The sequence below is a fragment of the Clostridium sp. C2-6-12 genome (assembly GCF_009928485.1).
GTDB lineage: Bacteria > Bacillota > Clostridia > Clostridiales > Clostridiaceae > Clostridium.
In genome coordinates this window covers 1-230,686 of record NZ_JAABNP010000001.1, presented here as the reverse complement: position 1 = coordinate 230,686, position 230,686 = coordinate 1, and the positions used below count along the sequence as shown (strand labels likewise).

The window sequence follows — 230,686 nt, the reverse complement described above, 5'->3', positions numbered from 1 at the left end:
AACTGGTCTAAACAATAAAAAAGAGAAACAAATCTGACTATATAGATTTGTTTCTCCTTTTTATGTTTACATATTTTACAATATCAAACAATTATAGAACTTTAGATAAAAAGTCAATTGTACGTGAATTCTTAGGATTTTTAAATACTTCCTCAGGAGTTCCTGATTCTATAATTTTTCCACCATCCATGAAAAGTATTCTATCTCCAACTTCTCTTGCAAATCCCATTTCGTGAGTAACAACTACCATTGTCATTCCTTCTTTTGCAAGATCCTTCATAACAGTTAAAACTTCTCCAACCATTTCAGGGTCTAAGGCAGATGTTGGTTCATCAAATAGCATAACATCTGGCTGCATTGCTAAAGCTCTTGCTATCGCTATTCTTTGTTTTTGACCTCCTGATAAGGAAGCTGGATATGCATCTATTTTATCTAACAAGCCTACTTTTTCTAATAAGGATACAGCAATTTTCTTTGCTTCTTCTTGAGATAATCCTTTTACTTTAACAGGTGCTAAGCATATGTTTTCACCAACAGTCTTATGAGGGAATAAATTAAAGTGTTGGAAAACCATACCCATCTTTTCTCTCATCTTATCTATATTAGTTGATTTTGCTGTTATATCATTACCCTCAAAAGTAATTTGACCAGAGGTAGGCACTTCTAATAAGTTAAGACATCTTAAGAACGTACTTTTTCCTGAACCTGATGGGCCTATTACAACTACAACTTCACCTTTTTCAATGTGCTCGTCTATTCCTTTTAGTACTTGATTTTTGCCAAAGCTTTTATGTAAATCCTTAACGTATATCACTTGCCTTCATCCTCCTTTCAACATAACCTAAACCTCTTGTAAGTGTAAATGTTATTATAAAGTAAATAACTGCTGCAACTACTATTGGTTCTAATCCTAAAGCCGTATTTCCTCTTACAGTAGATGCGTTGTACATAAGCTCCGCTACACCAATAACTGAAACCATTGAAGATTCTTTTATTACTGAAATAAATTCATTTCCAAGGGCTGGTAAAATATTCTTAAAAGCTTGAGGTATTATAATTTCAAACATTGCCAATCTTTGATTCATACCTAAACTTCTTGCAGCTTCCATTTGTCCCTTGTCAACTGCATCAATTCCAGCTCTTATTATTTCAGATACGTAAGCTGCTGAATTTAAAGATAAAGCAATTACACCAACAATCAAATCTTCCATTGCAATCCCCATTACCTGAGGCAGACCATTTAATTTAGGAAATCCAATGTAAATAATATATATTTGAACTAACAATGGTGTTCCTCTTACAAATTCAACATAAGCTATTGAAAGCCAAGAAAAAACTTTTATTTTAGAACGTCTTATTAAAGATATAACCAATCCTAGTACTGTTCCACATATAACAGCCAAAAACGCTAATAAAACTGTGATAACTGCACCTCTTAAGTAATATTCGTAATACTTATCCAAAAATGATAGATTCAATACTTTCCCTCCTAATTATTATTTTTTTATTAATATATAAGTTCTAATTAAATTCATAAATTAAAATTTAGCGATTAGATTAGTTAATAGATAATATGTAGGAAGTAAGAGTTGTGGCTTTTCTTCCTCAACTATTCACTTTTACTTCTTACTTCTTACCTAAGTTTAAGTTCCGAATTGTAGCATAGCTATTCTTTTTATAAGTGAATAAATTCTAATTTAATAAAAAATATTTCTCAGATCTTATATATGCAAATGATTATTGTCTATTTATAATTCTCAAACTACATTTCACTATTATAAAGTATTAAACCTTAATTATCAACTTCAAATAAATAATCTAATGCTGTTTGTAAAAATAAAGCCACTCCCTTATATAACAGAGAATCATCCATAAGATATTTTGAATTGTGAAGTGGATATATTATTCCATCTTCAAAGGCCTTAGGGTTATATAAATAAAAATAGCAGCCTTTAACCTTATCAAAGAAGAAGCCAGCATCTTCTGCTCCCATAAGACAGTCATTTTTTCTAATTTGAATTTCATCTTCCTTAAGTATTTTTTTTGATGAATTTATAAATCTGTCTACCATTTCATCATTATTTACAACACCTAAACATCCACCATCAAAATTTAATTCATAATCTGCTCTCATGATTTTGGTTAAACCTGAAACAATTTCCTCAATTCTTTTGACTACATATTTTCTCGTTTGCGCATCTGTATTTCTTGCTGTTCCCTTTATTTCTACCACATCAGGAATAATATTATTAGAATTTCTTCCTCCTTGAATGCTACTGAAGCTAATTACTGTAGGTATAGTTTGTTTTATTTCTCTAGTCAAAATATATTGAATATTATTAATAACTAAGGTAGCAATAGAAATAGGATCTATACATAAATCAGGTGTAGATGCATGACCACCCTTTCCAATTATTTTTATGTTGATTGGATCTTCGAAGGCACTAAGACTTCCATACTTAGCTATTACATCTCCATTTTTGCAATTAGCTGTGTAGTTATCAACATGCAGTGCTAATATTGCATCTACCTTAGGATTTTCTAGCACTCCATCTTCAATCATTGCTAATGCACCACCAGGGGCACATTCTTCTGAAGGTTGAAATATTAATTTGACTTTACCATTTATTAAATCTTCATTTTTTTTAAGTATTTTAGCAGTCCCAAGCAATATTGCCATATGTCCATCATGACCACAAGCATGCATATTGCCGTTTTCAGATTTAAAATCCAAATTTGTTTCTTCTTCAATTTCCAAAGCATCCATATCTGCTCTTATAGCAATTGTTTTGCCTTCTTTGTTTCCTAAAACAGCACATATTCCAGAATGATTTTCGTATGTAACATAATCTATGCCCATTTCCTCTAATCTGCTTTTTACATATTCACAGGTCTTTGGTAAAACCATTCCTATTTCAGGTATTTTATGAAGATCTCTTCTCCATTTTATTAATTCATCATTTATTTCTAAAGCTTCATTCATTATATTCATTTTATAATTACACCTCTATCTTTAATGGTTCTAATAACTTGAAATTACACAGCACTTCAATTAAAAGTTATACAGATGTTATCCTTAATTGTTCTAATAATTTAAGGCATCACAATCTTAAGATTTTAAGATGTGTTGCCTTAATTATTACTACAAATATGTTCTAATTTTTTTGCTATTATTATTCTGTTGCTAATTTATTTGCATCTACAAAGAATTGTTTGATCTTATCTTCTTCTTTTAATTTCTTTAAAGTTTTATTAATTTCTGTTTGTAATTCAGTTGAACCCTTTTTCATAGCTATTGCACATCCACCATCTGGATCTTGAACTTCTAAACCACTTGCAATTGCAATACCTTGGTTCTTTTGAATTGTTAAGTCTGCAACTGTTGATTCAACTAAAACTGCATCTATCTTTTTATTCTTTAAATCTAATACTAAATCTGGAACCTTGTCTAATGCTTTAATGTTTCCAGCTTCAAAATTAGTTTTTGCTATTCCTTCTTGAATTGAACCTTTTTGAACTCCAATTTTCTTCCCTTTTAAATCTTCCATTTTACTTATTCCAGCTTCTTCTCCAGAACGAAGGATAAATCTATGTGTAGCAGTAAAATATATATCAGAGAAATCTGCATTTTGCTTTCTTTCATCTGTTGGAGTCATTCCTGCAAATATCATGTCTACTTTATCAGCTTGAAGTGCTACAAGTAAACCATCAAATGCCATATCTTTTACTTCAAGTTCTACTCCTAAGTCTTTTGCAAATTGTTTTGCAATTTCAATATCAAATCCAACTACTTGATCTTTTCCATCTATTTGTGCATGGAATTCATATGGTGCATAATCTGCACTTGTTCCTACAACAAGCTTCTTTTTAGCTTTTATTGCATCTAATGTTGATGTTTTAGCAGCAGGCGCTGCATTTCCTTCTTTCTTTTCAGTTGTAGCTCCGCCTCCGCAGCCTACCATTCCTATCGCTATAGTTGCTACAGCTGCTATAGCCATTAACTTTTTGATTATTCCCTTTTTCATATAATAATACCTCCAAAATATTTTATTTAATAGTGTAATATTCATACTTATATATCTTACTTCCCCTACTTTACACTATTAATTACTTCCCATTTATTCGATAGCATAATTATACACTTTTTTTTATATTTACTCAATAGTAAATTCTTAATTTTTTTAACTTTTATGCATTAAAATTAAAATTATATTAGTTTTTATTAGTATATCCGTTAATTTATCCTTTTATGTATACAAAATTACCTGCATAAAAATAAATTGCCCTTAACTATTGCTAATAAGGACAATAGTTAAAGACAATTTATATTTATGAAAAATTATTCATCATTATCTTGGTATTTTTCTAGTAGCAGTGACAATTTATTTACTGTGATAACTATCACCTCTTATTTAATTAATATAATGTTGTTTCTATTACAGATAATCTATGAAGAGCCCTTGTACACATTATATATTTTAATAAAGGCTGAATTTCTTTATTATCTACCACTATTACTCCATCAAATTCAAGACCTTTTGCAAGATAAGCAGGTAAAAGCACCTTTCCGCCCTTATAAATCACATCTTCATTGTCTAAACTTTGTATACTTATTTTTTCTTTAATAAGAGATGCATATTCAGACAATTCCTTTTTATCTTTGAATATTACTGCAATATTTTCCAAACCATCTTCTTCATAATCTTCAATTATTGGAAGAAGAACATCTATAAGCTCTTCTTTTGAAGATGCTGTTTCTTCAATTATTGGTTCTCCATTTCTAACTAAAGGAACTATTCTATCTTCATCTACAAATCTATTTGCATATTCCATTATTTCTTGTGTTGATCTGTAGCTCTTATTTAATTCATAAGATTTAATTTCAGCATTTGATTCTTTAAATATTTCATCTAAATGAAGCATTGCAGGTTCTTCATCGATTGTAATCAATCTTTGATTTGAATCTCCTACTATAGTATAGCTTAAACAGCCTGTCATTCCCTTTATTATTTCAAATTGTATAAAGCTATAATCTTGTGCTTCGTCTATTACAATATGTTTAATTTCTGATTTTACCTTTAAGCCTTCTAGTTTTACTCTAAGATAAAGAACTCCCACTAAATCTAAATATCCTAAACTTGATGGATTTCCAGATATAATTTCATAATTATTCTCATTATCTAAGGAAAATTCAACCTTCCTTGACTCATTTAAAATGTTGCTTAAAACTTTCTTATTAACATTTTCTAGAGCTTGTATTCTGTTTAAACATTCTTTAGAATTCATAATGCTCATATATATGTTTATTACTGACTCAGATTTAAGCCAGCTATCAACCTCTTTACGAGAATTTATAACTTCCCTTATTATTTCTCTTATTTTTATTTTTCTTAAATATTCTATATTTCCTTTTTCTACTTCAAGATCTTCTGGTGATAAATTATTTATCTTTTCTTTCATTTCAGCATTTAATTTATAAACATGCTCATCTCTTTTATCCTTAATCTTAGAAGTTAAAATTCTTCTTATTTTTTCGCTTCTTCTAAACAAAGGCATATCTTTATAATATCCATTAAACATTTCTTTAATATCTGAAACAGATACAATTTCTTCTTCATAAAATTTAACTGGTATTATTTTAAAATATTCTTCCTCTAAAGTTTCTATCAGTAAATCTAATAATTGAACATATTTTTTTGAAGTCTTAAATTGATATTCTTTTAAAACTTCTTCATTTCCATTTATAGCATCTTCTATATAATTTTCAAAACTCTTTGAATTTAAGTGTTCTAAACCAAGTTCCTTTTTAACGAAATTTTCAAATGTACTTTGCTTTACATTTCCTTCTCCTAGTGTTGGAAGAACTTGACCAATATAATCCATAAATATATCATTAGGTCCAAAAATTAATACCTTGTCTCCAAATAATTTTCTAAAATTATAAAGTAAATAAGATACTCTATGAAGTGCAATTGTAGTTTTTCCTGAACCAGCAACACCGTTAACAACAACTACCTTATTTCTATCTTCTCTTATAATTTCGTCCTGTTCCTGTTGAATAGTCATTACTATATCTTTTAACTTATCTGAAGAATTTTCGGTTAAAACCATTTGAAGTATTTCATCTTTAACATCCAAAGCTGAATCAAATACTCCCTTTAACTGTCCCTTCTTAACTATAAGCTGTTTTCTTGCTAATATATCGGCTTTTCTTTCTCCTGATGGTGGATTATATGTAGCTTCCCCAAGGCTCCCCTTATAAAATAAAGCCGCAATGGGAGCTCTCCAGTCTACAATTAAAGGTTCATAGCTGCCTTCTAATGTTAACCCATATCTACCTATATACATATCTTCTGGAATATCTTCATCTTCTTTAAAGGTGACTTTTCCAAAGTAAGGAACTTCCTTAAGTTTAGTATACTCCATAAGTCTTTTATCTATTGTCTTATAAGCTTCTTCTTGAACATAGTTTTCATGGTCAAAGTAATCTATAACCTGATCTTCATCATCCTTATATTCTTCAACATACTTTTTTCTTGCATCAAGAATATACTTTGTAACATTCTTTCTCTTTTCTAAGTAGTTTAATATTTCTTTATTTAATATATCTGTAATTTCTTGCAGTTTACTTTCTTCTTTTAAAAAATCTAAATCTTTATTCATACTACACCCCTTTGATCAGTTAGCAGTTAACAGTTTAAAGTTAACAGTTATGGTTGAAACCCTGTAAGGTTTCTTTTGAATTTTTAGTTTAAAAAAGCTTATGCTTTTTCCTTTATTGTTAATTTTACATTTTAAATTGTTAATTGGATATATAATTTTTTAGGTTTAAAATGCACAATGTTGAGCTTTAAACTTTTTAGTTTTTACTCACATTGTGCATTAATGATTATTTTTTATTGTAAATTATATATCAGAACTTATGAGTTCCGCTATTTCTAATTTTGTTTACCAAGTAGGTCCATTATTTTCTGTGTCATTATTTTTGTTTTCTGCATTGGCACTTACATCATTTATCTTATTTGAACTATCCTCATTAACATTACCTGCTATTTCTCTTGTATCTGCATTTTCAGATTCTAGTGAATTAGCTGGATTTATAATGTCAGCTTCTGCCTTTTGGTTAGAAGTAATAGTTTTATCATCTATTACTGTGTTTAAAGAATTCTTTTTAGCTCTTCTTTCTTGTAATTCTTTAACACGTTTTTCATTTTCTGATTTTTCCTTTTCTTTTTCTTCCTTCATTTCAGGATATTTCTCATAAACAATATCAAAGAATTCATCTCCAAATATAGTTTCCTTTTCTAAAAGAACTTCAGAAATCTTATCTAATAAATCTCTATTTTCTCTAAGAAGCTTTCTTGCGTTTGCATGAGCCTCTCTTATTATCTTTAAAGTTTCTTCGTCTAAAATAGTTGAAGTTTCTTCACTACAATTTCTAACAGCTCTTCCATCTAAGTATCTATTTTGTACAGATTCTAAAGCCATCATATCAAATCTATCACTCATACCATAAATAGAAACCATACTTCTAGCTGATGCAGTAGCTCTTTCAATATCATTTGAAGCTCCTGTGGATACTAAATTAAACACTTCTTCTTCTGCTGATCTACCACCAAGCATAACTGTTATTTGATTTATTATTTCTTCTCTTGATGTTAAGTATTTTTCTTCTTCTGGCAGCTGCATAGTGTAACCTAATGCACCCATTGTTCTAGGTACTATTGTAATTTTATGAACTGGATCTGTTCCCTTAAGCATTGCTGCAACAAGTGCGTGACCTACTTCATGGAAAGCAACCACTTCTCTTTCCTTAGGCGATAAGATCCTATCCTTCTTTTCCTTACCAGCTATTATAACTTCAACAGCTTCTCTTAAATCTTCTTGAAGAACAGCTTTTCTTCTTCTTCTTACAGCTCTTAAAGCACCTTCATTAATAATATTAGCAAGGTCAGCTCCTACAGCTCCTGGAGTACTTCTTGCAATTTCAGTTAAATCTACATCTTGAGCCAAGATTACATCCTTAGCATGAACTGCAAGTATAGCTTCTCTTCCTTTAAAGTCTGGTCTATCAACTATAACTCTTCTATCAAATCTACCTGGTCTAAGCAAAGCTTTATCAAGTATTTCCGGTCTATTTGTAGCTCCAAGTAAAACTACACCCTTTGAAGAATCAAATCCATCCATTTCAGAAAGCAATTGATTTAAAGTTTGCTCTCTTTCATCATTACTTTGCATTTGATTATCTCTGCTCTTACCAATTGCATCAATTTCATCTATAAATATAATACATGGTGCTTTTGCAACAGCATCCTTAAATAATTCTCTAACTCTTGAAGCACCAACTCCGACAAACATTTCAACAAAACTTGAACCTGAAAGAGAGAAAAATGGTACTTTAGCTTCTCCTGCAACAGCTTTTGCAATAAGTGTTTTACCTGTTCCTGGAGGTCCTACAAGCAGAACTCCCTTAGGAAGCTTAGCTCCAATTTGAGTATATTTATCAGGTGCATTTAAGAAGTCTATAACTTCCTTTAAGGATTCTTTGGCTTCCTCCTGCCCTGCTACATCATCAAAGGTTACTTTTATTTCGCTTTCCATATAAACCTTGGCGTTGTTTTTACCGATGCCCATGACACCGCCTCCGCCGCCTCCCATTTTAGAGAACATAAATCTCCATAGGAAGAATATAGCTACCATTGGCAATATCCAAGTAAGTAAAAAATTCATAATTGGAGTTTCTTTAGGATTTTTCCCTGTAAAATTAACTCCAGCTTCATTTAACTTTGTTATTAAAGTTTGATCATTAATATTAGCTGTATATAAAGTTTTACCCTTATATTCCTCATTTTTTTCACTTGGTGTTATTATTAAATTTTCACTTGTAATAACTACTTCTGAAATCTCTTTGTTTTCTAACAATCTTGTAAAATCATTATAGTTAATTTGCCTTGTTGTTGCTGTATCTCTTGCATAATTAAAAGCAAGTAAGAATGCAAAAGCTATTAAAAAATAAGTAATTGCAACTGTAATTGAATTCTTATTTTTATTATTTTTGTTGTTTCCATTATTATCATTCGGCATCTAATCACCTTCCCAAATCTTTATTATTTTTTCTATAGTAATATTTATCGATTAGATTATTCTTTCCACATATCCTTTGTAATATCCTCTATTTCTTTTCTTCTATTCAATGTGAATGTGTGGTCTATTTCAAAATATTCTCCTCGATTAACCAAAATATCTCCATCCTTGAACTCTCCTTTAATTTTATCTTTAGCTATTCTATACATATCCCCATTTTCTTTTTCAACAACTGCATAATTTTCTTCAATTCTATCTACTATATACTTCTCATTCATTTTCCAACCCCCATTTCTATAGCTGTAAATCAATTCAAAGATCAGCTAGAATATACATACTAATTGGTAATAGTTATTGTAATTATATCCCATTCTTCATAATTATAAACTCGTCGAACGCTTATCTAAGATTTCCAAAATCCTTAATTGGATAATATTTAATTCTTGCTTTTCCTTGTATATCAGAAGCATCTATATATGGATTAATCCAGAATCTTGCATCATTTGAACGAGCTCTGTTATCTCCTAAGAAAAAGAATTTATTAGGCGGTACATCATATACAAGTTTCTTATTAATTATCTCATTATTTTTTACATAATCCTCTTTAATGTCCTCTCCATTTACGTTAACAATACCTTCATGTATTTCAATATGATCTCCAGGCAGTCCAATGGCTCTCTTTATGAGTATCTCATTAAGTTCATCTGAATAAAATACAATTATATCTCCTCTTTGAATTTTACTTGTATCATAAACTTTAGTCACAATTAATTTGTCATTCACATTTAGTGTAGGAACCATAGATTCACTTGGTATATAAACATTATAAACTACAAATTTATTTATTAAAAATGCAAATCCCATTGCAGCTATGATAGGAATTACCCATTCTCTAATAAATCCATTCTTTGCAAAAATAAATGCAAACAATGATTTTTTTTCTGAATTTTCTTCATTTAATTCCATTATACTCTCACTTTCTCAAAATAAATCTTCTTAACTTATAATAATCATCATATTTTGATTTAGATGGTTAATATAATATTTTAATACTTTTTATACTTTTTTTCAACATCAACTTTCTTGGTAGATACAGGATACAATCCCAGTATCTTTTGTAAATTTTATCTTTCCCTAAATTTAAATTTTATATGTCTTCATTTTTACATATTATTTATAAATTTCAAATTGATTTACTGGATAATACTTTATTCTTGCCTTCCCTTCTATTTGGGACTTATCAACATAAGGATTTTTCCACTCTCTTGAATCACTGGAGTTTGGTCTGTTATCACCTAAAAAGAAATACTTTCCTTGTGGCACTTGATAAATACCATTAGAATGATCTTTATTCTTAACATAATCTTCTTGGAGCTGCTCTCCATTCCTAAAAACAACACCATTTTTAATTTCTATTTTATCTCCCGGAAGTCCTATCAATCTTTTTATCAATATATCATTATTGTATTCCTCCTGTTTAAATAAAACGATATCTCCTTCTTTTAAACTGTCAAAATCATGGACTCTCGTTACAATGAGCCTATCTTTGACTCCTAAGGTTGGAATCATAGAACCACTTGTAATCCAAACACCATATCCAACAAAATTCCATATAAACAGTGCTATGCACGCTACAATAGCTATATCTATAATCCATTCTTTTATTGTAGCTTTTTTCTTAAGCTTTTTGTTTTTTACTATGTCGGTCTCACCATTCTCTTCCATAATACTATGCCCCCAATCCAATATGCTAATTGACGATTAAGCACTCATTATTCATTAAATTTTATTCTATATATTAGTATAACATATTTTTTTCTTTTAAATATTTACAAGTTGTGAATTTTTAAACACAATTCTTCAATTTTAATAACAAAAAGCTGTTAAAATTGAAATTGATCCTATCAGCTAGACTTGATCTATTTCTATTTACAACAGCTTTTTCTTTTTATCTACTAAAAATATATATTTGTCTTTATAATTTCAACTAATCAACGCTTCTTTTTAATGCTATACTTACTCAATCACATCGTTTTTTAATATATCTTCGTAAGTTTCTCTTCTGCAGACAAGTCTTGCCTGATTATCTTTAACCATTACAACTGCTGGCTTTGGTATTCTATTATAATTACTAGACATAGAATAACCATAAGCTCCTGTAGTCGCTATAGCTAAGATATCACCACTTTTTATTTCTGGAAGACTAACATGCTCTAATAAAATATCACCTGATTCGCAGCACTTACCTGCAATAGTTACAGTTTCTTCTGCTTCACCTTTCATTCTATTTGCAACAGCACATTCATATTCTGCATTATAAAGAGCTGGTCTTATATTATCAGTCATCCCTCCATCAACAGAAACATATTTTCTAACCTTTGGAATCTCTTTTACTGCCCCTATAGTATATAAAGTAGTTCCAGCGTTAGCTACAATACTTCTTCCTGGTTCTATTGTAAGAATTGGTCTTTCCTGACCAGTTCTTTTGCAAACCTCATCAACTTTATTAATTATGGTATTGCAATATTCTTCTGTTGTTCTTGGCTCATCCTGATCTGTATAATATATTCCAAAGCCACCACCAAAGTCTATTTCTTTTATTAAGTAATCAAGATTTTCTTTAGTAGTTCTTACAAGCTCTAACATTATCTCCACAGCATCTTCATACGGTTCTAAATCAAATATTTGAGATCCAATATGACAATGTATACCTGCAAGATTTATATTTGGTAAGCTTATAGCTTTTTTAATAGCATCTTCAATAACATTTTCAACTGGTGCAAATCCAAATTTTGAATCTATTTGCCCTGTTTTTATATACTCATGTGTATGAGCTTCAATCCCAGGAGTTATTCTTAAATAGATATTTTGAACTTTATTATATTGCTTAGCCAAATCACTTAATGCTTCCATTTCATAATAATTATCTACAACGAAATTTCCAACTCCAAATTTTACTCCAAGTTCAATTTCATCTAAAGTTTTATTATTCCCATGGAACATTACTTTTTCAAGAGGAAAACCTGCTTTATAAGCTGTATAAAGTTCACCACCTGAAACCACATCTAAGCACATATTTTCTTCCTTTAACAGCTTACACATTTGAACATTCAAAAATGCTTTTCCTGCAAAAGCAACTCTGTTATTATTTTCTTCACATTTAAAATATTTTCTATAATCTAAGCAATATTCTCTTATTAAAGCTTCATCAAATACATATAATGGACTTCCAAATTCCTTCACTAAATTTTCAGCACTAACTCCACCAATTGTTAATTGATTATCCACTACCTTCATTGTTCCAAATAATTTCATCTTGCTAACCCCCGATTAATTTTACTTTTGCTATTTTTACTTTAGAAAAGCCCTAAGGCTTTTCTTCCCCAACTGTTAACTGTTAATTAATTATCTAAATCCCCTTAGAATTTATTGCTTAACTATTGCTCATTTTTCTCTGCATAATCTGCAGCTACTACTTACAGTTACCATATAAACAATTACCCATTTTCCTGTATTCACATCTGAACTTAATTTTATTTAGAAAGCTAGCCCTGCAATAAAATACAATCTCGAGAACTTAGTATTTTATTTCTTTCTAAACTATCAGAAATCGAATATCCCCACTGACTCACTGCCACCTACAAAAAAACGCCACAGAACATATCTGTGACGAGTGGTAAAAGCATATATGCTAAATTTCTATGCAAAACATTTCCATTAATTATTAATTTATCAAAAATATATTGTTATTTAGCCTTAAAAATATTTATACACTATTTATCTTTCAAAACCTTAACTCATATTTATTAATTTTTAACTCTTAATGAAAATCAATGCCCTTGTAGCTCAACACTTTTCGTGACAGCTATTCATATATTCTATGAATATCCAGAAATAAATCCCTGCATATAAATTTATCTCTTCGGCTATAATACCTTTTAGCATAAATCAACGCCTGCCGACTCCTTATACTTACTCTTTATTACAGCACCTCTACCCCAGGTCATGTTATATTATCATATTATTAAACTGTTACAAATATGATACCATACTTTTAAGTTAAATCAACAATTTTTTTATCATTGGAAATAAATATCTCTTTTACAACATACATTTTTACCATTATATATAATTATTGGTTAAAATATACTGCAAAAAATTTTATAGGTCTTTCACCTTTAACTTTAAATATTCTTTATTAATTTTCTGATGCATGTTGATCTGACTTTTTGCTTTCAATAAACTTAAAGTCTTCTGCAACAACTTCGGCTATATATTTTCTATTTCCAGCTTCATCATCATAACTTCCTGTCCTTAGTCTTCCACTTACTGTTATAAGGCTACCCTTTTTCATGTATTTTACTATAACCTCTGCTTTTTTTCCAAAAACTCTTATTGGAATAAAATCAGCTTCTCTTACACCATCTGGTAATCTAAAATTCCTTTGTACTGCAATGATAAATTTAGTATAGACCTTATCGCCATTTTCACTATGTCTAAGTTCAGGGTCCTTTACTAATCTTCCTAATAATATTATTTTATTCATATCTTGCCTCCTGAATATTTTTTCTTTAAAGTTATATCCAATTTAGCAATTTATATTCAATAAATAATATTTTCTAAACTTTACCTTTAAGTTTTTCTATTACAAAATTTATTTCTACTCCAAAAATAAATATTATTGATATAATAAATAACCACGTCATAAGTACGAATACTGCTCCTAAGCTTCCATAAAATCTAGAATAATTATTGAAATTATCAATATAAAATGAAAATCCAAATGATACTAGCACCCATCCAAATGTACTAAATATAGCTCCTGGAATCACTTCTTTCCAGGTTAATTTTTTAGCTGGTGCAAGTTTATAAATAACTACAAATATAAATATCATAACTACGACTATGAATACATATCTAAAAATATTCCAAAGAATTATTAGTACCTTATAAAGCGAAAGATTACTTTTCATATAATTTCCTATTACATTTCCAAATACCAACATTCCCAATGCTAATATAATAATTATAGCCAATCCAAATATACCAAGCATAGATATAATAGAAAGCTTTACAAAAGATCTATCTTCTTTAAAGTGATAGGCTTTATTTACGCTTTTTATTACGGCCTTAAATGCAGATGACGAGGTCCATATCATTAATAATATGGATACCCATAATAATCCTGTATATTGATTATCAAATATCTCTTTAACTGTTGACTGAGTTAATTCTAAAACACTTCTAGGTAACATAACATCTAATCCCACTAAAATATCTCTTGAATTTAATTTACTGAATCCAGCTAAGGTCATTAGAAATAACATAAATGGGAAAAAAGATAATACTAAGTAATAGGCCATTTGAGATGCTAATGCAAATACATCATCTTCGTTAATTTTGTATAAAAGATCTTTAAATAAAGTTTTCAAATTAAAATTCAATCTTTTCATTTAACCACCAAATTTCATTAACATAATATTTTATTTTACTCCATTTTAGCACATATATTCATAAAATATTTTAGATTTACTACAAAGATTTATTGCAACTAAAAATCTATTTAGGAAACTTAAACAAAGAAAAACCATGTTGATTTAGTTTTACCTAAATTAAATCAACATGGTCATTTTTATAAATATAAGATTTAATTAATATATGGCTTATTCTCAAATTAAGATAATTTAGTTTGTAAGAATTCTATTAAGTTATTAACTGTTGCCATATCTTTTCTTTCTAAATCAGTAGGTTGTAGTTTTAATCCAAAGATTTCTTCAATCTTTAATAAAACTTCTATTATTCCTAGCGAATCAAGTAACCCTGCTTCGAATAAATCAGTGTCTTTTTCCTCTGCTATATCATCACTACCTGTTATTTCAATTAACATATCTAATACTTTTTCTTCCATTTTTAATTCCTCCTATTTTTTAAATAAATATCCTGAAAATAATAATAACCCAAAACACGCTATATGAAAAGTTACTGCTATTTGAGCATATTGAAACCACTTTTCTTTTTTATGAGCTTTATAAAACTTTGATTTACGTTGATATATATCAGTTAAAACTAATGCTGCTCCTTGATATAATCCATATAGTATATAAAACCATTCTAATCCATGCCAGATCCCCATGACTCCCATTGTTATCATTTGTCCTACATGAGATGCAATGATTCTATTTTTAAACCTTTTGTTTCTCATACTATTTAAAACAAATCTTGAATATATGTAATCCCCAAACCATTTTGATAATGATATGTGCCATCTATTCCAAAATTCTTTCATATCTTTACTTAGGAATGGCTTATTAAAGTTCTCTGGAGTTCTAACTCCCAAAATATAACTAGTACCTACTGCAAATGCACTATATCCTGCAAAATCAAAAAATAAATACAAACTATATGCATACATATAATTTAATGAATTTATTAAAGTTATATCTTTAGGAATTTTATCCATCCACAAAGTACTGATTAAGGCAGATAATACAAACTTATAGCCTATTCCTCTTACTATATGCTCAATTCCAGGTATTAAATAATCATTTATATATTCTTTTCTTTCTATTTTTCTTTCTAAATCCTCATTAAACCTTCTTGATCTATCTATAGGTCCAGACGTTAATACAGGGAAAAATATAAAGAAATACAATGTATCTATAAACTTTATTTCTTTAATGGTATTATCATATATTTCAATAATCATTTGTATAGCTTTGAAGTTAAGGTATGATAAGCCTATAAAGCCTATTGTATTAAATCTTGTTATAGGACTTACCTTTAAAATAATTATAGGTGTAATGGAAAGAAATAACACTAAGTAATATAGATACTTATTGTCTGTTTTCTTTCTAAGCATAGAATATCCTTTAATTAATATTAATTCACCAGCCAAAAACATAAAAAACAATAGCATTTGTCTGCTTTTATAACCAAAGGTAGGGACTATTATTAATATTGATAAAAACAATCCATAATACTTAATTCTTTTTTGCATCACGCCTAAGATTATAGAAGGTATTAGAGATATCATTAATATATATAAATAAAAATAATCTCCATATTGAGTTAATGTCATCTTAGATCCTCCATAAGCTTCTTTCTGTCAATCTTCCCATTTGTATTTTGAGGGAATTGTTTTAAAATCTTAATGTTTCTAGGAATCATGTATTCTGGTATAAACTTCTTTAATTCATTTTTAATTAATGTAGCATTCTTTAAATTAGATAAATCATTTTCTACATTAAGAACTACAAAAGCAGTTAAATGAGAAATCTTATTATCTTCATTAAATACAGGTAAAACTGCTACATTATTAATATTTTCAAGTTTTCTGAAGTTATTTTCTATATCTTCAATTTCTATTCTAAATCCATTTAATTTTATTTGAAAATCTTTTCTTCCAGAATAATATAAGATTCCATTATCATAATATCCTAAATCACCAGTTCTATATCCTTGTCTATTATCTGAAGTTTGGAAAAATGCCTTGTTAGTCATTTCTGGATTATTAAGATATCCTATACTTACACTATCTCCTATTATAACAAGTTCACCTTTTTCACCATCACTTAAATTGTTTCCTTGTTCATCTTCTATTCGGAGTTCACAATTAGGCATTGGATAACCTATTGGCAATTCCTTTTCATCTTCTATCATTTTTTCATCAATGTCAATTACTGAAATAGCAACTGTTGCTTCTGTTGGTCCATAAGCATTTATTACTTTAGCATTTGGAAATCTTTCTATAAGTGTTTTTGCTGTATTCTTAGTAAGCACTTCCCCTATGAAGATAAACTTTGAAATTTTATTCATAACAGTTCCATTAAAATCATCAAATTTACAACATATATCAGCTAAGGTAGGTGTTGAAACCCAACATTCTACATCTGATTCAGCTAATTGATTGAACATTTCACGCAAATCTTGCAGTGTACTTTTAGCTAAGCTGAATAATGTTTTTCCATTACATAAGCCTAAATATAATGGAACTACTGATAGATCAAAAGAATAAGCAGGTTGATTTAACATTACTGTTGAACTTTCATCCATATATGTATCTTTTTCAAACCAGCTGATGAAAGAATCTAAATTTCTTTTATTTATTTGTACTCCCTTAGGTTTTCCTGTACTTCCAGAGGTAAATAAAATATAACAATTATCTTCGTCCTGAACCCAATTTTCCTTTTTTACTGTGATTGCAATTTCGCTGTTAAAAATATTATTTATTTCTTCTAAATTAAATTTTTGAGCTCCATTTGCTTCTATAGGATATTCAGTACAGTTAAATACGATTTTAGGTTTAACTTCACCTATTACCTGACTTATTCTATCAGCTGGGAAAGATATATCTAACGGAACATATGCTCTACCAGATTTTAACGCGCCCATCATTATAGGTAGAATTTCATTTTCTTTGTTTCCATAAACAACGATTGGTGTTCTATCTTCTTTAAACTCTTCCAATAAAAAAGTTGCTATTTTGTTTGAAAAATCACTTAATTGTTTATAAGTTAATTCTTTTTCTAAACATTTAACTGCTACTCTTTCAGTACTTGCAAACTTATCAATACTTTCTAATATTTTCATGATCCCGTCCCCCACTATTATTAAAATTGATTATATACAAATGGCATGTCACTTAATGAATAGAAAAAATACACTATTAGTGCCAATACTATAGTTACCGATAATATTATAGTTCTTTTTAATTCTGTATTATTTATTAAAGTGCTTATAAATCTCTTCACTTACTTTAAGCCACCCTTCTTTTCCTAAATGCATTATATCCACTAAAAAGTCTTTTTCATAATCATAATTTCCTAAATCAAGTACATCTAATCCATCAGCATTAGCAAGACCCTTTACTTTTTCATAGTATGCATCTCTTTTTTCCTTTTCTAAGCCTAAATGATCATCATACCAACCATTAACTGGAGGCAATATGATGTATGGTTTCATATTAAGATCTTTACATACACCTAAAAGAAATTTGTAATCATCCATTTCTCTTGAATTAACTAGATCCATATTGCTATATCTACCTTTAACAGTATCTTCTACTGATGCTATTCTATTGTTGTAGTACTCATCTGTAAGATGAAATTTGTTGGTAGATGGAATTTCACTATTTTCTTTTTGAATCTTATCATATTCTTCTTTCCAATTAACTTCTTTATATTCTGAATTATTTTGTTTATCTGGAAGTTCTTTTAATTTTTTATAAATCAAAGCTTTATCCTTAATATTGGATAAATATTCATTAACCTCATAATATGGTTTAAAAGCTAACAACACAGCATTTTTAAGTGGGTTTTCAGAATAGTATAATCGTGCATATAAAGCTTCTGCATGATATTTGTTAGCACCTGTTAGCATCTGATATACTCTTTTAGCATAATAAATCTTATTTTCTTCACTTATTTTAGGATTATTCAAAAAGTTATAAAATTGTATATCTGAAAAATTAACAACAAAATCTCCTGCATCCATACCGTGTAAATTTTCAAACCATTGAATTGAAACTATTAATGCTATTCTTTGATTTTCTTTTAAATCACAGCTTCCAAGCAGAGTAGCTTGTTGCAAATCTTGAGTGTATGCACGTCCAAAACAACTAACATTATATTCAGCTCCTTTAAATGGGAAAAAATTAATTGAATTTTGCGGAACTGAAACCCCAATTTCTGATGAACCCATTAAAAACAAATCACCTTTTTCAGCTAAAATATTTTTAATTATAACACTTCTATCTTTAGTTAAATCTCCATAATTACGGCCAATTTGTGAAGGATTTTTTTGTTTTACCAAATCCGCTATTTGTTTATCTAAAAAGTTATTAATTGCTATTACACTTATAAACGCAACTAATATTGGTATAAAAAAACTCATTATTTTCTTCATTAATAGCAACCTCTTCATCTTAAATTAATATTTAAAGCATATAAAAGAAAATAACTAACCAATATACTCCATTTTGTACTATAATGTCATTGCAAAGTTTTACTACAACCTTACCATAGCGCAATTGCATCTATTTTATATAGCACAAAATATAAATCATATACTAATTGTTATTTTCTTAGATGCCTTAAATTATTTGAGACAACTTATAACTTATAAATTTTTTCTCTATTATTAATAACATTTTTAGTTGCATTTCTTGTGTCGTATACAACTTTAGCTCTAGCTACAATTGCTTCATAATCGTAACAACTATGATTTGTTGTTATAACTACAATATCTGAATCATCTATAACTTCTGTCCAATCTACTGAATGATAAGTTTTATCCTTATACTTAGATACTGGACAATATGGATCATTAACCATAAGATCAGCACCATTCTTTTCCAACAATTCTATTACCTTAAATGCTGGTGATTCTCTATAATCATCTATATCATTTTTGTAAGCAACGCCTAATAAAAGGACTTTAGCTCCATTTAATGCTTTCTTATTTTTATTTAGAATTTTCATTACATTATCTAATACAAAATCAGCCATTGAGTCATTGATTTCCCCTGATGTTGCAATTAATTTTGTATGATAATCATATTCCTTTGCCTTCCATTCTAAATAGAATGGATCAAGTGGTATACAATGTCCCCCTAAACCTGGACCTGGATAAAATGGCATAAATCCATAAGGCTTAGTTTTAGCAGCATCAATAACTTCCCATACATCAATTCCCATTCTATTACATAAAATAGCCATTTCATTAGCTAATCCAATGTTTATATTTCTAAAAGTATTTTCTAATATTTTTTCCATTTCAGCTACCGCTGGTGATGATACAGTGTGTATATCTCCTTCTAAAACATTTCTATATAATGCTGCTGCAACTTCTGTACAATCTTCTGTGCATCCCCCAACAACCTTTGGAGTATTTTTAGTGTTAAAGTCCTTATTACCTGGATCAACTCTTTCTGGAGAAAATGCTAAGAAGAAATCTTCTCCACATTTAAGACCACTTTCTTCTAGAATTGGTTTAAGAACTTCTTCAGTAGTTCCTGGATAAGTAGTACTTTCTAAAATTACAAGCATACCCTTATGTAAATATTCTGCAACACTTTTTGTTGAATTTACTACATATGATAAATCTGGTTGCTTATATAAATCTAATGGTGTAGGAACACAAATACAAATAGTGTCTACATCTTTTACAAAGCTAAAATCTGTAGTAGCTTTTAAAAGCTTTCCTTCCACTATTTTTTTTAGATTTTCATCCACTACATCCCCTATATAATTCTTTCCTTCATTAACAAAATTAACTTTCCAGTCTTGAACATCAAATCCAATAGTTTGATATCCAGCGTTAGCCTTTTCTACAGCTAATGGTAACCCAACATAACCAAGTCCCACTACACCAACTTTAGCTGTTTTATTATTTATTTTATCCAATAATTGTTGTTTTAATATTGACATGTTATACCTCCACTTTTTCAGTTAACAATTAACAGTTAACAGATTCAACTATTCCATTTTCTTTTTTATATTCTTCTCCACACGCTGTGCATGTGGCATGATCTTCTTTGAACCTTAATTTTTCTCCGCATTTACATACATATCCTAGCAGGCCTGCTGGGTTTCCAACAACTAGAGCATAATCAGGAATATGTTTAGTAACAACAGCTCCTGCACCAACAAGTGCATATTTACCTATATTATGACCACATACTATAGTAACATTTGCTCCTATAGATGCGCCTTTTCCAATTATTGTTTCCTTATATTCACTCTTTCTTTCAATGAAACTTCTTGGATTTACTACATTTGTAAATACACATGATGGTCCTAAAAACACATCATCTTCACAAATTACTCCAGTATAAACAGATACATTGTTTTGAATCTTAACACCATTTCCAAGCTTTACACCTGGTGATATAACAACGTTCTGTCCTATATTACATTTTTCCCCGATTTCACAATTGCTCATAATGTGAGAAAAGTGCCATATCTTTGTTCCATCTCCTATTTTAACATTGTCATCTACATAGCTAGATTCGTGAACAAAATAATTATTATCCATAAACTAATCCTCACCTAATCTTCATGTTATTTATTATAATATTGGTTTATTCTTTTATACTTTCAACAATATAATTTACTTCTTCTTCAGTTAACTCTGGATAAACTGGTATTGCAAAAGTTCTATGTGATAGATATTCTGCAACTGGCATATCACCTTCTTTATATCCAAGATTTTTATATACTTTTTGAAGATGTAATGGTACAGGATAATATACTCCTGTTGCTACACCTTTTTCCTTAAGCTTATTTAGCATAGCTTCTCTATTTTCTGATTGAATTATATACATATGATATACAGGTTCATTTTCTTCACTAATAAACGGAGTTACTAAATCAGTATCCTTTAGCTTTTCATCATATATTTTAGAAATCTCTCTTCTTTTTGCATTCCAGCTGTCTATATGAGGTAATTTCACTCTCAAAATTGCTGCTTGAATTGCATCTAATCTTGTATTATATCCAATTAAATAATTATAATATTTTAACGGATTATATACTGTATCATCAGCATTTTGAACTGTTGCAACTTCTTCAGTTATGTTATTTAATAAATTATACGCCTTTTGACCATTTTCTCCACTTCCATGTGTTCTTAAGGCTCTAGCTATTGTTGCAACATTATCATCATCTGTTACAATCATTCCGCCATCTCCTGCACATCCAAGGTTCTTAGTTGGAAAGAATGAGAAACATGCAACGTCTCCTAATGTCCCAATTTTTCTATTCTTATATTTACCACCAATTGCTTGACACGCATCTTCTATAACCTTTAAATTATGTTTTTTAGCTATTTCATTTATTTCATCCATCTTTGCACTTTGGCCAAAAATGTGCACTGGAACAATTGCTTTTGTCTTACTAGTTATCTTTTCTTCTATCTTAACTGGATCTATATTAAAAGTGTCCTTTTCTACATCTACAAATACAGGTATTGCTCCAACTGCTGAAATAGTTTCTGCTGTAGCAAAAAAAGTAAATGGTGTAGTAATAACTTCATCTCCATGCCCTATTCCTAAAGATTTTAATGCAATAACCAAAGCATCAGTTCCATTACCTACTGATATTGCATGTTTAACTCCTATATATTCTGCAAATTCTTTTTCAAATCCTGTTACATTACTTCCCATAATATAACTTGCAGAAGAAAGAACTTCTTTAGTTACTCTATCTAAATCTTCAGAAATAGACTTATATTGAGCTTTTAAATCAATTAATGGAATATTCATTTTCCTCGCTCCTTAATTCTACTTTAAAATATCTTATTAAATTTCATCTTGTTCCTTAAAGTGAAACTTTTCAGGTGAAGTTTTTATACTCCAACTGAATTTAGTTGAACTTATCCAGGAGCGTGCAGCCGTTAACTTCCACTTAAGCACAGGACCAAAATCTGTGATTTAGTGTAATTTGCTTACTGGTCTAACTTTATATAAAATAAAGTGGAAGTTTTATGGATGCTAGCTATCGGATAAAACCAACATGAATATTTTAACATACTTAAATAGATAAATAAACTTTTTGTTTTACCTATGTTCAATCTTGTCAACATTTATTTATAGGATACCATTCATTAGGCAGTAAGATTTCATATTTATTGGTTGTATACCTATCATCTATAAGCAAAACTCTCCCTTTATCAGTTTCAGTTCTTATTACTCTTCCAACTGCTTGTTGAACTTTGTTTATTCCTGGAAACACATAAGCATAATCATATCCATTTTCTTTATAGAAATCTTTTATTATTTCATTTTTCATAGATATCATAGGGTAACCTACACCAATTATTATACTTCCTATTAATTGTTCTCCTGGAAGATCTATTCCCTCTGAAAACATTCCCCCAAGAACACAAAACATTAGCAAATTATTGTTTTCCTTAAAAAGGTTTAAGAATTCACTTTTTTCTTCTTCTGACATATTAGGTTTTTGCTTTATAAGTTGGAATCTTTCAATTTGAGACTGATTCATTTCTTCCCACAGCAATTCCATATATGCATATGATGGTGAAAAAACTATATAATTACCTATATTTTTTGAAATAAAATCTATAATTTTATCTTTAACAGATTTTAAAGTTCTTTTTCTATGGGTATACCTTATGTTAAGTGGACTAACACAAACCTTCAAATTTTCTTTTTTAAATGGCGAAGGAAGTTTCAATCTATAGGTTTCATCTTTCCCTCCAAGCATATCTATATAATACTTTATTGGTGATATAGTTGCTGAAAAGAAAATTGCTGATTGACATTTACCTAGATATTCTTTTAAATTTTTAGCAGGATTTACACAATATAAGGTTAATATAATATCTTGATTTTCTTTTTCTATACAAGTTACATAATTTTCATCATATAGCTGCATAGTTGAAACAAATGCATTTATATCAAAATACAATTGAAGTATATCTTCATATCCTTCAAATCTGTTACCTCTGACTAAAATCTCTTCACTTTCTTTTAAATAAAGTTGCAGCTGTTTATTTAAATCTTTAGGAGGTTCTTTCTCATAAAACCATTTAACTTCTTTATGCTCACATTCATTTCTGAGCTCTACAAGATGATTATTAATTTTACCTAATATATTATGTATTTTGTTTAATTTACCTTTTGCTATTTTTTTGCATGACAATATTTGATTTTTACTCAAAGTAGCAGAATACATTCCTCTTGCTCTATCTACTAAATTATGTGCTTCATCTATTAATACTATATTACCTACACTTTCAAGCAGTCTTCCTAAAGATGCCCTAGGATCAAATATGTAATTATAATCACCTATAATACCATCACAATAAAGACTTACATCTAAAGAAAATTCAAAGGGGCATATTTTATATGTTTCTGCATATTTCTGCAATATTTCCGAGGAAATTCTTTCTTCATTTTCAATAATACATAATATAGCTTCCTTTACTTTAGCATAATACTCTTTTGCATATATACACTTCTCAGGATTACAATCAAAAGTTTCATTAATACATATTTTTTCTTTTGCAGTAATGGTAATGTTTTTAAATTTCAATCCTTCTTGTCTTAATCTTTCAAAAGTATCCTCTGCAACTTCTCGATTTATAGTTTTTGCTGTTAGATATACTATTCTTTCTCCTATACCTTCCCCTATTGCTTTCACGGCTGGAAATATAGTTGATATTGTTTTTCCTATTCCTGTTGGAGCTTGAGTAAATAAGATTTCTTTTTCCTTTATAGTTTGATAGGATATATTAATCAACTTACGTTGACCAGCTCTATATTCATCAAATGGAAACTTAAGATTTTTTATAGATTCATTTCTCTTTTCTTTATGTCTAAAAATTAAAAGAATAAACTTTTCATATTCATTTAATATTTTAAAAACAAAAGTTTCTAATTCATTAATTGAAAACTTTTGTTCAAAACTTTTAACTTCATAAGTTTCAAGCTGCATATAAGATAATCTTATATAAATTTCATTCAAGTTATTTTGCTTTCCATAAATAAAAGCATATACTTTTGCCTGAGCCCAATGTACTTCATTAGAATCATCTATATTAGAAAAACTTTTATATGTAGATTTAATTTCCTCAATTATAATATTATTTTTCTCTATTATAATTCCATCTGCTCGTCCTTCAATATTTATTACACTATTATCTAATTGAAATTCATAGGTTAAATATACTTCCTTCTCATAATTTTCATATATTTTCCCATTATCCTCTTGAATTTTCTGATGAGCTTTTATTCCCTCAACAGCTCTGGCACTTCCTGAAAATCTATTATCTATGTCTCCATTTTTCAAACAAAATTCTACTAAATTTCTTACGGACTCTTTTAATATGATTTTATCCATAAATTTTCCTCTCTTTAACAAGCTCCTAACCAATTTCAAAATCACTGTATTTTTAATAATAAAAACATCTATAAAACACTCACTTAATTAGCTATTGTAAATTCTAAGTTAATTAAGCAAGTGTTTCAGCACATTTTTTCTTTATACTATTTTATCCTATATATTTTATCTTTTACTCTGTATCATATTCTTTAACTATTTTTTGAACTAGTTTCTTAATAACACTCGCTTGGGCTATAAGTGATAAGACTAATAAAAATATTCTTATTCTTTCTTCATCTTTTTCTTTTAACTCAAAGTTTTGTATCATTTCCTGTAATTTATCTCCATTAGTAAGCGACGAGAGCAAATAATCATCTAAAGTTTCTTGTTGTATTTGCATGAAAGTTTTATATGTTTCTTCCCATGATAATATATCATCATTTCTGTCATTAATTTCGTTAAATGCAAGTCTAAAAACTTTTTTAATTTCTTCTGTTGTTAATAGAGGTCTCATATAGCTTATCAATACTAATTGTATTAAATGCATTTTAGTGTAACCTCTTTTTTTGCCATCTTCAGGTTTTGTTATAACTTCACTTTTAATATAATTTTGAACTATATTATTAGTAAAGTTTTCGTCAACAAATTTATCATTTAAATAATCTATTACTTGAGATAGAAATAAATCATACTTTGGAAAATCTTCATATGAAACTGAATTTCCCTTAGACATTTCTTCTGCTAATTCTCTTAAATAATCCGAATCAAATTTTCTTCCCATTTTATACACCCATACTTTCTTCACTTAAATAACAAGTATATTATATAGTAAGTATTAACTTATTACAAACTACTTTTAAACATAAGTTCTTAACAATTTTATTTTCTCACATATAATTGATCTTATTCAAAAAAATCCAGATTTAAATTATACGTACGAAAAAATATCTAATTTATGTAAGCACTCGACATTATTACGTATAGTATTCTCCTTTTTGCTAAAGTATTACCACATAATAATAGTAAAATTATAACTTTTTCTTACTTGTATGTAAATATAATGAAAATAATTTTCGTCACAACTTTTCAAATCTGCTGATATGAGCCATTTTAACGTAATTTATTATTATAAAAATAATTTTGTAATTTTATAGACAAAACCTATTGACTTTTCTAAAATATGGTAGTATATTTTAAGTAAGATGTTAATTAAAGTTGAAATTTGTAATTTCTTATAAATTAATTCAAAATATTCATTGACTTTATATTACATGCTTGGTAATATAATATAGTAGAATGTCGAATCGTGTAATTAGGAGGAATTTTTATGAAATCAACAGGTGTAGTTAGAAGAGTAGACGAATTAGGAAGAATTGTTATTCCTATAGAGCTTAGAAGAACTTTAGATATTGCTGAAAAAGACGCATTAGAAATTTATGTAGACGGTGAGCAAATAATTTTAAAGAAGTATGAGCCAGCTTGTATTTTCTGTGGAGATGCAAGAGACGTAATCAACTATAAAGGTAAAAATATTTGTACTAAATGTTTAGACGAAATCAAAAACAACAAATAATACTTAATACTTTAATACTATCCAATAAGTTTAAAACCATTTAACAAACTATCTTGAAACAACTTCAAGATAGTTTGTTTTTTTATATATTAGTTGAAAATTTATAAACTTCACTTTTAGGCAATTCTCTTTCTTTTGCCACAAGCTTTATAGCTTCTTTTTTGTTCATACCGTCATTCACATATTTAATTATATGTTCTTCAATAGATAAATTAACCCAGGTTTCTCTTTGCTCTTCTTTTATATCTTCAAGTTTTTTTCCTTCTAGTACAAGCACAAATTCTCCTCTAGGCTTTTTTTCATCAAAATACTTCAAAGCTTCACTTAAATATCCTCTATATATTTCTTCATACAACTTCGTCAATTCTCTACATACTGCAATTTTTCTATCCCCAAACACATCTATTAAAAATGATAAGGTATCAACTAATCTATGAGGAGCTTCATAAAATATAAGTGTTTCCTGACTTTGTAAGAGTTCATCAGTTATTGCTTTTCGTTCCTTATTTTCTCTAGGTAAAAAACCTCTAAAAAGAAATTTTGTTGTATCTAAGCCCGAATAAACTAATGCAGTTGTTATTGCCGTTGCTCCTGGTAGGACTTCAAATTCAAGATTTTCCTCTATACACCTTTGAACTATTACACTCCCAGGGTCTGATATTCCTGGAGTTCCTGCATCAGACACTAATGCAACCTTTTTCCCTTCCATTAATAATTCAATAATCTTATCACTTTTATTTTGTTCATTAAATTTATGATAACTTATCAAAGATTTTTTTATTTCAAAGTGATTTAATAGTTTTAAAGTCTGTCTAGTGTCCTCTGCTGCTATAACATCAGCTTCTTTTAAAGTCTCAAGTGCTCTTAATGTAATATCCTTCAAATTACCAATAGGGGTTGGTACTAAATATAGTTTCCCGTTTTCCATAATTATATCCTCCCATATATTAAGTCTATTTCTTTGGTATACTTGCCATTTTCATCATAAACATACAATGGTGGATCCCACTTTAAGTAAGCCCCCCCATCTCTTTGTCCTTCAACTAAAACAATATTCGGGGCTTTACCTATTTTAGGATGTATCATTTTCACTCTTTTAGGTTCAATTTTATACTTTCTCATGAGCATAAAAATATCTGCCAAACGTTCTGGTCTATGAACCATAAACATTCTTCCATTATCTTTAAGCAAAATTCTTGCCGCAGAAATCACATCTTCTAAATTACATAACACTTCATGTCTGGCTATAGCAAGTTTATCATTAGGATTTAAAATACCTGAGCTATTTAATTTGTATGGAGGATTTACTGTTAACACATCAAATTTTTCAATTGTCTTTAAAAATTCTATATTTTTCAAATCCTCATTTATAAAAAATAACTTTTTCTCTAAGGCGTTTAACTTTACGCTTCTCTTAGCCATGTCAATCATGTCTTCTTGAATTTCTAATCCGTATATGCTTTGCGGATTATATTTGCCGTATATTAAAAATGGAACTATTCCTGTTCCTGTACATAAATCCATTACTCTATGTTTTGTTTTTACATTAGCAAAATCTGATAATAAAACAGCATCTACACCGAATTTAAATCCATCTTTCTTTTGAATTAATTCTAACCCTTTAAGCTGCAAATCATCTATTGTTTCATCTTGCTCTACATATTTAAATTTATCATCCATATTATTTTTCCTCTACTATTAATATAATAAACTTATATTAAATTAATCATCACATCTATTTTAATCATTTTCTAAAAAGTCTTAGTTACACCCATCACATTATAACATCACAGCTTTAAGAAAAAAAGACCTCCTGTTTATAAACAGAAGGACTTTTAATATAATCAGATATTAACAACTAATTTCTTATATTTACTATGAAATTATTCTTCTTCCCGCATAAAAATTATATACCGGACTAACCTTTACTACATCACCTGTTTGTGGTGCATGGATCATTTGACCGCCACCAACATATATTCCCACATGACCTGCATGTGTAAATACTAAATCACCTGGTTTAAGCTGATCTTGACTCACTGATTGTCCTTCGTTAATTTGCGAGTATGTAGTTCTTGATATGTCTACCCCCGCTGCATTTTCATATACAAATTGAGTAAATCCTGAACAGTCAAAGTTAGCTGAACCTGTTGCTCCATATACATAAGGCTTTCCTAATTGTGCATATGCTTCATTTAATATAGCTTGTGCATTCCCTGCTGATGGTACTATTGCTGAAGAACGGCTTCTTCCTCTGCTTGCTGTCACTTTAACTTCAGCAGCTTTTTTTGACGAAACAATAGCTTTAGCCTTTTCTATCTTTTCATTAATTTCTGATTTAACAATTTCACTCTTAATTTGATTATCTCTAATATTTCTTAATTGAACAATAGCTGATTGAAGATCTGCTGTTGAACTATTAGAATTACTAATAAGATCAAATTGAGATTTTACTGTTTCTCTTTCTAATTGTGATAGATACTCCGAATCAAATTTGCTCTTTTCTGCTTGAGCTTGATCTGCTAATACTTTTTGTTCTTTCTTTTTACCATCTAATTCACTTATAGATGCTTGTACTTCTTTATTAAGTTTATCAATTTCATTTTTCTTGTCTTCTAATGATTGAATTTTATCATTTAATTCTTCTTTTTTCTTCATTACACTTTCTATATTTTCTTTATCTTTTCCAACAATTTTGCTAACTGCTTCTGCTCTAGAAAAGAAATCACTTGTTGATTCTGATTCAAGTAAAAAACTCAAATAACTAAATTCTGAATCTCCTGATACATACATTGCCTTAACTCTTTTCCCTAAAGCTAAATCCATTGTAGTAATTTCTTTCTTACATTGTTCTATATCCTTTGTAGTGTTATCAATGACTTTGTTAATATTTTTTATATCTTTAGTATTTTTGTCTACAGTTAATTGTAGAGGTTCTATCTTCGTATCTAAGTCATAAATCTTATTTTGAATGTCTTTTATTTTATTTTCAATTTCTGCATATTTCTGTCTCGAATCACTTAATTGCTGATTATTTGGTGTCGCAAACGCTGGTACTGAACTACCTATAACGATTACGCTGGCTAACATAATAGCTAGAATTTTGTTTTTCATTCAAAGTCGGTTTAAAACAACCTTCCCTCCTCCTTAATCTATATCTTTTACAATTATATCACTTTCATTAAAAATCAACAATTCATATATATGGCGAATTTTTAATTTATTCTACTAATATCTATATATAATCCATTTTCCCCACTTATTCTAACGTATCCTTTATATTTCTCATAATTTAATTATTGATAAATCTTTACAGGTTTAAACCTGTTCTTCCTTTCTATTATGAAATTTGCTTATTTCAAACTTTTTAGAACTTATTAAAACTACTTTTTCACTATAAAATCTCTCAAATTATTGACAGAAAAAATACTTATATATATAATTAAGTATAACTTCGGGGTGTGGCGCAGATGGGAGCGCGCGTGGTTTGGGACCATGAGGTCGCAGGTTCAATCCCTGTCACCCCGACCATTTTTTGATTCTAATTATTTTGACTTAAGGAAACAAACTCCTTAGGTTTTTTTATTATTTTTAATTTGCTTACTACTTTGAACAATATAGCTTAAAAGGAGATTTATATGTTAACAGATATAAAAGGTACAATCTTTGATCTTGATGGAACCTTAGTTGATTCTATGTGGGTATGGGCACAAATTGATGTGGATTATTTAAAGAAAAAAGGATATTCTATGCCAGATGATTTAAGAAACGAAATTGTTCACTTAAGTTTTAATCAAACAGCTGTTTATTTTAAAAAGAGATTCAAACTTGAGGACTCAATAGAAGAAATTCTAGAAGATTGGCACAACATGGCATTTAATCATTACTCTAATAATGTAAAATTAAAATCCGGTGTAAAAGACTACTTGAATTATTTAAAATCCTCTGATATAAAAATTGGTTTGGCTACAAGTAATTCAATTCCCTTACTAGAAGCTTGTCTAAAGAACAATGAAATTTACGATTATTTTGATTCAATCACAACAACAGATGAAGTTTCCAATGGTAAGAACTGTCCTGATGTATATTTACTAGCTGCTGATAAGTTGGGTGTTAATCCAAAACACTGTTTAGTATTTGAAGATATATTGCCAGCTATTCAAGGTGCAAAAGCAGCTAATATGAAGGTCATTGCTGTAAAAGATGATGAGTGTTTAGACTCTAAAGAGGAACTTCTTAAATATGCCGATAAATATATTAATTCTTTTACTGAATTATTGTAAAAAAATGTTGTCTCAAACAAAATTGCTTTGAGACAACATTTTTATATGTGTAACTATTTTCTTTCTACACCATATTTATTTTCTAATTCTTTTAACATTTGATCATATTTAGCATGTTGATTTTGTTGTAATAGTTGATTTAAAACACCATCTTTTACTTCATCAAAGCTCTTAATTGAAGCTTCATTCTTAGCATCTACTAATATTAAGTGGTATCCAAATTGAGTTTTAACAGGTTCTGTAACAACTCCAATTTCTGCTGTAAAAGCAGCTTCTTCAAATTCTGGAACCATCATACCCTTTGAAAACTCACCTAAATTTCCACCTTGTTGATTAGAAGGGCATGTTGAATATTTCATTGCAGCATCTCCAAAAGATATCTTTTCTCCTGAAATTTCTTCTTTTGCTTTTTTAGCTTCTTCTTCTGTAGCAACTAAAATGTGTCTAGCAGAAACTGTTGCTGGTTGACCAAATGCTTCTTTGTTATCTTCATAATATTTCTTAACTTCATCGTCAGTAACAGTAATATCAGATAATATCTTATTTATAGCCATTGAAGTTATAACTTCCTTTGATATACTTTCAATTGCATCTTTGTATTCTTGAGTCTTATCTAATTCTATTTCTTTTCCAAATTTATTCATTAATTCAAAAGAAATTAATTGTTCTAACAATTGCTTCTTTTTACCTTCGTTTTGCAGCGCCCCTCTTTGTTCTTCTGGATATCTTGAAATTATTGCGTTTAAATCTTTTTCTGTTATTTCATTTCCTGCCGCAACTGCTAATACCTTATTTTCCATTTTAAATTCTCCTTTTTTATATGTTATTTTTATATTTCGTCTAATCAAACTATATACCACTCTATTTTAACAGTATCTACAACTTCTAACAATAAGGTAAATAAATTAATTTAAGATTATGGATTTTTGGTAAATGTATTGTACATAATTTTGTCCTAAAATGTTATACTATTGTTGGGTGATGTTATGTCTGAAATATTAAAAAATGATTGGAAAAATTATTTAGAATCTGAATTCCAAAAAGACTATTATGTTAAATTAAGAAAATTTTTAGTGAGCGAATACAATTCAAAGGTTATATATCCTAATATGTATGATCTTTTTAATGCATTGCATTATACACCTTATTCAAAAGTTAAAGTTGTAATATTAGGTCAAGATCCTTATCATGGTCCAAAGCAAGCACATGGTTTAAGTTTTTCTGTTAATCCTGGAGTAAAAGCACCTCCTTCATTAATAAACATGTATAAGGAATTACAATCTGATTTAGGCTGCTATATTCCAAATAACGGCTACTTAAAAAAATGGGCTGACCAAGGAGTATTGCTTTTAAATACAGTGCTTACTGTAAGAGCTAGAGAAGCTAATTCTCATAAAAATAAAGGCTGGGAAGAGTTTACCACAAAAATCATTCAAGTGCTAAACGAAAAAGAAACTCCTATAGTTTTTATTTTATGGGGTAACAATGCTATTTCTAAAGCTAGCTTAATTACTAACCCAAAGCACTTAATTATAAAATCTGTTCATCCAAGTCCACTATCTGCAGCAAGAGGTTTCTTCGGCAGCAAGCCATTTTCTCAAACAAATAACTTTTTGATTTCTACCAATCAAACACCTATTGATTGGCAGATTGAAAATATATAAAACCAGGGGGTACTTTATGGAATATAAATTTATTTCTAATGATAAAGAATATGTTTTGAACGAAGGAAATTGCGACGGAATATTTTTTTATGATGAAAATGAAATCAATGGAATATCAGTAGATATGGTCTTAAAAGCTTTAAATGACGGAGAAGAAGTAAATTTCTCAACAGAATATTTTGCAGATAAATGTTCTTGTAATTCTCAAGAACAAATCGGTAAGGCCTACCGATATTTAGAATATCACTTTTATGTTTATACAAAAAATAATGAATATGTAATTAATACACTTAGTGAAGAATATAAAGATACGTCTTTCAACAAACTTTTCAGAGCAGGTAAAATTGATGATAGTTATATTGTAAATGTAACAGTTTGCCCTGATTGTGGTTCTTATTATATTGGAGTTGAACAATGTACTGTTTAATATAAAAGTTATATAGTTTAATTTACAATTTACCAGGTGCAATTGATGCCCTTTATGGGTAGTCTGTAACCAACTAATGTTGAAAACCTCTGGTTTTCTTAAAATATTTTTACCGAAAATCCAAAGACTTTTCATCCACACTTATCAATTGCACACCGGTAATTTTACCCAAGGGTCAGTCCCCATATAACCCTCTCTCCTTCTCTCAAAGGTGGCATATCCCCTTCTGAAAATAATAATAAAGACGTACCATCTCCTGTTTTATCTACTGCAAGCTCAGTAACTAAATCATCTTTTCGTTGGCTTTTCTTCATTCTCCTTCCCTTGCTATTATCCTTGGTTTCTAAGATGACTAAATTATTCTGCTCAGTATTAATAGCTTCTGAAGCTTTAGCGATATCCACCATACCACTATCAACATTTTTTACATTATGACTAATTACTTCTTGCCTTTCATTGCAATCGGTTATTTTAGTTCCTAAACTCTGATTTTCCTTCAACGTAGCTAAACAATTCACATACTTGTTAATGTCGCTTTCCTTTGTTGAATTTATATTATCTGAAGTCTTATAATTTTCAGACTCAACTTTATGAGTTTCACTTTGTTCTTTATCTTTATTTTGTGCAGGCTTACACTCTTCTTTGATATTATCTGATACTATTTTGCTGTCTTTAGTTTGCTTGTCCTCTTTTATATCCACTTCTTTATTACTTGGAGAAATAGGTTTTCTCTCTTCCTTATTCTTAATTTCTTCTTTTTCCTTCACCTTAATATTTTGATGTTTTACGAACCCTTTTACTCTATAAATATTATCTGCTGTAACTACAATCATTTTTAATTCTATCAACACATCTAAAGCTACTTTAATTAATGCAGCCTCTCTACCAAACTCTATTGCTAGAGTATCTATTGTATAGGGAATATCCTTTGCCATATATAAATCCCCTTCTTTGTTAGCCTTTCCAGCTAAAATAATACTTCTTGCAAAAAAGTAGTGAATGAAATCTCTTTCTAGTCTTTGATCTATAATTTTTGTTTTTGTGTCATCGTATAGGTCTAATTTGAATTTTACGTATCTTCTTTCTCTCATATTTATCATCCCCCTTTATATTTTAATAATTAATACTCAAGAAATCCTGTAAGGATTTCAACTATAATTTCCAATTGTTAACTGTACATTGTTAATTGAAATATATCTCATCTAATATATATTGATTTTTTTCAATGTTTACATATATATTAAAAAATATTTTTCAGATAAATTATTTTTTATAGGTAGAAATTTCTACATGATTTTTTTAATCGGCAATACAGATTATAAGTATATGGTATTTCCCTTAATTGTTCATTTTGGAGTCCTAGCCAAGTAGTTGCCAAAACTTTGAATGATGCAACATATTAGCAGGAATTAAAGCTATTTAAACACGCAAAAAAAGCACTAACATAAGTTAGTGCTTTGTGGTGGCTCGAACTGGAATCGAACCAGTGACACGAGGATTTTCAGTCCTCTGCTCTACCGACTGAGCTATCGAGCCATCTCACCTGGCAACGTCTTACTCTCCCACACAGTCACCCGTGCAGTACCATCAGCGCTGTAGACCTTAACTGTCCTGTTCGGAATGGGAAGGAGTGTTACCTCTACGCCGTCATCACCAGATCACAAATAGTATTATATCGAGATATGGATGTTATGTCAACATCTTTTTAAAAGTTTTTTTATTTTTTATTAAATACTTATTTTATGAAGCTTCTAAGCGGTTTACTATAAGTCAATTTTCTTCATTTAATAAATTAATTGTGAAATAAAAATAATAATTAATTAAGAAGGTGTTATTATGAGTATAGAAAAATTATCAAAAATTTTAAAGGAAAGCAATTAATATAGTTTTCTTTGGTTGAGCTGGTGTCAGCACTGATATACGAATATAAACCCACTTTTTATAGTGTAGATAATGTTACTATATCTTCTTGTGTTTTTGTAATCATATTAATCAGTATATCCTTATCCATTAAACTTTCTCCAAAAAATATATTAATCAATTCCTTTTCCATATTAGTATTACTATCTCTCTTTATTGTTATTCCCAAGGTTCATGATGTGTATATAATGTAGGTGGAACTCCTAACAGATTAACATCAAATTTTAATGAAGGTTCTACTTTCGAACTAGCATTATGTATTCTCATAGAGATTGTCCAACCGCCATCACAAACTACATGCACCGTATTACCTGAACTCGGTTTGAAATCAATATTAAAAAATCTTTCCGGCATTACTAATTGAGGGATTTTTACTTGTGGACGAATCCTTCCAGCAGCTCGGTTTAATGTTCCATAAAGGCTATATACTTGAACTTTTGTTACTTTTCTTTTATCATCTGTAATTACCTTATAGAAATCATTTAATCCCAAAAGATAACTTAATAGTCTTTTAGGAATTATATTAGGATTTTCAGAATCAAGTCTTTTTAATTCTTTCATAAAAGCTTTTAACAATGGTATGTAATAACGTTCTTCTTTATTTTCAATTTCTCTCCAAAGAACCTTTTTGCTTTTCAGCTCTCTTAGTTCATCAAACATTGGAGTTATCTCTTCAAAATATTCATTTGAACAAGGTATACCAAACCACATTTGTCCAAAATCTATACTAGGAGATAATCTACTATGCTTTACAGCGGAATGATTATGCTTACAACTTAAACCTATTTCCCATTCATTCTGTCTTCTTATACATAGAACATCTCTTACATCTCCTGATATCCCAGCAGCATCTTCTTGTATTGTTAAATATAAAGGGTTATTTTTTAATGGATTTTGCAGCTGAGGTTCCAATCTTAAAATAACCCTTACAGCTGCATTAGCCGCTAAATCCATTTTTTCTTTTGTTTTTTCATCAGCGCCATTGTAAAAATCTCTTGCCACGTTTAAAGCACTGGTATCTTCTAGAATAACTTCTTGTTGATCAGAAAGCTCTGAATTTAATGAATTAAGGCAAGCATATTCAAAAGCTTTTCCCAAACTTGTTTGTATAGCCACTCTATTCCCCCCTAAATGTTATTTTTTAACCTATACTTACTTCTTGTAATAAACTTGTATTAGCTATGTCTACATTACATAAGCTAAGTGTATTGAATACTTTTTTTGCGACTGCTTCAGCTAGTCTAACTGGAACAGCATTGCCTATTTGTTTATATTTACTAGTTAAGTCTCCAATGAACTCCAAATCTTGAGGAAAAGTTTGTATTAAAGCAGCTTCCCTCCACGAGAATCTTCTTGTAATTCCATTATCACCAAACTTCCATAAATCTTTACCTACATTCTCCATATCTGGACTAGATGGGTGTAGTGTAACCTGTTTAGCCATAGCTGGAATAGTGTAAGAAAATTGATCCCAATTACGTTTGCGATTTCTAGACATATATCTTGAGCTATAAGGAGCATTGCAAATTTCTTCTGGTAACGGTTCGGAAATGTTTGATAAAACATCTCGTAAAGTTACTTTATTATCTAATGGTTTAGGAAATTCAAAATTAATAATATTTAAATCATTCCTAAATCCAACAATGATAATTCTTTGTCTATCTTGAGGAACACCATAATCACTTGCATTAAGTAACTTATAAAATAGAGTATATCCCTTTGAATACATATCTGATTTTAAAGCTTCAAATATTTCGCCGTTACCTAAAGTGAGCATTCCTTTTACATTCTCACCAACAAAAGCCATAGGTTGTTTTTCCTCGAGGTATTTTACATAGTTTTTATAAAGACTGTTTCTACTATCATCTAGCTTACGAGGACCTGCTAAAGAAAAGCCTTGGCAAGGCCAACCTCCTAATAGTATATCAGCATTAGGAATAGTTGAAAGATCAATCTTACTTATATCTCCACATACCACTGTTGCATCGCTCCATAGACGATGAGTAGCACAAGCATCTTTATCTATATCATTTGCCCAAATAGTTTTAAATCCAGCATTTTCAAATCCTAAATCTAGACCTCCAGCGCCACAAAAAAAAGAAACTACAGTAAGTTTTTTTCTAGTATTGTTAATCTTTTTCTCAGTATTTGTTTTCATTTTTGCACTCCTTTATCAATTAATAGTATATATCAAAACTATTCAATCCACCATAATTTTTGAATAAGTATAACATTTATTTTATAAAAAGGCCAGTAAAATATTGCCTGTTACTCATTGGATATAATAGCAATAAACTGAAAATGAAGTAGGTGAACATCAATTTTAATATTGTTGACCAATGTGAATTTGTCTGTTAACATATGCAATCTAGATCCTAAGTTTTCAATTATTAAGGTTCCGTATTCATAACTTCTCATTAATTTATTCCAATCCATATAATCTTCTAAGTGTTCGGGAATGTCATTATATAACTCTTGGTATCATTCCTGAAAAGCAGTTTCTTTGTTACAAGCTCCTATGATCTGATAACTATATTGATATTCCAAAATCTCTAGAACCTCACTTGCAGTTCCAACTTTAAACAATGCTGATAGATCATCAGGAGTTATTTTAAATTCTCCTAACATCTCAAAAAAGGAAAGTGAATCTCTATCTGACACATTAACATCTGTATCTTTAAGTTGGTCCTCCGTATCATTCATTCTTAATGGATTAACCTTTTTCTCTAAATCTATAATATCATATAAAGAATATACGTTCCCATAGATATAATTACCATTTCCTAAGTTTGTTATACATATTTCAATTTTCATTTATAATTCCTCCTTGATGTTTACCAAGGAAAGCATACTACTATCTCCTTTGCATATAAATTTGGTTCTACATTTGCTTATACCTTGAAAAAGGCTTTTGATATGATATTTAAATTAGAATCTATTTAAATAGGCTATGATAGCTTGATTAAGAGTAGTTTACCTTGTCTTTATTAATAATAACGTGAATTTTAAAATTCGGGAGCCGCCTAATTTACAAATAAAAAAAGAATAGCCATTATAGCTATTCCTAAATAAAATATTTATTTTATCTATCCCTAAATAAATCTTCATCAACACATACATCAATATCAAATTCATTGCTGTTTATACTTAAAATTTCTATGTTATCTATGCTTGTATCATTAATCTCAATTGCATCTTTATATTCCAGATCGATAGATGAAATGTTTAGGAAGTAATTCATTATCAAATCAAAAGCCAATTTAACTTTAATTTTACTATTATGGTATACATGTTTATTAACATATTCTGTTATATATGTAGTACATTCAAGTTCAACTTTACTTTCTATATTTCTTATATCATAGTCATTATCATCTATGACTACGCATTTAATTATATTGATGTTATCAATAGTTGATTGAATGTAAAGGTCCTATTATGATATTTTAATATGTTTAAGTAATTTAATTTTTTCATAAACTATGCCATAATAAAGGTATTAAATTGTATTTTGGAGATGATTATTTTATGGAAAATAAAATAGAAAATTTAGCTCAAATTATAAAGGATAGTAATAATATAGTTTTCTTTGGCGGAGCTGGGGTCAGCACTGAATCAAATATCCCTGATTTCAGAAGTTCCAATGGTTTGTTTAGTGAAAAGCTTAATGCAACATTTACACCAGAGCAATTAGTATCTCATACCTTTTACATTAAATATCCGGAAGAATTTTTTAGATTTTATAAGTCAAAGCTTATATATCCAGATGCTAAGCCAAATAGCGGGCATTTAGCACTAGCAAAGCTTGAGGAATTAGGAAAATTAAAAGCAATAGTAACTCAAAATATTGATGGTCTTCATCAAATGGCAGGAAATAAAAATGTTTTCGAACTCCACGGATCTGTTCATAGAAATTACTGCATTAAATGTCATGCTTTTTATGATGCTGATTTCATTTTAAAAGCAGACAACGTTCCTACTTGCACTAAATGTAGTGGCAATGTAAAACCTGATGTGGTTCTTTATGAGGAAGGTTTAGATGATAATGTAATAAGAGGTGCTATAGATGCTATTTCTAAAGCTGATACACTAATTATTGGAGGGACTTCACTTGTAGTTTATCCCGCTGCAGGTCTTATCAATTATTTTAGAGGAAAAAATATTGTTCTTATAAATAAAAGTTCTACTTCTGCTGACTCTAAGGCTGATTTGGTCATTAATGATTCTATCGGAAAAGTTTTAAGCGAAGCTGTGAATAATTTATAGTTTTTATCTTTTTATTCTTAATACCACTCTAAACAAGTGGTATTTTTTATTTTTCATAATTACTTTCTTTTAAGTTATTCATTTCTCTCAACAGTGTTGAGATTTTTTCATCAAAATATACACTGCAGCCAATTCTTTCGATTTTCTTAAGAATTCACCTCCCACTTTTGTAATATTTAAACATTATTATAAATATGTAAGGTTAACCAATTACAATATTTATACTTTTTATGGAGGTTTAATTATATGAAAAATAAATATTTTATAATTTTAATACTTGTTCTTATAGTCTCTTTACTTGGAAATGCTTTTTTTATATTGAAATTAAAGCAGCAACCTTTAAGTATTGATGTTGGAAATGCAAATTCTAGAGCTACTTATTTTACAATTCATAATGTCAAACAAGCTCATGAAATAACTAAAGGTAAAGGAATTAAAGTTGGCATTTTAGATCACTATTTTGGATATGGAGCACACAAAGAATTATACAATGATTGCATTGACTTCTTAAACGATCCTAATTCTCTAAATAATATAAGTGAGCATGGCTATTGGATGGCTACAACATTAAAAGAAATCGCTCCTGAATGTGAAATTTACGGTTTAAATACAATCAATAGTAAGGACGAAAACAGCAAAGTGGATGCAATAATAAAAGCTATCGATTGGGCTATTGAAAATCACATAGATATCTTAACTTATTCTCAACCAGCTATATCTGAAAATAATCGTAAAAGATTTGATGATGCTGTAGATAAAGCAACAAAAAATAATATAGTAACTACATTTATACATTATGATAGTCCCAATAATCTTTGGCCAGGAGGAATGGTTTCTGATGATAAATTGGAAGCTAGTGCAAGAAAACCTGACTTAAATATTCTTCACTATGATTATAATTCCTTACTTATAGATACCTACAGTCAATATGAGAAATCAAAAGATGGAGTTCGAAATGGTGAGAACACTCCTTATTTATCAATTTCATCTACTTCAGTTGTTACAGGAGGTTTTGTGGCCTTATTAAAAAGCATAAACAATACTCTTACTCCAAATGAATACAAAGACATACTAAAGAAAACTAGTTCTAATATAGTCTTTAAAGATCCTTATACTTTAAAGGAATCACAATGCTCTAATGTTCCTGATATAGGAAAAGCGGCACTCTATATTAAAGATAACTTTAAGTAATAATATAACTACATCAATTTTATAAAATTTAACCACATTTATTTTTTATAATATTTTCTAATAATTCCATTATTTTTAAAAGCATTGATTATATGCTAAAATTACTTTGAATTTAACTTAATTATGGAGGCAAAAATGAAAAGATATAATATTCTAGTTGTTGATGATGACAAAGCAATAACGGATGCAATAGAAGTATATTTGACTAATGAAAACTACACTATTTTTAAAGCTTATGATGGATTGCAAGCTTTAGATATGTTAGAAAACGAAGATATACATCTCATTATAATGGATATAATGATGCCTAATATGGATGGTACAAGAGCTACAATTAAAATAAGAGAAAATAAACAAATTCCAATAATAATGCTTTCAGCAAAATCAGAAGATACAGATAAAATACTAGGTTTAAATTTTGGCGCAGATGATTACATAACTAAGCCATTTAATCCATTGGAGCTAATAGCTAGAGTTAAATCTCAAATGCGTAGATACACTCAATTTGCACCTCTTAAAGAGAATAATAATGTAATTGTTATAGGTGGAATAGAGCTTAATAAAGAAAGTAAAGAAGTATTTGCTGAAGGCGTAAATGTAAAACTCACTCCCTTGGAGTTTAAAATATTAACGCTTCTTATGGACAACCCTAACAGAGTTTTTTCTATTGAAGAAATTTATGAAAGAGTTTGGAATGAACCTGCCTATAACAATGTTGATACAGTTACTGTTCACATCAGAAGAATAAGAGAAAAAATAGAAATTAATTCTAAAGAACCAAGATATTTAAAGGTGGTGTGGGGAATTGGATATAAATTTGAAAAACAATAAAAGTATTAACTTAAGAATATTAATTTTATCGCTTTGTATTATTATGCTGCCTATTCTTTTAGGCATATATCGTTATTTTCATGATGGAGATTATTCCTTATATGTGGGGTCGTATTTCTTATTTTTTCTAGTTATAATTATAATGATTCTTTTATTAATAGACATGGTACAGAACAAAACATTGATTTTTAAAGAAACATCTATTACAAAATTATATAATGGAATATTTTTAGAAATACGTGCATTTCTAACTATAGTAATTATATTATCATGGCTTTGGTTATATAGATTTGTAGCTCACAGTCTGAATGCTTTTACTTTTACTCTATTAACTATTTTTACATTTATGCTATTGTACTTGGCACTAATAGATATATATAAATTATACCTGCTTAATAGAGCTAATAGCTTAGAAAATCATATTTACGAAAGATCTATACTTTATAAATTATACAAGCTAGTTAGAGAATGTTTTTTAACAAAATCTATAGCCTTAAAAATCATAATATTTATTGCAGTTTATATCTTATATGTAATTTTAGTATTTATAATAAGATATTTAGTAAATACAGATTTTGATTTTCCCCCGCTATCACTATCGGCTATATTAGACATCTCACTATTAAACGATCAGTTTTTAGACTTTATACTATTTTCTATTATTCCAATTATATATTTAATTTATAGTTTCATCCAAATTAATAAAATAAGCACATACACTTACAATGTAGCTAATGGAAATTATAATACTAAAATTGATATAAGCAAACAATTACTTTTCAAAGATATTATCAAAAACATTTCTAATATAGAGAATGGTCTAAACAAAGCCTTAGATAAAGCTGTCAAAAGTGAAAAAATGAAAGGCGAACTGATAACCAATGTATCCCACGATTTAAAAACTCCACTAACTTCCATAATCAACTATGTAGACCTTTTAGATAATGAAAATATTTCAGATGAAAAAAGAAAAGCTTATTTAGGTATACTTAAAGAGAGATCTCAAAGATTAAAAGTCCTAATTGAAGATTTATTTGAAGCTTCAAAAGCTGCATCAGGAAATTTAGAAATGCATATGGAAGATATAGATCCTGTAGCACTTCTTAGACAAACTCTAGGTGAATTTGAAGATAAAATACAGATGTCCGATTTCGAATTTATAAAAAAGATACCTGATAAAAAAATAAATATATATGCAGATGGTAGAAAAACATTTAGAGTGCTCCAAAATTTAATTTCCAACATTTTAAAATATTCACTAAATGGTACTCGAGTTTATATTGATGTTGAAGAACATGGTGATTTTGTATCTATAACCTTTAAAAACATCTCAAAGTATCCATTAAATTTTACAGAGGAAGAAATCTTAGAACGGTTTAAAAGAGGCGATTCTGCTAGAACTACCGAAGGTTCAGGCTTGGGTTTATCAATTGCAAAAAGTTTAGTGGAACTTCAAGGCGGAATTTTTGAGCTTAAATTTGATGGAGACTTATTTAAGGTAATAATTTTATTAAAAAAACAAAAAATTTAATTCAAGTTATGTATAAATAAATTTAAATTGGTAATAACTAATAAGGAAGTATTTAACTTCAATATTTAATCGCCTCTCCCCCATTTTTATTTATATACAATTTACAAAAGCCATGACTATGATTAATCAAATCTTAGTTATGGCTCTTTAATATTTATCTTATTTTATATATTCTTTATTAAAATTCTCCTAAGCATATCTAATCCAGTTATAGTTGCTTGAAGTCTTACTCTACTTCTATTTCCGTTAAAGATATGTTTTTGAACAGTTACTTGTCCCTTTACATATACTCCTATATAAACCAATCCAACTGGTTTTTCTTCAGTACCCCCATCTGGACCTGCAATTCCTGTAGTAACAATACTAACATCTGTTCCTGCAGTCTCTGCAATACCAATAGCCATTTCTCTCGCTGTCTCTTCACTTACAGCTCCATACTTATCTAAAGTCTCATTTTTAACTCCAAGCCTCTTATGTTTTGCCTCATTAGAATAAGTTACAGCACCTTCTAAAAATACTTCTGATATTCCAGGATAATTTATAAGAGTACCTGCTATCATTCCACCTGTGCAAGATTCAGCTGTAGAAATAGTAAGTTTCTTTGAAATCAAAAGTTTAGCTACAACATCTTCGATTGAAACATCTTCTGTTGCATATACATTGTCACCTAAACGTTTTTTAATTTCCTCTTCCACTGGTGCTATTAATCTTAAAGCCTTTTCTTCATTTTCAGCCTTTGCTGTCACACGAAGCAGCACACCAACTTCTTTAGCATAAGGTGCAATTGTAGGATTAGTTTGAGCATCCATTAAATCTTTAACTTCTTCTGCTACAGCACTTTCTCCTATTCCTAATATTTTTATCATTTTTGAAACCAAAACCGAATCAGATTTTTCTTGAAGATAAGGTCTAACCGTCTCTTCAAACATTGGTTTCATTTCTCTTGGTGGCCCTGGTAAAATAATCATTATCTTATTATTTTCTTCAATGATTACTCCTGGTGCTGTGCCGTTATCATTATTTATAACAATGGCTCCTTCTGGGATTAATCCTTGTTTTAAATTATTTTCACTCATTTTTCTTTGTCTGAATTTAAAATAGTTCTTTATCTTTTCAATTGATTCTTCATGAGGAAGTAAATCCTTATTAAAATATTTTGCAGCAACTTCTTTTGTAAGATCATCATCTGTAGGCCCAAGTCCACCTGTTGTAATTATAATATCACTACGGCTGTAAGCCTCATTAAAAGCATGCACAATTCTATTTTCATTGTCACCTACTACTTGCTGATAATACATATCTATTCCTAGCACTGCCAGCTCTTGTGCCAAATATTGAGCATTAGAATTAACTATGTCTCCTAGCAAAATTTCAGTTCCTATAGCTATAATTTCTGCTTTCATATTTCCCACCCTCTACTCTATCTATTTAACTTTATAACTTCTTTAAAGCTTTTAAACAATCTTAGTTTATTAATTATTAATTGTCAATTATTTCATAGAAAAAATGTAAAAACTTCAACTAATAACACATATAAATTTATAACCTTTTATAACTACAAGATTTCTTAGAAATTACTTGATAAAATATACATCAATAAAAAAACTATAACCTTGCTATACATATTTTTGAAAATTAGTAAAGCCTATCCGATAAAATCATCCGATAGGCTTCATATTTTGCAAGCATATTATTTTATAATATGCTATCTCTAAATTAAAATTTAGAGATAGCTTATATAAAAAATTTTTTCATCTCAAAATATTTTAGGTACCAATTAAAATCACAATTCTACTAACTCTTTAAAGTAAACTTTACCTAAAATAAAATTAGTAATATGTATGAGAAGAAAAAATTCATTGCAAAGTTCTTCTATGCTTATAGTATATGTTGAAACATTAATGCTTATTCATATTTAAAAACTTATTTTAAAAATTTATTTCTCATATTTGTAAATTTTAATATCTTCTAAAAATATAATTTTTATATGTTAAATCTAGGTTCTCTTATATACAAGCGATTGCAAGACAAACATTATTTGTTAATTTATTTATCTTGTGTTTCAAGTAATGCTAATGCAACTGCACCTACTACTCCTGCGTTTGTACCTAAACCTGCTGGAACAATTCTAACTGACTCAGCCATAGATTTAAAACATCTCTTATTAACAACTTTTCTTACTGTATCAAATACAATGTCTCCTGCTGCTGCTACTCCACCACCAATTATTATTACTTCTGGATCAAAAATAGATACAGCATTAGCTACAGCTATTCCTAAATAATTTAGTGCATTATCAATTATATCCTTACAAACTGGATCTCCTGCTTCTGCTTCCTTAAATACTTCATATGAAGTAACAGTTTCATATTTTCTTAATGAAGTTTCAACTTTACTAGTCAATGCTTCTTGTCCTCTTTTTGCAATTGCAGTTCCTGAAGATGTTGCTTCAACACAACCAATATTTCCACAATTACATCTTGGACCATCTGGTGCTACTGTCATGTGTCCAATTTCTAATGCATTTGAAGTATGTCCTCTATAAACTTTTCCATTTAAGACAGCTCCACCGCCAACACCAGTACTTACAGTGAAGAATACTACATCTTTAGCGCCCTTCCCAGCACCAAACATATACTCTCCAATTGCTGCAACGTTTGCATCATTATCTAAAAATACAGGCATACCAAATTTCTTATTTATAGGTTCAACTAAATTGAAATTTTTAAATGGAAGATTTGGTGTATAAATTATAGTTCCCTTTTCAGCATCTAAAGGTCCTGGTGAACCAATTCCTATTCCTTTTATTTCATCATAGTTTACAGTTCCATCTTTAATTACTTTTTCAATAGATTCAATAATTCTATTTAATACAGGGATTTCTCCTTCGTTAGCATTTGTTGGCACTGTTGTTTGACTTATTACCTCACCATTTAAGTTTGATAATGCAGTACTTATTTTAGTACCTCCTAAATCCACTCCTACAACATATTTTTGCATAATATACTCTCCTTCATTTCATCTAATTTCCCAATTAAAAACAATTTGTTCTAATGAATATTATACTATATAATTTCTCCTTAATAAAACCTGAATTTTAAAATATTATTTTTTTACAATTACTTTATTTGCACTTATGTAATAGTTTCCCAAATCATCATATTGAGTATAATTAATAATAAATTTATTATCTTTTAGCATGGAAGTAATCATATCTATATCCCCTCTATTATCTTTATCTATTCTTATTACAAAATTATCATCTTTTTCTATTATGTTTAAATAATCAAATATATTGCTATATTCACTTAAACCTACATTTCCACTAATGTCCATACTATAATCTGACATTAATATTCCTCCTTAGTAATATTATTTTAAAATTCAATTCTATACAAAGATTAGTATTTCTTATTTTTCTTATTTTTATCCCATTAAATCAGCAATAAATTTCAGTTCTAGTTGCTAATTTATACTGTCCAGATTTATTATATTTTCAAACAAATAAAAGCACTTGCACCAAAATATAAAATGATTTTAATAATTTTATATCCTTTGGCAAGTGCCTATTACATTATATTTTTTTAATTTCTAAATATAAAACCTGTATCTGCCTCTATATTTCAAATTACATTATTGATTCTTAGCTGCCTTTATACTTTCGATAGCTTTTCCCAATTCAATTTCTGGAACCTCTTCATATCTTACAAGATCCTTAGTAAATGCACCTCTACCTTGAGTTAATGAACGAAGCTCAGTAGCATATTTTCTAATTTCTGCAAGTGGAACTTCTGCTGTGATTTTTTGTTTTTCGCCTTCTGGTTCCATTCCAATTACTCTGCCTCTCTTTTTATTTATGTCAGCCATTACATCTCCCATATATTCATTAGGTAATGTAACTTCAATTTTCATTATAGGTTCTAGTAAAATTGGTTTAGCTTGTTCAAGACCTTTTTTATAAGCTATTGAAGCTGCAACCTTAAATGCCATTTCAGAAGAATCTACAGCATGATATGATCCATCATGAAGAGTAGCTTTAAGTCCTATAACTGGACATCCTGCTAAAACTCCATGTGATATACACTCTCTTAAGCCTTTTTCTACTGCTGGAATAAAGTTTCTTGGGACTGCTCCTCCAACAACTTCATCTACAAATTCTAAATCTTCCCCACCATCTTTTCTTGGTTCAAATTTAATTACAACATCACCATATTGACCATGTCCACCTGATTGTTTTTTATGTTTACCTTGCACATCTGCAAAACCTTTTATAGCTTCTTTATAAGGAATCTTTGGTAGACTTAATACTACATCTACTCCATATTTGCTCTTTATCTTACTTGCAATTACATTAATATGAGTTTCTCCAAGTCCTGAAATGATTATTTCTGCATTTTCTACATCTCTAGTAACTTCAAATACCGGATCTTCCTCTTTTAATTTATTTAAAGCTTGAGAGATTTTTTCTTCATCTCCCTTAGCCTGTGGTATTGCTGACATTGAGCATACAGCCTTTGGAAAATTCATTTTATCATACATAACTTTAAAATCTGGACTTGCTAATGTATCTCCAGTGTTAGTATATTGCAATTTAGAAATTGCACCTATGTCTCCAGCTATAATCTTTTTAGTTGGTATTTGAGCTTTACCTCTAATAAAGCAAATATGAGATAACTTTTCAGTTTTATCCTTATTTACATTTAATACTGTCATATCATCCTTTGCTTCTCCAGTCATAACTCTAAAGAAAGATATCTTTCCTACAAATGGATCTGCAATTGTTTTAAATACCAATGCTGAAAAAGGCTTGTCCTGATCAAGATTTAAAAATACCTCTTCATTTTTATTAACATCTAGTGCCTTTTGTGGTATTGCATATTCTGGTGAAGGGAAACACTCAACTATATCATCAATCAAAGAATCCATTCCTATAACTTTAGTAGCACTTCCGCACATAACAGGCGCTATGTCTCCACTTGCACACCCCTTTATTAATCCATGATATATCTCTTCATCACTTAAAGTTCCTTCACTGAAATATTTATCAAGTAATGCTTCATCAGTTTCAGCTACTGATTCCATAATCATTCTCTTACAATCTTCAATTTTTTCCTTTAATTCTTCTGGAATATCCAAAATCTTTACTTCTTTAGTTTTAACATCATATATTCTAGCTTGCTTTGAAATTACATTTACTACCCCTTTAAAGCCATCTTCTATTCCTATTGGATATTGAATTGGAACAACACTTATTCCAAATTTTCTATTAAGGGAATCTAGTACCTTATCAAAGCTTGCGTTTTCTCTATCTAATTTATTTATAAAAATTGTTCTAGGTAATTTTATTTTATTGCAGTACTCCCATGCAGACTCTGTCCCTGCTTTTATTCCTGAAACTGCACTTACAACTATCATTCCAACATCTACTGCTCTCATACCTTCAATACATTCACCTTGAAAATCAGCATACCCTGGAATATCTACAAGATTAATTTTTATATTTTCTAATTCAATTGGAGCCACTGAAAGAGAAATAGAAAATTGTCTTTTCTTTTCTTCTGTATCAAAATCTAAAACAGTAGTTCCATCTTCAATCTTCCCTAATCTGTCAGTAATTTTTGAATAGTATAAAATACTTTCTGCTAGAGAAGTTTTTCCAGTCCCGTTGTGTCCCATTAAACCTACATTTCTCAAATTTTTAATACTATAATCCTTCATAAACCCCGCCAAACCCTTAAGTCACCTTAGAAGCTGGCTTCCACCTGCCTTTCATCTCGTATGCTATCTAGATATAAGTCCTCTTCTAAATTTTTAGAAATATTCAGGATTTCTATCTACATTAACTAATATATTATATGTACTGCACAGCAGTATAATTAATAATTCTATTTATATTTCTGAAATCCTTCTCATTTTCTTAATTTTCTGAAAATTTGTTTTTATATATAAGTTGGCTCGTATTTAGTCACAGAAAAGTAATAATACAACTCTTTGTATTCACTTACTTTTGTATTATAATATTCTTTGGATGGTGACAGTCACCAATTATATTAAGGAGAATTTATTACTTATGGCTAAAAATATATTTAATTCAACTTCTAAGGGGAATTTTAAAGACTTAAGTTTATTTGGTGAAAGATTCACTAAATTTGTTGCATATACCCTTGTGATTCTTTTTTTAATCCTATTTGGGACATCGGCACACTCTGTATATGAAAACTATAAAGATTTAAATATGATAAATATTATCCTGATAATAATTTATTCTGTATTAACAATTGGCTTAATATATGGAATTTCGAAAAAAGTAGATAAGAAAAAACTTCTTTTTGCAATTATATTTTCAGGCTTTATACTGAGATTAATTTGGGCTTTAAGCACTAATAGTTTTCCTGTTTCTGACTTTAGAACTATGTATGACGCTGCTAACAACTTATTAGATGGAGATACAAGTGCATTTAAGGGACTTGGATACTTTGCAAGATTCCCTCACATGATGCCTTATTCTTTATTCCTTGCCCAAGTAATTAAAATATTTGGAGATAATGCATTATTTGTAGTAAAAATGCTTAACGTATTATTATCTACATCATCGATTATACTTGTTTATCTTATTTGTAATTCTATATTTAAAGATTATAAAAGAACTTTATTTGGTGCATTTTTTATGGCTATTCTGCCTTCATCAATTTTATATGTTCCAGTGTATTGTTCTGAAAATATAGCTATACCATTTTATTTATCCAGCATATACTTTTTTATTCTGGTACTAAATAATAAAAAGAATTCTTTATTTTTATTGTTATCTGGTTTACTGCTATCTATAGGGCATTTATTTAGAATGATAGCTTACATAGTAATAATTGCATATATAATGTACATACTAATTTATGATAATGAAAATCTAAAAATAAAGCTTAAAAATATAATTTTACTGATAGCGCCATTTATGATAGTTTTTGTAATGTTTTCAAATCTTCTTATAGCTGAAAATATTACAGACAGAAAGCTCTGGGATGGTAGTGAACCTAATATTACTTCTGCTGTAAGAGGTAGTAATATACAAAGTGGTGGAAGCTGGAATCCTGAGGATGCTGAATTTATTTCTAATCTTTTAGAGGATAGAAAGGCCTTAGAAAAAGCTTCTAAGGAAAGAATAATCACTAGATATACAACTACTCCTCCTTTAGACTTAGCCATGTTCTTCATAAAGAAATTTGGCTCTCAATGGTCACATGGTGATAATAGTGGTGCATATTGGGCTCAATCCGGTATTCCTGAAGATCAAATAAAAATAAATATAGAACATCAAGGTGTCCTTTGGTATCAATTGGTTTATTCTATATTCTTATTTCTTATTATTAAAGGATTATTTAATAGAGATGTATATTTAGATAATAAAATTATCAACTTATTTTATATAATTTTATGCGGCTTTGGAGTTGCATTTTTAATCCTTGAAACCCAAACCAGATATGCATTTATAATAAATTTTGTCTTTGCACTCTTGCCTGTTACAGCAATAACCTCAAGTGGCAAAGGTAAATAGTATTTATCTTTTTGAAAGGAAGTAATTTATGAAATTTTTTAAATTGTTTTATGTAAAACTCAAAAATTGCATTATAAAATTTAGAGATAAATTTTTAGACAGTTCAATTGCTAAACTTCGCTTTTTTACTGTATTAGATATGTTAATAAAAAATATTATATTTATGACTCTTGTACATATGAGTTCTTCAGACTTTAGTACAAGCTTTACTAAAGCACTTTCATTTATAGTAGTTTATTTGGGCTTTGTACTTTTACTTTTCTCTTTTGGCTATCTTCTTTCTAATAAGAAACAAATTTTGTTTTATATAATTCTAAATGGTTTATTCACAATTTTGATAATTGCTGATTTATGGTACTTTAGAGTTAATAGAGACTTTTTAGGGCTTGAAAATATTTTTGTTAGAAAAACCTTCAACCCAAGTGAGCTTTCAATAATTAATCCTAGAGGTATTGATTTAATATTTCTTGTAGATTTAATTTCAATTATTGTTTTGTTTATTAAAGAACAAATATCCAATTTTCAAAAAAGAAGCCTGCCAAAGTTTGCCTTAAGCTTAACAGCTTCTATTTCAATCATAGTAGGCGCAGTTTTGTTTATTGATATATTTAAATTATCAAATTATTCAACAGCTAGTATATCTAAACCCCAATGGAATCCATCTGAAACAATTGCAGCTTCAGGACCTATTAGTTATCATCTACAAGAAGCTTCAAAATCTATTACAAGGTTAGTAAGCAGCCCTTCATCAGATGATATAAATCAAATTGAAGCTTGGTTAAATTATAATAAAGAAAATCTTCCTGATAATGAATTCAAAGGACTATTTAAAGGAAAAAATGTTATTTTTCTTCAAATTGAATCTTTAGAAAACTTTGTTATAGGAAAAAAGACTAATGGAAAAGAAATTGCTCCATTTTTATCTAAGCTAAGTAAAGAAGGTTTATATTTCACAAATATCTATGAGCAAAATAATGGCGGCGATAGTATCGATTGTGATTTCTTAATTAATTCTTCAACCTTTACTTTAGGTGACCAAATTACAGCTTTGAATTATGGAGACAATACTTATCCTAATTCTATGCCAAAACTTTTTGAATCAATAGGCTACGAAACAGTAACATCTCATGCAGAAAACTTTGCTGCTTTTAACTGGTCTAAATTACATAAAAATGCCTTTGGAGTTGATAAAATATGGAGCCTTAATGATTATGTTTATGATGAAGCTGTAGGTTATGGTATATCTGACAGAACATTTTTAAATCAGCTTTCTGAAAAGCTAAAAACAATAAAACAACCATTTTTATTTCAATCACCTACATTATCAAGTCATGGTCCTTTTAATTTGCCTAAGCAATACAGACAATTAGACTTACCTAAAGAAGTTGATGAAAGCAAACTTGGCGGATATTTTGAAAGCATACATTATGCAGATGCCCAAATAGAAATGTTTTTTGATAAGCTTAGAGAATCAGGCATATTAGACAATACGGTAGTTGTCATGTATGGTGACCATACAGGAGTTCACAAATACTATAATAATGAAATAAAAGATTTAAATTATGAAGGTAACTGGTGGAAAGATTATGATCATAAAATTCCACTAATAATATATACCCCAAATATGAAACCATCTGTAATAACTGCTTCAGGAGGTCAATCTGATTTCTTGCCTACAATTTCTTATTTGATGGGTATAGACAAATCTTTATATGAAAATACTTCTATGGGAAGAGTTTTAGTTAATACTAACAGAAATGCAACCATAATACGTACTAAAGAAATCGAAGGTGATGTTAAAAGCCCAGAAGAAGAACAACATGTATTAAACTCATATATTATTGGTGAAAAAATAATCAAAACCAACTTTTTTGCTAAGTATAAACCTAACTAAAGGATATTTCTAAAATTAATATATTGCTTTTAATTACCTTACTCGTCTAAAAGCATCTGTACAACTAAATATAGAGCTTATTTATTAAAGTTCATATATTAACAAAAAGCTGATTTCTAAATCATTTAGAAATCAGCTTTTTAAATTTAAAAACATATAAATAAACTTAGTTTACAGCACCTTCATTTTTCTTACTAAATGCAAAAAACTTCATAATAATAAATGTTACAGGCACACCTATAATAGCTGCTAAAACAAAAACTAAAAGCTTATTCCAGCCTAAAGTATTATAAAAAATCAATACAAATATATTTTGTATAATAAAGTTAGGTATATATGATACACAAAATTTTATGTACTTTTCAAACCCCATATGTTCTTTAAATACTACCTTACTATTTAAAAAATATGAAATAGTCATTGCTGTAATATATCCTAATACAAATCCAACATTAACAGGTAAAAACAATGAATAAATATAAGCAAACAATATACCATTTATAGTATTTATCCCACCTACAATTAGAAAATTAAAAAATTGTTTTGTTAGGAAGATATTTTTTACTCTCTTAACTATTCCTGGTTTATATTCATCCCATTTAACAATTTTTGTTCCACTTACAATGAACCTTTTATCTGCTAATAATGATAATGGAGCATCTGACAATGAATCAGAATAAAATTCCTCTATAATTGAATCCTTAAATTCTTTTTTAAGTCTAGTTACTTTTTCTTCTCCATAGCAATTTTCACCTTCACATACACCGGTATTCTTATTTACCTCTGATGCAATTAAATGCTTAATTCCTACTCTTTTACATATTGGTTCTAACAAAAATGTTGGAGATGCTGAAATAATTAAATCTGAATCTTTTTTATTCTTTAAATACCATTCCTTAATTCCTGATTGTTTTTCATTCCAAAACATTTCAACTAAATTATCAGTATCATCTATTCCATTCAAAAAATAATAAAACTTTTCCTTGAATTCTAGTTTAGTGCACATTCCAAATAAATATTTTATGAACCCTAAAATTGGGGTAGGCAAATATTTAATTAAACCTGGTTTCTTTTTTAATGCAAATAAATAAAAGTCTAGTGTACTATCTCCATCATAAATGGTTTTATCAAAATCATAAACATTCATATTATCTATTCCTTTATTCGCTTTCTTCTTTTTGTTTTAAACATATATTATACACAATAAAATAATTGCATATAAAAGCACCATTCCAATTAATATCTTATCCTTTAAAAGCACACTTACAGGATCTCCATCTGAATCCCCTTCAACATTCAAGCTATATTTCATACAAATTAACATAACAAGAGGAACTGTCCACACTATGTTTATGAAACTGTTTGAATATTTTTGTATAGTTGTAGAATCTACACACCATAATGAATAAAAAACTATAGTTAATCCTAAGCACATATACATATTCTTATCTAAGAAATCATGATTATAATATTTTAAAACCTTACGTGTTTTACTACCCTCTGTGTCTAATTCATTTCTTCTTTTACCCAATCCTAAATAAAATGACATAGCTATTACAGTTAAATACAACCACTTAGAAACCTCTATAGATGTTATTGCAGAACCATATAAAACTCTAAGTAGGAATCCTGATACCAATATAGTAATATCTATAATTGGCAGATTCTTGAACCCCATACTATATGCAAAATTAAAACCTATATACATTATTACTAAAATCCATGCCTTAAAGTTAAATCCACAGGCTAAATAATTTAATGCAATTCCTATTACAGCTATAAAAACAACCAAAGTATATGCTGATTTTATTGATACTGCTCCAGATGCTATAGGTCTTTTACACTTTGTAGAATGTCTCCTATCTTTTTCAACATCCTGTATATCATTAATAACATAAACTATAGAAGATAATATGCTAAATGATAAAAACCCCAGTAATGTCTTTTCCAACAATCTCACATTAAATAAACTTTGATTAAAAACAAGTGGTAAAAAAATCAACACATTTTTTAAATAATGATGAACTCTCATTAATTTTAAATATTTCTTCATAATGTATACCTCAATCCTAATATATAACTTATACAAAATAACAAAAATTATTAAAACAGTCGTATATATAAAACTGAATAATAATCTTTGTTACTAATTTTATTAAATTGGTTATCTAATCTAAACTCTAAAATAATCATTAAATATCATAAACTTATTTAAAATACAATAATATATGTTTCCTAAATAAATATCAAGAAATTTACACTTTAAACATTATACTATATTCCTTGAATTTTAACAATTTTTATATTACCCCTGTACAGTTAATTATCTTTTTATTAATGATCAACAATTGGGGAAAGTATTTCTTCCCTAGCCCTTTGTCATTAATTATTCATTTCTATAATTATCCATTAGATTACCCATAATAGTTGCTGAAGATGGAGGCGTGAAAGTTATAGCATTTGCTCCAGCTTCAATGGTTTCTTTTATAGATTCTTCAGTTGGTCCACCAGTTGCTATTATAGGGAATTCAGGAAACCTATTTCTTATATTTCTAACTATATTAGGTGTGTTTTTACCACCTGAAACATTTAATATAGTTGCTCCAGCTTCAATCCTTTTAGCAATATCCTCATCTTCTGAAATAACTGTTACTATAACAGGTATATCTATGGTTGCTCTTATTTTCCTAACAATTTCGTTTGTTGTAGGTGCATTAACTACAACTCCCATAGCCCCCTTAAACTCTGCATCCATCGCTAAATTTATAACTCTTTTACCTTGAGTTATTCCTCCGCCAACTCCACAGAAAACAGGAACATCAGCTGCCATTACAAGTGCTTGTGTTATTAAAGGCTGTGGTGTAAATGGATAAACTGCTATAATTGCATCTGCATTACTATTTCTTATTAATGCTACATCTGTACTAAATAATAAAGACTTTATTCTTTTACCAAAAATCTTTATTCCACCGCAGCTTCTTATTACTGTAGGAACTTCAATGACATGACTTCTAAGCGTTCCTTTTATTTGAGGAACAAATTTAGCTTCTTTGTTTAACATATGTTTCATCCCCTCCCTATTAATGAAGTTATTTAATTTTTTATAATTACAATTTACTATATAATAATTTCTTTCATTTGTGCCTATTCAATTGTTAATTTTGCAAATTATTTTTTGTCCCATTATACATGTATAGGCTTCATATTACCTATATATTACTTCTACTAAAACAAATATTTAAATATAATTTACAATTGGGAGTTAATAAATATCCGCTCCTCGATTTTTTCTAGCCATTTAATTTTCTTGTACCTTAACCATTTATTCCACCCTCAGCTAGAAACACTAATTAATTATACCATAATATCATCTTATTTTTCTTTAACAATTTCTTATTATTTCCATTTATATTATACTCCTTTATCTTAGTTGATAAAATAAATTTATTATTAATAATTTATCCACATTATCCACAACTTTTGTCCACAATTATGTGCATACTGTGATAAATGTATAATTTATTATTCACATAGATTAATTTATCAGAAAATCTATTTTCAAAATTTCTATTATTTATGTTTATTTTCTTCATTTTATTCATAAATTCCTTATTTCTATAATTATTAGTTATTGAGATTATTATGATTTTTAAAGGAGTTATCCACAGCTAGTACTCACTTGTTAACATTATAAACATCCTAGTATTTTAAAGGCTTTAGGGTAACTTTTCATAAAATAGATATATAGTTTGTCCACATGTTTATACACAACATACATACTTTTACATAATCTAGCATTTTTCTTTTCTTAATCTAAAACATTTACAATATTAGTTATGCAAATCAAATCATATGATCTAATCACTAAAACTTCATATTTTAGAGTTAAGCTTATTTTTATTCCCCGAGTTCTTAATAATTTCTTAGTTTTTTGTTAACTTTACTCATAATACCTTAATAAATCATTAAACTAAACTCTAGTCTATTGTAGTATGTACTTTCATCACATATACTTTAAATCAAGAAATAAATTTTGTAAAATAACTTGTATAAAAAATTTCAATTAAAACATTTACTAAATAGCTTTCATAAACTGCTGCTTACTCATCAATTTTAACCAATTCAAGGGGGGATATTATAATGAATCAAAATGAATTTTTCAACATCCTTATGGATGGTTTTAAAGATTTTCCTGAATCAAAATTACGTAATATTATTTCATATTACGATAATAAGTTCACTCAGGGGATAGCTCAAGGGAAAACTGAAGAAGAAATAGCTGCTGAATTAGGTAATCCTAATTTAATAGTTAGTCAATATAAAAGTGAATTTTTAGATATAAATGATATTTCAATGCCATTTGAAGCTGAAAATATTTCTTCAATTGAAGTTAAAAATTCTAATTCTGAACCAATAACTTATGAATCTAATTTAAATACAATTAATGATAATAGTTTTGTTTCAGGCGAATTTTTATCCACAGATGGTATTATTAATGACAATGATGATACTACTCAAGGTAATAATAATTTTACTATTAATGATACCTTAGATAAGGCTCAAGGAATTTTACTCAATGATGATAATTTAAATCATAATAAATATTCTAAACCTTATGAAGATATTAATTCAAGCAATGGTTTTTACGACTTATATACTAATAATCAACCTGTTAAAAGTGAAGACTTAAATTATGATACCAATACTTCAAGCAGCAAAACTAATAATTATAACACTGTTAATTCAAGCTCAAAAAACTCACAATCTACAGTTAATTTAATTTTAAAAATTAGCATTATAATTGTAACATTATTAATATTTTCACCAGTAATAACTGGAATAATCGGTTGCATTATAGGCCTTTTTGGTGTTGCTATAAGTATATTAGTTGGCAGTATTGGATTGTTGGTTGGAGGAACCTTTACCAGTTTAGTTGGAGTTCCAAACGTTCCAATGTTTGTAGCTAATTTTCCTTATCCAGTAATCGTGCTATTTTCATTAGGCTCAATTTCATTTTCACTATTCTTAACCTTAGTATTTTATTACCTCTGTAAGTTTCTTGTAAAACTATTAGTAAAAGCTTATAGAGCCTTAAAGTTAAAAGGAGGTGACTTATAATGGCTAAGAAATTTATTTCTACTAAAATGAAAATGCTTATGCTTATACTATTGCTTCTATCAATTACTTTTTATGCATCGGGATGTATTGCATTAATTCAAAGCGGTTATAAGCTCTCTGATTATCCAAATGAACTAAATATAAGTCCTGATTCCTTTAAATTTAATGGAAATATAAATCTTTTTGATTTTGATGGTTCATCTTTATCAAAAGAATATAATCTTAATGATAATATCAATGAAATCTCTATTAATTTAAACTCACAAGATATAAAAATTGAAAATTACGAAGGACAAACACTGAAGGTTCAAGTCAAGAGTGGCAATTCAGCTTCCAGTGAATTAACAGAAACTGAAGAAGGACATAAATTAAGCCTAAATACCAGCTATAATACTCCTGGAAATGCAAAAATCTCTCTAAGCATTCCTAACAGTTTTAAAAGCAAAGGTGATTTAAAAATCGTTACAAGCAGTGGCGATATAAATGTATCTAACGTTTCTTTAGATACATTAAGTGTTTCTACAGCAAGTGGCGATACAGAAGCTTCAAATTTAACCTTAAACTATTTTAGTTTAAACAGTTCTAGTGGAGACACACATTTAAAGAATGTTTCAGTTTCAAATGAATCCAAATTAGTTTCCTCTTCTGGAGAAATTGTTGGAAATGGTACTTTGGGGCAGCTAACTGCTAATACAACTTCTGGAGATATGGAATTAAAGCTTGAAAAATCACTTGCTAATTCTTCTTTAAGGAGCATTTCTGGATCTATTAATCTATCTCTTCCTAAAGATTCAGGCTACAAGATAAATTATGATACAATTTCTGGCCGTTTAGAATCTTCAAATGGAAAGATGTCTCATGGAGATGAAAGCTCAATTATAAATATTAACACTACAAGTGGAAATCTTAATATTAGGTAATTTAGACATTATATAATATATATTATATAATGTCTAACATCTAAAAAATATTGTTCATCAAACTTAAGTTGGTTGAACTAGTAATAGGTAATAAAGCAAAACAGATAAGATTTTATTTTCAATTCATCTTATCTGTTTTTACACATAAAAATTGGTAAATTTACACAGGGGTCTGACCCCCACCAATTGCTTCCTTTAATGTGTGCCATGCTAGAACTGCACATTTTACTCTTGCAGGCATATTTGAAATATTTTTGAAGGCCATTGCATCTTCTAATGCATATAATTCTTCATCATCTTTAATTTCTCTTTTGATCATTCCGATAAAAGTTTCTGTTAGGTTTAACGCCTCTTCAACTTTTTTGCCTTTTATTAAATCTATCATTATTGATGTTGATGCCTGAGATATGGCACAGCCTTGACCTGTGAAGGCTAAATCTTCAATAACATCATCTTTCAATTTAAGTTCTAAGGTTATTTCGTCTCCGCAGCTTGGATTATGTCCTTTTTCCTTTATATCTGGATTTTCTAAGTTTCTCTTGTTATGCTTTGAAGTGCTATGTTCCATTATTAATTCTGTATAAATTGCATTTAAATCCATCTCATTACCTCCATTTCAAAAACATCTCATATGTTTTTTCTGTTGCTTCTATTAATTTATCTACATCTTCTTTTGTATTGTAAAAATAAAAACTAGCCCTGCAGGTTGCATTTATACCCATGTATCTCATTAATGGCTGCGCACAATGATTTCCTGATCTTATTGCAACGTTGTGAGAATCAAAAACTGAAGCAACATCATGAGGATGAACTCCTTCTATATCAAAGGATATTATTCCACCTCTATGGCTTAAATCCTTAGGACCATATATCTTAACATAAGGCAGCTTTTCAAATTTTTCTATAGCATAGCCTGTAAGTTCCTTTTCAATTTCATCTATCTTGTCCATGCCTATATTTTCTAGATAATCAATAGCTGCTGCAAGCCCTACAGCTCCTTCAACATTTTGTGTTCCACCTTCAAATTTTGATGGCAGCTCAGCAAAGGTTGCTTCCTGCTCATAAACATATTCAATCATATCTCCACCAACTATATATGGAGGCATATTTTCTAAAATTTCTTTCTTACCGTAAACCACACCAATTCCCATTGGTCCTAAAAGCTTGTGACCTGAAAACACTAAGAAATCTGCATCTAAGTCTCTTACACTTACCTTTATATGTGGTACACTTTGTGCTCCATCTACTATTACCTTAGCACCTTTTGAATGGGCATATTCTATAATTTCTTTAACTGGATTTATTGTTCCAAGTGCATTTGACACCTGTGTTATGCTTACTAGCTTTGTCTTTTCGGTAATCTTATTCTTAATTTCTTCTTCTGGAATTTCTCCATTTTCATTTACATACATATATTTTAAAACTGCTTTTTTAGCTCTTGCTACTATTTGCCATGGAATAAGGTTTGAATGATGCTCTGCTATTGATATAACAATTTCATCACCTTCATTTATATTACTCATTCCATAAGACGAAGCTATAAGATTAAACCCTTCAGTTGCATTTTTAGTAAAAATTACTTCCTTTGAAAATTCTGCATCGATGAATTTTCTAATCTTATCTCTAGCATCATCGTAAGCTTGAGTAGCATCTATGCTCAATTTGTAAGCACCTCTATGAGGATTTGCATTACTGACCTTATAATAGTTTTCTATTGCAGCTAAAACTTGTACAGGCTTTTGAGTGGTTGCACCACTATCTAAATATACTAACCTTTCCCCATTTTCATCAGCCTTTAAAACAGGGAAATCTTTTAAAAAATCTATATTATTCATTTTTCAATCTCCTGTCTGCCTTGTAATTTTTAATCGTCTCTCCACATCATTTATTGCTCAATACCATATCTACATCACTTTTTTTCAACTTTATCTAACTTATTGATTTTTTAATTCCCAGTCTACACGTTCCAATATTTCTTCTATAACATCATTATTACCAATTGAATCTATTATTGGATTAAAGGCTGCTCTAACAATTACAATTTTAGCTTCATCATAGCTTAAGCCTCTAGACATCAAGTAGAACAATTTATTTTCATCAATTTTTCCTGAAGAAGCAGCATGTTCTCCTGATACATCATCTTCTGAACATAGTAGTATTGGCATTGCCTTTGCTCTTGCTTTTTTTGAAAGCAACATACAATATTCATCTTCTGCACCAACACTCTTAGAGGCACCTGTCTTAAAATCTAAAGTTCCCTTAAAGGCCTTTTTTGCTTCCCCTTGAAGAGCCCCTTTTACATTTATATTAGATTTACTCATCTTTCCTTTATGTGTAATAATGTAATTAATATCAATAACCTTATTTTTGCTTCCTAAATATATTGAATTAACATTTGAAGCTGCTTTATCACCAATTAAGTCTCCATGATAGTTATAAACACTATATTTTCCACCAAGATCTATAGATACAAAATCTACCTTTCCCTCTTCTTCAATATCAGAAACATTTGAATCAAAATGAGCTATATTATCATTTAAGAAATTCACTTTAGTCAATTTTATTTCACTGTTTTTCTTTGAAAATACTGTACAAATTCCATTATGATAGCCAGCTGCATCATCTAAAGATTTATATTTTACTATAATTGATGCCTTTGAATTTTCTTCACCAATTATAATTAAATTATCTACTAAGGAACTATTGTCTTTATCAAAATTGAATTCTATTATTATTGGTTCATCTATAACTTGATCTTTTCCTATTGTTATTAAATAACCATGATCAAAATCTTCTTTACCTTGCTCTATAAGCTCTTCACTAACTCCATATTGAAATTCTTTATATAAAGGAAGTATTTTGTCTTTTTCTAATTTTTGAATATCAACGCCATCTGCACCTTTAATTTCAACATTCTCAAAGTTTCTCATTTCTTCAATATTTAATTCACCAAGGCTTATATCATTAATATTAACCCAGCTTTTTGTTCTTATTGGAGTTTTATTTAAATTATTAAATTGTATAGCCTTCATTTTCTTCACCTACCCTATGCTTCCTTCTAGTTCTATGTTGATTAAATTATTCATTTCTACTGCATATTCTAATGGTAATTCCTTTGAAATAGGCTCTACAAAACCTCTTACTATCATTGATTTTGCTTCATCTTCACTTATTCCTCTAGTCATAAGATAGAAAATAGATTCATCGCTTATCTTACCTATTTTTGCTTCATGCCCAATTTCAACATCATCATTTAATAAATCTATTACAGGAATTGTATCTGATTTTGATTTATTATCAAGCATTAGAGATTCACAAGATACCATAGACTTAGAATTATATGCATTTTCAGTTACCTTTAATACACCTCTATAAGTAGCTTTTCCACCATTTCTAGAAATTGATTTTGAATTTATAGTTGAAGAAGTGTTTGGTGCAGCGTGTATAACCTTTGCTCCTGTATCTAAGTTTTGTCCCTTACCTGCAAAAGATACTCCTGTAAATTCTGCTCTTGCTCCTTCACCTTTTAAAATACTCATAGGATATAGCATTGATATTTGTGAACCAAAGGAACCTGATACCCATTCTATTGTTCCATTCTTTTCAACTATTGCTCTCTTAGTGTTTAAGTTAAGCATATTCTTTGACCAGTTTTCTATAGTGCTGTATCTTAAAGTTGCCCCTTCTTTTACATAAAGCTCAACACAGCCAGCATGTAAGTTTGTAACACTATATTTAGGCGCTGAACATCCTTCAATAAAATGAAGTGTTGCTCCTTCATCTACAATGATTAATGTATGTTCAAATTGTCCTGCTCCAGGTGAATTTAATCTGAAATAAGATTGAAGAGGAATATCTACATTAACACCTTTAGGAACATACACAAAAGATCCACCAGACCAAACTGCTCCATGAAGTGCAACAAATTTGTGATCATTTGGTGTAACGCACTTCATAAAATATTGCTTAACTAAATCTTCATGTTCTCTTAAAGCAGTTTCCATATCAGTATAAATAACACCTTGTTTAACTAAATCTTCTTTTATACTATGATAAACTACTTCTGAGTCATACTGTGCTCCAACTCCAGCAAGGGATTTCTTTTCAGCCTCTGGAATTCCAAGTAAGTCAAAAGTTTTCTTAATATCTTCAGGCACTTCATCCCAAGAACCTACTAAACTGCTCTTTGGCCTTACATAGGTTACAATATTGTCCATATCCAAAGCTTCTAAGGATGGTCCCCAAGTTGGCAATTTTAATTTATTATATGTTTCTAAAGCTTTTAATCTAAAGTCCCTCATCCATTTTGCTTCATTTTTTTCGTCTGAAATAGTTTCAATTATATCCTTTGTTAATCCCTTTTCAGACTTAAAACTAAAGCTGTCTTCATTTTTAACATCATAGATTCCTCTGTCCATTTCCTCTATATAAGTCTTTTTCTTATTTTCCATCTTATTTCACCACCTTTATATAACTAAATTTTCTTTAAAAGATTCATATCCCTTTTCTTCAATTTCACGAGCTAAACTTCCATCTCCAGTCTTAACGATTCTTCCATCAACTAATACATGAACGTAATCAGGGTTTAAATTTTCTAATATTTTTGTATTATGAGTAATTATTAAGACTCCATTATCTTCATTCGAGAACATTTTAATACCTTTAGAAACAATTCTTATGGCATCAACATCTAGCCCCGAATCTGATTCATCTAAAATTGCTAGCTTAGGATTTAAAGTTAACATTTGAAGTATTTCATTTTTCTTCTTTTCTCCACCTGAAAATCCTACATTCAAATATCTACTTGCATAGCTTTCATCCATTTTTAATTCCTTCATATTATTTTGTAAATCTAAATTGAATTTAAAATGTTTAAGCACATTTCCATCTGTAGTTCTCTTTGCATATTTCAAAAAATTCTCTACTGTTATTCCTGGAATCTCTTCAGGATATTGAAATGATAAAAACAAACCTTTTTTTGCTCTTTCATCAGTTTTTAATTCATTGATGTTTTCTTCTTCGAATTCTATATCTCCACTTAGTATTTTATACTTAGGATTATTCAAAAGAGCATTTGCCAATGTAGATTTTCCTGCTCCATTTGGCCCCATTATTACATGAATTTCACCTTTATTTATTTCTAAATTTAATCCTTTTAAGATTTCCTTATTATCTGCTTCTACGCTTAAATTATTAACCTTTAATAAAATATCACTCATGGCTATTCTCCTATCTAAAATTATTTATTTCAACTTACTTAAATTTACAATTCACAATGTACTTGGTGCAAGTTATGGTTAATGGGCTGCAATCTTTAGTTAACTGGGTTCCATTCACAATTAACATATTACAATTGACAATGTTCAATCGCGGGATGAAATCTCTCAGAAACTCCTTTAATTTATGATGTTTAGTTAATATTACAACCTAATATTATTTTAAATTTAAAAGTGCATTTTAAATGCACTTTAATCTTAACACACACTTTTTTAATGTGCAATACAAATGCACATTTTAATTTCATTTTTTTATAGAATAGGTTATAATGTGTCTATGAAAGGATGTGGAAATGTGAACTTATCTAAGTTTTCGGATTATTCATTTAGAATTTTAATATATTTAGCTCATAATCAAGATAAATTGTGCACAGTTGAAGAATTAGCAGATAGTCTAAAAATATCAGAACACCATTTAAAAAAAATAGTTCATAGATTGGGCAAAACAGAATATGTGATTTCCAGTAAGGGAAGAAATGGCGGAATAAAGCTAGGCATGGATCCTAAAGATATTAATTTAGGTAAGATATTAATTATTACTGAAGATAGCTTAAATTTATCAGAATGTTTTTCTAGTGCAAAACATTCTTGTACTCCAAGCTCAGAATGTAAATTAAAAATTATATTATCATCTTCTATAAATTCCTTTATTGATGAAATTAGCAAGTATACTTTACAGGATATTATGTAAGAAGGCCGCGGCAGATCAATTGGCCATGTATCTACTAATAGTCTTAAACCTAATCTAATATTGTAACTTAACTAGAAGGTTAATTATAAATTGTAACACATATAATATGGTTGTTGAACGCCAAAGCTTGTTCAACAACCATATTTTTTATCATATATACTACTTTATAGCTAAATCCTTTGAAATCGCAACAACATCTAACTTTTTTTACAATTTAAATTTTGCAATTATACTACTTAATTCTTCTGCTTTGACAGCTTCTCTTGTTATAGTTTCTGCTACCTGCTTCATTGCAAGTGAAGTTTCATTTATTCCCTGTTGTATATTATGTGTACTGCTTGAAACCAATTCTGAATTTTTAGCTGTATCAGATATAGCCGCACTTACCTGTTCAACAGATGCATTTACCTGCTCAGACATTTCAGCTATTTTTCTAGACATTTGACTTACAAATTCACCATCTTCATTATATTGAACTGCAACGCTTCCATATCCATTTAGATCTTCACTTACATCAGTTTTTATGAATCCTAATATCTCTTTACTATTATCTGAAAGATTACCAAACGCAGCTTCTACTCTTTGAATAGTATTTTGAATTGTAACTACTGAAGAAGAAGATTCTTCTGCAAGCTTCCTCACTTCTTCTGCAACTACTGCAAACCCCTTTCCTGATTCCCCTGCCCTTGCTGCTTCTATTGCTGCATTTAAGGCTAAAAGATTAGTTTGTTCTGCTATAGCTGCTATGGAATCTGCCATTACCTTTATTTCTTCAACTACCTTTGATTCTTCAATAGCCTTTTTAATATTTTTTTCTTTTTCTTGATATACGTTTTTTGTATTTTCAATTGCTCTCTTACTATTTATTTCTACAGTTCTAGCTCTTTCTTTTATCTCAGTTGAATTTTTATTTCCTGATTCAGCTTTTGCTGCTAATTCTTCCATATTAGCAGTTACTTGTTGAATTGATGCATAAATTTCCTCTACATTTCCACTATTAGCTTGAGTCTTTGAATCTATCTTCTCAAATTCCGAATTTATTTCTTCAATGTTTGCCGATAATTCTTGAACTGTTGCAGATGCTTCTTCACTTAATGCAGATACATTGGTTGCATTATCAGCACATACTTTTATTAATTCCCTAAGATTATCTTGTGCTTTATTTAACGACATTCCAATCATCCCAAATTCATCATTTCTAGTAACTTTTATATCTGTTCCAATATCATATTTGCTCATTCTTTCAGCTAATGCTTTAATTTTTCTTAGTGGCTGCATTATCATAATACTTGTAAAAAACACTAAAATTGCAGTTATTATTGCTGAAACTACAATAGCTATAATTGCTGCATTTAAACTTGTTTTTATTGCTATTCCTACAGCAACTCCTATAGCTATTAAAACTGTAAATGCCACAAAAACCTTTGCTCTAATGGATAGGAAAATTTTAATTTCTTCTTTTACATCATTATTCATATAGTTTGTCTCCTCCTTCACCTTGCCCTCTATAAATATAATTTATTTTTATCTAATAAAAACATACGATAATAAATAAAATTTTATTGCTACGGATTATGATATATTTATGAATGTTTAGTTATATTATGCCATATTAGAATATATTTGCTTATTACACAATAGCATTTCTATTTTACCTTTTCAACTAGATTCATAGAATTTTTAGATAATATTAAGAATTCGTTAAATTCTCCAAATATGTTGAAAACGCTACCTTATATCCATACTATCATTCCATATCTTAATAGCATTTATAAATACATCATAATAAAAATTTCAAATTTATAATTAAAATAATAAACTTTATAATTCTTTATATCTTATTATTTAAAATATGATAAAATTATTCTATTACTAAAATATACATATATAAAAAAGTAGGTATGCCAGAATGCGGATCTTTTCTGAAATAAAAATCTCTTGATTAATAAAAAGTAAAGTGACGCAACTACTTTTATCCTACAAATTTTAAAAAATGGGGGCTAAAAATATGATATCAAATACTATGAAATCTCTTGTTTCAAATAGTTCTACTATAAGGGCTATGTTTGAAGAAGGAAAAAGATTATCTGAACTATATGGAGCAGAAAATGTTTTTGATTACAGCATAGGTAATCCAAACGTGGAACCTCCTAAAAGTGTGAAAAATGTTATAAATGAAATTTTAAATGAAGAAACTCCAAATCTTGTTCATGGATATATGAATAATTCTGGATATGAAGATGTTAGAACGGCTATAAGTGATTATCTAAACACTAAAAATGATTTAACTCTTTCTAGAAATAATATTGTTATGACTTGTGGAGCAGCTGGTGGATTAAATATAATATTAAAATCAATATTAAATCCAGAAGATGAAGTAATAACATTTTCACCATACTTTGGTGAATATGCCAATTATGTTAAAAACTTTAATGGTAACCTTGTAACGTGTTCTACTAACACTAATACTTTCGAACCAGACCTGGAAGCTTTAAATAAAATTATAAACAGCAAAACTAAAGCCATAATAATAAATAATCCAAATAATCCTACTGGTGTTATTTATTCAAAAGAAGTAATTCAATCTCTAGCAGATCTTCTTAATGAAAAGCAAAAAGAATTAAATACAACTATATATTTAATTTCAGATGAACCCTACAGAGAAATTGTCTATGATAATGTTGAAGTTCCTTGTCTTCTAAAATATTATGCTAATACCTTCATAGGATATTCTTATAGTAAATCCTTATCCTTACCTGGTGAACGTATTGGTTATGTTGTTATAAGCTCATTAATGGAGGACTTTGAAGAAATGGCTTCCGCTTTAAACATAGCAAACAGAATTTTAGGCTTTGTTAATGCTCCATCATTATTCCAAAGAGTTATTGGCAGAACTTTAGGTTCAGAAGTAGATGTTGATATATATAAGAAAAACCGTGACTTACTATATAATCACTTGATTTCACTTGGTCTCACCTGTGTTAAACCTGAAGGAGCATTTTATCTTTTCCCTAAAACCCCAATTGCAGATGATAAAAAATTCTGTGAGGATGCAAAACAATTTAATTTATTGCTCGTACCTGGTTCTACCTTTGGCTGTCCAGGTCATATGAGATTAGCTTACTGTATTTCATATGAGAAAATAAAAAATTCATTACAAGCTTTTGATAAATTGGCTGCTTTATATAATCTAAAAAAATAAACAAAAGGTACCTATCAAAAATATATTTTTGATAGGTACCTTTTCCATTTTAGTCATTCAATATTTGAATTATTAAAAGTTTTCTCTTCCTTGAGTTTTTGTAAAGTTAAAAATAAATCTATGATTAATACTATTAAAAAAAGAAAAGTTCCCATAAGTAAATTTTCTTCATATTTATCATAAAAAGTATATACAGCTGGCTGCAAAAAATGAATACCTATGTAACTAAGTCCAGTCCAATATATAGAAAACTTTATAGTTATAAAACCATGCAGATTGTATTTAAAATCAGAATAATCCCAATAACTTTCATCAAAAATATATTTAAGAGCACAACCACTTATATATTCAACTGTTGTTGGGATCAAAAAGCATAGTATTACTAACGGAAAACCTGTTATTCCTAATACTTCATTGCATAAAATTAAATATGTAAATGCAATACCATACATGGGCTTAAACGGACCATTTAAAAAACCATCTTTTTTTAGTTCTCCTGTGATTATAAAGCTATAAGCTTCTTCAATCCCCCAGCCTAAAAAAGAATATAGTATAAAATTGAATATTAAATAAATTATCAGCTCCATAAATTAACTTTCCTCCTTGATTTTTATTCCTATGCAATTCTTCTATTCCCTTGCAAATAGATTAATTTTCTTACTTTAAATTAAATTTAGTATTTTCATATTTAAACCTTTTTATCCAAACAATAAAATTTTTTATATTAATCTTATTGACAATTATTAATAATAGCAGTAAGATTAATACATCAATTAAATTGTATTCAATTAAATTTAGAAAAATTCTTAGGAGGAATGAATTTATGAAAGTATTAGCATTAAAATTTTATAAAAATGGGGAAATGAAAGAAGCCTTTGCATTTGGAGGTTCTCTTGAAAAAGAAAAGATTAACCCTGACAAAACATATCCATCAAGCTTACAAAATTATTTAATCGACACTGGAAAAGATGTAATTCTAGTTGATACAGGTCTTCCAGTTGAAACACCTGATTTTGAAAAGAAATCAGAACAAATGATATATACAGGTGAAAAAATCGCCGATTTTAAAGAAGCTTTAAAAGCTACAGGATATGATATAAAGGACATCACTAAAGTAATATTAACTCATAAGCATCCTGACCATGCTGGTGAATTAAGATTATTTGATCATGCAAAAATATATCTTTCTCACATAGAAGCAGATGCAATGAACTTAAATGGTGAGAATGTAGTTAAAGTTGATTTTAATAACGGACCATATAAGAATTTTGAAAAAAGTGAAATTATAAGCGAAGATATTATTATGATTCCTGCATATGGACATACTACTGGAAATTCATTAGTCTTAGTTAATACTGGGGATAAGCATTATATGATTCATGGAGATATAACTTATACTGATGAGGCTTTAAGACAAAATCAACTATCAGTAGTTTTTGAAGATAAAGACTTAGCTAGAGAAACTTTAAATAATGTTAGAACTTTCATAAAGGAAAATGATACAGTATATTTATCAACTCATACACCTGAAGGCGTGAACTCTTTAGAAAATAACATAATCATGAAATTATAATTTAATCTATAATGTCAACATTGAAATTTGCAACTTTTAGTATATAATTTGCGCCCTTTATAGATAGTATGTGACCCATTGTGATATTGAATTACTTTAAGTTAACAATAAATTTTTTCTCTTTTGCCATTGTTTTAAATAAATGTTGTTGGTTGCTTGTGTGGAAATATGCAGCTAACAAAAGTGATCTTGCGTACCTCTATAGATAAATGTTGTTATGAATATAATTTTTACAACAACATTTCTTTAAAACATAACAATAAGGAATCAAAATATTTATATAATTACCCTTTTAAATGCTAATATATAAATATTTTGATTCCATTATTTTTGCAATGAATTTAATTAACAATGCGTAGTTTACAGTCAACAATTAATTATGATTAATAATCTTCAATCTGTTATAATAAATATTGTTCAATTATTTATTTAAATAATAGTTAAATAGAAAACATTTCGTGGAGGAATATTACATATGGAAAAAATTTATTATGAAAATCAATATCTTAAAGAATTTACTGCTGAAATTGTTGATATAAAAGAAATTGATAACAGGTTTCACGTTACTTTAGATAAAACAGCCTTTTTCCCAGGTGGAGGCGGTCAAAACTGTGATCTTGGTACTATAGAAGATCAAAAAATTATTGATGTTTACGAAAAAGATGAAGTTATTTACCATGTAGTTGAAAAGAAACCTCTTAAAATTCATAGAGTGAAATGTGAAATTGACTGGGATAGAAGACGCGATGGTATGCATCAGCATTTAGCTCAACACGTATTATCAGGTTCCTTCTTTAACCTATTTAATGCAAATACTTTTGCAATACATTTAGGTAGTGATATAAGTACAGTTGATATTTATGGAGTTTTTACTGAAGAGCAAATAAGAGAAGCAGAAAGATTAGCAAACAAAATTATAGGTGATGCTATTCCAGTAGAATCTTTTATACCAACAAAAGCAGAATTGAAAAAACTAACCCTTAGACGTGCTCTTCCAAACACAGAAGAGGATATAAGAGTTCTTAGAATTGGAGATTTTGACATCAATGCATGCTGTGGTCTACATCCTGCATCAACACAAGATTTAAGACTTATTAAAATCAAAAGATTTGAAAAGCATAAAGAAGGAACGAGAATAGAATTTTGGGCTGGTGAACGTGCTGTTGCAGATTCATTTAAGAAAGATGAATTTCAAACTTCCATCTGCAGATATTTAAGCTGCAACGAAAATGAGGCTATCAATGGAATTAAAAATTTAAATGAGCGTCTTCGAGAAGCTAATGAACTTAACAAGAGTTTAAATATCTTACTTGCTAAATATCAAGTTAAAGAAATTCTTGAAAATGCAGACAAATTAAATAACAAAAAAATTATCAAACAAATATTTGATAGTGAAAGCTTAAAATATGTAAGCAGCCTTACTTCTAAGCTTGTTGAGAATGAAAACACTATTGCTTTAATGGCAGTAAAAGCTGATGATAAGGTTAATCTTATTTTTGCCTGCTCTAAAGATGTAAAAGAAATTAAAATGAATGACCTTTTAAAAGATGCTATATCTCTTATTGATGGTAAAGGTGGTGGAAGCCCTCTTCAAGCTCAAGGTGCTGGTAAAAACAACGCTAATCTTGAAAGTGCAATGGACTATGCTGTTAATAAAATAAAACAAACTTTAAATTAGACTATTACTTTCTATATAATAAGTACATTCTAACTATATCATTGTATTATTCATGTAATAATTTATTATTATATGAAAATACTTATTAATAATATTTATAAATAAGCTAAAGCCAGCTTTAGTTAAATCTTATTAATCTAAATAGGATTTTACAAAAGCTGGCTTCTAAAAATAAAAATCAGACCTTGAAAATTAATTATTCAACTAAGAATTTCTTATAATATCTATAATTTGTTCTCTTGCTTTCTTTGATTCTGGAAACATGAGAAGCGGCCATACATGAATCATTGATTCATATTCATAATAATCAATTTCAATTCCTTTTTTCTCTGCTATTTCTTTAAATCTCTTGGCATCTGGATATAATATATCATTTGTTCCTACAAATAAGCTAATTTTCCCAAGTCCAGTGAAATCACCATATATAGGGCTTGCTAAATAGTATTTTGATCCTTTTTCAGAAAAATACCATTTTCCAATTTGAGTTAAGGCAGTTAAAGCTAATATAGGATCAGCATTTTCTATTTGCTTTATTTCTGGATTAGTAAAAGACACATCTAATTCTGGCGATATAAGTATTATATTCCCAGGCTGTGGCAATTGCTTTTCTTTCAATAATTCTGCTAAAGCAAGGCTCATTCCTCCACCAGCTGAATCTCCCATTATCACTATATTCTTATCAAATGTTTTTAAAAGCAAGTTTTTATATATAGGAATAAGCATATCAAATATTTCTTTTCCATCATGTTTAGGTAACAAAGGATAAATTGGAATAGTTATTGTACAATTTAAAGCTTTTGACACCTTGGCTAAAAACGCCCAATGTAGTTCATTAATTTCATATACATATCCCCCACCATGAAGATAAAGAATTTGCTTTTCGGTAACTTTCCCTGAGGGCTTCATCACATAATAAAAATATTCGTTAATTGGTTCTTTTACTATATTAAATCTTTTTTTTAATATATTTGGCGGTTCAGGACTTTCAGCTAATTGCCTTCTTAATATATATTTTTTTAGTTCTTCACCAGTTAATTTCCACATCTTATTAAACTTGATAGTCTTGAGTATAAATTTAGCTATTTTACTTAAAATACTTTCCATAGTGCCACCCACTTTGTTCGGTTAAGAGTTATATATTTAATTAGTAGAAGATAATTATAACTTCCATCAGTCTTACTGACTTAACTGAATTCTATAGATCTCTTCCACTAATTAACCATAAATATAACATATTTGATTTAGAGAATAAATTTATTATTTAATTTTCTTCAATCTTAACTACATCATAACCTTCTTCTTCTATAGCTGCTTTTAATTCATCATCACTATTGTTAGTATCAACTACAGCCCAGTTGTTTTCAAGACTCACTTCTACTGATGTGACCTTATCCAATCCTTCTAATGCTTCCTTTACGTGTCCAACACAATGTTGACAACTCATGCCTTCGATTAATATTTTCTTTTTCATTATAAATCACCCTTTCATTTAATTAACTGTAAAATTTCTAAGTCTTAGTGCATTTGTTAGTACTGATACTGAGCTTAGACTCATTGCAGCAGCAGCTATCATTGGATTAAGTAATGGTCCTCCAAAAATGTGAAGTAAGCCCATCGCAACTGGAATACCGAGCACATTATATCCAAATGCCCAAAATAAATTTTGTTTTATATTTTTAATGGTTGCACTACTTAACTTAATTGCAGTAATAACATCCATCAAATCACTTTTCATAAGAACTATATCAGCTGATTCTATTGCAACATCAGTTCCTGTACCTATTGCAATTCCAATATCCGCTTGTGCAAGTGCTGGGGCATCATTTATTCCATCACCTACCATAGCTACTTTTTGATTTTCAGCTTGAAGCTTTTTCACTTCATTAGCTTTATCTTCAGGCAATACTTCTGCAAGTACTATATCAATCCCTACTTGTTTTGCAATTGCTTCCGCTGTTTTCTTATTATCTCCAGTAATCATTGCAACCTTAATTCCCATTTCATGAAGAGCTTCTATTGCTTTTTTACTGCTTGGTTTAACAGTATCTGCAACTGCTATGATACCTCTTAAAATTTCATCTACAACAACATACATTGGAGTTTTTCCCTCTATAGCCAATCTATCTGATTCAGTTGCCAAAACTGATAAATCAATATTATTTTCTTGTATCAACTTTTTATTTCCTATTAGAATAGTTTTTTCATCTATCTTCACTTCTATTCCATGACCTGGAACTGCCTTAAACTCTTTTATTTCCTTTAAAACTAAATTCTTTTCTTCTGCACTTCTTACAATTGCTTCTCCCAGTGGATGCTCAGAGCCCTTTTCAGCACTTGCTGCTAAAACTAATATATCTTCTTCTGAAATTCCATTAGTCAAAATATCTGTAACAATAGGTCTCCCTTCTGTAATAGTACCTGTTTTATCAAATACTATTGTCTTGATTTGATGGGTAGTTTCTAAGGCTTCTCCACCTTTTATTAATACGCCATTTTCAGCACCTTTACCTGTTCCAACCATTATAGCTGTTGGCGTTGCAAGACCAAGTGCGCATGGACAGGCTATTACAAGTACAGCAATAAATATTGTTAGTGCAAATACTGGTGTTTCACCTGCCATAAGCCAGCCTATAGCCGATATTATTGCAAGCACAATTACTGTAGGTACAAAGTAAGCTGATATAACATCTGCAAGCTTTGCTATTGGTGCTTTTGAGCCTTGTGCATCTTCTACTAATTTAACTATTTGAGCAAGTGCAGTATCTTTACCAACCTTTGTTGCTTTATACTTTATAAATCCTGTTTTATTTATACTTGCGCCTATTACATTACTTCCTATAGTTTTTTCTACTGGAATACTTTCACCAGTAAGCATTGATTCATCTATTGCTGTGCTTCCTTCTATAACAGATCCATCTACAGGAAGTTTTTCTCCTGGTTTTACTATAACTATATCTCCAACTACAACTTCTTCTACTGGAATTGTAATTTCAGTATTATTTCTAACTACTGCAGCTGTCTTAGGCGCTAACCCCATTAATGCTTTGATAGCTTGTGAAGTCTTACCTTTTGAAATTGCCTCTAAATATTTTCCAAGTGTTATTAAGGTTAAAATAACTGCTGCTGATTCAAAATATAAATGCATTGCATATTCAGTTTCTCCTGAATTTATCTTATAAATTCCAAATAACCCATAAATAAATGCAGCCAATGTACTAATAGCAATTAATGAATCCATATTAGGACTTAATTTAAATAAATTTTTTATACCAATATGATAAAATTTGTAGCCCATTATCATTACTGGAAGTGTAAGCACCACTTGAACAAGTGCAAAATTCAATGGATTCATCATAGAGTCGATTATATGAGGAAGTGGCATTCCAAGCATATGCCCCATAGTTATTATTAATAGTGGGATTGTAAATATTGCTGATACAGCAAATCTGATTAATAATATTTGGCTTTCCCCTAATTTTTTATCCGCTATATTTTCTTCTTCCTTAATTAATTTATATCCTGCCTTATCTACAGCCGCATTAATTTCTGTATACCCAATTTGATCTTCATTTATATTTACAGTAAGTTTTTCAGTTGCAAAATTAACGACTGAACTTTGAACTCCTGGAAGTTTTTTAGTAACTCTCTCTACTCTGTTAGCACATGCTGAACAAGTCATTCCTTCTACCTTAAAGGTATAAGTCTTCAAATTTTTCTTTATTCCATAACCTGCTTTTACTACAGCCGCTTCAATATTTTCATTATTTAACTTTGTATTGTCAAATTCAACGCTTAAAGTTTCAGTTGCAAAGTTAACATTTGCATTATCAACGCCATCTAATTTCTTAACTACTCTTTCGACTCTATTAGCACATGCAGAACAGGTCATTCCCTCTATCTTAAATGCTTTTTTATTCATAATATGAATATCACCTCTTATCGTTAAAATATAAACACTTTCTTGCTATACTTATCATTCTATTATCCACTTTTGATTAATTTATTTAGAAAGTATTTTCTCTAAAACTTTATTAAATTCTTCAATCTTTTCTTCTGGATTATTATTATAGCAAGCATCCTTAACACAATGGCGTAAATGCCCCTGAAGAATCATTAAATCAGCCTTTTTTATTAAAGATTGTACTGCTAAAAGTTGATTTGCCACATCTATACAATACCTATCCTCTTCTATCATTTTTATTATTCCTTCTATTTGCCCCTTAGCTGTTTTTAAAGATTGTACTGCTTTTTTTCTTTCTTCACTCATAATTTCCCTCCCATCCCCCTAGGGGGGTGTTGTTATTTTTAGTATATATCATTAATTTATTTTGTCAATATACTTTTTCATTTATCCTAATATTCTATTTAATATTCTATTTAATATTCGTTAAGTTCAATTAAATGTTATTTCAATTCCATTATTATAAATTCTATACAAAAAAGGTATAAATTCAATTCATATCAATCAAATTTATACCTTACACTTCCACATATAAAATTGATATTTTCACTTTTCAAAGAAATTTCTAAAAGCTTACTTCTATCTAACCTTATATATTGGCATATAATATTAACTTATTTCCTGAGCATTTTCCTTTAAATATTCCACAAATACCTTCACAATATGTGGATCAAACTGCTTTCCTGAACATCTCTTTAATTCAATAATAGCATCATTCTTACTTAAAGCCTTTTTATAAACGGAATTGCTAGTCATAGAATCATAAGCATCCGCAATGCTAACAATTCTAGCAACTAATGGTATGCTCTCTCCTTTTAATTTTAACGGATATCCTTTCCCATCCCATCTTTCATGATGAGTTAAAACTCCCTTTGCAACATTATCTAACTGATTAGAAGCTTTTACTATCCTGTAGCCTTTTTCTGTGTGAGTTTTTACTATTTCAAATTCCTCTTTTGATAAGTTTCCCTGCTTAAGCAGAATATCTTCATTTATTCCAATCTTTCCTATGTCATGAAGCTTTGCAACAATTGTAAGTTCATCCATTATAGACATAGGCAAGGATAATCTTTCTCCAATAATTAGAGCATTATTAACTACGCGTTCTGTATGTTCTTCAGTCTCTAAACTTTTAGCTTGAAGCCCTGTCTGCAAAGAATACATTATGGAACTATTTAAGCTATTTTTTTGAAGAAGTTTTTGCCTATAAACCTTATCTTCTGCTTCTCTTAAAGCATCATAAATAGTTTTATCAAAATTATCTGTTATTGCTGAACCTAAAGCCATACTTATATCAATTAAATCATGCTTATAACTTTTGCACTTTTTAATTATTTTTTTTATGGTATTTTCACATTCGTAGTCAGTAGTATTTGGAATTAAAATTACAAATTCATCTCCACCAGTTCTAAATATTAACTCTTCATTTCTGCAAACATCATTCAACACTTGAGCTATGAGCTTTAACAATTCATCACCCTGACTATGTCCCAATGTATCATTCACAAGCTTTAAACCATTAGCATCTCCCATTATTACTCCTACTGGAAAATATTCTTCACTAAAGAGTTCCTTAGCTTTTTCTTCAAAATAAGTTCTATTATATAAATTGGTTAAAATATCCGTAAAACTTATTCTTTTTAATTCCTCTTCAGCTTTTTTCTTTTCAGTAATATCTAAAATAAGCCCAACTACTCCTACAACTTCATTTTTCTTGTCTATTACCGGTACCTTTACAGCTTCAGTATATATCTCTTTTCCATCTTCACCTTTAATTATTGTCTCAGCTTTTATACTTTGCTTTTTTAGTAAAACTTCTGTATCTTCTTTAGTATACTTAATAGCCAATTCTCTTGTTGGATGTATATCAAAATTTGTTTTTCCTATTAATTTATCTACATCTTCTTTTCCATTATAAAACTCATTAAACTCTCTATTTGCATAAACATATCTTCCTTCTTTGTCTTTATAAAAAACCATCCCTGGCAATGTTTCCATTATTACCTTTAATACATTTTCCTGCTCTTCTATAATTTTATCTTTTTCATTTACAATATCTAAATTAGCATATATCCCAGCTAATGCTGTTAATTTCTTATCTTCATTAATTAATGGAATTATAGTAATTTTTGCGTACTTTCCATTTAAATAACCTTCTTCTGTTATTGGGTTTAAAGACTCTATAACTTTATTACAATATTTATTACTTTCATAACTTATTGCTTCATCAAAGATTTCATTTTCACTTAATCCAATAAAATTCTTATTCGTATCTTTATATATCTTTTCAAATTCTGAATTTACATATATAAACTTTAAATTCAAATCTTTTATCCATATAGGCTGTGGAATACTATCCACTAGTAATTTGAACATATTGTATTCCATTTTGACTTTCTCCCCTTTAAGTTTATCTAAAATGATTATACCACCAAACATTAGAAATTACAGTTAACCCCTAAATTTTTAACAAAAACCACAAAAAGCATACTAGAGCTTCTCAATTATTATCAGAATAATTTTTGAGAAACTCTTTTATACTTTAAGCATTAAAGTTAATCTTAATATTTACAATTTCACTTTTACTTCCAATTCTTATTGGCGGTCCCCATGTACCATATCCTGAACTTACAATTAAGTTAAAATTATCTTTTTTCAGATACCCATAATCCTTTTCGTTTAAATAACTTGTAATCAAATTACCCGGAAATAATTGTCCCTTATGTGTATGCCCAGAAAGTTGTAAATCAACCTTTTCTTTTTCCGCTTCTTCTAATTGCTCTGGTCTATGATTTAAAACTATAATTGGAAGTGTTTTATCTACATCTTTCATAATTTCCCTTAGAGGCTTAACATCTTCTCCTGTTATCCTCCTATTTGCTGGATCATTTCTTCCAACTATATAAAAACTATCGGCTACTTTTATCTGCTCATCTTGTAAAAACTTAATTCCTCCATCTTGAAAATATGAAATAGTCTGAGATAAATCGCCAGCTCCATATTCATGATTTCCTGTAATATCATAAACACCATATTTTGATTTTATATTTTTAAAAGCTTCTCTAGAATACTCCTTCAAATCAGTAGCTGTATTCTCATCAAATATATCCCCGCAAAACAACACTATGTCTGGATTCAATTTATTTATAGAATCCACCATTTTATCTACACCTTTTTCTTTTATAGTTATTCCCATATGAACATCAGAAATCATAACAACATTTAATGATTTTATTTCCCCTGCTTTTTTATTTACATTGATTTCATAATTAGTTACAACTTTATCTTGTGCATTCCAAATTCCAAACCCAACTATAATAAAGACTATTATAAATACTGAAAGACCCCTGAAATAAATCTTTTTTAATATTTCACGTATTGAATTTGATAATTTAATTTTTCTTGAAGTATATCTTAATATATTTACGGATAAAAATATCATCACTGAATATATAAATATTCCCATATAAATGAAACCAATTAAAGCAAATATATATGACAGCCCACTATCTGTATTTACTATTCCCTTAATTATATTACTTATAATAAACGAAAGAGCTATTATCCAATACGTCACCCAATATATTACAAAGTATACTCTATTCTTAAATTTTAATTTACCATTTAAAATTATTCTTTTAGCTTTTGCTCCTATATAGTAACAAAGTCCTATATATAAACCCAATAAAAGAAAAACTATCAGCATTACTTTAATGTTCATTGTTATTTACCTCTACTTATATCTCTTGATTTTATAGTCTTTATCAACCAGTTCCTTTAATCCACCTTCTGCTAGTCTCGCGAAGTATTTTGCACAATTTAAAATTGCATTTTCATCAACTTTGTATTGTGGATGATGATGTGCATAAGATAATCCTGTCCCTACAATAATAAATACACCTGGTATCTTCTTTTGGTAATAAGCAAAATCCTCTCCTTCAAGTCCCATAGAGATTTTTTTCACATTATATCCTGATCTTATTCCAAGTTTTGTGCTAAACTCAACCCATTCTTCAGTATTATTTGTTGCTGGTGAACCTGAATGCCAAATAACCTCTGCATTTCCACCAAAGGATAACGCTATTCCATTAGTTATTTCCTTCATTCTTCTTTCAATTAACTCACGTATATCTTCATTTAAAGTTCTAACGGTGCCTTCTATATATGCTGATTCAGGAATTACATTCCATGTATTTCCCCCTTCTATATGGGTTACACTTAAAAGTGCTTTTTCTGTTGCTCCTATATTACGACTTACTATTGTTTGAAGCGCTGTAACTATGTTAGTAGCTATAATAATTGGATCTACTGCTTTTTCCGGCTTAGCTGCATGACTTCCAACTCCTGTAATCTTAATTTCAAATCTATCTACGGCTGCAGTCACTGCTCCAGTTTTTATTCCCATAACTCCAACTTCTGAATCTGAAACATTATGTACCCCAAAAATCGCATCTACATCATCCAAAACACCTGTTGCTAGTATTTTTTTAGCTCCATCTGCGCTTTCTTCTCCTGGCTGAAAGATAAATTTAACAGTTCCGATTAAAGATGACTGTTGCCTTTTAACTAAGTATGCTGCTCCCAAAATAGCTGCCATATGAAAATCGTGTCCACAAGCATGCATTCTCCCATTAATTTTAGATTTGTATTCTAAGCTTGTCTCTTCTTGAATCGGCAATGCATCAATATCACATCTAATTGCTACAACTGGTCCATTAGGATTTCCCTTTACTTGGGCAACAAGACCTGTTTCTAGAGGCAAGTCAAGTATTTCAATATCTGCTTTTTTTAATAGTTTCTTTATTAATTTCGTAGTTTCAAATTCCTCATTAGGCAACTCAGGATTTTCATGTAATTTTTTAAATGTGCATATAAGCTCATCATTCAAATTCTCTATAACTGATAATAATATCTTATTCATAATATTATCCCCCTTTGATTATTGCTTAAATTATAGCATCTCTTCTTAAGGTGTCAATAGATAAAACAGATACTATACTCTATATAAAATCAAAAGCTTCACAACCTTTAACAGTAGTGAAGCTTTTCTTTTCTCAGTACAAAATCCTTATATTTTTATTTCATAATATTAGTAGCGGTCATAATTCCTACAACAAATATTATATAAAATGTAATATATCCTAAAGACCATGGGCCACTGAAAGAATATTTAACCTTCTCACGAGTCTTCAGTATTCTTGTATCTTCTTTTAATACTTTAAGAAAATCTCCCCAATATAATTTAACGAAAACAAATAAAGCTGATATTCCAATAAATAAATAGATGAAACTAAACATTCCTTCTAATGCTGGCATTTTTAGAGATGCTATTCCTGTTGCTATAAAAGCTATAGTGTTATTAAAAATATGTGCAATCATTGATGGAAAAATAGACTTTGATTTAATTGCAATAAAGGCTAGTACAATTCCCATTAAAACTGGGTTAATAAATTGAACTAAATTTAAGTGAAACATAGAAAATAGAATTGATGATACAATAATTGCAGTGAAATTTCCGTACTTCTGCATGCTCTTAAGTATAAAACCTCTAAAAATAATTTCTTCGAAAATAGGTCCAATAAAACATACATACATTAAGAATAGAAATAAATATTCATTTTGCTTAGGAAAACTAAAATCTGGCTGAGGAATTGTTACTCCATAATATTTAGCAATGCTAGAGTAAACGAGATAGATTAGGCTTGAAAGAAGCCCTACTCCTATACACGAAACTGTTCCTATAAATAAAAATTTCTTAGAAGCTTTATTAGATGTAAACATGTCTTTTTTTAATTGAATCTTGGTAGTTTTAATTCCTATTATAATTGCAACAATATCTCCAATTATACATGGTAAATACCCTGTCAAAAAATTATACAGATCCCTTGAAACCCCAAAAATCACATCCGCTTCTTGATTACTCTTTATATCTATTCCTAAAGCATTACCTCTTGCCTTAAGTATAAATATAATTAGATATCCAACAGCATAAGTTAATATACCTAATATAAGAAGCATTTTCGCACAATTTCCTCCTGTTTTCTTTAACCCATCTTTTAATGCTAGTTTTCTAACCATAACTTCTTGTTGAAAATCATTTATCATTCATACTAGCTCCCTTACTTAATCCTCTAAAAATATATAGATCTTCTCTTCTATCCTTTTTAATATCAAATCTATCTTTAACCACTTTAATTTCTTCCATTTTTAAATCTTCTATTATTAACATTTCTCTTGAATTCATTTGATTTAAAATTTTCCCATCTGGATTTACAAAAATTGATTTTCCACTATATTCAAGACCATCTCCAAAACCAACTCTATTTATACCAATAATATAGCATTGATTTTCTATAGCTCTTGCCTTTAATAGAGTTATCCAATGTTCTTCTCTTGCCTTAGGCCAGCTTGCAGCTAATGTTATTAACTGTGATTCTTTAGATGCAGCTTGAAATATTTCTGGAAATCTTAAATCATAACATATAAAAGGAGTTATTTGAAATTCCTTTATCTTGCAACTAGATATTTCATTCCCTTTATAATAGTTTTTATCTTCTCCACTATACGTAAATGGATGTATTTTAGTGTATAAAACTAAAATCTTACCTTTTTGAGATACAATTGCATATTTATTCTTTCCCTTTTCATCAACCTTGGTACCAAATCCCAACCCTATATTTATGCTATTACTTATAGCTATATGACTAATCCATCTTAGTATTTCTTCTTCAGATAGCATAAATTTACTCACATCCATTGTAAAACCTGTCAAGGCCATTTCGGGAAAAAGTATTAATTCAACACTATTTTGAGAGGCTTCTTTAACAAAGCTTTCAATTTTTCTCATGTTTTTAGGAACATCCTCCCAAAATACATCCATTTGAACAATTCCTATAATCAAAAGTTTCTACCGTTCCAACCCCAATTTTCAACTTCTTCATACTTAACGTATATTTTGTTTTGAGGTATTCCTAATTCTTCTTCATATATTTTGCATATTTCTGCTGTTAAATTAGAATAAGCATCTTTACTTGATTTCCCAAAGACTTTTACTTCTACAAATGCACCCTTTTCTAATTTTTCACCAGCAAAATATAAAGAATATTCATCTTCAAAACCAACCATTAAAAAAGTTTCACTTTTACCAGGAATCAGCTCTATTGCTTCTCCTAGTCTCTTCTTTATTATTTCCTCTTTTTCACTTGAGATCTTAACAGTAATTTTTGATCCTATAAATGGCATAGCTTCATTCTCCTTAATACAAGTATTTAGGTTGATAAATTTAATAAAGGCAACCTATAAACCTTTTCCTAAAGAAAAACATCAACACCTATATATTTGACTTGATGTTTTTCAATACTTAGCTTAATTATAGCACAAGCGACACATATACTCACTGTTATGTTTATTTTTTCATGAATATTAAATTTTTTCTTAAAGTATGGTATATTATTTATATCGTGAATATATATTCGATATGGTTAATAATTTATATAATATTGTCTTGCAAAAAGTAAGATATACTGTCCAAAAAAAGCTTTATGCTAATGATTATAAAATTATTTGTGGGAATTGAGAGGAAGGGGTTTTATTATGGTTATTGATAAGTTCATGCCAAAAATTCTAATCATTGACGACAATACTGCTAATGTTTTACTTCTATCTAAAATGTTAAAAATAGCTGGTTACAATAGTATTAAAACACTTAATGATTCACGAGAAGTTTTAAATACGCTCTCTGAATATATTCCAGATCTAATACTCTTAGATTTTAGAATGCCATTTATAGATGGACTTGAAGTAATAAGAGCACTTAATTGCGAAGATGTCTACAAAAATATACCTATTATTATGATTTCAGCTGAAAATGATAAGGAATACTATGAAAATGCTATTGCTCAAGGTGCTGTAGCTTTTATTACTAAACCTTTTAATTACAATGATATAATATCAAAAATAAAAATAGCATTGCAAATGGTTTAATCAATAAGTAAAACTTCATATGGTTGGGGGTATACTATGGTCAAAAAAGAAACTAATGAAAGTATTTCACTCTATAAATGGATTTGGCAATCATATATTGATACAGCATTAATTCCGTTAATACTTGTTGAATTAATTTTTATTTGCATTTACTTTGGCTCATTTACTTGGTCTCAAAGTAACAATGTAAGTCTTCTAAAAGAACAAGCTCAAAATGAGCTTCAACATATTGTAAATCAAGAATCTAATTCAATTAATTATCAATTAGAAAGTATTGAAAATTCAGTAGTCCTTTTTAGTAATCAAATTAATCAGGCTTTAAAAAACACTACAACTTTAACACCAGCTGATTCTAACGGACTAGTTTATTCAAAAAATGGTAATTTATACACTAAAGAAGGCAGTAATTATGGCGATGTATCAATATTTTACAGTAACGTTATTTCTAATAAAGATAATCAACTTGAAAAAGTTTCCAAAGTCTTAACAACACAAAAATTAATGGTTGATATAAAAAATACCGAGCCTCTTGCAACTTCTATATATTTTAATTCCTTTGATTCTTTAAATATAACTTATCCATATTCTACTGTTATTTCTAGTTCTAATTCTTTAATGAATGCTCCTTCTTATAATTTTTATTATGAAGCTGATGCTAATCACAATCCTGATAAAAAAGTAAAATGGACAAATGCATATGTAGATCCAGCCGGCAATGGCTTAATAACCTCAGCTATATATCCAGTTTATAATAATAACTTTTTAGAAGGTGTTGTTGGAATTGATATAACCCTTGATACCATTGCAAATCAAGTTTTAACAATGGAAATTCCATGGCAGGGATATGGAATGCTAATCGATAAAAAGGGCTGCATTCTTTCATTTTCAAATAGAAATGAAAATGACTTTGGGTTAGCTGAAAAAAGTTACGATAAAATTCAATTAAGAGATAAGCTAAATACTGATGAGTTTAACTTGTATAAAAATAAAGAGCTTTCCCTACTAGGAAATCAAGTAGAAAATAATTCTTCAGGTTTTTCAACTTCTAATATAAAAGGAAACTCTAAATTTATATCTTGGGCAACAATACCAAATACAGAATGGAAGTTACTTGTAATCGTTCCTGAGCAGAATATTTATTCTAAAATCAATTCATTAAAAGATAGCCTAATTGAAATGGGGATATTTGTAATATCAGGTTTGCTTTTGTCTTATTTTATATTCTTTGTTTTGCTTTATAAGAAAGCAAAAGAAACAAGCTATACTTTTGCAAATTCATTATTAGAAATAGGTACTATTGTTCAAAGAATTAGTAATAAAGAATATAACATAAATCCACCTAAGTTAAATATTACAGAATTAAAAGATGTTTCAGGTCAACTAATTAAAATGGGACAAAATTTAGGTGATACTAATAAGAATTTATTGTTAACCCAATATCAACTTATGAAAAAAGAAACTGATTTAAAAGCACTCGTTAACTCTATTAACGATATAATTTTAGAAGTAGATGCTAAAGGTACTATTACAAACTTCTGGTCCCGAACTCATAAGGAATTATTTAATCTATATATGCAAGGTTGCTTTAGTTCAATTAGCGATCTTTTAGATATTGAAACTTCTAAACTTGCTAGGAAAAAAATTTTTTACGTAATGAAGACTAAAGAAACTACTTCTATGGATTTTAATTTAGAATCAAATTCAGGCTTAAAATGGTTTCAAGCTTCCATATCTCCACGTTTAAATGATTCAACAAGAGTTGTAGTTTCTGCACGTGATATAACCATTCAAAAGAAAATGGCCAAATCACTTATTGCTGCAAAAGAAGAAGCTGAAAAAGCCAGCAAAGCAAAATCCGAGTTCTTATCAAGCATGAGCCATGAACTTAGAACACCACTTAATGCCATTTTAGGTTTTTCTCAAATTTTAGAGTTAGATCCAGAATCACCACTTACAGGATCTCAACAAGAAAGTGTTACTGAAATCTTAAAAGCAGGTAATCATTTGCTTGAGCTTATAAACGAAGTCCTTGATTTATCAAAAATTGAATCTGGTAAACTAAGTATTTCAATTGAATCAGTTTCAGTAAAATCTGTAATGCTGGAAGCACTTTCTATAATAAAACCATTTGCAGATACCCATGATATAAAATTAATCACTTATGATATAGAAAATGATGATGAATTTGTTTATGTTGATAATACACGGTTAAAGCAAATCCTCATCAATCTGCTTTCTAATGCAATTAAGTACAACAAACAAAATGGAGAAGTAACTTTTTACCATGAGAGACATGATGATAAATATAAATTCCATGTTATTGATACTGGTATTGGATTATCTAAATCTGATTTAGATTTAATATTTAAGCCATTTCAGCGTTTAAATAAAAATAATAATACAATTGAGGGAACTGGTATTGGGCTTACTGTTGCAAAGCAATTGGTTGAGTTAATGAATGGTGAAATATATGTAGAAAGTGAAAAGGGTGTAGGAAGTCACTTTTGGGTTGAATTCCCATCTGTCAATGTATGTGCTATAGACTCAGAAGAAGATGTCTTATCTAATGAAACTCTTAGTTCTATCTCTGAAGACAAGCATTATACAGTCCTTTATGTTGAGGATAATCCAGCAAATTTAAGGCTTGTAGAACGGGTTTTAAATCAAATTACAAATATAAAAATGCTTTCTGCTATTTCTGGAGAGTTATGCGTAGATTTAGCAATTGCCCACAGACCAGATCTTATTTTGCTTGATATTAATTTGCCTGGAATTGATGGTTATGAAGTATTTAAAAGACTTAAAATGTATGAAGAAACTAAAGATATACCTATTATTGCAATCAGTGCACATGCAATGCCAAAAGATATTGCAAGAGGTATTATGATTGGGTTTAGCGATTATATTACAAAGCCAATTAATGTTGCGAAATTTACAGAAAAAGTTTCTAGTTTACTGCTAAATACAAATTAAAATAATTGGAGTTAAAATAAGTACCTGGAGGTGTATAAATTATGGATTATAATAATAAATACGATATAGTTGGATTTGCCCATGATTTAGGCCTTAGTATTGAAGACGTCTCAGAATTATATGCAGAATTGGTTCATGAACTTAATTTAGCACTACTTGAATTAAAAATTCTTATGATTGATAGAGATATTAAAAAAATCCAAAATATAGTTCACAATATAAAAGGAGTTTCTGGTAACTATAGATTGACCGATTTATATGAAGAAACCTCAAAAATCAATGATGCACTAAAAAATTCTGACTACCCAGACTTTGAAAAAGATTTAAATCATCTTTTTAACGTTACTTATGGTTCTATTAAAGAAATAACAAATTTTTTCAAAAGAAAGTCTATATCAATATAGACTTATAAATTCAAAAGAGATATGCATCCTTAAAATATGCATATCTCTTATTTTAACTTGATATATTATATTCCACTACAAAAATTTAAACCCATTTCCATTTTTAGAAAAAACCTTAGTCTTTTTCCGTCTTAACTCTTAACTGAATTCTCCATCAAGTTTTAACCTTTTCATTACCTCAATAAGTTTTGCTGTATTGATTGGCTTTGTTACATATACTTCACAACCTAGTTCAAAAGCTTTTTCAACATCCTTTACGTTATCTAAAGCTGTAATAACAAATTTTTTAGAAAGCTTATCCTCATTTATATTTTTTTCTTTTTCGATAGAGCTTATCATCTTTAATGCCTTTAATCCATCTAATTTAGGCATCATTACATCAAGACATATTAAATCATAAGGTTCATCTTCTTCCACTGAAAACATTACTGCTGTAACTGCTTCTTCTCCATTAACTACCATGTCACAATCACCATATTGTGAAAAAAACTTAAACAAAAATCTTCTATTTACATAATCATCTTCCGCAATAAGAATTTTCATCAATTGACCATCCTCTCTGTTAGAGTAGATTGATATTTGTATATTCTCTTTATTTTGGCTATTTTTAAATTAACTTTGCTATATTATCTCTCAACTCTTCAAATACTACTTTAACTTTATCCGTGTTATTTTTTCTTGCATTAATCTTTAATTTAAAACCCAGCATTACTAAATCATCAAATTTAGAAAGAACTGCAGAATTATTTATAAATTCAGCCAATTTCCCAATTTTCTTCATATCATTTTCAGCTTCCTTCATCTTCAAGGTAAGTTTTTTTAATTCCTCATTTAGTATTACAACACTTTTTCTTTTACCTAATCCTTCTAATGAATCTGCCTCATCTAATTTCCTATAATTCACACCAAAATTATCTCCTGCAACTATTTTTAAATTTGCAGTAAAGCTGAAAATACTACCCTGATCCTTGTTACTCTCAGCCCATATTTCTCCTCCTAGCATTTCAACTAACTGCTTAGATAGCGCAAGTCCTAATCCTGTACCGTTATATTCACGAGAATAAGAATTATTTAACTGGCTAAAACTCATGAATAGCTGACTCATATCCTCTTCTTTAATTCCAATACCAGTATCCTTAACAGAAAATCGAAGAAAAAGATCTTCATCCTCTCTAAAGTTTTCTTCAATCATTAAAACTATGCTACCTTTTTTAGTAAACTTTATTGCATTACTAATTAAATTGTTTAGTATTTGCTGAAGTTTCCCAAAATCCCCATACAAGGCATCTGGAATATGATCAAAATTATTACATTTCAATACAAGTCCCTTTCTTCTAGCATCATAGCTGTAGATCTTTAAGATTTTATATATTAGTTGTTTTAGACTAAAGCAGTCTTGCCTTAGTTCCATTTTTCCAGCTTCTGATTTGGAGAAATCAAGAATTGCATTGACAATATTAATTAAAGAATATGCACTATTTTTTGCAATTGTAAGATTCTCCCTATTCTCACCATCTATCTCTTCACTCATTAAGGTAAGTTCAATCATTCCTATAATACCATTAAGCGGCGTGCGTATTTCATGACTCATATTTGCAAGAAAATTACTTTTTGCTCTATTTGCTGCCTCAGCTTCTTCCTTTGCCCTTATAAGAATATTTTTCATTTCTTCATCAGCTTGTCTTCTTTCAATTCTCGCATGTAATTCATCAAGTTCACGCTCAACAGCTGGTCCAAGCCGTGCCAGTTTATCCTTCATTATATAATCTCTGCAGCCAGCACGCATAGCTTCAACTGCTACTTCCTCACCTATTTCGCCAGATACTATAATAAATGGAATATCTAGCTTAGATTCGTTTAATATCTGCAATGCCTCAATAGAATTAAATTCTGGCATTACATGATCTGATAAAATTATATCCCAGTTCCTAGTCTCCAATGAATTCTTTAATTCTTCAGCATTTTCAACTTGTTCATAATTTACATTAAAGCCACTTTTTCTTAGTTGTGCTACTTCAAAATTTAAAAATGCTTTTGAATCCTCTATTATAAGAACATTAATATCATTTACCATTAACCTCACCTCATGAAAGAAGAATTGAGTTTAGTTATCTTTTGATTTTTACATATATTGAGTCATATCATCTAAATCTATATTTTTTACTGAATTATTATAGGCTGAAAAATTATTGTTTCTTTTTAAATTAAATTGACTCACTTGATCCTTTAGCATTTCTGCTTGGGATGCTAATTCTTCACTTGCAGATGCACTTTCTTCTGATGTTGCCGAATTAGTTTGTACAACAGTTGAAACTTGCATAACTGCTGCATTAATTTGTGCAATACCTTCTGCTTGTTCATTTGAAGCTACTGCTATTTCACCTATAAATTCAGCAACCTTCACAGTATTTTCAACAATTTTATTTAATGCTCCAGCAGTTTCATTTGCTATTGCTGTTCCTGCTTCTGCTTTCTTAATTGATCCTTCAATCATATCTGTTGTTTCTTTAGCTGCCTTTGCAGATCTTGCAGCTAAATTTCTTACTTCTTCTGCAACTACTGCAAAGCCTTTTCCATGCTGCCCTGCTCTAGCTGCTTCTACTGCTGCATTTAAAGCTAATATATTAGTTTGGAAGGCAATTTCATCTATGACTTTAATAATTTTATATATGCTTGTTGAAGCACTGTTTATTTCATCTACAGCACGTTGCATTTCCTTCATTTGTTCATAACCATTTTCAGCATTAATCTTAGCCTTTTCTGCAATCTCATTAGCATTTGTAGCATTTTCTGCATTCATCTTAGTTTGAGCAGATATTTCTTCTATTGATGCTGTTAATTCTTCTATTGCACTTGCTTGTTCCATGGCACCTTGAGAAAGAGCTATACTAGAGTCAGATACTTGTTTTGATCCAGAAGCAACTTGTTCAGCTGCTGAATTTATATAACTCATAGTATTATTTAATTTATCTGTCATCTTTCTAAAAGAAGCTCCTAATAAACCAATTTCATCTTTACTTTCTATATCAATTGTTACATCGAAATCTCCACCGGCAACCTTATCAGCAATTTTAATTATTTTACGAACAGGTTTGCTTATTGTTGAAGAAATAAATACTCCTATTAATATTGCTATTATTACTCCAACAACTAAAATTCCTATTGTTATTGTGGTTGTACTTGCAGCTATTGCATCATTACTATCAGCAGTATCTTTTGCAAGCTTTAATTTCATATCTGTGAATGAACTAATCTTATCTTGTAATTCATCTAATGCTGGTTTTCCTTCACTATACAGAAGTTTTACCGCTTCTTCATTTTTATTTTGATTTTTTAATTCTACTATTTTATTCACAATATCAAGGTATCTAGTCTTAGAGGATTTCAAATCCTTCATAACTTGCTGTCCTTCAGTTGTAAGTGTAGTTTTAGTTAAATCTTCATAGCTAGAGTCAAATTCACTACTTGCTGATTTTATTTTATTTATGTTCTCTTGTATTTCTGATGAATTATTTTTAAGTAATACATCTCTCACATTTCCTCTTATATCATTTATTGAATTACTAATATCAATAACATCACCTAATGGTTGTGTCATCTTTTCATATAACTTTGAATCCAAATCACTGATTTTATTAACATTTACAACACCCTCAACACCTATAACACCAGCTATAAATGCTACTATAAAAAATCCTATAAGTATTTTCCCACTTATCCTCATATTATAGAACCATTTCATTATTAATCCCTCCCAAAACTATTCAATATTATTTAAACTATCAATATCCTCATAATTTATTAATTTATCGCAATCTAAAATTAATTTGACCTCATTGTCTATCTTCCCTATTCCACTTATATATTTGTTGCTCACTTTGTTTATATTGGGTGGCGGTACAATATTTTCATCCTGTATTTTTAATACTTCTGAAACACTATCTACAATAAGTCCAATTGATAAATCATTTGTATCAATAACAATTATGCAGGTTCTGTCATTGTACTCCCTAAATTCCTTTTTAAATCTTAGTCTTACATCCATTACAGGGATTATCTTCCCTCTTAAATTAATAATTCCTCGTATATAGTTTGGAAGTTCTGGAACTAAAGTTATAGGCTGTATTCCAATTATTTCAGTAACGTTATTTATCCCTATTCCATAAGATTCATTATCCAATACAAAAGTAAGATATTTTCCTTTTTGAGTATCTTCTTCTATATCTCCATTATCATTAATCATATCTACATTCATTCTAACACTCCCTCTCCCAATAGAACTCCATACTTAGCCAAATAATAAGATTCCCCTTAGTTAAATGCTTTGACTTATACTATTTAATTGCTTTGAAACAACATCCTCCTTAAATGGTTTTACTATAAAAGATATTGCTCCTGCTATTATTGCTTCTCTAACTAGTATTTCATGTCCCATAGATGAAATAACTATAATTCTTGCTTCTTTATCAATTGCCTTTATCATCTTTATTGCATCTATTCCTCCTACTTCTGGCATAGTTAAATCCATAGTAACAATATCTGGTTTTAATTGCTTATATAATTGTACAGCTTTTAATCCATTTTCAGCTTCTCCTACAACATTAAATCCTGATTTTTCCAATAACATTTTTAGAGATAATCTCATAAATGCTGCATCATCCACCACTAATACTTTTTTCATATGCGTCTCTCCTTCAAAAAACATTATCTAAATTTGTATATTTTTCTTAATAATCTTATTTTAAATATTTTTATAATTTGTTTGTAGTACCGTAAGTCATGTAGTCAAATGCAAATTGCACAACAAATTTTTATGAAAATGCAAATTGCATTTATTTTATATATGTATATTTACATAATTGCGCATTATTTTATCCATTGTTCTGATATTCACAAAATGGTATAATTTAAAATAAGCGGTCATTTAATTGTTAAAAATTATGAGATTTTTTGATTTATTTTGTATTATTATACAAATTTTAATTCTTTGGGATAAAGAGGGGTTTTTTATATGACAACAGTAATCATTGCTGAAGATCAGAAACTTTTAAGGGAAAGTTTTAAAAATATAATTGAAAATAATAGTGATATAAAAGTTGTTGCTTGTGCTACCAATGGAAAGGAAGCATATGACTTGTGCAAAGAATATAAACCTGATGTGGTTTTAATGGATTTGTCTATGCCTATATGTAATGGTACTGAAGCTACTAAATTAATAAAAACAGATTTTCCATCAATTAAGGTTCTAATACTTACAGCTTCTAATGATAAGGTTGATGTTACTGAAGCTATAATTAACGGAGCTGATGGATATGTATTAAAAAATATAGGTACTGAAGAATTAATTTTATCTATAAAAAGTACTTCTTTAGGGTTAGGTATCGTTGATAAAGATCTTTTAGAACCTGTGGTTTTAAATCTAAATAAAGAAAATAAAAAAACTGGAAATATAATAGTGGACGTTTCTGGTATAAATGTTTCTTTAACAGAAAGAGAGTTAAGTATTGTATCCATGATAGTTGAAGGAAAAGATAATAAAGAAATCGGTGCTTCTTTGTTTATTGCTGAAGGAACTGTAAAAAATATTATTACTGAAATCATTTCAAAGCTTCAATTGAAAGATCGTACACAATTGGCAGTATATGCTGTTCGTAATGAATTAGTCTAAATGAATTATTAATAAATGATGAATGATTTAGGTAAAAATCACTTACCCAATCCATTCATCATTCTTCTTTCACATCATATTTTAGTATTATCAATTTCTCTTCAGATAATTTCAGAAAACCGTAGACTTTTCGTATTTGAAACTTAAGGTTACCTAATCATTTCAAACAACACATGTGGAATATTTGAAAGAGAAACTTGTTTTTCTACTGCTCCTATATCAAACGCCACCTTTGGCATTCCATAAACAACAGAGGATTCCTTATCTTGTCCTATAGTTTTTGCTCCAAACCTTCTCATTGACATAAGTCCTGTTGCTCCATCCTGCCCCATACCAGTGAGAATAACTCCCACAGCATTTTTACCTGCTGTTTTAGCCACAGATTCAAAAAGTACATCTACAGATGGACAATGTCCACTAACTTTGCTTCCTTGAGTAAGTTCAACAATATATTTGTCTCCTGCCTTTTTAACCTTCATATGCTTATCTCCTGGTGCTATTAATACACGTCCTGGCTCTATAACATCTCCAGTTTGAGCTTCCTTAACATCAAAACTCGTCTGCATATTAAGCCTTTCAGCAAACATTCTTGAAAAAACAGGTGGTATATGCTGTACCACAACTATTCCAGGAACTGTTTTAGGAAGAACCTTTAATATACTATATAAAGCTTCTGTTCCTCCTGTAGATGCTCCTATTGCAATTAATTTGTTGCTGCTAGGAATCAAAGTTCTTTCTGTTATTTTATTCATATTAGCTCTAGTTAATTGTGCCATATTAGCTGATAAGTTTACATTTGCTGCGCCTTTTATTTTAAGTATTAACTCATTTATGAAATTTTCAAAAGCATTAGGAATTCTAGCATCAGGCTTACTCAAAAAGTCTACTGCCCCTGCATTCATAGCATCAAATACAATATCGCTTACTGAACTTACTACTATTATTGGAATTTTATACTGGGGAAGGAGTCTTTTGATGAATTCAACACCATTTAACCTTGGCATTTCCACATCACAAGTCATTACATCTGGATGCAATTCTAACAGCTTATCTCTAGCATCATAAGGATCTATTGCTTTTCCAACAACTTCAATTCTAGGATCTTTTGAAATCCCCCTTGATATTGCTTCTCTAAATACCATACTATCATCCACTACTAATACTCTAATCTTTTTCATATCCGTCACCCTTTAAAATCATAATAAATCTTTGCCTCATATCCATTAGTAAATATTATGTTTTATTCCTTTCTATATACAGATGGCATCACATACTTAAATCCAGTTTTTTGGCCACTTAAAGATTCCGAATGACCTATAAAAAGATACCCTCCATATTCCATGCTGTTATAGAATTTATTAATTAATTCATTTTTTGTATTCATGTCAAAATAAATCATTACATTTCTACAGAAAATCACATGAAACTTTTTATTGAAAGGAAATGTTTTTTCCATTAAATTAAATCTTCTATACAAAATTTCGCTTTTAATCTTATCTGAAAAAATAAAATTATTATCATCAAGTTTCTTTAAATATTCTTTCTTCCACACTTCTGGTAAAGGCATTATTTGTTCTTTTTGATATATTCCTTTTTTGGCATGAGTCAAAACCTTATCAGATATATCTGTTGCTAGTATCTTCTTATCCCACCATAACTTCTTCTCTTGACAAAATTGGTCTATTATCATAGCAAGTGTATAAGCCTCTTCTCCAGATGAACAACCTGCACACCACAATCTTAAATCTCTATCCTTAACCATAGGCATAATATTAGGTAATACCTTTTCTTTTAAATAATCAAAGTGATTCTTTTCACGCATAAAATATGTGTGATTAGTAGTAATTTTATTTACCAAAGTATTAACAGCATTTCCTGTTTTATCTGAAATTAAATATTGATAATACTGAGAAAAATTATCAAAATTAAGCTCCGCCAAAACATTGTGAAGTCTGCCAATTATAAGCATTTTCTTTTCTTCTTTTAAGTTAATTCCATAATGTGCTTTAATATATTTAGCTAACTGAGTGAATTCTATATCTGTTATTGTAACCATAATATCACCTTCATTAATCCCTTCAATTTAATTATACTTTTGCTATTATATTCCCCATATCTATAATAAGACTTATATTTCCATCTCCTAAAAGTGTACACCCTGCTAAATCCTTTATATTTCTAGTATTTTTAATATAGCTTGGAAATGCCTTTACAACCACTTGTTGTTGACCCAATAATTCATCCACCCATATACAAAAACCTCTCTCATCATGTTCTGCCATTATTAGAACACCTTCCCAAAGCTCATTAAGATTAGTATTTACTGAAAAATGTTCATTTAATCTAAGTATTGGATAGCACTGACCTCTCACCATAATCATCTCATTATTATCCGGATCTAATATTAACTCTTCTTCCTTTGCCCTGAAAAACTCTTTTATTGAGCTTGTAGGAAGAGTATATCTTGACTCTCCAACCCTAACATTCATTCCATCAATAATAGCAAGAGTTAGTGGGATTTTAATTGTCATATTTGTACCAATTCCTTCAATACTATCTACACTAACTGAACCGCCTATCTTCTCAATATTTTTCATTACAACATCCATGCCTACTCCTCTTCCACTATATTCTGATACTGATTCTTTAGTAGAAAATCCAGGAAGGAATATCAAATTAAATATTTCTTTTTTAGTCATCTCATTTTTATTTTTCTCAAGTATATTATTTTCTCTTGCCTTTTTGAGTATTTTTTCTTCATTAAGCCCTTTACCATCATCTTTAACTATAATTAAAACATCACTACCTGCATTTTTTGCTTCTAAAATTAAATTACCAACTGGTTGCTTACCCTTATCTATTCTTTCTGCTGTAGTTTCTATTCCATGATCTATTGAATTACGAACTAAGTGCATTAATGGATCTGATATATGCTCTATTATATTTTTATCAACCTCAGTATCTTCTCCAATGATTGTTAACTTAACTTCTTTATTCATCTTCTTACTCATATCTCTAACAATTCTATTCATCTTTTGGAATGTTGCTGATAATGGTACCATTCTTATTGACATTACAGTATCTTGCATCTCTGATATTATTTTACGAAGCTGCCTTGCCGATTTTTGAAAATTGTCAAGTTCTAGCCCTGCTAAGTCTGGATTTTGTGTAACCATTGACTCAGAGATCACCAATTCACCAATAAGATCCATTAGTCTATCTGCTTTTGCTACACTTAAACTTATAAATTCTTGGTGTGAACTATTCTTTTCAACTTTTTTTTCTTTAATTACATTTTTATTTGTTTCTTCTAAAGCTTTTGTTTCATTTTCTTCTATTGAATTTGTCTCTTCTTTCCTAACTTCATTTATTACTTCTTTATCATCTATAGTCTGAATAGCATCTGTAGCTATGCAAATATCCAATTTGCTTAAAAATACAGTTTCATTTATTATTGATCTAATAGTTTGAATATCTAGTTCAGAATAAAAAATTATTTTAAATCCATTTTTCCTAATTTCCTCACTAGCTTTTTCATCATCATCTATTATATTTTCTGGCACACTACTTATTACTTCTGCCACTTCAGATAACTTATGAAGAATTCCGAAGCTTCTTATATTCTCCATACCACAATCCTCAACAAAATGAGCGCAAGCTTCGTATTTTTGTCTTAGGATTTCTTCTTTAGCTTTTCCACTGGTAACAAAAAACTTTTGTTGTTTTGGCTTACTTTCCTTCACAGCCTGCCCATCGCCATGCTCTTCTTTAAGTTGTTTTAGGAATTCTTTTATTTCAATTGTTTTGTCAGAAGCATCACCATCTGGACTATCTCCATTTTGAATTTTCTCTATTTCATTTTTAATAAAATCAATAGCATCTAACACAATATCACTTAAAATATTATTGTCTACATTTTCTGGTTTCTTTTCTCTAATATAAAAGAACAAATCCTCAACAGAATGGGACAGTTCCGCAATGTTATTAAAAAGCATCATTGCTGATGACCCTTTTACTGTATGCATAATTCTAAATATTTCATTTATTGAATCGGCGAAGCCGTTTTCTTTTTCACCATGAATTACTAGTTGTTCTAGTTTCTCTATAAGTTGATTAGTCTCAAAAATATACATATCTAACATGGATTCATTACCCATATTTTCTGACATATCAATCACCTCTCCTTATATCCCAATAAATACATAAAGTTTCCTATAATGTTATATTAATTCCTTTAAAAGCATCTTTTAAGTCCCACTGGTCATTGATTTAAATGCAATTTGCACTACTATGTCGTAATATGAATGCAATCTGCACAATTACTAAAAAATCTACTTTAATAATTTTAAAAAAAGCATTCAACCAAATTAACAATATTAAAACATGTTAATTTACATTGAATGCATTTATAATACTAAAGTCTATATTTAATTCAAATCTAATTATTAATTAGTTTTCTTTTCATCTGGCGGATATTTTCTAATTACAATAATCTCTACTCTTCTATTTTTAGCTCGTCCTTCTTCTGTATTATTATCATATTTAGGCATATATTCACCATGGGCTTCAATAGATGCTCTGTTTGCTGTAATTCCAGTTGAAGTAACCATATAATTCATTACATTTATGGCACGTGTAGCACTTAACTCCCAGTTTGAAGGGAATCTAGCATTCTTAATTGGAACATTATCTGTGTGACCAACAATTTTAACTTTATTCTCTAAATCATGAAGCATATCAGAAAGCTTAGAAAGCAATGGAGATACATCGCTTCTTATTTCCGCTTCTCCCGATTTAAATAATACTGCATCTTGTATTGTTATCTCTAATCCTTCACTTGTAAGATTAACTTTAACTTTATCTGAGTAACCTTCTTTTCCAATTTCTTGTTCAAGCATTTTCTTTATTTCAGTCATTTTATCTTCTTCAGTCTTACTGTTATATACTCCAGTTCCATTTCCCTCTCCGCCTTCACTTTCCATAGGAATCATAGAACTTCCATCTCGCTGCATAACACCAGAACCACCTGCGAAAATTATGTTAAAAGATTTACTCATTGCTTGAAGTTTTGCACTATCTGTTTGTCCCATTGCAAACATAACAATAAATAGTGCTAATAGGAGTGTTAACATATCTGAATATGGAAGAAGCCATGCTTCATCAACATGTTCTTCATGATGTTGTTTTTTCTTACTCATCACTCTTCTCCTTAATTAATTATTCCTTATTATTTTCTTCAAATCTAACTCTATCCTTTGGTGCTAACATACCTACTAATTTTCTTTCAATACTCTTTGGATTATTCCCTGCTTGTATTGCTAAAATCCCTTCAAGCATAATATTCATATTTTTCATTTCTTCTAAAGATTTTCTTTTTAATCTATTTGAAAATGGATGCCATATTAAATATCCAGTAAAGATACCAAAAACTGTTGCAACAAAGGCTGATTTTATACTTTCTCCTAGTTTATCAATATCATTAAGATTACCAAGCGCACCAATTAACCCGATAACCGCTCCTAAAACTCCAAGTGTTGGAGCTGTACCACCTGCTGATGAAAATGCTGTAGCCCCAAGACGATGTCTCTCTTCCATACTTTCAATTTCTATTTCCAATACTTCTTTTATAAGATCTGGTTCTAAACCATCGACAACCATTTCTAAGCCTTTTTTCATAAACTTATTTTCTAATCCTTGTATAGTGCTTTCAAGAGATAATAATCCGTCTCTTCTAGTAGTTTGAGACATTTCTACAAGTTGTTGTATAATTTCTGCTGGATCTTGTTGCCCCTTAGCATTAAAAAGAACTCCAAAAATTTTCGGAAGCTTCATAAATTCACCTTTAGGAAAAGAATTTAACAAAGCAACTATAGTACCTCCAATAATAACCAGAAATGCTTCGGCACTCATTAATACTTGCAGACTAGCTCCCTTTTCTAGCATCGCCATAACTACAATTATCAATCCAGCAATCAAACCAATAACTAAAAATATATCCATGTTTGTCCCCCTTTTAATATGTATACCCTAATCTACCTTAAATGTCGATTTACTTTAGTTTATTTAAACTTCTCTACAAAATACTAATTAATTCAACTTTTTTTAAGGTTTGTGAAAATCCACTTAATACTATAATAACATAATTTTTTTTAATATAGAACAATATTTTTGCTATATTTTTATATAAATACCATATTTGAATCCTGTTATACAGTTATTTCTCTATACCAGTTAATATAAGTTCTTTCACTTTCATAAAAATGCCAACTGTAAATAACAACATTTTATAACATTTTCTGCATATATATTCACTTGCTTAATTTCATAATAAATTACTTATAGAATAAAAATCCACTTTAATCACAAATAATAAAAAACACTCAAAATTTGAATGTTTTTATTATTTTTAAATGCATTCTTAATTCAATTTTGAAAATTTAATTATCATAACTCATTGCCAAATATCAACAACTCTTTTAACCTAAGCCAAATATTTTATATTAATTCTTTATATTCCAGTTCCCATTCTATATGTTCTTTTATTTCCTTATCTTTAATATAATTCTTCAATTCCGTCACTTTACTGCACCCCCAGCCAAAATCCTGAGTAGGCATATCTTCCAATCTTTCCAATGGTGAAACACTTAACTCTAGAACCTTTTCCGCTAAAGATAAATCTATATTTATTGTTTCAGAAGTTTCATATTGTAAATTCAATTCCTCTTCTGAAGGTTTTGCTAAATCCTTTAATTCCTCTACCAATGCTAAATCCAATTCTCTTACATAATTTAGCTCACTAAAATCCTTTTCCTCGTGGACTATATTTGATTCATCTTTCACTGACACAATTTCTTCTGATTTTAAATTTTTTAGACTTACTTTCTTTTCAACTCTATCTTCCCTTTCAACATTTATTAAATTCATCTCATCTACTTTTAATATTTCTTCGCTGAAAAACTCCTCTTTATCTATTCTAAACTGTCCTACTTTTTCTATTAATTCATCTGCTTTGTATAGCAAAACATCTGCACTGCCGTTTACAGTCTCAGCAAATTTTGCAAGCTCTATAGATGAATCTGTTACCATCTCTAAAGAATTTGAAGTATTTTTAACTTCTTCTGATAATTCAAATACAGTGTCAACAATTAAATCCTTATTATGTCCAATATCCTTAAAAGCATCATTTATATTTGATACTCTAGGCGTAATTTCATTAACTAATACAGCAATTTCAGAAAAAGAACTCGATGCATCGTAAATTATATGCTTTTGCCTTTCCAATTCACTATCCATATTAGAGGATTCCTCAACAAGCTTGTTTATTATTTTCATAAGCCTGTTTATTATTTTAGAAATATTTTGTGATGATTCTTTACTCTTATCAGAAAGCTTTTTAACCTCTGATGCTATTACGTTAAACCCCTTTCCAGCTTCTCCCGCACTTGCTGCTTCAATTGCTGCATTAAATGCCAAAATATTTATTTGTTCTGAAATTCCATTTATAATATTTGTAATTTGATTTACATTTTTCATATCGCCCTGCATATATTCTATGCTCATTGAAAATCTTTCAAAACTATCATTAACACTTATGATACCTTCATTTAATTCCTCAATATTTTTAGCCCCTGTTGAAGATTTTTCATTAATAACAGAAACATCTTCACTGATTAAATGCAACTCTTCTTTTACATCATTAACTTTATCACCAAAGTCAGTGAGCTTATTAGTTATAACTTCAAAATCACTACTTTGATTACTAGTATTAACAGAAACTTCACTTATAGAAGCAGATATTTCTTCTGCTAAAACAGATAAATTTTCTGCAACCTTTGTTAAAGATACTGAACCTTCCCTTACTATATTTGCATTATCCCTTACTGACCTTATCATACCTCCAACAGAATTTTTCGCCTGACCTACACTTAAACAGATTTCACTTATTTCATCATTTCCTCTAATATATTTGTCAGAGATCTGTGTATAAAAATCTCCTTTTGCAATACTATCAACATAAGTCTTTGCGCCCAGTAATCTGCTTATAACCTTAATTGCAAATCCAATTATCATAGCAGATATTAGTATTATCATAATAATAGTAACCACTGAATCCACAACAGCTAAACTACTCAATGCACTTAACAAATCTTTTTCTTCAACTGTAATCCCAATAGAAAGCCCTGTTTTACCTATTGGACTATATGAAATATATTTTGTTTTTCCTTCATAAATATACTTTCCAATTCCCGACTGGTTTCCAATGATCATGCTTTTTCCTATATTATTTAAATCCTCAAGTGAACCTTTATCCGATGTCATATTCGTAATATTCTTATTATCACTTACAAGAGTTTCATCTTCTGCTACTATGAAATTTCCATTACTATCTACAATTAAAGCACTTCCCGTTTGTAAAAACCTTATTTCCTTATTTAAAAAGGCAAAATCTTTACAATCTTTCACTGATGTAATGGTACCAATTATATTGCCTTTTGAATCTTTAATAGGCACTGAGTAAGCTATAACTTTAGCATTTGTAACTGGATCTACGTATGGATTTGATATTGAATTTTCCCCTTTTATTGATTTCATAAAACTCTGGGTTGTTTTTATTTTCTTAGTGTTTCCTGCTGTATCTATAGAATTTCCTTCTTTATCACTGATGCTTAATCCAACTTGACCTATTGTATTTAAAGCTGGCTTTAAAATATCCACCTTATCCTTTAATAGAATATTCTCATCAGAAATTGTTGGATTGCTTGCTATTACCTCAAGATTTCTAATTTCATTCTTTATCTGATCATCAGCTCTTCCTGCTGCTGTTTTGGTCATTTCTGCCATTACATTTAAATTACTTTTCCTTAATGAATCACTTGCAAATTTATATCCTAATCCTGATAACACTGTAAATGCAACTAACAACATTGGTATTAGAAACAATATAATTTTCACTTTAATACTTTTTATTTTTCTATTCATTACTACCTCCTGAATAAAAGACTTTACTCTCCAAGGCTCATTGTAGTCTACTTTAATAAATTTCTTATTAAAATCTGATTAAGGCACTTTAAAATAATATTAAAACTAAGTTAAAAATTCCATTTTTACCTCTTCAAATTGTTTTTTCCTAACTTATCCAAATACTATTACTCTTAGTCAATGAACATATATAATTTATCTTGACAATAATAACTCTTTATAATTAATATTAAGTTAATATATCGATTACAAAAAATGTCTTATTTTTAATTAAATTACTGCTATAATTTCACCAATTCTAATATTATGACAATCCCATTCTACCCATTGTAATCAGCATTATTTAGACATCATATTAATCTATATAGTAAAATGGAGGAATTTTAATGAAAAAGATGAGTATTAAAATGAAGTTATTTTCCTTAATGAGTTTTATATTTCTAATTATTATTACAGATAGTTTATTTGGATTATTCAGTGTACTTAACATAAATAACGGAATTAAAGGAATGTATAATGACAGAGTAATACCATTGCAGCAATTAAAAAATATTTCTGATCTTTATGCTGTTAATATTGTTGATACTGCTCATAAAACACGAAATAAAAATCTTGATTGGTCTCAAGCAGACAAAAACATAAAAGACGCTAAAACAAAAATTGATATTAATTGGAACGCATACATGTCTACAACTCTTACTGATAAGGAAAGCAAGCTTGCAGGTGAAGTAAATCAGTTGTTTAAAACTGCAAATACCTCTGTAGATAAGCTTCAAAATATAATAGCTCACAAGGATGATGCAGCCCTAACTGAATATGTGACAACTGAACTCTATCCATCAATTGATCCACTAACAGCTAAAATTGGCGAGCTTGTTCAACTTCAATTAGATGTATCTAAAGAAGAATACGAACAATCCCAAAAGGAACTCAATAGCCTTATAATAGAATATTCAGTTATAGGAATTGTAATATTAATAATAGGTGTCTTAGTTGTAATTGTTATAAAAAACATAATAAATCCACTTAAATTAATGAATAATAAACTTGATGATTTATCAAAAAATGGTGGAGATCTTACACAAAAAATCAATATTAGCTCAGGTGATGAAATAGAGTTAATGGCAAACTCTATAAATTCATTTTTAGAAATGCTTAGAAATATAATTTTACAAGTTAAAAATTCAACAATTGAAATAGATGGCTTATCAACAAAAATGGATAGCAGTGTTTATGACTTAAATACTGGACTTGAAGATATTTCTTCAACTACTGAAGAAATGTCTGCTGGAATGGAAGAAACAACTGCATCAACAGAAGAAATATTATCAATCTCCCATCAAGTAGATAATATATCAACTAGTATAAACCAAAAAGCAGAAGAGGCTTCTGAAAATGCCAGTGAAATTAGCAAACGTGCTGATTTGGTACAAAAAATGGCAATAGATTCAAATGATAAAGCTAATATAATCTATAAAAGTTCTAATGCAAAACTCAGAGAAGCTGTACAAAATGCAAAATCAGTTGAAAAGATTCATGTTCTTGCTGAATCCATAATGTCCATTACTGAACAGACAAATCTCCTCTCATTAAATGCAGCTATTGAAGCAGCTCGTGCGGGCGAAAGCGGCAAAGGATTTGCTGTTGTTGCTGAAGAAATAAGAAAACTAGCTGAAACTTCAAGAGTAAGTGCAAGTGAAATTCAAAATGTAACAAAAACTATAATTGAATCAGTTAATAATTTATCTTCAAGTTCCTCTGAAATACTAGACTTTATTGAAAAACAAGTTACTAAAGATTATGAAAAACTCGTTGATATTTCAAAACAATATAAGACTGATTCCGAATATGTACTTAACATTTCAAACGAATTAAATTCCTCATCCGAAGAAATGACCACTATGATTCAAAATGTTGTAAACTCAATAACAGAGATTTCAAAAGCCACTGAGGAATCAACTCAAGGTTCACTATCAATATCTCAAAGATTATCAGACCTTAGCAGCGAATCTAACAATGTATCACAAATGGCTTCAAAATCAAAAGAAGCTTCTAATAAATTAAATACTATGATTGAAAAGTTTATCGTTTAATATCAAAGGAAAAAGTTTTTTATTGTATTGACACAAAAAAATACAATGATTATAATAAATAATATTAATAGGAAAATACGTTGATGAGGACAGTAAGCTAAAATCTTATTTTTCAGAGAGAGAATAGTTGGTGAAATATTCTTAAATAAATTTAGACTGAAAACCACCTCTGAGTGACTTTAAAAAAGTCCGTTTTATCACGTTACGATAACTTAAGTGACCTGATTTATATGGTTATTTGTAAAATATTTTTAATTATTTTATGTAAATATTATAATATTAATTGTTTTTACAAAGCCTGTATTATTTAGGTAATTAGAGTGGAACCACGGATACTACTCCGTCTCTATATATTTAGAGACGGAGTTTTTTTATACAAAAATTACATTTAAAGAAATCACATAGTGATTTCAACCAAAAATGCTAACTGTCAAGAGTTAGCAATTAAGAGTTAACAAAACAACTAACTCTTAATTCTTAACTCTTAACTGAATTAAGGAGGATTTAAAATGATAAAAGTAACTTTAAAAGATGGTTCAGTTAAAGAATTTGAAGCTGGATTATCAGTTTATGAAATTGCAAAATCAATTAGTGAAGGCTTAGCTAGAAATGCTTGTTGTGGACTTGTTAACAACAAGGTAGTTGACCTTAGATTCCAAGTAAATGAAGATGTATCCTTAGGAATATGTACCTTTGATGACCAAGAAGGTAAAGATGCTGTAAGACACAGTATATCTCACGTTTTAGCTTATGCTGTCAAGAGATTATTCCCTGAAACAAAATTAGCTATTGGACCTTCTATTGCTACAGGTTTTTATTATGATTTTGATAGAGAGGTTGCTTTCACAGCTGCTGACCTTGAAAAATTAGAAGCTGAAATGCAAAAAATTATAAAAGAAAATCCTGAAATTTCAAGATTTGAACTTCCAAGAAACGAAGCTTTAGAATTAATGAAGGATGAACCTTATAAGGTTGAACTTATAAATGATCTTCCTGAAGATGAAACAATTTCTTTCTATAAAATGGGTGATTTCACTGATTTATGTGCAGGTCCTCACCTTATATCATTAAAGCCAGTAAAAGCAATAAAACTTACTAGAAGTGCTGGTGCTTACTGGAGAGGCGACGAAAAGAACAAGATGCTTACTAGAATTTACGGTACTGCCTTCTTAAAGAAAGCAGACTTAGATGCTTTCTTAGAAGCTTTAGAAGAAGCTAAGAAGAGAGATCATAATAAGCTTGGAAGAGAACTTGGAATATTCACAACTGATGAAAAAGTAGGTCAAGGTCTTCCATTATTAATGCCTAAGGGTGCAAAAATTTTCCAAACTCTTCAAAGATGGATTGAAGATGAAGAAGCTAAAAGAGGATATGTTTTAACAAAAACTCCTTTTATGTCAAAAAATGATTTATTCAAAGCTTCTGGACATTGGGATCACTATAAAGATGGTATGTTTGTGTTAGAAAATGATGGCGATGACTCAGAAGTTTTAGCATTAAGACCAATGACATGTCCATTCCAATTTACTGTATATAATGCAGAGCAACACAGCTATAGAGATCTTCCAATAAGATATAACGAAACTTCTACTTTATTTAGAAAAGAATCTTCTGGTGAAATGCATGGACTAATAAGAGTAAGACAATTTACTTTAGCAGAAGGTCATATAGTTTGTACTCCTGAACAAGTTGAAGAAGAATTTAGAGGAGTAATTGATTTAATTAACTACGTTATGTCTACACTTGGTATAGATGGTGATATAACTTATAGATTCTCAAAATGGGATCCAAACAATACTGAAAAGTACATCAATAATCCTGAAGCTTGGGAATCAACTCAAAACCAAATGAGAGTTATCTTAGATCACTTAAATATAAATTATACTGAAGCTGAAGGTGAAGCAGCCTTCTATGGACCTAAACTTGATATTCAATTTAAAAATGTACATGGTAAAGAAGATACTATAATAACAGTTCAAATTGATTTTGCTCTAGCAGAAAGATTAGGAATGTCATATATAGATAAAAATGGAGAAAAGAAAATTCCATTTGTTATCCATAGATCATCAATTGGATGTTACGAAAGAACTATTGCAATGCTTATAGAAAAATATGCAGGTGCATTCCCTACATGGCTTGCTCCAGTTCAAGTAAAAGTATTACCAATCTCTGATAAATACGGTGATTATGCAGATTCAGTTGTAAAAGCCTTAAGAAATAAAGGTATTCGAGTTGAAGCTGATTACAGAGCTGAAAAGATCGGTTATAAGATTAGAGAAGCAAGGCTTGAAAGAACTCCTTACATCTTAGTTGTAGGAGAAAAAGAAGCAGAAAATAATGAAGTTTCTGTAAGAAGCAGAAAAAATGATGATGAAGGCGCTGTTAAGTTAGATGCGTTTATCGAAAGAATTGTAAGTGAAATAGACAATAAAGAAAGGTAATTCAATTAACAATTTGCAATTAACAGTTAACAATTGTTAAGGATATTACTTTAGAATATCTTGAATATATATTTTTATTTAACCTTAACCTTTTATTTCTTTATTGCAAATTTTGATTACTCGAAAAATTTTAAGCTGTGGAAAAACTTATTTTGTTGGTTTTTCCACAGCTTATATTTATAATTTAAAAACTTTAAACTGATTCAAGTGCTTGTTTCACATCTTCAATAATATCTTCAATATTTTCAAGTCCCACTGATATTCTTATAAGACCTAGTGTTATTCCTGCTGCCACTAATTGTTCATCAGAAAGCTGACGATGGGTTGCACTTGCTGGATGAAGTACGCAAGTACGGCTATATGCTACATGAACAACATTTTCTGCAAGCTTTAAGCTATCCATGAATCTAATAGCATCTTCTCTACTTCCTTTAATTGAAAATGAAATTACACCACTGCAACCATTTGGAAGATACTTCTTAGCTGTTTCTTCATACTTGTTTCCTTTAATAGTTGGATAATTTACAAATTCAACTTTATCACTTTCATTTAAGAATTCTGCTACAGCTTCTGCATTTCTACAGTGCTTTTCCATTCTTACAGGAAGTGTTTCAAGACCTAAATTCAGAAGAAAAGCTGCATTTGCTGAAGGGTATACCCCTAAATCTCTCATAAGCTGAACTCTTGCCTTTGTTATGTAAGCTGCTTTTCCAAATTGCTCACTATAAATTATTCCATGATAAGATTCATCAGGCTCAGTAAATTCTTTAAAATTACCATTTGTCCAATCAAAGTTTCCACTATCAACAATCACACCTCCAATTTGAACAGCATGTCCATCCATATACTTACTTGTTGAGTGAACAACTATATCTGCGCCAAATTCTATAGGTCTGCAAAGTATCGGCGTCGCAAAAGTGTTATCTATTATAAGTGGTACATTATTTTTATGTGCAATATTTGCAAACTTTTCAATATCAAATACAGCAATTGCAGGATTCGCAATAGTTTCTCCAAAAACAGCCTTTGTATTTGGTTTAAAAGCTTTTTGAATTTCTTCTTCCGAAGCTTCTGCATCGACAAAAGTACATTCTATGCCAAATTTTTTAAGCGTAACTGCTAAAAGATTAATTGTTCCTCCATATATAGTTGATGAACTTATTATATGGTCTCCTGCACTTAAAATGTTTATTACACTTAATAAAGTAGCTGATTGACCAGAAGTTGTACAAAGTGCACCCACTCCTCCTTCAAGTGCTGCTATTTTCGCTTCAACAGCCCCAACTGTTGGATTAGAAATACGCGAATACATATGACCGTCAGATGCAAGATCAAATAACTCACCAATTTTCTCTGTAGAATCATATCTGTAGGTAGTACTTTGATATATTGGCAATGCTACTGGCTCACCGTTTTTAGGCTTGTACCCTTCATGCAAACATTTGGTTTCAATTTTCATAATATATAGCCTCCTTACATAAGCTTATTGATTAAAGTCAACTTTAATTATACCTCAAAAAATTTTTTAATAATATCCTTCTTCTATATCTAAATATGCATTTTTCATATTACTAAGCAGCTGGTTAAATTCATCAATTTTAATTTTAGCTTGATTTATTTCTATTTCTTTTTGCTTAATCTTCTCTTTTTCCTTCTCTAAAAGTTCAGCCGCCTCATTAACTTTTTCCTTTCTTTGAGCGAAAACTTCATAATCCTTTTGGAAATATAGCTTTTGCTTTGCTTCTTCAATTAAAGCTTTTTCCAAATCCATCATATTTGATTCATTAATAAGCTTACTAGCTTGATCCACCCAAACTTCTGGTGATAATAATCTTTTAAATGTTCCTATCTTATCTTTTGCTTTATTTAGGTGATTTTCAGCAGCTTCTTTTTTAATTCTTATGTCATCGTATTTCATATAAGATGGTAAAAGAACCCTTTTTTCTGAATTCATTACGATCTGCTTAAATTCTTCTGTATAATTTTCATAGCTTTTGCAAGCTTCCTCATAAGAATTTGATAAAGCCGTACAATTTTCCTCTAATTTATTTTTCTCCTTTATTAACCCTTCTAACTCACTTTCCTTATCTTCTTTTTGAACAAAAATATCATTATATTTTTCTTGCTTATGCTTCCATAACTCAACTAAATTATTGTAACTTTCTAAATCATCCTCATATTCTTTAGAAAACATTAGTTTTATAATAACTATAAAATTAACTAAGAGCGGCAATATCTCCTTTTGCTGCTTGTAGTTTATTCCTCCTTTTACTAAAAATATAACGATGGTAAAATACTTTTTGAAAAAATTTTTTCCTAAAGCATCTTCCCCATATATTTTTAAAGCAGGTTTTTGAACTATTACTTTTTCTACCTCAAATATAACTTGCGCTATTATTTCATAATTCCTGCCAACTTCAAATTCTACCATTATTAATAAAATTTCAAATGGATGCGCTTTTATAAACGATTTAAAAGCTTTCTCTGACATATTATTTAAATCTAATTTATCGTAGTATGGTTTTATTTTGTCTAAATTCTCAGGTATTTCCTTAGCTGCTATAACATTATTATAAATATCTTCTGCTAATTCATCACTTATCTTTAAATCAACATCTTTATTTTTTAAATATACAATAGATTTTCCTAAATAATATGAATTTATAGCATCTAATTTATTTATTCTTCCTTTAAAATCCTTCTTATCCATTAAAACTTCATAAGCTTTATCTACAATGTTATCTAAAGTGTGTATAAATTCTCTTCTATTATTTATTCTTCCTGAAGTGTTTTGGCATAACTTCACAAGCCTATAGTAAAATATTAACTTAATTTCATTATCATTTATATTTTTCAGCTCAATTAAATTTTTGTTTATTAACTCCAAAAATCTATCTTCACTTGCTTTTAACATTAAATCTTTTGATTTACTTATTAATGTAGATACACTATTACATATAGCATAAATTATTCTAAGTTCTTTTCCTTCTAATCTTAAAAAACCAGTATAAAAAGGTTCATATTTCATTTCTTTTTTAATTCTTTCATTTAAGATTTCTTTAAAATTTCTAATTTTCCTCTTAGCATCACCTATGTTTTTTCCATAGTCAAGTATATTCTCATTAAAAATTCTATCTTCAAAGCTGATTTTCATAGTTAAATTATTTATTTTACTTTCTAATATTTTATGCAACTCATTATCATAAGAAAATTCTATAGTTTCTAATATATCCTCATACTCAATGGATAACTTAATTAAATTTTCATATACTTCTCTAAGTCCATGAAGTTCCTCATTTAAGCTTTGTTCTGTTTTAATTATTATGTCATCTTTTTCTTCTAATTCTCCAATTAAGGTTTTTAAATCTTGTTTTTGTATTTCTGCCTTTACAAGTCTGCTTTCCGTATTAAAAATTAGCTCCTGAATTTCTTTACAGCTTTCTTCTAAATGCTCAAATTTCTTAATGTATAAACTATAATTCTTTTCCACTTCAGCAACTATATATTTTTGACTCTTAAGCTTTTCACTCAATAACTTTTCAATATTTTCTAATTCAATTTTTTCTTCCTTTATTCCTATTATAATTTCATTTAATTTTCTTATATCGTCCAAGCTACTTTCAACTTCCATAAGTTTCTGTCTTAGATTTCTTATTTGATTATCTTTTAAAGAAATATCTTCTTTAATCATTTTAATTTCTTTTTCCTGATACTCAATTGTACTTGGTGCTTTAAAATTTAGTTCTTCTATGGATAGATTTTTTTTAAGTTCAATATTTTTTAAATACCAACACAAGATTTCATGAATGTTTTCTAAAACCTCTATGGGATGCCTTGAAATCTTTTTATTCCTATTATAATAAGACGCATGCTCATACCCATTAACCAATACAAGTTCAATAGCATTATGTATTTCATCTGGGAAAGAAAAATTAGAACTTTCTCTTATATTATCAATTAATTTCCAAACCGCAACATTACTTTCTATATTATGTTTTTCCCCTATACTTTTTACAATTGCTTCTGCAACTTTCCTAATAATCATTTTTGTTATTTTAGGACAATATTCACATATGTATTCTGCTTTTACTAATTCATTATAGTATTTTTCTAAACTCGTCGATTTTAAATATGCAAAATTACTCTCATTATATACCACACATTCTCCCCCTAATATTTACCTCTAGCTCAAATATACTCATAACTTGTTGTATTGATTTTTATTAAACCACTCTATAAACGCTAAAAATTATAGCTTATCAACGAAACGTCTTACTCTCTCAATTTAATACTATAAATTGATTTTCAGTTAGAATATAATCTACAGGTACATCTTGTTCACTCATTGGTACCTTATCTAGCATTTGAAGGTCATAAGCTAATGCTAATTTAACAATTTTATTTTTGTTTTCTTTCTTTATTTTCTTAAAATATCTGTCGTAAAACCCTGCACCATACCCCATTCTTCCACCTTTTCTATCAAAGGCCACTCCTGGAACTACAATTAAATCAAGTTCATTTGGATCAATATATGGAGCCTCTATTGAAGGTTCCAAAATTCCATAAGTACTTTGTACTAGATTATCTAAAGATGTGATCTCAACTGCATCCATATTTCTGGTTTTAAATTCTGTTCTTGGAACATAAATCTTTTTATTATCCTTTAAAGCTTTATTAATAATTTTTTTAGTATTTATTTCAGAAGCATATGATATATAAATAAAAATTTTCTTAGCTTCTCTATAATACTGAGTCTCGTAAAACTTTTTTAATATTTCTTTATCCATTTCTTCTTTTTTATCTAAATCTAAATTATTTCTTTTTTCTAAGACTTCTTTTCTTAATATCTTTTTATCTTGAAAACTTGCCATAATGATCACCGTCCATAATTATAATTTTAGTTTCAACAATTTTTAATCATATACCTTGCACTATAAATAATTCCTAAATATATTTTAACATAATTTATTTAATGATTATGCCTCATACTATAAGTTTTTCAATAATATTAATATAATAAAACTATTACTTGAGATAATTTTTTTCTTTTTAATGTCTATGCTTGATTATAAATTTATCTTTTAATATAATGGACAAGAAATATGTGATAATTAGAAGGAGCGTTAATTATGAACTATAATGTTGAATTAATACGAGAAGAAAACTTCAAACCAACATTTTGGTCTGGCGGTATGGCTACAGAATTAATAACCTATCCACAAAACTCTGATTATGCAAGTAGAAACTTTTTATGGAGACTTGGAGTTGCTAAAATAGATATATTAGAATCTACCTTTAGTAACCTGCCAAATGTATCACGAAAATTTATGGTCATAGAAGGAAAAATAACCCTTGATCATGAAAATAAATATACAAAATCCTTAAACACCTTTGAACAAGATGATTTTATGGGAGACTGGAATACAAGAACCTATGGAAAAGCTTCAGTATTTAATTTAATGACTAGAGAAAATTACCATGGTGAATTAATTCATTTAAACATTCCACCAAAAAAACATTTTGATTTCAAATACCATACTCAAATAAATAAAGACTTAATAGCAATTTGCTTCTATGTTATAAATGGAACCTTTAAAACAACTTTAAATAACAAAGAATTTATAGTTAAACCTAACGATTTATTAAAGGTTGATTATATAAGTTCCAATTTTTCACATGAATTCACTTTCTATAATGATTCATTAAATATTACAGATATAATTGTAAGTATAATTTATCGTTCGTAACTTGTAATAAAAATTTATATTTAATCTACTATAACTATATATTGCAATTGACAATTTACAGTGTACAATTGATGCCTTTATGGATAGTCTATGACCAATTATCGCTGAAATCCCTGATAGGGATTTCGGCAAAGTTCCTCATTGTGGCATAGCTACTCTTTTTATAGGTGATAAGTTCCTTATTGCAGCATAGCTGCTCTTTTTATAGGTGTATATTTTTTACTTTTATTTCATTTCTTTTAAAAATTACTTCTTTAGTTATTTCGTAACTTTCTTCATTTATAGTGATTTTATAAATCTCAGGGCATCCTTCTTCACGCCACTTTTTCATGTACTTTGCAGTAGCCTCAGTATCAGTATAGTAATTTTGATCATAATAATCTGAAAACTCTAAGTAAGATAGTATACTCTTTTTATCCAATTTCAAATTTTCTTTATCTACATTATTACATATAGGAATAAAAAATCTTAACGGTACTTCATAATCATATCTAGCTTTCTCCTTTAGACTTTTGGATTCCATAAGTGCTCTTTTAAACAACACATTATCTTTGTCTTTTTCATCAATTTTTAATTTAAAAATTATTTTTCCACTTTTATTTTTTTCTAATTTTATTTTAATCATTTGCTCACCATCTTATTTGTTTCTTTATAAACTTTCTTATATTTTATCACGGTAAGCAATCCCTGTCTAAAATTAGATAATAAAAAAGAACTTCCACTTTAAATGTAAAAGTTCTTTTTATATAAAATAATTATTTTAACATTAATAATTCTCTACAAACACTTCAAAATATCCTTGTGGATGTGCACATGCTGGACATGCTGCTGGTGCTTCTGCACCTTCATATATATATCCGCAATTAATGCATTTCCAAAGAGTTCCTTCTTCCTTTTTAAACACTGTTCCAGCTTGTATATTTTCAGCAAGCTTTTTATATCTTGCTTCATGACGCTTTTCCACTTCACTTATTCTTCTATAAATAAATGCAACTTCTGGATATCCTTCCTTCTCTGCAATATCTGCAAATTGAGGATATAGTTCTGTCCATTCTTCGTTTTCACCTGCAGCTGCTGCAAGTAAATTCTTTAATGTTTCTTGGTGAAATGAAACGGGATAAGATGCAGTAATTTCTATTGGTTCATCAATATAATCTTCCTTAAGGAATTTATAAAATCTCTTTGCATGCTCTTTTTCCTGCTCAGCAGTTTCCATAAATATGTTTGCAATTTGAACAAAGCCTTCTTTTTTAGCAATGCTTGAATAATATGTGTACCTAGTTCTAGCCTGGCTTTCACCTGCAAAAGACTTCATTAAATTTTCAGCTGTTTGACTTCCCTTTAAACTCTTCATATCTCTACCTCCCAAAACATATTGATTATTAAGAATTATAAAAACTCTTATTAAAATTATAATACTATCTGGAATATTTATCTACATTATTATTTATATTCCATTAAAAATCAAATTAATAATGCAGATAGCTAGCTTCCTGAACTTTCATAGTTTTTTATTCCTGTTAGCCATACAAAATAAGCAATAATAGAACCTATAACAGCTACTAAAAATGTCAATATAACTCCATTAAATATACTTTCCTTACCCAAAAAATATGCTCCTGGATAATAACCTGTAAATGCAAATGGAATTATAAAAGTTAGTACTCCTTTTATTGCATTTGAGTATATACTCATTGGATATTTTGCAAAGTTACTTATTTGATAAGCCATAAATAAATATGATTGTGCAAATTTGATCCAAAAAGCTATAGATGCTACTGCTAGTTTGATGGCCGTATATATAAAGGTTCCACATATTATAACAAATATAAATAATACTGAGTTTTGAAAATTGAAGCTTATATTTAAATTACTTGAAGATATGCTTAGAAGAATTATTCCTATAATCAGCTCTCCAAAGCCATCAGGTTGAAATCTTTCTGCGATTATTTGAAACAATGGATTTAAAGGTCTTATTAAATATCTATCAAAGTTTCCATTAACTATTATGTTTCCACTTAGCATCCATAAATTATCTGTAAAAATGTGATCAATGCCTCTAGGTATTTGTGCAAAGCCATATATGAATAACACTTCATAGAAGCCCCATCCATCTAAACTGGGAATTGAATTGAATATTAGATTAATAAACACAACATTTATCCCTTGAACTAAAATAAATCCAATTAACCCTAAAATAAAATCAGCTCTATATTCAATAAGTGATTTTATATATTGCTGTAAAAATTTCATATATAAATTTATATACTTTTTCATTTTATTCTAGCCCCCTAAAATAGTAATCTTTTTAATCATTGTGCTCCACATAGCCCTTGCTATAACTACCAATATAACAAGCCATACAATTTGAATACTTACTGCTTTTATCAATTCCAAACCTGTTAATTTACCTAAATAAATCATAGTTGGAGTATATATCATTGAACTAAAAGGCAGAAAATTAAACATCCATTGTATAGCTTTTGGAAAAAATACAATTGGTATTAATGTTCCTGATAACAATTCTGATACAGCCCCCATTATCTGAGTTAATCCCCACATGTTAGTTATCTTAAAAGATAATAATCCAAAAGCATAGTTATAATATAAATTTATAAACATTCCTAATATTGTCGTTATGAAATAAAATATTATATTAAAAATATTTAGTGTTCCTGAGAATTTGTAATATAGGATAGTAATAAGTATAAAAGAAACTGTAAATATAACTACAAAATTATATGCAACATTTCCAATGCCTTGAAATATCATTCTCTTTTCATAGCTTATTGGCCTTATTAAATTTATTGCAATTGAACCATCTTTGACTTCTCTATACATTTCATGAATCATACTTGCAGATATGACTACTGAAGTAATAAAGGACATTAATATGTATATTGTCATTTCATCTAATGTGAATCCATTTATTATATTACTTTTAGAACTTCCATATACGGCTTTCCACAAATAATAAGTTACACCAAGCATTACTGCATTTCCTAATATAAAAATAATTGCATCAGCCCTATAAGATAATTTTCTTTGAAAAACATTTGTAGCAAAAGGCAGATAGGTTTTTAAATTACTCTTTATTTTCATTACCTACACCTCATTTCTATATATTTTTTTAACTATTTCCTCAACAGTTGTCTCATTTACAGAAAAATCAACAACTTCAAATTTTGCCATTAAAGCTCCTATGATATCTGTAGTAGATACATTATTTTTATTAAAAGTCACTATTAGCTTATTCTCTTTAATGCTAAGCTCTATATTTTCATTATCTAATGCTTTAATAAATTCTACTTCTTTTAAGTCTATATCCTTCTTTAACTGCACCTCTATATTAGTCATATATCCATACAATTCTTTTATTTCCTGTAATCCTCCATCATAAATTAACTTTCCAGAATCAATTATAATTATGCGATTACATAACTCTTCTATATCATTTAGATCATGAGTTGTTAAAATAATTGTTGTTCCAAAATCCTCATTTATCTTCTTAATTGCTTTTCTAACATTATCTTTGACAACTACATCTAAACCAATAGTTGGCTCATCCAAATAAATTATTTTAGGATTATGAATAAATGCTGCAGCAAGATCAGCTCTCATTCTTTGACCTAAAGAAAGAGTTCTTACAGGACTTAGCATAAATGGTTCTAAGTCCAATATTTCATTTAAAAAATTCATTCTTTCTTGGAAATCCTTTTCATCAACTTCATAAATATCTCTTAAAAGTGAGAAGGTTTCTGATAAAGGCAAGTCCCACCACAACTGAGTCTTCTGTCCAAATACTACACCTATATCCTTAGCATTTTTCTGTCTGTCCTCATAAGGAACTCTTTCATTTATTAAAACTTCTCCGCTTGTTGGCGTCAGAATACCTGTCATCATCTTAATGGTAGTTGATTTTCCAGCACCATTTTCACCTATATATCCGACAATTTCCCCCTCATCTATTTTAAAGCTTATACCGTCAACAGCTGTTTTTACAGTATATTCCCTTGAAAAAAATGATTTTATTGCTCCTTTAAAGCCAGGATACTTTTTATTCATTTTAAATTCTTTTCTTAAATTTTTTACTTCTATCATATTACTCGCCTCTTTCTTAGAAGAATATTAATTATGTTATAAGTGGAAAGTTCCGCATTATAGCATAACCACTCTCTTTAGTAGTGATAAGTTCCGCATTGCAGGATAGCTGCTCTTTTTATATGTGGATAATTTTCTCCAGCTCATCTTCATTAAGAAAACCATCTGCTGCACTTTCAACGCCTATTTTATAAGATGCAAAAACAATAGCTTTTTCTAAAGCTTCATATGGATTTCTATTCTTAGAATAATAGTGAATAAAACATGAAAATAAAGCATCACCTGCACCAATTGTATTAATAACTTCTCTTGTCTTTACGGCTCTAATTTTCTTTATACAGTTATCCTTTTTTACATACAACAATGCGCCTTCACTTCCAAGACCTACAACAATAATTTCATTATCATATTCTTTAGCTATCCCTTTTATAAATTCTTCAACAGACCCCTTTACATTTTCATTGCTTAAAAAAAGTATGTTAGCATATCTCATGTAGTCTGCATTATAAGCATCATATATATCTCCCAACACTTGTACATCCGTAGCAATAATCTTCCCACTATCTCTTGCTATTTTTAATAAGCTCCTTGAAAAATTAATATTACATAAACATACTATTGAAGAATCTTTTATAACTTCCTTAAAAACATCTTCATCATAGGAACAATCTTGTATTTCTTTTAAGTCACAATAAATTTGTCTTTTCCCACTATCATCATATAAAACAACTGATTGAGCTGTAGCTGAAATAGTTTCCTCTACATATCTTGTATCTATACCACAGTCAATCAATGATTTCTTTACAATCAATCCAGCAGAATCCTTTCCTATCATAGAAAGTAATTTAACTTCATCTCCTAGAGTCGTCAATGCTTTTCCCACATTAAGACCAACTCCTGAAGCTTGGGCTTGTATCCCAAAGAACGGAAAATTAATCGGTGAGTACTCAATTGGAAATGAATTAATTTTTACTGTAGTTTCCACGTTAACCAATCCAGCAACTACTATTTTATTCATTTATATATCCACTCCTTTCTCTAAATACAAAATATTTCTGAATAACTTTCTTTAAATTTCTAAATTAAAATATAAATTACTAATTAATTTATATATTTAATTATTTTGCATATTGTAAAAAACATAATATAATTTCATTTTTATTCCATATGATGTGCTAATTATATCAACTATCACTTGATTTTATTTGTACATTCCTAATATAATATGTATATATATACTTCGAAATTATAAAGTTAGTTTATTTTGATTGGAGGTCTTAATAAGTTGAATAATCAATCTACTGAAAATGATCTTTCCTTTATGTCAGATAGCAGTATTTTTAGTAATGATATATCCTTTCTCATTGAACTTAGAGCTAAACCACAAATTTTTGAAATAATTAAACAAAAGCATATAAATGAAATATCTGATGATATATCACTAGAAGATAAAAAAAATGATCTGATAATTTGGAATGCAATATATACAAAAGAGGTAGCTCACAATGGAATTCTAAAAAAATATCTTCACCCCATATATAATAAGTTTTATACTTTAATTCCATCTCTTAGCACATTAAAGGATCTTCAAGCACTTGAACTAAAAATGGCAGATACCTATGTTAACTTAATCATTAATGACCTTGAAGTAAAGGAAAATTTTGTTTTAAACAGAATTTTAAAACATATGCATCTTAATATTGAAAGTAAAATCTCACTAAAAAAATTAGCTAGTGAAGTTGATTTATCTGAAGGATATATATCTGCTACTTTCAAAAAAGAAATGGGAATGTCTATTATGAAATACGCTAAAAAAATCAGAATAGATAGAGCAAAGGTTCTGCTTCTAACAACTAATAATAGTATTTTAGAAATAAGCATGACACTAGGCTTTCATGATCAAAGTCATTTTCATAAGGTTTTTAAATCTTTCACTGGGGTTTCTCCTTCTGAATATAGAAATACAAACTTTGGATAAAAATACACAGCCCTCATTAATCTATTAAGTAATAAATATATTTCAACTGCTGTCAGTATTAAAATATAGCAAAAGCTATGCAGAATAAGATATTTATAATACCTTATTCTGCATAACTATGTTTTTTATTAATTTAATATATACACATCTAAAAAGAGTGGCTATGCCACAATACGGAACTTCTCTGCAATGCAGAACTTTATTGAAAAGCCCTTAGGCTTTTCCTCCTCAACTGTTAACTATTAATTCTTAACTGAACGTAAAATTATAGTTTCCAAATGTCTTTATTGTATTGTGCAATTGTACGATCTGAAGAGAAGAAGCCAGCTTTACTTATATTAACTAAAACTTTTTTATTCCAAGTTTCTCTATCTTCATAATCTTTAAATACTATATCTTTAGTCTTGATATAATCTTCTATATCAAGTAAAGTCATAAACCAATCTTTATTGATTAATTCATTTTGAAGTCTTGTAAGGTTTTCTTTATCTCCAACCTTAAGCATTTCAGGTCCTACTAAGAAATCCACCAACTTCTTAATTGCAGCTTTCTTGTAGAATTTCTTTGAAACATAGTCTGCCTTCTTATAATGTTCAATAACTTTTTCACTAGATTCACCAAAGATATAAATGTTGTCATCTCCAACTAATTCATGAATTTCAACATTGGCACCATCGTCTGTTCCAAGTGTCAATGCTCCATTTAACATGAATTTCATATTACCAGTACCACTAGCTTCCTTAGATGCAAGAGAGATTTGTTCTGATACATCACAAGCAGGTATTAATTTAGACGCCTTAGTTACATTATAATTTTCAACCATAACAACCTTTAAGTACTTATTAACTTCTGGATCATTATTAATGATTTCTTGTAAGCAAAGGATAGCATGTATAATATCTTGTGCTATTATATAAGCTGGGGCAGCCTTAGCTCCAAATATCATAGTAATTGGCGTAGTTGGCTTTTTACCTTTTTTAATTTCTAAATATTTATTAATAATATAAAGTACATTCATTTGTTGTCTCTTATATTCATGAAGTCTCTTAATTTGAATATCAAAAATAGAATTTTCATCTATTTCTATTCCTTGAGTTTCCTTTAAGTAATTCTTTAATAGCACCTTATTATTTTTCTTGATTTCACCAAGCTTATTTAATACAGCTTTATCATCTACATATTTAGCTAAATCTTCTAACTTAGCAGCATCCTTCTTGAAGTCTTCCCCAATAAGTTCTGTAATATAATCAGCTAATTCATTATTACAGTGTAATAACCATCTTCTGAATGTTATACCATTTGTTTTATTATTAAATTTTTCAGGATAAATATCATAGAATGGTTTTAATTCTTCATCTTTTAAAATTTCAGTATGAAGAGCAGCAACCCCATTTACACTAAAACCATAGTGAATATCCATATGAGCCATGTGTACGCGCTTGTCTTTATCTATAATAGCTACTTTTTCATCTTTGAATTCTTTTTTTACTCTGTTATCTAATTCTCTGATTATTGGTAATAATTGAGGTACAACCTTTTGCAAGTAAGTCATTGGCCATTTTTCTAAAGCTTCTGCAAGAATTGTATGGTTAGTATAAGCGCAAGTTTTTCTTACAATTTCAATAGCTTCCTCCATTCCAATTCCTTTTTCACCAAGCAATCTGATTAATTCTGGAATAACCATTGATGGATGCGTATCATTAATTTGAACTACTACATGTTCATTTAACTTATGAAGATCGTATCCATTTTCTTCAGCTTCAAGCAAAATTAATTGTGCTGCATTACTTACCATAAAGTATTGTTGATATATTCTTAATAAATGTCCTGCTTCATCACTATCATCTGGATATAAGAATAAAGTTAAGTTTTTCTTTATATCTTCTTTATCAAAGTTTATACCTTCTTTAACTAGAGATTCATCTAAAGTATCTATATCAAATAATCTAAGTCTGTTTGATGCTTGATTGTATCCTGTTACATCTATATCATATAAAGTTGATGTAACTGTAAAACCTCCAAATGGAACTTCAAATTTAATGTCAGATTTATTTAACCAACTGTCACTTGTAATCCATGGGTTTTTAACAGCCTTTTGCTTATGATCTTCAAATACTTGTTGAAATAAACCAAAATGATAATTTAACCCAACTCCATCTCCATTTAATCCTAATGTTGCAATAGAATCAACAAAGCATGCTGCTAATCTTCCAAGTCCACCATTACCTAAAGAAGGTTCTAATTCAGCATCTTCAATTTCAAGTAAGCTCTTTCCGTTTTTAGCTAATACCTTTTTAACTTCTTCATAAAGTCCTAAGTTAATTAAGTTGTTAGATAATAACTTACCAATTAAAAATTCAGCTGAAATGTAGTATAACTTCTTTTTGCCTTTGTTAGTGCCTTTTTTCTTGATTGTTCCTTTAGTCATTTCTAATAATGCTAAATAAATTTCTTCATTGTTAGCCTTATCAATAGCAGTGTTAAACCTTTTCTTTAAAATCTGATTTAAATTCTTTTCTACCATAAAATTTTCCCACCTTTAAATTAAATTCTTAATATATGATTTAATTAATAATCTGTATTTAATCATGATTTATATATACAAATATTGACTTCAATTTACGATTATTATATCAATTTAATTCAATCAGTTTTGTACATTTATATTTTTTTTTGTATATTAATCATGCGATTTTAGATTATAGATTTATTTTTCTTATAACTACAAATTTAATTAATAATTTAAAGTGGCTTTCATTATGAAAAAATGAAGAAAATCAGGCTTTTACACCTATATCTTCTCCATTTTAATAAATTTATCTTTTGTATTTTATTCATGAATCTTAAATTCATTTACCAACATAGTTAACTTTACAGACATATCTTCTAATTGATTTGAGATAGCACTCATTTCTTCAAATTCGCTAATTTGCTTTTCTATATCTGACATAATATGACGAATCTTCTCACCATTGATTTCTTCTTTTGAAATTATTGTATTCATAAATTCTTGCACATTTTTAATTGTCTCAGCTTGTTTATAAATTAACTCTTTTATTTTATCTGCACTATGCTTAGTATCACTAACATCTTCAATCACTTTCCCAATATTGTCACCTGCAATGCTTGATTGTTTGACTCCATCACTAATTTTATCCTTTGTTATTCCAACTATTTGAACTACTTTTTGTGTACTTTTAGTTATATTCTTTGTTAAATTATCTATATCTTTTAATGAATTTGCGCTTTCTTCTGCTAATTTTCTTACTTCTTCTGCAACTACAGCAAATCCTTTTCCTGCTTCTCCTGCTCTAGCTGCTTCAATAGATGCATTCAATGCCAGCAAATTGGTTTGCTCTGATATTTCTGATATTGTATTTACGATAGCTCCAATTTTAATTGTTTCATCTTCCAGTTCTTTAATATATTGAGCCACATTCCTGGATGAATGATCTATTTCTCCAATTGTATTTATAATTTCTTCTATAGAATCCTTACCCTTTTGTGCTGAATTATTAACGCCAATTATAAAGTCTCCAACTTGCTCGCAAATATCTTCAATTTTGTTTGAACTCAATACTAAATTATCTATCTGACTATGAGTTGACTTAATTATTTCTGAATTATCTTCCATACACTTATTCATATCATCTACAAATATAGTCATATTTTCTGTATTACTCGCTATACTGTCCAAAGATAGATGGACAACTTCACTAGCACCTGTCACCTCTTCAGTTGATATCTGCACTTGATTTATAATATTTTTCAAATTATTTTTTGCTTGTTCAACAGAATTGATTATAGAACCTATTTCATCCTTACTTTTCACAGACACTGTAGTTGTTAAATCTTTATTAGCAATAGCAGTTGCTACTTTCACACCTTCTTTTAAAGGTTGTACTACTGCCCTATTTATAATTAATATAGGTATTATTGAAAATACTATAATAAGTATGATTGCCAAAATACTACTTTTTATTATTGAATTATATATATTATCATATAAAGGTTCCATAGATATTCCTATATCTACAGCTGAAATCTTAATATCACCTATTTTCAAATCGGTTGGTACTTGAATATCAAGAACTCTAGCTCCAGTGGGATCAACATAAAAACTTGGACTTTCCTTTTTATCTTTAACAGTTTTAATTGTTGCCTCATCATCTGCAAAACTCTTACCAATTTCTTCTTTTTGACTGTCGATAACATCTGTCATTTTACTATCTATTAATGCTATGTATTGAATTCCATGGGCATTTCCTATCTGTTCTATGACCTTTTGTAAGCTTTCTTTAGTAGCTTCTTTAGATTCTTTTTCAATGTTTTTTGCTGTAATCCTTGCAATATTAAGCCCATCACTCTTCATTTGTTCCAGTTGTGAATCATATTGAGATTTAAGCACTATGCCCAATAAACCCATTCCAACTAAAAATATTGATATGATTACAATCAATACCATCTTTGCTTTAAAAGACTTACTAATAAATTGAAACATATTATTCCCCCTCGAAAATAAAATTAACCTAATCAATACCCATTAGATATAACCTTTATAATTCATAACTAATACCTATATTGGTTATGAATTTTACCCAAATTATATCCTGAAGAGACATCTTTTTACAAATTCCATCATCATAATTATATCATAGTGATATTTGTGTAGCAATTTATAATTGACCTATTGAAATATATGTTTCAATTAGTTTTAGCAAAATGATTTTTTTAATTAACTGTAAATCCCAAATAAATTTGTATAAAAATAATGCCGCCATAAACGGCGGCATATAAAACCTAATTAGCTGAGGAAGCTCCTCCAACTAATAACCAAGGCTTTTGTATTTGATTTTTTAATGTATTATAGCTATTAACAGCAGTTCTAAAATTGTTTTCCAAATCATCATTATCTAAAACCAAATTGTTATAATCAGTTTTTGTTATTAATCCCATATCGTATTTTAATTTTGCATTGCTAAGTTGCTTATTACTAATTTCTACACTACTCTTCATAACATTAATTTTATTTTCTAAATCAATAAGCTTTGCATAACTATCCTTTAATATTTGTCTATAACTCTTTTTCTTTTCATCTAAACCAACTGTTGCTGCATTATAATTATATCTTGTCTCTAAGTATGTTCTATACTCTGCAATGTCTTTATTATAATCGTCCAATGCCTTTTTAAACTTGTCACTGCCTTTTTCTATAACAGTCACTCCATCTACATCTAAAGTATCAGAATAATTACTTGCTTTTGGTGCATCACCTGTTGGTCTGTCCTTTTTAATGTCCTTTACATAATCCTTTAAAAGTTCATTACTTTTAACATTATATCTCAAATATTTATCTATTATTTTATCGAAATATGAGTCTACTGAACCATCTATTTTAAATATTTCATATGCTTGATCTTGTTCTAATAAATATTCACTCAAATCTTTGCCAGTTAATACTTTAAAATAGTACTTATTATTATTTAATTGATCCTCTTTAAACTTGATATTATTTTTTTGTGTTTCAAGATCATTTTGTGCATTTTTTAAATCAATTGTAGTTATAAGCCCTAAATTCTTTTTTAGCTCATTATCTTTAAGTTGTTTAGTTTTTATTTCTATTTGTTTTTTTAACTTATCTAGTTCATTTTCCTTAGCTACTAAATCTGTGTATTTATCAGTAACAGTTTGAGCTATTTGATCCTCAAAAAACTCTTTATCTTCTTTTGCTTGCTTTACTGCTAATTCTTGAGAATCATATTGATATCCATCATCATTAACTTTTTCTTGAAGATCTAACTTATCTTCTTCTAACCTTATTTTCTTTTCTTTTAATGTTAATGTTTGACTAGTATTGAACGCTGCATTTATTGCATCCTTTAAAGTAAGAACTGGTTTTTGTTTTACTTGATTTTGCGCATATACAATATTACTACCTTGTGTAACCGCATTTGTTGTTGCAGAAGTATTTGTACTAGTAGCTGCTGTTGTTGAAGTATTAGCTGTTGTAGCAGTTACTGTAGAATTACTAGCAGTTGTTGAATCTGCTGCCAATACTGGTATCGCTGTTCCACTCATAACACTTATACCTATTGCAAATGCAATCAATTTATTTATATTTTTCCTCATTGTTATTCCCCTCTTCATTTTAAATTATATATTCTTCACTTAATATCTTTTCATTATTATAAGGATACTATTTACATCTTTAACTTAATAATAATCCATATTAAGCAAGTTGTAAAATAGTTCCTTATAATTTACTTTATTTCTTCAAATCAATATTTTCATTCTCATCTATTACTTTAGGTTCTATATCATTATTAATAAATTTGCTAAACTTAGGTCTTACCTTTTCAGCTTTGAAATTTTCATATTTCTCAGATATTCCTTCAGTAAGTTTATGAATTTTCTTTCCAAACTTCTTTTCCCAATTATCAAAGATCATATAAATAACTGGTATTAATACTAAGGTTACTAAAGTTGATACAATAAGACCACCAATTATTACTACTGCAAGTGGCTGCATCATTTCTCCACCTTCATGTAAGGCTAATGCTGTTGGCACCATACCTAAAGCAGCTGTTAAAACAGTCATTAAAACTGGTCTTAATCTTATAGCTGCACCTTTTGCAACTATTTCATCTAGTGGCATATTCTCTGAAGCTCTTCTCAGCTGCTCAATATAATCAATCATAACTATACCGTGATTAACAACTATACCTACCAGCAATACTACTCCCAGCATTCCAACTATACTAAGACTTATTCTAGTTATTAGCAGTGCAGCAACAACTCCAACAAAGGCATATGGAATACATGACATTATTATAAGCGGTTTACTGAAGGATTCAAATTGAGCTACCATTACCATATAAACTAATACTATGGCAATTAATACTGCATAAGCAAGACCACCCATTGATTCATTCATATTTTGTGTATTTCCACCAAAGGATACTTCATAATCTTTAGGAAGATTTAATTGATTTACTACTTCCATAGCTTTCTTTGATGCTGTTCCTGTATCTATACCCTTTAAGCTTGCAGTAATACTTATAGCATAATCTCCATCATTTCTAGAAATCTTCTTAAGTCCATTAGCCATTTTTATATCAACTATATTTCCTAAAGGAATTTCTTGACCTTTATTATTTAATATTTTTATTTGCTTAATATCTTCTATATTATTTATACTATCATTTTTAAATTTCAAGTTAACATCTACATCATAATCATTGATTTTGGCTGTAGTTACAGACTTTCCACCTATAGCTGTATTTAATATTGAGCCAATTGAGCCTGTGTTAACTCCATACTTATTTGCTTTTTGTTTATCTATTTTAAATTGTGCTTCTTGAGTAGTATCAGCAATTGAAGTTTCGATATTTTGAAGTCCATTTATATCTCCAAGTTTATCTTTAATTTGGTTTGCTAAAACATCTAAAGTATCTAAATCTGCGCCTTTTAATGTAAGAGAAAGATCACTTCCACCAGAGCTTCCGCCTCCACCAAAACCACTATCCATGGTTACTGCAACCTTACAATCTGGTACAGTAGCCATTCTTGCCTTAATTTCCTCTTGTACCTTTGCTGTAGATAATTTTCTTTCTTCTTTTGGTACTAATTCAACATGTATTGTAGCTTTATTACCACTTCTTACTGAAGTTCCAGAGGTTATCAAAGAGGTTATTACAGTTTTTATTTCTGGAATATCTGAAATCTTTTCCTCTGCCATAGCCACATAATAATCACTTGGTTTTAAATCTAAACCTTCTGGTAAGGTTATAGATATACTTAATTTTCCTTTATCTGAAGCAGGCATAAAGTCCATTCCTATAAATCTAGCTCCAAATATTGATAAAACAAATAGTGCAGTACTTAAAAATACAACAATTTTTTTATGCTTTAAGGATTTATCAATTAAGTTTTTATATCCTTGACTTATTTTATCAAATATAGGAGAAGGCTTTTCTTTCATCTTACCTGCACTTTTTCCACCACTTAACTTATTAAATACACTTGGAACTATGGTTATAGCTGCTATAAGTGATATAGCTAAAGCTGAAATAATTGTTTTTGCTAATGCTCCAAACATAATCTTAGTAAGCCCATCTGTAAATAAAATTGGCAGGAATACGCAGATAATTGTTAAAGTTGAACCAATTATTGCACTTGATACTGTAGTTGTTCCATGAAAGGTTGCATCTTCATTGGTTAATTTTTTATTATTCTTATATTTGAATATATTTTCTATAACAACTATGGAGTTATCAACCACCAGACCAACTGATATTACAAGAGAACTTAAAGTAACTATATTAATTGTTTCACCTGTAAAATAAAGTACTGCAATTGTACCAATTATAGAAGTTGGAATAGCCAACGAAACTACTAATGATGCTCTTATATTCTTTAAGAACACTAATATTACCAAGAAAGAAATAATTGCAGCTGTGAATATTTCTGTTAATACATTTTCAATAGAAGTTTTAATATATTCACTTGAATCATTAACTATAGTAATCTTATATTCAGAGTTACTTTTATTTAATTCTGCTACAGCTTTTTTTACATCCTCCATAACAGCCAAAGTATTAGCATCTTGTTGTTTATTAACATCTAAAACTAAACTTTCTTTTCCATTATATCTATATATATCTTCCTTATCTTTTGGACCAAACTGAACATCGCATATTTGATCTAATCTAACAGATTGTCCCTTATTAGTTTGGATTTGAATTTGTTTTATATCCTCTAAGGATCTTAGCTGATCCATACCTCTTAAAGTAACTTTATTTTCCCCCTCTGTTATTGTTCCATAAGGGAAAGTTTTATTGCTATTTGCTAGTGTACTCTTTATTGTTGATAAACTTACATTATAACTTGAAAGTACAGCTGGATCTGCAACTATATTAACTTCTGAATTTTCTCCACCTTTTATATCAGCTGAAGTAACTCCATCTTGAGCTTTAATCTTATTTTGAATTACATCTTCTGCATATTTCATTATATCATCAGAAGGTTTATCTGAAGTTACTACCAAACTTGCTATTGCTCCTGCATTTATATCAATCTTTAATACTTTAGATTTCTCTACACCATCTGGCAATTGAGATTGTACATCATCTACTTTTGATTTAACGTCATTTAATACTTTATCAACATCTGTTCCATATTCAAATTGAACTACAACGAAGGAAACACTTTCTTGTGAGATAGTCTGGGTCTCCTTAACTTTAGAAACAGCAGAAACTTTTTCATCAATCTTTTTACTTATTTGCTCATCTACATCTTCTGGACCAGCACCCTGCCACATTGTCTGTATAGTTAAAACTGGTATATCCATTTTAGGCATTAAATCTGCTGGCATCCTTGTATATCCAATGGCTCCAAACAAAATCACTACAAGAAAGACCATTATTATAGTAAGAGGACGTTTTATTGAAGTTTTTATTAAATTCATTTTATTAGTCCTCCTTTGTTACAGGAAACACAAGAGTTCCATCCGAAATTAAGTTTAGTCCTCCAATAACTACTGTATCATCTTTGTTAACTCCACTTTTAATTTGAGCTGATTTTTCAGTTAATATTCCTGTTGTTACTTCTGTCTTAACTGTCTTATTATCAGCATTTACTAGATATATGTATTTCTTCCCACCATCTTCAAATATAGCTTTTTTAGGAATTGTAACTGTTGATCCTTCTTTTTCTATGCTTAATTTAACTTCAGCCGACATTCCTGCCTTAAATTCATCTGCTGAATTATCAACTACTATTTGAACATCATATAAAGATGTGGTTCCAGTTGATACTTCTGGCACATATTTAACTGTACCCTTTACTTTTTTATTATTAATTGTAACCTCTACTTCTTTTCCAGCTTGGAATTTACTTAAATCTGCTTGAGTTACGTCTAAATCTATTTGCAATGTGTTTGGACTAGAAATAACAAATGCAGGCTGTTGTTGGTTTATAAGCTCATTTGCATCAAAATTTTTAGCTGTTATAATTCCATCAACTGGTGCAATTATAGTTAATTTTCTCAAATTACTAGCTGCTATATCGTATGAAACTTGCGCTTGATTAAGCTGCTTTTCAGCCAAATCCTCTAATTCAGCCACGCTTTTACCATTTGCCTCATCATATGATTTTTGTGCCATATCTAAACTTTGTTTAGCTTGATCAAAACTAGCTTGTGATTTTTTGAATTCATCTTCACTAACAGCTTCTGCTTGATATAATTGAGTTTTTGCATCATGGCTTCTTTTAGCTTCATCATAATTTCTTTGAGCTGTCTTTAAATTTTCTGAAAGTGAATTCTTCCCATTTGTATAACTTGCTTTTGCAATATCTAAAGCTGCTTGTGCTTGCTTAACGCTATTTTGTGCATCATCACCTTTAATAACTAAAAGCTTGTCCCCTTTTTTTACCTGCTGCCCTAAAGTTACATATATTTCTTGAATTGTTCCACTCATTTCTGCCGTAACAGAAGTTTCATCTTTAACTTTAGTTGCTCCTGTAAAAGTATTTGTGTTTTCTATTTCTCCACCCTTAGCCATTTGTACTGATACAGCTATTGGTTTTTCTTTCACTTCTGGTGCTTTAGTACATCCAACAAGTGCTAAAGAACTAACTACTAAAAATAATGCTAAGTATTTTTTCATATTTTCCCCCTGCTTTTACATATTATCGCTTAAGAATTTTAATACTAATTTGTTATTAAAGACTAACAAAAATAAACTCTTATGTTATTAATCTTCTTTTTCTAATGTAATTACTTATTCTAATAATAAATGGAATTAATTAAGTTTTTCTTAAGCAAAACTTAATTCTAACTTATATTTTTATTTTATATATTCATTATTGTTGTATAGTCACTCTTTTATAGGTGTTTATTTTTTGGTTATAGTAGAAATAAATTCTATTCTTTATATTGATTATATTTTTATAACTATTATAAGTCAATAATCTTTTCTATTGTTTTCAATTTGTTAATAGTTTATAATTTATCTTATAATTATCACAGGAAGGATTTGTTTAATTATGGATAAAGATAATTTATTAAAAGTAGCAGATTCATTAATAGACTTTTTATGGATTATTAGAAATAATGTACTTACTCAAAATGATATGAGTAAAAATTTTCACCCTGCACTAGAAGGAGAAAAGAAATGTTTTGCTGATTCGTCAATGCCTCCTTCACATGTAAGAGTCATATTTTATCTTTTAGAATTCAATTCTTCTCCTATTTCACAAATAGCAGAAAATTTGAAAATATCAAAACCAAACATGACACCAATTATAGATAATTTAATTAATTACGGTTTAGTCAATAGATATACTGATCCTAATGACAGAAGAATTCTTAGGGTAGAGTTAACTGATAAGGCCTTAAAAATATTACATAATTTAAGGGATTCTATTCGTGATTCATTTGCCGAAAAAATCTCCCCCTTGTCCGATGATGAAATAGTTATGCTGGATAAATCTATTGAAAATCTTGTGTTTTTATTAAAGAAATTGAAATAAAAAAAAATCAGAGAAAATTATATAACTTCTCTGATTTTTTTATTTTTATTATTTTTCTATTGCTTCTCTAAAGGATTCTATTAAATCTTCTACATCTTCAAGTCCAACTGACACTCTTATTAATGTATCTGTAATTCCAAGCTCTTCTCTTTCTTCTTTTGGAATTGATGCATGGCTCATTTTAGCAGGATATGAAACTATAGTTTCAACACTTCCCAAACTTACTGCCACTGCAACATTTTTTACATTATTTAAAAACACAGTAGTTCTCTCTAAAGTTTTAAACTTAAAGGATAAGACTGCACCTGCTCCATTTGCTTGCTCTAAATGAAGTTCTTTTCCCTCCATTGATTCAAGTCCAAGATAATAAACCTTTTCTACTTCTTCCCTTGATTCAAGCCACTCTGCTAACCTTTGAGCACTTTTTTGAAGAGCATCTAATCTAACCTTTAAAGTTTTAATTCCTCTGACTAACAGCCATGAATCTTGTGGCCCAAGCACAGCCCCAAAGGTATTTTGAATTTGATAAACTCTATCTCCAAGTTCCTTAGTCTTAGTCACAACAAGGCCAGCTATAACATCACTATGTCCTCCTAAAAACTTAGTCGCACTATGTACAACTACATCAGCTCCTAGTTCTAGTGGTCTTTGAAGATATGGAGACATGAAAGTATTGTCAACTATTGTAATTGCATTTCTTTCCTTAGCTATTTTAGCTGCACCTCTTAAATCAGTTACCTTTAGTAATGGGTTTGATGGTGTTTCTAAATAAAGACCCTTTGTATTTTCTTTAAAAGCCTTCTTTATCTCTTCAATATTTGAGGCATCCACAAAAGTAAATTCAATATTAAATCTTGAAAATAACTTTGTAGTTGCTCTATAAGTACCACCATAAACATCTCCGCAAATTACAATATGGTCTCCTGCTGAAAATATTGATAATACAGAACAGATAGCTGCCATTCCTGAAGCAAATGCAAAGCCACGTTCTCCTCCTTCAAGCTCAGCTATTAACTGCTCTACAACATCTCTTGTTGGATTCCCTGATCTAGCATAATCGTACTTTCCAAAGTTCTCTATATCAAATTGATGAAATGTTGATGTTTGATATATTGGAGTACTTACTGACCCTGTTACTGGATCAATATCTCCACTTGCATGTATTAATTTAGTTCCAAAATTCATAATTAACGCCCCCATAATTCAGTTAAAAGTTAAGAGTTCATAGTTAAGAGTTGAATGATGAATTTACTGCATTAACTCTTAAATTTCAACTTTTTATTTTTTTATTTAATGTTGCTTATTTATTTAGTTTAAACTCATGGTTTCAAAAAAATTCTGTATTGTACTTAATAAATTTTTGGTTGTGATAACGCACCTTTTTTATATATGTAACTCTTAGCACTGAACTGAGTTAATCGCGTTTTCTAAATCATTTAATAAATCTTCTATATTTTCTATACCAACTGATAACCTAAGCAGATATTCATCTACACCTAATCTTTGTTTAATTTCCTCTGGAATTTCTGAATGAGTTTGTGTAAATGGATATGTTATTAATGTTTCTACTCCTCCTAGACTTTCAGCAAATCTTATTACTTGAACATTATTTAAAATTTTAGGTATTAATTCTTTATCCTTTACTCTGAAAGATAAAGTTGCTCCGAAACCTGTTGATTGCTTTTTATTTATATCATATCCTTCAAAATCTTCTAATCCAACATAATAAACTTTTTCTATATTAGGATTACTTTGAAGGTATTTTGCTATTTTCAATGTATTTTCTTGCGCTCTATCTAGTCTTATATGTAGCGTCTTAAGTCCTCTCAAAACTAACCATGAGTCAAAAGGTGATAGTGTTGCCCCTGTTGACATATGAATTCTTCTTAGCTTTTGAATAATTTCTTCATCGTTAGCCACTATAAATCCTGCTAATAAATCATGGTGTCCTCCTATAAATTTTGTACCACTATGAATTACTAAATCAGCCCCTAATTCCAATGGTCTTTGATAATAAGGTGTTAGGAACGTATTATCTACAAGCAGTAGTAATCCTTTTTCTTTGGTTATTTCAGCTACTGCTTTTATATCGGTTACCTTCATCATTGGATTGGAAGGAGTTTCTATAAATATACCTCGTGTATTCCCATCTAAAGCTTTTAATATATTATCCGTGTTTGTTGTATCAACAAAAGTAGCACTTATTCCAAAGTCCTTATAAATATCTTCAAATAATCTATATGTCCCTCCATATAAATCATCAGATAAAATTATATGATCCCCACTTTTAAACAAATGTATACAGGCAGTAATTGCTGCAATTCCTGATGAAAATCCTAAAGCTTCTTTCCCCCCCTCTAAAACAGCTAAAGTTTTTTCTGCCTCTTCTCTTGTAGGATTTTGAGCTCTTGAATAATCATATCCTGTACTATTGTTTAATCCATGATGCTTAAAGGTAGCTGCTTGATATATAGGATAACTTATAGCTCCTGTCCTTTTGTCTCCACCTGATGCTCCACTAACTGCTATTGTCTCAAAAGACTTTTCTAAACTCATTTTTTTGCCTCCTTAATTTATTTGCTTAATGCTATGTTTATTCAATTTTATTATGAAAAAAAATCACTTCCTAAAAATTAAGAAGCGATTATTCAATCGTTATTATAAGTTATAAAAACTTAATCCACCTCTCATTTTTCAAGATAATATCTTGCAGGATTTAGCACCACGAAAAAATTAATATAAATTTTCATCAGGTTGCCGGGTTTCAAAGGGCCAGTCCCTCCACCACTCTTAATAAGATTAACTTATTTAAATATTTAATTTGTTATTATTAATTATACATAGGTAAATTCTATTGTCAATAATTATTAGTAAATTTATCGACTTTGTGTGCAATTAAATTTATTATTTCATGTATATATTTTATAAAACCATATCAGAAACTTATACCACTTCGTTATAGAATAAAAGTAGGCACATTACTGAATCTTTCTTCAATAACTCGCCTACCTTTACTCCACAAATTACCAATCAAATATTTTTTAGATACTTTTCTTAATATATTAATAATTCATATCAATCTCACTCTCAACACCATAATGATCTGATATTATTGCTTTATTATTACCATTAAATATAACCTTACTTGTCATTACTTTAATTTTTTTATTACAAAACATTAAATCCAATCTTAGTTTTTCTTCATTATGATCCCAACCTGCAATTTTACCTTTTACAGTAACACCTGAATCTTTTGTTTCAGATAAAAGATATAAATCCTTCAAGCCTTTTTGAATTAAATAATCATAACCTTCACCTTTTATAAAAGCATTATTATTAAAATCTCCCATTATAAATGCAGTAGTTTGATTAACTCTTTTCATTATATTATCAATTTGATTTTTGAAAGGTTCTTCCTCATCATTCCACCAGCCAGTGTGACATGAGTAGAAGTCTACTTCTCTATCGTCATAAGATATCCTCATTCTGATTATTTTCCTCGTTTTCCAATAGCTTCTATCCTTATTTTTAGTGACAAAGAAAGACTCAAATTCAATTATTTTATGTTTAGTGAAAATAGCTAGACCTTCTTCATACACATCATAACCTATATGGGAAAAATCCCAATAAAAATTATATTTATTCAAGCTATATTTATCTAATTCTTCCTTTAGCAATAAAGCAAAGTTATCTTTTTTTAATTTAGAATCTATACTTTCTGAAATAACCGATTGACTAACTTCCTGAAGCGCTATAACATCATAATCATTCTGATTTATAACTTCAGCTAAATATTTTATTTTATCAATTTGATTTTCTTCCTGCCAGGAATGACAATTTAAAGTTAATAATTTCATATTATTATGCTCCTAGTATATCTTGAATATCTGATTTTAAAACATCTGCTTTAGGACCATATACTGCTTGAACCCCACTATCTTTAAGTATTAATCCAAGAGCCCCACATTTTTTCCATTCATCTACTCCAGCAACTAAGTTGCTATTTTTAACAGTAACTCTTAAACGTGTCATACATGCATCAACATCTACTATATTTTCTCTATCGCCTAATAATTGTATTATTTTTAGTGGCAACTCTTTATCAGGAGCATTTGAATTATTTGAGCTTGAAGTTGCAACTTCTAATGAAGCTTGTGTATCTTCTTCCATTTCAATATAATTTCCTCTACGTCCCGGAGTTGCTATTTTGAATTTTTTAATTAAGAAATTAAATACAGAATAGTTTAATAAGAAGAAAATTGCTGCTGATACAAAGAAATTAACTAAATCCATTGTTAATCCCGCTCTAACTAACATAGGTGTACGAGTTAGGAATTCAACAAAGCCAAAAGCTTGTATTCTTAAGTTGATTATATCTGCTAAAGCAAATCCAATGCCTGTTATAACCGCATATGCTCCATAAAGAATTGGTGATACAAACATGAACATAAATTCAATTGGTTCAGTAACTCCTGTTAAAAATACTGCAAGTCCTGCTGAAAGGAATACTGATCTATATTGTGCTTTTTTATCTTGATCAACATTTCTATACATAGCAGTTGCAACCCCTAGTAGTGATGCACTTGATAATATAACTTGACCAACTTTAAATCTTGCTGGTGTAACTGAATTTAATAAATTATTGTATCCACTAACATCTCCATTTCCTCTTAAATTAATTAAATCTGATATCCATGCATACCAAAGCGGATCTTGTCCCGCAATAACTTTTCCTGTATTGGTTCCAGATAATATAGTATAAGTTCCTCCTAATTCAGTATAATTTACTGGAATAGTAAGCATATGATGTAATCCAAATGGTAATAAAAGACGTTCCAAACATCCATATATAAATGGAGATAATATAGGCGCTGTGTCTTTAGATTTTGCAAGCCACATTCCAAAGGAATTTAACCCAAATTGTGCAAATGGCCAAACTACTGAAAGTATTAAAGCTGTAGCTACCGATCCTAATATAACAACAAATGGTACAAATCTCTTTCCATTAAAGAAAGCTAACGCATCTGGTAACTTATTAAAATTATAGTATTTATTATATAGCACTGCACCCAAGAAACCTGAAATAATTCCAATAAATACTCCCATATTTAAAGCTGGTGCTCCAAGTACAGATACAAAATAATCCTTAACAACTAAATTGCTTCCAAAAAGTGATGTTACAGTTGCATTTGGATCTGCAAGCATCGCAGCATTAACTCCAAAAATAGCCCCTGTCACACGGTTTGTAAGAATAAATGCTATAATTGCAGCGAATGCTCCACCAGCACGTTCCTTAGCCCAAGAACCACCAATTGCAATTGCAAATAAAATATGCAGATTCCCGATAATTCCCCATCCAAGATCCTCCACGACCCTCGCAATCGATTGCGCGAATGATAAATCACCAGACATTCCTATTAATTTTCCAATACAGATCATTAAACCTGCTGCTGGCATTACTGCAACTACTACTAAAAGAGCTTTCCCAAACTTCTGCCAAAACTCAAATGATAATAACTTATTTTTTTTCTTTTCCATCCCTATTCCCCCATAACATAATTATTATATTATAAAAACATTTTTTATTGAAATGTTTTTAAAACAATTAATCAGTACCTTTTCAAATGATCGCGCCACTGCAATCGCTTGCATAAAAAGTTAACATTTTACTTAATATATAAATATATTGGACCAACTACTCTTAATATAAATCTTCATAATAATTATTATATCATTCTATTAAAATTTTATAAAGCTTATTGTAAACATTTTAATACAATTGAATTGTATATTTGTAAATTCATACAAAAAACTGCACCTAAAAAACAAAAAATTATAGGTATATAGAGATTACTCTATATACCCATAGTTCTCATTTTTAATCTACTTTTTCCAATTCCACCTTTTAATAAATGCTGTGAAATATAACTTTCACACTTACTATTCATATCTTAACGCTTCAATTGGGTCAAGACTTGCAGCTTTTTTAGCTGGATAGTATCCAAAGAATACTCCAATTGCCATTGAGAAGGTAAAGCTTATTAAAATTGTTGGTATAGATATTGATATAGGTGATTTTAAAACTAAACATGCAATTATGCCCATTCCTATTCCTAAAATTATACCTATAGTTCCACCAATTGAGCATATTATAACTGATTCAGTTATAAACTGCATTTTTATATGACTGCTCTTAGCTCCAAGAGCCTTTCTCGTACCAATTTCTCTAGTTCTTTCAGTAACAGAAACCAGCATTATATTCATTACTCCTATTCCACCAACAAGTAATGCTATAGCCGCAATTACTGAAATACCCATGGATATCATACCTAGAACTGAAGTAATAGATTCTGCTTCATTTTTAAGATTTGCAACCTCCAATTCCCAATTCTTATTATTCTTGTACAACTTATCTGTATATTTTTTTATATCCTTAACAAGTTTATCTTGATCTGCAGATCCACTTGGTTTAATCATAAAATAAGAGTAATTTTTATTTTTCTGATCTGCCTTTGCCGTTGTTATAGGAATAAATAAATTGGTTTGTATGTCTTTTTCCTTTGCTGTACTGCCTCCACCTTCTAAAAATGATGGTGGCTCATATTTATATACCCCAGTAACAACATAAGTCTCAATAGTATCGCCTGCATAAACTTTTATTTCTTTACCTATTGGATCTTTTCCTTTAAAAATATTATTAACAAGTTTGTCTGAAACTGTTGCAGTCTTTTTATTACCTTTAACGTCTTTATCAGAAATAAATCTACCACTGAGCATTTTTATATTATTAACATCTTTAACGCCTGCATTTACTCCAATTGTTGCTACATTAGCATATAAATAGCCATCCTTAACTTTTCCACTTCCCTGTTGAGATTGTACAGCTATACTGCTTATTCTATCAGAAAAAGTTTCTTGAATAGAGTTTATTTGATCTAATGTCATAAGGTCACTATCTTCTGGTCTTTTATTTGAACGACCTTCAGAATCCTCTTTGCTTCTCTCCCTAATATAAACCTGCATGTTATTAGCACCAAGTTTATCTAATTCACCAGAAACCTTAGCTGTAATTGCACTACCTATAGAAACAATCCCTATAACGGAAGATATTCCAATTATAATTCCAAGCATGGTTAGAAGCGAACGCATTTTACTTGATTTTATGCCTGCTATAGCAAGCATTATATTTTCTTTTATAAACATATCTTTTCACCATCTGGAAATTTTCTAATGTAATTGCTGTTATACTCTTCTGAAACTATCTTTCCATCCTTTAACGTTATAATTCTCTCAGTTTCTTGGGCAAGTTCTTGATTATGAGTTATGAATACTATAGTTTTTCCTTCTAATTCATGTACCTTATGAAATAAATCCATAACTAATCTTCCTGTTGAAGAATCGAGAGCTCCTGTTGGTTCATCTGCTAATATTATGCTTGGCTCATTTGCAAGTGCACGAGCAATTGCAACTCTTTGCTTTTGTCCACCTGATAATTCATTTGGAACATGTGTCATTCTGTCCTTCATTCCAACTAGCTCTAATAACTTTTCAGCTCTCTCTAATCTTTCTTTTTTACCAAGCCCTGCATAAAGCATTGGTAATTCAACATTTTTAAGTGCTGTACTTCTAGGTATTAAATTAAAGGTTTGAAATACAAATCCTATTTTTTTGTTACGTATTTCTGATAATCCATTATCCGATACTTCATTAACATTAGACTCATCTAAGACATAAGTTCCTGAAGTCTGTCTGTCTAGAGCTCCAATAATATTCATTAAAGTACTTTTCCCAGAACCTGAAGCACCAACTATAGATACGAATTCACCTTCTTTTATTGTTATATCTATATTCTTTAAAATATTTAATTGATTGGGAGTCCCTATATAAAAGCTTTTAACGATATTTTTCATCTCTATTATATTTCGATTCAAAAAACTCACCTCTCACTTATTTGAATTTTATCTCCAACCTTATGAGTTGAAGGCTCATCAATTACAATAACTCCATCAGTAATTCCTTCACCTGAAATCTCTACGTTAAAATCAGATTCTACTCCTGTTTGTACTGGTACTTCCTTGATTATATATTCATTAGGCTTATCACCACTTTTTTCTGCAACAAATATACTCTTCCCATTTTGACCTTGTACTATTGAATCTGATGAAACTGTGTAAATATCTGATTTTTCATTTAATATAATATTTACTCTTGCACTTAATCCAGGTTTTATATTTTCATTCATATCATTAATCTTAATTTTTGTTTCAAAACCAGTGTCACTGCTACCACTGCTTGCTCCTTGGCTATCGGCTTTAACCTGAACAGCTCCACCCTTTTTAGCAGAGGGGCTTACATTTGTAATTTCACCAGCAAGAGCTGTTTCTCCTGTTGCATCAGTTTTTATTTCTGTTCTTTGTCCAACTTTAACATTAGCTATGTCTACTTCTTTAATTGATGTTTTTACTTCCATATTATCTAAATTTTCAATTTCAAATAAATTTCCTGTTCCTGGATTTCCAACAACAGCATTTATAACTGTAACTGTTCCATCGATAGGCGCTTTAACTTGACACTTTTCCAATTCGCTTTGTTGTTTTTCAAGAGCTATTCTTTGACTCTTATTGTTATAAGCTGTTTCTGCTGTCTCATAACTATTTTTTGCCGTCTCTAAATCTTGTGCTGCTCTAATTTTCACATTTTCTATTGCTACTGTTGCCTTATCATAATCTGATTGAGCGTTAGAATACTCTATTTCACTCTTAATAAAATCATTCTTTGTAATTGCATCTGTGTCGTACAATGCTTTGTTATTTTCATAAGCTCTTTTCTTATCATCCAAATTAATCTTTGCTGATTTTAAACTTTCTTCTGCATTTCTGATTTCAGAATTTAAATTATTGTTATATAAATACGAAGCATTATCATATGCTTTCTTTTTGCTTTCAAGCTCTGTTTTTGCATTGGCTTCAGCAGCTATTGTAGTTGCTTCTGTTTGTTGAACATCTTTTTCAAGAGTTCCTGGATCTAACACAGCTAGTACATCTCCAGCTTTAACCTTGTCTCCAACCTTAACCTTTATTTCCTTAACAGGGTTATTTAAAGTACTATATACATTAGTTGAATCCTTACTATTTACTTCACCTAAAACATTAATACTATTTACTATTTTTCCTTTTGTTAAAACTGTATGTTTAACAGGTAAAACTGGTTTTGGCATAACTAATTTAGCAATGATTATTATTGCAATTATTAAAAATATCACGCTAAATATTATTACTTTTTTACTTGGCTTTTTTTTGAACTTAAACCCTTTGATACTTATCCCCTTAGGCTTTAAATTTTTAATCCCCAGCTTTGGCACTTTCAAACTTATCCCCACTATTAATAACCTTCTTTCATTTTATATGTAATACAATTAATTATCCTTAACTTAACCTATTGTCACCTTTTCATTAAACCTCCACCATTTCAAATCTTTATATTTTTCCATAGCAATGTTTAAGTACACATCTTGTCCTTAACAATTTTTAGTATATCATTATTAATCTAATATTCCTCTTAATAAAACATTAATTTTTTCTTAAATGATACTAATTATATAAAATTTATCCAATTAATTTACGGTCATAAAAATAAAGCTATAAATCTAACTTTTATAATTATATCTATAGTTTAAACTAAATTATATTAATTATATATTGATAATCCTTACAATAATCTTTCATTTTTGTAATAATAGTTATTTAATTTTTCTTAGTATAAGAAAAAGACCTTGGATTAACCCAAAGCCTTTCAAAAATAATTCAAGAACTTTAATATTATTCTATTTGAAAAAATTCATCTTTAATCTTTCCTTTTAAAGTTGGCGATAATTCATTTAACATGTTTAATATATCAGTCTTATTATTTCCAGCCGCTAAAGTTGGAATATAATCATTTTTATCCTTTCTTGAAGAAATCATTGCTGGGAATATTTTATATTGAAAATTCTTAAGCTTATCATTTTCTATATTAACTCTTGCTTGAAGTATAAAGGTTCTTTTATCTGGTGGATTTGAATTACCTCCAAAACAAAAATTCCCCATGGAATATACTATAAGCTTTCCTTTATAACTCTCCATACTTTGAATCACATGAGGATGGGAGCCTATAACTGCATCTGCACCGTTATCAATAGAAAACCTAGCTAAATTTTGTTGAACCTCATAGGGCTCATATGAACGTTCTATACCCCAATGAAAATAAGGTATAATAATTTGTGCTCCCTGCTTTCGAAGTTCACTAATATCACCTTTTATTTTTTCTTTTAATTCATTTGAATATTCCCAGCCTGTATATCCCAAAAATCCAAATTTAACACCTTGTATATCACGCAGGATTTTATATCCTTCTCCACATATATCCACCTTATTTTCTTTTAAAACATTAACTGTATCCGTTATACCTTGTTTACCATAATCATAAATATGATTATTAGCTATAGTAACACCTTCAATAGATCCCTTAGTCAGAATATTTACATATTCCTTAGGACCTTTAAAGTTGTAAAACACCTCCCCGTCCTTAGGTGCTTTTACCTCCGCGTCTGTAAAAGTTGTTTCTAAATTCACCAGTGTATAATCATCATTTGCAAATATACTGGATACATTCTGCAAAAAGTAGGAGTAATTTTTACCACTGTTTATAAATGCTGCTGGAAGACTAGTATTATATGCAAACTTTGTATCAGTACCAAGAGTAAAATCTCCTGCAAAGGAAAGTAGAATCGTTTTTTTAACTGGCTCTTTTACTATATTTTCTTCTTGTTTATTAGATTCCTCTGTGACTTCTTTTACTGCATATTCTTTTTCTGTCTCCACCTCAATCTTTTGCTTAGCTGAGCTATTCATGCTTTTTAAATAAACTCCAAGACCTCCCACAATTAATATGCTTATGGTGATAAATACTGCTGTTTTTAAATAATATTTTGCTTTTTTATGCTGACTATCAATGCTTTTTTCATGTTTATATCTAGAAGTTCTTTTATTTATATATAACACCCCTTTAATTCAGTTATAAGTTTAAAGTTATAGCTGGATATTTAACTGACAACTGTAAATTTATTTTATACTTCATTGGGTTTCTTTATACAAATATTAGCATATTCTAGTCTTACATTCTATAATTATAATATGAGATAATCTGACATTAACTAAATTTTATATACATTAATAACTTCTTTAAGTTCTTCTGCAAGTGAAGTTTGCTGTTCTATTGCATTTACAATATTTTGAACTTGGCTTGTAGCCTCCCCAACATTTACTTGTATATCTTGAGATTTACTTGAAGTTTCAACTGCATTTGAGCTTACACTATTAATTCCTTCAGTTATTTGAATAATAACATTTTCAATTGTTCTGCTTCTCACTTGTATTTCTTCTGACATACTTGTAATTAACTTAGAATCATTTTCATAACTTGTTGCTGTTTCAATTAGAAGTTCATAATCTCTATCCACATCTTTTTCTATGAATACTAATAGATCTTTACTGTGTTCACTTAAATTGCTAAATGCATTGTGAACTTCATTAATAACCTTCTTTATTTCTTCAACAGCCTCTTTACTTTGTTCTGCAAGTTTTCTTACCTCGTCAGCAACTACCGCAAACCCTTTTCCTTGCTCTCCAGCCCTGGCAGCTTCTATTGCAGCATTAAGTGCCAACAAATTAGTTTGTTCAGAAACTCCAGCTATTACATCTGCCATCATTTCAATATCCTTTACTACCTTGCCTTGTTCAATTGCATTAGTAATATTATCAATCTTTTCTGAATAAATCCTTCGTGCATTTTCAGCTGCCTTTTGGCCATTTTGTTTTACTCTTATTGCCTTATCTCTAATGCTATCAGCTGATTTACTATCCTCTTCTGCTATTTCATTTAAGCTTGATACTGTAGTTTTAATTTCAAAGGTTGATGCATTGACCTCCTGGGAAACTGCACTTAAGTGTTCAACTTCACTGGATATAACTTCTGTAGCATCATTAACCTCTAATATCCTTTCATTAATAACTTTAACTATTTCATTAAGGTCTTGGCTTGATTTTATTAATAGCTTTGAATAAGAATATATATTGCCTACCATTGCTCTATTAGCGTTCATTGCATTATTTAAACTATCTACAACATCACCTATTTCTTTATCATATTTTTTCCCCTCAAGTTTTGCTGTTAAATCACCTTCTCTTAAAGAGTGAGAAAGCCAACTTAAGTCTTTTAATGGTTTTAATATTCTTCTCAGTAATATTATTGCAAGAATTATTGTAACTACAAATCCAATAATAGAAACTACAATAGCAATAGATGTAAATTTATCCACGGAATTTTGAAGCGTTGTAATAGAGGTTCTCATATTCTGCTTAGTTACTGCTTGTACTGCTGCATTATCAATTATGTTCTGTGTACTTATAAGTTCTTTCATAACATTTTTCATTTGATATATGCAAATTCCTGCAATAGCCACCATAAAGCTTAGTACCATCATATAACTAATTATTATTCTAGTTTTTAAGGATGTTCCTATTTTATTCATGGTTCCATCTTTTACTCTATTATTAATTTTACCTATTTTCATTTGTACAACCTCCTTGTCTAACTATTCTATTTTATAAACTTATAATCTTTACCCTTAATTTTGCCCATTTAAAACGTTATCATATTTAAATATACTGGATGCTTATCATTAAATAGTTTTAACAATGAAAACTTTGTTGCCATATTTAGATGCAAGTACTTTGCTAAAGTTCCTGTTTTAGCCGCAATCGCTTGCATCTATGGCAAAAAAATGCTCTATATCATCAATTATTTAAGAGATTCCCTCTTAATAAGCTTAGAATCAATAATATAATGATTTATACCTACTTCACTATTTTCCAAATGATCAATTAAAATCTTTGCTGCATAATATCCAAGTTCTGCTGCATTAATATCTACAGAAGATAATGCTGGAGTTTGAAATTCATCTAATGGATTATTATTAAAGCCTACTATCTCTACATTTTTTAAATTTCTTTCCTTAAGAACTTTAAGTGCTCCAAATGCTAGTACGTCATCTTCTACTATAATAGCTGTTGGAGTAATATTTTCTAGTAATTTAACAGTTCCCTTAATACCTTCTTTTTCATTAAATCCATCCATCATTACTACATTTTTATCTTGTATTGAAATCCCATTAATTTCACATGCAACTTTAAAACCTTTAAATCTATCTTTTGTCACATTCCATTCCCTTTGTGCTCCCAAAAAAGCAATAGATTTATGGCCTTTTTTTATAAGGTCACTAACTAAATTATATGTTGCTTGAAAGTTATCATTATCAACCCATAATAAACCTTCTGACTCCTCAGGTCTTCCTATTACAACAAATGGAAACGCTGTTTCTTTAAGATACTTAATACTTTCATCATCTGTTCTAGCACGTAATAAACAGATTCCATCAACTAAATTACTAGTGATAAAATCATTTATATATTTTAATTCTGTTTTTTCATCTTCACTAAACGCATAAGTAATATAGTAATTTTTACTTTGAGCATATCTACTCATGCCCTTCATAGCTTGAATAAAAAATGTACTTGATATTAAGTCCTGTGCTTCATTTGGAAGAACTACACCTAGAATTCTAGTCTTGTTATTAGCCAGACTTCTAGCTATTGCATTTGGTTTATACTTTAGTTTTTTTATTGCTTCCCTAACTCTTTGTTTAGTCTCTTCACTAATTTGTGAGCTGTCAGATATTACTCTGGATACAGTTGATGGGGAAACGTTTGCTTCTTTTGCCACTTCTTTAATTGTAACCTTCATAACTTGCTCCTATTCTATACTAATAATCATAATCTTATCATATTTGAAACCTCGATACAAATACTATTAAACAGATTCTTTCAAAATATGATATATTAATTCATTGTTCAAGTTTTTTCATAATGATATGGTCTGTAATTAATGATTGAAGCGGATATTCTTTCATAATATCTAAATAAGTTCTTATTGCAGAAAAATTCCGTATTGTGGCATAGCTGCTCTTTTTATAGGTGAGAAGATCCGTATTGCAGCATAGCTGCTCTTTTTATAGGTGCATATATATATATAAATAATCCTTACAATATCTAAATATGATATTGTAAAGATTATTTTGTATAAAAGTATATTTACTTCAGCAATTTATATCTGCAGCCCATATATTTCTTTATCATAATAAACTTATGCTATTTTACTTTTGATTCTCTTCAATTATCTCTTCTTTTTCTTCTTTTTCTTCTTTTACCTCTTCACATCTTCCATAAACTTCAGTTATTTTGTGAATCTTTTCTGCTAATTCTTCTGTACATGCATTTTTTTGCACTCTCCATCTCCAATTTATTCCAAGAGTCGAAGGCATATTAATTCTCGCCTTATTGCCTAAGTCAAGAAAATCTTGAACTTGTGCTATTGCAACATCTGCAACGCTGCTCCATGCACCTCTAATAAATCCCCAGTTATAACCTTCTTCCTTAGTAAGCTTTAGATAATCTATTGCTTTCTTTACATGTTCTTTAGGTGCAGATGTTTCCATCCAGCCTCTAACGGTATCATTATCATGGGTTCCTGTATAAACAATAAAATTCTTTTCATAATTATGAGGTAAAAAAGGATTTAAATTATCTGAGTCAAATGCAAATGTTAATATCTTCATTCCAGGATATCCTGTATCATTTCTAAGTTTTATTGTTTCCTCTGTTAAAGTACCCAAATCCTCTGCAATTATATTTACATCTCCAAGTTCACGTCTAATTGCATTAAATACTTTTATTCCAGGGCCTTTTACCCATTCTCCATTTTCAGCTGTTTCATCACCATAAGGAATTGCCCAATATGATTCAAACCCTTTAAAATGATCTATTCTAAGTACATCATATAAATTTAAACTTTGTTTTATTCGATCAACCCACCAGCTATAATCTGTCTTCTCCATATAGTTCCAATCATAAATTGGATTTCCCCATAGCTGCCCTGTTGCAGCAAATATATCCGGAGGACATCCTGCAACTTTTAATGGCTTCAAGGTTTTTTTATGTAGCAGGAAGGCTTCTGGATTTGCCCAAACATCTGCACTATCTTCTGATACATATATAGGCATGTCCCCTATTATTTCGATTCCCAAATCATTTACATATGATTTAAGTGCTGTCCATTGTTTATAAAATTCATATTGTAAGAATTCCCAATATCTTATTTCATCACTTAATAACTTTTTATATTTACTAACTGCTTCTACTTCTCTTAGTCTTATATCTTCATCCCAATTCTGCCAGCTCTTTAATTTAAAATGAACTTTAACAGCCATATATAAAGCGTAATCTTCAAGCCAATATGCTTCTCTTTCTTGGAATTCCTTCATATAATCAGCTTCTTTTGCATCTTTGGCTTTATTTAATTTAAAGTTTTCATATGCTTTTCTTAACACTTTAAATTTTTCTTTAAAAATCACTCCATACTCTATATCTTCTGGATCTTTCCCAAAATTAACAGAAGCATAATCTTCTTTTTCTAACAATCCATCTTCCCTTAAAATATCAAAATCTATAAAGTACGGATTACCCGCAAAGGCTGAAAAAGATTGATATGGCGAATCCCCAAAGCTAGTTGGCCCCAGCGGAAGAATCTGCCAATATTTTTGATGCGCCTTCTTTAAAAAATCACTAAATTCATAAGCTTCTTTACCAAATGTCCCAATTCCATATTTCCCAGGTAGAGAAGCAATGTGCATTATAATACCACTACTTCTTTTCATATTATCCTCCTAATTTGCATTCAATTTATATTTTTATTAATATTCTTAATTTTATTTACCACTTCCAAGCAACCGCTTGCACAAAAGTGCATAAATACTACAACAATTTCACAAAAAACATTATTAGAAAACTAAGAGACTATATTAAACTTAAATTAATATTACTTCAATCAATCTAGTTTCTTAATTAAAATCTAAATTACAACTTTCAATTCACTATCGTTACTATTAAATCTTCATTAAAAATCCTTACTATTGAATAAAACTTTAGATATTTAAAATAGTCTCCAAGCTTTTTCTTATTTTATAGATCCTTGAACAATACCTGCAATGATATGCTTTTGCACAAAGAAATAGAATATAATAATTGGAATTATAGCCATAACCAATGCTGCCATAGCAAGTTCCCATTGCTTAGAAAATGCTCCAAAGAAATTATTCATAGCTAATGGTATGGTTCTTAAACTTTTATCTAATGTTAAGAAAGGTAATAAAAAGTCATTCCATATCCATATACTATTTAATACAGCTACTGTAACAGTAGTTGGTTTTAACAATGGCAAAACTACCTTTGTATAAGTTTGCCATTTACTGCATCCATCAATAGTTGCAGCTTCTTCAACTTCTTGAGGTATACCTTTAATAAATCCATGATATAAGAATATGCTCATACTTACGCCAAATCCAATATACATAAATATTAAGCCATAATGTGTCCCTATCATCTTAAATGGTCCAAGTTGTATTTTCGCCATCCACTTTACAAGTGGTATCATTACTGCTTGAAATGGTACAATCATTCCTGCTGTAAATACATAAAATAATATTTTACTCTTCTTAGTTTGATCACGTACTAATAACCAAGCTGCCATTGAAGAAAATAAAAGTATTAATATTACACTTGCAACAGTTATTATCAGAGAATTAGTGAAAGAACTTACTAAGTCCATTTTACTAGCAGCATCTATATAATTTTTATAATTCCACACATCAGGTAATCCTGTGGTATTAGCAAAAATTTCTCTTCTTGTTTTAAATGAGTTTATAAACATCAAATAAAACGGTGCCATATATAATACTAATAGTAGCCACATAAAAACTTCTAGTATTCCCAGTTTACCAGTATAACTATCTAATGTTGTTAATTTTTTACCCGATTTACTTTGTACTACATTACTAACATTTCTATCTGCTTCCATTATGCTTCTACCTCCTTCTTCTTATTAAAGTAAACTTGAACTAAAGAAATAGCAGTTACAAGTATAAAGAATATGATTGCTTTAGCTTGTCCTGTACCCATATTATTTACTACAAATGCTTCCTTATAGATATTTAAAGCTAACATTTCTGTTGTTTTTGCCGGTGTTAATGAGAAGTTTAAATCGAATAATTTAAATGAGTTTGCTAATGTTAAGAACATGCAAATTGTCATTCCTTGTCTTACCATAGGTATTGTTATATGCTTAAATGTATGCCATCCATTAGCTCCATCAATATGCGCTGCTTCTATTAAGTCAGCTGGAACAGTTTGAAGTGCAGCTACATATATAACCATTATATAACCTGCATATTGCCATGTTGAAACAACTAGCATTGCAAACATTGCTGTAGTTGGTTCTTGCAATAGTGATGTTGCAAGTGCTTTACTGCCTAAATTTTGTCCTATTCCTATGAATACGGAATTAAACATAAATTGCCATATAAATCCTAGGATTAATCCTCCAATTAAATTTGGCATAAAGAAACCTGTTCTTAAAAAATTACTAGTTTTTAACTTTCTTGTAACAGCATATGCCAACCCAAATCCCACCAAATTAATAGTTATTACACTGGCAAATGTATATAAAATAGTTATTTTTAAAGAATACATAAATTGGTCATCACTAAAAAGACTTACATAATTCCTTATTCCTACAAAATCATATTGTGGATTAGCACCATTGTAATTTGTGAATGTATAATATATACCAATTATAAATGGTATAAATACAACCATTACTATAGCAAATAAAGCTGGTCCAACAAAAACCCAAAAATCTCTACTAGCTCTTGATTTTTTACTCATAAAATAACTCCTTTCTTAGTAATACATATTATTGCATTTATTATTTCAATTGTTTTTATGAACTAATCCTATGTATAAAATATTCATGAGGAAGTTTTATTTTCCTCATGAATTTTTTTTAATTTCTACTTTTCTCTTTTTGCATCTTGAATTCCTTGTAACATATCTTTCTTAGCTTGTGCACCCATATCTGTTGTTAGGAATTTAGAGAATAAAGGTCCTATATTGTTCATAGAGAATCCATCTGGGAAATTAGTAAATGCCCATGGAAGAGTCTTTCCTGCTTTGTTGTATTCACCTATTGATTGATTTAATTTATTATCACTTTGAACGTCAAAGTTTGTGAATGCAGGAATCATATTCATATCTTTAACTAGAGCTTCTTGACCAGTTTTACTACTAACCATCCAGTCTAAGAATTCTTTAGCTTCTTTATTTACTTTAGAATCTTTATTAACTACCCAGTACATTGGAACTCCTACTGGAATAGATGTATTTGCTTTGTCATTAGCATCGTTGTTAATACACATTGGAATGAATCCCATATTAAAGTCAGCCTTTAAATTATTTAAATCTCCAGCAACCCAGTTACCTTGTTGCATAAATGCTGTTTTACCAAGTGCAAAGTTACCTACTTGAGTACTATAATCAATAGTATCTAATGCTTTTCCTCCGCCATATTTACACATTAATTCAACTAAGTTCATCCAATCATTAAACTTATTATTGTTTACTACATCTGCTTTTTTAGCAATATAGTCTTTTGCAAATTGTGATGGATTTTCTTGTGCAGCAAATGGTATATTAAATGAATGGTTACCAGTTACCCAAGTTTCCTTTGTTGTATAAGACATAACATTATCAATTCCAAGTTCTGATTTTTTGCTATCTAATGTTTCAAAAGCAGCTTTTAACTTATCAAATGTATTTATAGATTTAGGATCAATTCCTGCCTTATCTAAGATTGCTTTATTATACATCAAGCCATATCCTTCTGTTGCTGCTGGCATACCGTATACTTTTCCATCAAAAGTTACTGTATCAAGTGTACCTTTAACAGCCTTATCTTTCCAACCTTGACTACTTAAATCATCAATTTTATGTTTCCAAATTTCATAGTCACCAGCGCCTTGAATCATGAATATATCTGGTTCAGACTCAGCACCTTTAGCAAATTCAGCTTTTAAAGACGCACCATAGTCAGCGCCACCACCAACTGATTGAATATCAACTTTAACACCCTTTTCTTGTTCATATTTCTTAGCAAGTTGTTGCAATGCATCGTTAATTTCAACTTTTAATTGAAATACCTTTACAGTCTTTCCACCAGACTTACTTGCACTATCATTACTTCCAGTACTTGAACTTGATCCACATCCTCCCATTAATCCGGTTACTAATGCAGATACTAAAATTGTTGATAATAGTTTTTTTGTTTTCATAATGTATACCCCTCCATTAAATTCATTTAAAATCTATTGATTTTTAAATGCTATATTATAACATATGCTTAAAATCAAGTTTAAGCACATAATGTTATACTTGTTATTTTTATTCCGTCATTTCTTGCAAGCGCTTGCGAAACTTTTAAAAAAATTTAGTCCTTTTAGCTTTTATATACTACTTAGACCTTTATGATAACCTTTTCTTTTCATGTTTTTAGTATATCAACTTACTAATTTTTTCTCAAGTAATATTTTCCTTCATTTTCAGGCAAATTTAATAGTTTTTCTTACATTTATTTTGATTTACTTTAATATCTGCGCTTTTACTAAACCGATTGCATAAAATATTCACATTCTATCGTCCTCTATAAAAATTATTGCATATTATCACATACTGTGTTTATTAACAATATTTTTTCATATCTCGTTAACCTTTTTATTTGATACTCTCTTTTCATTGCAGCTTCTTTTGTATCAAAGGTTTCATGATATACAAGCTTAACAGGTCCCCTTCCTCTAGTATATTTAGCACCTGTGCCCTTTGAGTGCATATCAAGCCTTTTTTCTAAATTGTTTGTCCACCCAGTGTAAAATGTACCATCAGAACATTCTACAATATATACATAATTCATATTATTCCTCACTTTAGTTAAAATCAACTTTTTCTTCCCATTGTTATTCTATTAGAATTCAATAGAAAATTTTCTTCCTCAATTGCTTGCTAGGCATAACCCTTTAGTGCTTAACAAGCAATTAAGGAGAAACTTCACTAATCCATAACTATTCTTTTCTTGTTACTTCTACTTTTCCATCTAAAAATACAATACCATTTGGCGGTCTATACGTTACTAAGAGTTTATCACCTTCATTAGGTGCTATTACAAACCTTGCAGCTCCTGCCTTAGTAAATAAATACGGAATATGTACATTCACTTCATACTTTCCTGGTTCAATTTCAATATCTACTTCTTTATTAGGCTTAACTGATAGCTCATAGGATTTGTTTTCATTCTTTATGCTCAGCTTTATTCTGCGAAAACGAAATTCTAATTTACTTAATTTAAAATCCACATATAGTTTTGCACTCATTTTCCCACCTTGTCCTTCACTTTTATAATTATATATTTATTATCTAGAGCAATCTACAAAAAATGAATTAGACTGCATCTTTCTCCTTATCTATTATAATCACTAATAGAAAATTTTACAAAATTATATTTTTTGATTATATATTTCTATATTAAAACTTTTAATACTTATGCATCCGCTTTCGTTAGTTTAATATAACTTAAAATTTATCTTTCTATACTTTTCTTTGGGAACTTTTTAATCAAAATACTTCCAAACTACATTTTATCCAATTTAAATTCTTCAATAATCTTATGCTTGCTTTACATTAAAAGAGGGCCTACCGCATTACTTAGCGACAGACCCTCTTTTAATAGTATTTTATTAATACTAGTCTATTTTAGCTGTGTCAATCCAGCTCATCATTCCTCTTAATTCTTTACCAACTTTTTCGATTGGATGTTCTGCTTCCATTCTTCTAGTTGCATTGAAGTTTGGTCTTCCAACTTGGTTTTCCAATAACCAATTCTTTGCAAAAGTACCATCTTGAATTTCAGAAAGAACTTTCTTCATTTCTTTCTTAGTTTCATCAGTGATGATTCTCTTACCGATTTGATAATCTCCATATTCAGCAGTATCAGATACTGAGTATCTCATTAAGCTTAATCCACCTTGGTAGAATAAATCTACGATTAATTTCATTTCATGCATACATTCAAAGTAAGCATTTTCTGGAGCATATCCAGCTTCTACTAAAGTTTCAAAACCAGCTTTGATAAGTTCTGCACATCCACCACAAAGTACTGCTTGTTCTCCGAATAAGTCAGTTTCTGTTTCATCTTTGAATGTAGTTTCAAGAATACCAGCTCTTGCTCCACCAATTCCGTTAGCATATGCTAATGCATTTTGTTTTGCTTTTCCTGATGCATCTTGGTGTACAGCTATTAAACAAGGTACTCCAGCGCCTTCAGTATATGTTCTTCTTACTAAGTGACCAGGTCCCTTAGGTGCTACCATAAATACATCAACAAATGCAGGTGGCACGATTTGTGCAAAGTGTATGTTGAATCCGTGAGCAAATACTAATGAATTTCCTTCTTCTAAGTTTGGAGCAATTTCTTCATTGTAGATTTTACCTTGCTTTTCATCTGGTAATAAAATCATGATAAAATCTGCTGCTTTTGCTGCATCTGCAACTGTAGCAACTTTTAATCCAGCTGCTTCAGCTTTAGCCCAAGATTTACTTCCATTGTATAATCCAACTGTAACATCTATTCCACTTTCATGAAGGTTTAATGCATGTGCATGACCTTGGCTACCATAACCGATTATAGCAACTTTCTTTCCTTTTAATAAATTTAAATCTGTGTCCTTTTCATAATACATTTTCGCCATTTCTAATGACCTCCTAATTATTATTAATATCTTCTTCGCTTATTATTTGATTAATTGGTGCACCAGGTGCAACCATAGGAAAAACTTTTTTATCACTATTTATTACATAATCTATAAGAACTGGGCCTTCTTTTGAAGCCAGTGCCTTTCTTAATACATCATCTATTTCTTCTTCTCTAGTTATTCTAAACGCCTTAGCACCAAAAGCTTCTGCAAGCTTTACATAATCTGTTGGTCTATCTAAAGTAGTTTGAGAATATCTTTCTTCATAGAATAGATTTTGCCATTGTCTAACCATACCTAAACAGTTGTTATTCATAACAACTTGTATTAGTGGAAGTTTATTTTTCACTGCAGTAACTAACTCATTGCAGTTCATTCCAAAACTTCCATCTCCAGCAATGTTAAACACTCTCTTATTTGGCATACCAATTTGTGCACCTATTGCTGCTCCAAGTCCATATCCCATTGTTCCAAGACCACCTGATGTTATGAAAGTTCTTGGATCTTTGAATTTAAAATATTGAGCAGTCCACATTTGATGCTGACCAACTTCTGTTGATATTATAAAACTTCCATCATTTAATTGATTTAATTTATCAAAAAATAATTCTGGAGTTATTTCACAATTTAATGGTACCTTTTTTAATTCTTTTAGATTGTTAATTGCTTCTAACCATTCTTCATTTTTCTTTTCTTCAATTAATGGTATTATTTTTTCTAAAGCTACTTTTAAATCTCCAACAATACATGTATCAACTTTTACATTTTTATTTATTTCTGCTGGATCAACATCGATTTGTAATACTTTTGCATTCTTAATGTGATTTTGATGACTTATAACCCGGTCACTAAATCTAGCTCCCAGTGTTATTAACAAATCACATTTAGTTGCAGCTATATTTGATGCTTTTGTTCCATGCATTCCTATCATACCAGTGTATAATTCATGGTCATTTGGGAATTCTGCCATGCACATAAGAGATGTTGATACTGGTGCATTTATCTTTTCTGCAAAACTTATCAATTCTTCTGTTGCTCTAGATATTCCTACACCGCCACCTGCATATATAAATGGCTTCTTGCTTTGATTTATTAGCTCTATTGCTTCTTTCAGAGCTTTATCTGTAATATGTTCTGATTTCCTAACAACCTCTTTAGGTATTAATTTCGTATACTGAGTTTTATCAGCAGTAACATCTTTAGGAATATCTATTAATACAGGACCAGGCCTGCCTTCTTGTGCTATATAAAAAGCTTCTCTGATTATGTTTTGAAGATCCTTAACATCTCTTACAATATAGTTATGTTTTGTTATAGGCATTGTAATTCCTGTTATGTCAACTTCCTGGAAACTATCTTTTCCAAGGAGTGGTTTAGCTACGTTTCCCGTAATAGCAACCATAGGAATTGAATCCATATATGCAGTCGCAATACCTGTTACTAGATTAGTTGCCCCTGGTCCTGAAGTAGCAAGACAAACGCCAACTTTTCCAGTTGCTCTTGCATATCCATCTGCTGCATGAGATGCTCCTTGTTCATGACAAGTTAAAACATGATGAAGTTGATCCTTATATTTATATAATTCATCATATATATTTAAGACAGCTCCTCCTGGATATCCAAATATAGTCTCTACGCCTTCATCAAGCAACGACTTTATTAAGATTTCAGCCCCTGTTAATAACATTTTATTCACTCCTTTGCTTATAAAATGGTTTTTTCAATAGATTATTTTGCTGCTTGTAGTTTTCCGCAAACTAAATCTCCCATTTCAACTGTTCCAACCTTTTTCTTACCTTCTGTCATTATATCTCCAGTTCTATATCCATCTTCAAGAACTGCTAATACTGCATTTTCTATTGCTCTAGCTTCTTCTTCTAATGAGAAACTGTATCTAAGCATCATTGCTGCTGAAAGGATAGTTGCTAATGGATTAGCAATTCCTTGTCCTGCTATATCAGGAGCACTTCCATGGATTGGTTCATACATTCCAAGTGTTCCTTCCCCAAGTGATGCAGATGGCAGCATTCCAATTGATCCTGTAACCATACTAGCTTCATCTGATAATATATCTCCAAATATGTTTGAAGTTACGATAACATCAAATTGATTTGGATCTTTAACTAATTGCATTGCAGTATTATCAACATATAAGTGGTTAACTTCTACTTCTGGATAATCCTTAGCCATTTCATTAACTACACTTCTCCAAAGTCTTGAGCTTTCTAATATGTTAGCTTTATCGACACTTGTAAGTTTTTTATTTCTCTTCATTGCTGTTTCAAATCCGATTTTAGCAATTCTAGTTATTTCATTTACATTATATCTTTCAGTATCATAAGCACTCTTTACACCATCAACTTCTTCTAAGCCTCTTTCACCAAAATAGATACCACCTGTTAATTCTCTAACTATGCAGATATCTATTCCATTTTTAACTATACTGTCTTTAAGCGGTGATTCATTTTTTAATGGTGCATATAGTACTGCAGGTCTTAAATTACAATAAAGATTTAAAGCACCTCTTAGTCCTAATAATGCTTGTTCTGGTCTTATTTTAGCAGTAGGATCATCCCACTTAGGACCTCCAACAGCACCAAGTAAAACAGCATCGCTCTTTTTACAAGCTTCTAAAGTTGCTTCTGGAAGTGGTGTTCCTTCTTTATCTATAGCACAACCACCTGCTAATACATATTCATATTCAAATCTATGTCCAAACTTATCCCCAATAACTTTTAAAACTTTTACGGTTTCCTCTATAACTTCTGGACCTATTCCGTCTCCTGGTATTACAGCTACATTACATTTCATTATAAAAATCCCCCTCTTTAAATCAGTTAACAGTTAACAGTTAACAGTTAGCAGTTGATTATACCGTTATCTATTAACTTTAGCTGTTGACCATTTTTATACTTGAATTGTTTTATTCATTTTAATGTTTTTTAATATCATTAATTTTACGAGTTATAATGCTATATTAATATTATTTTACACTTATTACTTATTTTGCTTTTGTTTATATTACCTAATTGTAGAAATGTAATAATTTAATCGTTAGAAATGAACCTAATTAAGATTAAATTATCTTATTCACATTAAATTTATTTTAAATAAATTTCTCTTACCTAATATTATCTCCTTATAGGTTGATTATATCAAGAAAATTCACACAATTCTGTCATTATTTTATTATTGCTTACTTCCTATATATCCAATTAATCCATCACTATCTATGATTTTTTGCATGAATTCTGGGAATGGTTCACCTTGATATTGTTGATTTTTAGTTAAGTTTTTAATAACTCCTGTTGAGAAATCAACTTCTAATTCATCACCAGCATCAATAGCCTTTACAGCTTCATCACATTCTAAAATCGGTAATCCAATATTGATTGAATTTCTGTAGAAGATTCTTGCAAAAGTTGAAGCTATAACACAGCTGATTCCTGCTGTTTTAATTGCAAGTGGTGCATGTTCTCTTGAAGAACCACATCCAAAGTTTTTGTTTGCTACGATTATATCCCCATCTCTTACGTTCTTTACAAAATCTAAGTCTATATCCTCCATACAGTGTGCAGCAAGTTCTTTTGCATCTGATGTATTTAAATATCTTGCTGGGATTATTACGTCTGTATCTACATTGTCTCCATATTTGAATACTTTACCTTTTACGCTCATTACTTAATACCTCCTAGATTAATTCTGGGTCAGTGATTTTTCCAGTTAAAGCAGATGCTGCTGCTACAGCTGGGCTTGCAAGATATACTTCTGATTCAACGTGCCCCATTCTTCCCACAAAATTTCTATTTGTTGTTGATACACATCTTTCACCTTTTGCTAAAATTCCCATATGTCCACCTAAACATGGTCCGCAAGTTGGTGTTGAGAATGCTGCTCCAGCTTCAACTAGATCTGTAACTATTCCTTCTTTTATTGCTTGTAAATAGATCTTTTGAGTTCCAGGAATAACTATACATCTGATACCCTTTTTAACTTTCTTACCTTTTAAGATATCTCTAGCTATTCTTAAATCTGAAATTCTACCATTAGTACATGATCCAATTACAACTTGGTCAACAGCTACATCACCAGTATTGTCAATTGTTCTTGTGTTATCTGGTAGGTGAGGGAATGAAACTGTTGGCCTTAATGTGCTTAAGTCAATTTCAAACACTTCATCATATTCTGCATCTGCATCAGCTTCATAAACCTTGTATTCTCTAGATGCATGTTCTTTTAAGTATTCTACAGTTTTATCATCAACTGGGAAGATACCATTCTTTCCACCAGCTTCTATAGCCATATTAGCCATTGTAAATCTATCATCCATTGAAAGGTATTCTAATCCATCTCCTACAAATTCCATTGATTTGTATAATGCACCGTCAACACCAATCATTCCAATTATGTGTAATATAATATCTTTTCCACCTATCCATTTAGCAGGTTTGTTTTTAAGAACAAATTTTAACGCTGATGGTACCTTGAACCAGCACTTTCCTGTAGCCATACCAGCTGCCATATCAGTTGATCCGATACCAGTTGAGAAAGCACCAAGTGCTCCGTATGTACAAGTATGAGAGTCAGCTCCTATAACAACATCACCAGCAACTACAAGTCCTTTTTCAGGAAGTAAGCAGTGTTCAATTCCCATTTCTCCAACTTCAAAGAAATTTTCAATTTCCATCTTATTTGCAAATTCTCTAATATATTTAACTTGTTCAGCTGCCTTTATATCCTTATTAGGAGTAAAGTGATCTGGTACAATTGCAATTTGGCTTTTGCTAAATACCTTATCTGTTCCAAATTTCTTAAATTCATTTACAGCTACAGGAGTTGTAATATCATTTCCTAAAACTAAATCAAGATTTGCTTCGATTAATTGCCCAGCTTTTACAGATTCTAATCCAGCATGTGCTGCTAAGATTTTTTGTGTCATTGTCATTCCCATGTTTTAATCATCTCCTTAAAAATATGCTTTTACTTTTCTTTCAATATCTTTTATTAATTTATATTCTATTGAATCTACTAGTGCTATCCAGCTAGCTTGAATTACGTCACGAGACACCCCAACAGTACTCCAACTCTCAATTCCATCTGTTGATTCAATTAAAACTCTTACTTTGGCTTCTGTTGCACTTTCTGAATCTAAAACCCTAACTTTGTAATCTACAAGTCTTGCTTGCTTTAGTTCTGGATAAAAAACTTCAAGCGCTTTTCTAATAGCCTTATCTAATGCATTTACTGGACCTTCGCCTTCTGCTGCTGTCATTTCTGTCTGACCATCAACTGTAATATTTATTACTGCTGTAGAAGAAAAATCTTCTGAGCCATAAGGTTGTTCTCCAATAATTTTAAAGTGATTTAATTTAAAGAATGGTTTATATTTACCAATAGTCTTTCTTATAACTAATTCGACAGTACCTTCAGCTCCTTCAAACTGATAACCTTCATATTCTAATTCCTTTAACTTATCTGTAATCTTTTGAACTGAGCTGTCATCTTTAGATATATTGGGAAATATCTTTTTTATTTCCTGAAGTATAGTGCTCTTTCCACTAACCTCTGAAACCAAGAATCTTCTTTTATTTCCTACTACTTCTGGATCAATGTGTTCGTATGATCTTGGTGCTTTAGTTACTGCATCAATATGCATTCCACCTTTATGTGCAAAAGCTGAATTTCCTACAAAAGGACTTTGATCCATTAAGGTTATATTGCATATTTCAGCTATATATCTAGCTGATTTTGTTAAATTAACTAATTCAGCACCCTTTAACACTTCGTAACAAAGTTTTAGTTTTAATGCTGGTATTATTGCACTTAAGTTGGCATTTCCACATCTTTCTCCTATACCAATAAAAGTTCCCTGTACCTGCTTTGCCCCTGCTTGAATAGCCATAATTGAATTTGCTACTGCCATTCCCATATCATCATGACTATGAATTCCGATCTCTATGCTTATTTCTTTTCTTACTGCTTTTGTTATATCATATATTTCTTGTGGTAAAGTGCCTCCATTAGTATCACATAGTACTACTACTTTTGCGCCTGCTTGTTCAGCTGCTTTTAAAGCTGCCATTGCATAGTCTTTGTTTTCTTTATATCCATCATAAAAATGCTCTGCATCAAAAAATACTTCTTTCCCATTTTCATATAAATATTTGATGGTATCTTTTATCATTTGAATATTTTCATCTAACGAGGTTTTTATAATTTCTGTAACTTGAAAACTCCATGACTTTCCAAATACAACAACTGTATCTGCTCCTGAAGATAATAAATCCTTTAAGTTTTTATCTTCTTCTGCTTTAACATTAGGCTTTCTAGTTGAGCCAAATGCAGCTATTTTAGAATTATTAAGGTTTACTTCCTTAAGTCTCTTAAAAAATTCCATATCCTTTGGATTTGATCCAGGATTTCCAGCTTCGATGTAATCAACATGCATTTCATCTAAAGCTTTTACTATCTTAATCTTATCTTCTAAGGAAAATGAAATTCCTTGCCCTTGAGCTCCATCTCTTAGTGTAGAATCAAATATTTTAACCTGATTCCCTTCCATATATGATTATCCCCCTTCCCCTATTTATTGCTTGCTGCCATTGCTTTATAGTTTTAAAATCTCTTAATAAGTTTCAACAGAATTCTTTATAGTTTTATCTCCCCTTTGGAGTGCTGTAACCCCAGTTCTAACTAATTCTTCTATTCCGTATTCTTCCATTAAGTTTATCAATGCTGATATCTTTTCTTCATCCCCAGTTAATTCTATTGTTAAGGTATCCGTAGATATGTCTATTATTTTACTTCTAAAGATTTTTACAGTTTCATTTATGGCTGCTCTGTTTTCAGCATTAGCCCTTACCTTAATCAGTGCCAGCTCTCTATAAACTGATTCATTAGCTTTAAAATCGATGACTCTTACTACATCTTCTAATTTATTTAATTGTTTTTTAACCTGCTCTAATACATTTTCATCTCCCATAAGCGTAATTGTCATTCTAGAAATCGAAGGATCTTCTGTCCTGCCAACAGTTAAACTGTCAATGTTATACCCTCTTCTTGAAAACAATCCACTCACTCGGCTCAAAACACCTGATGAATTCTTAACTAAAGCCGACAATACATGCTTTTCCATTGCCTCTCCCCCTTAAAAATGGTTAAAAAAATCCACCCTTAATGATATGAATCATAAGAAGTGGGATAATATTCCGCCTTATATAATATCACTAGGTTCTAACAAACCCTTGCATATAACGGATGCACACCGGATATCTTTTACTCAAGAAATTTCTTTCTCTTTCTGGATTCTGCTCAGGAGCGATAACTCAAAAGCTAAAGTATCGATTCTCACCAACCATCGACTCTCTGCAACTCATTTGCTAAATCATTTTCTCCATCTCAGCATTTAATAACCTAAGGACCTATTAAATTTTCTTGTTAAACTAGATTTTACTCTCTGTTTTTACCATTGTCAACAATTTAATATTTATTTTTCATTATGTTTTTTTTGCTAATTAAAATCCCATTTAAATTAACTATTTAATATTTAATAACGCAATATTTTATTTATTTGTTAACATTATTAAGTTTTAACTAACTATTTCTTTTCTATATTAAGTATTAATTGATAATTTAAAACATGCCATATTAATATCATTTTTTATAAATATTTACATTTCAATTCTAACCTCTTACTTTGTCTCCAAAATCATCCATGAGTTCTATCTCTTGAATATGTGCTAAAATTTCATCTAAACCATAATCGTAAATATTCAAATTTATTTTAGCCTCCGATAACTTAGATATTATTTCTTCCTTATCTTCTTCAAAAATCAATTCATTATCTAATATCTCAATAAAATCTTGTGTCTTATAAACTTCACATTTACCTTCTTCAACTCCTAATTGGGTAAACACATTTAGTCTTGGTTCATCTCCACCTATTTCTGTTGCATCATTATAACCATCTTCATGAAGAGTATGATCAAATCTTTTTTCGTAATAAAGATTGATATAAGCTTTTACCCCTTCTATATCATTAAATCCCTTACAGTTTCCACTTGGCATTATTAATAAATATTCATTGTAGATTTCTCTAGGCATATTATCCTCCGTTAATTAATAGTTTAAATACTTTATATATTCTTTATATTATGTACTTAAACTAAATAAATAATTATTTTCTTATTCTCTATAATTTATATTTATTCCCTTATTTATAATTTGTATTCATAAAACATAAATAATGATCAACGTTTTTTGTAACTCAAATATACAACCAGAAATACTCAGTTTATCTTACATCTTTTTCCATAAATTTTTCAACATTTCTTTCAAAACCATATTTCTGGTACAATCCGTGTGCATTCTTAGTAAGCAGAAGTCCACGCAAATTTTTTAACTCACTATCATTTGTAATAAAATCTATTATTGATTTTCCTAATCCTTTTCCCCTGTATTCCTTGTCAATAACGACATCACAAAGATAATAAGCTGTTGCATAATCTGTAATAACTCTTGCAAATCCAATTTGATTATTACAGTTATCAAATATCCCATAACATACTGAATTTTCAATTGCTTTAACAATAGTTTCTTCTTTACGCTCAGCAGCCCAATATGTTTGTTTCATTAATTCTTTTATATTCTCAATCTGTAATTTTGTTTTATCCTTACTTATATAATATCCATTTACCACTTTTCATCAGCCTCCAATGTTATATAAATTAATAATTTGTGTCTTTAAAATTATTTTAATTCCCTACCTAAGGACAGAGTCAATTATAATTTGTATAACCTTTGAAAAGTTGTAGACTTTTCTTCCACAACTCTTAACTCATAATTCTTAACTCTTAACTGAAATAAAGAAGGCATCTTACTTAATTAAAGTAAAACGCCTTCTTTTTCTATACACCGTTAATTACATTGCCATCATTATGTATTTTATTTATAAGAATTTTCTCTATTCTCTTATCTCCTAATTCTTCTATCTTAAAGGTTATATTGTTATATTCTAATGTCTTTTTATCCTCTTCTGTAGGAATTCTTCCCATTAAATTAATTAAAAAACCACTTATAGTGTCAATATCTTGATCTAGTTCAATCCCTAAATCTAAATCTTCATTTAACTCTTCGAGAGTTGTTAATCCATCTACTAAAAAAGTGCTATCATCTATTTTTTTTATTCGCTCTTCATTACTATCATCTTCGTCATTAATTTCTCCTACAATTTCTTCTAGAAGATCTTCTATAGTAATGATACCAGAAAATCCACCATATTCATCAATTATAATTGCAATATGTCTTTGTGATGCCTGAAGCAATTTAAATAAGTCTTGTACATTTTTACCTTCATGAACAAAATATGGTTCTCTCAGAATACTCTTAATATCAACATTATCAAAGCCTGTCTTCCTAGCTTCAATCATAAAATCTTTCATATATAAAATACCTATTACATTATCTATATCGTCCTCATATACTGGAACTCTTGAATATCTCATTTCTAATAATTCATCTAAATAAGAATCTAAAGGTTCTTTAATATTTATACAATATACTTCTATTCTAGGTGTCATAACTTTTTCAACTTTTTTGTTATCAAATTCAATTATTCCCTCAATCATTTCTTTTTCATGCTCATTTATAGCACCTTGTTCTTCACCAGTTTCTATAAATGATTTGAGTTCTTCCTTTGTAACTATTTCATCAAGATTTTCATTATCAAATCCTAAAATTTTCACTAATACAGATGTTGAAATTGATAATATTTTTATAAATGGTGCTGCTATTTTTGAAATAAATATTATTGGTCTAAGAGAAAACATCGCTATAATTTCAGATTTTCTTAAAGCAATTCTCTTTGGAACCAATTCACCAAATACTAATGTAAAATAAGATAATACAACCGTTACACCTACAAAAGCTAGTTGATCTCCATAAGGAATTCTTATACTGGTTAAAAATTTTCCTAATTCCATCGAAATTCCTGTTGCTGCGGATGCACTAGCAAAGAAACCTGCTAATGTTATTCCTACTTGAATTGTAGATAAAAACTTTGTTGGTTCATCCATTAACTTACAAAGGATTTTAGCTTTTTTATTTCCTTCATTTGCTAACATCTTCATTTTATTTCTGTTTACTGATACAATTGCCATTTCTGCTGATGCAAAGAATGCATTTATTAAGGTTAATGCAATTAAAAATAAAATTTGCATTACCATACTACTTGTCTGGGCCGATTCGCCTTCCATATTTTTTCTCCTCCATTAATTTGAATATTTAATTATATATTATCACAAAAAATTTTTTATGTCATATTTGATTTACTTTTACTAATTTTTTCATCTTATGTACTTAATATAAATTTTAGCAAATAAAAGAATAAACATTTGCAATCATTTGTTATAAATATTTATATATAAAAATATATACCTACAAAAATATGTTTCTAAAACAAAGTTTCATAGGTATATTTATCTACTCTTCTTCACCACACTGTTTTTTATAATTCAAGGGACTTATTCCTACATATTTTTTAAATTTACTATGAAAATAATCAATATTTTTATAGCCAACTCTTTCACATACTTGATATACCTTAAGTTTTTCTTCTACCAAAAGATATTTAGCTTTTTCTATTCTTATTTTATCCAAACATGTATTAAAACTCTCTCCCACACTACTCTTAAAAAGTTTACCTAAATACGCACTATTATAATTGAATATTTCAGCTAATGTTTCCAGCTTCAAATCCTTGTAGTAATTAGTATTCATGTAAGTAACTACTCTTTTTATTATATTTTCTGAAGATGCTCCCCCAATTTGATTAGAAACATTATTGAAATTATCTATAAGATAATCTATAACATTTTTCAGACTAACTTGACTATATATATTTTCTATAATTTCTTCATTTGTCTTAATGATGATTTCACTTAAATCATAATCACTATTTAACTTTTCCTTTAAATCTAAAAATATTTTTATACACATTACTTTTGTTTGTTCTTCTGAATAATTTCTTTGTATAACCAGCTTTTGAAGTTCTTTAAATTCTTTAAAAATATTTTCTGTATCATTTATTTCAACATAGCTATATATTTTTTCTATTATTGTATCAAAATTTAACTCTTTGCTTCTTTCAATTTTATCTAAATCTGCTTTGGAGATTATACCTCGTTCTAAGAATAAAAACCTATTTGTTAATAATTTTTTTGCTTCTTTATAGGATTCCTTTATTTTTCTTATATTACCAACTTCACAGCCCAAAGTTATAAATATGTTTGTAACTAGAATTTCATCTAACTTATTTTTTAATTCACTTGAAATCTTATCAATTCGCTTACTATTAAAATCTTTAAATAATATTAAAACACTCTCTCCTGTTTTAATGACATCTACATCTCCATAGTTTTTTAACTGATCACTAACCAATTCTTCTAATTTAATTTTCTTTCCGTGACTATCAACTTCTGATATTAGACCAACTCTAAAATTTTCATATTTACTATACTCTTCTTTGATTTTATTATATTCTCCTATATCTTCTTCATTTTCTTCTAAAATAAAGTTTTGCAGCTTAGTGTATTTTACTATTTTCTTTTCCTGCTGCCATTGCTTTTCATTTTGTATTTCAGTTTTTAGTTCTAATAATAAATCCATCAACTCGTCTTCATCTACAGGTTTTAAAATATATGATTTAACTCCATATTTAATTCCTGTTTTAGCATATTCAAAATTAGAATAGCCACTAACAATTATAAATTTACCTGTAAATCCTACTTCTCTTGCTTCCCTTATTACATCTGTACCTAATTTACCTGGAAGCTTTATATCTATCAATACAATATCCGGTGAAAGGGTCATTATCTTTTCAAATCCATCTTCTGCATCCTGTCCCTCTCCACATACTTGAAAACCATTTTCCTCCCATGGAACTATTTTTCTTAGTCCAAGTCTAACATTAGGTTCATCATCAATAATTAGAACACTTAACATCTATAATACCTCCATTTTATCTATAATAGGTAATAACAAAGTAACTGTTGTTCCCTTTCCATATTCACTTTCTATGCTTAACCCATATTGTATTCCATAGTGTATCTTTATTCTTTGGTTTACATTGATCATTCCAATGCTCTTACCATTGTTTTCTTGAAATAAGCGCAGTCTCTCATTTATTTTTTCTAGCTTATCAGCTTTAATTCCAACCCCATCGTCATTGATTTTTATTATTAAAAACTGTTCTTTTTCCAGTATATCTATTTTAATAGTTCCTTTTTCTTTTTTTTCTTCAAGACCATGAACAAAAGCATTTTCGACAACAGGCTGCAACAATAATGGCAATATTTTATATTCATCTTTTCTAACTGATTCCTCTATATTTAACTCATATTTAACCATTCCTTCAAATCTCATTGATTGAATTTGAAGATAATTATCTATTAATTCCAGCTCTGATTGAAGACTTACAGCTTTACCACTAACCTCGAGATTTCTTCTCATTATTTTTCCAAGCTTCTTTACTATATCTGCAATTTCCTTATCCCCATTACAAAAAGCTTTCATTCTAATAGTTTCAAGGGTATTATATAGAAAATGAGGGTTTATTTGATTAGCAAGCATCTTAAATTCAACTTCTTTTTGACTTGCTCTTAATTTTTCTTTTTGTATTTTTTCTATATAAACATCTTCAATTAATTGTTTTATACTTTTTATCATTATCTTTAAATCCTGATAAAGCTGCCCGATTTCATCAGTTCCCTCAATTTTTGATACTATATAAAAATCCCCATTTACTACCCTATGCATTTCCTTTCTTAAAATATCAACTCTTTCTGATATTGTCTTTGAGAAATACATAATAATAAATAATGCAAATATAATAGCAATGAGAATTGCAATGATACTATTCATTATAACTTTATTAGTTTGATCAGTTATTTTATTTATTGGTAATACAATAAGTACCTTAAAATTATTTCCTAAGGTTTTTTCCACTTTAAAAGAATTTAATATCATGTAACTTTCTTTATTGTTAAAGTTTGCTTTAAATACACTTATAGAATCGTTTTCTGTAGATTTTACTGTATTTTTCAAAACCTCTTCTTCATCTATTTCATAATCATTTTTAGATGAAACGGCCTGTCCATCAAGCAAAATCATATTATCAGCTGAATCTGTTTCAATTAAATTTTTCAATATATTAGGATTGATATTTATAACAAGTACGCCTGTCCTTCTGCCTCTGCTATCTTTAATACATCTGACTAAAGATAAGTATTCTAAATTGGTGAATTCATCTTTAGTATATCTCCAAGCTATCTTCCCACTATTATTAATAGCTTTTACATACCAATCCTCACTTCTTGTTTTATCTGAAACCTTTAAAATCTCTGAGTTAGAAATTATTGTAGGATTTTCAGTATAAACACTTATACTTGCAAACTCCTTGTAATACTTAAAATAATCATGAAGCACTGGATACTCCATATATGTATCAAACACTTCAGCTGTACTTTTATACTGCTTATTCAAAATTGAATTTAATTTTTCATCACCATAAATCAAATCCGATACCTTAGTCGTTAAATTAAGTACTTCTTCTAATCTGTGTTGTATTATCTTAGTATTATTTTCAGCTTCGTCTACTGCCCTATTTACAACTATAGTGGTCATTTGAGTTGTTAAATAAGTTCCAACTATTGAGACTGTTAGAACGGTAACGATTAGATACGTTAATATAAGCTTATTTTTTATTTTTAAATTATTAATTAAACTCTTCATTGTATATTTCATTATTAATCTATCCTCAATAAATACAATTTCAATTTTTATAACAAATTTACTATATTTAGTATACTATATTAATGCAATTTTTTCATGTTTTAATCAACCTTATATGTTTAAATCCTTTAAAGCAATTCACTTAAGCCTATAAGTAATAATAATAAAATATCCAAATGCAAAAGCTATAATGTATTTGACTATTTTTATTCTAAGTTAAACTTCATCTAGTCAGTCTAATATTAATTTTTCTCAGTTAAAAAAGTCGATTTTCTAAACTAACTTAAAATATTTTTAAGTTGCGAAATGTTAATTTCAAATTTAGGATTAAAGTCCTTAGATCTTATGTAGTTAAAAACGCTATATAAAAACTGTTTTCCTTCAATTTCATTAATAATTTTTTTTACATCACAAGTACAAACTAGCAGTTTACCATTTAAAACATTGCATTCGAACAGCAATCCCAGTTTATGGTTTCGTTCAAAATTATCTATTGTTTGAACTATAGGCCTGAAATCTTTTTGTGTATCATTTAAAATAATTGAACGTGAATTTGAAACTATATTCCACCATTGATAAGTTGAATATTCTTCACAAGGAAAATCCTTAAAAACAGGATGTGTATTATCAATAAGTAAGCCCATAGTACCAACTGGTATCTTTTTATTCATGCTTTCAGATATTGATCGAAACATTGGATAACACCAAAAATCTGCACAATAAAAACCTTCTATTGAGTTCTTAACGCTATCTAATTGTGGAAATAATATAACTTTCTCACCACTTTCCAATAGTTCTATTGCCTTCTCTGATAAATTATCAAATATGTTTAGCTCTGCTTTATCAATGGAAATATTCTTTGGATAAATCCACAAATCATATTTTTTTTCAATTTCCATACCTTCTATTTGAAGATGTAAAGTGAGTTTTTTCATACTTGTTACTTCTGGCATTTTTATATTTATATCACATATATCTATATAATTTTTATCACCACTATTAGCAACTAAGTTCTCTCCACTTTGATATAATATATTATCATCTTTTAATTGCCATTGTAGTGTAAAACTATTCAATGGAAGATTCCTGTAATAACAAAGTTCAATATTTGCATTAAAACTTTCTCCTGCCAAGTAATTATATTTTTCAAATCGTCCTAGCAAAACAGCATCTGAGCAAAAGCTTCTCCATTCTTCTGGTGATATCAATCCTTTTGATTCCATAAAAACATCTAAAACTCCTACTAGAGCAGTTCCTTGTCCACTAAAGTCCTGTAGGTCTAAAAGTTGAAATCCTGCTAACTTTTTTGATCTGAAAGCAGTTTCTAATTCTTCCTTATAGCAGTCAACCGCTAGTTTTCCAGAGCATTTAAAATATTTTTGAGCAAGATCTCCAAGCCCTTTTTCTTCAAGTTTTTCTTTAAAAATTTCAAAGTTTCTAGCCTTTAATGGTCCTGTGTATTTTTTTATTTCATTAAAATCAGGATACGTTTCATATTGACCAATTTCATGTGAAACTACAGGAATATTCGGAATAAGTTCCCTTCTATTATCAGTTGCTTTTACTGTTTTAGTTCCTGTTCCAAATTGAATTTCTATTGTGTCATCAGAATTACCTTTTACATTATTTTCTTTCTCCATAAATACTGGAGAAATATTTTCATCATAATCTTTCATGGTACTTGGCATATCAGTTTGAACATGCCCCAATGGAGCATCACACATAGCATAAGAACCTCTAAAAAGACGATCTCTTGAAAATCTTACACCTGAGAAGAAATCATCATTTTCTAAAATAACTGGTGTAAATTGAAAATTATTTGAGCCTTGTGTGTAGAGATGGCGATTATCATAATCTTTGTATTCCTTTAAAATGTAATCCAATCTGTCCTTGCTTCCCCAAAGTTCATTTCCAAGTGACATCATTACAAAGGAAGGATGATTCCCGAAATTTTTCAATATAGCAAATCCCTCTTTAATAAGGAACCTTTGCTCCTCTTCATTATGGTTTTCATCATTTTCATCAGTAATTGTTCCCCAAAATGGAAGCTCAGGCTGCATATAAATTCCAAGTATATCTGCAGCAACAAAGGCAGCTTCTGGAGGACAGCAAGTATGAAAACGATAGTGATTTATTCCATATGATTTTGAAATAGTTAATATCTTTAACCATTCTTCAACTGTTGTTGGTGCAAAACCAGTTAGGGGAAATATTAATCCATCATGCTTTCCTCTAAGAAAAGTTTTAGTTCCATTTATAGTGAATTTATCTCCCTCTCCTTTAAAATCACGAAGACCAAAATCAACCTCATGTTTATCAACTATCAAACCATCTATTACAAGCTTTAAATCAAGCTTATATAAATTACGTTCATATTCACCCCAAAGTAAAGCATTTTCACCCAATGAATATTTTATAGAAACCTCATTTGAAGTAAACTCAAATTCTTTTTCTTCTGCTTTATGCTCTTTTTCACTATTAAAGCTTACTGCTGAAACTGAAATAATTCCCTTTTCTGCTCCAATAACCTTTGATTTTATGGTAACTGATTTATCTTGAATATTAGGATATATCTGCACATCACTTAGATATACCTTGTTAAATATTTGTAACTCTATTTTCTCTGTAATACCATTCCAGTTTGTTTGAGTGTCTGGAGAAGTTAAGTGACCTCCTTTAGTTGGATAATTTGTATTGTCAACAAGTATGGTAATTAGATTTTCACCACTTACTAAATAACTTGTTATATCATAAACATGTGGAGTTGAAAGACTGTTTTGTGTTCCAACTTCAATTCCGTTTATCCAAATAGTTGTGACACGTGTTCTTTCTAAAAATAAAACACAATTCTTGTCTAAAATCTCCTCTGAAATATGAATAGTCTTTGAAAACCATGCATATCCTTCAAATTTATATTCTTCGGTTAAACAACCAAGTTCAGTATTATTATTTTTCTTTCCTTTTTTGTAATAAGAAGTTGTTCCAGGTAACATAATCGTATCATTAAATGGCACTTTTGCACCTAACTTTTCTTCATCTAGTTGAAAACTCCATATACCGCTTAAATCAATTTTTTTATACATTTTCTTACCTCTTCAAATCTAAATTATGTTAATTTAATATTTATTTAAATTTTTATCTAGCATTAAGTTTAGCTTGATTATATACACACCTTATTGTTCTATTATTAACTAAAACATACAAGAGTTCATTTCGTAATTTACCAATATATTATGGTATTTTGCTTTTCCTTATATAGATGCCTTAAGCTTAAAATCTTTTAACCTTGAACTCAAGGTTTCTGCCTGAGCTGCCAATTCTTCACTTGCTGCTGCACTTTCTTCTGCTGTGGAAGAATTTCTATAAACAACGTCCGCTATCTTAACTACCCTTTTGCTCATCTGTTCAATTGATTTTGCTTGTTCTTCTGATGCAGCTGCAATTTTAGTAATAACTTCAGTTGACTTTTTAACCTCATTAACCACTTCTGATAAGTTTTTTACTGCACTATCTGCTAGATCTTTTCCTTCTTCTACTGCTCGAATTGAGTCTTTAATAAGCTTATTTGTCTTTTGAGCTGCTTCTGCACTTTGAGCAGATAATTTTCTCACTTCATCTGCTACAACTGCAAAGCCTTTCCCTGCCTCCCCTGCTCTTGCTGCTTCAATTGCAGCATTTAAAGCTAATAAATTTGTTTGTTCTGCAATTGCATCAATATCGTTTATAATCTTGCCTATATCACTGGAACATAAATATATATTATCCATTGCCTTTAACATATCACTCATCTGTAAATTACTATTCTCAACGATCTTAGTAAAATTAACCGAAAGATCATTAGCAGTGTCTGCATTTCTTGCATTAGCATTAACCTGTTCGCTTACCTCTTGAATAAAAGAAGAAAGTTCCTCTATTGAATCTGTTTGTTCTACAGCTCCTTCTGATAAGGTTTGCGCTGTTACTGATACTTGTTCTGCTCCTCCATTAACTTGGCTTGATGCCTCTCTAATTTCCTGGAATATTGAATTTAAAGAGATTATTATATTATCTATAGATGTTTTCATTTCAATAAAATTACCTTCATAATTTTGACCTGTAACAACATCTAAATTTCCCTTTTCAATATTTCCTAAAACCTTAGCCAAATCTTGAATATAAGCTTTAAGATTATTTATCATTTCTGAAAATGAAGCTGCTAGTTCTCCAAATTCATCTTGTGATTTTATCTCCACTGTAATATCTAAGTTACCCTTAGCTAATTTCTTTGATATTCCTACCATTTCCTTTATAGGATTAGAAATTTTCCCTGAAAGATATTTAGCCAAAAAGATTGTTAATCCAATTCCTGCTGCCAAGGCTATTATAATTGTTATTATAGATATTATTTTTAATACCATAAGCTTATTCGCCAATTCGTTTCCTACTTGAATTTTTGTTTCCATAAGAGTGCCTATACTCCTCATAGTTTCATCAGCACGTACATTTCCTTTAACTCTAAATGTATTTATTGCATCTTCATTTTTCCCTTGGGCCGATGATGAAGTAACTTCAGTTGCTACTGTTTTATATTTTTCAACATTGTCTTTTATTTTATTTAAATTATCAACTTCTTCTTTAGAAATACTTTTACTTTCTAATAGTGGCAATGTTTCATCTATAACCTTAAAACTCTTTTCAAGCTTCTTCTTTGCAATAGCTTTTTCATTTGAATCTTCTATGGTTAAAATATCTCTCACTATAGCACTAATATTTTCAACTTCCATCCCAAATTTACCTATTTCACCTTGTGCAAAGCCATAATTCATCAAGGCATTATTATAATCACTATTAGTTTTTTGTAAGAATACCAATCCTAATATACTTGCTAAATTTGAAATTATTAGAATTATTACAAATGAAGTAAATAATCTTTTCTTAATAGGCATTTTATCTAAAATCTCATCAAATTTTATTACTTTTCTTGGCTTTTCTTTAGTTACCTTTTTCATAAATATACTACTAACCATATTCTTCTCCTTATAAATGTAAATAAATTTTCATTTTACACTATAAATAACTAATTTATTTCTATAAAACTTAATTAAACATAATACTATACTTCTCATTTTTGTTTGTAGAGAATTCTATTAAGTTCTCTTTAATATACTTAAAATCTACATCAACCGAAATATCTTTAACTGCTTTTATCCTGCATAGCGCTCCTGCTTTTGATGTAACTTCTGCCTTGATTAGCTTTCCATTTTTCCATTCCATATCTACTTCAAAACCACCTCTAGCTTTAAGTCCTTTTATAGAACCAGTTTCCCACTCTTTAGGAATAGCAGGAAGTAAATTAATATATCCTTCATGACTTTGTAAAAGCATTTCTCCAATAGCTGCTGTACCTCCAAAATTTCCATCAATCTGAAATGGTGGGCATACATTAAATAGATTTGAAAAAGTTAATTTCCTAAATAAAATCATTAGATATTCATATGCTGCTTTAGAATCCTTAAGTCTTGCAAATAAATTAACCACCCAAGCACAGCTCCACCCTGTATGACCTCCTCCATTGCTTAATCTTCTTTCTAAAGATACTCTACTAGCTTCAAGGAAATCCTTTGTGTTTTCTTCATTTATGTCACTACCAGGATATAGTCCAAATAAATGAGATAAATGCCTATGACCTATTTCAAATTCATCAAAATCTTTAAACCATTCCTGTAATTGACCATGCTTTCCTATTTTATAAGGATATAATTTTTTTTTTGCTAATTTTAATTTTTCACCAAATTCTAAGTCATTCTCTAAAATCTCTATTGATTTAATACAATTAGTAAATAACTCTCTTGTAATTGCCATATCCATTGTAGCTGCAATACTTGGTGAACATTTTTCTCCAGCTTCCGTAATAAAATTATTTTCTGGCGAAATTGATGGGCAAGTTACTAAATATCCATTTTCATCACTTATTAACCAATCTAATAAAAAGACTGCTGCCTCCTTCATGGTTGGATAAACTTCCTTTAAGAATTCCTTATCTTGAGTAAATTCATAGTGCCCCCAAAGATGGCTACATAGCCATGCTCCTGCCATAGGCCAATATGCCCATTCAACACTGCCTCCTGCTGGTGCTGTCTGCCTCCACAAGTCTACATTATGATTTGCTGTCCATCCCTTGCAGCCATATCTTAGCTTTGCTGTTTCACAACCAACTTCTGATATTTCCTTTATCATTTTAAACAAAGGTTCATGACATTCAGATAAATTACATATTTCTGCTGGCCAATAATTCATTTCCACATTTATATTAGTTGTATAATTACTACTCCAAGCAGGCCTTAAATTCTCATTCCAAATTCCTTGAAGATTAGCTGGCTGAGTTCCTTTTCTAGAACTAGATATTAAAAGATATCTGCCATATTGAAAATATAATGGAATCAAAGCTAGATCCTCTTCACCCTCAATAACCTTTTCTAATCTCTCATTAGTTGGGATTATGTACTTTTCGTCTTGACCTAAATTAAACTCTACTCTACTAAATAAAGCTTTATATTTCTTTAAATGTGTTGAGTAAAACTCTTCAAATGTTTTATGATTAATTTTTTCTAAAGTTTCCTTGCAAAGTAGATCTGTATCTTTGCCTTCTGTTCCAGGTTCATGCTTAAAACCATTAAAGCTTGTATGAGCTATAATTTTTATTAATACACTATCTGCTGCTTTAACCTTTAGAATTCCATTTTCAGAACTTATATTCCCATTACAAACCTTTGCATCTAATACAATTTGAAAATCCATTCCTCTTTTTCCTTCTTCATCATAAATAATTGGATTTTCTTCGTCTGTATAAGAAGGTGCTGCATGTATTGGCGCTTTTCCTTTTAAAACTATTGAATTTTCATTTATAGATTTTGTCTCAAATCTTAAAAGACTATCTAAAGATGCATTAAAAGTTAATTTTCCCTTTTCACTAGCAGTAAGCTTAATAATAATCGCATTATCTGGTGATGAAATAAATATTGTCCTACTAAATTCAACTCCATTTATTTTATAATTAACTCTTACAAGTCCTTCTTCTAAATCTAACTCTCTATTATATTCCTCATACACATCATGGTTATCAAAATCTAAATATAAATTTCCCATAGGAACATATGATTCATTCCATGGACCAAGTAATTTATCATTCATTATTTCTTGTCCCTTAACATATTCTCCATGAAACATTAATTCTCTTACCCTATCCAAATTATCTAAAAATAATCCACAGTTTTCTTTTTTTATAGGCCCACCTGTCCACAATGTATCCTCATTTAGTTGAATTCTTTCTTTGGAGACCTTTCCAAATACCATACTTCCAAGTCTTCCATTTCCTAATGGAAGTGCTTCTATCCATTCATTTGCTGGCTTTTCATACCACAATTTTAGTCTGCTGTCTTTGCTTATTTCCTTTTGCACCTAACCTTCCCCCTTATAATATATAAGTTAGTTTTTTAATGTATAGAAAAGTCTAAAAAATTAATTTTTAGACTTTTCTATAATACTTATTATAAATTTATAATCTTTAATCTCTTCTATGATATTTAAAATTTATAATTTGAATTTATGTTAAATTCCTTTTTTAATCTAATATCTTTAGAGGAACTTCCAACAAGTATTTCAAATACTCCTGGTTCAACAATCCACTTTTTGTCTTCAACGCCATAGAAAGCCAAGGACTTTTTATTTAATTTAATTTCAATTTCTTTAGTTTCACCAACTTCTAAATAAACCTTATCAAACCCTTTTAATTCTAATTTAGGTCTTTCCACTGATGCTTCTATATCTCTCACATATATTTGAGCTGTTTCGGCTCCTGGTTTATCACCTGTATTTGTAACTTTGAATTTGAGATTTACATCAACCTCTTCTGCTGATTCTTTTGCTGATACCTCTAAAGCTTCATATTGAAAGCTTGTATAAGAAAGGCCATGTCCAAAGCAGAATAATGGCTCTATCTCAAAGGTTTCAAAATATCTATATCCAACATATATTCCTTCTGAATATTTAACTGTCTTTCCACCAGGGAATTCTCCTAACTTATGTGCAGGACAATCTTCTAATTCTCTTGGGAAGGTAACAGGGAGTTTACCTGACGGATTAACATCTCCAAATAACACTTCAGCAAGTGCATTTCCCCCCTCCATTCCGTTATACCAAGTTTGAACAACTGTATTAGCATCGTCTATCCAATTAGTCATTTTAACTGGTGCTCCAGAAAGCATTACTACAATAGCATTTTCATTAACTTCTAACACTTTCTTAATAAGTTCATCTTGGTTATAAGGGAGATCTAAATCTGTTTTATCATAACCTTCACTATCAACATAGTACTTTATTTCTTCATCCTTTGATACTGAAAGAGCATTGTTTTCTAACTTCAACTCATCATTTGTATGCTTTAAGCCTCCAATTATAATTACAGCATCAGAAGTTTTAGCTAATTCAACAGCTTCTTTTATTAATACTTCTTTCTTAGTCTTATCTGGACCATAACCTTTTGCATATTTAACTTCTGTATTACCACCTAATCTACTTTTTATTCCAAGTAATGGAGTCACTTCATATAAAGCTTTTATTTCAGCACTTCCACCGCCATTTGAATGTATTAAGTTTGCATTTTCACCTATTACTGCTAAAGTCTTTATTTTCTTATCCTTTAATGGAAGTATTTTATTTTCATTTTTAAGTAAAACTATTGATTCTCTTGCAACATCCAATGTCCTTTCTCTGTGCTTTGGTGAATTATAAACACCTCTTTTTCTATCTTCTGAAAATACATTTATCTTGTACATCATTCTTAAAATTCTTCTAATTTTTTCATCTACTACTTCTTCGCTTACTTTTCCTGCTTTTACTGCTTCTACTAAAGGCTTTGCAAAGAAATAATCATCAAAATTATAAGTTACATTCATTTCTATATTCATACCAGCAACGGCTGCTTCTACTGTATCATGAACTGCTCCCCAGTCTGATACAACAACACCATCAAAGCCCCATTCTTCTTCTAGTATTTCTTTAATTAAATACTCGCTATGTGAACAATAATAACCAAATAGTTTATTATATGCAGTCATTATAGAATAACTATTTCCCTCTTTTACTGCTGCTTCAAAGGCCGGTAAATATATTTCTCTTAAGGTTCTTTCATCAATTTCAACTTCAACATTTAGTCTTTCAGTTTCTTGATTATTTACTGCAAAATGCTTTACACAAGCTGCAACATCATTATTTTCCTGAATTCCTTTAATAAGAGGCACTGCCATTTGCCCAGTTAAGTATGGATCCTCAGACATATATTCAAAGTTTCTTCCACAGAGAGGACTTCTAACTATATTAATTCCAGGTCCTAATATTATATCCTTGCCTCTTCCTCTAGCTTCATTTCCTAAAACTACTCCTGCTTCAAAAGCCAAATTCTTATTCCAAGTTGCTGCTAAAGCTGTATTACAAGGTAGATATGTAACATAATCATCTGAATTCCCTATTGGCATCCAACTATCATCGGGGAATTCATTTCTTACTCCCATAGGTCCATCAGACATTTTTACTGGTGGTATATTAAATCTTTCAACTCCTCCAGTTCTAAAAAGTCCATTGCCATGGATCATTGCTGCCTTTTCTTCTATAGTTAATTCCTTTATTATTTCTTCTATCTTTGCTTCATAATCTAATGTTTTCTTATTCATAATTCCACCACCTAATATAAATCTAATTATTCTATCAAGTTAATTTTAATAGTTTTATCCTTTAATAAATTTATAGCAACTTATTTTATTGGATATATTTTCCTATACAATGAAATAGAGGATAATCCATTTGCAGCTTATCCTCTATCTCAAATTATCATTACTTTATATGTGGTTAACATATAATCCTTAATTGATTTTTTTAACTAATTTATTAGTTCCAAAGTTTAATTCTTTCTACTGTTAATTTACTCATACCTTCATTAACTTTTTCAATATCCATAGCTTTAAGATCTTGTTGAATCTTATCCCATGCCGCATCAAAATCTGCTTCTTTACCAAGAATTGCTTGAGTTATTGCTTTTTGAGTATAATCATCGGCTTTCTTTTGAATTATAGCCATATCACTATCACTAGGAATATTATATTGCCATACTTGTCCATGTTTTGATACGCTTAATTCGTTTCTTTGTGGGAATAACTCTGGCCATGATTTAACTCCATACCCAGCTAATGTTGCTTTTTCAGCTTCATTATAGTTTGAAATATAAGTTTCTAAGCTATTAGTTGTATACGCATTTCCTGTTGGATCAGTAGCACCGTCTCCTCTTTGAGGAAATGGATATATATATTGACCTATACCACTTATTTTCTTAAAGTTTTTATCGACATTCTTTTGTTGTTGCACTTCTGGTAAAACTACTCTCTTACCATTTTCAACTTTATAATGTTTCCCTTCAATTCCCCAGTTTACTAGCACTTGTGCTTCGTCAGATGCCATCCAGTCTAGAAATTGGAATGCTCTATCAGCATTTTTACTTGTAGATGAAATTGCAATACCAGGCGCTCCACCAAATCCATAATCTTTTAATGATTGAACTTTATACTTTTCATTTACTGTAACTGGAAGTCTTGCATATGTTCTATCATCCATTCCTGCTTTACGTAATGATTGTGTTGAAGTGTCATAATCCCATATTGCATCTGAAATTCCTAAAACATTACCTTGTGCTAATTTAGCTTTATATGCATCTTCTTTTTGAGTAAATGATTCTGGATCTAATAACCCTTCTGCATTCATGTGATTTAACCATTTAAAATATTCTTTAATTTCTGGTAATAAGAATTTATAAGTAGCTTTTTGAGTTTCATCATCTACCTTAAATTGACCATCATCTGGAATTCCAATTGCTGCAGATGCTATATTACCACAAGTTATTAACCATCTCCAGTCACTGGCCATTAGTGTCATACCAATTGTCTTCTTACCATTTATTTCTGGATATTTTGCAATATAATCTTTTATAGCTTTTTCATAATCATATATTGTTTTAATTTTTGGATACCCCAGTTCTTTTAAAACAGCTTGTTGTAACTGCATAGTTCCATCTGGATTCCAAGGTGCTGTACTAACTCCATATGTTCCAACAGTATATATTGATGGATCTTCTGTGCTATTTCTTAATCTCTTAATTTGATCCCCATATAATGCTTTTAAATTCTTACCTTTTTTCTCAATATAATCATCAAGTTTAATAATTGCTCCAGCATCAACTAATTTACCTGTATCTCCTTTAGCAAAAATCAAATCTGGATATTCTCCACTTGCTATCATTAATGGTACAGCTTGCAAATCTCCTGCTGTAACTGGGTGTGATATTTTTAATGTAACTCCTGTAAGTTCTGTTATTTTCTTTGCTACTTCATCATCAAAGGGCATATCTTCTGCCGAATCTACAGTAAACATAGTTAAAGTTATTGGTGTCTTATCCATTTGATTACTGTTTGAACTTACAGCCGATTCTTTTTTTCCGCTTCCACATCCAACTACAAGTGAAGCTAATAAAGTAACTGAAAGTATAACTGATAAAATCTTGCGCTTTTTCATAAATTTTCCCCTTCTTTCTTAGGTTTTAAAAAATATATAAAATACTATTTATTTAAATATAGTTATTTTAAACTTATTAACTTTTAACTGCTCCTAAAGTCATTCCTGTAACAAAATATTTTTGTACAAATGGATAAACACATAAGATTGGAACTGTTGCAACCATAGTTATTGCCATTTTTATAGATTCTGGATTAACACTAGCTGCTTGTACTACAGGACTGTTCGGATCTACTTTTGCACTTCCTGTTGCATTGCCCATAACCTTCATAAGTTCATATTGAAGTGTTGTTAATCCATCACTTGTTCTTGCATATAGATACGTATCAAACCAACTATTCCATTGACCAACTGCTATAAAAAGAGCAACCGTTGCAATTACTGGCAAGCATAATGGCAATACTATTTTTGTAAATATTACAAAATCATTAGCACCATCTATCATAGCAGATTCATTTAATGCTGGTGGTAATCCATTTATAAATGACCTGATAACAATTACATTAAATGTACTGATTAATCCTGGTAATATATATACTGCAAAGTTATTAACCAACCCAAGGCCTCTTATTACCATATATTCTGGAATTAATCCTCCTCCTACATACATTGTTAAAACAAATATTAATGTAATAAATTTATTAAATACAAATTCTTCTCTGCTTAATGTATAAGCTACCATTGCACTTGCTAAAACTCCAGTGAAAGTTCCTATCACAGTTCTTAATACTGAAATTAGTAAACCTTGTGGTAATTTACTGCTACCCTCAAATATTTCCTTATAATTTTGGAATGTAAATTCCCTTGGGAATACATAAATTCCGCCTTTAACAGTATCTGTTGCATCATTTAGCGACACAGCCAAAACATTGAGAAATGGATATATTGTCACTACTGCAATTATTATCATTATTATTGTTAATATTACATCAAATGTTGAGATTTTTCTTCTCATTAAACTTCCTCCCAATTCTTTTAGTTTTTAATACCTTCTCGCTAAATTAAAGCACCTTCACCAGATTTCTTAGCTAACTGATTTGCAATAACTATTAAGATAATACTAACTACTGATTTAAATATACCTATAGCTGTACCAAAAGAATATCTAAACATTCCAATACCATAATCTAATGCATATTTATCTATTACTAAGGATTTATCTGCAACTATTGGATTTCCAAGTAACATTTGTTTTTCAAAACCTATATTTAATAAGTTTCCTATACTCATTATTAGTAATACTATTATTACTGGCTTAATTGACGGCAACGTTATGCTAATTATTTGTCTAAACCTGCTTGCTCCATCAACTTTTGCCGCATCATATAATTCTGGATCTATAGAAGTTATTGCTGCTAAATATATTATTGCATTCCAGCCCATTTCCTTCCAGACATCACTACTCGTAACTATTCCCCAGAAAAAATTTGGATTTGATAAAAATGATATAGGTTCATTTATTATATGACAACCTACTAATATTTGATTTACAATTCCGCTTGGTGCAAGCATACTTGTGATTATACTAGCTGCAACCACCCATGATATAAAATGCGGTAAATATGATATAGTCTGAATTGACTTCTTAAATTTTGCGTTTTTTAATTCATTTAATAATAAGGCAAACGCTATCGCACTTATTGTACCGAATACAAGGCCTAATATACTCATCCCTAAAGTATTTTGCAACGACTGATAAAATTGTGGTTCATTAAATAACACCTTAAAATGTTTAAACCCTACCCATGTTTGATTAAAGATAGATTTACCAGGTTTATAATCTTGAAATGCCATGAGCCACCCAAATAGTGGTAAATACTTGAATACTATTATCCAAATAACAAAAGGCAGAGACATAAATACTAAGAATCTTTGTTTCTTTATTATTTTCCATGAAATTTTCTTTTCTTTTTTAACTTGTATTGCGTTTTCTGCATCATTAACTGAGACTTGCATCTTTTGCTACCTCCATACTAAATTCCTATCGATATATTAATATTATTTTTTATTTTCAAATACCCATAAAAGTGTATATGTTTTCATATAAAAATTAGAGTTATTTCCATATAAAAACATAACTTTTTAAAGAACCAAATTCAAAACTCAAGTTATAATGCCTATTGCAGCTTTTTTAAGTTTTTATGCTTTATTATAAATACCTATAAATTTATATATCTTATGAAAACAATGCACTAACAAAATGAAGTCAAAAAAATTAAAGCAAAATATTAGATTCTGCTTTAATCTTTTTCTCTACTCCAAGTAAGAATTAAGTATAATCTAGAGTTACATTAATTGTATGTTTATCAGATAAACATCATTCTGCCTCATGTCTATATCATATATAAAATCTATTCCTTCCTCAATTGTAATATACTTTTGTATAACAGGCAGTCCTGTTGTTTTAGAATTTAATATTTCAACCTGTTCCTTTGACATTGTACCACTATAATTTATATCTAAAAATTCAGTATATACATCATTTTTCTTATACCCTACTCTATACACTGATAACATGTACTTTCCAGATTTCAAGTTACATAAACATAACTGAGTCTTTTCAGCTGGAATGGCTGGTAAATCTTTTTTATAAAATGTTTGATTCGGAATATTATCTTGCTCAATATGTGTATAATCCCATAATAAAATCTGAACGCCTTTATCATTTTTACACACCCATGCATTTTCATCATTACATTTCAATTCTAGCTCTCCTAATTGATTCAAATACTTGTAAGCAAAGAAAGAAGGTTTTTTTAGTCCTTGTACATTTAACATACCAAATCCACCATGAAAATGTGTTTTAGGTGGAGCTGGTTCTTCAAAAATATCAGAAAACACCCAATATGACATTGAATTTACCTTCTCTTCACATTTCTTTATTTTAGATAATATATACGCTGCTGAGTGATATGAATCATGAATAGGATCATTAGGTGAATATGATGTACTCCATTCAGTAAAATGTATTTCTAATTCTGGCATAGGTGATGCTTTAACTTGTTCATGTACTTTAATTACATCATCACTTATTGCTCCAGGCTTAGGATCAATGAAAAGCTGTTGAACTCCAAATTCATCTAAAAATCCATCTACCCCATAAGTATGTGTTGAAACAAAATCAGCTGGAACTTTATTTTTATAACAGAATTCTATAAATTCAGTTACCCAACCACATCCGGCAGTAGCTGGTCCTCCAACTTTGTAATCACCAGATACACTTTTAATTATTTTTGAAGTAACTTCATAAAGTTTAAAATACTCCTCCATACTTCCAGTAAAAAATCCACTCAGATTAGGCTCATTCCAAACTTCAAAATACCATTGACTTACTTCTTCTTGTCCATATCTTCTTGTAAAATGCTTTACAAGTTCATATATTAACTTTTCCCATTTATCATAGGATTTCGGTGGTGTTACATTGCCCTTCCACCAAAATACTGTCTCAGTACCACTAGCTAATGCTAGAGGCATAAATCCTAATTCTACAAAAGGCTTCATTCCTATGCTTAAAATATAATCATATAGTAAATCTATATATTGCCAATTATAAATAGGATTTCCTTGTTTATCCTCACTATACACAGCCATATCATCATGTAGTAATCCATGAAATCTTAAATACTTAAAGCCACATTCACTGCTAACAATTTTCATATGTCTCTGTTGCTCTGCTAAAAGTCCTTCATAAGCACGTCCACATCCTACACATTCTTTAAACATTTTATTATGTTTGCCTTTTACTATATTAGTATCTGCTTTTATAAACCTCATAATATTATCATCCTTTCATGATCACCTTTTACGATCACTAACTACTTATTTTTAAAGAATTATAATATATAACCACTAAGTATTCCTTGACTTTTCAGCCTATAAATAGCATTATATAGACATAAAAATTTTGTATCCATATAAATTTTAATTATTACATGAGGTGTATTAAATGGAATATATGTACCTACACTATTTTAGCCAAGAAGATAACTTCCCTTTTTTTATACAGTATGGAGAACATGATACAGACATGCCTGTTCACTATCATTGTGATTTTTCTGAATTAGTAATTGTGTTAAATGGTACAGCAAATCACATTGTCAATTCAGAAGAATATTTTATAAAAAAAGGAGATGTATTTGTGATTAATGGTGATACCTCCCATGGCTACATTAATACTTACAATTTAAAAATTTGCAATATAATGTATAAGCCAGAACATTTGCACGAAGTAGGTAATGACTTAAAAAAATCCTCAGGCTATCAATCCCTTTTTGTTATTGAACCCTTTTTAGTAAAGAAACATAATTTCAAAAGCAAACTTCATTTAACACTTTCAGAATATGAAAAAGTAAAAGAAATTATCTTTAATATCATTAAGGAATATAATGATCGTCAACAAGGATTTCAAACAATGATTTATTCTCATTTTATGGCGTTAGTAGTTTTTTTATCCAGGCAATATAATCTTCTTAGCTTAGAAACAGAAGATAATATTATAAATATAGCAAAAGCCATATCATATATGGAAAATAATTTTCTAGAGCAGATTAGTTTAAATGATTTAGCAAACAAAGCAAACCTTTCAATAAGACACTTTAATAGAATTTTCAAAGAAAATTATAAAACCTCTCCTATGAATTACATAATTAATCTTCGTATTCAACATGCATGCTTATTGTTACGAAAAAGCACACTTAAAATTTCAGATATAGCTTATGAAAGTGGCTTTGATGATAGTAATTATTTTTCAAGGCAATTCAAAAAAACAATAGGCTTATCACCGAAAGAATATCGTCACAACAATTAAAATCCAACACTCTTTCAATAACAGTAATATATAAATAAGCTTAAAAAGCAGCTTTAATATTGATTAATATTAAGGCTGCTTTTCATTAATGATCATTTATTTTTTCAAACTTTCTTTAAACATTATATTTTTCTTTTATTTCATCTTCCAATTCATCAATCATTTTTCTTTGAATTTTCATTATCAGATAACATATTATACTTGACCCAAATAATAATGCTATTAAAGATAACCTAGTAATTCTGAGAATTCCAAATACTATAATAATTATAGATATACAACTTATGCTTATATATATCTTTTTTATTAATAAAGTTATTGAAAGCTTAAATAAATATCCAATTCTTATATTGTATCTAGATATAATAGGATAAATGTACATGGCTAAAAGTATCACTAAAGTCAACAATATCATGAAAAATAATGAAAAAATCTGATTTCCAGAATATCCAAAGTACTCCATGTCAAAATAAGCTACACTAATCCCTATATTTAATATTATTCCAACTAATAAACTCTGTAGAAAATTTATTTTGTATAAACGAAAAAAATCTTTGGTTGGTGCTACTTCACCTTCTCTTAAAAGTTTACCCATTATGGAAAAAAGTGTGGTAACTGCTGGTCCCATTAAAATTGAAAGTAATAGAATTATAGGCATAGAAAGATTACCTTCGAATTTATAAATATATAAAATTAAAGGTGATATCATTACTAAAAACCAAAAATTTGTAACAAAAAAATTTGTTATGTATGTTGAACCTATATATATTTTATTATTATGTATATCGTTTTTGTTCTTCATATAAAGCTATCTCCTGCCTTTTTATGTATAATTTAGAGGAACCCTATTTTAATAGAATTCCTCTGTAATATTCAATATATTTAATGTTTTTATTTTCTTATGCTAATTAATGTCCAATTTGTGATACTAATATAATATTTAATCTTAGTTGCACTTCTTCTCAATTAATTCTGCTAAACCGTGAGCCATCTTGTCTATTTCGTCTTGATCTTCACCTTCAAGCATAACTCTAACTAATGGTTCTGTTCCAGAAGGTCTTATAAGAACTCTTCCAACACCATTTAAAGCATCTTCTATTTTCTTTATTTCACCTTGAATTTCTTCATCAGTTAAATATAAATCCTTTTTATCATTTGGAATTGTAGCATTTGCTAATACTTGTGGAAGCTCCTTCATTATTGAACATAATTCTGATAATGGAGTTTCTTTCTTCTTAACTATACCTGCAATTTGAAGCGCTGTAACTAATCCATCTCCAGTTGAATTATAGTTTAAGAAGATAACATGTCCTGATTGTTCTCCACCTAAAACATATTTTTCTTTAACCATTTCTTCTAGAACGTATCTATCTCCAACACTAGTTTTTACTAGATTGATTCCTTCTCTCTTACATGCAATATCTAACCCTAAATTACTCATTACAGTTACAACTAATGTATTGTCCTTTAATTTTCCAAGTTCCTTTAAATATTTTGCACATAACATTAAGATAAAGTCACCATTAATTAGGTTACCTTTTTCATCTACTGCTAAACATCTATCTGCATCTCCATCAAAGGCAAATCCCATGTCACATTTTTTCTTTACTACATATTCCATTAATTCTTCTGGATGTGTTGATCCACAATTTTCATTTATATTTGTTCCATCTGGATTATCATTTATTACAAATACATCAGCACCCAATTCTCTAAATGCTTTTACTGAAGCCTTATAAGAAGCACCATTTGCACAGTCTAATGCTATCTTTAACCCTTTAAGACTATATGGTATAGTTTCTTCGGCAAATTCTATATAATCATCTAAAGCTGATACTTCAATTGTTTCTCTTCCCAAATCTGTACCTGTTGGATTTGGAACTCCTTCAAAATCACTTTCAATGACTCTTTGAATTTCATCTTCTAATTCATCTGAAAGCTTGTATCCTTGATCATTAAAAAATTTGATACCATTATATTCTACTGGATTATGTGATGCCGAAATCATAACTCCTGCATCAGCTCCATATTTTCTTGTTAAATATGCAACAGCTGGCGTTGGTACTACTCCAAGTACTACCGCTTCAGCTCCAACTGATAATATACCTGCTATTAATGCTGATTCTAACATATCTCCTGATATTCTTGTATCCTTAGCAACTAATATCTTAGGCTTATGAGCTCCTTCTGTTAATACATATGCACCTGCTCTTCCAAGATCATATGCTATCCTTGCTGTTAATTCTGTATTTGCAATTCCTCTAACTCCATCGGTCCCAAACATTCTACCCATAATTTTACCTCACTTTTTATTGTTATTATAGTTTCTTACTTACTATAATATTTTTAACTTTTATATGTGTTTCGCTTTAAATAGTATAATATTTTTCCTACGTATTTACAATCCACTATTTTAAGTAAAAAATTACTATTTTCTTAATATATTATATTTATTTTTTATTGTTTAATCTTTCTAATACTAAATTGTAGCCATCACTTCCATAATTTAAGCATCTGTTAACTCTACTTATAGTTGCTGTGCTTGCACCAGTTATTTCTGCTATTTCAGAATAAGTCTTTTTATCTTTAAGCAAAGTTGCTACATGTAACCTTTGAGCTAAAGACTTCACTTCATTTATTGTAGCTACATCCTCAAAAAATTTATAACATTCTTCTATATCTTTAAGTTCCAAAATTGCTTTAAAAAATAAATCTAATTCCTTACTTTTAATTTTTGATTCGAAAGAACTCACTTTATCACCTCATTGTATAATCATTCAAATTTAATTATACCCATGTATAACTTTCTTTACAACTTTAATATAAGAAAGTGTAACTTATATATATTTAATTATTCCTCTTCACCCTCATCAAATTGTGAATTTCTCATTTGAATTGAATTTCCCATTTTTAGGTCTTTATATACATTTTTAGTTGGTGTTAACCAAACTTCTCCTGTCCCTCTATATACATTTACTAAACCTTCTCCACTAACCATAGTTCCTACAATTGATTTTGAAGATTTCTCTACTGAAAATTCAATATTCCCAGTTCTTAAAATTGCAAAATTTCCATCCACTTTTAAAGTATCATTAATTAATACACATTTAAAGATTTCACTTTCAGGCACAGGAACCTTAAGCGCAACAATACCATTACCATCTAGTTTGGTTTGATATAAACCTTCATTCCCTAAAAATGACGATGAAATATTTTTCTGCATTGCTGCATTAACTTCTACTCCTTCTTCACAGGCATAAAACATATTGTCACTTACTATTATTTCATCATCTTCCAGCTCTAATAAAGCAAAATGGCCAAATGAAGGTTCTAAAAATATTTCACCAGTTCCACTATACGTGGGCTTAAATGCTGTTTCACCAGTAAGCTTACTAGTTATAATTTTTTTCCCAAAACCAATCAATCCACCAGACTTACTCCTTACATCTATATCTCCCTTCATATAGCTTAAGGAATTAGGTTCAAGTTTTACAACACTATCTTCTAGTATTATTCTTACCTGCTTTAGTTTTATTCCACTTTGTCTGATTATGTTTAGTCCAAAAGCAGTTTCTGCATCACTGGCACCATCTAAATTTTCATACTCTAATATTTGAAATGTAGATTCTCCTGTCATTTCAGACAACATATTTAATTTATTTGTAAATTTTAATGAACTTCTCATAAAATACTCCTACCTCATGAATAAATATAATATTTAATTTTTATTACTTAAGTTCCTCTAATAAAGTGAATACCCTTTTATTTAGTACTGGATGCATAAGATAAGGTGCTATTTCATTTAGTGATTTTAATACAAATTCTCTCTCATGCATTCTTGGATGCGGAAGAATTACTTTTTCATCTGATGAAATCAAATCATCATACATTATTATGTCCAAGTCAATTGTTCTAGGACCCCATTTTATTGTTCTTTCCCTATCTAATTCTGCTTCTATTTTAAGCAATAAATCCATTAGTTCTTCTGGCTCTAATGTAGTATTTATTTCTATTACTGCATTTAAAAAATCTTCTTGTTCTACATAACCCCATGGCTTTGTTGTAATAAATGAAGATTCCTTTGCTATCTCAATATTTCTTTCTGCTGATATTTTGTTTATTGCTTCTTTTAAGTATCTTTCCTTATCTCCAATATTAGAACCTAATCCTATGTACGCTATATGTCTTTTTCTTTCAATCATTATTTCCACAGTATCTAAATGCTTTTTCACTGGTGCCCAAGGCTTTTTTAGAAACACTTTAACACCATTTATAATCTTGTATTCATCAAGAATAAAATCTGCTAATCTTAGAGTTGCTGTTTCTATAAGATCATAGCCTTCTCTTACAAATTCCTGTTCAACCTTCTCACATAATTCACCATAATGAACAGACTTAGTTAAATCGCCAGTTCTTCCTGCTGTTTTTAAATCTAAATCTAACTCCAAGGATATCACAAACTTTTGCCCTAATCTCTTTTCTTCTTCAAAAACTCCATGAAAACCAAATAACTCAAGTTCTCTTATAAACATTTTATCCAAACTTCATCCACCCTATCTTCTTACAATTGCATCAGCCATCTTTGCTGCTCTTGCATTTTCTAAAACATCATGAACTCTTACAATATCGCAGGCATCCTTCATTATGCCAATAACAGTTGTAGCAACAGTTCCTTCAACTCTCTCTTCTACTGGTAAATCTAGTGTAAAGCCTATCATACGCTTTCTTGATGTACCTAACAACACTGGATATCCAAGCTCTTTAAGTCTTTCTAAATTATTCATAGTCTCCAAGTTTTGTTCATGGCTTTTAGCAAAACCTATACCTGGATCTAATATTATATTTTCATCTTTGACACCAGCATCTTTTGCAATTTTGATGCTTTCTCTTAAATCTTCTAAAATATCTTCCATTAAATTTTCATAGTCTTCATTTTCTCTGTTATGCATTAAACAGCAAGGTACATTATACTTTGCAGCTATTCTTGCCATATCCTTATCCTTCTTAAAGCCCCATACATCATTAATAAGGTCTGCTCCAGCTTCTATTGCCTTTTCAGCCACCTTAGCTTTATATGTATCTATAGATATAGGAATATCAAATTTTTCTCTTACTGCCTTTATTATTGGAATAACTCTCTTTATTTCCTCATCTTCCCCTACTGGCGTATGATTAGGTCTTGTAGATTCTCCCCCTATATCTATTATATCTGCTCCAGCTTCTATCATTTCCTTTACATGTGCTAAGGCAGCATCTATATCATCAAATTTTCCTCCATCAGAAAAAGAATCTGGAGTAAAATTCAATATTCCCATAATATAAGTTCTTTCTCCTATGTTAAAATTTTTATTTCCTATTTTCATTTTAGCCAAAACCTCCTAATAATATATCCTTAAATTTTTCTTTTCTTCGCTCCAATTGCATTCATCTTTAACTTTACAGGTTAAACATAATCTTGATAGCTTGTCAGCTTTATATATTAGCCCAGCAAAGCCTTCGCTGTTCTTATCTCTATGACCTAATATTCCTTGTCTTATTAGCTCAATCTCTTCTTCTTTAAATTCATATTTTTCTAAGAATTCTATTGAGATTTCATAGGATGCAACTTCATGAGGAGTTCTATTTTCATATTGAAAGGACTTACCTATATCATGCAAAATTGCTGTTACATATATGATTTCTTTTTGAAATCCAAGATCTTCTTCTAGGTTTATTACTTGAGCAATCCTCGCTACATCTAAAAAATGCTTTAAATTATGTTTGCAGAACTTTCTGCCCTTTTCAAAAGTTTTATTTCTATTTAAATAGTATAAATATTTTTCATCATTTAAAATATAATTTAATCTTTCCATTTCTTACCCCAATTTCATCTAATATCATAAGATCGATTATAATGCCATCATTTAAAACTTAGTTTTTCTAATTATAGCAGTTTATTTATACTTATTATATCCCATAAACCATTTACTTAAAACATAAGCCTATAAAAAAGTGGCTGCGCCACATTTAATTAATCATACACCATTCATTATTCATTTTTAATCAAAAAAACATCTTGGAACGACATAAAATCATTCCAAGATGTTATTTAATTAATCTTAATATACCTTAGCTTGTTCTTCTCCATCAAGTACTCTTATAGCACCTTGAGCTAATGCTAATAATTCATCTTCTCCTGGGTAAACTGTAACTGGAGCTATCCATTCAACTTTTGCTTTTAAGTCTGGAACAAGAGTTGGTGAATATGCAATTCCTCCAGTAAAGATAATTTGATCTATCTTACCTTCTAATACTACTGACATTTCTCCAATTGCCTTTGCTATTTGATAAACGAATGCTTTATATACTGCTTCACATTCTTTATCTCCAGCTTCCATCTTGTCTATAACACCTTTTACGTCATTTGTATCTAGATATCCAACAAAACCACCTTTTCCTACTGTCATACCATAAACTTCTGCTTCACTATATTTTCCGCTGAAGCACATTTTTATTAAATCTCCAATTGGAACTGATCCAGCTCTTTCTGGTGAAAATGGACCGTCTCCATCTAAAGCGTTATTTACATCAACAACTTTTCCATGGTTATGAGCACCTACTGAAACTCCTCCACCCATATGTACAACAACAAGGTTTAAATTTTCATATCCTTTTCCGCTTTCTTTTCCATATCTCTTAGCTACTGCTTTTTGATTTAATGCATGGAACTTACTCTTTCTAGGAAGTTCTGGTACTCCTGATAATCTAGCTACATCTGCTAATTCATCTGTAACAACTGGATCTACTATAAATGAAGGAACATTTAATTCATCCCCAATTGATTTAGCAATTATTCCACCAAGATTTGAAGCATGTGGTCCTTGAACTCCAACTTTTAAATCTTCAACCATTGCATCGTTAACTGCGTATGTTCCACCTTCTACTGGTTTAAGCATTCCACCTCTACCAACTACTGCACTTAAAGTCTTTATATCAAAATTCTTTTCTTTAAGAACATTTAATATAACATCTTTTCTAAATTCAAATTGATCATATATTGTATCATATCTCTTGATTTCTTCATTTGTGTGTCTTAATGTTTCCTCAAATAATTCCTTTTCATCTTCATAAACACCAATCTTCGTTGATGTTGAACCTGGATTAATAATTAATAACTTGTATGACATTTTGAATCCCCCTTAATTTATATACACAATTAACAATGCAAAATTATACAAATACCTTAACTAAATAAAATATTCGCATACTATGCATTGTTTATAGTTATCTCTATTTATTTTTTGCTGCAACTAATGCTGCTAATGCAATTGAGTTAACCTTTGTTTCAAAAGAATCTGCTCTTGAAGTTAAGATTACTGGTGCTGATGTACCAACTAAAAGTCCACCATTTTTTGATTTTGAGAAATATGTTAATGTTTTATACATAACATTTGCAGTTTCTATATCAGGTAATAATAATATATCTGCCTTTCCTGCTACTGGTCCTTTAACACCTTTATGATGAGCTGCTTCTTCTGATATTGCATTGTCTAAAGCAAAAGGTCCATCAACTATACAGCCTTTAAATTGTCCTCTATCACTCATTTTAGCTAATAAAGCTGCATCAACTGTTGATTGCATACTTGTATTTACAACTTCAACTGGGCATATAGGTGCTACCTTAGGCATTTCTATTCCACATGCATGTGCAACTACAACTGCATTGTTTATCATTCCAGCTTTATCTTTAAGTTCTGGATATGTATTAAATGCTGCATCTGTTAAAAATAATAGTCTATCCCATCCTTCAACTTCAAAAACAGCAACATGTGACATTAATTTTCCTGTTCTTAAGCCTACTTCTTTATTCAATACACTTCTTAAGAAAGTAGCAGTATCTACTAACCCTTTCATAAGCATATCTGCATGACCACTTGAAACTAATTTTACAGCTTCTAGTGTAGCTTTCTTTGGATCTTTGATATCCATGATTTCATAACCAGATAAATCTAAATCGATTTTCTTTGCTATTTCTTGTATTTGTTGCTTATCTCCAACTAGTATAGCTTCAGCTATACCCTTTTCTGTAGCTTCTTTTATTGCTTCTAATACTGGTTCATCTTGTGCTACTGCTACTGCTACTTTTTTTGTTTCAACACCTTTTAATATTGATAATAAGTCATCGAAGTTTTTACTCATTTTTTACACCTCTTACATTAATAATAATTTATTTTATTTATAATTAATTTGTTAAATTTATATCAATCAAAGACAAAAAAATTATCTCCTTCCTATTGTAACAAAAAAAAACTAGAAATGCTTAATTTTCAGAAAACTTTTTTCATATTTTTCTTATTTTAACTAATTCTTAATCTTTTGTTAACTAGAGAACATATCATGAAACTATTGATATAACTAAGTTTATTTAAATTTTCTCAATATAAAAATTTAAAAACATAGATTCATGACTTGCTCTCTAATTTCAAGACTAATTATATAAAAAAGCTTGTAAAATTAACATTTTATGATTGTATTTATTTTGGCAAACTATATTTACCAATTATCTGCTCAGCGACTCTTATTCCATCAACTGCTGCTGAAATTATTCCACCAGCAAAACCTGCTCCCTCACCAGCTGGATAAAGTCCCCCTACATTTATGCTTTGAAGATCATTGTCTCTATGAATTCTAACCGGAGCTGAAGTTCTAGTTTCTATACCTGTTAAAACAGCGTCTTCACGTCCATATCCTTTTATTTTATTATCAAAGTTTTGTATTCCTTCCTTAAGTGCCTCAATTACATAATCAGGAAGACAATTTTTTAATTCTTTAAATTCATAGCCTCTTGTATAGCTTGGAATTACTTCTCCTAATTTTGTTGAAGGTCTATCCTTCATAAAATCTCCAACCAATTGTATTGGAGCCTTATAATTTCCTCCACCTAATTTAAAAGCTAAATTTTCATAATGCCTTTGAAATTCCATTCCTCTAAGTGGTGAATCACCATCAAAATCTTCGGGAGAAACTGTAACCACTAATGCAGAATTAGCATTTGCCAAATCCCTAGCATGATAACTCATACCATTAGATACTAATCTTCCTTCTTCAGAAGCTGCTGCTACAACTACACCTCCAGGGCACATACAAAAAGAATATACGCCTCTTTTTAACCTCTCGCTTTGATAAGTTAATCTATAATCTGCCGCACCTAACTTTGGATGTTCATGGCTTTCACCATACTGGCTCACATTAATCAACTCCTGCGGATGCTCAATCCTCACTCCTATGGCAAAAGCTTTAGCCTCCATAGATACTTTTTCATTATAAAGCATCTCATAGGTATCTCTAGAACTATGACCAATTGCAAGCACTAACGCTTCACAAGGAAGTTCTTTTCCATTAACAATTATACTTTTTAACTGTCCATCTTCATACACTATTTTTTCCAATCTAGAATTAAAGTTAACTTCTCCACCAAGACTTTTTATTTCTTCTCTTATATTTTTCACTACACCCTTTAAAAGGTCTGTTCCAACATGGGCCTTACTTTCATATTTAATTTCTGCCGGTGCTCCACCCTTTATTAATTCATCTAATACAAAAGTACATCTATGGTCTTTTATTCTTGTAGTAAGCTTTCCATCTGAGAAAGTTCCAGCTCCCCCTTCTCCAAATTGAACATTTGATTCTAAGTTTAACTCTCCAGTATTCCAAAACCTTTCAACAGTTTTAGTCCTAGTATCAACATCCTCTCCACGCTCAAATACTATTGGCTTATAACCTTGTTTTGCTAAGGTTAATGCCGCAAATATTCCTGCTGGTCCAAAACCAATTACTACAGGTCTTGCTTTTAATTCTTCAACACCATATTTCAGCGGTTCAGTTTCTTTAATTTCTTCAAATTTAACATCTTTGTCATGTATCTTCGAAAGTATCTTCTTTTCCTTATCACAAAATACATCTACACAATAATTAAATTTTATGTTATTTTTTTTCCTTGCATCTGTGCTTTTTTTTACTATATTTATTTTGTTGATATTCTCTTTAGATATATTTAATTTCTTGCAAACTTTTTTCTCCAAAACATTAAAATCTTCGTCTATATCTAAATTTATATTATTTATTCTTATGGCCATACTACTTACCATGCCTTTCCAAATCATAATCAATTTTTAATTAAAATTTCATTCTTCTATTCAAATCTCCCATTATCAAAGTTATAAGAATCATTTGAACTGATTTATTAATTGATTATAAATATATTGTAATACTATCCTTAAACTAAGTTTTCCCCTTAATCTATTATAACTTGATTTCAGATAATTATTATTCTTATTAAAATCACATAAATCTAAAAAAATTATACCATAAAAAACAGCCACAGTATTCTCTTATACTGTGACTATTTATTGATATATTATCTCTATGCCTTCTTCTTTATAACTACACTAACTGCTTCGACACTAGATATAGATACATTGTCTCCATTTACCAAAGTTGCTTGCGGCGTATATTCAAAGGTTCCTTCCTCTTTTACATTAGATAAATCTAATATGACTTTTATATTTCCACTGGTAATCTTATCCAGATCTGATTGTATTCCACTTACCACCACATTTACAGTTGATTTTGAAGAATTAACTAAAAAGCCTTCATTCAAATTAGTATACTGTACATTACAACTTAGGTTTTTAGTTACATTTTCTTCTTTAGATACCTTTGTTTTAACCTTGATTGTGTTTTCTCCGTTTTGAATTGAAATACCTTCCGGTATATTAAGCTTAACATCAAATTCATGATCTTGTTTCAAAGACGACATGTCCACAACCTCAGTATCTATTGCTTTTATTTTATCTATAGTTTGACTATCACCTAATATATTTATATTATTTTTACTTAGTTCATATCCATCTAATTTAAATCCAGCAGACACCTGCCCAGTAGTTTTTAAATTTATAGGTACCAGCTTACCATTGGTTACTGATACTGATAACTCAGCTGTTTTTTGCTGAGATTCCACGTCACTAACTTCATTACCAAGTGAATCTAGAAATTTTATACTATATTCCTTTTTGGAATTTTTATCGACATCCTTTTCTTCACCTATTAAAACAGCTTCGCTAATCTTATCAACAGAACTTTTGCCACCTTTAACACTTATCTTACTTGGAGATATTGACTGTTCTTTTTCATAGATATTTTCTTTAAAAGTAACCTTTACTTTTGATTTTATTGTAAATTCCTTTTGAATAAGCTCTTCTAAGTTAACCTTTATACCTAAAAATCCATTATTCTTAATATTAATATTTTCAGGATAACTTATTATTTGAACTGGTATTGTATTTTCACCATTTTTTAATGCGTAAGCTGACATATCAGCAACAATTTTAAAATCTTCCTTTTTAACATTTGCAACTTCATTTGATGGGCCTTCTAATTTTAAATCCACTGTAAATTGCTGCTTATTAACAATTGTAAACTTTGAATTAGTTACAGCATCTTCATTAATCAGTTCTACTGGAATATTCTTTAACTCATAAGTTCTTAACGGGTTTTCTACAATTGAGATATACAGCCATAAACCAAGGGATAAAAGCACACAAATAAGTTTTATAATTAACGTTCTGCCTTCAACTTTATCCATGACTTCACCTTCTCTCCAGCTGTTTTTACCCTTTTTTCATTTCTATTTTCTATTATCTTTATTAAAATATTCCTTAATTTTTCTCTATCATATCCTCTTGTTATTCTTCCATTAATAGCTAAAGATATTACTCCTGTCTCTTCGGATACAATTATAATAAGCGCATCTGATACTTCAGACAGACCTATTGCAGCTCTATGTCTAGTACCTAATTTCTTATTTATTTTATTATTATCAGTCAATGGCAATACGCATCCTGATGCTAAAATTCTATTATTTCTTATTATTGTTGCTCCATCATGAAGTGGAGTGTTTACAACAAATATATTTTCTAAAAGATTTGCTGTAACATTAGCGTCTATGAATGTACCTGCACCCATAAGCTCATTCAATCCAGTACTTTGTTCTATTACAATCAAAGCGCCTGTTTTGCTTTCCGCTAAATTTTCAGCGGCAATTGCTATTTCATTAATAGTAGTATATATATCCTGTTTATTATTAGGATAGTGTTTATCATCAAACGCACTTCTGCCTAAATGCTCTAAAGCTCTTCTAATTTCAGGCTGAAATATTATTATTACAGTTAATACTCCGATTGTTAACGTCTTATTTAATATGAAATACAACATATCCAGCTTTAAAACATAACTGATTGGGATTAGAGTTATAATTAATATAATTCCTTTTAATAATTGCTCTGCTCTAGTTTCTTTTATTAACATATAACCTTTATAAAAAATGTATGATACCACTAAAATATCCAATATAGACCATAATGACATATTTGATAAACTCTTCCCAACCAAACTTAAAAATTCATTCAAAATCCTCACCTCTTTTCTCCCTTACTTAAAATTATACAACAAATCTTATGTACTTAGATATATAAGACAATTATTATTTTCTTACTTTTTAATTATTTTTATTATAATTTTTTCTTAACATTTATTTTTTTATAAATGATAGCTATAATGCTTTCAAAAATAAATATTAACATAAGATCTTAACTAATGAAAATAATACAAAAGTCGATTTGCATATAAAAATAAAATTTGTATGCATAAAGAAAATATTTATGATGATTCTTTCTTTGATTACATTCCATGAATATGGAAAATGATGTATAATAATATGTAATTACCAACTAGGAGGAAAATATAATGAAAAGATTAAAATTGACAAAAGTAATGGCTATTTTATTAGTGGCTATTTCATTAATGGCATTAAATCCAATAGGCGCAAGTGCAGAATGGATGAGAGATAGTACAGGCTGGTGGTATACAGAAGGAAGTTCTTATGCCAGAGGTTGGAGATTAATAGATGGAAAGTATTATTACTTTAATAATAATGGTTATATGATGCGCGATACCTATGTTGGCGAATATGAACTAGGTTCTGATGGCGCATGGGTAGTGACTACTCCAACAATATCAGCAACAGATAATACTAACTTGGATATTTTTCATTTGCAAATAATTAGTGGATTAGATACTGATAAGTGCTTTTTAAGTTGTAAGAGTGATGGAACCGCAGCTGATTTATGGAATACAGATGATAAAAGCGGACGTCAAAGGTGGCAGCTTATGCCTGTTAATGGTTTAAAAGATGTTTATAATATCAGAGTTTTAAATGGTGTTGATTCTAATCGTACTTATCTAAGCAGTAATTATGATGGAAGCAAAGTTGACTTATGGTATGGAGATGATGGAAGTGGACGTCAAAGGTGGACGATTAAAAACATTCCTCATACTACAACAAATTTAATTCAAGTTTACGGTGGTGTTTCATCAAATAAGAAATACCTAAGTTGCAGTAGTGACGGAAGTCAAGTTGATTTATGGTATGAAGATGATGGAAGTGGACGCCAAAGATGGGTAAGGAGATGTGATTTTTAACTGATAATACAATGAGTAAATCACAAATTATAATTAAGAAAAAATATTATTATAAAATAATTACTAATCAAATAAAAGATTATATAAAACATCTATAAATATAGGTGTTTTATTTTAGGTGTATATAATTTCTTTCTTTGGTAATAATATTACTTGTTGCACTATACCAAAGGAGGTTTTTTATGAAAAAATCATGTAGTATTTTTGTGATCACTTTAATACTATATCTTGACCTTATTAATATTAATTCGGTCTTTGCCTCAGATGTAGTAGTAAAGACTTGTAGTGAAACTAATAAAATTCCTGTAACTCACGAATCAAATGAAAGTAATTTAAATAGTAATATAAAAACAGATTCCCACTTGAACGGAAATAATACTGAAGTCTTAGAAGTTTTTGATCACGCTTCTCAAAAATTGTATATTACAGGTGAAGATATAGACCTAATGGCAAACCTAGTTTATGCTGAAAGCATTGGTGAACCATATGCAGGAAAGGTGGCAGTAGCTTCTGTAGTATTAAATCGTACAATGGATCCACATTTTCCAAATACTATAAGAGAAGTTATACTTCAAAAAAATGCCTTTTCTTGCGTTAAAAACGGTAAAATAAATGCTAATCCAAATCAAGATTGCTATAATGCCGTATATGATGCAATTAAAGGTGCTGATCCAACTAATGATGCCTTATTCTTCTATAATCCAAGCATAGCAACGTGTAATTGGATGAGAGATACAGAAAAAATCAATCAAACCACTATAGGACATCATACTTTTTTCAAAATCAAAGCATAATATATTATTAGCGCAGATTTAAAATAACAATTATTTAAAAAGTAACAATCAAAATTTCAATGTATATTTTTGATTGTTACTTTTTATATTCTTCTATTTAATTATATTGTCCAAATTAATAATAAATATAACATCACTTTAATTATGTTTATATAATTCATATTTTAACTTCTAGCTATAGCTGCAATTTTATCATTTGCATAAATTGAATTCGAGAAATTCTCCATTAATGTACTTGCATATTTCTTACTCTTTGTCTTATCATTAGCATTTGTTAACAATGCCAATTGATATAAAACTTCATCTGTATATACTCCTTTAGGATATTTACTATAGTATTCTTCATATTGTTTAAGTGCATTTTTTTCATCTCTCTTTTTAAGTGAATTACTCGCCCTATAAAATATAATATGCTCCTTATAAGCATTTCCTTCACAGTATGCATAAGCCTTATCCAATGAAATTTCTGCATCTTTAAAGTTTCCTTGATTAAAATACCATAAACCATAATCATAAAATTTTGATGCGCCTTCATTCTTCATAAGTTTTATAGCTTTATTATATATTTCAGAATCTTGGATAGTTACTGATTCAGCTTTAACATTTTTTAATTCCTCATATATTCCATCTAAATCGTTAGCTGAAACTAATGATTTTAACTTTTCTGCATTAAGACTTTTATTTTGAGATTCTTCCTTCTCTTTTCCTTCTTGATTAGCCTGAACTTCTTGTTCTTCATCTTTATTTTCAGCAGTTTTATCCTTTTGCGCTTCTAAATCTTGAATACTATTTGTTCCACTTATATCCTGAGAAATATCCTTATTATTAAACTTTGTCATAACTATATAGCCTCCAGCAACAATAGCTGCGATAATAACTATACTTGTTATGACTATTAAAGCTCCCTTAGGTGCATTTGATGATTCTGAATAAACTCCATTTTCTTTTAATTCTTTTTCAATAATCTTTGCAGTAATTGCACTATCATCTATTCTTAAAGCTTTAGTTATATATTCTTTAGCTCTATAAAAATCACCTTTTTTCTGATAACATATTCCTATTCCTGTATTAACCTTAATTGCATTGAAATCACTTTCTGCACATATATTAAATAATTCTAGTGCTCTATCAATATTAAGCTGCTTTAATGCTTTTTCACCCTGTTTATATAAATCTAACCTCTTTTCATCTGCCTCTGAATCCTTTATGTAATTTTCAGCAATTTCATCATGATTTATATCCTGATTTATTTTCCATACAGTAATCGCTTCATTTAAGCTCCCTTTTTGATATAGCAATAAGCCTTTAAAATTTAGCACTGGGGCATTATCTAATCCTTCTGATAATGCTTCTTCGCAAATTTCTAGTGCCTTATTTATTTTTCCCTTTTCATAATAATCCATAGCTTTATCATAGGCCTTTTGAGCCTTTTTATTCATAAATATCACCTTACCACTCTTAATATAGCAATCTCTTACTTTACTAGTATATTATATACTGCACTATTCTTACAATTAAATTTAACTTTAGTATTTATTTATCTCTATTTACATTGAATATTTATGATGTTAACTATATAAAAGCAAATTAATTCTAATATTAAAAGCTACCTCAATATTGAGATAGCTTTTAACTATATAATATAAATTATTCTTGTTCTAACATTATCTTCTTAGCATTTAAGATAGATGTTGCACTCATTGAGAATTCATCTAATCCGTATTCAACTAATGTAGGAATAGCAGCTTCATCACCAGCCATTTCTCCACACATTCCAACCCACTTACCGTGCTTATGAGCTCCATCTATAGTCATCTTTATTAATCTAAGCACAGCTGGGTGCATTGGATTGTAAAGATATGAAACTTTTTCGCTCATTCTATCTGCTGCTAAAGTATATTGAATTAAGTCATTTGTTCCAATTGAGAAGAAATCAACATGCTTAGCTAATTCATCAGCATAAACTGCTGCTGCTGGGATTTCAACCATGATACCCCATTGAATTTTTTCTGAGTATTCTTTTCCTTCTGCCTTCAATTCTGCTTTACACTCTTCAACTACTTCTTTAGCTTGCTCAAATTCTTCTAATCCAGAAATCATTGGGAACATAACTGCAAGATTTCCATATATAGAAGCTCTAAGTAATGCTCTTAATTGAACTTTGAATATGTCTTTTCTATCTAAACAAAGTCTTATTGCTCTATATCCTAAGAAAGGATTCATTTCTTCTGGTAATGGTAAGTATGGAAGAGTCTTATCTCCACCAATATCTAAAGTTCTTATAACAACTTGCTTACCTTCCATTTTTTCTAGAACAAATTTATAAGATTCGTATTGTTCTTCTTCTGTTGGAGCACTGTCTCTATCCATGTATAAGAATTCTGTTCTAAATAATCCTACACCGTCTCCACCGTTTGCTAAAACACCAAGAACATCTTCTGGCTTACCAATGTTTCCACAAACTTCAATTCTTCTACCTGATTTAGTAGTAGTTTTAACGTTTATTAGTTTCTTTAATTCTTCTTGCTCTGCTTGGAATTTTTCCTTTTTAGCTTTATATTCTGCTACTACATCTTCTGAAGGATTGATAATTACATCTCCAGTTATTCCATCAAGTATAATTGTATCCCCAGTCTTAACACAGCTAGTAATATCACCTAATCCAAGTACAGCTGGAATTTCTAAAGTTCTAGCCATTATAGCTGCATGAGAAGTTCTACCTCCAATGTTTGTTACAAATCCAACAACTTTAGTTCTGTCTAAACCTGCAGTATCTGATGGAGTTAAATCGTGAGCTACAACTATTGTATTACTTTCAGTTATTGTAAAAGAATCTCCACCCTTACCTGCGAAGTTTGATAGTATTCTTTTAGATACGTCTTTAATATCAGCAGCTCTTTCTCTCATATATTCATTATCCATAGATTCAAATATAGCAACAAAAGTACTTGTAACACTTTCAATTGCCTTTAAACCATTTACATTGTTGTTTTCAATTTCCATCATCATTGCTCCAGTAAATTCTGGATCATCTAATAATGTAATGTGCGCTTCAAACACTTCTGCTTTTTCAGCACCCATTTCTTTTTCTGCTTTAGCCTTAATAACTTCTAATTGTGCTCTAGAATCATCTAATGCTTTTTGCATTTTTTCCTTCTCAGCACCTATATCTGTGATTTTAGCATCACTTACAACGATCTCTTCATGTTCTTGTACAAATACTTTACCGATTGCATATCCTTTAGATGCAGCAATACCTTTTTTCATAATATGGAACTCCTCCTTGATTGTTAATTTCCTCATAATTAAACGTTGTTTCTATTTTTGCTGTAATCATTATGTCTTATTTTAAGTATAAACCTTTTCTATTATAACATAATTAACAAAAAATTTAACTGAATTTAACCATTTTCTTATGATTTTTTACTAAAAAACTCTAATAAAGCATGCCAATCTACCACATTTTTCCTATTTATATTAATATCTTATAAATTTAATTATAAATCATCTATTAAACTCGTTACTTTTGCATAAGCCGTAGATCTTGCTTCAAAAAAGTCTGTTTTAACAGAATTTGCATTGGCTAAGCTATCTACCCAAGAAGCTGGATTTTGATTATATCCCTTAAATAAAGATTCTAAATTTATTTCCTTTAATCTTTTATTCCCAAGATATTTTATATATTCTTCAATTAAATTTTTATTTATTCCCTGTATCTTATCACCTATTACGTAATGTCCCCATAAAATCTCTTGTTCTACCCCAATTTTCATCATTTCTCTTAATTCATTTTTAACTTCTACTGTAAATAATTCAGGATTTTCTTTTTGCAATTCTTTTATAATATTTCTAAAAAGCCATAAATGAGTATTTTCATCCCTGTTTATATATCTGATTTCCTGTGCAGAACCAGGCATTTTACCATTTCTCTCTAAATTATAAAAGAACATAAATCCAGAATAGAAATATATTCCTTCTAAAATGTAATTTGCCATGATAGTTTTTAACAAGTTATGAGTTGTAGGTTCATTAATAAATTCATTGTATAAATCCCCTATAAATTTATTTCTATTTAAAAGTATCTCATCATCTTTCCATTGATAAAGTATTTCATTTCTCTTTTCTGGTGAGCATATACTATCAAGCATATAACTATAACTTTGCGAATGTACTGCTTCCTGGAAACTTTGAATTGTTAAACATAGATTGATTTCACTTGCAGTAATATAATTATTTATATTACTTAAATTAGCTGTTTGAATCGAATCCAAAAATATTAAAAATGATAGTATCTTGTCATATGCAGTTCTCTCTTCTGGTAATAAATTTTGATAATCCTTTAAATCTTGAGAAAGATTAACCTCCTCTGGTATCCAAAAATTATTCATTCCTTGTCTATACCAATCTGAAACCCAGTTGTACTTCATATTATTAAAATCATTTAAATTCGTAGTATTTCCATTTATGATTTTCTTTTTATTAATGTCTCTATCTCCAAATTCATTAAATAAAGGTTTTTTATTTATATTCATTGTTTTTCTCCAATCTTTTTATATTTTTTATTTTAACAAAACTCGACTCACATTTGTTCCCTGAATACTCACAGAATAGGCATCCATCATCAAGTCATAGATTTGAGCTGTCTGCTTAAGTTCAAAAGACCAAATCTCGTTTTAAAAGAAAGTTAACTCGTATGCACGAGTTAACTAAATTCGAGGACCCAAATCATAGATTTGGACTCTAGTTAAAGGAAACCCGACTCGCTTCGCTCGCTGGGTAAGTGATTCACACCAAATCATAGATTTGGGTTCTCTACTTATGCTGAGCAAGTTTCACATTCTGTTACTTCAAGGGATTTTGATCTTACATAGTAAACTGATTTAACTCCACTTTTCCATGCCTCAATATATAAATTCATTATTTGTCTCATAGTATAGTTATTTGTTATATATAAATTAAAGGATTGACCTTGATCTATATGTCTTTGTCTTACTCCATTCATTTTAACTGACCAAGACTGTTCTATATTATAAGCTGAATTGTAGTACCAATAATTATCTTCTGAAAGATTTGGTGCTGTCTTTGGAATTATGCTTCCCTTTTTCTCTTCTAAATAAAATCTAGCCATAACAGGATCTATACCTTCTGTTGTTCCTGCAATAGTTGCTGTTGATCCATTTGGTGCAACAGCCATCAAATATCCATTCCTCATTCCAAATTCATGCACATCAGCCCTTAATTCCTTCCATTTATCATCTTTGTAATCTCTCAATTCAAAATAGTTACCATTATCCCAGTCAGAACCTTTAAATTCTCTATAGCTACCTTTTTCTTTTGCTATTTTCATACTAGCTTTTATAGCATAATAATTTATTTTCTCATAAACTTTATCTACAAATTCACCATGCTCTTCTGCAGTCCAATGTATTTTATTATTAACAAGCATATGGTGATATCCACTTGTTCCAAGACCTACTGCTCTATATTTTTTATTAGTAATTTCAGCAAATGGGACTGAATAATAATTTAAATCAATAACATTGTCCATAGCTCTAATTTGAGTTTCGATAACATATTCCAGTTCTTCATCACTAGTCACATTCACATTACCAAGTACAATTGATGAAAGATTACATACAACAAAGTCTCCTGGTATGACTTTTTCAACTACAGCATAAGAATCTTCCCCTTCAAGCTGAATTTTACTCTTCTGTATGTTCATAGGACTCATATTTTGCATTATTTCACTACATAGATTTGAAGAATATATCATACCTGCATGCTTATTAGGATTCATCTTGTTTGTAATATCTCTGTAAAAGGCAAATGGTGCACCAGTTTCAACTGAACTCTTTATAATCAATCTTACCAAATCTTTAACAGACATTATTCTCTTTTCAATCCTATCGTCCTCTACGCAGTCATAATACTTTTCTTCCCATTCTTCACCATAGAAATCTTCTAATGCATATCCTTTTACTTTTTTAATTTCATAAGGACACATCATGTACCAATCAGCATCTATATCACTTTCTGCAAGTCTCCAGAATAAATCTGGATAGCAAAGACCTGGAAATACATCATGAGCCTTCTTTCTATCATCTCCATTATTGGTCCTTATTTGAAGAAACTCAGGAATATCCTTATGCCATGCATCTAGCCAAATTGCAACAGAACCATTTCTTACACCTAATTGATCCACAGCAATTGCAGTGTCATTAAATAATTTAACCCATGGTATTACTCCTCCTGATGCTCCTTTAAAGCCTCTTATAGGTGACCCTAAAGCTCTTATCTTTCCCATGTAAATACCCATTCCTCCACCAAGCTTAGACACTTTCGCAAAGTTATCAAGAGATTTATAAATCCCATCCAAACTATCCTCTACAGAATCTATAAAGCACGAACTTAATTGATAAAATGGCTTTCTCGCATTAGACATAGTTGGTGTTGCCATAGTTGCTTTTAAAGAACTTAAAACATCATAAAATCTTTTAGCGAAGTATACTCTGTTTTCCTTCTTTTCAGGAATCGCAAGATGCATAGCTATTCCCATGAACATTTGCTGAGGAAGCTCTATGGGGTTTCTATTAAAATCTTGAACTAAATACCTCTTTGCTAAAAGATCTATTCCACTATAATTAAATAAAAAATCTCTTTCTTCTTTTATTTCTTTTTCCAGCGCTAAAACGTCTTCCTTAGAATAATTATCCAAAATATAAGCTCCATAAAGGCCTTTTTCAGTTAAAGACTTAATAAATTCATAAAAATTTTCATATGGATTCTCATCTTTATTCATTCCTCTATTTTTTCTAACCTTATCATATAATTCATAAGTATATATTTTAGCTGCAACATATTGCCAATCTGGTTCCATATCTGTAGTCAATTCTAAGGAAACTTGAATAAGTGATTTTCTTATTTCACAATCATTCATACCTTCTCTTATAATGTTTTCTAAAGCTGTTAGCAATTTCTCTTCAGTATAAATTCCCTCTTCATCTTTAATCCCCAAAATAGCATCTTTACATAATTCCTTCAAGCCAAACATTCTTATATTCCCTCCACTATATATTGTGCTTTTTTACACATTTTATTTTTTTCTATACAATATATCGTATATTATAATTCTTACTCTCATAATTGTAAAACGCCAAAATTAATAAATAGATATAAAAAAAGTAGTCAATCTTTTATTTTTCGTTGATTAACTACTTAATTGATAAATTTTATTGATTAATATTTTTTATTCCTTATTTATAGGAAGAATAAAATAAATCTTAAACATATCTCCTTCTTTTTTTATTTTAACTTCTCCACCGTGAAGTTCAACTATACTCTTGGTTATTGCAAGACCTAAACCTGAACCTTCAACTTTTGAATTTCTTGATTTATCTCCCCTTGCAAATCTTTCAAACATCTCTTCTTCATTAAAGTCCATTTCATAATTGGCAACATTTTTCACACCAATCTTTACATACTTTCCTTCTAATTTAACATTTATATATACTCTAGTATTATCTAATGAATACTTTAATGCATTTATAATTACATTTTCTAAGGCTCTTGACATCAATCTTCCATCAAGTTCCATATATATAGCATCCTCATCTGTTGTTACTTTAAATGAAATATTCTTTTCTTCATATAAAGTGCTATATTCACCAATTCCCTGATGTATTAATGATAAGATATCAATTAATTCTCTGTTTAATTTAATTCTTCCACTATTTATTTTTGACATTTCAAATAAATCTTCGATTAATACTTTTAACTTCAAAGACTTTCTTTCTAATATTGATAAATACTCTACTCTTTCTTCTTCTGTTATATCTCCACTTTTTAGTATATTTACATAATTTATTATAGACGTTAATGGAGTTTTTAAATCATGAGATACGTTTGATATTAATTCTGTCTTTAATTTTTCATTGTGTACACCAGTTTCTAATATTTCCTTATAGCCTGCTTTTATTAAATTGATATTTTCAGCTAATTCTCTTATTTGAGGTGAACCATCTAGTTTAATATCATCTTGCAGATTTCCCTCATTAACTTTTCTAAGCGCATCATTTACAACAATTATATCTAAAGTTCTTTTTAATGCAAACATAAGCGTTAAAAATAAAATGATAATGACAAAAATACTACCTTTAAAAGGATAAGTTTGAAAGAATCTAACGAAAATATTATTTTCATAGCCACCTGTTGCAAGAAAATATAAATATGCAATCAGTAATATAACCGCTACAGCTATAGATATTACTAAAGTATTTCTAGTTTCTTTATAATGGAAGCCGTTTTTAATTACAAAAATCATATTTTTAATATATTTAGATTGAATCTTAGGCGCTTTAGGATTTTTCTTTATTATAATAGCAACCTTTATAATAAAAGCTATACATATTATTCCCAGGGAAATTAATTCTGCTGCACTATTTCTTAATTCCTTAACAGCTAAGTCATGCTGAGATTTATTAATTTGTATATAATCACCTAGGTTTGAAAGTAAAATCAATGTTATTAAACCTATTGCAATCAAATCAATAAAGTATATACTGGTAAAATATAATTTAATCTTCCTTTTCAATCTTGTAACCAATTCCCCACACCACCTTAATATATTCAGGCTCTTTTGTGTTTATTTCTATCTTTTCTCTTATCCTTCTTATATGTACAGTTACTGTATTCTCACTCTTATAAAATATTTCTTCCCATACATTTTCATATATTTCTTTTATAGAAAATACTTTACCTGCATTTGAAGCTAACAGATGAAGTATTTTATATTCTGTTGCAGTTACCTTAACCTCTTCACCTCTTAAAGTTATCTTTTTAGCAATAGTATCTATAACTAAATCTTTAACCTTAATTATATCCTGTCCTTCTTGAACATTAAGAGGCTTTTCATATCTTCTTAATTGAGATTTAACTCTAGCTACTAATTCCAAATGATTAAAAGGTTTTGTTATATAGTCATCAGCACCTACATTTAGACCTAATATTTTATCTGAATCTTCACCTTTAGCAGAAAGCATTATTATAGGTAGATTTTGTTTTTCTCTAATCTTCAAGCAGGTTCTAATCCCATCAAGTCTAGGCATCATTACATCTAGTATAATTAAATGTATTTTTTCCTGCTCTAGAATATCTAAAGCCACTAGTCCATCTTCTGCCTTAAATACCTTTAAATTTTCTCCTCTTAAATATATCTCAATTGCATCTCTTATTTCTTTTTCATCATCAACTACTAACACATTGAACATGCCAATTACCTCCTATAATTCCATTTACCTATTCCAATCTAATTACTAATTTTTTATTCTACTAAAGTTTAATAAATATTTTTATTCTGTTTAAAAATAAATTATATAATCCCAAAATACTAATTTATTAAATATACTGCTTTCTTAAAAGCTTCTGAATTTTTTACGGGATCAAAATCATGCTCTTCTTTTGCAGTTTCTCTAACCCCTGAATCCATTTCAATTGCCTTATTTAAATATTGCATAGTATTATCTACATCACCATTTCTACCATAAATAGAAGCTATTCCATAATAAGTCCAAACATATTCTTCAACCTCTAAAGCTTTATTATACCATTTCAGAGCTTCCTCCATATTTCCATATAGTTCATACGTTAAAGCTTTATTAAATCTAGCATAGCCATATTTATCATCAAGCTCAAGAGCTTTATCAATATCTAACATTCCACCTTTATAATCTCCATTATAGGCCTTTGCAATCCCCCTTATATTATATCCCATAGGATTGTTTCCAAATTCATTTACAAGTTCATCTGCTATATTTATTGCGCCTTTATAATCATGAGAAAAAAATAATGAATACGCTTGATTATATATTTCATTTTCCCTTTGAGAATATACTTTTTTCTTATCAGTTTCTTTATCTCCAGACTTGCCTTGTTTGACTTCTTTCTCAGATGCTTTGCCATCTTTATTTACTTTCTCTATATCCTCATTCTCCTTAATAACTTGCTCTTCTCCAGTAATTATGCTATCACTTGATTTAATTTCATTTTTCGTAGCTTTCTCCATTTCTTCCTGTGCTTTTCTTTCCTGTTCCTTAATATTCATATTATGTTCATAAAACAATATTCCTATTGTAATTAATACCAATGCAATTAACAACATCTTTTTATGCTTTTCTTTTCCTGGAAGCTTAATTCTGTTCATATAATTCTCCTTTTGTATAAACTATTCAAAGCTTAATTTTAAATGTATAATGTTATTTATTTAGTACAGCATATATATTATAATTCATATATATTCACATTAATAAGTATGCTCAGTAAGTCAAATTCTAAATATTTAATTTTACTTCAACTTTAATATAAAAAATATTTTCTTGCACTTAACAGAACAATTTATCAATTATTTCATCACAAAATTATTAATTTTATCTAAACACATTATCTCCTATAAAAAGTATTTTTTCAACAAAGACTCCTTACTTAATTATATATATTGACTTTTTATTTTTAAAATGTATTAATATTAGAGGAATTATAACTTTAAAGGAGCTTTTTTCATGAATACATATTACAAATTTAAATCTAATATAATTGATGCATTTCTTATTTTCCTAGGCTGTATTATTGCCTCATTGGGGGTAAATGTATTTCTTTCACATGCAAAACTTTTAAGCGGTGGTGTTACAGGAATAGGATTACTTTTACAATATACCTTCGGCATACCTGTTGGTGTTGTAGTATTCTTTCTTAACATTCCATTACTTCTAGTAGGGGCTAAAAAACTTAATAAATCCTTTATAATTTATACAACGCTTGGAATGCTTTCACTTTCTCTTTCTTTAATTATAACAAAACCATTAGCAAATCTAACATCTATAGATAATTTAGATCTACTTCTTTATTGTATTTATGGTGGTGTTTTATGCGGCGTTGGTTATGGATTAGTTTTTTTACGCCATGGTTCAACTGGTGGAACTGATATTATAACTATGGTCATTAGACAAAAATATTCAAACTTTAATATAGGTGGCTTAGGCTTCTCAATTAATTTAATAATAATATTAATTGGTGCCATAATTTCAGGCGTTCCAGAAGCATTATATACTCTTATTTCCCTTTTCATTCAAAGTATAGTATTAGATAAGATGTTAAAAGGTTTTAGCAGTAAAAAACTTCTTCTCATATTAACTGAAAAAGAAGATGATATTATTCATTATGTAATCAATGATTTAAACAGAGGAATCACATCCTTATTTGCTGAGGGTGAATACACTCATCATAAGAAGAAAATGCTATATTGCATTGTAACCACACGCCAAATGGTTGAATTAAAAACAGCAATTCATGAAATAGACCCTAGTGCCTTTATAACTATAGTTGATGCTTCTGAAGTTAGAGGAAAAGGATTTATAACAATATAATTATATGAATTAAATCTACTAGAAATTTATTTATTCACTCAAATTATACTTTTATCCTTAAAATTTAATCCACAATATAAAAAGGAATGAGTCTATTTATCCACAACTCATCCCTTTTTTATATATAATTGTTGATTATTTCTATAACCTTATCAATTTTGATGATTATACTATTTCTCACTAAATCAAAATATCTTTATCTAACGATATAAAATTAAATTCTTATCTCTAGAAAAGTTTCCCATTGTAGCATAGCTTATCTTTTTATATATGAATCACTACTTTTTTATAGATGATAAATTCCACATTGCAAGAAAGTTCCTTATTGTGGCATACCAAATCTTTTTGTATGTGGAAAGTTCCTTATTGCAGCATAGCTGCTCTTTTTATATGTGTGTAAATTATTTAATTGAATTCAAATATTCTTGTTGGCCTAATTCGTAGAGATTGTTTCCTTCAGAATCTATAATAACAACTAATGGCATATCCTTAACTTCCATTCTTCTTATTGCTTCAGCTCCTAAATCCTCATATGCAATAATTTCAGATTTAACGATACTCTTACCAATCAAAGCTGCTGCACCTCCAATAGCACCAAAATAAACAGCTTTGTTTCTTTTAATTGCATCAATTACCTCTTTGCTTCTTGCGCCTTTCCCTATCATTCCTCTTAATCCAAGATCCATTAATGTTGGTGCATAAGCATCCATTCTATAGCTTGTTGTAGGTCCCGCAGATCCTATTACCATTCCTGGCTTAGCTGGTGATGGCCCAACATAGTATATTGTTTCATCCTTTATATTTAAAGGAAGCTCTCCACCTTCATTTAATAAATCTATTAATCTTTTATGAGCTGCATCTCTTGCAGAATAAATTACGCCACTTAGCAAAATACTATCTCCTGCTTTCAAATTTGATATTTTATCTTCTGTAAGAGGTGTTTGCAATCTAATTTCCATTATTTATTTCCTCCAATATTCTAACAAATTCATTTTCAATTATAAATTTAGCATCCAAAGCATAATTTTAAGTTTCTTTAATTAATAATTTATATTAATTAGTCAAATTTAATTAATTATTTATTTTAACGGAAATCTGTTTTCTCAATTATAATATTACTTCTTTATGTCTAGTAGCATGGCAGTTAATATTTACAGCTACAGGTAAGCCTGCAATATGAGTTGGATAAGTTTCTATATTCAAGCCTAAAGCAGTAGTCTTACCACCAAATCCTTGTGGTCCAATTCCTAATTTATTTATCTTTTCTAATAACTCTATTTCCAAATCTTTATAAAATTCATCTTTATTTCTTTCATTAATAGGTCTCAGTAAAGCTTTTTTAGCTAAATATGCAGCTTTATCAAAAGTTCCACCTATTCCAACCCCAATAACCATTGGTGGACATGGATTTGGACCTGCTGCTTTAACAGTGTCTATTATAAAGTCTTTAACACCTTCTAAACCATCAGAAGGTTTTAGCATACATATTTTGCTCATATTCTCTGAACCAAATCCTTTTGGCGCCAATGTAATCTTAATCTTATCGCCATCTACTATGTCATAATAAATTATAGCTGGCGTATTGTCCTTTGTATTAGCCCTTCTAATAGGATCACCTACAACAGATTTTCTCAAGAAACCTTCCTTATATCCTCTACGTACGCCTTCATTAATAGCATCTTCAAGCTTTCCCCCAACTATGTGCACATCTTGTCCTATTTCAACAAATACGCAAGCCATTCCTGTATCCTGGCACATAGGCATTTCTTCATTTTGTGCAATTTCAGAATTAATAATAATCTTATCCAAAACCTCTGAAGCTAACTTCCAAGTTTCTTCTTTCTTAGATTTTTCTAGTGCTTCTTTAATATCTGAACCTAAATAATAATTTGCTTCAACGGATAAATTCCTTACAGCATCTCTAATAAGTTCAACATTTATTTCTCTCATCATAACAGCTCCTCTATATAATTGCTTAATTATAAGAATAGACATTAAATTAAAAATTTAATTCTATTCTTATAATTTGTTTACTTATTACTACATAATAAGTTTAAAAGCAATTCTTATTATTTACAACCCTAAATCTATTTATTTAACTAATGTAACTTGCTAAATTCATTTAATACCAAAAGTTATTTATATTTTTCATTCTACTCTTTCATATTTATAACTTTTTCTTACTATAATAAAATATAATCGCTATATGAGGTGAAACTCTATGAATGATCAAAAACTAACTAAGATTATTACTATAATAATTTATCTTTTGGTACTTACTTTAATTGGTTTAATACTATATAATTTATTTTTAATTATAAACAACTCCTACTATTTAACAGATACACCTAAAAACAGTATAAAAGTAGGTCCCATTTCTTATAGATAGTTACAGAATTCATCAACCTAACAAGATAATCAAATTTAACTCACCCCTAATTACCCTTAATATCAAAATATTTATTAACTCCCATTACTACACTCTTTACGATCTTCTCCTGATATTCATCACTCTTTAACTTTTGTTCTTCTTCATAATTGGATAAAAAGCCACACTCTACAAGAACACAAGCTCCATCATAACCATCTCTCAATATTCTATATTGCTCTTTAGCAGCTTTAGAAACTCTTTTGTTTTTGTTGTCTGCTATTTCTTTTAATGCCGTTTGAACGCTCTCTGCTAAAACCTTACTATCATTATTAGAGGCATACCAAACTTGAGCACCAAAACAGTTTGCTTGCGGAAACATATTTTGATGAATAGAAATAAATACATCACATTTAGTATCCTTTTTCATTTGACATCTAGCATTTAAATCTTTTACCTTTCTAGAATCTAGTTGTGAATCAGCTTCTCTTGTCATATGCACAATGTAGTTAGCTGCTTCCAATTCTACCTTTAACTTTTTAGCTATTGCTAAGTTTATATCCTTTTCTATTGTTCCATTCTTAGATTTTGCTCCGCCATCAATACCTCCATGTCCTGGATCTATTAATATTATATGCTGAGCTTTATTTTCCTCTGCGCTTACTTTTAAAGGCATGGCTAAAATTAAGCATAATATACAAATTACGGTCAGGCATTTCTTGATTCTCATTGTTCTACCACCTCTCTATGCTCCAACTATTTCAATTACATAACATATTATTTACTATACAGCATTAATTATTCAAAGTTATATTTATCATGTTGAAAATTTAACAAAAAAGATTAATTTATGTGTTCAACTTTTCTTTTATTACATTCAATGTTTTTCAAAAATAAATAAAGTTTCTACTAGCACAATTTAAAAAACTTAGTTATGCTTTGTAGAAACTTCTTTAGAATATAAAAATTTGTTAGTTGCGTGTTAGTTATAAATAAAAAATAGTGTGTTTTCATAGAATTTTATATAAGAAAAAATCCCACAAACACAGGGTTTGTGGGGTTCCATATACTCCAAAAATTATCTCTTTGAGAATTGAGGAGCTCTTCTTGCTTTTTTAAGACCAGCTTTCTTTCTTTCTACCATTCTTGGATCTCTTGTTAAGAAACCTGCCTTCTTTAATTCTGGCTTTAAAGCTTCATCTGATTTAACTAGTGCTCTAGCTATACCATGTCTGATAGCTCCAGCTTGACCTGTAAATCCACCACCGTGAACATTTACTAAAACGTCAAACTTATCTTTAGTTCCTGTTAAAACTAATGGTTGGTTTACGATAACTCTTAAAGTTTCTAAACCAAAAAAGTTTTCAATTTCTCTATTATTAACAACTACCTTACCATTTCCTGGTACAAGTCTTACTCTTGCAACTGATTTCTTTCTTCTTCCAGTTCCCATGTATTGAACTTTTGCCATTTCTTATTCCTCCTCCCGAGATCGTATTAGTATCTTAATTCTAGTACTTCTGGTTTTTGAGCTGCATGATTATGTTCAGCACCTCTATATACGTTTAATTTCTTTAACATTTGTCTTCCTAAAACACCGTTTGGAAGCATTCTTCTTACAGCTTCTTCAAAAGCGAATTCAGGCTTCTTATCTAATACTACTCTATATGGAGTTTCTTTTAATCCGCCTGGGTAAAGACTATGCTTTCTCATTAATTTTTGATCTAACTTCTTACCAGTTAAAACAACCTTTTCTGCGTTAATAACAATAACAAAATCTCCGCAGTCAACATTTGGTGTAAATGTTGGTTTATTTTTACCTCTTAAAATTGAAGCAACTTGGCTAGCTACTCTACCTAGTGGCTTACCAGCAGCATCAACAACATACCATTTTCTTTGAACTTCACTTGCTTTTGCAATGTATGATTTCATCTGTTTCCCTCCCTGAACTTACATTAATACTCTACTTTTATTTAAGTAAATTTGTTTATGTCAAGACCCGGGGCTAGTGGATCTTATATACATAAATGTTTTAACAAACAAACTAATTATAATACACGCATACGGGCGTGTCAACATATTTTTTGCCATTTAATAAAAAACTTTTTCTAATATTAAACCATTTGGAGGAACACACATACCTGCCCTTTTTCTATTTCCCTCTCTTATTATACTTTCCATCTCTTCAGCTTTTAATCTTCCATTACCAACCTTTATTAAAGTTCCTACTATTATTCTTACCATATTATATAAAAAACCATCTGCTGTTATAAATATTTTTATCTTATTTCCCTTTTGCTCTATATAAAGTTCTTGAATAGTTCTTATAGTTGTTTTTATAGAACTTCCAGGAGACATAAATGCCTTAAAATCATGTGTGCCAATAAAGTATTTACATGCTCTTCTCATTTCATCAACGTTTAAATTATATTTACAGTGATACAAGTACTGATGTCCTAATGATAATCTCTCATATCTATTAATAATAGTATAAGAATATGTCTTCCCTTTTGATGAATATCTTGCATGAAATTCTTCAGGAACCTCTTCTGATTTTATAATAGACACATCATTTGATAATCTTGTATTTATAGCTTCACGGAACTTCTCTCCTGGTATTGTACTATTGGTAAAGAAATTTGCAACCATTTCCCTTGCATGAACACCTGCATCAGTCCTAGAACTGCCATTTATCATTATTTCTTCACCTGTTGCCTTAAAAATTGCCGTTTCTATTTCCTTTTGAACAGTCCTTCCCTTAGACTGTCTCTGCCATCCTGAAAAGTTGCTTCCATCAAATTCAATAATTAATTTTATATTTCTCATTTGCATCCTCTACCCTTAATTAAAAGCAAATCTAACTAATATAGACCACATACATATTAGGCTAAATATAATAAAAGCAATTATGTCTTTAGGGCTAAATCTCAATACCTTCATTCTGGTTCTACCTGATCCACCTCTATATCCCCTTGCTTCCATTGCCATAGCAAGTTCATCAGCTCTTCTAAATGAACTTATAAATAAAGGTACTAGAAGAGGAACTAAGCTCTTAGCTTTCTTCATAAGCCCACCTGATTCAAAATCAGCACCTCTCGCCTTTTGTGCCTTCATTATTTTGTCTGTTTCATCTACTAATGTAGGAATAAATCTTAATGCAATTGTCATCATCATAGCTAATTCATGAGCTATTTCTTTTCCAATAGGCTTAAGTAGTTTTTCAATACCATCAGTTAACTCAATAGGCGATGTAGTAAGTGTCAATAAAGAAGTTCCTATTATTAGCAATATTAATCTTATAGCCATAAAAGCTGCAACACTTAGCCCTTCAGGATAAGCTTTTAAAAATCCTATACTAAATACTTCTGTCCCTTCTGCACCCTTAAGCATAAATATATTTAATACAGCCGTCAATACCACCAATAAAAAGATTGGTTTTAAGCCATTGAAAATAAATCTAAAAGGAATTTTCGCTATTAATATAATGGCTAATAAAAAACCAACGATAAGAGTATATCCTATAAACTTATTAATAATAAACAAACATGCAATAAAAAGCATGGATATTACAATTTTTGTTCTAGGATCTAATTTATGAATAAAAGATTCGCCTGGCAAATATTGCCCTATTGTAATATTTTTCAACATAATCTGCCTATTCCTCCTCTACCTTATTTGCTTTTAGAATAGACAAAAGTTCCTTCTTTGCCTCATCTATAGTAAATATATTATCTGAGATATTAAATCCTTTTCTTCTTAATTCTCTTACTAAATAAGTAACTTGTGGTACCCCTAGACCAATTTTCTCTAAAGTTTCAACTTCCTTAAACACCTCTGCTGGGGTTCCTTGTAATGCAACTTTACCATCATTCATAACAATAATTCTTTGAGCAATCTTTGCAACATCCTCCATACTATGGCTTACTATTATTATGGTCATGTTGTAGTCTTTATGTAACTTGCTTATTTGTGCTAATATATCATCTCTACCTTTAGGATCCAATCCTGCTGTTGGCTCATCTAATATTAATGTCGTTGGCTGCATAGCTATAACTCCCGCTATAGCAACTCTTCTTTTTTGTCCTCCACTTAAATCAAATGGTGATTTATCTTTATAGGTTTCATAATCAAGTCCCACCATTTCCATTGACTTAATAACTCTATTTTGAATTTCCTCTTCTGGGAGTCCTAAATTTCTAGGTCCAAATTCAATATCTTTAGCTATGGTTTCTTCAAAAAGCTGATATTCTGGATATTGAAATACTAATCCAACTTTTTTGCGTATGTCTGTCAGTTTTGCTTTTTTATCAGTAATATCAACCTCATCAACAATTATTTTTCCACTAGTAGCTTCTAGTAATCCGTTAAAATGTTGAATTAAAGTTGATTTACCAGAACCAGTATGACCTATTAACGCTACAAATTCTCCATTTGCTATATCTAACGAGACATTATCTAATGCAACTTTTTCAAATGGACTTTTAGGCATATATATGTGTGTTAAATTCTCTATTTTAATTGACATAACTCATCCACCATCTCATCTACATTTAATATTTTTTCATTAATATTTATCCCTGCTTTTCTCAATTCATAAGCTAATTCAGTCACTTGTGGAACATCTAATCCAATCTTTTTCATGTGATCAACTTGTGGAAATATATCTCTTGGAGTTCCCTCCATTTTTATGTTTCCACCATCCATTACTATAATTCTATCAGCTTGAGCAGCTTCATCCATATAATGAGTTATTAGAACAACAGTAATTCCATGATTTTTATTAAGATCCTTAATAGTCTTGAGTACATCTTTTCTTCCTGATGGATCTAACATTGCTGTTGGTTCATCAAAAATTATGCATTCAGGTTCAATTGCAAGTATTCCTGCTATGGCAATTCTTTGCTTTTGCCCTCCAGATAAAAGATGTGGTGCATGTCTTTTATATTTTGTCATACCCACCTTTTCTAAACTATCATCTACTCTTTTGCGAATTTCTGACGACTCAATCCCTAAGTTTTCTGGACCAAAAGCAACGTCTTCTTCAACTATAGTTGCTACTAACTGATTATCTGGATTTTGAAAAACCATTCCCGCTTTAGATCTAATATCCCAAACATTTTCTGGTTTACTTGTATCAAGACCACCCACTATAACTGTACCTTCACTTGGAACAACTAATGCATTCATATGCTTAGCAATTGTTGACTTTCCTGATCCATTATGACCTAATATTACTAAAAATTCACCTTTTTTCACTTCCAAATTGACACCCTTAACGGCATATTTTTCTTGGCTAATTCCTTCAGAATTTTTTATATATTTAAACGACACATTTGTACATTTTATCATTGTCGCATCCATTGTATACCTCCATAACTTATTTTTAATCTAAATATTTTTGTATTAATATATTATACAATTGTCTTAAATTTTACATATCTAATATTCAAACTATAATTACAAATCTTATTATATATTAAAATCTCATTTGTTCAATAAATAGTATATATTTTTATCATAATTACAAAAAACATCTCTATAATATATTAATTTTACGATTTAAATTTTTATGTTAAAATGGGGATTAAGCCTAAACTTAATCCCCTTGATATTATACTAATTCAAGTATTACTATCTCAGCTCCGTCCCCTCTTCTAGGACCTTTTTTAATTATTCTTGTATATCCACCGTTTCTTTCAGCATACTTTGGAGCTACATTATCAAATAAATTCTTAACAACTAATTCTTCTTGAACATAAGATAATACTTGTCTTCTAGCATGAAGATCTCCTCTTTTACCAAGAGTGATCATTTTTTCAGCTATTGATCTTGTTTCTTTAGCTCTTGTGTCAGTTGTTTCGATTTTACCATGCTTTAAAAGACTAGTAACAAGATTTCTTAGCATAGCTTTTCTTTGGTCTGTAGGAAGACCTAGTTTACGATAACCTGCCATTGGATTTACCTCCTTACTCTTACTCTTCACTTAAAGTTAGACATAAACCTAACTCTTTAAGCTTTCTTTCAACTTCTTCTAAAGATTTCTTTCCTAGATTTCTTACCTTCATCATGTCATCCATAGATTTAGTGGCAAGTTCTTGAACTGTATTAATTCCTGCTCTCTTTAAACAGTTATATGATCTAACTGATAAATCAAGTTCTTCTACAGTCATTTCTAGTACTTTTTCTTTTTTGTCGTCTTCTTTTTCGATCATTATTTCAACATCATTAGTATTATCTGTCAATGACATAAATAATTTAAAATGTTCAATAAGAATCTTTGCTGATAAACTGATAGCTTCATCTATCTTAATAGTTCCATCAGTCCAAATTTCTAAAGTTAATTTATCATAATCAGTAATTTGACCAACTCTTGTATTATCAACAGTAAAATTAACTCTTTTTACTGGTGTATAAATAGAATCAACTGCAATTGACGAAATCGGTAATTCATCACTCTTATTCTTGTTTTGAGTAACGTATCCTCTTCCTTTATTAACTGTTAATTCCATATAAAGTCTTCCATCGCTGTCTAAAGTTGCAATATGTAAATCCTTATTAACAACTTCAACATCTCCATCAGTCTTTATATCTGCTCCAGTAACTTCTCCAGGTCCTTTAGCATCAATATAAATAACCTTTGGACCTTCACCATTCATTCTCAAAGCTAAAGATTTAACATTAAGAATTAATTCTGTAACATCTTCTTTAACTCCTTGAACAGTAGAAAACTCATGAAGAACTCCGTCTATTTTAACAGATGTTGGAGCTGCTCCTGGAAGTGATGATAATAATATTCTTCTTAAGGCATTCCCTAATGTAATACCATATCCTCTTTCTAGTGGCTCAACAACGTACTTACCATAAGTACCATCTTCATTAGCTTCTATACATTCTATTATTGGCTTTTCGATTTCTAACATTGACAAACCCTCCTTATATTATAAATGGCAACCTTATTATGAGGGCAACTGATTCTATATTTGCATATATTGTGATAAATTTCTCTAACAAATATAAATATATTATTTACTGTATAACTCAACAATAAGTGTTTCGTTAACAGGCACATCTATATCTTCTCTTGATGGCTCTGCAACTACTTTTCCTTCATAGTTATCAACATTAGCTTCTAACCATTTTGGTAAAGTTTTTGGATTTTCTGCAAAAGTTTTGAACTTTTCACTTGATCTGCTTTTTTCACATACAGTAATTACATCATTAACTGAAACATTGTATGAACAAATATCAACTTTCTTGCCATTTACTAAGAAATGTCCATGAGTAACTAATTGTCTAGCTTCATTTCTTGATGCACCGTAACCTAATCTATAAACCACGTTATCAAGTCTCATTTCTAATAATTTAAGTAAGTTTTCACCTGTAATACCTTTAAGATGATCAGCTTTTTCATAATATGCTCTGAATTGGCCTTCTAATATGCCATAAATTCTTCTTGCTTTTTGCTTTTCTCTTAATTGAACACCATAGTCTGAAATTTTCTTTTTGTTTGCTCCATGTTGTCCTGGTGCATAGCTTCTTCTTACAAATGCACATTTATCTGTAAAACATCTATCACCCTTAAGGAAAAGTTTCATACCTTCTCTTCTACATAATCTACATGTAGCGCCAGTATATCTTGCCATTAAAATTACACCTCCTATTGACAGTTATAATTAGACTCTTCTTCTCTTTGGTGGTCTACAACCATTATGTGGTATTGGAGTAACATCCTTAATTAAAGTTACTTCTAGTCCTGCTGCTTGTAAGGATCTTATAGCTGCTTCTCTTCCAGAACCAGGTCCTTTAACATAAACCTCTATACTTTTTAAGCCATGTTCCATAGCTACTTTAGCTGCAGTTTCAGCTGCTGCTTGAGCTGCATATGGTGTGCTCTTTCTTGATCCTCTAAAGCCTAGTGCACCTGCACTCGACCATGATAAAGCATTTCCTGCTGCGTCTGTTAAAGTAACTATTGAATTATTAAAAGTTGACTTAATGTGTGCAGCACCATGCTCAACATTTTTTCTTTCTTTTCTTCTTCTAGTCTTCTTAACTGTTTTAGCTGCCATTATCTTCCCTCCTTACTATTTCTTCTTATTTGCGATTGTCTTTTTAGGACCTTTTCTAGTTCTAGCATTAGTCTTAGTTTTTTGTCCTCTTACTGGAAGACCTCTTCTATGTCTAATTCCTCTGTATGATCCAATTTCGATTAATCTCTTGATATTTAAAGCGACATCTCTTCTTAAGTCACCTTCAACCATTAAATTCTTGTTGATGTAAGTTCTGATTTCGTTAACTTCTTCTTCTGATAAATCCTTAACTCTTGTATCTGGATTAACTCCTGTTACAGCTAAGATTTTTTGTGAAGTTGCTAAGCCTATCCCATATATATATGTTAAACCTATTTCAACTCTTTTTTCTCTTGGTAGGTCAATACCTGCTATTCTTGCCATTAAAATTTACACCTCCTGATAATTGAAATGTATAAAATTGATTTATTATTTATAATAAAATCTTGGGTCAATAGAGTTTTTTTCTATTGTCAGCCGCCCCAAAATTTATTTTTGATTAATTAAACGACTATATAATCATATTTGACTTTTGCTGAAATGTCAATATTATTTACATTTTTTAATGTAAATAATATTGCTAGTTGATCATTAGCCTTGTTTTTGCTTGTGCTTAGGGTTTTCACAGATTACCATTACTTTCCCTTTTCTTCTTATTACTTTGCACTTTTCACAAATAGGCTTAACTGATGGTCTTACTTTCATAGCTAACCCTCCTCATATTACTTTTGTGATAGATATTAAATTTAGCTATATCTATCTATTTAGCTCTCCAAGTAATTCTACCTCTTGTTAAATCATAAGGAGAAAGCTCTACTGTAACTTTATCTCCTGGTAAAATTCTTATGAAGTTCATTCTTAATTTACCTGATATATGTGCTAGAATCTTATGCCCACTTTCAAGTTCAACTTGAAACATAGCATTTGGTAATGATTCTAAAACTGTACCTTGCATTTCTATAACGTCATCTTTTGACATAAGGTAATCAACCCTCCTTAACAATGCCTCTAAACTTTAGAAATCTCTTAATTTTTAAATCAGTACTTTTATCGCATGATTGTATTGACGATAATATTTCATCATCTATATCTTCTAAAATACTTAAGTGTTTAATCTTTTTCTTCTTAGGCATATTCATTAATTTTGTATTGCCATTAGCTAACAATACATAATTATCATCTATCTGCCTAACAATAACATATAAGTGATCTATATCTCTTCCTGCTTTTGAAAGTACTACTTTTCCAATCAAGTCATTGTTTTGCAAATTTTTCACCTCTATGATTACCTTAGTATAAATTACATCACCATTACGGCATTATGCAAATTTATAACTAAGCAACACTCTTTTTTTCTACTTAATCAGTGTTAATATTTCAGGCCCATCTGATAAAATTGCAACTGTATTTTCATAATGTGCTGATAAAGAAGAATCTGCTGTTACAACTGTCCATCCATCTTTTAAAGTTTTGACTTTATGAGTCCCCGCATTAACCATAGGTTCTATAGCCAACACCATTCCTTTAACTAACTTAGGGCCCTTACCAGACTTCCCAAAATTAGGCACATTGGGTTCTTCATGAACTTTTCGTCCAATCCCATGACCTACAAAATTTCTTACAACAGAGAAACCTGCTGCTTCTACGTAGCTTTGTATCCCATATGATATATCAGTTAATTTATTTCCTTCTTTGGCAAACTTTATACCTTGAAAGAAACTTTCTCTTGTTATATCAATTAATTTTTGAGCATCTACTGAAATATTTCCAACCGAGAAGGTTCTTGCAGCATCTCCATGGAAACCATCATAAAATGCTCCACAATCGACGCTTACTATATCCCCTTCTTTAAGAACATAGGCACCTGGAAATCCATGTATTACTTGCTCATTCACTGAAATACATAGTGACGAAGGAAAACCATATAAGCCTTTAAATGAAGGTTTTGCTCCATGCTTAGTTATAAATTCTTCTGCTATTCTATCCAAATCTGCAGTTGTTATACCGGGTTTTACCTCTTTCTCAAGCAATAGCAATGTTTCTCCTACTATTCTACCTGCTTTTTTCATTAGGGCTATTTCATCATCATTTTTTATAATAATCATTACTTGTTATTCCCCAATATTTCGCATATTCCTCTGAAAACTTCATTAATAGCTTTAGTTCCATCTACTGCTGAAAGCAATTGTTTTTCACCATAAAAATCAATTAATGGTTGTGTTTCTTTTCCGTATACATCAAGTCTTTCCTTTACAGTTTCAACTGTATCGTCTTTTCTTTGTATAACTTCACTTCCACACAAATCACATTTTCCTTCATTTGTTGGAGGATTAAATTTCACATGATAACTTGCTCCACATGATGGACACACTCTTCTACCAGTCATTCTTTCTAGGATAAATTCATTAGGTACTTTTATTAATAATGCAGTATCTAATTGTTCTCCTCTTTCTATAAGAAAGCTGTTGAGAGCATCAGCTTGAACCACAGTTCTAGGAAAACCATCTAATAAGTATCCATTACTACAATCATCCTGTTGTAATCTATCTTTAACCATGTTAATAGTCACTTCATCAGGAACTAACTGTCCGTTATCCATATAACTTTTTGCTTGTATTCCTAAAGGAGTGTTTTCAGAAATATTTTTTCTAAAAATGTCTCCTGTAGAAATATGTGGTATTGAATATTTATTACTGATTGATTTAGCCTGTGTTCCCTTTCCAGCTCCAGGAGGACCTAGCAATACTATCTTCACTGGCTTCATCTCCATTTATTCTAATCTATTTAAGAAATCCTTTATAGTGCCTAACTACCATTTGTGATTCTACTTTTCTAGTAAAATCCAATGCAACATTTATAAGAATTAACATTCCAGTTCCTGTAAAATATATATCCCTAAAATCAGTGTAGTTTTGTATAATTATTGGACTAAGTGCTAAAACTGCTGCCAATATTCCACCGATAAATGATAATCTATTAAGAACTCTCTCAAAATATACTGTAGTTTCTTCTCCTGGCCTTACCCCTGGCACAAATCCCGCAGATTTATGTAAGTTCTCAGACATTTCATCTGGTTTGAATGTAATCTGAGTATAGAACCAATTGAAAAATACTGTAAGTACTGCATAAGCAACTAAATAAATCCAACTCTTTTGATTGAAAGGACATGTAGGATTATTCAAAATCCATTTTGCCCATTCTTTTTGAGCTTCACCCATTCCACCAAACAATTGTGCTATTGTTTTCGGGAACTCCATTACTGACATAGAAAATATAATTGCTAAAACTGCAGAACCAATTATACTTAATGGAATATGTGTTGATTGTGATTTTACCATCCCTACATTTCCAGAAGCAAACTTACCAGCATATTGTACCGGTATTCTTCTTTCTGATAGAGAGAAGTATAAAACCGTTGCAAGCATTAATACAACAAATACTCCAAACAATGCAATCCCTACAATACTTGCACTCCCTGCTTCTTTAAGTGTTAACATTGAAGCTATTGTTGTTGGAATTCTTGATATTATATTTACAAATATTAATATAGATGTTCCATTACCAATACCCTTCACTGTAAGTTGATCACCTAACCACATACAGAATGTAGTACCAACCACTAATGCAAAAATAATAATTATCTTTTGTGTTAGTTGCAATCCAGCTGTTGCACCACTGCCAGAAAGCGTCGCAAAAATTCCATATGCTAATATGAAAGCTATTCCTAAAGATACATAACGTGTTGCATTTTGTATTTTCTTTCTTCCATTTTGCCCTTCTTTAGAAAGTTGTTCTAACTGTGGAATTGCAACAGTTAATAATTGGATTATGATTGATGCATTAATATATGGCATAACACCTAATGCTAAAATACTGGATCTGCTGAAAGCACCACCAGAAATCATATCATAAAATCCTAACAACCCTCCTGATTGAGATAGGCTTTTTAGGTATTCAGAATTTATTCCAGGAAGAGGAATATGGCTTCCCATCCTGAAAACTGCAACTAGTAATATTGACCAAAGAATTTTCTTTCTCAAGTCTGGAACTTTGAATGCATTACGTAGAGTTTGAAGCACTTTAAATCACCTCAACTTTTCCCCCAGCTGCCTCAATTTTTTCTATAGCAGACTTAGAGAACTTACATCCTTTAACTGTTAAGCTTTTTTCTAAAGTTCCGTTACCAAGAATTTTTACTCCGTCAAGTACTTTACTTATTACTCTTCTTTCAAGTAATACTTCTGGTGTAACTTCTGTACCATTTTCAAATATATTTAATCTATCAAGATTTATGCTAACAATTTTCTTTGCAAAAATATTTGTAAAACCTCTCTTTGGAAGTCTTCTATATAAAGGCATTTGACCGCCTTCAAAACCTGGTCTTACGCCACCACCTGATCTAGCATTTTGACCCTTTTCACCTTTACCAGCGTTTCTTCCTAATCCAGAACCAGTACCTCTACCAATTCTTTTAGGTGCTTTTTTGCTACCTGCAGCTGGTTTTAATTCGTGAAGTTTCATATTCAGTGCACCTCCTTATTTTTATACTTCTTCTACCTTTAATAGATATTCAATCTTTTTTATCATACCTTGTATTTGAGGTGTTGCCTCAGTTTCAATAGTATTTCTTATCTTTTTAAGTCCAAGAGCATTTGCAGTAGCGATATGGTCTTTCTTTCTACCTATTAAGCTCTTTACTAATGTAACTCTTACTTTAGCCATTGCAATGCCTCCTAACCTAATATTTCTTCAACAGATTTGCCTCTTAATTTAGCAATATCTTCAGCTGTTCTTAAGCTAGCTAATCCGTTTATTGTAGCATTTACCATGTTATTTGGGTTGTTTGAGCCTAATGACTTAGCTCTTACATCCTTTAATCCTGCCAATTCAAGTACAACTCTTGCTGGACCTCCAGCGATAACTCCTGTACCTTCTTTAGCTGGCATAATTAGAACATTTGAAGTTCCAAATTTACCGTTCACTTGATGTGGAACTGTTGTTCCTACTATAGCAACATTTACTAAGTTTTTCTTAGCATCTTCTATTCCTTTTTTAATTGCTTCTGGGATTTCGATAGATTTACCCATTCCAACACCAACGTGTCCGTTCTCGTCTCCGACAACAACTAAAGCGCTGAATCTGAAGTTTCTACCACCCTTAACAACCTTAGTAACTCTGTTTATGAAAACAACCTTTTCTTTAAGGTCTAGTGTACTAGGATCGATTCTCATTTATTTCCCTCCTCGTTATTAGAATTTCAAGCCTGCTTCTCTAGCTGCTTGTGCTAATTCTTGAATTCTTCCGTGATATATGTATCCACCTCTATCAAATACCACTGCTTCAATTCCTTTTTCAATAGCTTTTTTAGCCACTGCTTCTCCAACAAGCTTAGCACCTTCTTTGTTTCCACCTTTTCCAGCAAAACCTTTGTCTAAACTTGACGCAGCTACTAAAGTAACACCATTTATATCATCAATGACTTGTGCATATATATTCTTTTCACTCTTAAAAATTGAAAGTCTTGGTCTTTCCGCAGTTCCAAAAACTTTTTTACGAACTCTAAGGTGACGTTTTTCTCTATTAGCTTTTTTGTCTACCTTCTTGAACATAAAACTCACTCCTTTCTATTATTTCTTACCAGTCTTACCTTCTTTACGTCTAATCACTTCGTTATCGTACTTGATACCCTTACCTTTGTATGGTTCTGGTAATCTCCACTTTCTTATATCTGCTGCAGCAAATCCAACTTTTTCTTTGTCGATTCCACTAACTATTATTCTAGTTGGAGCTGGAGTTTCGAATGTGATTCCGTCAATAGGTTCGATTTCAACTGGATGTGAGTATCCAAGATTCATTACAATTTTCTTTCCTTGTAATTGAGCTCTGTAACCAACACCAACTAAATCTAAAGTCTTTTGATAACCTTCTTTTACTCCAATTACCATATTATTAATCAATGCTCTTGTTAAACCGTGAAGAGCTCTGTGGTCTTTTTGTTCACTATGTCTAGTAACAATTACTTCATTGTTTTCAACAGCTATGCTGATATCTGTATGCATAGTCTTAACTAATTCACCTTTTGGACCCTTAACTGTAACAACGTTGTCTGGTGTTACAGTAACAGTTACGCCAGCAGGGATAGCTATTGGTAATCTACCTACTCTTGACATAATTGCACCTCCTGTAATTATTTAAAAATCGTATATCTATAACAATTTCGCCTAGTTTACTTATTTATAAGATATTACCAAACGTAACAGATTACTTCTCCGCCTAAATTTTTCTTTCTAGCTTCTCTATCTACCATTATTCCATTTGAAGTTGAAACAACAGCGATTCCTAATCCGTTAAGAACCTTTGGTACTTCATCTTTCTTACAGTAAACTCTTAATCCTGGCTTAGAAATTCTCTTAATACCAGTTATAACTCTTTCTTTGTTAGCACCATATTTAAGAGATAATCTTAACATTGGAACTACACCATCGTTATATTCATTTACTTCTTTTATATAACCCTCTTGTAATAATATATTTGCAATTTCCTTCTTTACTTTTGAAGAAGGTACTTCTACCACTTCATGTCTTACAGAATTAGCATTTCTTACACGAGTTAATAAATCTGCTATAGGATCTGTCATAACCATTTAATGTGCCTCCTTTCGTTACATTGTATATATTACCAACTTGCTTTTCTACAACCTGGAATTTCGCCCTTATAAGCAAGTTCTCTAAAACAAATACGGCATACTCCATATTTCTTTAATACAGCATGTGGTCTTCCACATATTCTACATCTTGTATAAGCTCTTGTTTGGTACTTAGGAGTTTTGCTCCACTTTTCAATAATAGCTTTACGTGCCAATGTGTTTCCCTCCTTATTATTGAGCGAATGGCATTCCTAGGAATCTTAATAATTCCCTAGCTTCTTCGTCAGTGTTAGCTGTAGTAACGAAGATTATATCCATCCCTCTAACTTTGTCAATCTTATCATATTCAATTTCTGGGAATATTATTTGTTCTTTAATTCCTAAAGAATAGTTTCCTCTACCATCAAATGCTTTGCTAGAAACTCCTCTGAAATCTCTAACTCTAGGTAAAGCGATACTCATTAACTTATCAGCAAATTCATACATTTGAACTTTTCTTAGAGTAACTTTGCATCCTAATGCCATGTTTTCTCTGATTTTAAAGTTAGCTACTGATTTCTTTGCTCTTGTTAATATTGGCTTTTGACCTGCTATTAATGTTAAGTCATTAACTGCTGATTCTAATACCTTTTGATTTTCTTTAGCTTCTCCAACTCCCATATTTATAACGATCTTTTCTAACTTGGGAACTTCCATTATATTTTTATATCCGAACTTTTCGATCATAGCTGGAATTACTTCTTTTTGATACTTTTCTTGAAGTCTTGTCATATTAGTATTACCTCCTTTCAAAATTAGAATGTTTCTCCGCATTTTTTACATACTCTAACCTTAGTACCATCATCTAGGATTTTGTTACTAATTCTAGTTGCATTCTTACATTTGTTACAATATAACATAACTTTTGAACTATTGATAGCCGCTTCTTTTTCAATTATAGCGCTTTCCATTTGGCCTTGTTTAGCCTTTTGATGTTTCTTTACTATGTTAACTCCTTGAACAAGAACTTTTCCTGTCTTTGGATATGTCTTTACTATTTCTCCAGTCTTGCCTTTATCTTTTCCTGATATAACAATAACTGTATCATTCTTTCTTACATGTATCTTCAAGTTAGCCACCTCCTCTTATAGAACTTCTGGTGCTAATGATAAAATTTTGTTGAATTCTTTATCTCTTAGCTCCCTAGCAACAGGTCCAAAGATACGAGTTCCTTTTGGTTGTTTATCATCTTTAATTATAACTGCTGCGTTTTCGTCAAATTTTATATATGAACCATCTGCTCTTCTTACACCTTTTACTGATCTAACTACAACTGCCTTTACAACTTCACCTTTTTTAACAACTCCACCTGGTGTTGCACTTTTAACGCTCGCTACTATAATATCACCGATATTACCAAACTTTCTTTTAGATCCGCCTAGGACTCTGATACACATAATTTCTTTTGCACCTGAATTATCTGCAACCTTTAATAAGGTTTGTTGTTGTATCATTGAATTACCCTCCTTTCAGTTTTAAAGCTTATTTAGCCTTTTCAACTATTTCAACAAGTCTCCATCTCTTATCTTTAGATAAAGGTCTAGTTTCCATTATTGATACTCTATCATTAATTTTAGCTTCATTGTTTTCATCATGTACTTTAAACTTTGTAGTTCTATTAACTGTTTTTCCGTATAGTGGATGTCTAACCTTAGTTTCAACAGCAACTACGATAGTTTTTTCCATTTTATCAGAAACAACCCTACCGATTCTCTTTTTTCTTAATGCTCTTTCCATTGGGTTTTACCTCCTTCCGACTTTTATTGTTCCAATGCCTTTAATTCTTCTTCTCTTAAGATGGTTTTTATTTGGGCTATAGACTTCTTAACTTCTCTTATTCTCATTGGATTTTCTAATTGACCTGTAGCTAATTGAAATCTTAAGTTAAATAATTCAGCTTTAAGATCGCCTAGTTTTGCTGTTAAATCTTGAGGATTGCTTGATTTTAATTCTTTTAATTCTCTAGCCTTCATTATTGTTCACCACCCATTTCCGCAAAATCTCTCTTTGAAACAAATTTTGTCTTTACAGGAAGTTTGTGTGAAGCAAGTCTCATCGCTTCTCTTGCAGTTTCTTCTGCTACACCTGATAATTCAAATAATATTCTACCTGGCTTAACTACTGCAACCCAGTATTCTGGTGATCCTTTACCTGAACCCATTCTTGTTTCAGCTGGTTTTTCTGTAACTGGCTTATCTGGGAAAATCTTTATCCAAAGTTTTCCACCTCTTTTAATGTATCTATTGATTGCAATTCTGGCAGATTCAATTTGGTTACTTGTAATCCATCCACAAGTTAAAGCTTGAATTCCGAAATCTCCATAAGCTAAGAAATTACCTCTTGTTGCTTTACCTTTCATTCTACCACGTTGCACCTTACGATGTTTTACCCTTTTAGGCATTAACATGATCTATTCCTCCTTTCCTATGCGTTAGCCTCTTCTTCCTTTTCTACTTTCTTAGTTGGAAGAACTTCTCCATTATAAACCCAAACCTTAACTCCGATTTTACCGTATGTTGTATCTGCTTCTGCAAATCCATATTCGATATCAGCTCTTAATGTTTGTAGTGGAATTGTTCCTTCATGATAATGTTCAGTTCTTGCTATTTCAGCTCCGCCAAGTCTTCCAGAACATGCAGTTTTTACACCTTTAATTCCTTGTTTCATACCTCTTTGCATTGTTTGCTTCATAGCTCTTCTGAATGAAATTCTCTTTTCTAATTGTGCAGCAATGTTTTCTGCCATTAATTGAGCATCTGCTTCTGCACTCTTAACTTCTACTATGTTTATTAAAACATTTTTACCTTTAACAAATTGAGTTAATTTGTTCTTTAATGCTTCAATTCCAGCTCCACCCTTACCTATGATAACACCTGGCTTTGCTGTGTGTATATTTAATTTAACTCTTTTAGCTGCTCTTTCAATTTCTACTTTAGAAATACCTGCTGAAAAAAGTTCTTTTTTAACAAACTTTCTAATTTGATTATCTTCAACAAGATTGTCTGCAAAATTCTTTTTATTAGCATACCATTTTGCATCCCATCCTTTGATAACACCTACTCTTAGGCCATGAGGATTTACTTTTTGACCCACTTGCATTTCCCTCCTTTATAAACTAAGCTCTTTCTTTAACAACTACTGTTATATTGCTTGTTTTCTTTAAAATTTTGAATGCTCTACCTTGAGCATGAGGTTGAAATCTCTTTAATGTTGAACCTTGCCCAACAAAACATTCTGAAACATATAAGTTATCAGCATTTAATTCTAAATTGTTTTCTGCATTAGCAACAGCAGATTTTAGAACTTTGTTAATTACAACAGCTGCTTCTCTTGGAGTAAATTGTAATATAGCAAAAGCTTCATTAACTTGTTTTCCTCTGATTAAATCAAGAACCGCTCCTACTTTTGTTGGAGACATTCTGATGTATTTTGCTATAGCTCTAGCTTCCATTTATGATCCTCCTTTCCAGGCTATCTCTTTTTTGATGTTTTATCAGCTTCATGACCTTTATAAGTTCTAGTTAATACGAATTCACCTAACTTATGTCCAACCATATCTTCTGATATATATACTGGTACATGTTTTCTTCCATCATGAACAGCAATTGTGTGCCCTATAAATTGTGGAAAAATTGTTGAACTTCTTGACCAAGTCTTTACAACTTTTTTATCTCCACTACCATTCATTTCTTCAATTTTGTTGAAAAGTCCTTCATGAACAAAAGGTGCTTTTTTTGTTGATCTACTCACTAATATGCCTCCCTTCATAAACGCTAAGTACTAAGATGTGAAGAGAACTTACTATTCTCCCCAAACTACTTAGATTTTCTACCTTTGATAATAAACTTATCTGAATATTTTTTGCTCTTTCTAGTCTTGTATCCAAGTGCTGGTTTACCCCAAGGAGTAACTGGACTTGGTCTACCTACTGGTGATTTACCTTCACCACCACCATGAGGGTGATCATTAGGATTCATAACAGAACCTCTAACTGTTGGTCTCCATCCCATGTGTCTCTTTCTACCAGCTTTACCGATATTAACTATATCGTTAGTTGTGTTAGAAAGTGTTCCAATTGTAGCTCTACATTCGATTCTTACATATCTCATTTCACCTGATGGTAATCTAAGAGTAGCATAATCTCCTTCTTTAGCCATTAATTGTGCTGAGTTACCAGCAGCTCTAACTAATTGGCCACCTTTTCCTTTTTGTAATTCAATGTTGTGAATAACTGTACCAACTGGAATGTTCTTTAATGGAAGAGCATTACCTGGTTTGATATCAGCATTAACTCCTGATTCAACTACATCTCCAACATTTAATCCAACTGGAGCAAGAATATATCTCTTTTCTCCATCTGCATATACAACAAGTGCAATATATGCTGTTCTGTTTGGATCGTATTGTATAGATTCAACCTTTGCTGGAATTCCATCTTTATTTCTTTTAAAATCTATTATTCTATATTTTCTCTTAACAGTTCCACCACGGTGTCTAACAGTGATTTTACCTTGATTATTTCTACCCGCTTTAGTCTTTAATGCAACAAGAAGTGACTTCTCTGGTTCTTGTGAAGTTATTTCTTCAAAAGTTGGCATAGTCATTTGTCTTCTAGCTGGTGTAATCGGGTTAAACTTTTTAACTGCCATTTAATATTCCCTCCTTCTTTAAGCTTCTCTGGTGCTTATCACCAATAATGGCTTTATTATACTATTGCATTCCTTCGAAGAATTCAATTCCATTGCTTTCTTCAGTTAATTTAACAACAGCTTTTTTGTAGTCTGCTCTCTTACCTACATGTACGCCCATTCTCTTAGTTTTTCCAAGACCGTTTATAGTGTTAACTGCTTCAACTTTAACATTGAAAACTTCTTCTACGGCTCTTTTTATTTGAGATTTATTAGCATCCGCATGAACTATAAAAGTGTACTTCTTTTCTGCCATAGATGCCATACTTTTTTCAGTTATGATTGGCTTTCTAATTATATCATGGCTTGTTAATTTCATTATGCGTACACCTCCTCAATTTTTGATACAGCATCTTTTGTAATGAATAATTTTTCATACTTTAATATATCATATACATTGATGTTGTTTGCTGGAATAACACTTACTCCTTGAATGTTTCTAGCTGATTTATATACAGCTTCATTTGATTCTGCAGTTATGATTAAAGCTTTATTAGCTTCAAAAGCTTTTAACATTTCTACCATGTTTTTAGTTTTTGGTGCTTCGAAAGTTAATGATTCAAGAACAACCATTTGATTTTCTTGTACCTTGCTAGTTAAAGCAGATTTCATAGCAACCTTTCTCATACTCTTTGGAACTGAAACTCTGTAGTCTCTTGGCTTTGGTGCGAATACAATACCACCCTTAATCCATTGAGGTGCTCTGATAGAACCTTGTCTTGCTCTTCCAGTACCCTTTTGTCTCCAAGGCTTGATTCCGCCTCCTCTAACTTCAGATCTAGTTTTAGTTGATTGAGTTCCTTGTCTTTTGTTAGCTAATAATGCTACAACTACTTGATGTAATGCATATTCGTTAACTTCTGTTGCAAATACTTTTTCATTTAACTCCATATCAGCAACTTTATTTCCTTCTTTATTAAATACTCCTACTGTAGGCATTCTACTTCCTCCTTTCTTCAAAGAAATTAAGCTCTAGTTGAATCTTTAATTACTACTGTACCTTTATTAGGTCCTGGGATTCCACCCTTGATTAGTATTAAATTCTTTTCAGCTATTACTTTTACAACTTCTAAATTAAGTACTGTTGTATTAACAGATCCCATATGTCCTGGCATTCTCTTGTTTTTGAATGTTCTAGATGGATCTGAAGAAGCTCCCATTGAACCTGGTGCTCTATGGAACTTAGAACCGTGAGTCATATCTCCTCTTTGTTGGTTCCATCTCTTAATAGCACCTTGGAACCCCTTACCTTTTGAAACAGCAGAAACATCTACTTTATCCCCTATTTCAAATACATCAGCCTTTATTTCAGCTCCAACTTCATATTGGCTAATATCGTCTAATCTAAATTCCTTCAATGTTCTTCTTAAGCTTACTCCTGCTTTAGCAAATTGACCTTTTCTTGGTTTATTAGCTAATTTTTCTCTTATTTCATCGAAACCAACTTGTATTGCTTCATAACCATCATTATCTAATGTTTTCTTTTGAACAACAACACATGGACCAGCTTCTACTACAGTTACAGGAATTACTTTTCCATTTTCATTGAAAATTTGTGTCATTCCGATTTTTTTACCTATTATAGCTTTTTTCATGTATTTACACCTCCCAAACTAATTAGCGGACTGTTAACAATCATAACTAGCCGTTTTTCATTTTTTATTTCCAGTTATTATAGTTTGATTTCTATATCAACACCAGCTGGAAGATTTAATCTCATTAATGCATCAACAGTTTTTGGTGATGGATTAACAATATCGATTAATCTCTTATGAGTTCTTATTTCGAATTGTTCTCTTGAATCTTTGTATTTGTGAACTGCTCTTAATATTGTAACAACATCTTTTTCTGTTGGTAATGGCACTGGCCCTACTACCTTAGCTCCAGTTGTTTTTGCAGTTTCAACGATCTTTTCAGCTGATTGATCTAATATAGTGTGATCAAAAGCTTTTAATCTAATTCTTATTTTTTGCTTTGACATTTCATTTCCCTCCTTTTTATGTACGTTTTACTTCTAACGCACAACAGCGGCTATTCTGTAAACTGCTCCAGGTGTTTCGCACCTTTGCATGTTTAATTGAATCCCTGTCGCTGGGTTCTAGACCCAAACTAACTCATCAAGAATTACCCGGAAGTCCGGCAACCTCTTGATTCATCGCTGTATGCTATGCAACTTCTTAATTATACTATTGTTGCACAGTCTTTTCAAGCTTTTTTTTACATTTTTCTAACTTTTTATTTTTTCTTTCGCTCTTATTTAGCTTTTACTATTTTACTTGATAATAAATAATTTTTCAATAATTTTTATGCATTTTTTATTCTATTTTTAATAATAACTTATTTCATCAATTTTACATTTAAAATGGATCCTTTAAATAATAAAAGCAAGGAAATATTTCCTTGCTTTTATTATTTAAAATTTTAAGTTGTTTAATCTTATTTTTCTATGCTAGTAACAACTCCAGAACCTACAGTTCTTCCACCTTCTCTGATAGCGAATCTTAATCCTTCATCCATTGCGATTGGAGTGATTAATTCAACTTTCATGTCGATATGATCTCCAGGCATTACCATTTCCATTCCATCTGGTAATTTGATTGATCCTGTAACGTCTGTTGTTCTGAAATAGAATTGTGGTCTATATCCATCAAAGAATGGAGTATGTCTTCCACCTTCTTCTTTCTTTAATACGTACACTTGACCTACAAAGTTTGTATGTGGATGTACTGAGTTTGGCACTGCTAGTACTTGACCTCTTTCGATATCAGTTCTTTGCACACCTCTTAATAATGCTCCGATA

204 protein-coding genes, 2 tRNA genes, 1 rRNA gene, 1 pseudogene, 2 riboswitches and 1 other annotated feature are annotated in these 230,686 nt (G+C 29.7%); of the genes and pseudogenes, 30 read left to right on the top strand and 178 right to left on the bottom strand.

Going from position 1 to position 230,686, the window contains the following annotated elements:
- Positions 1-91: 91 nt before the first annotated feature.
- The 21 genes from GXK56_RS01050 to GXK56_RS00950 form a co-directional block, all read right to left on the bottom strand.
- Complete coding sequence (locus tag GXK56_RS01050) at positions 92-814, bottom strand: amino acid ABC transporter ATP-binding protein (protein ID WP_160683706.1); 723 nt, start codon at positions 812-814, stop codon at positions 92-94.
- Positions 801-1,478 (bottom strand): amino acid ABC transporter permease, encoded by a 678-nt coding sequence (locus GXK56_RS01045; protein ID WP_160683703.1) that lies wholly within the window; start codon positions 1,476-1,478, stop codon positions 801-803. Before GXK56_RS01045 ends, GXK56_RS01050 begins: the two co-directional genes overlap by 14 nt.
- 314 nt (positions 1,479-1,792) lie before the next feature.
- Entirely contained in the window at positions 1,793-2,992 is a 1,200-nt protein-coding gene (locus GXK56_RS01040; RefSeq protein WP_160683700.1) for a M20 family metallopeptidase, read from the bottom strand.
- Between the two features lie 181 nt (positions 2,993-3,173).
- Positions 3,174-4,025, bottom strand: a complete 852-nt coding sequence (locus tag GXK56_RS01035) for an ABC transporter substrate-binding protein (protein ID WP_160683697.1) — start codon at positions 4,023-4,025, stop codon at positions 3,174-3,176.
- Positions 4,026-4,416: 391 nt separating this feature from the next.
- Positions 4,417-6,663, bottom strand: coding sequence for an RNA polymerase recycling motor HelD (gene helD, locus GXK56_RS01030; protein ID WP_160683694.1), 2,247 nt, complete (start codon positions 6,661-6,663; stop codon positions 4,417-4,419).
- Positions 6,664-6,948: 285 nt separating this feature from the next.
- A complete protein-coding gene (ftsH, locus tag GXK56_RS01025; protein WP_243155973.1) occupies positions 6,949-9,084 on the bottom strand; it encodes an ATP-dependent zinc metalloprotease FtsH in 2,136 nt (711 codons plus the stop codon).
- Between the two features lie 56 nt (positions 9,085-9,140).
- Positions 9,141-9,362, bottom strand: coding sequence for a DUF3006 domain-containing protein (locus GXK56_RS01020; RefSeq protein WP_160683691.1), 222 nt, complete (start codon positions 9,360-9,362; stop codon positions 9,141-9,143).
- A 121-nt stretch (positions 9,363-9,483) separates the two neighbouring features.
- The gene (lepB, locus tag GXK56_RS01015; protein WP_160683688.1) at positions 9,484-10,050 is read right to left on the bottom strand and encodes a signal peptidase I; all 567 of its coding nucleotides are present in this window, start codon (positions 10,048-10,050) and stop codon (positions 9,484-9,486) included.
- Positions 10,051-10,254: 204 nt separating this feature from the next.
- Positions 10,255-10,809 carry a signal peptidase I gene (gene lepB / locus GXK56_RS01010; protein WP_160683685.1) on the bottom strand — a complete coding sequence of 185 codons (555 nt, stop codon included), beginning with the start codon at positions 10,807-10,809 and terminating at the stop codon, positions 10,255-10,257.
- A gap of 291 nt (positions 10,810-11,100) precedes the next feature.
- Positions 11,101-12,399, bottom strand: coding sequence for a diaminopimelate decarboxylase (lysA, locus tag GXK56_RS01005; RefSeq protein WP_160683682.1), 1,299 nt, complete (start codon positions 12,397-12,399; stop codon positions 11,101-11,103).
- 519 nt (positions 12,400-12,918) lie between these two features.
- A riboswitch (Lysine riboswitch) is annotated at positions 12,919-13,088 on the bottom strand.
- Between the two features lie 194 nt (positions 13,089-13,282).
- A complete protein-coding gene (locus GXK56_RS01000) occupies positions 13,283-13,630 on the bottom strand; it encodes a single-stranded DNA-binding protein (protein ID WP_160683679.1) in 348 nt (115 codons plus the stop codon).
- A 73-nt stretch (positions 13,631-13,703) separates the two neighbouring features.
- Positions 13,704-14,537: a YihY/virulence factor BrkB family protein gene (locus GXK56_RS00995; protein WP_160683676.1), complete on the bottom strand. Its 834-nt coding sequence runs from the start codon at positions 14,535-14,537 to the stop codon at positions 13,704-13,706.
- 221 nt (positions 14,538-14,758) lie between these two features.
- Positions 14,759-14,992 (bottom strand): D-alanine--poly(phosphoribitol) ligase subunit 2, encoded by a 234-nt coding sequence (gene dltC / locus GXK56_RS00990; RefSeq protein ID WP_160683673.1) that lies wholly within the window; start codon positions 14,990-14,992, stop codon positions 14,759-14,761.
- 12 nt (positions 14,993-15,004) lie between these two features.
- Entirely contained in the window at positions 15,005-16,162 is a 1,158-nt protein-coding gene (dltB, locus tag GXK56_RS00985; RefSeq protein ID WP_160683670.1) for a D-alanyl-lipoteichoic acid biosynthesis protein DltB, read from the bottom strand.
- Positions 16,159-17,673, bottom strand: a complete 1,515-nt coding sequence (dltA, locus tag GXK56_RS00980) for a D-alanine--poly(phosphoribitol) ligase subunit DltA (RefSeq protein WP_160683667.1) — start codon at positions 17,671-17,673, stop codon at positions 16,159-16,161. The genes dltB and dltA overlap by 4 nt, the downstream gene beginning before the upstream one ends.
- A 129-nt stretch (positions 17,674-17,802) precedes the next feature.
- Positions 17,803-18,987 (bottom strand): D-alanyl-lipoteichoic acid biosynthesis protein DltD, encoded by a 1,185-nt coding sequence (gene dltD, locus GXK56_RS00975; RefSeq protein WP_160683664.1) that lies wholly within the window; start codon positions 18,985-18,987, stop codon positions 17,803-17,805.
- Between the two features lie 206 nt (positions 18,988-19,193).
- The gene (locus GXK56_RS00970) at positions 19,194-20,510 is read right to left on the bottom strand and encodes a nucleotide sugar dehydrogenase (protein ID WP_160683661.1); all 1,317 of its coding nucleotides are present in this window, start codon (positions 20,508-20,510) and stop codon (positions 19,194-19,196) included.
- Positions 20,511-20,538: 28 nt separating this feature from the next.
- Positions 20,539-21,117, bottom strand: coding sequence for an acyltransferase (locus GXK56_RS00965; RefSeq protein WP_160683658.1), 579 nt, complete (start codon positions 21,115-21,117; stop codon positions 20,539-20,541).
- 46 nt (positions 21,118-21,163) lie between these two features.
- Positions 21,164-22,345 (bottom strand): DegT/DnrJ/EryC1/StrS family aminotransferase, encoded by a 1,182-nt coding sequence (locus tag GXK56_RS00960; protein ID WP_160683655.1) that lies wholly within the window; start codon positions 22,343-22,345, stop codon positions 21,164-21,166.
- 313 nt (positions 22,346-22,658) lie between these two features.
- Positions 22,659-24,944, bottom strand: a complete 2,286-nt coding sequence (locus GXK56_RS00955; RefSeq protein WP_160683652.1) for an ATP-dependent DNA helicase — start codon at positions 24,942-24,944, stop codon at positions 22,659-22,661.
- A 172-nt stretch (positions 24,945-25,116) separates the two neighbouring features.
- Positions 25,117-25,707 (bottom strand): DUF1836 domain-containing protein, encoded by a 591-nt coding sequence (locus GXK56_RS00950; protein WP_160683649.1) that lies wholly within the window; start codon positions 25,705-25,707, stop codon positions 25,117-25,119.
- A gap of 540 nt (positions 25,708-26,247) precedes the next feature.
- On the opposite strand from GXK56_RS00950, the gene GXK56_RS00945 reads away from it, so the two are divergent.
- On the top strand, positions 26,248-26,499 hold the full coding sequence (locus GXK56_RS00945; protein WP_279283030.1) for an AbrB/MazE/SpoVT family DNA-binding domain-containing protein: 252 nt from the start codon (positions 26,248-26,250) through the stop codon (positions 26,497-26,499).
- 82 nt (positions 26,500-26,581) lie between these two features.
- On the opposite strand, the gene rsmI is transcribed toward GXK56_RS00945, so the two are convergent.
- The 3 genes from rsmI to GXK56_RS00930 all read right to left on the bottom strand — a co-directional run bounded on the left by rsmI (position 26,582) and on the right by GXK56_RS00930 (position 29,613).
- Positions 26,582-27,427 (bottom strand): 16S rRNA (cytidine(1402)-2'-O)-methyltransferase, encoded by an 846-nt coding sequence (gene rsmI, locus GXK56_RS00940; protein ID WP_160683643.1) that lies wholly within the window; start codon positions 27,425-27,427, stop codon positions 26,582-26,584.
- Positions 27,428-27,429: 2 nt separating this feature from the next.
- Positions 27,430-28,179, bottom strand: a complete 750-nt coding sequence (locus tag GXK56_RS00935) for a tRNA1(Val) (adenine(37)-N6)-methyltransferase (RefSeq protein WP_160683640.1) — start codon at positions 28,177-28,179, stop codon at positions 27,430-27,432.
- A gap of 195 nt (positions 28,180-28,374) precedes the next feature.
- Entirely contained in the window at positions 28,375-29,613 is a 1,239-nt protein-coding gene (locus tag GXK56_RS00930; protein WP_160683637.1) for a C40 family peptidase, read from the bottom strand.
- Positions 29,614-29,954: 341 nt separating this feature from the next.
- Here GXK56_RS00930 and GXK56_RS00925 point away from each other — a divergent pair.
- Both GXK56_RS00925 and GXK56_RS00920 read left to right on the top strand, forming a co-directional pair.
- A tRNA-Pro gene (locus GXK56_RS00925) sits at positions 29,955-30,030 on the top strand.
- 107 nt (positions 30,031-30,137) lie between these two features.
- A complete protein-coding gene (locus tag GXK56_RS00920; RefSeq protein ID WP_160683634.1) occupies positions 30,138-30,782 on the top strand; it encodes an HAD family phosphatase in 645 nt (214 codons plus the stop codon).
- A 53-nt stretch (positions 30,783-30,835) separates the two neighbouring features.
- On the opposite strand, the gene GXK56_RS00915 is transcribed toward GXK56_RS00920, so the two are convergent.
- Positions 30,836-31,582 carry a peptidyl-prolyl cis-trans isomerase gene (locus tag GXK56_RS00915; RefSeq protein ID WP_160683631.1) on the bottom strand — a complete coding sequence of 249 codons (747 nt, stop codon included), beginning with the start codon at positions 31,580-31,582 and terminating at the stop codon, positions 30,836-30,838.
- Positions 31,583-31,768: 186 nt separating this feature from the next.
- On the opposite strand from GXK56_RS00915, the gene GXK56_RS00910 reads away from it, so the two are divergent.
- Positions 31,769-32,446 carry a uracil-DNA glycosylase gene (locus GXK56_RS00910; protein ID WP_160683628.1) on the top strand — a complete coding sequence of 226 codons (678 nt, stop codon included), beginning with the start codon at positions 31,769-31,771 and terminating at the stop codon, positions 32,444-32,446.
- A gap of 16 nt (positions 32,447-32,462) precedes the next feature.
- Positions 32,463-32,873, top strand: a complete 411-nt coding sequence (locus GXK56_RS00905) for a DUF3785 family protein (RefSeq protein WP_160683625.1) — start codon at positions 32,463-32,465, stop codon at positions 32,871-32,873.
- A gap of 164 nt (positions 32,874-33,037) precedes the next feature.
- On the opposite strand, the gene GXK56_RS00900 is transcribed toward GXK56_RS00905, so the two are convergent.
- The 7 genes from GXK56_RS00900 to GXK56_RS00860 form a co-directional block, all read right to left on the bottom strand.
- Positions 33,038-33,964: a phage replisome organizer N-terminal domain-containing protein gene (locus tag GXK56_RS00900; protein WP_160683622.1), complete on the bottom strand. Its 927-nt coding sequence runs from the start codon at positions 33,962-33,964 to the stop codon at positions 33,038-33,040.
- Between the two features lie 369 nt (positions 33,965-34,333).
- Positions 34,334-34,409, bottom strand: a tRNA-Phe gene (locus tag GXK56_RS00895).
- Between the two features lie 5 nt (positions 34,410-34,414).
- Positions 34,415-34,531 (bottom strand): 5S ribosomal RNA (gene rrf, locus GXK56_RS00890).
- Positions 34,532-34,952: 421 nt separating this feature from the next.
- Positions 34,953-35,909, bottom strand: a complete 957-nt coding sequence (locus tag GXK56_RS00880) for a HaeIII family restriction endonuclease (RefSeq protein ID WP_160683616.1) — start codon at positions 35,907-35,909, stop codon at positions 34,953-34,955.
- Between the two features lie 25 nt (positions 35,910-35,934).
- Positions 35,935-36,951 carry a DNA cytosine methyltransferase gene (locus GXK56_RS00875; protein WP_160683613.1) on the bottom strand — a complete coding sequence of 339 codons (1,017 nt, stop codon included), beginning with the start codon at positions 36,949-36,951 and terminating at the stop codon, positions 35,935-35,937.
- A 323-nt stretch (positions 36,952-37,274) separates the two neighbouring features.
- Positions 37,275-37,607 carry a hypothetical protein gene (locus tag GXK56_RS00865; RefSeq protein ID WP_160683607.1) on the bottom strand — a complete coding sequence of 111 codons (333 nt, stop codon included), beginning with the start codon at positions 37,605-37,607 and terminating at the stop codon, positions 37,275-37,277.
- A gap of 268 nt (positions 37,608-37,875) precedes the next feature.
- Complete coding sequence (locus tag GXK56_RS00860) at positions 37,876-38,034, bottom strand: hypothetical protein (protein ID WP_160683604.1); 159 nt, start codon at positions 38,032-38,034, stop codon at positions 37,876-37,878.
- Positions 38,035-38,321: 287 nt separating this feature from the next.
- Here GXK56_RS00860 and GXK56_RS00855 point away from each other — a divergent pair, with 287 nt between their 5' ends.
- The 4 genes from GXK56_RS00855 (at position 38,322) to GXK56_RS00840 (ending at position 42,612) form a co-directional block, all read left to right on the top strand.
- Positions 38,322-39,059, top strand: coding sequence for an NAD-dependent protein deacylase (locus GXK56_RS00855; protein WP_160683601.1), 738 nt, complete (start codon positions 38,322-38,324; stop codon positions 39,057-39,059).
- A gap of 246 nt (positions 39,060-39,305) precedes the next feature.
- On the top strand, positions 39,306-40,250 hold the full coding sequence (locus GXK56_RS00850; protein WP_160683598.1) for a S8 family serine peptidase: 945 nt from the start codon (positions 39,306-39,308) through the stop codon (positions 40,248-40,250).
- Positions 40,251-40,385: 135 nt separating this feature from the next.
- Positions 40,386-41,081, top strand: coding sequence for a response regulator transcription factor (locus GXK56_RS00845; RefSeq protein WP_160683595.1), 696 nt, complete (start codon positions 40,386-40,388; stop codon positions 41,079-41,081).
- Positions 41,068-42,612: a sensor histidine kinase gene (locus GXK56_RS00840; protein ID WP_243155972.1), complete on the top strand. Its 1,545-nt coding sequence runs from the start codon at positions 41,068-41,070 to the stop codon at positions 42,610-42,612. The genes GXK56_RS00845 and GXK56_RS00840 overlap by 14 nt, the downstream gene beginning before the upstream one ends.
- A 164-nt stretch (positions 42,613-42,776) precedes the next feature.
- Here GXK56_RS00840 and GXK56_RS00835 read toward each other — a convergent pair whose 3' ends face one another.
- From GXK56_RS00835 to fusA, 4 genes are all read right to left on the bottom strand, one after another.
- On the bottom strand, positions 42,777-44,015 hold the full coding sequence (locus tag GXK56_RS00835; protein WP_160683592.1) for a competence/damage-inducible protein A: 1,239 nt from the start codon (positions 44,013-44,015) through the stop codon (positions 42,777-42,779).
- Between the two features lie 643 nt (positions 44,016-44,658).
- Positions 44,659-45,612 (bottom strand): ROK family protein, encoded by a 954-nt coding sequence (locus GXK56_RS00830; protein ID WP_160683589.1) that lies wholly within the window; start codon positions 45,610-45,612, stop codon positions 44,659-44,661.
- Positions 45,613-45,717: 105 nt separating this feature from the next.
- On the bottom strand, positions 45,718-45,963 hold the full coding sequence (locus GXK56_RS00825; RefSeq protein WP_160683586.1) for a hypothetical protein: 246 nt from the start codon (positions 45,961-45,963) through the stop codon (positions 45,718-45,720).
- A gap of 282 nt (positions 45,964-46,245) precedes the next feature.
- Entirely contained in the window at positions 46,246-48,330 is a 2,085-nt protein-coding gene (fusA, locus tag GXK56_RS00820; protein ID WP_160683583.1) for an elongation factor G, read from the bottom strand.
- A gap of 352 nt (positions 48,331-48,682) precedes the next feature.
- Between fusA and GXK56_RS00815 the strand changes: the two genes are divergently transcribed.
- The gene (locus GXK56_RS00815) at positions 48,683-50,161 is read left to right on the top strand and encodes a glycosyltransferase family 39 protein (RefSeq protein ID WP_160683580.1); all 1,479 of its coding nucleotides are present in this window, start codon (positions 48,683-48,685) and stop codon (positions 50,159-50,161) included.
- Positions 50,162-50,189: 28 nt separating this feature from the next.
- Complete coding sequence (locus GXK56_RS00810) at positions 50,190-52,055, top strand: LTA synthase family protein (protein WP_160683577.1); 1,866 nt, start codon at positions 50,190-50,192, stop codon at positions 52,053-52,055.
- Positions 52,056-52,221: 166 nt separating this feature from the next.
- Here the strand turns inward: GXK56_RS00810 and GXK56_RS28670 are convergent, their stop codons facing one another.
- From GXK56_RS28670 to GXK56_RS00795, 3 genes are all read right to left on the bottom strand, one after another.
- A complete protein-coding gene (locus GXK56_RS28670) occupies positions 52,222-53,202 on the bottom strand; it encodes an HAD-IB family phosphatase (protein ID WP_160683574.1) in 981 nt (326 codons plus the stop codon).
- Positions 53,203-53,238: 36 nt separating this feature from the next.
- Positions 53,239-54,108 carry a UbiA prenyltransferase family protein gene (locus GXK56_RS00800; RefSeq protein ID WP_160683571.1) on the bottom strand — a complete coding sequence of 290 codons (870 nt, stop codon included), beginning with the start codon at positions 54,106-54,108 and terminating at the stop codon, positions 53,239-53,241.
- Positions 54,109-54,441: 333 nt separating this feature from the next.
- Positions 54,442-55,116: a hydrolase gene (locus GXK56_RS00795; protein ID WP_160683568.1), complete on the bottom strand. Its 675-nt coding sequence runs from the start codon at positions 55,114-55,116 to the stop codon at positions 54,442-54,444.
- 1,079 nt (positions 55,117-56,195) lie between these two features.
- On the opposite strand from GXK56_RS00795, the gene GXK56_RS00790 reads away from it, so the two are divergent.
- Positions 56,196-57,173 (top strand): DUF1700 domain-containing protein, encoded by a 978-nt coding sequence (locus GXK56_RS00790; RefSeq protein ID WP_160683565.1) that lies wholly within the window; start codon positions 56,196-56,198, stop codon positions 57,171-57,173.
- On the top strand, positions 57,173-58,093 hold the full coding sequence (locus GXK56_RS00785) for a DUF4097 family beta strand repeat-containing protein (protein WP_160683562.1): 921 nt from the start codon (positions 57,173-57,175) through the stop codon (positions 58,091-58,093). The genes GXK56_RS00790 and GXK56_RS00785 overlap by 1 nt, the downstream gene beginning before the upstream one ends.
- A 160-nt stretch (positions 58,094-58,253) precedes the next feature.
- Here GXK56_RS00785 and sufU read toward each other — a convergent pair whose 3' ends face one another.
- The 5 genes from sufU to sufC form a co-directional block, all read right to left on the bottom strand.
- Positions 58,254-58,694: a Fe-S cluster assembly sulfur transfer protein SufU gene (gene sufU / locus GXK56_RS00780; protein WP_160683559.1), complete on the bottom strand. Its 441-nt coding sequence runs from the start codon at positions 58,692-58,694 to the stop codon at positions 58,254-58,256.
- Between the two features lie 4 nt (positions 58,695-58,698).
- Positions 58,699-59,928, bottom strand: coding sequence for a cysteine desulfurase (locus tag GXK56_RS00775; RefSeq protein WP_160683556.1), 1,230 nt, complete (start codon positions 59,926-59,928; stop codon positions 58,699-58,701).
- 99 nt (positions 59,929-60,027) lie between these two features.
- Positions 60,028-61,125 carry a Fe-S cluster assembly protein SufD gene (gene sufD, locus GXK56_RS00770; RefSeq protein ID WP_160683988.1) on the bottom strand — a complete coding sequence of 366 codons (1,098 nt, stop codon included), beginning with the start codon at positions 61,123-61,125 and terminating at the stop codon, positions 60,028-60,030.
- Positions 61,126-61,134: 9 nt separating this feature from the next.
- Positions 61,135-62,544 (bottom strand): Fe-S cluster assembly protein SufB, encoded by a 1,410-nt coding sequence (sufB, locus tag GXK56_RS00765; RefSeq protein ID WP_160683553.1) that lies wholly within the window; start codon positions 62,542-62,544, stop codon positions 61,135-61,137.
- A 15-nt stretch (positions 62,545-62,559) separates the two neighbouring features.
- On the bottom strand, positions 62,560-63,312 hold the full coding sequence (gene sufC, locus GXK56_RS00760) for a Fe-S cluster assembly ATPase SufC (protein WP_160683550.1): 753 nt from the start codon (positions 63,310-63,312) through the stop codon (positions 62,560-62,562).
- Positions 63,313-63,664: 352 nt separating this feature from the next.
- Between sufC and GXK56_RS00755 the strand changes: the two genes are divergently transcribed.
- Positions 63,665-64,060 carry an Rrf2 family transcriptional regulator gene (locus tag GXK56_RS00755; RefSeq protein ID WP_160683547.1) on the top strand — a complete coding sequence of 132 codons (396 nt, stop codon included), beginning with the start codon at positions 63,665-63,667 and terminating at the stop codon, positions 64,058-64,060.
- 207 nt (positions 64,061-64,267) lie between these two features.
- On the opposite strand, the gene GXK56_RS00750 is transcribed toward GXK56_RS00755, so the two are convergent.
- On the bottom strand, positions 64,268-65,536 hold the full coding sequence (locus GXK56_RS00750; RefSeq protein WP_160683544.1) for a methyl-accepting chemotaxis protein: 1,269 nt from the start codon (positions 65,534-65,536) through the stop codon (positions 64,268-64,270).
- 532 nt (positions 65,537-66,068) lie between these two features.
- On the opposite strand from GXK56_RS00750, the gene GXK56_RS00745 reads away from it, so the two are divergent.
- Positions 66,069-67,262 (top strand): pyridoxal phosphate-dependent aminotransferase, encoded by a 1,194-nt coding sequence (locus GXK56_RS00745; protein ID WP_160683541.1) that lies wholly within the window; start codon positions 66,069-66,071, stop codon positions 67,260-67,262.
- 53 nt (positions 67,263-67,315) lie between these two features.
- Here the strand turns inward: GXK56_RS00745 and GXK56_RS00740 are convergent, their stop codons facing one another.
- Positions 67,316-67,849 carry a putative ABC transporter permease gene (locus GXK56_RS00740; RefSeq protein ID WP_160683538.1) on the bottom strand — a complete coding sequence of 178 codons (534 nt, stop codon included), beginning with the start codon at positions 67,847-67,849 and terminating at the stop codon, positions 67,316-67,318.
- A 236-nt stretch (positions 67,850-68,085) separates the two neighbouring features.
- On the opposite strand from GXK56_RS00740, the gene GXK56_RS00735 reads away from it, so the two are divergent.
- Positions 68,086-68,835, top strand: a complete 750-nt coding sequence (locus GXK56_RS00735; RefSeq protein ID WP_160683535.1) for an MBL fold metallo-hydrolase — start codon at positions 68,086-68,088, stop codon at positions 68,833-68,835.
- A gap of 475 nt (positions 68,836-69,310) precedes the next feature.
- The gene (locus GXK56_RS00730; RefSeq protein WP_160683532.1) at positions 69,311-70,513 is read left to right on the top strand and encodes a DHHA1 domain-containing protein; all 1,203 of its coding nucleotides are present in this window, start codon (positions 69,311-69,313) and stop codon (positions 70,511-70,513) included.
- Between the two features lie 204 nt (positions 70,514-70,717).
- Here the strand turns inward: GXK56_RS00730 and GXK56_RS00725 are convergent, their stop codons facing one another.
- The 10 genes from GXK56_RS00725 to GXK56_RS00680 form a co-directional block, all read right to left on the bottom strand.
- Positions 70,718-71,617 carry an alpha/beta hydrolase gene (locus tag GXK56_RS00725; RefSeq protein WP_160683530.1) on the bottom strand — a complete coding sequence of 300 codons (900 nt, stop codon included), beginning with the start codon at positions 71,615-71,617 and terminating at the stop codon, positions 70,718-70,720.
- A 157-nt stretch (positions 71,618-71,774) separates the two neighbouring features.
- A complete protein-coding gene (locus GXK56_RS00720) occupies positions 71,775-71,984 on the bottom strand; it encodes a heavy metal-associated domain-containing protein (protein ID WP_160683527.1) in 210 nt (69 codons plus the stop codon).
- A gap of 18 nt (positions 71,985-72,002) precedes the next feature.
- Positions 72,003-74,432 carry a heavy metal translocating P-type ATPase gene (locus tag GXK56_RS00715; RefSeq protein WP_160683524.1) on the bottom strand — a complete coding sequence of 810 codons (2,430 nt, stop codon included), beginning with the start codon at positions 74,430-74,432 and terminating at the stop codon, positions 72,003-72,005.
- An 81-nt stretch (positions 74,433-74,513) separates the two neighbouring features.
- A complete protein-coding gene (locus GXK56_RS00710) occupies positions 74,514-74,780 on the bottom strand; it encodes a metal-sensing transcriptional repressor (protein ID WP_160683521.1) in 267 nt (88 codons plus the stop codon).
- A gap of 303 nt (positions 74,781-75,083) precedes the next feature.
- Entirely contained in the window at positions 75,084-76,862 is a 1,779-nt protein-coding gene (locus tag GXK56_RS00705) for an HD domain-containing phosphohydrolase (protein WP_160683518.1), read from the bottom strand.
- A 154-nt stretch (positions 76,863-77,016) separates the two neighbouring features.
- Positions 77,017-78,195 (bottom strand): metallophosphoesterase, encoded by a 1,179-nt coding sequence (locus tag GXK56_RS00700; RefSeq protein WP_160683515.1) that lies wholly within the window; start codon positions 78,193-78,195, stop codon positions 77,017-77,019.
- A 12-nt stretch (positions 78,196-78,207) separates the two neighbouring features.
- Positions 78,208-79,398: an amidohydrolase gene (locus tag GXK56_RS00695; RefSeq protein WP_160683985.1), complete on the bottom strand. Its 1,191-nt coding sequence runs from the start codon at positions 79,396-79,398 to the stop codon at positions 78,208-78,210.
- A 152-nt stretch (positions 79,399-79,550) separates the two neighbouring features.
- Complete coding sequence (locus GXK56_RS00690) at positions 79,551-80,579, bottom strand: CPBP family intramembrane glutamic endopeptidase (protein WP_160683512.1); 1,029 nt, start codon at positions 80,577-80,579, stop codon at positions 79,551-79,553.
- Positions 80,569-81,375 (bottom strand): nitrilase-related carbon-nitrogen hydrolase, encoded by an 807-nt coding sequence (locus GXK56_RS00685; protein ID WP_160683509.1) that lies wholly within the window; start codon positions 81,373-81,375, stop codon positions 80,569-80,571. The genes GXK56_RS00690 and GXK56_RS00685 overlap by 11 nt, the downstream gene beginning before the upstream one ends.
- The gene (locus GXK56_RS00680; protein ID WP_160683506.1) at positions 81,372-81,716 is read right to left on the bottom strand and encodes a phenylpyruvate tautomerase MIF-related protein; all 345 of its coding nucleotides are present in this window, start codon (positions 81,714-81,716) and stop codon (positions 81,372-81,374) included. Before GXK56_RS00680 ends, GXK56_RS00685 begins: the two co-directional genes overlap by 4 nt.
- Positions 81,717-82,067: 351 nt before the next feature.
- Here GXK56_RS00680 and GXK56_RS00675 point away from each other — a divergent pair, with 351 nt between their 5' ends.
- The 3 genes from GXK56_RS00675 to GXK56_RS00665 are packed head-to-tail and all read left to right on the top strand — an operon-like array spanning position 82,068 to position 85,834.
- Positions 82,068-82,457, top strand: a complete 390-nt coding sequence (locus GXK56_RS00675) for a response regulator (protein WP_202127798.1) — start codon at positions 82,068-82,070, stop codon at positions 82,455-82,457.
- Positions 82,458-82,493: 36 nt separating this feature from the next.
- Positions 82,494-85,430: an ATP-binding protein gene (locus GXK56_RS00670; protein ID WP_160683503.1), complete on the top strand. Its 2,937-nt coding sequence runs from the start codon at positions 82,494-82,496 to the stop codon at positions 85,428-85,430.
- A 41-nt stretch (positions 85,431-85,471) separates the two neighbouring features.
- The gene (locus GXK56_RS00665; RefSeq protein ID WP_160683500.1) at positions 85,472-85,834 is read left to right on the top strand and encodes an Hpt domain-containing protein; all 363 of its coding nucleotides are present in this window, start codon (positions 85,472-85,474) and stop codon (positions 85,832-85,834) included.
- Positions 85,835-85,972: 138 nt separating this feature from the next.
- Here GXK56_RS00665 and GXK56_RS00660 read toward each other — a convergent pair whose 3' ends face one another.
- From GXK56_RS00660 to GXK56_RS00640, 5 genes are all read right to left on the bottom strand, one after another.
- Positions 85,973-86,377 carry a response regulator gene (locus GXK56_RS00660; protein WP_160683497.1) on the bottom strand — a complete coding sequence of 135 codons (405 nt, stop codon included), beginning with the start codon at positions 86,375-86,377 and terminating at the stop codon, positions 85,973-85,975.
- A gap of 64 nt (positions 86,378-86,441) precedes the next feature.
- Positions 86,442-87,908 (bottom strand): hybrid sensor histidine kinase/response regulator, encoded by a 1,467-nt coding sequence (locus tag GXK56_RS00655; RefSeq protein WP_160683494.1) that lies wholly within the window; start codon positions 87,906-87,908, stop codon positions 86,442-86,444.
- A 48-nt stretch (positions 87,909-87,956) separates the two neighbouring features.
- Positions 87,957-89,576 (bottom strand): methyl-accepting chemotaxis protein, encoded by a 1,620-nt coding sequence (locus tag GXK56_RS00650; RefSeq protein ID WP_160683491.1) that lies wholly within the window; start codon positions 89,574-89,576, stop codon positions 87,957-87,959.
- 18 nt (positions 89,577-89,594) lie between these two features.
- Positions 89,595-90,089 (bottom strand): chemotaxis protein CheW, encoded by a 495-nt coding sequence (locus tag GXK56_RS00645; RefSeq protein WP_160683488.1) that lies wholly within the window; start codon positions 90,087-90,089, stop codon positions 89,595-89,597.
- A 60-nt stretch (positions 90,090-90,149) separates the two neighbouring features.
- Positions 90,150-90,515, bottom strand: a complete 366-nt coding sequence (locus GXK56_RS00640) for a response regulator (RefSeq protein WP_160683485.1) — start codon at positions 90,513-90,515, stop codon at positions 90,150-90,152.
- Positions 90,516-90,845: 330 nt separating this feature from the next.
- Here GXK56_RS00640 and GXK56_RS00635 point away from each other — a divergent pair, with 330 nt between their 5' ends.
- The gene (locus tag GXK56_RS00635; RefSeq protein WP_160683482.1) at positions 90,846-91,502 is read left to right on the top strand and encodes a response regulator transcription factor; all 657 of its coding nucleotides are present in this window, start codon (positions 90,846-90,848) and stop codon (positions 91,500-91,502) included.
- Positions 91,503-91,651: 149 nt separating this feature from the next.
- Here the strand turns inward: GXK56_RS00635 and GXK56_RS00630 are convergent, their stop codons facing one another.
- The 6 genes from GXK56_RS00630 to GXK56_RS00605 form a co-directional block, all read right to left on the bottom strand.
- Positions 91,652-92,680, bottom strand: a complete 1,029-nt coding sequence (locus tag GXK56_RS00630; protein WP_160683479.1) for a chemotaxis response regulator protein-glutamate methylesterase — start codon at positions 92,678-92,680, stop codon at positions 91,652-91,654.
- A gap of 62 nt (positions 92,681-92,742) precedes the next feature.
- The gene (locus GXK56_RS00625; RefSeq protein WP_160683476.1) at positions 92,743-93,558 is read right to left on the bottom strand and encodes a protein-glutamate O-methyltransferase CheR; all 816 of its coding nucleotides are present in this window, start codon (positions 93,556-93,558) and stop codon (positions 92,743-92,745) included.
- 31 nt (positions 93,559-93,589) lie between these two features.
- A complete protein-coding gene (locus GXK56_RS00620) occupies positions 93,590-95,671 on the bottom strand; it encodes a chemotaxis protein CheA (RefSeq protein WP_160683473.1) in 2,082 nt (693 codons plus the stop codon).
- Between the two features lie 276 nt (positions 95,672-95,947).
- Positions 95,948-96,700 (bottom strand): flagellar motor protein MotB, encoded by a 753-nt coding sequence (locus tag GXK56_RS00615; RefSeq protein WP_160683470.1) that lies wholly within the window; start codon positions 96,698-96,700, stop codon positions 95,948-95,950.
- A 19-nt stretch (positions 96,701-96,719) separates the two neighbouring features.
- Positions 96,720-97,502 (bottom strand): flagellar motor stator protein MotA, encoded by a 783-nt coding sequence (motA, locus tag GXK56_RS00610; RefSeq protein WP_160683467.1) that lies wholly within the window; start codon positions 97,500-97,502, stop codon positions 96,720-96,722.
- A 495-nt stretch (positions 97,503-97,997) separates the two neighbouring features.
- The gene (locus GXK56_RS00605; RefSeq protein WP_160683464.1) at positions 97,998-100,481 is read right to left on the bottom strand and encodes a methyl-accepting chemotaxis protein; all 2,484 of its coding nucleotides are present in this window, start codon (positions 100,479-100,481) and stop codon (positions 97,998-98,000) included.
- A gap of 386 nt (positions 100,482-100,867) precedes the next feature.
- Here GXK56_RS00605 and GXK56_RS00600 point away from each other — a divergent pair, with 386 nt between their 5' ends.
- Positions 100,868-102,574, top strand: coding sequence for a methyl-accepting chemotaxis protein (locus GXK56_RS00600; RefSeq protein WP_160683462.1), 1,707 nt, complete (start codon positions 100,868-100,870; stop codon positions 102,572-102,574).
- 71 nt (positions 102,575-102,645) lie between these two features.
- Positions 102,646-102,925, top strand: a binding site (T-box leader).
- Positions 102,926-103,083: 158 nt separating this feature from the next.
- Complete coding sequence (thrS, locus tag GXK56_RS00595; RefSeq protein WP_160683459.1) at positions 103,084-105,015, top strand: threonine--tRNA ligase; 1,932 nt, start codon at positions 103,084-103,086, stop codon at positions 105,013-105,015.
- Positions 105,016-105,208: 193 nt separating this feature from the next.
- On the opposite strand, the gene GXK56_RS00590 is transcribed toward thrS, so the two are convergent.
- The 3 genes from GXK56_RS00590 to GXK56_RS00580 all read right to left on the bottom strand — a co-directional run bounded on the left by GXK56_RS00590 (position 105,209) and on the right by GXK56_RS00580 (position 109,886).
- Positions 105,209-106,474 carry an aminotransferase class I/II-fold pyridoxal phosphate-dependent enzyme gene (locus tag GXK56_RS00590; RefSeq protein WP_160683457.1) on the bottom strand — a complete coding sequence of 422 codons (1,266 nt, stop codon included), beginning with the start codon at positions 106,472-106,474 and terminating at the stop codon, positions 105,209-105,211.
- A 66-nt stretch (positions 106,475-106,540) separates the two neighbouring features.
- Positions 106,541-109,174, bottom strand: a complete 2,634-nt coding sequence (locus GXK56_RS00585) for a hypothetical protein (RefSeq protein WP_160683454.1) — start codon at positions 109,172-109,174, stop codon at positions 106,541-106,543.
- Between the two features lie 121 nt (positions 109,175-109,295).
- The gene (locus tag GXK56_RS00580) at positions 109,296-109,886 is read right to left on the bottom strand and encodes a 5-formyltetrahydrofolate cyclo-ligase (RefSeq protein WP_160683452.1); all 591 of its coding nucleotides are present in this window, start codon (positions 109,884-109,886) and stop codon (positions 109,296-109,298) included.
- Between the two features lie 258 nt (positions 109,887-110,144).
- On the opposite strand from GXK56_RS00580, the gene GXK56_RS00575 reads away from it, so the two are divergent.
- On the top strand, positions 110,145-110,762 hold the full coding sequence (locus tag GXK56_RS00575) for a HutD family protein (protein WP_160683449.1): 618 nt from the start codon (positions 110,145-110,147) through the stop codon (positions 110,760-110,762).
- Between the two features lie 202 nt (positions 110,763-110,964).
- Here GXK56_RS00575 and GXK56_RS00570 read toward each other — a convergent pair whose 3' ends face one another.
- The 6 genes from GXK56_RS00570 to GXK56_RS00545 form a co-directional block, all read right to left on the bottom strand.
- Complete coding sequence (locus GXK56_RS00570) at positions 110,965-111,387, bottom strand: hypothetical protein (RefSeq protein WP_160683447.1); 423 nt, start codon at positions 111,385-111,387, stop codon at positions 110,965-110,967.
- Between the two features lie 141 nt (positions 111,388-111,528).
- Positions 111,529-112,116 carry a rubrerythrin gene (gene rbr / locus GXK56_RS00565; RefSeq protein ID WP_160683444.1) on the bottom strand — a complete coding sequence of 196 codons (588 nt, stop codon included), beginning with the start codon at positions 112,114-112,116 and terminating at the stop codon, positions 111,529-111,531.
- 131 nt (positions 112,117-112,247) lie between these two features.
- On the bottom strand, positions 112,248-113,039 hold the full coding sequence (locus GXK56_RS00560) for an ABC-2 family transporter protein (protein WP_160683442.1): 792 nt from the start codon (positions 113,037-113,039) through the stop codon (positions 112,248-112,250).
- A 6-nt stretch (positions 113,040-113,045) separates the two neighbouring features.
- Positions 113,046-113,864, bottom strand: coding sequence for an ABC-2 family transporter protein (locus tag GXK56_RS00555; protein WP_160683439.1), 819 nt, complete (start codon positions 113,862-113,864; stop codon positions 113,046-113,048).
- Positions 113,865-113,867: 3 nt separating this feature from the next.
- A complete protein-coding gene (locus GXK56_RS00550) occupies positions 113,868-114,863 on the bottom strand; it encodes an ATP-binding cassette domain-containing protein (RefSeq protein WP_160683437.1) in 996 nt (331 codons plus the stop codon).
- Between the two features lie 118 nt (positions 114,864-114,981).
- Positions 114,982-115,881 (bottom strand): carbohydrate kinase family protein, encoded by a 900-nt coding sequence (locus tag GXK56_RS00545; protein WP_160683434.1) that lies wholly within the window; start codon positions 115,879-115,881, stop codon positions 114,982-114,984.
- A 303-nt stretch (positions 115,882-116,184) separates the two neighbouring features.
- Between GXK56_RS00545 and GXK56_RS00540 the strand changes: the two genes are divergently transcribed.
- On the top strand, positions 116,185-116,841 hold the full coding sequence (locus tag GXK56_RS00540) for an AraC family transcriptional regulator (RefSeq protein ID WP_160683979.1): 657 nt from the start codon (positions 116,185-116,187) through the stop codon (positions 116,839-116,841).
- Between the two features lie 265 nt (positions 116,842-117,106).
- On the opposite strand, the gene GXK56_RS00535 is transcribed toward GXK56_RS00540, so the two are convergent.
- The 5 genes from GXK56_RS00535 to GXK56_RS00515 form a co-directional block, all read right to left on the bottom strand.
- On the bottom strand, positions 117,107-119,365 hold the full coding sequence (locus GXK56_RS00535) for a glycogen/starch/alpha-glucan phosphorylase (protein ID WP_160683432.1): 2,259 nt from the start codon (positions 119,363-119,365) through the stop codon (positions 117,107-117,109).
- Positions 119,366-119,671: 306 nt separating this feature from the next.
- Entirely contained in the window at positions 119,672-121,342 is a 1,671-nt protein-coding gene (locus tag GXK56_RS00530) for a methyl-accepting chemotaxis protein (RefSeq protein ID WP_160683429.1), read from the bottom strand.
- 299 nt (positions 121,343-121,641) lie between these two features.
- On the bottom strand, positions 121,642-122,970 hold the full coding sequence (locus tag GXK56_RS00525) for a TolC family protein (RefSeq protein WP_160683427.1): 1,329 nt from the start codon (positions 122,968-122,970) through the stop codon (positions 121,642-121,644).
- 136 nt (positions 122,971-123,106) lie between these two features.
- Entirely contained in the window at positions 123,107-126,307 is a 3,201-nt protein-coding gene (locus GXK56_RS00520; RefSeq protein WP_160683424.1) for an efflux RND transporter permease subunit, read from the bottom strand.
- 4 nt (positions 126,308-126,311) lie between these two features.
- Positions 126,312-127,508: an efflux RND transporter periplasmic adaptor subunit gene (locus tag GXK56_RS00515; RefSeq protein WP_160683421.1), complete on the bottom strand. Its 1,197-nt coding sequence runs from the start codon at positions 127,506-127,508 to the stop codon at positions 126,312-126,314.
- A 379-nt stretch (positions 127,509-127,887) separates the two neighbouring features.
- On the opposite strand from GXK56_RS00515, the gene GXK56_RS00510 reads away from it, so the two are divergent.
- On the top strand, positions 127,888-128,373 hold the full coding sequence (locus tag GXK56_RS00510) for a MarR family winged helix-turn-helix transcriptional regulator (protein ID WP_160683419.1): 486 nt from the start codon (positions 127,888-127,890) through the stop codon (positions 128,371-128,373).
- 48 nt (positions 128,374-128,421) lie between these two features.
- Here the strand turns inward: GXK56_RS00510 and GXK56_RS00505 are convergent, their stop codons facing one another.
- The 36 genes from GXK56_RS00505 to GXK56_RS00330 form a co-directional block, all read right to left on the bottom strand.
- Entirely contained in the window at positions 128,422-129,558 is a 1,137-nt protein-coding gene (locus GXK56_RS00505) for an aminotransferase class I/II-fold pyridoxal phosphate-dependent enzyme (RefSeq protein ID WP_160683417.1), read from the bottom strand.
- A gap of 213 nt (positions 129,559-129,771) precedes the next feature.
- A complete protein-coding gene (locus GXK56_RS00500) occupies positions 129,772-130,929 on the bottom strand; it encodes a PLP-dependent aspartate aminotransferase family protein (protein ID WP_160683414.1) in 1,158 nt (385 codons plus the stop codon).
- A 128-nt stretch (positions 130,930-131,057) separates the two neighbouring features.
- Positions 131,058-131,173, bottom strand: a riboswitch (SAM riboswitch).
- A gap of 262 nt (positions 131,174-131,435) precedes the next feature.
- Positions 131,436-132,230, bottom strand: coding sequence for an endonuclease/exonuclease/phosphatase family protein (locus tag GXK56_RS00495; protein WP_160683411.1), 795 nt, complete (start codon positions 132,228-132,230; stop codon positions 131,436-131,438).
- Between the two features lie 4 nt (positions 132,231-132,234).
- A complete protein-coding gene (locus tag GXK56_RS00490) occupies positions 132,235-133,911 on the bottom strand; it encodes a PTS transporter subunit IIBC (protein ID WP_160683408.1) in 1,677 nt (558 codons plus the stop codon).
- 402 nt (positions 133,912-134,313) lie between these two features.
- Entirely contained in the window at positions 134,314-135,576 is a 1,263-nt protein-coding gene (locus GXK56_RS00485; protein WP_160683405.1) for an ABC transporter permease, read from the bottom strand.
- On the bottom strand, positions 135,567-136,304 hold the full coding sequence (locus tag GXK56_RS00480) for an ABC transporter ATP-binding protein (RefSeq protein ID WP_160683402.1): 738 nt from the start codon (positions 136,302-136,304) through the stop codon (positions 135,567-135,569). The genes GXK56_RS00485 and GXK56_RS00480 overlap by 10 nt, the downstream gene beginning before the upstream one ends.
- A gap of 5 nt (positions 136,305-136,309) precedes the next feature.
- Positions 136,310-137,752: an HlyD family efflux transporter periplasmic adaptor subunit gene (locus GXK56_RS00475; RefSeq protein ID WP_243155967.1), complete on the bottom strand. Its 1,443-nt coding sequence runs from the start codon at positions 137,750-137,752 to the stop codon at positions 136,310-136,312.
- Positions 137,753-138,191: 439 nt separating this feature from the next.
- Positions 138,192-139,364 (bottom strand): CapA family protein, encoded by a 1,173-nt coding sequence (locus GXK56_RS00470; protein ID WP_243155977.1) that lies wholly within the window; start codon positions 139,362-139,364, stop codon positions 138,192-138,194.
- A gap of 200 nt (positions 139,365-139,564) precedes the next feature.
- Positions 139,565-140,983 (bottom strand): methyl-accepting chemotaxis protein, encoded by a 1,419-nt coding sequence (locus tag GXK56_RS00465; protein WP_243155964.1) that lies wholly within the window; start codon positions 140,981-140,983, stop codon positions 139,565-139,567.
- Positions 140,984-141,210: 227 nt separating this feature from the next.
- Positions 141,211-142,212 carry a LacI family DNA-binding transcriptional regulator gene (locus GXK56_RS00460; protein ID WP_160683399.1) on the bottom strand — a complete coding sequence of 334 codons (1,002 nt, stop codon included), beginning with the start codon at positions 142,210-142,212 and terminating at the stop codon, positions 141,211-141,213.
- Between the two features lie 409 nt (positions 142,213-142,621).
- Positions 142,622-144,181 carry a 4-alpha-glucanotransferase gene (gene malQ / locus GXK56_RS00455; RefSeq protein ID WP_160683396.1) on the bottom strand — a complete coding sequence of 520 codons (1,560 nt, stop codon included), beginning with the start codon at positions 144,179-144,181 and terminating at the stop codon, positions 142,622-142,624.
- 299 nt (positions 144,182-144,480) lie between these two features.
- Positions 144,481-145,380, bottom strand: a complete 900-nt coding sequence (locus GXK56_RS00450; RefSeq protein ID WP_160683393.1) for a carbohydrate ABC transporter permease — start codon at positions 145,378-145,380, stop codon at positions 144,481-144,483.
- The gene (locus tag GXK56_RS00445; RefSeq protein WP_160683390.1) at positions 145,380-146,246 is read right to left on the bottom strand and encodes a sugar ABC transporter permease; all 867 of its coding nucleotides are present in this window, start codon (positions 146,244-146,246) and stop codon (positions 145,380-145,382) included. The genes GXK56_RS00450 and GXK56_RS00445 overlap by 1 nt, the downstream gene beginning before the upstream one ends.
- A gap of 125 nt (positions 146,247-146,371) precedes the next feature.
- Entirely contained in the window at positions 146,372-147,688 is a 1,317-nt protein-coding gene (locus GXK56_RS00440; protein ID WP_160683387.1) for an ABC transporter substrate-binding protein, read from the bottom strand.
- A gap of 377 nt (positions 147,689-148,065) precedes the next feature.
- Entirely contained in the window at positions 148,066-148,323 is a 258-nt protein-coding gene (locus GXK56_RS00435) for a GIY-YIG nuclease family protein (protein WP_160683384.1), read from the bottom strand.
- Positions 148,324-148,471: 148 nt separating this feature from the next.
- A complete protein-coding gene (locus GXK56_RS00430; RefSeq protein WP_160683381.1) occupies positions 148,472-148,780 on the bottom strand; it encodes a hypothetical protein in 309 nt (102 codons plus the stop codon).
- Positions 148,781-149,149: 369 nt separating this feature from the next.
- Positions 149,150-150,154, bottom strand: a complete 1,005-nt coding sequence (gene ilvC, locus GXK56_RS00425; RefSeq protein WP_160683378.1) for a ketol-acid reductoisomerase — start codon at positions 150,152-150,154, stop codon at positions 149,150-149,152.
- 13 nt (positions 150,155-150,167) lie between these two features.
- A complete protein-coding gene (gene ilvB, locus GXK56_RS00420) occupies positions 150,168-151,844 on the bottom strand; it encodes a biosynthetic-type acetolactate synthase large subunit (RefSeq protein WP_160683375.1) in 1,677 nt (558 codons plus the stop codon).
- Between the two features lie 41 nt (positions 151,845-151,885).
- On the bottom strand, positions 151,886-152,968 hold the full coding sequence (gene leuB / locus GXK56_RS00415) for a 3-isopropylmalate dehydrogenase (RefSeq protein ID WP_160683372.1): 1,083 nt from the start codon (positions 152,966-152,968) through the stop codon (positions 151,886-151,888).
- Between the two features lie 378 nt (positions 152,969-153,346).
- Entirely contained in the window at positions 153,347-153,835 is a 489-nt protein-coding gene (leuD, locus tag GXK56_RS00410; protein WP_160683369.1) for a 3-isopropylmalate dehydratase small subunit, read from the bottom strand.
- A 13-nt stretch (positions 153,836-153,848) separates the two neighbouring features.
- Positions 153,849-155,108, bottom strand: a complete 1,260-nt coding sequence (gene leuC / locus GXK56_RS00405; RefSeq protein WP_160683366.1) for a 3-isopropylmalate dehydratase large subunit — start codon at positions 155,106-155,108, stop codon at positions 153,849-153,851.
- Positions 155,109-155,123: 15 nt separating this feature from the next.
- On the bottom strand, positions 155,124-156,719 hold the full coding sequence (gene cimA, locus GXK56_RS00400; protein WP_160683363.1) for a citramalate synthase: 1,596 nt from the start codon (positions 156,717-156,719) through the stop codon (positions 155,124-155,126).
- Between the two features lie 63 nt (positions 156,720-156,782).
- Positions 156,783-157,292, bottom strand: coding sequence for an acetolactate synthase small subunit (ilvN, locus tag GXK56_RS00395; RefSeq protein WP_160683360.1), 510 nt, complete (start codon positions 157,290-157,292; stop codon positions 156,783-156,785).
- Between the two features lie 548 nt (positions 157,293-157,840).
- A complete protein-coding gene (locus tag GXK56_RS00390) occupies positions 157,841-158,260 on the bottom strand; it encodes a hypothetical protein (protein ID WP_160683357.1) in 420 nt (139 codons plus the stop codon).
- A 190-nt stretch (positions 158,261-158,450) separates the two neighbouring features.
- Positions 158,451-158,855 carry a GNAT family N-acetyltransferase gene (locus GXK56_RS00385; RefSeq protein ID WP_160683354.1) on the bottom strand — a complete coding sequence of 135 codons (405 nt, stop codon included), beginning with the start codon at positions 158,853-158,855 and terminating at the stop codon, positions 158,451-158,453.
- Between the two features lie 208 nt (positions 158,856-159,063).
- Positions 159,064-160,410: a hemolysin family protein gene (locus GXK56_RS00380; protein ID WP_160683351.1), complete on the bottom strand. Its 1,347-nt coding sequence runs from the start codon at positions 160,408-160,410 to the stop codon at positions 159,064-159,066.
- 226 nt (positions 160,411-160,636) lie between these two features.
- Positions 160,637-162,157, bottom strand: coding sequence for a response regulator (locus GXK56_RS00375; RefSeq protein WP_160683347.1), 1,521 nt, complete (start codon positions 162,155-162,157; stop codon positions 160,637-160,639).
- On the bottom strand, positions 162,158-163,957 hold the full coding sequence (locus tag GXK56_RS00370; RefSeq protein ID WP_160683344.1) for a sensor histidine kinase: 1,800 nt from the start codon (positions 163,955-163,957) through the stop codon (positions 162,158-162,160).
- Between the two features lie 266 nt (positions 163,958-164,223).
- A complete protein-coding gene (locus GXK56_RS00365; RefSeq protein WP_160683341.1) occupies positions 164,224-167,028 on the bottom strand; it encodes a sugar-binding domain-containing protein in 2,805 nt (934 codons plus the stop codon).
- Between the two features lie 168 nt (positions 167,029-167,196).
- Positions 167,197-168,951, bottom strand: coding sequence for a methyl-accepting chemotaxis protein (locus GXK56_RS00360; protein WP_243155961.1), 1,755 nt, complete (start codon positions 168,949-168,951; stop codon positions 167,197-167,199).
- 70 nt (positions 168,952-169,021) lie between these two features.
- Positions 169,022-171,382, bottom strand: coding sequence for a glycoside hydrolase family 95 protein (locus tag GXK56_RS00355; RefSeq protein WP_243155958.1), 2,361 nt, complete (start codon positions 171,380-171,382; stop codon positions 169,022-169,024).
- A 125-nt stretch (positions 171,383-171,507) separates the two neighbouring features.
- On the bottom strand, positions 171,508-173,652 hold the full coding sequence (locus GXK56_RS00350) for a glycoside hydrolase family 3 C-terminal domain-containing protein (RefSeq protein ID WP_160683338.1): 2,145 nt from the start codon (positions 173,650-173,652) through the stop codon (positions 171,508-171,510).
- 214 nt (positions 173,653-173,866) lie between these two features.
- Positions 173,867-175,540, bottom strand: coding sequence for an ABC transporter substrate-binding protein (locus GXK56_RS00345; RefSeq protein ID WP_160683335.1), 1,674 nt, complete (start codon positions 175,538-175,540; stop codon positions 173,867-173,869).
- A 76-nt stretch (positions 175,541-175,616) separates the two neighbouring features.
- Positions 175,617-176,495, bottom strand: a complete 879-nt coding sequence (locus GXK56_RS00340) for a carbohydrate ABC transporter permease (RefSeq protein WP_160683332.1) — start codon at positions 176,493-176,495, stop codon at positions 175,617-175,619.
- Between the two features lie 41 nt (positions 176,496-176,536).
- Complete coding sequence (locus GXK56_RS00335; RefSeq protein ID WP_160683329.1) at positions 176,537-177,496, bottom strand: ABC transporter permease subunit; 960 nt, start codon at positions 177,494-177,496, stop codon at positions 176,537-176,539.
- A gap of 330 nt (positions 177,497-177,826) precedes the next feature.
- Complete coding sequence (locus tag GXK56_RS00330; protein WP_160683326.1) at positions 177,827-179,314, bottom strand: glycoside hydrolase; 1,488 nt, start codon at positions 179,312-179,314, stop codon at positions 177,827-177,829.
- Between the two features lie 172 nt (positions 179,315-179,486).
- Between GXK56_RS00330 and GXK56_RS00325 the strand changes: the two genes are divergently transcribed.
- The gene (locus GXK56_RS00325; protein ID WP_160683323.1) at positions 179,487-180,347 is read left to right on the top strand and encodes a helix-turn-helix domain-containing protein; all 861 of its coding nucleotides are present in this window, start codon (positions 179,487-179,489) and stop codon (positions 180,345-180,347) included.
- Between the two features lie 115 nt (positions 180,348-180,462).
- Here the strand turns inward: GXK56_RS00325 and GXK56_RS00320 are convergent, their stop codons facing one another.
- From GXK56_RS00320 to cdaA, 12 genes are all read right to left on the bottom strand, one after another.
- The gene (locus tag GXK56_RS00320) at positions 180,463-181,149 is read right to left on the bottom strand and encodes a DUF624 domain-containing protein (protein ID WP_160683320.1); all 687 of its coding nucleotides are present in this window, start codon (positions 181,147-181,149) and stop codon (positions 180,463-180,465) included.
- Positions 181,150-181,293: 144 nt separating this feature from the next.
- Positions 181,294-182,640 (bottom strand): phosphoglucosamine mutase, encoded by a 1,347-nt coding sequence (glmM, locus tag GXK56_RS00315; RefSeq protein ID WP_160683317.1) that lies wholly within the window; start codon positions 182,638-182,640, stop codon positions 181,294-181,296.
- Between the two features lie 157 nt (positions 182,641-182,797).
- A complete protein-coding gene (locus GXK56_RS00310) occupies positions 182,798-183,100 on the bottom strand; it encodes a YerC/YecD family TrpR-related protein (RefSeq protein WP_160683314.1) in 303 nt (100 codons plus the stop codon).
- Between the two features lie 98 nt (positions 183,101-183,198).
- Entirely contained in the window at positions 183,199-184,032 is an 834-nt protein-coding gene (locus GXK56_RS00305; protein WP_160683311.1) for an AIM24 family protein, read from the bottom strand.
- Between the two features lie 43 nt (positions 184,033-184,075).
- Complete coding sequence (gene folK / locus GXK56_RS00300) at positions 184,076-184,888, bottom strand: 2-amino-4-hydroxy-6-hydroxymethyldihydropteridine diphosphokinase (protein WP_160683308.1); 813 nt, start codon at positions 184,886-184,888, stop codon at positions 184,076-184,078.
- A gap of 12 nt (positions 184,889-184,900) precedes the next feature.
- A complete protein-coding gene (gene folP / locus GXK56_RS00295; protein ID WP_160683305.1) occupies positions 184,901-185,710 on the bottom strand; it encodes a dihydropteroate synthase in 810 nt (269 codons plus the stop codon).
- Between the two features lie 15 nt (positions 185,711-185,725).
- Entirely contained in the window at positions 185,726-186,199 is a 474-nt protein-coding gene (locus tag GXK56_RS00290; RefSeq protein WP_160683302.1) for an HD domain-containing protein, read from the bottom strand.
- 246 nt (positions 186,200-186,445) lie between these two features.
- Positions 186,446-187,513, bottom strand: coding sequence for a butyrate kinase (buk, locus tag GXK56_RS00285; RefSeq protein WP_160683299.1), 1,068 nt, complete (start codon positions 187,511-187,513; stop codon positions 186,446-186,448).
- A gap of 103 nt (positions 187,514-187,616) precedes the next feature.
- Positions 187,617-188,525, bottom strand: coding sequence for a phosphate butyryltransferase (ptb, locus tag GXK56_RS00280; RefSeq protein WP_160683296.1), 909 nt, complete (start codon positions 188,523-188,525; stop codon positions 187,617-187,619).
- A 335-nt stretch (positions 188,526-188,860) separates the two neighbouring features.
- Positions 188,861-190,462, bottom strand: a complete 1,602-nt coding sequence (locus GXK56_RS00275) for an FAD-dependent protein (protein WP_160683961.1) — start codon at positions 190,460-190,462, stop codon at positions 188,861-188,863.
- A gap of 287 nt (positions 190,463-190,749) precedes the next feature.
- Complete coding sequence (locus GXK56_RS00270) at positions 190,750-191,970, bottom strand: CdaR family protein (RefSeq protein ID WP_160683293.1); 1,221 nt, start codon at positions 191,968-191,970, stop codon at positions 190,750-190,752.
- Complete coding sequence (gene cdaA, locus GXK56_RS00265) at positions 191,943-192,794, bottom strand: diadenylate cyclase CdaA (RefSeq protein WP_160683290.1); 852 nt, start codon at positions 192,792-192,794, stop codon at positions 191,943-191,945. The genes GXK56_RS00270 and cdaA overlap by 28 nt, the downstream gene beginning before the upstream one ends.
- Positions 192,795-193,130: 336 nt before the next feature.
- Here cdaA and GXK56_RS27645 point away from each other — a divergent pair, with 336 nt between their 5' ends.
- Positions 193,131-193,865 carry a hypothetical protein gene (locus GXK56_RS27645; RefSeq protein ID WP_202127797.1) on the top strand — a complete coding sequence of 245 codons (735 nt, stop codon included), beginning with the start codon at positions 193,131-193,133 and terminating at the stop codon, positions 193,863-193,865.
- Between the two features lie 182 nt (positions 193,866-194,047).
- Positions 194,048-194,659: a cell wall hydrolase gene (locus tag GXK56_RS00255; RefSeq protein WP_160683287.1), complete on the top strand. Its 612-nt coding sequence runs from the start codon at positions 194,048-194,050 to the stop codon at positions 194,657-194,659.
- A gap of 164 nt (positions 194,660-194,823) precedes the next feature.
- Here the strand turns inward: GXK56_RS00255 and GXK56_RS00250 are convergent, their stop codons facing one another.
- The 7 genes from GXK56_RS00250 to GXK56_RS00220 all read right to left on the bottom strand — a co-directional run bounded on the left by GXK56_RS00250 (position 194,824) and on the right by GXK56_RS00220 (position 204,857).
- A complete protein-coding gene (locus GXK56_RS00250) occupies positions 194,824-196,098 on the bottom strand; it encodes a hypothetical protein (RefSeq protein WP_160683284.1) in 1,275 nt (424 codons plus the stop codon).
- A 208-nt stretch (positions 196,099-196,306) separates the two neighbouring features.
- Positions 196,307-197,926 carry a phosphoenolpyruvate--protein phosphotransferase gene (gene ptsP / locus GXK56_RS00245; RefSeq protein WP_160683281.1) on the bottom strand — a complete coding sequence of 540 codons (1,620 nt, stop codon included), beginning with the start codon at positions 197,924-197,926 and terminating at the stop codon, positions 196,307-196,309.
- A 230-nt stretch (positions 197,927-198,156) separates the two neighbouring features.
- The gene (locus tag GXK56_RS00240) at positions 198,157-199,191 is read right to left on the bottom strand and encodes a ribonucleotide-diphosphate reductase subunit beta (RefSeq protein WP_160683278.1); all 1,035 of its coding nucleotides are present in this window, start codon (positions 199,189-199,191) and stop codon (positions 198,157-198,159) included.
- Between the two features lie 284 nt (positions 199,192-199,475).
- Complete coding sequence (locus GXK56_RS00235; protein ID WP_160683275.1) at positions 199,476-201,710, bottom strand: ribonucleoside-diphosphate reductase subunit alpha; 2,235 nt, start codon at positions 201,708-201,710, stop codon at positions 199,476-199,478.
- 195 nt (positions 201,711-201,905) lie between these two features.
- Positions 201,906-203,261 carry a HAMP domain-containing sensor histidine kinase gene (locus GXK56_RS00230; RefSeq protein WP_160683272.1) on the bottom strand — a complete coding sequence of 452 codons (1,356 nt, stop codon included), beginning with the start codon at positions 203,259-203,261 and terminating at the stop codon, positions 201,906-201,908.
- On the bottom strand, positions 203,233-203,925 hold the full coding sequence (locus GXK56_RS00225; RefSeq protein WP_160683269.1) for a response regulator transcription factor: 693 nt from the start codon (positions 203,923-203,925) through the stop codon (positions 203,233-203,235). Before GXK56_RS00225 ends, GXK56_RS00230 begins: the two co-directional genes overlap by 29 nt.
- A 119-nt stretch (positions 203,926-204,044) precedes the next feature.
- Positions 204,045-204,857, bottom strand: coding sequence for a hypothetical protein (locus GXK56_RS00220; protein WP_160683266.1), 813 nt, complete (start codon positions 204,855-204,857; stop codon positions 204,045-204,047).
- 355 nt (positions 204,858-205,212) lie between these two features.
- On the opposite strand from GXK56_RS00220, the gene GXK56_RS00215 reads away from it, so the two are divergent.
- Positions 205,213-206,076: a YitT family protein gene (locus GXK56_RS00215; protein ID WP_160683263.1), complete on the top strand. Its 864-nt coding sequence runs from the start codon at positions 205,213-205,215 to the stop codon at positions 206,074-206,076.
- 401 nt (positions 206,077-206,477) lie between these two features.
- On the opposite strand, the gene GXK56_RS00210 is transcribed toward GXK56_RS00215, so the two are convergent.
- The 42 genes and pseudogenes from GXK56_RS00210 to tuf all read right to left on the bottom strand — a co-directional run.
- Positions 206,478-207,035 (bottom strand): Fe-S-containing hydro-lyase, encoded by a 558-nt coding sequence (locus GXK56_RS00210; RefSeq protein WP_160683260.1) that lies wholly within the window; start codon positions 207,033-207,035, stop codon positions 206,478-206,480.
- A gap of 148 nt (positions 207,036-207,183) precedes the next feature.
- Positions 207,184-208,026: a fumarate hydratase gene (locus tag GXK56_RS00205; protein ID WP_160683955.1), complete on the bottom strand. Its 843-nt coding sequence runs from the start codon at positions 208,024-208,026 to the stop codon at positions 207,184-207,186.
- A gap of 485 nt (positions 208,027-208,511) precedes the next feature.
- A complete protein-coding gene (gene cwlD, locus GXK56_RS00200) occupies positions 208,512-209,174 on the bottom strand; it encodes an N-acetylmuramoyl-L-alanine amidase CwlD (RefSeq protein ID WP_160683257.1) in 663 nt (220 codons plus the stop codon).
- A 348-nt stretch (positions 209,175-209,522) separates the two neighbouring features.
- Positions 209,523-209,915, bottom strand: coding sequence for a 30S ribosomal protein S9 (gene rpsI / locus GXK56_RS00195; RefSeq protein ID WP_160683254.1), 393 nt, complete (start codon positions 209,913-209,915; stop codon positions 209,523-209,525).
- Between the two features lie 26 nt (positions 209,916-209,941).
- Complete coding sequence (rplM, locus tag GXK56_RS00190) at positions 209,942-210,376, bottom strand: 50S ribosomal protein L13 (RefSeq protein ID WP_160683251.1); 435 nt, start codon at positions 210,374-210,376, stop codon at positions 209,942-209,944.
- A gap of 159 nt (positions 210,377-210,535) precedes the next feature.
- The gene (gene truA / locus GXK56_RS00185) at positions 210,536-211,270 is read right to left on the bottom strand and encodes a tRNA pseudouridine(38-40) synthase TruA (protein ID WP_160683248.1); all 735 of its coding nucleotides are present in this window, start codon (positions 211,268-211,270) and stop codon (positions 210,536-210,538) included.
- 15 nt (positions 211,271-211,285) lie between these two features.
- Positions 211,286-212,092, bottom strand: coding sequence for an energy-coupling factor transporter transmembrane component T (locus tag GXK56_RS00180; RefSeq protein ID WP_160683245.1), 807 nt, complete (start codon positions 212,090-212,092; stop codon positions 211,286-211,288).
- Positions 212,093-212,099: 7 nt separating this feature from the next.
- Entirely contained in the window at positions 212,100-212,969 is an 870-nt protein-coding gene (locus GXK56_RS00175) for an energy-coupling factor transporter ATPase (protein WP_160683243.1), read from the bottom strand.
- Entirely contained in the window at positions 212,954-213,805 is an 852-nt protein-coding gene (locus GXK56_RS00170; protein ID WP_160683240.1) for an energy-coupling factor transporter ATPase, read from the bottom strand. Before GXK56_RS00170 ends, GXK56_RS00175 begins: the two co-directional genes overlap by 16 nt.
- Before the next feature lie 250 nt (positions 213,806-214,055).
- Complete coding sequence (gene rplQ / locus GXK56_RS00165; protein WP_160683237.1) at positions 214,056-214,397, bottom strand: 50S ribosomal protein L17; 342 nt, start codon at positions 214,395-214,397, stop codon at positions 214,056-214,058.
- 19 nt (positions 214,398-214,416) lie between these two features.
- Positions 214,417-215,364, bottom strand: coding sequence for a DNA-directed RNA polymerase subunit alpha (locus tag GXK56_RS00160; RefSeq protein WP_160683234.1), 948 nt, complete (start codon positions 215,362-215,364; stop codon positions 214,417-214,419).
- A gap of 102 nt (positions 215,365-215,466) precedes the next feature.
- Positions 215,467-216,087, bottom strand: a complete 621-nt coding sequence (gene rpsD / locus GXK56_RS00155) for a 30S ribosomal protein S4 (RefSeq protein ID WP_160683231.1) — start codon at positions 216,085-216,087, stop codon at positions 215,467-215,469.
- Positions 216,088-216,117: 30 nt separating this feature from the next.
- Positions 216,118-216,513, bottom strand: a complete 396-nt coding sequence (gene rpsK / locus GXK56_RS00150; protein WP_160683228.1) for a 30S ribosomal protein S11 — start codon at positions 216,511-216,513, stop codon at positions 216,118-216,120.
- Between the two features lie 15 nt (positions 216,514-216,528).
- Positions 216,529-216,897 carry a 30S ribosomal protein S13 gene (gene rpsM, locus GXK56_RS00145; protein ID WP_160683225.1) on the bottom strand — a complete coding sequence of 123 codons (369 nt, stop codon included), beginning with the start codon at positions 216,895-216,897 and terminating at the stop codon, positions 216,529-216,531.
- Positions 216,898-217,104: 207 nt separating this feature from the next.
- Positions 217,105-217,218 (bottom strand): 50S ribosomal protein L36, encoded by a 114-nt coding sequence (rpmJ, locus tag GXK56_RS00140; protein WP_003156543.1) that lies wholly within the window; start codon positions 217,216-217,218, stop codon positions 217,105-217,107.
- Positions 217,219-217,273: 55 nt separating this feature from the next.
- Positions 217,274-217,492 (bottom strand): translation initiation factor IF-1, encoded by a 219-nt coding sequence (gene infA, locus GXK56_RS00135; RefSeq protein ID WP_002582630.1) that lies wholly within the window; start codon positions 217,490-217,492, stop codon positions 217,274-217,276.
- 7 nt (positions 217,493-217,499) lie between these two features.
- Positions 217,500-217,781: a KOW domain-containing RNA-binding protein gene (locus GXK56_RS00130; protein ID WP_160683952.1), complete on the bottom strand. Its 282-nt coding sequence runs from the start codon at positions 217,779-217,781 to the stop codon at positions 217,500-217,502.
- Positions 217,782-217,868: 87 nt separating this feature from the next.
- Positions 217,869-218,618: a type I methionyl aminopeptidase gene (gene map / locus GXK56_RS00125; protein ID WP_160683222.1), complete on the bottom strand. Its 750-nt coding sequence runs from the start codon at positions 218,616-218,618 to the stop codon at positions 217,869-217,871.
- Entirely contained in the window at positions 218,618-219,268 is a 651-nt protein-coding gene (locus tag GXK56_RS00120; RefSeq protein ID WP_160683219.1) for an adenylate kinase, read from the bottom strand. The genes map and GXK56_RS00120 overlap by 1 nt, the downstream gene beginning before the upstream one ends.
- A 25-nt stretch (positions 219,269-219,293) precedes the next feature.
- Positions 219,294-220,592: a preprotein translocase subunit SecY gene (secY, locus tag GXK56_RS00115; RefSeq protein ID WP_160683216.1), complete on the bottom strand. Its 1,299-nt coding sequence runs from the start codon at positions 220,590-220,592 to the stop codon at positions 219,294-219,296.
- Position 220,593: 1 nt separating this feature from the next.
- The gene (gene rplO, locus GXK56_RS00110) at positions 220,594-221,034 is read right to left on the bottom strand and encodes a 50S ribosomal protein L15 (RefSeq protein ID WP_160683213.1); all 441 of its coding nucleotides are present in this window, start codon (positions 221,032-221,034) and stop codon (positions 220,594-220,596) included.
- A 21-nt stretch (positions 221,035-221,055) separates the two neighbouring features.
- Complete coding sequence (gene rpmD / locus GXK56_RS00105; protein WP_160683210.1) at positions 221,056-221,235, bottom strand: 50S ribosomal protein L30; 180 nt, start codon at positions 221,233-221,235, stop codon at positions 221,056-221,058.
- 11 nt (positions 221,236-221,246) lie between these two features.
- Positions 221,247-221,744: a 30S ribosomal protein S5 gene (gene rpsE, locus GXK56_RS00100; RefSeq protein ID WP_160683207.1), complete on the bottom strand. Its 498-nt coding sequence runs from the start codon at positions 221,742-221,744 to the stop codon at positions 221,247-221,249.
- 18 nt (positions 221,745-221,762) lie between these two features.
- Positions 221,763-222,122, bottom strand: coding sequence for a 50S ribosomal protein L18 (gene rplR, locus GXK56_RS00095; protein ID WP_160683204.1), 360 nt, complete (start codon positions 222,120-222,122; stop codon positions 221,763-221,765).
- Positions 222,123-222,140: 18 nt separating this feature from the next.
- Positions 222,141-222,683: a 50S ribosomal protein L6 gene (gene rplF, locus GXK56_RS00090; protein WP_160683201.1), complete on the bottom strand. Its 543-nt coding sequence runs from the start codon at positions 222,681-222,683 to the stop codon at positions 222,141-222,143.
- A 74-nt stretch (positions 222,684-222,757) separates the two neighbouring features.
- Complete coding sequence (gene rpsH, locus GXK56_RS00085; RefSeq protein WP_160683198.1) at positions 222,758-223,156, bottom strand: 30S ribosomal protein S8; 399 nt, start codon at positions 223,154-223,156, stop codon at positions 222,758-222,760.
- A 32-nt stretch (positions 223,157-223,188) separates the two neighbouring features.
- On the bottom strand, positions 223,189-223,374 hold the full coding sequence (locus GXK56_RS00080) for a type Z 30S ribosomal protein S14 (protein ID WP_026886669.1): 186 nt from the start codon (positions 223,372-223,374) through the stop codon (positions 223,189-223,191).
- Positions 223,375-223,390: 16 nt separating this feature from the next.
- Complete coding sequence (gene rplE / locus GXK56_RS00075; RefSeq protein ID WP_160683195.1) at positions 223,391-223,930, bottom strand: 50S ribosomal protein L5; 540 nt, start codon at positions 223,928-223,930, stop codon at positions 223,391-223,393.
- A gap of 23 nt (positions 223,931-223,953) precedes the next feature.
- Complete coding sequence (rplX, locus tag GXK56_RS00070; protein ID WP_160683192.1) at positions 223,954-224,268, bottom strand: 50S ribosomal protein L24; 315 nt, start codon at positions 224,266-224,268, stop codon at positions 223,954-223,956.
- A gap of 15 nt (positions 224,269-224,283) precedes the next feature.
- Complete coding sequence (rplN, locus tag GXK56_RS00065; protein WP_009167822.1) at positions 224,284-224,652, bottom strand: 50S ribosomal protein L14; 369 nt, start codon at positions 224,650-224,652, stop codon at positions 224,284-224,286.
- A 28-nt stretch (positions 224,653-224,680) separates the two neighbouring features.
- Positions 224,681-224,935, bottom strand: coding sequence for a 30S ribosomal protein S17 (rpsQ, locus tag GXK56_RS00060; protein ID WP_008426584.1), 255 nt, complete (start codon positions 224,933-224,935; stop codon positions 224,681-224,683).
- Between the two features lie 23 nt (positions 224,936-224,958).
- Positions 224,959-225,171, bottom strand: a complete 213-nt coding sequence (gene rpmC / locus GXK56_RS00055; RefSeq protein ID WP_160683189.1) for a 50S ribosomal protein L29 — start codon at positions 225,169-225,171, stop codon at positions 224,959-224,961.
- Positions 225,171-225,605, bottom strand: a complete 435-nt coding sequence (gene rplP, locus GXK56_RS00050; RefSeq protein WP_160683186.1) for a 50S ribosomal protein L16 — start codon at positions 225,603-225,605, stop codon at positions 225,171-225,173. Before rplP ends, rpmC begins: the two co-directional genes overlap by 1 nt.
- Positions 225,606-225,622: 17 nt before the next feature.
- A complete protein-coding gene (gene rpsC, locus GXK56_RS00045; RefSeq protein WP_160683183.1) occupies positions 225,623-226,291 on the bottom strand; it encodes a 30S ribosomal protein S3 in 669 nt (222 codons plus the stop codon).
- 22 nt (positions 226,292-226,313) lie between these two features.
- Positions 226,314-226,649, bottom strand: coding sequence for a 50S ribosomal protein L22 (rplV, locus tag GXK56_RS00040; RefSeq protein WP_160683180.1), 336 nt, complete (start codon positions 226,647-226,649; stop codon positions 226,314-226,316).
- Positions 226,650-226,669: 20 nt separating this feature from the next.
- Positions 226,670-226,948 (bottom strand): 30S ribosomal protein S19, encoded by a 279-nt coding sequence (gene rpsS / locus GXK56_RS00035; RefSeq protein WP_160683177.1) that lies wholly within the window; start codon positions 226,946-226,948, stop codon positions 226,670-226,672.
- A 65-nt stretch (positions 226,949-227,013) separates the two neighbouring features.
- The gene (gene rplB / locus GXK56_RS00030) at positions 227,014-227,847 is read right to left on the bottom strand and encodes a 50S ribosomal protein L2 (protein WP_160683174.1); all 834 of its coding nucleotides are present in this window, start codon (positions 227,845-227,847) and stop codon (positions 227,014-227,016) included.
- A 61-nt stretch (positions 227,848-227,908) separates the two neighbouring features.
- Positions 227,909-228,205, bottom strand: a complete 297-nt coding sequence (gene rplW / locus GXK56_RS00025) for a 50S ribosomal protein L23 (protein WP_160683171.1) — start codon at positions 228,203-228,205, stop codon at positions 227,909-227,911.
- Positions 228,205-228,825, bottom strand: coding sequence for a 50S ribosomal protein L4 (gene rplD, locus GXK56_RS00020; RefSeq protein WP_160683168.1), 621 nt, complete (start codon positions 228,823-228,825; stop codon positions 228,205-228,207). The genes rplW and rplD overlap by 1 nt, the downstream gene beginning before the upstream one ends.
- Before the next feature lie 26 nt (positions 228,826-228,851).
- The gene (gene rplC, locus GXK56_RS00015) at positions 228,852-229,481 is read right to left on the bottom strand and encodes a 50S ribosomal protein L3 (RefSeq protein ID WP_160683163.1); all 630 of its coding nucleotides are present in this window, start codon (positions 229,479-229,481) and stop codon (positions 228,852-228,854) included.
- Positions 229,482-229,558: 77 nt separating this feature from the next.
- The gene (rpsJ, locus tag GXK56_RS00010; RefSeq protein WP_008426564.1) at positions 229,559-229,867 is read right to left on the bottom strand and encodes a 30S ribosomal protein S10; all 309 of its coding nucleotides are present in this window, start codon (positions 229,865-229,867) and stop codon (positions 229,559-229,561) included.
- Between the two features lie 455 nt (positions 229,868-230,322).
- A pseudogene (gene tuf / locus GXK56_RS00005) lies at positions 230,323-230,686 on the bottom strand (elongation factor Tu); the annotation flags it as partial.

Excerpts from the sequence above, each read along its gene's own strand:
- GXK56_RS00160 (WP_160683234.1), bottom strand. The coding sequence starts at position 215,364 with ATGTTAGAAATCGAAAAGCCAATAATAGAATGTATAGAAGCTAATGAA.
- sufD (WP_160683988.1), bottom strand. The coding sequence starts at position 61,125 with ATGAAGGCTATACAATTTAATAATTTAAATAAAACTCCAATAAGAACA.
- GXK56_RS00965 (WP_160683658.1), bottom strand. The coding sequence starts at position 21,117 with ATGGATAATAATTATTTTGTTCACGAATCTAGCTATGTAGATGACAAT.
- rpsQ (WP_008426584.1), bottom strand. The coding sequence starts at position 224,935 with ATGGAAAGAGCATTAAGAAAAAAGAGAATCGGTAGGGTTGTTTCTGAT.
- GXK56_RS00350 (WP_160683338.1), bottom strand. The coding sequence starts at position 173,652 with ATGAATAAGAAAACATTAGATTATGAAGCAAAGATAGAAGAAATAATA.
- helD (WP_160683694.1), bottom strand. The coding sequence starts at position 6,663 with ATGAATAAAGATTTAGATTTTTTAAAAGAAGAAAGTAAACTGCAAGAA.
- GXK56_RS00660 (WP_160683497.1), bottom strand. The coding sequence starts at position 86,377 with ATGAAAATTCTTATTGCGGAAGATGATTATGTAAATAGAAGATTTTTG.
- rplB (WP_160683174.1), bottom strand. The coding sequence starts at position 227,847 with ATGGCAGTTAAAAAGTTTAACCCGATTACACCAGCTAGAAGACAAATG.
- ptb (WP_160683296.1), bottom strand. The coding sequence starts at position 188,525 with ATGAGTAAAAACTTCGATGACTTATTATCAATATTAAAAGGTGTTGAA.
- GXK56_RS00320 (WP_160683320.1), bottom strand. The coding sequence starts at position 181,149 with ATGAAGAACAAAAACGATATACATAATAATAAAATATATATAGGTTCA.
- GXK56_RS00535 (WP_160683432.1), bottom strand. The coding sequence starts at position 119,365 with ATGGTAGAAAAGAATTTAAATCAGATTTTAAAGAAAAGGTTTAACACT.
- thrS (WP_160683459.1), top strand. The coding sequence starts at position 103,084 with ATGATAAAAGTAACTTTAAAAGATGGTTCAGTTAAAGAATTTGAAGCT.
- GXK56_RS00670 (WP_160683503.1), top strand. The coding sequence starts at position 82,494 with ATGGTCAAAAAAGAAACTAATGAAAGTATTTCACTCTATAAATGGATT.
- GXK56_RS00645 (WP_160683488.1), bottom strand. The coding sequence starts at position 90,089 with ATGAATGTAGATATGATTAATGATAATGGAGATATAGAAGAAGATACT.
- GXK56_RS01000 (WP_160683679.1), bottom strand. The coding sequence starts at position 13,630 with ATGAATAAAATAATATTATTAGGAAGATTAGTAAAGGACCCTGAACTT.
- rbr (WP_160683444.1), bottom strand. The coding sequence starts at position 112,116 with ATGAAGAGTTTAAAGGGAAGTCAAACAGCTGAAAATTTAATGAAGTCT.
- rplQ (WP_160683237.1), bottom strand. The coding sequence starts at position 214,397 with ATGGCAGGTTATCGTAAACTAGGTCTTCCTACAGACCAAAGAAAAGCT.
- lepB (WP_160683685.1), bottom strand. The coding sequence starts at position 10,809 with ATGGAAGAGAATGGTGAGACCGACATAGTAAAAAACAAAAAGCTTAAG.
- GXK56_RS00705 (WP_160683518.1), bottom strand. The coding sequence starts at position 76,862 with ATGGAATACAATATGTTCAAATTACTAGTGGATAGTATTCCACAGCCT.
- glmM (WP_160683317.1), bottom strand. The coding sequence starts at position 182,640 with ATGGGTAGAATGTTTGGGACCGATGGAGTTAGAGGAATTGCAAATACA.
- GXK56_RS00175 (WP_160683243.1), bottom strand. The coding sequence starts at position 212,969 with ATGTCAATTAAAATAGAGAATTTAACACACATATATATGCCTAAAAGT.
- GXK56_RS00735 (WP_160683535.1), top strand. The coding sequence starts at position 68,086 with ATGAAAGTATTAGCATTAAAATTTTATAAAAATGGGGAAATGAAAGAA.
- GXK56_RS00570 (WP_160683447.1), bottom strand. The coding sequence starts at position 111,387 with ATGATTAAAATAAAATTAGAAAAAAATAAAAGTGGAAAAATAATTTTT.
- GXK56_RS00625 (WP_160683476.1), bottom strand. The coding sequence starts at position 93,558 with ATGGTTACAATAACAGATATAGAATTCACTCAGTTAGCTAAATATATT.
- GXK56_RS28670 (WP_160683574.1), bottom strand. The coding sequence starts at position 53,202 with ATGAATGTTTATGATTTTGATAAAACCATTTATGATGGAGATAGTACA.
- rplD (WP_160683168.1), bottom strand. The coding sequence starts at position 228,825 with ATGCCTACAGTAGGAGTATTTAATAAAGAAGGAAATAAAGTTGCTGAT.
- rplC (WP_160683163.1), bottom strand. The coding sequence starts at position 229,481 with ATGAAAAAAGCTATAATAGGTAAAAAAATCGGAATGACACAAATTTTC.
- GXK56_RS00235 (WP_160683275.1), bottom strand. The coding sequence starts at position 201,710 with ATGTTTGGCTTGAAGGAATTATGTAAAGATGCTATTTTGGGGATTAAA.
- GXK56_RS00720 (WP_160683527.1), bottom strand. The coding sequence starts at position 71,984 with ATGAAAAAGAAAATATTAATCGAAGGCATGAGTTGTCAACATTGTGTT.
- GXK56_RS00465 (WP_243155964.1), bottom strand. The coding sequence starts at position 140,983 with ATGAAAATAGGTAAAATTAATAATAGAGTAAAAGATGGAACCATGAAT.
- GXK56_RS00525 (WP_160683427.1), bottom strand. The coding sequence starts at position 122,970 with ATGAGGAAAAATATAAATAAATTGATTGCATTTGCAATAGGTATAAGT.
- GXK56_RS00440 (WP_160683387.1), bottom strand. The coding sequence starts at position 147,688 with ATGAAAACAAAAAAACTATTATCAACAATTTTAGTATCTGCATTAGTA.
- GXK56_RS00550 (WP_160683437.1), bottom strand. The coding sequence starts at position 114,863 with ATGATAGAAGTAAAAAATTTAAGAAAAGAATTTAAAATGAATAAAAAG.
- GXK56_RS00995 (WP_160683676.1), bottom strand. The coding sequence starts at position 14,537 with ATGAAAAGATTGAATTTTAATTTGAAAACTTTATTTAAAGATCTTTTA.
- GXK56_RS00630 (WP_160683479.1), bottom strand. The coding sequence starts at position 92,680 with ATGAAAAAGATTAGAGTATTAGTAGTGGATGATAGTATGGTATTTAGA.
- rpmJ (WP_003156543.1), bottom strand. The coding sequence starts at position 217,218 with ATGAAAGTAAGACCATCAGTTAAGCCTATTTGTGAAAAGTGCAAAGTA.
- GXK56_RS00180 (WP_160683245.1), bottom strand. The coding sequence starts at position 212,092 with ATGTTGAAAAATATTACAATAGGGCAATATTTGCCAGGCGAATCTTTT.
- sufC (WP_160683550.1), bottom strand. The coding sequence starts at position 63,312 with ATGAGTGATATTTTATTAAAGGTTAATAATTTAAGCGTAGAAGCAGAT.
- GXK56_RS00725 (WP_160683530.1), bottom strand. The coding sequence starts at position 71,617 with ATGGAAAGTATTTTAAGTAAAATAGCTAAATTTATACTCAAGACTATC.
- rpmC (WP_160683189.1), bottom strand. The coding sequence starts at position 225,171 with ATGAAGGCTAGAGAATTAAAAGAATTAAAATCAAGCAATCCTCAAGAT.
- GXK56_RS00750 (WP_160683544.1), bottom strand. The coding sequence starts at position 65,536 with ATGAATAATGATGTAAAAGAAGAAATTAAAATTTTCCTATCCATTAGA.
- GXK56_RS00580 (WP_160683452.1), bottom strand. The coding sequence starts at position 109,886 with ATGGCAAGTTTTCAAGATAAAAAGATATTAAGAAAAGAAGTCTTAGAA.
- GXK56_RS00620 (WP_160683473.1), bottom strand. The coding sequence starts at position 95,671 with ATGTCAGAAAATATGGGTAATGAATCCATGTTAGATATGTATATTTTT.
- GXK56_RS00830 (WP_160683589.1), bottom strand. The coding sequence starts at position 45,612 with ATGCAAAAATATGTTGTAGGAGTGGATTTAGGAGGTACTAAAATAAGT.
- GXK56_RS00215 (WP_160683263.1), top strand. The coding sequence starts at position 205,213 with ATGAATACATATTACAAATTTAAATCTAATATAATTGATGCATTTCTT.
- GXK56_RS00865 (WP_160683607.1), bottom strand. The coding sequence starts at position 37,607 with ATGAAAATTGAAATATGTATAACAAACTTAGGAAATGGTAATTATATC.
- GXK56_RS00575 (WP_160683449.1), top strand. The coding sequence starts at position 110,145 with ATGAACTATAATGTTGAATTAATACGAGAAGAAAACTTCAAACCAACA.
- GXK56_RS00225 (WP_160683269.1), bottom strand. The coding sequence starts at position 203,925 with ATGTTCAATGTGTTAGTAGTTGATGATGAAAAAGAAATAAGAGATGCA.
- rplN (WP_009167822.1), bottom strand. The coding sequence starts at position 224,652 with ATGATACAACAACAAACCTTATTAAAGGTTGCAGATAATTCAGGTGCA.
- GXK56_RS00795 (WP_160683568.1), bottom strand. The coding sequence starts at position 55,116 with ATGTTAAACAAAGAAGCTAAATTTGTTCCTCAAATAAAAGGAACGCTT.
- rpsE (WP_160683207.1), bottom strand. The coding sequence starts at position 221,744 with ATGAGAATCGATCCTAGTACACTAGACCTTAAAGAAAAGGTTGTTTTC.
- GXK56_RS00270 (WP_160683293.1), bottom strand. The coding sequence starts at position 191,970 with ATGGATAAAGTTGAAGGCAGAACGTTAATTATAAAACTTATTTGTGTG.
- GXK56_RS00560 (WP_160683442.1), bottom strand. The coding sequence starts at position 113,039 with ATGAAAAAGTATATAAATTTATATATGAAATTTTTACAGCAATATATA.
- GXK56_RS00650 (WP_160683491.1), bottom strand. The coding sequence starts at position 89,576 with ATGAAATGGTTCTATAATATGAGGATAAGTGGGAAAATACTTATAGGA.
- GXK56_RS01035 (WP_160683697.1), bottom strand. The coding sequence starts at position 4,025 with ATGAAAAAGGGAATAATCAAAAAGTTAATGGCTATAGCAGCTGTAGCA.
- rplO (WP_160683213.1), bottom strand. The coding sequence starts at position 221,034 with ATGAAACTTCACGAATTAAAACCAGCTGCAGGTAGCAAAAAAGCACCT.
- GXK56_RS00740 (WP_160683538.1), bottom strand. The coding sequence starts at position 67,849 with ATGGAGCTGATAATTTATTTAATATTCAATTTTATACTATATTCTTTT.
- GXK56_RS00915 (WP_160683631.1), bottom strand. The coding sequence starts at position 31,582 with ATGGAAAATAAGGTATTAGCAGTTGCGGCAGGAAATGAAATAACAGAA.
- GXK56_RS00665 (WP_160683500.1), top strand. The coding sequence starts at position 85,472 with ATGGATTATAATAATAAATACGATATAGTTGGATTTGCCCATGATTTA.
- GXK56_RS00905 (WP_160683625.1), top strand. The coding sequence starts at position 32,463 with ATGGAATATAAATTTATTTCTAATGATAAAGAATATGTTTTGAACGAA.
- rplV (WP_160683180.1), bottom strand. The coding sequence starts at position 226,649 with ATGGAAGCTAGAGCTATAGCAAAATACATCAGAATGTCTCCAACAAAA.
- GXK56_RS00545 (WP_160683434.1), bottom strand. The coding sequence starts at position 115,881 with ATGAATAAAATAGTAGTTGCTGGATTGGTTAACGTGGAAACTACAGTA.
- GXK56_RS00345 (WP_160683335.1), bottom strand. The coding sequence starts at position 175,540 with ATGAAAAAGCGCAAGATTTTATCAGTTATACTTTCAGTTACTTTATTA.
- GXK56_RS00510 (WP_160683419.1), top strand. The coding sequence starts at position 127,888 with ATGGATAAAGATAATTTATTAAAAGTAGCAGATTCATTAATAGACTTT.
- GXK56_RS00710 (WP_160683521.1), bottom strand. The coding sequence starts at position 74,780 with ATGAGTGAAGAAAGAAAAAAAGCAGTACAATCTTTAAAAACAGCTAAG.
- GXK56_RS00205 (WP_160683955.1), bottom strand. The coding sequence starts at position 208,026 with ATGAGAGAAATAAATGTTGAACTTATTAGAGATGCTGTAAGGAATTTA.
- rplP (WP_160683186.1), bottom strand. The coding sequence starts at position 225,605 with ATGTTAATGCCTAAAAGGGTAAAACATCGTAAGGTGCAACGTGGTAGA.
- GXK56_RS00435 (WP_160683384.1), bottom strand. The coding sequence starts at position 148,323 with ATGAATTATGTATATATTGTAGAATGTTCTGATGGTACATTTTACACT.
- lysA (WP_160683682.1), bottom strand. The coding sequence starts at position 12,399 with ATGAAATTATTTGGAACAATGAAGGTAGTGGATAATCAATTAACAATT.
- GXK56_RS00325 (WP_160683323.1), top strand. The coding sequence starts at position 179,487 with ATGGAATATATGTACCTACACTATTTTAGCCAAGAAGATAACTTCCCT.
- GXK56_RS00210 (WP_160683260.1), bottom strand. The coding sequence starts at position 207,035 with ATGGAAATTAGATTGCAAACACCTCTTACAGAAGATAAAATATCAAAT.
- GXK56_RS00170 (WP_160683240.1), bottom strand. The coding sequence starts at position 213,805 with ATGGATGCGACAATGATAAAATGTACAAATGTGTCGTTTAAATATATA.
- GXK56_RS27645 (WP_202127797.1), top strand. The coding sequence starts at position 193,131 with ATGAAAAGATTAAAATTGACAAAAGTAATGGCTATTTTATTAGTGGCT.
- GXK56_RS00530 (WP_160683429.1), bottom strand. The coding sequence starts at position 121,342 with ATGTTTCAATTTATTAGTAAGTCTTTTAAAGCAAAGATGGTATTGATT.
- cwlD (WP_160683257.1), bottom strand. The coding sequence starts at position 209,174 with ATGAGAATCAAGAAATGCCTGACCGTAATTTGTATATTATGCTTAATT.
- rpsJ (WP_008426564.1), bottom strand. The coding sequence starts at position 229,867 with ATGTCAAAGCAAAAAATAAGAATTAGATTAAAAGCTTTTGATCACACT.
- GXK56_RS00640 (WP_160683485.1), bottom strand. The coding sequence starts at position 90,515 with ATGAAAAAAGTATTAGTGGTGGATGATGCAGCATTTATGAGATTATCT.
- GXK56_RS00920 (WP_160683634.1), top strand. The coding sequence starts at position 30,138 with ATGTTAACAGATATAAAAGGTACAATCTTTGATCTTGATGGAACCTTA.
- GXK56_RS00930 (WP_160683637.1), bottom strand. The coding sequence starts at position 29,613 with ATGAAAAACAAAATTCTAGCTATTATGTTAGCCAGCGTAATCGTTATA.
- truA (WP_160683248.1), bottom strand. The coding sequence starts at position 211,270 with ATGAGAAATATAAAATTAATTATTGAATTTGATGGAAGCAACTTTTCA.
- GXK56_RS01040 (WP_160683700.1), bottom strand. The coding sequence starts at position 2,992 with ATGAATATAATGAATGAAGCTTTAGAAATAAATGATGAATTAATAAAA.
- GXK56_RS00490 (WP_160683408.1), bottom strand. The coding sequence starts at position 133,911 with ATGGAAAAGAAAAAAAATAAGTTATTATCATTTGAGTTTTGGCAGAAG.
- dltA (WP_160683667.1), bottom strand. The coding sequence starts at position 17,673 with ATGAAAATATTAGAAAGTATTGATAAGTTTGCAAGTACTGAAAGAGTA.
- GXK56_RS00835 (WP_160683592.1), bottom strand. The coding sequence starts at position 44,015 with ATGAAAGCAGAAATTATAGCTATAGGAACTGAAATTTTGCTAGGAGAC.
- ilvB (WP_160683375.1), bottom strand. The coding sequence starts at position 151,844 with ATGTTATTAACAGGGGCTGAAATCTTAATAAAGTCGTTGCTTGATGAA.
- GXK56_RS00690 (WP_160683512.1), bottom strand. The coding sequence starts at position 80,579 with ATGATAAATGATTTTCAACAAGAAGTTATGGTTAGAAAACTAGCATTA.
- GXK56_RS00220 (WP_160683266.1), bottom strand. The coding sequence starts at position 204,857 with ATGAACAGAATTAAGCTTCCAGGAAAAGAAAAGCATAAAAAGATGTTG.
- GXK56_RS00390 (WP_160683357.1), bottom strand. The coding sequence starts at position 158,260 with ATGCCTAGAGAAATCTACAATGAATATTTATTAATAATGCCAAGTGGA.
- folP (WP_160683305.1), bottom strand. The coding sequence starts at position 185,710 with ATGAAAATAGGAAATAAAAATTTTAACATAGGAGAAAGAACTTATATT.
- rpsH (WP_160683198.1), bottom strand. The coding sequence starts at position 223,156 with ATGGTTATGACAGATCCTATAGCAGATTTATTAACTCGTGTAAGAAAT.
- GXK56_RS00825 (WP_160683586.1), bottom strand. The coding sequence starts at position 45,963 with ATGTCAGATTATAGTATGGACATTAGTGGAAATGTAGGTTTAAGTGAA.
- sufB (WP_160683553.1), bottom strand. The coding sequence starts at position 62,544 with ATGGAAAATAAGAAAAAGACTTATATAGAGGAAATGGACAGAGGAATC.
- ilvN (WP_160683360.1), bottom strand. The coding sequence starts at position 157,292 with ATGGAAAAGCATGTATTGTCGGCTTTAGTTAAGAATTCATCAGGTGTT.
- GXK56_RS00290 (WP_160683302.1), bottom strand. The coding sequence starts at position 186,199 with ATGGAAAGATTAAATTATATTTTAAATGATGAAAAATATTTATACTAT.
- map (WP_160683222.1), bottom strand. The coding sequence starts at position 218,618 with ATGATTATTATAAAAAATGATGATGAAATAGCCCTAATGAAAAAAGCA.
- GXK56_RS00370 (WP_160683344.1), bottom strand. The coding sequence starts at position 163,957 with ATGAAATATACAATGAAGAGTTTAATTAATAATTTAAAAATAAAAAAT.
- GXK56_RS00605 (WP_160683464.1), bottom strand. The coding sequence starts at position 100,481 with ATGAATAGAAAAATAAAAAGTATTAAAGTGAAAATTATATTGTTTCTA.
- rplM (WP_160683251.1), bottom strand. The coding sequence starts at position 210,376 with ATGAAATCATACATTGCAAAAGCAAGTGAAGTTCAAAGAAAATGGTAT.
- GXK56_RS00365 (WP_160683341.1), bottom strand. The coding sequence starts at position 167,028 with ATGTATAAAAAAATTGATTTAAGCGGTATATGGAGTTTTCAACTAGAT.
- ftsH (WP_243155973.1), bottom strand. The coding sequence starts at position 9,084 with ATGCCGAATGATAATAATGGAAACAACAAAAATAATAAAAATAAGAAT.
- rplE (WP_160683195.1), bottom strand. The coding sequence starts at position 223,930 with ATGACAAGACTTCAAGAAAAGTATCAAAAAGAAGTAATTCCAGCTATG.
- GXK56_RS00675 (WP_202127798.1), top strand. The coding sequence starts at position 82,068 with ATGGTTATTGATAAGTTCATGCCAAAAATTCTAATCATTGACGACAAT.
- infA (WP_002582630.1), bottom strand. The coding sequence starts at position 217,492 with ATGTCAAAAGATGACGTTATAGAAATGCAAGGTACAGTTTTAGAATCA.
- cimA (WP_160683363.1), bottom strand. The coding sequence starts at position 156,719 with ATGGAAGGGAATCAGGTTAAAATATTTGATTCTACACTAAGAGATGGA.
- motA (WP_160683467.1), bottom strand. The coding sequence starts at position 97,502 with ATGGATATATTTTTAGTTATTGGTTTGATTGCTGGATTGATAATTGTA.
- GXK56_RS00855 (WP_160683601.1), top strand. The coding sequence starts at position 38,322 with ATGGAAAATAAAATAGAAAATTTAGCTCAAATTATAAAGGATAGTAAT.
- GXK56_RS00715 (WP_160683524.1), bottom strand. The coding sequence starts at position 74,432 with ATGAATAAAAAAGCATTTAAGATAGAGGGAATGACCTGTTCTGCATGT.
- dltC (WP_160683673.1), bottom strand. The coding sequence starts at position 14,992 with ATGGAAGAAAAAGTATTAGATATGTTAATTGAAATAACAGGTAGTGAT.
- GXK56_RS00590 (WP_160683457.1), bottom strand. The coding sequence starts at position 106,474 with ATGAAAATTGAAACCAAATGTTTGCATGAAGGGTACAAGCCTAAAAAC.
- GXK56_RS00790 (WP_160683565.1), top strand. The coding sequence starts at position 56,196 with ATGAATCAAAATGAATTTTTCAACATCCTTATGGATGGTTTTAAAGAT.
- GXK56_RS00800 (WP_160683571.1), bottom strand. The coding sequence starts at position 54,108 with ATGAAGAAATATTTAAAATTAATGAGAGTTCATCATTATTTAAAAAAT.
- rplF (WP_160683201.1), bottom strand. The coding sequence starts at position 222,683 with ATGTCAAGAGTAGGTAGATTACCAATAGCTATCCCTGCTGGCGTAACT.
- GXK56_RS00520 (WP_160683424.1), bottom strand. The coding sequence starts at position 126,307 with ATGAATTTAATAAAAACTTCAATAAAACGTCCTCTTACTATAATAATG.
- GXK56_RS00445 (WP_160683390.1), bottom strand. The coding sequence starts at position 146,246 with ATGAGTAAAAAATCAAGAGCTAGTAGAGATTTTTGGGTTTTTGTTGGA.
- GXK56_RS00635 (WP_160683482.1), top strand. The coding sequence starts at position 90,846 with ATGACAACAGTAATCATTGCTGAAGATCAGAAACTTTTAAGGGAAAGT.
- leuC (WP_160683366.1), bottom strand. The coding sequence starts at position 155,108 with ATGGGAATGACAATGACACAAAAAATCTTAGCAGCACATGCTGGATTA.
- GXK56_RS00275 (WP_160683961.1), bottom strand. The coding sequence starts at position 190,462 with ATGGCCATAAGAATAAATAATATAAATTTAGATATAGACGAAGATTTT.
- GXK56_RS00540 (WP_160683979.1), top strand. The coding sequence starts at position 116,185 with ATGTCAGATAGCAGTATTTTTAGTAATGATATATCCTTTCTCATTGAA.
- ilvC (WP_160683378.1), bottom strand. The coding sequence starts at position 150,154 with ATGGCGAAAATGTATTATGAAAAGGACACAGATTTAAATTTATTAAAA.
- rpsK (WP_160683228.1), bottom strand. The coding sequence starts at position 216,513 with ATGGCAGCTAAAACAGTTAAGAAGACTAGAAGAAGAAAAGAAAGAAAA.
- GXK56_RS00730 (WP_160683532.1), top strand. The coding sequence starts at position 69,311 with ATGGAAAAAATTTATTATGAAAATCAATATCTTAAAGAATTTACTGCT.
- GXK56_RS00845 (WP_160683595.1), top strand. The coding sequence starts at position 40,386 with ATGAAAAGATATAATATTCTAGTTGTTGATGATGACAAAGCAATAACG.
- GXK56_RS00955 (WP_160683652.1), bottom strand. The coding sequence starts at position 24,944 with ATGGATAAAATCATATTAAAAGAGTCCGTAAGAAATTTAGTAGAATTT.
- GXK56_RS00785 (WP_160683562.1), top strand. The coding sequence starts at position 57,173 with ATGGCTAAGAAATTTATTTCTACTAAAATGAAAATGCTTATGCTTATA.
- GXK56_RS00305 (WP_160683311.1), bottom strand. The coding sequence starts at position 184,032 with ATGAGAAGTTCATTAAAATTTACAAATAAATTAAATATGTTGTCTGAA.
- GXK56_RS00515 (WP_160683421.1), bottom strand. The coding sequence starts at position 127,508 with ATGAAAAAATACTTAGCATTATTTTTAGTAGTTAGTTCTTTAGCACTT.
- GXK56_RS00485 (WP_160683405.1), bottom strand. The coding sequence starts at position 135,576 with ATGTTTATAAAAGAAAATATAATGCTTGCTATAGCAGGCATAAAATCA.
- GXK56_RS00360 (WP_243155961.1), bottom strand. The coding sequence starts at position 168,951 with ATGGTTAGTAGTATATTTATGAAAAAGGTAACTAAAGAAAAGCCAAGA.
- GXK56_RS00335 (WP_160683329.1), bottom strand. The coding sequence starts at position 177,496 with ATGCAAGTCTCAGTTAATGATGCAGAAAACGCAATACAAGTTAAAAAA.
- GXK56_RS00330 (WP_160683326.1), bottom strand. The coding sequence starts at position 179,314 with ATGAGGTTTATAAAAGCAGATACTAATATAGTAAAAGGCAAACATAAT.
- GXK56_RS00450 (WP_160683393.1), bottom strand. The coding sequence starts at position 145,380 with ATGGAAGCAGATAGAAATGTTAGTAATGTAGTACAAAGTAAATCGGGT.
- GXK56_RS00810 (WP_160683577.1), top strand. The coding sequence starts at position 50,190 with ATGAAATTTTTTAAATTGTTTTATGTAAAACTCAAAAATTGCATTATA.
- GXK56_RS00910 (WP_160683628.1), top strand. The coding sequence starts at position 31,769 with ATGTCTGAAATATTAAAAAATGATTGGAAAAATTATTTAGAATCTGAA.
- rplW (WP_160683171.1), bottom strand. The coding sequence starts at position 228,205 with ATGAAATTAACAAGCCATGATATAATTAGAAAGCCAATCATAACTGAA.
- ptsP (WP_160683281.1), bottom strand. The coding sequence starts at position 197,926 with ATGAAAAAAGGTATTGCTGCATCTAAAGGATATGCAATCGGTAAAGTA.
- GXK56_RS00615 (WP_160683470.1), bottom strand. The coding sequence starts at position 96,700 with ATGAGTAAGAAAAAACAACATCATGAAGAACATGTTGATGAAGCATGG.
- GXK56_RS00850 (WP_160683598.1), top strand. The coding sequence starts at position 39,306 with ATGAAAAATAAATATTTTATAATTTTAATACTTGTTCTTATAGTCTCT.
- GXK56_RS00655 (WP_160683494.1), bottom strand. The coding sequence starts at position 87,908 with ATGGTAAATGATATTAATGTTCTTATAATAGAGGATTCAAAAGCATTT.
- GXK56_RS00375 (WP_160683347.1), bottom strand. The coding sequence starts at position 162,157 with ATGTTAAGTGTTCTAATTATTGATGATGAACCTAATGTTAGACTTGGA.
- malQ (WP_160683396.1), bottom strand. The coding sequence starts at position 144,181 with ATGAAAAGAAGTAGTGGTATTATAATGCACATTGCTTCTCTACCTGGG.
- GXK56_RS00860 (WP_160683604.1), bottom strand. The coding sequence starts at position 38,034 with ATGAATTACTTCCTAAACATTTCATCTATCGATCTGGAATATAAAGAT.
- GXK56_RS00505 (WP_160683417.1), bottom strand. The coding sequence starts at position 129,558 with ATGAATTTTGGAACTAAATTAATACATGCAAGTGGAGATATTGATCCA.
- GXK56_RS00700 (WP_160683515.1), bottom strand. The coding sequence starts at position 78,195 with ATGAACATTAAAGTAATGCTGATAGTTTTTCTTTTATTGGGTTTATAT.
- fusA (WP_160683583.1), bottom strand. The coding sequence starts at position 48,330 with ATGAAGGATTATAGTATTAAAAATTTGAGAAATGTAGGTTTAATGGGA.
- GXK56_RS00935 (WP_160683640.1), bottom strand. The coding sequence starts at position 28,179 with ATGGATGATAAATTTAAATATGTAGAGCAAGATGAAACAATAGATGAT.
- GXK56_RS00250 (WP_160683284.1), bottom strand. The coding sequence starts at position 196,098 with ATGAATAAAAAGGCTCAAAAGGCCTATGATAAAGCTATGGATTATTAT.
- GXK56_RS00460 (WP_160683399.1), bottom strand. The coding sequence starts at position 142,212 with ATGAAGGTTACAATTAAAGAAGTGGCAAAAGAAGCAAACGTTTCCCCA.
- GXK56_RS00430 (WP_160683381.1), bottom strand. The coding sequence starts at position 148,780 with ATGAGTGCAAAACTATATGTGGATTTTAAATTAAGTAAATTAGAATTT.
- buk (WP_160683299.1), bottom strand. The coding sequence starts at position 187,513 with ATGTCATACAAGTTATTAATTATTAATCCAGGTTCAACATCAACGAAG.
- GXK56_RS00745 (WP_160683541.1), top strand. The coding sequence starts at position 66,069 with ATGATATCAAATACTATGAAATCTCTTGTTTCAAATAGTTCTACTATA.
- dltB (WP_160683670.1), bottom strand. The coding sequence starts at position 16,162 with ATGACATTAACTCAATATGGAGATTATTTTTATTTATATATATTAATG.
- rplR (WP_160683204.1), bottom strand. The coding sequence starts at position 222,122 with ATGTTCAAGAAGGTAGACAAAAAAGCTAATAGAGAAAAACGTCACCTT.
- GXK56_RS00875 (WP_160683613.1), bottom strand. The coding sequence starts at position 36,951 with ATGAAAACAAATACTGAGAAAAAGATTAACAATACTAGAAAAAAACTT.
- GXK56_RS00900 (WP_160683622.1), bottom strand. The coding sequence starts at position 33,964 with ATGAGAGAAAGAAGATACGTAAAATTCAAATTAGACCTATACGATGAC.
- GXK56_RS00815 (WP_160683580.1), top strand. The coding sequence starts at position 48,683 with ATGGCTAAAAATATATTTAATTCAACTTCTAAGGGGAATTTTAAAGAC.
- GXK56_RS00970 (WP_160683661.1), bottom strand. The coding sequence starts at position 20,510 with ATGTCAATATTAAAACAACAATTATTGGATAAAATAAATAATAAAACA.
- dltD (WP_160683664.1), bottom strand. The coding sequence starts at position 18,987 with ATGAAGAAAATAATGAGTTTTTTTATACCAATATTAGTTGCGTTTATA.
- GXK56_RS00950 (WP_160683649.1), bottom strand. The coding sequence starts at position 25,707 with ATGGGAAGAAAATTTGATTCGGATTATTTAAGAGAATTAGCAGAAGAA.
- GXK56_RS00340 (WP_160683332.1), bottom strand. The coding sequence starts at position 176,495 with ATGAGAAGAAAAATCTCAACATTTGATGTAATATTAACAATAATAATG.
- rpmD (WP_160683210.1), bottom strand. The coding sequence starts at position 221,235 with ATGGCTAAAGTAAGAGTTACATTAGTAAAGAGCTTAATAGGTAGAAAG.
- GXK56_RS01020 (WP_160683691.1), bottom strand. The coding sequence starts at position 9,362 with ATGAATGAGAAGTATATAGTAGATAGAATTGAAGAAAATTATGCAGTT.
- GXK56_RS00240 (WP_160683278.1), bottom strand. The coding sequence starts at position 199,191 with ATGAATATAAATAAAAAACCTTTATTTAATGAATTTGGAGATAGAGAC.
- GXK56_RS00680 (WP_160683506.1), bottom strand. The coding sequence starts at position 81,716 with ATGCCATTTATAGGATCAAAAATTACTGTTAAGATCTCAAGTGAAAAA.
- leuB (WP_160683372.1), bottom strand. The coding sequence starts at position 152,968 with ATGAAATGTAATGTAGCTGTAATACCAGGAGACGGAATAGGTCCAGAA.
- GXK56_RS00775 (WP_160683556.1), bottom strand. The coding sequence starts at position 59,928 with ATGAATAATATAGATTTTTTAAAAGATTTCCCTGTTTTAAAGGCTGAT.
- GXK56_RS00960 (WP_160683655.1), bottom strand. The coding sequence starts at position 22,345 with ATGAATATTCCATTAATTGATTTAAAAGCTCAATATAAGTCTATTTCT.
- GXK56_RS00495 (WP_160683411.1), bottom strand. The coding sequence starts at position 132,230 with ATGAAATTATTAACTTTAAATTGTCATTCCTGGCAGGAAGAAAATCAA.
- sufU (WP_160683559.1), bottom strand. The coding sequence starts at position 58,694 with ATGGATTTAAATGCAATTTATACAGAATTAATAATGGAACATAGCACT.
- GXK56_RS00255 (WP_160683287.1), top strand. The coding sequence starts at position 194,048 with ATGAAAAAATCATGTAGTATTTTTGTGATCACTTTAATACTATATCTT.
- rpsI (WP_160683254.1), bottom strand. The coding sequence starts at position 209,915 with ATGGCAAAAGTTCAATACATGGGAACTGGAAGAAGAAAGAAATCAGTT.
- rpsM (WP_160683225.1), bottom strand. The coding sequence starts at position 216,897 with ATGGCAAGAATAGCAGGTATTGACCTACCAAGAGAAAAAAGAGTTGAA.
- lepB (WP_160683688.1), bottom strand. The coding sequence starts at position 10,050 with ATGGAATTAAATGAAGAAAATTCAGAAAAAAAATCATTGTTTGCATTT.
- rsmI (WP_160683643.1), bottom strand. The coding sequence starts at position 27,427 with ATGGAAAACGGGAAACTATATTTAGTACCAACCCCTATTGGTAATTTG.
- GXK56_RS00555 (WP_160683439.1), bottom strand. The coding sequence starts at position 113,864 with ATGAAAATAAAGAGTAATTTAAAAACCTATCTGCCTTTTGCTACAAAT.
- leuD (WP_160683369.1), bottom strand. The coding sequence starts at position 153,835 with ATGAGCGTAAAAGGTAAAGTATTCAAATATGGAGACAATGTAGATACA.
- GXK56_RS00380 (WP_160683351.1), bottom strand. The coding sequence starts at position 160,410 with ATGGAAGGCGAATCGGCCCAGACAAGTAGTATGGTAATGCAAATTTTA.
- GXK56_RS00500 (WP_160683414.1), bottom strand. The coding sequence starts at position 130,929 with ATGAGTTTAGAAAAGTCTTTTGAGACAATAGCAGTTAGTGGAGCATCA.
- GXK56_RS00600 (WP_160683462.1), top strand. The coding sequence starts at position 100,868 with ATGAAAAAGATGAGTATTAAAATGAAGTTATTTTCCTTAATGAGTTTT.
- rpsD (WP_160683231.1), bottom strand. The coding sequence starts at position 216,087 with ATGGCAAGATATACTGGCGCTACATGTAGATTATGTAGAAGAGAAGGT.